This window comes from Streptomyces sp. NPDC025638 (assembly GCF_055558775.1).
This window is the reverse complement of sequence record NZ_JBVHLX010000002.1, coordinates 570564-796910: the sequence shown is the minus strand read 5'-3', so window position 1 is coordinate 796910 and position 226347 is coordinate 570564. Positions and strand designations below refer to the sequence as shown.

At 71.1% G+C, this 226347-nt stretch carries 201 protein-coding genes and 11 pseudogenes (2 of these 212 running past the window's edge); 80 read left to right on the top strand and 132 right to left on the bottom strand.

Going from position 1 to position 226347, the window contains the following annotated elements; genetic code table 11:
- The 7 genes in view from ACZ4EG_RS07785 to ACZ4EG_RS07755 are tightly spaced (at most 23 nt apart) and all read right to left on the bottom strand, a layout consistent with a single transcriptional unit that may run on beyond the window.
- Positions 1 to 4670 carry the 5' portion of a glycosyl hydrolase family 28 protein gene (locus tag ACZ4EG_RS07785; protein WP_467789940.1) on the bottom strand. Its footprint begins 727 nt before the window's first position, so only the first 4670 of its 5397 coding nucleotides appear in the window; it begins with the start codon at positions 4668 to 4670; its stop codon lies off the left edge, out of view.
- Positions 4671 to 4681: 11 nt separating this feature from the next.
- Positions 4682 to 5467, bottom strand: a complete 786-nt coding sequence (locus ACZ4EG_RS07780; RefSeq protein ID WP_467789939.1) for a heparin lyase I family protein — start codon at positions 5465 to 5467, stop codon at positions 4682 to 4684.
- Positions 5468 to 5471: 4 nt separating this feature from the next.
- Positions 5472 to 6656: a glycoside hydrolase family 88/105 protein gene (locus ACZ4EG_RS07775; protein WP_467789938.1), complete on the bottom strand. Its 1185-nt coding sequence runs from the start codon at positions 6654 to 6656 to the stop codon at positions 5472 to 5474.
- Positions 6653 to 7735 (bottom strand): pyrroloquinoline quinone biosynthesis protein PqqE, encoded by a 1083-nt coding sequence (gene pqqE / locus ACZ4EG_RS07770; protein WP_453556051.1) that lies wholly within the window; start codon positions 7733 to 7735, stop codon positions 6653 to 6655. The genes ACZ4EG_RS07775 and pqqE overlap by 4 nt, the downstream gene beginning before the upstream one ends.
- Positions 7732 to 7986 (bottom strand): pyrroloquinoline quinone biosynthesis peptide chaperone PqqD, encoded by a 255-nt coding sequence (gene pqqD / locus ACZ4EG_RS07765; protein ID WP_453556054.1) that lies wholly within the window; start codon positions 7984 to 7986, stop codon positions 7732 to 7734. Before pqqD ends, pqqE begins: the two co-directional genes overlap by 4 nt.
- Positions 7983 to 8720 (bottom strand): pyrroloquinoline-quinone synthase PqqC, encoded by a 738-nt coding sequence (pqqC, locus tag ACZ4EG_RS07760; RefSeq protein WP_467789937.1) that lies wholly within the window; start codon positions 8718 to 8720, stop codon positions 7983 to 7985. The genes pqqD and pqqC overlap by 4 nt, the downstream gene beginning before the upstream one ends.
- Positions 8721 to 8743: 23 nt before the next feature.
- Positions 8744 to 8854: a pyrroloquinoline quinone precursor peptide PqqA gene (locus tag ACZ4EG_RS07755; protein WP_453556401.1), complete on the bottom strand. Its 111-nt coding sequence runs from the start codon at positions 8852 to 8854 to the stop codon at positions 8744 to 8746.
- Between the two features lie 338 nt (positions 8855 to 9192).
- On the opposite strand from ACZ4EG_RS07755, the gene ACZ4EG_RS07750 reads away from it, so the two are divergent.
- A complete protein-coding gene (locus tag ACZ4EG_RS07750) occupies positions 9193 to 10029 on the top strand; it encodes an aldo/keto reductase (RefSeq protein WP_453556059.1) in 837 nt (278 codons plus the stop codon).
- A gap of 126 nt (positions 10030 to 10155) precedes the next feature.
- Here the strand turns inward: ACZ4EG_RS07750 and ACZ4EG_RS07745 are convergent, their stop codons facing one another.
- A complete protein-coding gene (locus tag ACZ4EG_RS07745) occupies positions 10156 to 10767 on the bottom strand; it encodes a hypothetical protein (protein WP_467789936.1) in 612 nt (203 codons plus the stop codon).
- A gap of 204 nt (positions 10768 to 10971) precedes the next feature.
- Between ACZ4EG_RS07745 and ACZ4EG_RS07740 the strand changes: the two genes are divergently transcribed.
- Positions 10972 to 11667: a glycoside hydrolase family 75 protein gene (locus ACZ4EG_RS07740; protein ID WP_453556065.1), complete on the top strand. Its 696-nt coding sequence runs from the start codon at positions 10972 to 10974 to the stop codon at positions 11665 to 11667.
- Positions 11668 to 11726: 59 nt separating this feature from the next.
- Here ACZ4EG_RS07740 and ACZ4EG_RS07735 read toward each other — a convergent pair whose 3' ends face one another.
- Together ACZ4EG_RS07735 and ACZ4EG_RS07730 are read right to left on the bottom strand one after the other, a co-directional pair.
- The gene (locus tag ACZ4EG_RS07735; RefSeq protein ID WP_467789935.1) at positions 11727 to 12428 is read right to left on the bottom strand and encodes an SDR family oxidoreductase; all 702 of its coding nucleotides are present in this window, start codon (positions 12426 to 12428) and stop codon (positions 11727 to 11729) included.
- Between the two features lie 58 nt (positions 12429 to 12486).
- Complete coding sequence (locus ACZ4EG_RS07730) at positions 12487 to 15855, bottom strand: nSTAND1 domain-containing NTPase (protein WP_467789934.1); 3369 nt, start codon at positions 15853 to 15855, stop codon at positions 12487 to 12489.
- Positions 15856 to 16121: 266 nt separating this feature from the next.
- Here ACZ4EG_RS07730 and ACZ4EG_RS07725 point away from each other — a divergent pair, with 266 nt between their 5' ends.
- Positions 16122 to 17492, top strand: coding sequence for a glycosyltransferase family 39 protein (locus ACZ4EG_RS07725; RefSeq protein ID WP_467789933.1), 1371 nt, complete (start codon positions 16122 to 16124; stop codon positions 17490 to 17492).
- 19 nt (positions 17493 to 17511) lie between these two features.
- Here the strand turns inward: ACZ4EG_RS07725 and ACZ4EG_RS07720 are convergent, their stop codons facing one another.
- Entirely contained in the window at positions 17512 to 18417 is a 906-nt protein-coding gene (locus ACZ4EG_RS07720; protein WP_467789932.1) for a class I SAM-dependent methyltransferase, read from the bottom strand.
- Between the two features lie 124 nt (positions 18418 to 18541).
- On the opposite strand from ACZ4EG_RS07720, the gene ACZ4EG_RS07715 reads away from it, so the two are divergent.
- Positions 18542 to 19312, top strand: coding sequence for a phytanoyl-CoA dioxygenase family protein (locus tag ACZ4EG_RS07715; RefSeq protein WP_467789931.1), 771 nt, complete (start codon positions 18542 to 18544; stop codon positions 19310 to 19312).
- 24 nt (positions 19313 to 19336) lie between these two features.
- On the opposite strand, the gene ACZ4EG_RS07710 is transcribed toward ACZ4EG_RS07715, so the two are convergent.
- From ACZ4EG_RS07710 to ACZ4EG_RS07700, 3 genes and pseudogenes are all read right to left on the bottom strand, one after another.
- Entirely contained in the window at positions 19337 to 19549 is a 213-nt protein-coding gene (locus tag ACZ4EG_RS07710; protein ID WP_467789993.1) for a hypothetical protein, read from the bottom strand.
- Positions 19550 to 19555: 6 nt separating this feature from the next.
- Positions 19556 to 19747 (bottom strand): annotated as a pseudogene (locus ACZ4EG_RS07705) (glycoside hydrolase family 6 protein); the annotation flags it as partial.
- Positions 19716 to 20474 (bottom strand): annotated as a pseudogene (locus ACZ4EG_RS07700) (cellulose-binding domain-containing protein); the annotation flags it as partial. The pseudogenes ACZ4EG_RS07700 and ACZ4EG_RS07705, both read right to left, overlap by 32 nt.
- A gap of 363 nt (positions 20475 to 20837) precedes the next feature.
- Here ACZ4EG_RS07700 and ACZ4EG_RS07695 point away from each other — a divergent pair.
- Together ACZ4EG_RS07695 and ACZ4EG_RS07690 are read left to right on the top strand one after the other, a co-directional pair.
- Positions 20838 to 21203 (top strand): annotated as a pseudogene (locus ACZ4EG_RS07695) (glycoside hydrolase family 48 protein); the annotation flags it as partial.
- An 83-nt stretch (positions 21204 to 21286) separates the two neighbouring features.
- Positions 21287 to 23935, top strand: coding sequence for a cellulose binding domain-containing protein (locus ACZ4EG_RS07690; RefSeq protein WP_467789930.1), 2649 nt, complete (start codon positions 21287 to 21289; stop codon positions 23933 to 23935).
- Between the two features lie 78 nt (positions 23936 to 24013).
- On the opposite strand, the pseudogene ACZ4EG_RS07685 reads toward ACZ4EG_RS07690, so the two are convergent.
- Positions 24014 to 25682 (bottom strand): annotated as a pseudogene (locus ACZ4EG_RS07685) (rhamnogalacturonan lyase); the annotation flags it as partial.
- 38 nt (positions 25683 to 25720) lie between these two features.
- On the bottom strand, positions 25721 to 26689 hold the full coding sequence (locus ACZ4EG_RS07680) for a helix-turn-helix transcriptional regulator (RefSeq protein ID WP_467789929.1): 969 nt from the start codon (positions 26687 to 26689) through the stop codon (positions 25721 to 25723).
- 40 nt (positions 26690 to 26729) lie between these two features.
- Here ACZ4EG_RS07680 and ACZ4EG_RS07675 point away from each other — a divergent pair, with 40 nt between their 5' ends.
- Both ACZ4EG_RS07675 and ACZ4EG_RS07670 read left to right on the top strand, forming a co-directional pair.
- Positions 26730 to 27209 carry a hypothetical protein gene (locus ACZ4EG_RS07675; protein WP_467789928.1) on the top strand — a complete coding sequence of 160 codons (480 nt, stop codon included), beginning with the start codon at positions 26730 to 26732 and terminating at the stop codon, positions 27207 to 27209.
- Positions 27206 to 27673, top strand: coding sequence for a hypothetical protein (locus ACZ4EG_RS07670; RefSeq protein ID WP_467789927.1), 468 nt, complete (start codon positions 27206 to 27208; stop codon positions 27671 to 27673). The genes ACZ4EG_RS07675 and ACZ4EG_RS07670 overlap by 4 nt, the downstream gene beginning before the upstream one ends.
- Here the strand turns inward: ACZ4EG_RS07670 and ACZ4EG_RS07665 are convergent.
- From ACZ4EG_RS07665 to ACZ4EG_RS07655, 3 genes and pseudogenes are all read right to left on the bottom strand, one after another.
- Positions 27642 to 28400 (bottom strand): class I SAM-dependent methyltransferase, encoded by a 759-nt coding sequence (locus tag ACZ4EG_RS07665; RefSeq protein ID WP_467789926.1) that lies wholly within the window; start codon positions 28398 to 28400, stop codon positions 27642 to 27644. The genes ACZ4EG_RS07670 and ACZ4EG_RS07665 overlap by 32 nt on opposite strands.
- Positions 28401 to 28405: 5 nt before the next feature.
- On the bottom strand, positions 28406 to 28711 hold the full coding sequence (locus tag ACZ4EG_RS07660) for a 4a-hydroxytetrahydrobiopterin dehydratase (RefSeq protein ID WP_390707037.1): 306 nt from the start codon (positions 28709 to 28711) through the stop codon (positions 28406 to 28408).
- 57 nt (positions 28712 to 28768) lie between these two features.
- Positions 28769 to 29872: pseudogene (locus ACZ4EG_RS07655) on the bottom strand (ADP-ribosylglycohydrolase family protein).
- Between the two features lie 29 nt (positions 29873 to 29901).
- On the opposite strand from ACZ4EG_RS07655, the gene ACZ4EG_RS07650 reads away from it, so the two are divergent.
- From ACZ4EG_RS07650 to narJ, 4 genes are all read left to right on the top strand, one after another.
- Complete coding sequence (locus tag ACZ4EG_RS07650; protein ID WP_467789925.1) at positions 29902 to 30723, top strand: helix-turn-helix domain-containing protein; 822 nt, start codon at positions 29902 to 29904, stop codon at positions 30721 to 30723.
- 96 nt (positions 30724 to 30819) lie between these two features.
- Positions 30820 to 31683, top strand: coding sequence for a helix-turn-helix domain-containing protein (locus ACZ4EG_RS07645; protein ID WP_453556113.1), 864 nt, complete (start codon positions 30820 to 30822; stop codon positions 31681 to 31683).
- Between the two features lie 18 nt (positions 31684 to 31701).
- Positions 31702 to 32508, top strand: a complete 807-nt coding sequence (locus ACZ4EG_RS07640) for an SAM-dependent methyltransferase (RefSeq protein WP_467789924.1) — start codon at positions 31702 to 31704, stop codon at positions 32506 to 32508.
- A gap of 128 nt (positions 32509 to 32636) precedes the next feature.
- A complete protein-coding gene (narJ, locus tag ACZ4EG_RS07635) occupies positions 32637 to 33113 on the top strand; it encodes a nitrate reductase molybdenum cofactor assembly chaperone (protein ID WP_453556119.1) in 477 nt (158 codons plus the stop codon).
- A gap of 10 nt (positions 33114 to 33123) precedes the next feature.
- Here the strand turns inward: narJ and dnaK are convergent, their stop codons facing one another.
- The 6 genes from dnaK to ACZ4EG_RS07605 all read right to left on the bottom strand — a co-directional run bounded on the left by dnaK (position 33124) and on the right by ACZ4EG_RS07605 (position 41156).
- Complete coding sequence (gene dnaK, locus ACZ4EG_RS07630) at positions 33124 to 34986, bottom strand: molecular chaperone DnaK (RefSeq protein WP_467789923.1); 1863 nt, start codon at positions 34984 to 34986, stop codon at positions 33124 to 33126.
- A 129-nt stretch (positions 34987 to 35115) separates the two neighbouring features.
- A complete protein-coding gene (locus ACZ4EG_RS07625; protein WP_363294718.1) occupies positions 35116 to 35541 on the bottom strand; it encodes an OsmC family protein in 426 nt (141 codons plus the stop codon).
- 65 nt (positions 35542 to 35606) lie between these two features.
- Positions 35607 to 37406, bottom strand: a complete 1800-nt coding sequence (locus ACZ4EG_RS07620; protein WP_467789922.1) for a vWA domain-containing protein — start codon at positions 37404 to 37406, stop codon at positions 35607 to 35609.
- Entirely contained in the window at positions 37403 to 38464 is a 1062-nt protein-coding gene (locus tag ACZ4EG_RS07615; RefSeq protein WP_467789921.1) for an ATP-binding protein, read from the bottom strand. The genes ACZ4EG_RS07620 and ACZ4EG_RS07615 overlap by 4 nt, the downstream gene beginning before the upstream one ends.
- A 79-nt stretch (positions 38465 to 38543) precedes the next feature.
- Positions 38544 to 40634 (bottom strand): phage holin family protein, encoded by a 2091-nt coding sequence (locus tag ACZ4EG_RS07610; RefSeq protein ID WP_467789920.1) that lies wholly within the window; start codon positions 40632 to 40634, stop codon positions 38544 to 38546.
- A 120-nt stretch (positions 40635 to 40754) separates the two neighbouring features.
- Positions 40755 to 41156: a hypothetical protein gene (locus ACZ4EG_RS07605; RefSeq protein ID WP_453556131.1), complete on the bottom strand. Its 402-nt coding sequence runs from the start codon at positions 41154 to 41156 to the stop codon at positions 40755 to 40757.
- A gap of 84 nt (positions 41157 to 41240) precedes the next feature.
- On the opposite strand from ACZ4EG_RS07605, the gene ACZ4EG_RS07600 reads away from it, so the two are divergent.
- Complete coding sequence (locus ACZ4EG_RS07600) at positions 41241 to 42014, top strand: MBL fold metallo-hydrolase (RefSeq protein ID WP_467789919.1); 774 nt, start codon at positions 41241 to 41243, stop codon at positions 42012 to 42014.
- Positions 42011 to 42652 (top strand): DedA family protein, encoded by a 642-nt coding sequence (locus tag ACZ4EG_RS07595; RefSeq protein ID WP_467789918.1) that lies wholly within the window; start codon positions 42011 to 42013, stop codon positions 42650 to 42652. Before ACZ4EG_RS07600 ends, ACZ4EG_RS07595 begins: the two co-directional genes overlap by 4 nt.
- Before the next feature lie 49 nt (positions 42653 to 42701).
- On the opposite strand, the gene ACZ4EG_RS07590 is transcribed toward ACZ4EG_RS07595, so the two are convergent.
- The 4 genes from ACZ4EG_RS07590 to ACZ4EG_RS07575 form a co-directional block, all read right to left on the bottom strand.
- Positions 42702 to 43784 carry an MBL fold metallo-hydrolase gene (locus ACZ4EG_RS07590; protein WP_467789917.1) on the bottom strand — a complete coding sequence of 361 codons (1083 nt, stop codon included), beginning with the start codon at positions 43782 to 43784 and terminating at the stop codon, positions 42702 to 42704.
- Positions 43781 to 45028, bottom strand: a complete 1248-nt coding sequence (locus ACZ4EG_RS07585; protein WP_467789916.1) for an aminotransferase class I/II-fold pyridoxal phosphate-dependent enzyme — start codon at positions 45026 to 45028, stop codon at positions 43781 to 43783. The genes ACZ4EG_RS07590 and ACZ4EG_RS07585 overlap by 4 nt, the downstream gene beginning before the upstream one ends.
- Positions 45029 to 45109: 81 nt before the next feature.
- Positions 45110 to 46189, bottom strand: a complete 1080-nt coding sequence (locus ACZ4EG_RS07580) for a hypothetical protein (protein WP_467789915.1) — start codon at positions 46187 to 46189, stop codon at positions 45110 to 45112.
- A gap of 204 nt (positions 46190 to 46393) precedes the next feature.
- Complete coding sequence (locus ACZ4EG_RS07575; RefSeq protein WP_467789914.1) at positions 46394 to 47188, bottom strand: RNA polymerase sigma factor SigF; 795 nt, start codon at positions 47186 to 47188, stop codon at positions 46394 to 46396.
- A gap of 252 nt (positions 47189 to 47440) precedes the next feature.
- On the opposite strand from ACZ4EG_RS07575, the gene ACZ4EG_RS07570 reads away from it, so the two are divergent.
- Entirely contained in the window at positions 47441 to 47821 is a 381-nt protein-coding gene (locus ACZ4EG_RS07570) for a DUF2795 domain-containing protein (RefSeq protein ID WP_467789913.1), read from the top strand.
- Between the two features lie 104 nt (positions 47822 to 47925).
- Here the strand turns inward: ACZ4EG_RS07570 and ACZ4EG_RS07565 are convergent, their stop codons facing one another.
- The 3 genes from ACZ4EG_RS07565 to ACZ4EG_RS07555 are packed head-to-tail and all read right to left on the bottom strand — an operon-like array spanning position 47926 to position 50619.
- Entirely contained in the window at positions 47926 to 48225 is a 300-nt protein-coding gene (locus tag ACZ4EG_RS07565; protein WP_363294705.1) for a DUF6158 family protein, read from the bottom strand.
- A gap of 22 nt (positions 48226 to 48247) precedes the next feature.
- Positions 48248 to 49867, bottom strand: coding sequence for an ABC-F family ATP-binding cassette domain-containing protein (locus tag ACZ4EG_RS07560; protein WP_467789912.1), 1620 nt, complete (start codon positions 49865 to 49867; stop codon positions 48248 to 48250).
- 41 nt (positions 49868 to 49908) lie between these two features.
- Positions 49909 to 50619: a histidine phosphatase family protein gene (locus tag ACZ4EG_RS07555; RefSeq protein ID WP_467789911.1), complete on the bottom strand. Its 711-nt coding sequence runs from the start codon at positions 50617 to 50619 to the stop codon at positions 49909 to 49911.
- A 69-nt stretch (positions 50620 to 50688) separates the two neighbouring features.
- Here ACZ4EG_RS07555 and ACZ4EG_RS07550 point away from each other — a divergent pair, with 69 nt between their 5' ends.
- The 3 genes from ACZ4EG_RS07550 (at position 50689) to ACZ4EG_RS07540 (ending at position 53353) form a co-directional block, all read left to right on the top strand.
- Positions 50689 to 52194, top strand: coding sequence for a phosphatase PAP2 family protein (locus ACZ4EG_RS07550; RefSeq protein ID WP_467789910.1), 1506 nt, complete (start codon positions 50689 to 50691; stop codon positions 52192 to 52194).
- Between the two features lie 124 nt (positions 52195 to 52318).
- Positions 52319 to 53140: a class I SAM-dependent methyltransferase gene (locus ACZ4EG_RS07545; protein ID WP_467789909.1), complete on the top strand. Its 822-nt coding sequence runs from the start codon at positions 52319 to 52321 to the stop codon at positions 53138 to 53140.
- Positions 53141 to 53182: 42 nt separating this feature from the next.
- Positions 53183 to 53353 (top strand): hydrophobic protein, encoded by a 171-nt coding sequence (locus ACZ4EG_RS07540; protein WP_467789908.1) that lies wholly within the window; start codon positions 53183 to 53185, stop codon positions 53351 to 53353.
- Between the two features lie 19 nt (positions 53354 to 53372).
- On the opposite strand, the gene ACZ4EG_RS07535 is transcribed toward ACZ4EG_RS07540, so the two are convergent.
- From ACZ4EG_RS07535 to ACZ4EG_RS07470, 14 genes and pseudogenes are all read right to left on the bottom strand, one after another.
- Entirely contained in the window at positions 53373 to 53636 is a 264-nt protein-coding gene (locus tag ACZ4EG_RS07535) for a gas vesicle protein K (protein WP_453556407.1), read from the bottom strand.
- Positions 53637 to 53653: 17 nt separating this feature from the next.
- On the bottom strand, positions 53654 to 53845 hold the full coding sequence (locus tag ACZ4EG_RS07530) for a gas vesicle protein (protein WP_453556167.1): 192 nt from the start codon (positions 53843 to 53845) through the stop codon (positions 53654 to 53656).
- Positions 53842 to 54615 carry a GvpL/GvpF family gas vesicle protein gene (locus ACZ4EG_RS07525; RefSeq protein ID WP_467789988.1) on the bottom strand — a complete coding sequence of 258 codons (774 nt, stop codon included), beginning with the start codon at positions 54613 to 54615 and terminating at the stop codon, positions 53842 to 53844. Before ACZ4EG_RS07525 ends, ACZ4EG_RS07530 begins: the two co-directional genes overlap by 4 nt.
- A 5-nt stretch (positions 54616 to 54620) precedes the next feature.
- Positions 54621 to 55028 carry a gas vesicle protein gene (locus ACZ4EG_RS07520; protein ID WP_467789907.1) on the bottom strand — a complete coding sequence of 136 codons (408 nt, stop codon included), beginning with the start codon at positions 55026 to 55028 and terminating at the stop codon, positions 54621 to 54623.
- On the bottom strand, positions 55025 to 56128 hold the full coding sequence (locus ACZ4EG_RS07515; RefSeq protein WP_467789906.1) for an SRPBCC family protein: 1104 nt from the start codon (positions 56126 to 56128) through the stop codon (positions 55025 to 55027). The genes ACZ4EG_RS07520 and ACZ4EG_RS07515 overlap by 4 nt, the downstream gene beginning before the upstream one ends.
- Positions 56125 to 56817 (bottom strand): DNA primase, encoded by a 693-nt coding sequence (locus tag ACZ4EG_RS07510; RefSeq protein WP_467789905.1) that lies wholly within the window; start codon positions 56815 to 56817, stop codon positions 56125 to 56127. The genes ACZ4EG_RS07515 and ACZ4EG_RS07510 overlap by 4 nt, the downstream gene beginning before the upstream one ends.
- Positions 56814 to 57077 carry a gas vesicle protein GvpG gene (locus ACZ4EG_RS07505; protein ID WP_453556178.1) on the bottom strand — a complete coding sequence of 88 codons (264 nt, stop codon included), beginning with the start codon at positions 57075 to 57077 and terminating at the stop codon, positions 56814 to 56816. The genes ACZ4EG_RS07510 and ACZ4EG_RS07505 overlap by 4 nt, the downstream gene beginning before the upstream one ends.
- Before the next feature lie 4 nt (positions 57078 to 57081).
- Positions 57082 to 57861, bottom strand: coding sequence for a GvpL/GvpF family gas vesicle protein (locus ACZ4EG_RS07500; protein WP_467789904.1), 780 nt, complete (start codon positions 57859 to 57861; stop codon positions 57082 to 57084).
- Positions 57858 to 58286, bottom strand: coding sequence for a gas vesicle structural protein GvpA (locus tag ACZ4EG_RS07495; RefSeq protein WP_467789903.1), 429 nt, complete (start codon positions 58284 to 58286; stop codon positions 57858 to 57860). The genes ACZ4EG_RS07500 and ACZ4EG_RS07495 overlap by 4 nt, the downstream gene beginning before the upstream one ends.
- A gap of 51 nt (positions 58287 to 58337) precedes the next feature.
- Positions 58338 to 58715, bottom strand: a complete 378-nt coding sequence (locus ACZ4EG_RS07490; RefSeq protein WP_467789902.1) for a gas vesicle protein GvpO — start codon at positions 58713 to 58715, stop codon at positions 58338 to 58340.
- 51 nt (positions 58716 to 58766) lie between these two features.
- Positions 58767 to 59611 (bottom strand): annotated as a pseudogene (ligD, locus tag ACZ4EG_RS07485) (non-homologous end-joining DNA ligase LigD).
- Positions 59612 to 59628: 17 nt separating this feature from the next.
- Complete coding sequence (locus ACZ4EG_RS07480) at positions 59629 to 61494, bottom strand: transketolase (protein WP_467789901.1); 1866 nt, start codon at positions 61492 to 61494, stop codon at positions 59629 to 59631.
- Positions 61491 to 62867, bottom strand: a complete 1377-nt coding sequence (locus tag ACZ4EG_RS07475; RefSeq protein ID WP_467789900.1) for an NAD(P)/FAD-dependent oxidoreductase — start codon at positions 62865 to 62867, stop codon at positions 61491 to 61493. The genes ACZ4EG_RS07480 and ACZ4EG_RS07475 overlap by 4 nt, the downstream gene beginning before the upstream one ends.
- Positions 62868 to 62981: 114 nt before the next feature.
- Positions 62982 to 63362 carry a phage holin family protein gene (locus tag ACZ4EG_RS07470; RefSeq protein ID WP_453556195.1) on the bottom strand — a complete coding sequence of 127 codons (381 nt, stop codon included), beginning with the start codon at positions 63360 to 63362 and terminating at the stop codon, positions 62982 to 62984.
- Positions 63363 to 63491: 129 nt separating this feature from the next.
- On the opposite strand from ACZ4EG_RS07470, the gene ACZ4EG_RS07465 reads away from it, so the two are divergent.
- A complete protein-coding gene (locus ACZ4EG_RS07465; RefSeq protein ID WP_467789899.1) occupies positions 63492 to 63839 on the top strand; it encodes a VOC family protein in 348 nt (115 codons plus the stop codon).
- A gap of 24 nt (positions 63840 to 63863) precedes the next feature.
- Here ACZ4EG_RS07465 and ACZ4EG_RS07460 read toward each other — a convergent pair whose 3' ends face one another.
- A complete protein-coding gene (locus ACZ4EG_RS07460; RefSeq protein ID WP_467789898.1) occupies positions 63864 to 65858 on the bottom strand; it encodes a DUF5107 domain-containing protein in 1995 nt (664 codons plus the stop codon).
- Positions 65859 to 66055: 197 nt separating this feature from the next.
- Between ACZ4EG_RS07460 and ACZ4EG_RS07455 the strand changes: the two genes are divergently transcribed.
- Positions 66056 to 66403: a DUF6204 family protein gene (locus tag ACZ4EG_RS07455; RefSeq protein ID WP_453556204.1), complete on the top strand. Its 348-nt coding sequence runs from the start codon at positions 66056 to 66058 to the stop codon at positions 66401 to 66403.
- Here ACZ4EG_RS07455 and ACZ4EG_RS07450 read toward each other — a convergent pair.
- The 9 genes from ACZ4EG_RS07450 to ACZ4EG_RS07410 all read right to left on the bottom strand — a co-directional run bounded on the left by ACZ4EG_RS07450 (position 66375) and on the right by ACZ4EG_RS07410 (position 78646).
- Positions 66375 to 66926 carry a GNAT family N-acetyltransferase gene (locus tag ACZ4EG_RS07450; RefSeq protein WP_363294695.1) on the bottom strand — a complete coding sequence of 184 codons (552 nt, stop codon included), beginning with the start codon at positions 66924 to 66926 and terminating at the stop codon, positions 66375 to 66377. The two genes, ACZ4EG_RS07455 and ACZ4EG_RS07450, sit on opposite strands and share 29 nt — an antisense overlap.
- Positions 66927 to 66986: 60 nt before the next feature.
- Entirely contained in the window at positions 66987 to 67910 is a 924-nt protein-coding gene (locus tag ACZ4EG_RS07445) for a S66 peptidase family protein (protein WP_467789897.1), read from the bottom strand.
- Positions 67907 to 69859, bottom strand: a complete 1953-nt coding sequence (locus ACZ4EG_RS07440) for a S9 family peptidase (RefSeq protein ID WP_467789987.1) — start codon at positions 69857 to 69859, stop codon at positions 67907 to 67909. The genes ACZ4EG_RS07445 and ACZ4EG_RS07440 overlap by 4 nt, the downstream gene beginning before the upstream one ends.
- 17 nt (positions 69860 to 69876) lie before the next feature.
- Positions 69877 to 71181 (bottom strand): M20/M25/M40 family metallo-hydrolase, encoded by a 1305-nt coding sequence (locus tag ACZ4EG_RS07435; protein WP_453556213.1) that lies wholly within the window; start codon positions 71179 to 71181, stop codon positions 69877 to 69879.
- Positions 71174 to 72007 carry a M55 family metallopeptidase gene (locus tag ACZ4EG_RS07430; RefSeq protein WP_467789896.1) on the bottom strand — a complete coding sequence of 278 codons (834 nt, stop codon included), beginning with the start codon at positions 72005 to 72007 and terminating at the stop codon, positions 71174 to 71176. Before ACZ4EG_RS07430 ends, ACZ4EG_RS07435 begins: the two co-directional genes overlap by 8 nt.
- 83 nt (positions 72008 to 72090) lie before the next feature.
- A complete protein-coding gene (locus ACZ4EG_RS07425; RefSeq protein WP_467789895.1) occupies positions 72091 to 72822 on the bottom strand; it encodes a class I SAM-dependent methyltransferase in 732 nt (243 codons plus the stop codon).
- A 137-nt stretch (positions 72823 to 72959) separates the two neighbouring features.
- Positions 72960 to 75467, bottom strand: a complete 2508-nt coding sequence (locus ACZ4EG_RS07420) for a SpoIIE family protein phosphatase (protein ID WP_467789894.1) — start codon at positions 75465 to 75467, stop codon at positions 72960 to 72962.
- Between the two features lie 136 nt (positions 75468 to 75603).
- Positions 75604 to 78030 (bottom strand): MFS transporter, encoded by a 2427-nt coding sequence (locus ACZ4EG_RS07415; protein ID WP_453556225.1) that lies wholly within the window; start codon positions 78028 to 78030, stop codon positions 75604 to 75606.
- 172 nt (positions 78031 to 78202) lie between these two features.
- Entirely contained in the window at positions 78203 to 78646 is a 444-nt protein-coding gene (locus tag ACZ4EG_RS07410; RefSeq protein ID WP_390707084.1) for an SRPBCC family protein, read from the bottom strand.
- Between the two features lie 168 nt (positions 78647 to 78814).
- On the opposite strand from ACZ4EG_RS07410, the gene ACZ4EG_RS07405 reads away from it, so the two are divergent.
- The 4 genes from ACZ4EG_RS07405 to ACZ4EG_RS07390 all read left to right on the top strand — a co-directional run bounded on the left by ACZ4EG_RS07405 (position 78815) and on the right by ACZ4EG_RS07390 (position 82798).
- A complete protein-coding gene (locus ACZ4EG_RS07405; RefSeq protein ID WP_467789893.1) occupies positions 78815 to 79870 on the top strand; it encodes an Rv2578c family radical SAM protein in 1056 nt (351 codons plus the stop codon).
- Between the two features lie 135 nt (positions 79871 to 80005).
- Entirely contained in the window at positions 80006 to 81559 is a 1554-nt protein-coding gene (locus ACZ4EG_RS07400; protein ID WP_467789892.1) for an alpha/beta hydrolase, read from the top strand.
- A 270-nt stretch (positions 81560 to 81829) separates the two neighbouring features.
- Positions 81830 to 82228: a RidA family protein gene (locus tag ACZ4EG_RS07395; RefSeq protein WP_467789891.1), complete on the top strand. Its 399-nt coding sequence runs from the start codon at positions 81830 to 81832 to the stop codon at positions 82226 to 82228.
- Between the two features lie 39 nt (positions 82229 to 82267).
- Positions 82268 to 82798, top strand: coding sequence for a GNAT family N-acetyltransferase (locus ACZ4EG_RS07390; protein ID WP_467789890.1), 531 nt, complete (start codon positions 82268 to 82270; stop codon positions 82796 to 82798).
- Positions 82799 to 82805: 7 nt separating this feature from the next.
- Here the strand turns inward: ACZ4EG_RS07390 and ACZ4EG_RS07385 are convergent, their stop codons facing one another.
- Entirely contained in the window at positions 82806 to 83381 is a 576-nt protein-coding gene (locus ACZ4EG_RS07385; protein ID WP_390707089.1) for an adenylosuccinate lyase, read from the bottom strand.
- 377 nt (positions 83382 to 83758) lie between these two features.
- Here ACZ4EG_RS07385 and ACZ4EG_RS07380 point away from each other — a divergent pair, with 377 nt between their 5' ends.
- From ACZ4EG_RS07380 to pssA, 9 genes are all read left to right on the top strand, one after another.
- Positions 83759 to 85564: a 3-hydroxyacyl-CoA dehydrogenase family protein gene (locus tag ACZ4EG_RS07380; protein ID WP_467789889.1), complete on the top strand. Its 1806-nt coding sequence runs from the start codon at positions 83759 to 83761 to the stop codon at positions 85562 to 85564.
- 382 nt (positions 85565 to 85946) lie between these two features.
- Complete coding sequence (locus ACZ4EG_RS07375) at positions 85947 to 86780, top strand: TetR family transcriptional regulator (RefSeq protein ID WP_390732622.1); 834 nt, start codon at positions 85947 to 85949, stop codon at positions 86778 to 86780.
- A 413-nt stretch (positions 86781 to 87193) separates the two neighbouring features.
- The gene (ccrA, locus tag ACZ4EG_RS07370) at positions 87194 to 88537 is read left to right on the top strand and encodes a crotonyl-CoA carboxylase/reductase (protein ID WP_453556241.1); all 1344 of its coding nucleotides are present in this window, start codon (positions 87194 to 87196) and stop codon (positions 88535 to 88537) included.
- Positions 88538 to 88553: 16 nt separating this feature from the next.
- Positions 88554 to 90623 (top strand): protein meaA, encoded by a 2070-nt coding sequence (locus ACZ4EG_RS07365; protein WP_453556244.1) that lies wholly within the window; start codon positions 88554 to 88556, stop codon positions 90621 to 90623.
- Positions 90620 to 91585 carry an HpcH/HpaI aldolase/citrate lyase family protein gene (locus ACZ4EG_RS07360; protein WP_099932428.1) on the top strand — a complete coding sequence of 322 codons (966 nt, stop codon included), beginning with the start codon at positions 90620 to 90622 and terminating at the stop codon, positions 91583 to 91585. The genes ACZ4EG_RS07365 and ACZ4EG_RS07360 overlap by 4 nt, the downstream gene beginning before the upstream one ends.
- A 5-nt stretch (positions 91586 to 91590) precedes the next feature.
- On the top strand, positions 91591 to 92118 hold the full coding sequence (locus ACZ4EG_RS07355) for a MaoC family dehydratase (RefSeq protein WP_453556247.1): 528 nt from the start codon (positions 91591 to 91593) through the stop codon (positions 92116 to 92118).
- Between the two features lie 2 nt (positions 92119 to 92120).
- Positions 92121 to 93326 (top strand): acyl-CoA dehydrogenase family protein, encoded by a 1206-nt coding sequence (locus ACZ4EG_RS07350; protein WP_356940999.1) that lies wholly within the window; start codon positions 92121 to 92123, stop codon positions 93324 to 93326.
- A gap of 169 nt (positions 93327 to 93495) precedes the next feature.
- Positions 93496 to 94152, top strand: a complete 657-nt coding sequence (locus tag ACZ4EG_RS07345; protein WP_316755659.1) for a phosphatidylserine decarboxylase — start codon at positions 93496 to 93498, stop codon at positions 94150 to 94152.
- 22 nt (positions 94153 to 94174) lie between these two features.
- Complete coding sequence (pssA, locus tag ACZ4EG_RS07340; RefSeq protein ID WP_263216781.1) at positions 94175 to 94996, top strand: CDP-diacylglycerol--serine O-phosphatidyltransferase; 822 nt, start codon at positions 94175 to 94177, stop codon at positions 94994 to 94996.
- Between the two features lie 337 nt (positions 94997 to 95333).
- Here the strand turns inward: pssA and ACZ4EG_RS07335 are convergent, their stop codons facing one another.
- Complete coding sequence (locus ACZ4EG_RS07335) at positions 95334 to 96473, bottom strand: glycerate kinase (protein ID WP_467789986.1); 1140 nt, start codon at positions 96471 to 96473, stop codon at positions 95334 to 95336.
- A 246-nt stretch (positions 96474 to 96719) separates the two neighbouring features.
- Here ACZ4EG_RS07335 and ACZ4EG_RS07330 point away from each other — a divergent pair, with 246 nt between their 5' ends.
- Together ACZ4EG_RS07330 and ACZ4EG_RS07325 are read left to right on the top strand one after the other, a co-directional pair.
- Positions 96720 to 97814: an ADP-ribosylglycohydrolase family protein gene (locus ACZ4EG_RS07330; RefSeq protein ID WP_467789888.1), complete on the top strand. Its 1095-nt coding sequence runs from the start codon at positions 96720 to 96722 to the stop codon at positions 97812 to 97814.
- Positions 97815 to 97921: 107 nt separating this feature from the next.
- Positions 97922 to 98416 (top strand): NUDIX domain-containing protein, encoded by a 495-nt coding sequence (locus tag ACZ4EG_RS07325; protein ID WP_467789887.1) that lies wholly within the window; start codon positions 97922 to 97924, stop codon positions 98414 to 98416.
- Positions 98417 to 98444: 28 nt separating this feature from the next.
- On the opposite strand, the gene ACZ4EG_RS07320 is transcribed toward ACZ4EG_RS07325, so the two are convergent.
- On the bottom strand, positions 98445 to 100880 hold the full coding sequence (locus ACZ4EG_RS07320) for a SpoIIE family protein phosphatase (protein ID WP_467789886.1): 2436 nt from the start codon (positions 100878 to 100880) through the stop codon (positions 98445 to 98447).
- Positions 100881 to 101029: 149 nt separating this feature from the next.
- On the opposite strand from ACZ4EG_RS07320, the gene ACZ4EG_RS07315 reads away from it, so the two are divergent.
- Positions 101030 to 101758, top strand: coding sequence for an SIR2 family NAD-dependent protein deacylase (locus ACZ4EG_RS07315; protein WP_453556258.1), 729 nt, complete (start codon positions 101030 to 101032; stop codon positions 101756 to 101758).
- Here ACZ4EG_RS07315 and ACZ4EG_RS07310 read toward each other — a convergent pair.
- The 5 genes from ACZ4EG_RS07310 to ACZ4EG_RS07290 form a co-directional block, all read right to left on the bottom strand.
- Complete coding sequence (locus ACZ4EG_RS07310) at positions 101755 to 102237, bottom strand: methylated-DNA--[protein]-cysteine S-methyltransferase (RefSeq protein WP_467789885.1); 483 nt, start codon at positions 102235 to 102237, stop codon at positions 101755 to 101757. The two genes, ACZ4EG_RS07315 and ACZ4EG_RS07310, sit on opposite strands and share 4 nt — an antisense overlap.
- A gap of 10 nt (positions 102238 to 102247) precedes the next feature.
- Positions 102248 to 103717 (bottom strand): AlkA N-terminal domain-containing protein, encoded by a 1470-nt coding sequence (locus tag ACZ4EG_RS07305; RefSeq protein ID WP_467789985.1) that lies wholly within the window; start codon positions 103715 to 103717, stop codon positions 102248 to 102250.
- 107 nt (positions 103718 to 103824) lie between these two features.
- Positions 103825 to 105339 (bottom strand): hypothetical protein, encoded by a 1515-nt coding sequence (locus ACZ4EG_RS07300; protein ID WP_467789884.1) that lies wholly within the window; start codon positions 105337 to 105339, stop codon positions 103825 to 103827.
- Between the two features lie 34 nt (positions 105340 to 105373).
- Positions 105374 to 106936, bottom strand: a complete 1563-nt coding sequence (locus ACZ4EG_RS07295; RefSeq protein WP_467789883.1) for a serine/threonine-protein kinase — start codon at positions 106934 to 106936, stop codon at positions 105374 to 105376.
- The gene (locus ACZ4EG_RS07290; RefSeq protein ID WP_467789882.1) at positions 106933 to 108690 is read right to left on the bottom strand and encodes an FHA domain-containing protein; all 1758 of its coding nucleotides are present in this window, start codon (positions 108688 to 108690) and stop codon (positions 106933 to 106935) included. The genes ACZ4EG_RS07295 and ACZ4EG_RS07290 overlap by 4 nt, the downstream gene beginning before the upstream one ends.
- Before the next feature lie 83 nt (positions 108691 to 108773).
- On the opposite strand from ACZ4EG_RS07290, the gene ACZ4EG_RS07285 reads away from it, so the two are divergent.
- Complete coding sequence (locus ACZ4EG_RS07285; RefSeq protein ID WP_467789881.1) at positions 108774 to 110276, top strand: hypothetical protein; 1503 nt, start codon at positions 108774 to 108776, stop codon at positions 110274 to 110276.
- A gap of 123 nt (positions 110277 to 110399) precedes the next feature.
- Here ACZ4EG_RS07285 and ACZ4EG_RS07280 read toward each other — a convergent pair whose 3' ends face one another.
- From ACZ4EG_RS07280 to ACZ4EG_RS07195, 18 genes are all read right to left on the bottom strand, one after another.
- Positions 110400 to 111269 (bottom strand): methylenetetrahydrofolate reductase, encoded by an 870-nt coding sequence (locus ACZ4EG_RS07280; protein WP_467789880.1) that lies wholly within the window; start codon positions 111267 to 111269, stop codon positions 110400 to 110402.
- 144 nt (positions 111270 to 111413) lie between these two features.
- Positions 111414 to 111923, bottom strand: coding sequence for an O-acetyl-ADP-ribose deacetylase (locus ACZ4EG_RS07275; RefSeq protein ID WP_453556279.1), 510 nt, complete (start codon positions 111921 to 111923; stop codon positions 111414 to 111416).
- A 65-nt stretch (positions 111924 to 111988) separates the two neighbouring features.
- Positions 111989 to 113401 carry a phytoene desaturase family protein gene (locus ACZ4EG_RS07270; RefSeq protein ID WP_390707104.1) on the bottom strand — a complete coding sequence of 471 codons (1413 nt, stop codon included), beginning with the start codon at positions 113399 to 113401 and terminating at the stop codon, positions 111989 to 111991.
- Positions 113402 to 113646: 245 nt separating this feature from the next.
- Positions 113647 to 114519 (bottom strand): inositol monophosphatase family protein, encoded by an 873-nt coding sequence (locus ACZ4EG_RS07265; protein WP_453556281.1) that lies wholly within the window; start codon positions 114517 to 114519, stop codon positions 113647 to 113649.
- Between the two features lie 87 nt (positions 114520 to 114606).
- Positions 114607 to 116424, bottom strand: coding sequence for a gamma-glutamyltransferase family protein (locus ACZ4EG_RS07260; RefSeq protein WP_467789879.1), 1818 nt, complete (start codon positions 116422 to 116424; stop codon positions 114607 to 114609).
- Positions 116425 to 116487: 63 nt separating this feature from the next.
- Complete coding sequence (locus tag ACZ4EG_RS07255) at positions 116488 to 117603, bottom strand: erythromycin esterase family protein (RefSeq protein ID WP_467789878.1); 1116 nt, start codon at positions 117601 to 117603, stop codon at positions 116488 to 116490.
- A gap of 180 nt (positions 117604 to 117783) precedes the next feature.
- The gene (locus tag ACZ4EG_RS07250) at positions 117784 to 118779 is read right to left on the bottom strand and encodes an LLM class flavin-dependent oxidoreductase (RefSeq protein WP_467789877.1); all 996 of its coding nucleotides are present in this window, start codon (positions 118777 to 118779) and stop codon (positions 117784 to 117786) included.
- Between the two features lie 10 nt (positions 118780 to 118789).
- A complete protein-coding gene (locus ACZ4EG_RS07245; protein ID WP_467789876.1) occupies positions 118790 to 120574 on the bottom strand; it encodes an ABC transporter ATP-binding protein in 1785 nt (594 codons plus the stop codon).
- Positions 120571 to 123627, bottom strand: a complete 3057-nt coding sequence (locus ACZ4EG_RS07240; protein WP_467789875.1) for a lantibiotic dehydratase — start codon at positions 123625 to 123627, stop codon at positions 120571 to 120573. Before ACZ4EG_RS07240 ends, ACZ4EG_RS07245 begins: the two co-directional genes overlap by 4 nt.
- Before the next feature lie 5 nt (positions 123628 to 123632).
- Positions 123633 to 124970, bottom strand: a complete 1338-nt coding sequence (locus ACZ4EG_RS07235; RefSeq protein WP_467789874.1) for a lanthionine synthetase C family protein — start codon at positions 124968 to 124970, stop codon at positions 123633 to 123635.
- Positions 124971 to 125105: 135 nt separating this feature from the next.
- On the bottom strand, positions 125106 to 125291 hold the full coding sequence (locus ACZ4EG_RS07230; RefSeq protein WP_363294652.1) for an FDLD family class I lanthipeptide: 186 nt from the start codon (positions 125289 to 125291) through the stop codon (positions 125106 to 125108).
- 69 nt (positions 125292 to 125360) lie between these two features.
- Positions 125361 to 125669 (bottom strand): response regulator transcription factor, encoded by a 309-nt coding sequence (locus tag ACZ4EG_RS07225; protein ID WP_453414828.1) that lies wholly within the window; start codon positions 125667 to 125669, stop codon positions 125361 to 125363.
- A complete protein-coding gene (locus ACZ4EG_RS07220; protein ID WP_467789873.1) occupies positions 125666 to 127477 on the bottom strand; it encodes an ABC transporter ATP-binding protein in 1812 nt (603 codons plus the stop codon). Before ACZ4EG_RS07220 ends, ACZ4EG_RS07225 begins: the two co-directional genes overlap by 4 nt.
- A complete protein-coding gene (locus ACZ4EG_RS07215; protein ID WP_453556305.1) occupies positions 127455 to 127913 on the bottom strand; it encodes a lasso peptide biosynthesis B2 protein in 459 nt (152 codons plus the stop codon). Before ACZ4EG_RS07215 ends, ACZ4EG_RS07220 begins: the two co-directional genes overlap by 23 nt.
- Complete coding sequence (locus ACZ4EG_RS07210) at positions 127910 to 128161, bottom strand: lasso peptide biosynthesis PqqD family chaperone (RefSeq protein ID WP_453556308.1); 252 nt, start codon at positions 128159 to 128161, stop codon at positions 127910 to 127912. The genes ACZ4EG_RS07215 and ACZ4EG_RS07210 overlap by 4 nt, the downstream gene beginning before the upstream one ends.
- A gap of 31 nt (positions 128162 to 128192) precedes the next feature.
- Positions 128193 to 129923 (bottom strand): asparagine synthase-related protein, encoded by a 1731-nt coding sequence (locus ACZ4EG_RS07205; RefSeq protein ID WP_467789872.1) that lies wholly within the window; start codon positions 129921 to 129923, stop codon positions 128193 to 128195.
- Positions 129924 to 130013: 90 nt separating this feature from the next.
- Entirely contained in the window at positions 130014 to 130133 is a 120-nt protein-coding gene (locus ACZ4EG_RS07200) for a keywimysin-related RiPP (RefSeq protein ID WP_363294646.1), read from the bottom strand.
- A 297-nt stretch (positions 130134 to 130430) separates the two neighbouring features.
- Positions 130431 to 130922, bottom strand: coding sequence for a GntR family transcriptional regulator (locus ACZ4EG_RS07195; protein WP_467789871.1), 492 nt, complete (start codon positions 130920 to 130922; stop codon positions 130431 to 130433).
- Between the two features lie 278 nt (positions 130923 to 131200).
- Here ACZ4EG_RS07195 and ACZ4EG_RS07190 point away from each other — a divergent pair, with 278 nt between their 5' ends.
- The 3 genes from ACZ4EG_RS07190 to ACZ4EG_RS07180 all read left to right on the top strand — a co-directional run bounded on the left by ACZ4EG_RS07190 (position 131201) and on the right by ACZ4EG_RS07180 (position 133353).
- Positions 131201 to 131653: a hypothetical protein gene (locus ACZ4EG_RS07190; RefSeq protein WP_363294644.1), complete on the top strand. Its 453-nt coding sequence runs from the start codon at positions 131201 to 131203 to the stop codon at positions 131651 to 131653.
- A gap of 115 nt (positions 131654 to 131768) precedes the next feature.
- On the top strand, positions 131769 to 132224 hold the full coding sequence (locus ACZ4EG_RS07185) for a regulator component (RefSeq protein WP_453556317.1): 456 nt from the start codon (positions 131769 to 131771) through the stop codon (positions 132222 to 132224).
- Entirely contained in the window at positions 132217 to 133353 is a 1137-nt protein-coding gene (locus tag ACZ4EG_RS07180; RefSeq protein WP_467789870.1) for an MAB_1171c family putative transporter, read from the top strand. The genes ACZ4EG_RS07185 and ACZ4EG_RS07180 overlap by 8 nt, the downstream gene beginning before the upstream one ends.
- 205 nt (positions 133354 to 133558) lie before the next feature.
- On the opposite strand, the gene ACZ4EG_RS07175 is transcribed toward ACZ4EG_RS07180, so the two are convergent.
- From ACZ4EG_RS07175 to ACZ4EG_RS07165, 3 genes are all read right to left on the bottom strand, one after another.
- The gene (locus ACZ4EG_RS07175) at positions 133559 to 134365 is read right to left on the bottom strand and encodes an SDR family NAD(P)-dependent oxidoreductase (RefSeq protein ID WP_467789869.1); all 807 of its coding nucleotides are present in this window, start codon (positions 134363 to 134365) and stop codon (positions 133559 to 133561) included.
- A 90-nt stretch (positions 134366 to 134455) separates the two neighbouring features.
- On the bottom strand, positions 134456 to 135130 hold the full coding sequence (locus tag ACZ4EG_RS07170) for a response regulator (RefSeq protein WP_390707121.1): 675 nt from the start codon (positions 135128 to 135130) through the stop codon (positions 134456 to 134458).
- The gene (locus tag ACZ4EG_RS07165) at positions 135127 to 136233 is read right to left on the bottom strand and encodes a sensor histidine kinase (protein ID WP_467789868.1); all 1107 of its coding nucleotides are present in this window, start codon (positions 136231 to 136233) and stop codon (positions 135127 to 135129) included. The genes ACZ4EG_RS07170 and ACZ4EG_RS07165 overlap by 4 nt, the downstream gene beginning before the upstream one ends.
- A gap of 167 nt (positions 136234 to 136400) precedes the next feature.
- Between ACZ4EG_RS07165 and ACZ4EG_RS07160 the strand changes: the two genes are divergently transcribed.
- Together ACZ4EG_RS07160 and ACZ4EG_RS07155 are read left to right on the top strand one after the other, a co-directional pair.
- Positions 136401 to 137393 carry a carboxymuconolactone decarboxylase family protein gene (locus ACZ4EG_RS07160; RefSeq protein ID WP_467789867.1) on the top strand — a complete coding sequence of 331 codons (993 nt, stop codon included), beginning with the start codon at positions 136401 to 136403 and terminating at the stop codon, positions 137391 to 137393.
- A 159-nt stretch (positions 137394 to 137552) separates the two neighbouring features.
- Positions 137553 to 138221, top strand: a complete 669-nt coding sequence (locus ACZ4EG_RS07155) for a hypothetical protein (RefSeq protein ID WP_453556332.1) — start codon at positions 137553 to 137555, stop codon at positions 138219 to 138221.
- Between the two features lie 27 nt (positions 138222 to 138248).
- Here the strand turns inward: ACZ4EG_RS07155 and ACZ4EG_RS07150 are convergent, their stop codons facing one another.
- The 9 genes from ACZ4EG_RS07150 to ACZ4EG_RS07110 form a co-directional block, all read right to left on the bottom strand.
- Positions 138249 to 139781, bottom strand: coding sequence for an NCS1 family nucleobase:cation symporter-1 (locus ACZ4EG_RS07150; protein WP_467789866.1), 1533 nt, complete (start codon positions 139779 to 139781; stop codon positions 138249 to 138251).
- A 143-nt stretch (positions 139782 to 139924) separates the two neighbouring features.
- Complete coding sequence (locus ACZ4EG_RS07145) at positions 139925 to 140944, bottom strand: TIGR03842 family LLM class F420-dependent oxidoreductase (RefSeq protein ID WP_467789865.1); 1020 nt, start codon at positions 140942 to 140944, stop codon at positions 139925 to 139927.
- A gap of 11 nt (positions 140945 to 140955) precedes the next feature.
- Positions 140956 to 142359, bottom strand: coding sequence for a dihydropyrimidinase (hydA, locus tag ACZ4EG_RS07140; protein ID WP_467789864.1), 1404 nt, complete (start codon positions 142357 to 142359; stop codon positions 140956 to 140958).
- Positions 142360 to 142456: 97 nt separating this feature from the next.
- Entirely contained in the window at positions 142457 to 143299 is an 843-nt protein-coding gene (locus ACZ4EG_RS07135; RefSeq protein WP_453556342.1) for a nitrilase-related carbon-nitrogen hydrolase, read from the bottom strand.
- 155 nt (positions 143300 to 143454) lie between these two features.
- Complete coding sequence (locus ACZ4EG_RS07130; RefSeq protein ID WP_453556345.1) at positions 143455 to 145038, bottom strand: PucR family transcriptional regulator; 1584 nt, start codon at positions 145036 to 145038, stop codon at positions 143455 to 143457.
- A gap of 27 nt (positions 145039 to 145065) precedes the next feature.
- Positions 145066 to 146349: an aspartate aminotransferase family protein gene (locus ACZ4EG_RS07125; protein ID WP_453556347.1), complete on the bottom strand. Its 1284-nt coding sequence runs from the start codon at positions 146347 to 146349 to the stop codon at positions 145066 to 145068.
- Entirely contained in the window at positions 146346 to 147188 is an 843-nt protein-coding gene (locus ACZ4EG_RS07120) for a nitrilase-related carbon-nitrogen hydrolase (RefSeq protein ID WP_467789863.1), read from the bottom strand. Before ACZ4EG_RS07120 ends, ACZ4EG_RS07125 begins: the two co-directional genes overlap by 4 nt.
- A gap of 158 nt (positions 147189 to 147346) precedes the next feature.
- On the bottom strand, positions 147347 to 148696 hold the full coding sequence (locus ACZ4EG_RS07115; protein ID WP_467789862.1) for a hypothetical protein: 1350 nt from the start codon (positions 148694 to 148696) through the stop codon (positions 147347 to 147349).
- Between the two features lie 214 nt (positions 148697 to 148910).
- Positions 148911 to 149162 carry a helix-turn-helix domain-containing protein gene (locus tag ACZ4EG_RS07110; protein ID WP_453556355.1) on the bottom strand — a complete coding sequence of 84 codons (252 nt, stop codon included), beginning with the start codon at positions 149160 to 149162 and terminating at the stop codon, positions 148911 to 148913.
- 32 nt (positions 149163 to 149194) lie between these two features.
- On the opposite strand from ACZ4EG_RS07110, the gene map reads away from it, so the two are divergent.
- Together map and ACZ4EG_RS07100 are read left to right on the top strand one after the other, a co-directional pair.
- Positions 149195 to 149986 carry a type I methionyl aminopeptidase gene (gene map, locus ACZ4EG_RS07105; protein ID WP_467789861.1) on the top strand — a complete coding sequence of 264 codons (792 nt, stop codon included), beginning with the start codon at positions 149195 to 149197 and terminating at the stop codon, positions 149984 to 149986.
- 62 nt (positions 149987 to 150048) lie between these two features.
- Positions 150049 to 152718: an ATP-dependent Clp protease ATP-binding subunit gene (locus ACZ4EG_RS07100; protein ID WP_467789860.1), complete on the top strand. Its 2670-nt coding sequence runs from the start codon at positions 150049 to 150051 to the stop codon at positions 152716 to 152718.
- Between the two features lie 299 nt (positions 152719 to 153017).
- Here the strand turns inward: ACZ4EG_RS07100 and ggt are convergent, their stop codons facing one another.
- Positions 153018 to 154817 (bottom strand): gamma-glutamyltransferase, encoded by a 1800-nt coding sequence (gene ggt, locus ACZ4EG_RS07095; protein WP_467789859.1) that lies wholly within the window; start codon positions 154815 to 154817, stop codon positions 153018 to 153020.
- Between the two features lie 144 nt (positions 154818 to 154961).
- Between ggt and ACZ4EG_RS07090 the strand changes: the two genes are divergently transcribed.
- Together ACZ4EG_RS07090 and ACZ4EG_RS07085 are read left to right on the top strand one after the other, a co-directional pair.
- Positions 154962 to 155720, top strand: coding sequence for a hypothetical protein (locus ACZ4EG_RS07090; protein ID WP_453556366.1), 759 nt, complete (start codon positions 154962 to 154964; stop codon positions 155718 to 155720).
- A 117-nt stretch (positions 155721 to 155837) separates the two neighbouring features.
- Complete coding sequence (locus tag ACZ4EG_RS07085) at positions 155838 to 157403, top strand: alpha/beta fold hydrolase (RefSeq protein ID WP_467789858.1); 1566 nt, start codon at positions 155838 to 155840, stop codon at positions 157401 to 157403.
- Positions 157404 to 157632: 229 nt separating this feature from the next.
- Here ACZ4EG_RS07085 and ACZ4EG_RS07080 read toward each other — a convergent pair whose 3' ends face one another.
- The 5 genes from ACZ4EG_RS07080 to pcaDC all read right to left on the bottom strand — a co-directional run bounded on the left by ACZ4EG_RS07080 (position 157633) and on the right by pcaDC (position 161424).
- A complete protein-coding gene (locus ACZ4EG_RS07080; protein WP_467789857.1) occupies positions 157633 to 157833 on the bottom strand; it encodes a hypothetical protein in 201 nt (66 codons plus the stop codon).
- 290 nt (positions 157834 to 158123) lie between these two features.
- A complete protein-coding gene (locus tag ACZ4EG_RS07075) occupies positions 158124 to 158543 on the bottom strand; it encodes a DUF6278 family protein (protein WP_467789856.1) in 420 nt (139 codons plus the stop codon).
- A 60-nt stretch (positions 158544 to 158603) separates the two neighbouring features.
- Complete coding sequence (locus ACZ4EG_RS07070) at positions 158604 to 159383, bottom strand: exodeoxyribonuclease III (RefSeq protein WP_453556377.1); 780 nt, start codon at positions 159381 to 159383, stop codon at positions 158604 to 158606.
- A 53-nt stretch (positions 159384 to 159436) separates the two neighbouring features.
- Positions 159437 to 160072 carry an MBL fold metallo-hydrolase gene (locus tag ACZ4EG_RS07065; protein ID WP_453556380.1) on the bottom strand — a complete coding sequence of 212 codons (636 nt, stop codon included), beginning with the start codon at positions 160070 to 160072 and terminating at the stop codon, positions 159437 to 159439.
- A gap of 44 nt (positions 160073 to 160116) precedes the next feature.
- Entirely contained in the window at positions 160117 to 161424 is a 1308-nt protein-coding gene (gene pcaDC / locus ACZ4EG_RS07060) for a bifunctional 3-oxoadipate enol-lactonase/4-carboxymuconolactone decarboxylase PcaDC (RefSeq protein ID WP_467789855.1), read from the bottom strand.
- Positions 161425 to 162163: 739 nt separating this feature from the next.
- On the opposite strand from pcaDC, the gene ACZ4EG_RS07055 reads away from it, so the two are divergent.
- Complete coding sequence (locus ACZ4EG_RS07055; RefSeq protein WP_453557361.1) at positions 162164 to 163384, top strand: metallophosphoesterase; 1221 nt, start codon at positions 162164 to 162166, stop codon at positions 163382 to 163384.
- Between the two features lie 30 nt (positions 163385 to 163414).
- Entirely contained in the window at positions 163415 to 163828 is a 414-nt protein-coding gene (locus ACZ4EG_RS07050) for a hypothetical protein (RefSeq protein ID WP_467789854.1), read from the top strand.
- Between the two features lie 317 nt (positions 163829 to 164145).
- Here ACZ4EG_RS07050 and ACZ4EG_RS07045 read toward each other — a convergent pair whose 3' ends face one another.
- The gene (locus tag ACZ4EG_RS07045) at positions 164146 to 164634 is read right to left on the bottom strand and encodes a GNAT family N-acetyltransferase (protein WP_467789853.1); all 489 of its coding nucleotides are present in this window, start codon (positions 164632 to 164634) and stop codon (positions 164146 to 164148) included.
- Here ACZ4EG_RS07045 and ACZ4EG_RS07040 point away from each other — a divergent pair.
- Complete coding sequence (locus ACZ4EG_RS07040; RefSeq protein ID WP_467789852.1) at positions 164625 to 164900, top strand: hypothetical protein; 276 nt, start codon at positions 164625 to 164627, stop codon at positions 164898 to 164900. The genes ACZ4EG_RS07045 and ACZ4EG_RS07040 overlap by 10 nt on opposite strands.
- 277 nt (positions 164901 to 165177) lie before the next feature.
- Here the strand turns inward: ACZ4EG_RS07040 and ACZ4EG_RS07035 are convergent, their stop codons facing one another.
- The 4 genes from ACZ4EG_RS07035 to ACZ4EG_RS07020 all read right to left on the bottom strand — a co-directional run bounded on the left by ACZ4EG_RS07035 (position 165178) and on the right by ACZ4EG_RS07020 (position 167715).
- Positions 165178 to 166146, bottom strand: coding sequence for an IS110 family RNA-guided transposase (locus ACZ4EG_RS07035; RefSeq protein ID WP_467789851.1), 969 nt, complete (start codon positions 166144 to 166146; stop codon positions 165178 to 165180).
- A gap of 136 nt (positions 166147 to 166282) precedes the next feature.
- The gene (locus ACZ4EG_RS07030) at positions 166283 to 166717 is read right to left on the bottom strand and encodes a DUF2267 domain-containing protein (RefSeq protein WP_467789850.1); all 435 of its coding nucleotides are present in this window, start codon (positions 166715 to 166717) and stop codon (positions 166283 to 166285) included.
- 66 nt (positions 166718 to 166783) lie between these two features.
- Positions 166784 to 167179, bottom strand: a complete 396-nt coding sequence (locus ACZ4EG_RS07025) for a DUF2267 domain-containing protein (protein ID WP_453557381.1) — start codon at positions 167177 to 167179, stop codon at positions 166784 to 166786.
- 104 nt (positions 167180 to 167283) lie between these two features.
- Positions 167284 to 167715, bottom strand: coding sequence for an Hsp20/alpha crystallin family protein (locus ACZ4EG_RS07020; protein ID WP_453557383.1), 432 nt, complete (start codon positions 167713 to 167715; stop codon positions 167284 to 167286).
- Positions 167716 to 167841: 126 nt separating this feature from the next.
- On the opposite strand from ACZ4EG_RS07020, the gene ACZ4EG_RS07015 reads away from it, so the two are divergent.
- The 3 genes and pseudogenes from ACZ4EG_RS07015 to ACZ4EG_RS07005 form a co-directional block, all read left to right on the top strand.
- On the top strand, positions 167842 to 168501 hold the full coding sequence (locus tag ACZ4EG_RS07015; RefSeq protein WP_467789849.1) for a type III effector protein: 660 nt from the start codon (positions 167842 to 167844) through the stop codon (positions 168499 to 168501).
- A gap of 835 nt (positions 168502 to 169336) precedes the next feature.
- The gene (locus ACZ4EG_RS07010; RefSeq protein WP_453557387.1) at positions 169337 to 169681 is read left to right on the top strand and encodes a MerR family transcriptional regulator; all 345 of its coding nucleotides are present in this window, start codon (positions 169337 to 169339) and stop codon (positions 169679 to 169681) included.
- A gap of 201 nt (positions 169682 to 169882) precedes the next feature.
- Positions 169883 to 170637 (top strand): annotated as a pseudogene (locus tag ACZ4EG_RS07005) (AMP-binding protein); the annotation flags it as partial.
- Between the two features lie 381 nt (positions 170638 to 171018).
- Here the strand turns inward: ACZ4EG_RS07005 and ACZ4EG_RS07000 are convergent.
- Both ACZ4EG_RS07000 and ACZ4EG_RS06995 read right to left on the bottom strand, forming a co-directional pair.
- Positions 171019 to 173457, bottom strand: a complete 2439-nt coding sequence (locus ACZ4EG_RS07000; protein ID WP_467789848.1) for an ATP-binding SpoIIE family protein phosphatase — start codon at positions 173455 to 173457, stop codon at positions 171019 to 171021.
- A 67-nt stretch (positions 173458 to 173524) separates the two neighbouring features.
- Positions 173525 to 175987 (bottom strand): SpoIIE family protein phosphatase, encoded by a 2463-nt coding sequence (locus ACZ4EG_RS06995; protein ID WP_467789847.1) that lies wholly within the window; start codon positions 175985 to 175987, stop codon positions 173525 to 173527.
- A gap of 357 nt (positions 175988 to 176344) precedes the next feature.
- On the opposite strand from ACZ4EG_RS06995, the gene ACZ4EG_RS06990 reads away from it, so the two are divergent.
- On the top strand, positions 176345 to 177034 hold the full coding sequence (locus tag ACZ4EG_RS06990) for a TetR/AcrR family transcriptional regulator (RefSeq protein ID WP_467789846.1): 690 nt from the start codon (positions 176345 to 176347) through the stop codon (positions 177032 to 177034).
- Between the two features lies 1 nt (position 177035).
- Here the strand turns inward: ACZ4EG_RS06990 and ACZ4EG_RS06985 are convergent.
- The 9 genes and pseudogenes from ACZ4EG_RS06985 to ACZ4EG_RS06945 all read right to left on the bottom strand — a co-directional run.
- Positions 177036 to 177269, bottom strand: a pseudogene (locus ACZ4EG_RS06985) (transposase); the annotation flags it as partial.
- Positions 177270 to 177339: 70 nt separating this feature from the next.
- The gene (locus ACZ4EG_RS06980) at positions 177340 to 177537 is read right to left on the bottom strand and encodes a hypothetical protein (RefSeq protein ID WP_467789984.1); all 198 of its coding nucleotides are present in this window, start codon (positions 177535 to 177537) and stop codon (positions 177340 to 177342) included.
- A gap of 5 nt (positions 177538 to 177542) precedes the next feature.
- Positions 177543 to 177899 (bottom strand): FAD-dependent monooxygenase, encoded by a 357-nt coding sequence (locus ACZ4EG_RS06975; RefSeq protein WP_467789845.1) that lies wholly within the window; start codon positions 177897 to 177899, stop codon positions 177543 to 177545.
- Positions 177896 to 179050 (bottom strand): VOC family protein, encoded by a 1155-nt coding sequence (locus tag ACZ4EG_RS06970; RefSeq protein WP_467789844.1) that lies wholly within the window; start codon positions 179048 to 179050, stop codon positions 177896 to 177898. Before ACZ4EG_RS06970 ends, ACZ4EG_RS06975 begins: the two co-directional genes overlap by 4 nt.
- 154 nt (positions 179051 to 179204) lie before the next feature.
- The gene (locus ACZ4EG_RS06965; protein ID WP_467789843.1) at positions 179205 to 180971 is read right to left on the bottom strand and encodes an FAD-dependent monooxygenase; all 1767 of its coding nucleotides are present in this window, start codon (positions 180969 to 180971) and stop codon (positions 179205 to 179207) included.
- Positions 180972 to 181224: 253 nt separating this feature from the next.
- Positions 181225 to 181350 carry a hypothetical protein gene (locus tag ACZ4EG_RS06960; RefSeq protein ID WP_467789842.1) on the bottom strand — a complete coding sequence of 42 codons (126 nt, stop codon included), beginning with the start codon at positions 181348 to 181350 and terminating at the stop codon, positions 181225 to 181227.
- 83 nt (positions 181351 to 181433) lie between these two features.
- Entirely contained in the window at positions 181434 to 181784 is a 351-nt protein-coding gene (locus ACZ4EG_RS06955) for a DoxX family protein (protein ID WP_453557405.1), read from the bottom strand.
- Positions 181781 to 183718 carry an acyl-CoA synthetase gene (locus tag ACZ4EG_RS06950; RefSeq protein WP_467789841.1) on the bottom strand — a complete coding sequence of 646 codons (1938 nt, stop codon included), beginning with the start codon at positions 183716 to 183718 and terminating at the stop codon, positions 181781 to 181783. The genes ACZ4EG_RS06955 and ACZ4EG_RS06950 overlap by 4 nt, the downstream gene beginning before the upstream one ends.
- Positions 183719 to 183814: 96 nt before the next feature.
- The gene (locus tag ACZ4EG_RS06945) at positions 183815 to 184768 is read right to left on the bottom strand and encodes a fumarylacetoacetate hydrolase family protein (protein WP_453557409.1); all 954 of its coding nucleotides are present in this window, start codon (positions 184766 to 184768) and stop codon (positions 183815 to 183817) included.
- 156 nt (positions 184769 to 184924) lie between these two features.
- Here ACZ4EG_RS06945 and ACZ4EG_RS06940 point away from each other — a divergent pair, with 156 nt between their 5' ends.
- Positions 184925 to 185596 (top strand): TetR/AcrR family transcriptional regulator, encoded by a 672-nt coding sequence (locus ACZ4EG_RS06940; RefSeq protein ID WP_453557411.1) that lies wholly within the window; start codon positions 184925 to 184927, stop codon positions 185594 to 185596.
- Positions 185597 to 186468: 872 nt separating this feature from the next.
- On the opposite strand, the gene ACZ4EG_RS06935 is transcribed toward ACZ4EG_RS06940, so the two are convergent.
- Positions 186469 to 187521, bottom strand: coding sequence for an AI-2E family transporter (locus ACZ4EG_RS06935; RefSeq protein ID WP_453557413.1), 1053 nt, complete (start codon positions 187519 to 187521; stop codon positions 186469 to 186471).
- A 53-nt stretch (positions 187522 to 187574) separates the two neighbouring features.
- Positions 187575 to 187706, bottom strand: coding sequence for a hypothetical protein (locus ACZ4EG_RS06930; RefSeq protein WP_453557415.1), 132 nt, complete (start codon positions 187704 to 187706; stop codon positions 187575 to 187577).
- A 454-nt stretch (positions 187707 to 188160) separates the two neighbouring features.
- Between ACZ4EG_RS06930 and ACZ4EG_RS06925 the strand changes: the two genes are divergently transcribed.
- Positions 188161 to 189252, top strand: coding sequence for a diacylglycerol/lipid kinase family protein (locus ACZ4EG_RS06925; RefSeq protein WP_467789840.1), 1092 nt, complete (start codon positions 188161 to 188163; stop codon positions 189250 to 189252).
- A gap of 136 nt (positions 189253 to 189388) precedes the next feature.
- Here ACZ4EG_RS06925 and ACZ4EG_RS06920 read toward each other — a convergent pair whose 3' ends face one another.
- From ACZ4EG_RS06920 to ACZ4EG_RS06900, 5 genes are all read right to left on the bottom strand, one after another.
- Positions 189389 to 190066 carry an HdeD family acid-resistance protein gene (locus ACZ4EG_RS06920; RefSeq protein ID WP_467789839.1) on the bottom strand — a complete coding sequence of 226 codons (678 nt, stop codon included), beginning with the start codon at positions 190064 to 190066 and terminating at the stop codon, positions 189389 to 189391.
- Positions 190067 to 190341: 275 nt separating this feature from the next.
- On the bottom strand, positions 190342 to 191385 hold the full coding sequence (locus ACZ4EG_RS06915; RefSeq protein ID WP_467789838.1) for an NAD(P)-dependent alcohol dehydrogenase: 1044 nt from the start codon (positions 191383 to 191385) through the stop codon (positions 190342 to 190344).
- A 24-nt stretch (positions 191386 to 191409) separates the two neighbouring features.
- The gene (locus ACZ4EG_RS06910; RefSeq protein ID WP_453557423.1) at positions 191410 to 192678 is read right to left on the bottom strand and encodes a cytochrome P450; all 1269 of its coding nucleotides are present in this window, start codon (positions 192676 to 192678) and stop codon (positions 191410 to 191412) included.
- A gap of 62 nt (positions 192679 to 192740) precedes the next feature.
- Positions 192741 to 194144 carry an NAD(P)/FAD-dependent oxidoreductase gene (locus ACZ4EG_RS06905; protein ID WP_467789837.1) on the bottom strand — a complete coding sequence of 468 codons (1404 nt, stop codon included), beginning with the start codon at positions 194142 to 194144 and terminating at the stop codon, positions 192741 to 192743.
- On the bottom strand, positions 194141 to 194359 hold the full coding sequence (locus tag ACZ4EG_RS06900) for a ferredoxin (protein WP_453557427.1): 219 nt from the start codon (positions 194357 to 194359) through the stop codon (positions 194141 to 194143). The genes ACZ4EG_RS06905 and ACZ4EG_RS06900 overlap by 4 nt, the downstream gene beginning before the upstream one ends.
- Before the next feature lie 834 nt (positions 194360 to 195193).
- Here ACZ4EG_RS06900 and ACZ4EG_RS06895 point away from each other — a divergent pair.
- From ACZ4EG_RS06895 to ACZ4EG_RS06880, 4 genes are all read left to right on the top strand, one after another.
- Positions 195194 to 195607: a hypothetical protein gene (locus ACZ4EG_RS06895; protein ID WP_467789836.1), complete on the top strand. Its 414-nt coding sequence runs from the start codon at positions 195194 to 195196 to the stop codon at positions 195605 to 195607.
- 187 nt (positions 195608 to 195794) lie between these two features.
- Complete coding sequence (locus ACZ4EG_RS06890; protein WP_467789835.1) at positions 195795 to 196217, top strand: SsgA family sporulation/cell division regulator; 423 nt, start codon at positions 195795 to 195797, stop codon at positions 196215 to 196217.
- Positions 196218 to 196257: 40 nt separating this feature from the next.
- Entirely contained in the window at positions 196258 to 196587 is a 330-nt protein-coding gene (locus ACZ4EG_RS06885) for an NIPSNAP family protein (protein ID WP_467789834.1), read from the top strand.
- Positions 196588 to 196634: 47 nt separating this feature from the next.
- A complete protein-coding gene (locus ACZ4EG_RS06880) occupies positions 196635 to 197369 on the top strand; it encodes a Clp protease N-terminal domain-containing protein (RefSeq protein WP_467789833.1) in 735 nt (244 codons plus the stop codon).
- 768 nt (positions 197370 to 198137) lie between these two features.
- Here ACZ4EG_RS06880 and ACZ4EG_RS06875 read toward each other — a convergent pair.
- Positions 198138 to 198770 (bottom strand): TetR/AcrR family transcriptional regulator, encoded by a 633-nt coding sequence (locus tag ACZ4EG_RS06875; protein ID WP_467789832.1) that lies wholly within the window; start codon positions 198768 to 198770, stop codon positions 198138 to 198140.
- A gap of 245 nt (positions 198771 to 199015) precedes the next feature.
- On the opposite strand from ACZ4EG_RS06875, the gene ACZ4EG_RS06870 reads away from it, so the two are divergent.
- From ACZ4EG_RS06870 to ACZ4EG_RS06860, 3 genes are all read left to right on the top strand, one after another.
- Complete coding sequence (locus ACZ4EG_RS06870; protein WP_467789831.1) at positions 199016 to 202237, top strand: bifunctional cytochrome P450/NADPH--P450 reductase; 3222 nt, start codon at positions 199016 to 199018, stop codon at positions 202235 to 202237.
- 162 nt (positions 202238 to 202399) lie between these two features.
- Positions 202400 to 203446: a zinc-binding dehydrogenase gene (locus tag ACZ4EG_RS06865; RefSeq protein ID WP_453557441.1), complete on the top strand. Its 1047-nt coding sequence runs from the start codon at positions 202400 to 202402 to the stop codon at positions 203444 to 203446.
- A 108-nt stretch (positions 203447 to 203554) separates the two neighbouring features.
- Positions 203555 to 204205 carry a TetR/AcrR family transcriptional regulator gene (locus tag ACZ4EG_RS06860; RefSeq protein WP_467789830.1) on the top strand — a complete coding sequence of 217 codons (651 nt, stop codon included), beginning with the start codon at positions 203555 to 203557 and terminating at the stop codon, positions 204203 to 204205.
- On the opposite strand, the gene ACZ4EG_RS06855 is transcribed toward ACZ4EG_RS06860, so the two are convergent.
- The gene (locus ACZ4EG_RS06855; RefSeq protein ID WP_467789829.1) at positions 204174 to 204809 is read right to left on the bottom strand and encodes a TetR/AcrR family transcriptional regulator; all 636 of its coding nucleotides are present in this window, start codon (positions 204807 to 204809) and stop codon (positions 204174 to 204176) included. The genes ACZ4EG_RS06860 and ACZ4EG_RS06855 overlap by 32 nt on opposite strands.
- 138 nt (positions 204810 to 204947) lie before the next feature.
- On the opposite strand from ACZ4EG_RS06855, the gene ACZ4EG_RS06850 reads away from it, so the two are divergent.
- The 6 genes from ACZ4EG_RS06850 to ACZ4EG_RS06825 all read left to right on the top strand — a co-directional run bounded on the left by ACZ4EG_RS06850 (position 204948) and on the right by ACZ4EG_RS06825 (position 211843).
- The gene (locus ACZ4EG_RS06850) at positions 204948 to 206093 is read left to right on the top strand and encodes a VOC family protein (RefSeq protein ID WP_467789828.1); all 1146 of its coding nucleotides are present in this window, start codon (positions 204948 to 204950) and stop codon (positions 206091 to 206093) included.
- A complete protein-coding gene (locus ACZ4EG_RS06845) occupies positions 206090 to 207028 on the top strand; it encodes a fumarylacetoacetate hydrolase family protein (RefSeq protein ID WP_467789827.1) in 939 nt (312 codons plus the stop codon). Before ACZ4EG_RS06850 ends, ACZ4EG_RS06845 begins: the two co-directional genes overlap by 4 nt.
- Entirely contained in the window at positions 207025 to 208647 is a 1623-nt protein-coding gene (gene mhpA, locus ACZ4EG_RS06840; protein WP_467789826.1) for a bifunctional 3-(3-hydroxy-phenyl)propionate/3-hydroxycinnamic acid hydroxylase MhpA, read from the top strand. The genes ACZ4EG_RS06845 and mhpA overlap by 4 nt, the downstream gene beginning before the upstream one ends.
- Positions 208644 to 210659: an acetoacetate--CoA ligase gene (locus ACZ4EG_RS06835; protein ID WP_467789825.1), complete on the top strand. Its 2016-nt coding sequence runs from the start codon at positions 208644 to 208646 to the stop codon at positions 210657 to 210659. Before mhpA ends, ACZ4EG_RS06835 begins: the two co-directional genes overlap by 4 nt.
- Positions 210656 to 211009 (top strand): DoxX family protein, encoded by a 354-nt coding sequence (locus ACZ4EG_RS06830; protein WP_453557455.1) that lies wholly within the window; start codon positions 210656 to 210658, stop codon positions 211007 to 211009. The genes ACZ4EG_RS06835 and ACZ4EG_RS06830 overlap by 4 nt, the downstream gene beginning before the upstream one ends.
- 129 nt (positions 211010 to 211138) lie before the next feature.
- Positions 211139 to 211843 (top strand): hypothetical protein, encoded by a 705-nt coding sequence (locus ACZ4EG_RS06825; protein WP_467789824.1) that lies wholly within the window; start codon positions 211139 to 211141, stop codon positions 211841 to 211843.
- Between the two features lie 434 nt (positions 211844 to 212277).
- On the opposite strand, the gene ACZ4EG_RS06820 is transcribed toward ACZ4EG_RS06825, so the two are convergent.
- Positions 212278 to 212778, bottom strand: a complete 501-nt coding sequence (locus tag ACZ4EG_RS06820; protein ID WP_467789823.1) for a helix-turn-helix domain-containing protein — start codon at positions 212776 to 212778, stop codon at positions 212278 to 212280.
- Here ACZ4EG_RS06820 and ACZ4EG_RS06815 point away from each other — a divergent pair.
- The 7 genes from ACZ4EG_RS06815 to ACZ4EG_RS06785 all read left to right on the top strand — a co-directional run bounded on the left by ACZ4EG_RS06815 (position 212769) and on the right by ACZ4EG_RS06785 (position 218798).
- Positions 212769 to 213068 (top strand): ATP-binding protein, encoded by a 300-nt coding sequence (locus ACZ4EG_RS06815; RefSeq protein ID WP_467789822.1) that lies wholly within the window; start codon positions 212769 to 212771, stop codon positions 213066 to 213068. The two genes, ACZ4EG_RS06820 and ACZ4EG_RS06815, sit on opposite strands and share 10 nt — an antisense overlap.
- A gap of 31 nt (positions 213069 to 213099) precedes the next feature.
- Positions 213100 to 213756, top strand: a complete 657-nt coding sequence (locus ACZ4EG_RS06810; RefSeq protein ID WP_467789821.1) for a response regulator transcription factor — start codon at positions 213100 to 213102, stop codon at positions 213754 to 213756.
- Between the two features lie 86 nt (positions 213757 to 213842).
- Positions 213843 to 214814, top strand: coding sequence for a sensor histidine kinase (locus tag ACZ4EG_RS06805; RefSeq protein WP_467789820.1), 972 nt, complete (start codon positions 213843 to 213845; stop codon positions 214812 to 214814).
- A 294-nt stretch (positions 214815 to 215108) separates the two neighbouring features.
- On the top strand, positions 215109 to 215648 hold the full coding sequence (locus ACZ4EG_RS06800; protein WP_453557468.1) for a hypothetical protein: 540 nt from the start codon (positions 215109 to 215111) through the stop codon (positions 215646 to 215648).
- Entirely contained in the window at positions 215645 to 216859 is a 1215-nt protein-coding gene (locus ACZ4EG_RS06795) for a peptidoglycan-binding protein (RefSeq protein WP_467789819.1), read from the top strand. The genes ACZ4EG_RS06800 and ACZ4EG_RS06795 overlap by 4 nt, the downstream gene beginning before the upstream one ends.
- On the top strand, positions 216856 to 217560 hold the full coding sequence (locus tag ACZ4EG_RS06790; protein WP_467789818.1) for an ABC transporter ATP-binding protein: 705 nt from the start codon (positions 216856 to 216858) through the stop codon (positions 217558 to 217560). Before ACZ4EG_RS06795 ends, ACZ4EG_RS06790 begins: the two co-directional genes overlap by 4 nt.
- Positions 217557 to 218798 (top strand): ABC transporter permease, encoded by a 1242-nt coding sequence (locus ACZ4EG_RS06785; protein WP_467789817.1) that lies wholly within the window; start codon positions 217557 to 217559, stop codon positions 218796 to 218798. Before ACZ4EG_RS06790 ends, ACZ4EG_RS06785 begins: the two co-directional genes overlap by 4 nt.
- Here the strand turns inward: ACZ4EG_RS06785 and ACZ4EG_RS06780 are convergent.
- The gene (locus tag ACZ4EG_RS06780; RefSeq protein WP_467789816.1) at positions 218695 to 219411 is read right to left on the bottom strand and encodes an HAD family hydrolase; all 717 of its coding nucleotides are present in this window, start codon (positions 219409 to 219411) and stop codon (positions 218695 to 218697) included. The two genes, ACZ4EG_RS06785 and ACZ4EG_RS06780, sit on opposite strands and share 104 nt — an antisense overlap.
- Positions 219412 to 219770: 359 nt before the next feature.
- On the bottom strand, positions 219771 to 219977 hold the full coding sequence (locus tag ACZ4EG_RS06775; protein ID WP_467789815.1) for a hypothetical protein: 207 nt from the start codon (positions 219975 to 219977) through the stop codon (positions 219771 to 219773).
- Positions 219978 to 220013: 36 nt separating this feature from the next.
- Between ACZ4EG_RS06775 and ACZ4EG_RS06770 the strand changes: the two are divergent.
- A pseudogene (locus ACZ4EG_RS06770) lies at positions 220014 to 220651 on the top strand (DUF1326 domain-containing protein).
- 573 nt (positions 220652 to 221224) lie between these two features.
- Positions 221225 to 221380, top strand: coding sequence for a hypothetical protein (locus ACZ4EG_RS06765; protein ID WP_467789814.1), 156 nt, complete (start codon positions 221225 to 221227; stop codon positions 221378 to 221380).
- Positions 221381 to 221674: 294 nt separating this feature from the next.
- Here ACZ4EG_RS06765 and ACZ4EG_RS06760 read toward each other — a convergent pair whose 3' ends face one another.
- Positions 221675 to 222511 (bottom strand): DUF2182 domain-containing protein, encoded by an 837-nt coding sequence (locus tag ACZ4EG_RS06760; protein WP_467789813.1) that lies wholly within the window; start codon positions 222509 to 222511, stop codon positions 221675 to 221677.
- Between the two features lie 335 nt (positions 222512 to 222846).
- On the opposite strand from ACZ4EG_RS06760, the pseudogene ACZ4EG_RS06755 reads away from it, so the two are divergent.
- Positions 222847 to 222963, top strand: a pseudogene (locus ACZ4EG_RS06755) (IS5/IS1182 family transposase); the annotation flags it as partial.
- 265 nt (positions 222964 to 223228) lie between these two features.
- Positions 223229 to 224128 carry an NADP-dependent oxidoreductase gene (locus ACZ4EG_RS06750; protein ID WP_467789812.1) on the top strand — a complete coding sequence of 300 codons (900 nt, stop codon included), beginning with the start codon at positions 223229 to 223231 and terminating at the stop codon, positions 224126 to 224128.
- A gap of 262 nt (positions 224129 to 224390) precedes the next feature.
- Here ACZ4EG_RS06750 and ACZ4EG_RS06745 read toward each other — a convergent pair.
- From ACZ4EG_RS06745 to ACZ4EG_RS06735, 3 genes and pseudogenes are all read right to left on the bottom strand, one after another.
- Positions 224391 to 224570 (bottom strand): annotated as a pseudogene (locus ACZ4EG_RS06745) (transposase); the annotation flags it as partial.
- A gap of 175 nt (positions 224571 to 224745) precedes the next feature.
- The gene (locus tag ACZ4EG_RS06740; RefSeq protein ID WP_467789983.1) at positions 224746 to 225381 is read right to left on the bottom strand and encodes a TetR/AcrR family transcriptional regulator; all 636 of its coding nucleotides are present in this window, start codon (positions 225379 to 225381) and stop codon (positions 224746 to 224748) included.
- Positions 225368 to 225808, bottom strand: coding sequence for a hypothetical protein (locus ACZ4EG_RS06735; protein ID WP_467789811.1), 441 nt, complete (start codon positions 225806 to 225808; stop codon positions 225368 to 225370). The genes ACZ4EG_RS06740 and ACZ4EG_RS06735 overlap by 14 nt, the downstream gene beginning before the upstream one ends.
- A 240-nt stretch (positions 225809 to 226048) precedes the next feature.
- On the opposite strand from ACZ4EG_RS06735, the gene ACZ4EG_RS06730 reads away from it, so the two are divergent.
- On the top strand, positions 226049 to 226347 hold the start of the coding sequence (locus ACZ4EG_RS06730) for an EfeM/EfeO family lipoprotein (RefSeq protein WP_467789810.1). 901 nt of this gene lie beyond the right edge of the window; the window shows 299 of its 1200 coding nt (coding positions 1–299); the start codon lies at positions 226049 to 226051; the stop codon falls past the right edge of the window.

Genomic DNA, 226347 nt, shown 5'->3' with positions numbered 1-226347 from the left:
GTCAGCGGGCGCGAGCCGTCCCACTTGGGGTTGCAGGTGCCGTCGGAGAGGACGAACGCCAGCGTGAACCACTTGACGCCGGTCGCCGACATGACCGAGGTGGGGCTGGGCGGGTTGCCCCAGCCGAGGTACTCGTAGGGGGCGACGGCGAAGCCCGGCGAAGCGGCCGCCGACCGCGTGGAGGCGACGGGTTCGACGCGGATCAGCCGGGTCTCGCCCGGGCGCAGGGTCGCGCTGTAGGAGTCGGCGATCACGCCCTTGTGGGAGCCGGACCAGAGGTCGGTGACATCGCCGGAGCCGGTGAAGCCGACCTGTGACCAGTTCACACTGACCGTGGCGCGGCCTGAGGTTCCGGTGTTGAACAGCGCCACCACGTAGTCACCGCTGTTTTCGCGTTTGCTCCAGACCTGCTTGACACCACTGTTCACAAGCCGTTTCGCGGCGACGCCGTCCTGGTCGACGCCGATGAGCCGGTCGTTGGTGAGCATCGCCTTGTCGACGGAGTCGAGGTGGGTGAGGTCGGTGCCGAGCAGCAGGGGCGCGCCCGCCATCGCCCACAGGGTGAAGTGCGAGCGCCGCTGGTCGGCGGTGAGCCCCACCTGGTCGCCGTTGCCGATCTCCAGTGAGTCCAGATCGTTCCAGCCGCCCGGGCCTGCGTACGGCTGCCAGTTGGCGGCCGAGGTGAAACGGCCGGAGACGTGCGACCAGTCGGTGAGCGGGTAGCCGCTGCCGTTCGCGCCGGGCCCGCAGTAGCACTCCACATCGCCCTGGGTGCGCCAGCTGTTGGCCAGCTTCCGCCAGGTGGCGGCGTTCGCGATCGGCAGGTTGTTGGAGAGGGCGAAGGTGATGGGCCGCCCGGTGGCGCGCAGGGCCTTGTCCCAGGCCTGGACGTCCGGCACGTCCTGGCTACCCACGCCGTCGATCTTCAGATAGTCGACTCCCCACGAAGCGAACTGCCGTGCCCAGGAGTTGATGAAGTCCTGCGCGCCCGGCCTGGAGTAGTCGATGTAGTACATGTTCTTGCAGTTGTAGTTCTTCTCCGTCTTCGAGGTGTCCGCGATGTCCTTCGCGTGATACGGAGTCCCTTCGATCGGCGTATTCGCGGTGACCGCGTTCTTGGCGATACCCGGGGTGACGTAGAAGCCGAACTTCAGCCCCTTGGAGTGGACGTAGTCGGCGAGCGCCTTGATCCCGGACGGGAACTTGGCGGGGTCCACGGCCCAGCGGCCGTAGGAGTCGACGACGAACCCGTTGGAGTCGCACTTCTGCCAGAAGTCGTCGAGATTGACCTGGACGAACCCATGGTCCTTGAGCCCGCTCGCCACCAGCGCGTCGGCCTGTGCCTTCAGCTTCGCCTCGGTGGGCCAACGGCGCACGAAGCTCCAGCTGCTCCAGCCCATAGCGGGTCGGAGGGACTGGCCGTTGTCCGACTTGGTGGTGAAGGCCGCCGGTGTCGCGTACGCGGTGCCGATCCACGCCTCGTCGATCCGCAGCCGCTTGTAGCGGGTGGTGTCGGTCGAGGCGGCCCAGGTGGAGTCCACCTCCAGGCGTACGTAGCGGGCGTTCGCGGCGGTGAGGTCGATGCCCTGGATACCGCGTCGGCCGGGGAGTTGCCCGGTCTTCACCGCGCTTCCCCAGGTCGAGCCGTCGTCGCTCAGGAAGACCTTGTAGTCCTTGATGCGGGCGGACTGCTCGGTGGCGGAGCGGGCGTAGGCGACCGAGTCCTCCCGCTGGTTGAGGCCGAGGTACTGCACCTTCTTCGCCGTGCCGAGGTCGAAGGTCAGGGTGACGGGCAGGGTCTTGTTGTTGTCCCAGTAGGTGAGGTAGTCGCCGTCACCGGCGGCGGAGCCGGTGTGGCCGCTCGCCGAGGCGCTCGCGGAGACCTTGACGCCCGTGAGGATGCCCTGACGGCCGGCCGTGGTGACCTTGAAGACGGTGTCGTACGGGTCCCAGTTGCCCAGGCCGGTGAGCGTGAGCACGCCGCCGGACTGGGACCACGAAACGGCCGCTCCGGTACGGAGGTTGGTGACGGAGGCGATGCGGTAGCCGTTGTCCCGGATGCGCAGGGTGCTGGTGCTGGGCGGGGTCAGGACGTGGATGTACTGGCGGTTCTGGTCCGTCCTGCTGATCGTGGTCACGCCGTGCGCGCCGTCGTTCCAGAAGCCGGGTTTGAGGCCGCCGTACAGATAGCCGCCGCCCTCGGTACCGTGCAGGGACTCCCAGATGGGGTCGAGATAGCTGTTCGCGAAGGTGTTGAAGGCGGCCTGGTTGGCCGGGAACCTGCCGTTGACCTGGGCGGTCTCGGCCATCAGCGCCTTCACCGAGGAACCGGCGTTGGTGACGAGCCGGCCGAGGGTGAGCCTGCGGTCGACCGTCGGGTCGGAGCCGTCGTACCACCAGGCGCCGGCCGAGGGCAGTTTGAAGTCGGCCTCGGTCAGGCGCGGTTGAGCCGTGTAGACGGCCTGCGGGTAGTCGTAGGCGGGCGTCATCCCCGTCTTCTGCTCATTGCTGATCATGTCCATGATCGGCGTGTCTTCGTTGTTGTTGCTGAGCGTGTAGTTCGGGCGCTTCTGATAGATCTGCGCGTAGAGGTTGTGGCTCTCCCAGTACGCGTTGTCGTTGTCGATCCAGAAGCCGCCGAGGTCGGGATAGCGGTCCATGACCTCGAAGAAGTTGTCGTAGCTGAACTGCCCGAAACCGTCCCGGGTGGTCAGGTCGACGTTCTTGCCCTTGTAGGCGGAGTAGGCGGCCGAGTCGAGCCATTCGTGGCCGCCCTCGTCGTGCCACTGGGGGTCGTCGGTCATGTAGAGGATGACCTTCATGCCCTTGGCCTTGGCGGCGGTGATCAGCTCGCCGAGGAAGTCCCGCCTGGTGGAGCAGGAGCCGGGGATCCTGGACGGCCAGGGGCGGGCGTAGCCCAGCCGGCTGTGGAAGGTGGCCAGGACGAGGTACTGCGTATGCAGCTTGCGGGCCTCGTTCACCCAGTAGTCCGGTGTCCAGCCGCCACTGGTGACGTCGTTCTCCCAGGCACCGCAACCGGTGTGGGCGGGGGCGGTGCGCAGGCCCCAGTGCAGGAAGAGGCCGCCGACGGAGTTGCGCAGGAAGTCCTGGCGGGGGTTGTCGAGGTCAAGGGGCCTGGCCGGTGCACCGCAGCTCTCGGTGGACCCGGTGGACGAGATCCGCAGCGCGCCGCCGGAGGTGTTGTGACTGTCCGTCAGACAGTAGCCGCTGACGCTCTGGAAGCCGGTGTCGTGCGGGGAGTTGCTCCCGCGCTGGGCGGTGAAGCGGGTGAAGCGGATGTTGCTCGCCGCATTGGCGATGACCGCGGGTCGGCCGTCGTTCGCGGCGAACTTCACGGAGCTGTCGGTGAAGGTGACGTCGTCCGCGTTGTGCAGGTACCAGCCGTAGGCCGGACGGGTGCCGATGGCCTTGGGGTTGTAGTCCTTCGGGTCGTTGACCGGCACGCCGGTGGACATGGTGCCGTTGCCGCCGGGCACGGTGATGTCGACGTGCCGGAACGTGATGCCGCTGATCCGGTGGCCGTTCTCGCCCCACAGGGTCGGACTGAAGGAGGGGCTGCCGCCGGTGGCCGTGATGTTGTCGTACGTCACGTTGCTGATCGAGCCGACACCGGGGCTGTTGCCGCACCGCTTGCGTGTGCCGATCTTCTCCATGATGGGCGAGTGGACGCCGGTCATGGTGATGTCGCGGTAGTGGACGTCGGAGATCTTCGCACCGTCCATGGACACCATGCCGAGACCGGACTTGTCGGCGCCCTCGATACGAATCTTCTCGAACTGGTAGTCGGAGAAGTCGCCGCAGGTCTCGGAGCCGAACATCAGGGCGTTGCAGCACCGGGCCGACAGATAGGAATCGCTCACCCTCACATGGCCGTTGGGCAGCTTGGCGCCGAGGGCGTAGTCGCTCTTGAACACCAGGGCGTCGTCATTGGCCTTGATGTGGGCGTGGGTGACCGTGACATCGGTGGTGGAGATGATGTTCCAGCCGTCGCGGTCGCTCGCGGTGTCGATGGTGAGGTGGTCCGAGGTGACGTTCTTGCAGCCATTGACGAGAGCCGCGAAGTGGCCGCCCCGACGCAGGGTGAGACCGTCGCCGAGGCGCAGCCCGTCGCACCTCGTCAGCGAGATGATCTTGTCGGCCTCGCCGGACCTGGGGTTGCCGGTGATCAGGTTGCCGGCCCCGTCGATGACCCCGCCGCCGACGAAGCCGATGTTCGTGAGCCGGTCGCCGTAGATCATCGCGTTGTGGAAGTGGCTGTGCCCGTAGTCCTGGTACTTGTCGTACGGGTTGGACTCGGGCGGGTCGTAGGTGTCCGCGGAGGAGCCCTGGATCGTGGCGCCCGTGTCGACCTGGAGCGTCACGTTGCTCTTCATGTGGATGGTGTTCTTGGACTTGTAGGTGCCGGCCGGGAAGCGGACGGTGCCGCCGCCGGCCGAATTGGCCGCGGTGATGGCCTTGTTGACGGCGGGGGTGTCGTTGGCGGATCCGTCGCCCTTGGCGCCGTAGTCGCGCACGTCGAAGACGGCGGCCGCGCGCGGCGCCGGCTGGGGGACGGCGAGGGCCGCGGGGCGGGCGAGGCCGAGGACGACGGCGAGGACGGACAGCACGATCGCCGCCGCACCTCTTCGGTGGGGGGTGGTGGAAGGCATATGACGGCTCCTCAGACGAGTTGGTAGCCGCGGAGATTGGTGAGGAGCAGGTAGGTGTCCTGCAGGGAGCCGGAGGTGTCGCCGAGGGAGCGGTAGATGCCCCACTTCGGACGGACGCGGTCGGCGAGGAAGGTGTCGACGCCGGTCCTGGCCTTGTCGACGACGGTCGTGGAACCGCTCTTGAGGATCCAGCGGACCGAACCGGCCGAGCCGTTGCCGACCTTGATCTGGAAGTCGACGTCGGTCCATTTGTCGTGCAGCGGCGCGAGATCGGTACGGCCCACGAGGATGTCGTCGATGGCCAGCCTGAGCTCGATGGTCTGCACCCCGTTCACCCGGCGCAGGGACTGCACGACGATCGGCGAGGTGCCGTTGCCGGGCTGCTTCATCTGCATGATGTGGGTGAAGGTGGTGGTCGCCTTCAGCGAGCTCGGGATGTACATCGAGTAGGTGATCCGCCAGGTCTGGCCCTGGGTCCACTTCAGATAGCCGCTGCCGCTCGTGCGCAGGCCGGTGACCTCCTGGCGCTGACGGTCGGTCGAGGTGTCGCGGTCGACCTTGTGCATGGTGAAGCGCCAGTTGTCGCCGGTGGCGTGGATGTGCGGGCGCCCGGCGGGGTGGGAATTCGCGCGGTCGTCCTCGACGGTCTCGAAGGCGCCGAGGCCGTCGCGGCTCGCCGAGGGCGACCACTTCAGCTGCCAGGACGCGGCCGAGGCGGGTGGGGCGGGCAGGCCGACCGCGGCTCCCGCGGCGCCGCCGAGTGCGGCACCGAGCACCGCCCTTCTGGATGTGCTCATGACACTAATCTCCTCGCAGCTGCTCGTTCATGATCAGAAAGGCCCCGAGGCCGTGGAAGTCGTTCGTGGCCCGGGTGCGGGCGATGTAGTACGCGTAGTCGCCGACGTTCGTGCCGATGGAGATGTCGGCGAGGTTCGTGTGACCGTCCGCTCCGATGGAGACCTTCGCCAGCACGCCCTCGTAGCCGCGCCGGGCCACGCCCGCGAAGTGCCGGTCCAGATAGCCCTGTTGGACGCCCCGGGACAACGCGTAGGTGAACATGCTGGAGCAGGACGTCTCGGTCCAGTTGTCGGCGCGTCCGCCCTTGTCGACGACCTGGAACCAGCGCCCGGTCGCCGGGTCCTGGTACTTCTCCAGACCGGCCGCGAGCCGCCGGAGGATGTCGAGGAGCTGGGGCCTTCGCGGATGGCCGGCCGGGATCGCGTCGAGCACATTGACGATCGCCATGGAGTACCAGCCGATCGCCCGGCACCAGTGCTCGGGCGCGAGCCCGGTGTGCGGGTCGGCCCAGCTCGCGGTCCTCGACTCGTCGTAGGCGTGCTTCAGCAGTCCGTTCGCCACCTGGAGATGGCCGCCGTAGACGGCGAGTTGCCTGGCCGCCTCGTCGTTCGTGTATGCGCTGTCGCCGAACTCCCTGCCGTACTCGACGAGGAACGGGTTCACCATGTAGACGCCGTCGGCCCAGAGTTGATGGGCGCGGCTGCTGTTGTCGGCGTGCCAGAAGCCGCCGTCGCCGGTGCGCGGGTAGGTGGCCAGACGGTCGCGGATCTTCTTGGCCGCCTTGCGGTAGCGGTCCTGGCCCGTCGCGTGGTGCAGGATCACCAGGAGCCGGCCGGCCTGCATGCTGTCCAGGTTGTTGAAGGACTGGCCGATGGAGCCGTCGCTCTTCACGAAGCGGTCGACATAGCTCTTGATGTAGGCGAGGTAGCGCGCGTCGTGGGTGCGCCGGTAGGTGAGGTACTGGCCGTAGAGGTAGAGGCCCACCGGATACGACCAGCCGCCGATGGTGGCCGGTGTGTAGCGGGCCATGGTGGAGTCGACCACGGCCGTGGACCAGTCGGTGGCGGCCGCGGGCCGGTGCGGGGCAGGGGCGGCGGCGGCCGGGGGGACGGCGGCGGGCAGTGCGGCCAGGCCACCCGTGGTCAGCGTGAGTGCCGTCAGCACCGCCCGCAGACGTCGGCGTCTCATGTTCCTCCTTCGCGATAGGCGTACGCGAGGTCTCGTCCTGCGTCCGCGAGACGCACGAGGTCGCGTACGAGGTGGTGGTCGGGGGCGTGCCGGCAGGCGGGGTCGGTGCGGGCGGCGTCGCCGGTGAGCGCGTACGCCTGGCAGCGGCAGCCGCCGTGGTCGGTGGTGCGCAGGGCGCAGTCGCGGCAGGGATCCGGCATCCAGGACTCACCGCGGAACGCGTTGAAGGCCTTCGACCGCCGCCAGATCCAGTCGAGCGGGCGGTCCTTCACGTTCGGCGGGTCGAGGCCCGGGAGGGCGGCCGCGGCGGGGCAGGGCAGGGTCGTGCCGTCGGGCGCGACGGTGAGCGAGACCCTGCCCCAGCCGCCCATGCAGGGCTTGGCCGTGGCATCCACCAGGTCGGGCGCGACCCATACCAACTCCGGCCCGTCACGGAGCCGTTGACGCCAGTCGGTCACCGTGTCGTGGGCCCGCCGGGTCTGCTCGGGGGTCGGCAACAGGACGGGCCGGTTGCGCAGCGCCCAGCCGTGGAACTGGGTGTTGGCGAGCTCGATCCGGTCCGCGCCCCAGGCCACACCGAGGGCGATCAGATCGTCGAGGGCGTCGAGGTTGCCCCGGTGCAGGACGACGTTGAGCCCGAAGGGGACTCCCGCCGCCCGGATCAGCCGGGCGGCCCGCTCCTTGGCCGCGAACGAGCGGACGCCCGCGATGCGTTCGGAGGCCACCGGGTCCGCGTGCTGGACGGAGAGCTGGACACTGCGCAGTCCGCCGTCCACGAGTGCGGCCAGCCGCCGCTCACCCAGACCGAGCCCGCTGGTGACGAGCTGCGTGTACAGACCGGCGGTGTCGGCGGCGGCGACGATGTCCGGCAGATCCCGCCGCAACAGCGGTTCACCGCCCGACAGATGGGTCTGTACGACGCCCAGCGCGGCCGCCTGCCGGAACACTCCGGCCCATTGCTCCGCGGTCAGCTCTTCTGACCGACCGACCAGTTCGACGGGGTTGGAGCAGTACCCGCAGCGGAGCGGGCAGCCATGGGTGAGCTCCGCGAGCAGGGCCCACGGGGGATCCGGGGTCATGTCAGCCAGCCCTCCTTCCGCAACGCCGCGATGAAGTAGGGGACTTCGGCGGCGACCGGTGCCCCCGGGTATCCCGCGCGCAGTTCGGCGACGATCTCGCGCACCTCCCGGCTGCCGTCGCACAGCCGCAGCACGCCGCCCGCCCGGCCGTGCAGCACGACCACGCGTTCGGGCAGCAGCAGGAGATCGGTGCCGCGCACCCGGTCGTGGCGCAGCACCACGCCCCGGGACAGGACGGGACGCCAGGTCATGGCCCGCCCCCGGCGCCGCTGTCGCCCTCGTCGACACAGTCCAGCAGCGCCCACAGCACGTCGCACTTGAAGACCAGTGCGGCCACGGCCCGTTCCTGCTGCTCACGGGTGCGGGCCCAGGCATGGACGAGGGCGAGGGCCTCCTCGCCGTCGCGGGCGCCCTGGCCGACGCGGGTGCGGAAGTAGGCGAGGCCGGCCGGGTCGATCCATGGGTAGTGCCGTTCGAAGGCGGCGATGCGGATGCGCATCAGGTCGGGTGCGGACAGCTCCGTCAGGGAGGCGGCGACGGCCTCGAGCGCGGGACGCCGGCGGCAGAAGGAGACGTACCGCTCGACCGCGTGACGCACCCCGGGCAGCACCCGGGTGGTGTCCCACAGTTCGTCCCGGGTGAGGCCGGCCGCCTCGCCGAGCCGCAGCCAGCGTTCGATGCCGCCCTCGCCCTCGGCCGTGCCGTCGTGGTCGCGGATGCGGCGCAGCCAGGCGCGGCGCAGCGCGGGACGGTCGAGTTTGGCGAGGACGAGGGCGTCCTTGACGGGGATGTGCCGTTGGTAGTGGAAGCGGTTGGCGATCCAGCGGCGCAGTTCACCGGGGGTGAGTTCGCCGCGGTGCATCCGCAGGTTGAAGGGGTGACGGTCGTGGTAGCGCTCGGCCGTGACGGCGCACAGCCGCCGGGTGAACTCGGCGGCCGGCCACGGGGGCGCGGCGCCGTCGGCGCGTACGGGTGTCGTGGTCATGGTGCGGTTCGCCGTGCCTCGGGTCAGCGGTCGCCGAGGGCGTAGGCGGTCACTTCGAGCGCGGTTTCCACAACGGTGTAGCCGGGGCTTTGCCAGACGTTTTCATCCGATGTCTCCTGAACGGTCCGTTCCATCTGGCGGGCCTCGGGCAGGGTCTCATTCATGTGTACGTACCTGCTTTCCTGAGGGTGGGGGTTCTCAGATGCGCAGACAGGCGCCAATGGCGTCGGGTGTTCACATGTGTGCACCCAGTTCATCGACGCGTTCGGCGGCGGGATTCAGAGTCCCGGGATGACGGGCCGCGGTCAATGGTCCGGACCGATAACGTCGGATGCATTTCCGGCCATTCTCCGTGTCCGCAACTGACTCGCCGGTCAGTTCCGATGGATTCGGCGGTCAGGAATGCATCCTGGCTCGTGATCGTTGACGATGGTGGTACTTCACCTGTCGACAAGCGAAGGATCAAGAGCTCGTGAGCAGCAAGGTCCCCCCGATCATCCTCAACAACGGCGTCGAGATGCCCCAGCTGGGCTTCGGCGTCTGGCAGGTGCCGGACGACGAGGCAGAGCGAGCCGTCGCCACGGCACTCGAGGCCGGGTACCGCAGCATCGACACAGCGGCCATCTACGGCAACGAAGAGGGCACCGGCAAGGCGATCGCCGCCTCCGGCCTGCCCCGCGAGGACGTCTTCGTCACCACCAAGCTCTGGAACAGCGACCAGGGGTACGACGCCACACTGCGCGCCTTCGACGTGTCCCTCCAGAAGCTGGGTCTGGACTACCTCGACCTGTACCTGATCCACTGGCCGCTGCCGTCCCGGGGCACGTACATCGAGACCTACAAGGCCTTCGAGAAGCTCCTCGCCGACGGCCGGGTCCGTGCCATCGGCCTGTCCAACTTCCTTCCGGAGCACCTGGAACACCTGTTGGCGCAGACTTCGGTCATCCCGGCGGTCAACCAGATCGAACTCCACCCGCATCTGCAGCAGCACGCGGCCCGCGCGTTCCACGCACAGCAGGGCATCCACACCGAGGCGTGGTCCCCGCTCGGCCAGGGCAAGGGGCTGCTGGAGGTGCCGGCGATCGTCGCCATCGCCCAGAAACACAACCGCACCCCGGCCCAGATCGTGCTGCGCTGGCACCTCCAGCTGGGCAACATCGTGATCCCCAAGTCCGTGACGCCGTCCCGGATCAAGGAGAACATCGACGTCTTCGACTTCAGCCTGGACACCGAGGACCTCGCGGCGATCAGCGCGCTGAACGAGGACCGGCGGCTGGGTCCGGACCCGGCCACCTTCGACATGGGCTGAGGCCCGCCCTCGGCCCGCGCCGAGGCCCGCTTCCGTACGCGCGTGTGCCCCGCCGGGCGGCCTCCCGCCCGGCGGGGCACACGCGTGAACAGGGCGAGGCGCCGGTCAACCGCCGGACACAGGGCCTCAGTCGGGGTGCACGTCCGCGTGGACGACCTCGAACTCCTCAAGACCGGTCACGGTGACATGCGCCTTGGCCGCCCCCTCGTGCCGGGCCATGGCCTGGGCCGAGCGGGAAGCGGCCATGGACTCGTGGTCGACGAACAGGACGTGGACCATGCCGCGTCCGCGGTCCCGGTCCACGAGCAGGGAGGCCCTGGCCAGCCCGTGAAGGGTCTCCAGCCGGGGCAGCACACTGGCCCGGAACGTATCGGCGACCAGTTCCGTGTCCGCGGGCTCGAACTCCAGCCTGGTGATGCGCAGGCCGCCGGACGTCCTCGGCATCTGCTGCGCATGGAAGACCGCGGCCTCGTAGTTCTCGACCGCCACGGTCCCCGCGAACGGTCCTAGGAGGGCACCGCGTCGCTCGCGCATCACCTCGTCGCTGTTGTGTCTGGCCTCCTCGGAGGTCCACCAGCTCGCCGAGAAGAGCTTGCCCAGCTCCCGGTCCACGAAGACGCCCGCACCGCGGTAGCCGGGACGCTCTTCGAGCAGGTCCCGACCCTCCGTGTTCAGGGTTCTGATGGCCGTATCGATCTTGGTGGGATCACCGGTCACATAGACGGTCCGTACGAACATGACGCCTCGCCTCCCAGAAACCGTGTGCATATCGGTCGCAAAATTCCGGAATGACCGATATCGCCAGTGTTCTCTGGCGGGCAGATCACCGCAAACGGCACACGGAACACCCGTTCGCGCCACAGGGCTTGACGGGGCCACGTAAAGAGCGCCAAGTTGTACGGACCCGGTAAGGAAAGTTTCCTAACAGAAGGGTCCCCCACAGTGCGCGTTCGAACACTGACCCTCGCCGCGGCCTCCGGGGCCGCACTGCTCGCCGCCGGCGTACTCCCCGCAAGCGCCTCCGGCACCACCACCCCGAGGTCCGCCCAGGAGGGCTCGGTCAGCGCGGCCGATCTGCTCGCCAAGGTGAAGTCCTGTTCGCAGATATCCAACGGCAAGTACAAGACCGACGACGAGACCTCGGCCACCATCCCCGTGTGCGGCAAGAACGGCGCGGTGTTCTGGAAGGCCGACATGGACATCGACTGCGACGGCCAGCGCACCACCAACTGCAACGAGAACCGCGACCCCTGGTACCAGGACGACACGGCCTTCCACCAGTCCAACGGCAAGCCCCTGAAGGCCGAGTCACTGCCGTATGTCGTCGTGCCCAGCTCCAGCAGCATCTGGAACTACGCCGGCGCCGGCATCAAGGGCGGCGGAGTGGTCGCCGTCATCTACAACAACAAGGTCGAGTACGCGGTCGTCGGCGACACCGGCCCCACGAAGATCATCGGCGAGGCCTCGTACGCCACCGCCAAGGCGCTCGGCATCGACCCCGACCCGGCGACCGGCGGCGTGGACTCCGGCGTGACGTACATCCTGTTCAAGAACTCCAAGGTCTCCCCCATCGAGAGCCACAGCGCGGCGGTGACTCTCGGCGACCAGCTGGCGAAACAGTTCCTCCAGAACAACTGAGCCGGGAGGGGAGAGGGCCCGGTACCGCGCCTGGGGCGGTACCGGGCCCTGTGCGTACGTCAGTTGGGCTGCCCGATCGGCCGGACGACCACGGTGTTGACGTCGACACCGTCGGGCTGCCGGACGGCCCAGACGACCGTGTCGGCGATCTGGTCGGCGGTGAGGAGGTGGCCGGGCGGAAGACTGCCCAGGCCGTCCCAGAACGGGGTCTCCACCCGGCCGGGGGCGACCAGGGTCACGCCCACGCCCCACTCGGTGACCTGGCGGCGGGTATTCTCGGCGAGGCCGGTGACCGCCCACTTGGTGGCGCCGTACAGATTGCCGGGCGTGTTGACGAACCCGGCGACACTGCCGACGAGCACGATCCTGCCCCGGGTCTCCTTCAGGGCGTCGACGGAGGCGCGGATCAGGAGGGCCGGGCCGAGCACGTTGGTCAGCACCATGTCGGTCCACCCGGCGGGATCGCCCTCCGCGACCGAGTCGTGGGTGGCGGAACCCGCGTTGGCGACGACCGTGTCGAGCCGCCCGAACTCCTTCAGCGTGGCGGCGACGGCCGCCTGTACGTCGTCGTACTCGGCCGCGTTCCCGACGATCGTCAGCAGCCCGTCCGGGTTGCCGAGCCCCTCCCTGAACGCGCGCAGCCGCGGTTCTCCCCGCCCGGTGACGGCGACCCGGTGCCCGGCGTCCAGCAACCGCCGGGCGACGGCGGCACCGATGCCGCTGCCGCCGCCGGTGATGAGCGCGACCGGAGAGTCGGTCATGGTTACCCCCTGTGGTTCGGTGAACTACGGGAGTTCATCATTTGGAGCGCTCTCGAAGTCAAGCGGCGCACGTATCGCGGTACGGCACCGAGGGCAGGTAGCGGCGCCACTGCGCCTTCGTGGCACCGCCGTTCGCACGCGAACACACCTCGGCGGCCGCGCGATCCGGCGCCAACGCACTTAGCCGGTCCGGCAGATGGGGCGTCGCGAGATGCAACTCGGCGCCGTTCGGGCCGAATCCGACCGCGAGGACCGGGCCGTCCCCGGCGGGGAGGGTCGCAGGCCCGAGGTGGGGCTGCGCCGTCTCCCACACCTGCACGGAGCCGTCCGGCGCGCCCACCGCGAGCATTGAGCCGTCCCGGGAGAAGGCCAGGGCGAGCCGGTCGGTGGTGCTTCCCGTGGCTCGTAGGACGGCGATCCGATGGCGGGCGCGGAGATCCCACAGGGTGAGGCGGCCGCGGTAGTCGGCCGTGGCGAGATGGCGGCCGTCGGCGCTCATGGCGCCCGCGGTGAGCAGGTCCTCCCCGGTGACGGCCGTCCTCTTCCTGCCCGTCGCGAGGTCGACGAGCAATCCCTCACCGGTGAGCGCGGTACGGCCCGCCGGGTCGACCACCACCGCTTCGGCCCCGCGCACGCTCGCGCGGCGCGGCCGGGCCGGCCGTCCGTAGGCGTCGAAGGCTGCCCCGCCCGCTGCCTTCTCGCGCCAGGTCCTGCCGGTCAGACCGTGCAGGGAGAGGGTGTGGACGCCGACGGTCCTGCCGTCCGCCTCATAGCGCAGTACGCCGTCGGCGGTGTCGAGGCGCAGTCCGGAGACCGCCGTGCCCTCGACGGGAAGGGTGAGGAGCGGCTCGCGCGGGCCACCGTCGGCCGGGGCCGGAAGATCCGTCCGCCACAGGGCCAGGGAGCCCTGGGCCCAGGTGAGCGCGTACGGACCGGCGAACACCACCTCGTACGCGCCACCCGCCACGGGCAGCCGAGGCCGTTCCCGCCCGGTACGGAAGTCCCAGGTCACCACGCCGGACGTGGTGGCGGTCGCGACGGCCCCGCCGTCCGGGGTGAAGGTGAGCACATCGCCCCGGCACAGCAGCTGTTCGGTGGCCGACGGCACTCGTGTGCCGACTCGGCGGCCCTTGGCGAGGTCGAGCACCCGCAGCGTCCGCCGGTCTTCTCCGCACCAGGCGGCGTAGCGGTCGTCACCGCTCAGCACGGGGCCCGCACCGCCGCGGTCTCCTCGTCCGTACCGTGCCAGCAGCCTCCGGGCGCGTACGTCCCACACCTCGTAGACCGCGTGTTCGCCCGTGAGCCGGCGTATCCAGAAGGTGTGTCCGCTCGGTCCGAACCCGGCACCGTCGGTGTCCTGCCACGAGCCGGTCGGCAGCCGACGTGTGCTCCCGTCCAGCAGATCGGTGACCCGCAGGCCCTTGCTCGATGCCGGGTCGCGGTATGCCAGCAGGCGGCCGTCGGCGCTGACGTCCGTGTATCCGGCGGACAGTCCCCGGCGGGTGAGGGACCGCAGGAGCCGGTGCGCACGCACGTCCCACTGGATCGCCTTGTCGTGCGCGACCGTCGTCAGGATCCGCCCGTCCGCACTGAGACTCGACGGCGCGTTGAGGGTACGGCCCCCCTCCTCCGGCTCGGTGAACACGTCGTGCTCGCTCTGCGCGGCGGCCGTCCGCAGCGCCTGGCGCGTCTCGGGCAGGTCGGCGGTGCGCCAGGCTGCGAGGGCCAGGCGCATCGAGGTGCGCGGTTCCGAGGCGCGGAGGCTGTCCGCGAGCGCGGCCACCCGGCGGGCCTCCGCCTCGTCGCGCTGCCGCTCGCTCACCCCGCTCTGCCGCCAGGCCACCGCGCCCGCGGTCACGGCGAGACACAGCAGCGCGGCGAGCGCCGCGGTGAGCGCGCGCAGTCGCCGGGTCGCCCGGGTCCTCGCCCGCCGCCCGCGTTCGTACGCCTCGACACTCGCCGTCAGGAAGTCACGCTCCAGGCGGCTCAACTCCCCCTGGCCCGACCCCGGTTCGGCGAACAACTCGCGTGCCTCGGTCAGTCGCACCCCCCGGTACAACGCCCCCGCGTCCCGGTCCAGTTCGGCCCAGTTCCGGGCCGCTTCGGTGAGGCGGCGGTGGGCGCGCAGGCGTTCGCGGTCGGTGTCGATCCAGCCGCGCAGCCGGGGCCAGGCGCCGAGCAGGGCCTCGTGGGCGAGGTCGACCGTGTCACCGTCGACGGTCAACAGGCGGGCACGGACCAGGCGTTCGAGGACGCGAGCGCCGGGGCCGGTGCCGAGTTCGGTGCGGTCGGCCGGGCGCCGGGTGTCCTCGGTGCCGTCCCCGGGGCTGACCAGCCGCAGGAGCAGGGCGCGGACGGTGACGGCCTCGGCGGGGGTGCAGCGGGCGTACACGTCCTCTGCGGTGTGGGCGACCGCGCCCCGGATGCCGCCGATGGACTCGTAGGCGGCCAGGGTGAGGGTCTTGCCGGTGCGCCGCCGCCAGACCTCGCGCAGGGCATGGGCCATCAGCGGGAGCCCGCCGGGTTCGCCGGCGGCGTCGGCGACGATCCGGGCGGTCAGGTCGCGTTCGACGACCAGACCGGCCGCGGCCGCCGGTCTGACCACGGCCTCCCGGAGCCGCTGCGGCGGCATCGGGCCGACCAGCAAAGTCGAGTCGCGCAGCGCCTCCGCGAGGGGGCCGTGCTCGGCGCAGCGTGCGTAGAAGTCGGCGCGTACGGCGATGAGGACGCGCAGCCCGGCGGCCGGGTCGAGCGCGGTGAGCAACCGGCCGATGAACAGCTCGCGTTCGGCCGGATCGGCGCACAGTGCGAAGACCTCCTCAAACTGGTCGACGACCAGGAGCGTGTCGCCGGGAGCGTCGTGCGGGGTGAACAGGGCTTCGTGGGTTCGGGCCGGACGGCTGCCGGGGGTGAGGACGCGGATCGCGGCCGGAGGCCGGTCGTGTGCTTCCCGCAGGGCGGGGATCAGTCCCGCCCGCAACAGTGACGACTTGCCGCTGCCGGACGCGCCGACGACCGCCCCGACGCTGAACCGCCGCACGTGGGCGACGAGTTCGGCGACGAGGTCGTCGCGGCCGTGGAAGTGGTCGCGGTCCCCGGTGCCGAACCGGGCGAGTCCCGGGTACGGGCTGTCGGTGTCCTCCCCGGGGGACCGTTCGTCGGCCGCCTCGGCGACGGCCGCCCGCCAGCGCCGCTCCCACTCCCCCGGGTCGCCGCCGCACGCGGTGACGTACGCGGTGACCACCGGCAGGGTGGGCAGCCGCTCTCCGGCGGCCGCCGCCGACAGCGTCGGCCCGGAGTAGCCGGCCCGGTGCGCCATCGCGCGATAGGTCGGCGTGCCCGCCTCGTCGCGCAGTTTGCGCAGCTCGTACGCGAACCGCTGCACCGCTCCCGCCCCCGGATCCAGCGGCTTCTCACGACGCCCCATGCACGTCTCCCCCGTCCATCGCGGCCGCCTTCCACGCTAACAACCCGCGTACGGCGATTGATTGGCGCTCGGGACGGGGGCTGCCCATCAATCGTGCGGCGCCTGGACTCGTCGGTGCACGTCCACGCGGCCCCGCTCACCGGGGCCCGCCGTCCCGACACGTACCGGAGCCCGCCATCGCCACCGTCACCCGGCCCCCGAGGGCCGCACTCCCGACCGCCGCCCCGAGCGTCCCCCGCCGGTACGTCCACGTACTCGCGCCCGTCGTGCTCTCCCTGGCCCTCGGCCTGTGGGGCGTACGGCGCGACGGGAGCCTGTGGCGGGACGAGGCGGTGACGTACGACATGGCGCGGCGCGGCCTGCCCGGGCTGTGGCGGGCGCTGGAGCGGGCGGACGCGGTGCATGGCCTGTACTACCTGCTGATGCACGCCCTGTTCCGGGTCTTCGGGTGGGCCGATCCGCTGCTGGTGCTGCGGCTGCCGTCGGTACTGGCGACCGCGGTGGCGGCCGGGACGCTGGCGGTGCTGGGCCGCCGGCTCGCCGGGCCGCGCGCGGGAGTGACGGCCGGGCTGGTGTTCGCGGTCCTGCCGCCGGTCCAGCGGTACGCACAGGAGGGCCGTTCGTACGCGCTGGTGTGCGCGCTGGTCGTGTGGGCGTCGTATCTGCTGGTCCGGGCGGTGGAGTCGGGCACCGGGCGGGCCTGGGCAGCCTATGGCACGGTCGTGCTGTCCGCCTGCCTGCTGCACGAGTTCGCGGTGCTGGTGGCGGCCGCGCACGCGGTGGCCGTACCCCGCGCGGCCCGCCGCGACTGGGCGCGCGCCGCGCTCCTCGCCGGGGCGGGCGTGGCTCCTCTGGCCGTGGTGAGCATGGGCCAGTCGGAGCAGGTGGCCTGGATCGGCGGCACCCGGGCGGGCGCGCTGGTGGGCTTCGCCGGGCTGACGCTGCTCGGGACGGCCTGTGCCGCGCTGCTGCCGCGAGGGCGGGATGCGGGTCGGGTCGGCCTCGTGGGGCTGGCCCTGCCCCTTTTCATCGTGCCCGGGCTGCTGCTCCTGCTGGTGTCGCTGGTCAAGCCGCTGTATGTGGACCGTTACGTCCTCTACGGCCAGGCGGGGACGGCGCTGCTGGTCGGCGCGGCGCTGGACCGGCTGCTGCGCGCGGGCGGCCGGATCCGGGCCGGGGCGGCGCTCGCCGCGGGGGCCACCGTCGTCGCGCAGCTTCCGGTCACCCTGAGTCTGCGCACCCCGCAGAGCCGCGTCGACGACGTGACCGCCGTGGCCGCGGCCGTCCGCACGGCGGGCGAGGGCGCCGACGGGATCCTGTACACGCCGTCCCGGCGCCGGGTGTGGTCCCTGGTCGAGAAGGATTCCTTCCGCGGGCTGCGCGATCTCGCCCTGGACCGCGGCCCGGCGGACTCCGGCACGCTGTACGGCACCGAGGCCGCCCCCTCCGTCATCCGGGCCCGCGTCCTCGCCGCCCGGCGGATCGTCGTCCTGCGCGACCCGGCCGGACAGCCGCTGGACGCCACCGCGCAGGAGGAGACGAAGCGGCAGGTGCTCGCCGAACACTTCGACGAGTGCGGCACCCGGACGGTGCGGGGTGCGCGGGTGAGTGTGTACGCGCGCCCGGGACGGTGCTGAACCGCCGCGGCCCCGGCGGCTACACGGGCCGTACGGCCGTGTGCACCGTGTACGCGGACAGCACGAACACGTCCGGCCGCAGGTGCACGCTCGCCGGGTCGGCCGGGTCGAGGAGCCGGTCCAGCGTGGCGCGGTCGTCGGCGTCGAGGGCGTCGGCGGCGGCCTCGCGGACCCGGGAAAGGGTCGTGGCGATGTAGGCGCGGGCCCGGTCGGAGACGGGTGCGGGCAGGTCGAGCAGGAAGCTGCGGGTGCGGGTGTGCTTCAGACCTGCGGCTGCCAGCAGGGCGGGCCAGTCCTCCGTCACGGCGACGGCGCCGGGCAGGTCGGCCCGCATCCGTGCGAACCACTCCTCCTCGACCACGTCGAGCCGCGCCTGCAGCCCCGGCCGCCCGATGCCGATGTCCCGGGGCAGGAACCGGGAGGGCAGGCCGCCTTCCAGCAGGGCCAGGGTGCCGCCGGGGGCCAGCCGGGCCGCGAAGGCCGCGAGCCCGGCCCGCTGGTCGCCGAGGTGGTGCAGGCTGCGGCTCGCCCACAGCAGGTCGGCCGGGTAGTCCAACTCGTCCAGCACACGGGGGAGTTCACCGGCCAGGGTGCCGAAGCGGTCCCCGACGCCCTGGCGGGCGGCACGGTCGCGGGCCCGCTCCAGCAGCGGCTCGGTGCCGTCCACGGCCATGACCCGGGCGCCCGGGAACGCCTCGGCGAACAGGCACGACACGACACCGGGCCCGCTGCCCGCGTCCACGATCAGCCCCGGCTCGGTCACCTCCTTCGCCAGCCAGGCCATGGCCCGTTCGTAGACGGGGGCGAGCAACTCCGCCTGCGCCTCCAGGTGCGGCGCCATGGCCGCCCAGTCGATGTCAGTGTCTTCGTGGCCGTGGCCGTGGTTGTGGCCGTGGTTGTGGTTGTGCTGGTGGTGGTGCGCCATGGTGGTCAGCCTCTCGTCCGGGTGGGGCCAGCTTGCGCCGACGCACCGGGCCGGGGCCAGCTCTGTTGCCGGGGCGGCAAAAAACGGGGTGCGTACGGCAACACCGGTCGCCGAGGATGGCCCGATGGACGACGAGCTGACGGAGCGGTTCATCGAGGACGGGTTCGTGAAGATCGAGGGCGCCGTCCCGAAGCGCGTCACCGAGGACTGCGCGCGGCTGCTCTGGCGGGAGACGGGGTACGACCCGGACGACCCCGGCAGCTGGAAGGACCCGGTGGTGTGGGTGGGCGGCATGGCCCAGGGACCGTTCGCGGTCGCCGCCAACTCCGCCGTACTGCACGAGGCGTTCGACCTGCTGGTCGGTGAGCGGCGCTGGGTCCCGCGCTATTCGCTGGGGAGCTTCCCGTTGCGCTTCCCGCACGCACAGGAGCCGGACGACGCGGGCTGGCACATCGAGGGCAGCTATCTCCCGGAGGGCGCCACGGCGTGGCACACCAACCTGCGGTCGAGGGAGCGTGCGCTGCTGATGCTGTTCCTGTTCGGCGAGGTGACCGAGGAGGACGCCCCGACCCGGATCAGGGTCGGCTCGCACCTCGACGTGCCGCCGGTCCTGGAGCCGTACGGCGAGGCCGGCGCCTCGTTCCTGGAGCTCGGCCCGCAGGTGGCCGCCGCCTCCGCGCACCGCCCGCTCGCGTACGCCACCGGCAGCCCCGGCGACGTCTATCTCTGCCACCCCTTCCTGGTGCACGCCGCCCAGCCGCACCACGGGGCCCGGCCCCGGTTCATGGCTCAGCCGCCGCTGCACCTGGAGTCGCCGCTGGAGCTGGACCGGCCGGACGGCGACCACTCGCCGGTGGAACGCGCGATCCGCCGGGGTCTGTCCCCGAAGAGCTGACCCCGGCGGATCACCGTCACCGCGTTACGGCAGCGGCGGGTAGGCGTTCTGCATCAACTGCTGGAACTGGGCGGAGAACCAGTGCCCGGACAGCGGCGCGTTCGGCAGGGCGCCGGACATGTTGTTGCCGTTGCGGGCGTTGCCCGTGTACGTCGGGTCGCACATCCGGTCGAAGCCCTTGCCCTCGTCGTTGGCGATTGCGGTGCTGGAGCCGTCGGACTCACCCGGCGGCTTCATCCACACATAGGCGTCGATCCCGGTCGCCGGGGCGGCCTGCGGGCGCTCGCCGAGACCGGCTCCGGACTGGTTGCACCAGTTGCCGACGTGGATCCGGCGGTCGTAGCGGCCGCCGTCGATGTACGTGTCCACGCTGGTCTGCGGACCGGGGCCGGCCGGGCGTGCGGTGCCGCCCCAACCGTTGCGGGAGGTGTCGATCAGCAGCGTTGATGTAGTTGGCGCCGGCGTACTCGGGCTTGATGTTGGAAAGGCCCAGCCAGCACTCCTCGTTGAGCGGGATGCGTACGGCGTTGGCCTTCCAGTCGGCGATCGCCTTGATCGCCGCGTCGTCCACGGGACCGTCCCAGATGCCATAGCCCTGGACGCACATGAACTCGCCGCCGGAGCGGTTCACGCCGAGCAGCCGGCGGGTCTTTCCGTCGGCGTCGACGAGCTTGTTGCCGGAAACGTGCAGGGCGGGTGCGTTGCCGTTGCCCGGTGGCGGCTCGGTCGGGGTGGGCGAGGGCTCCGCATCCACGTTGCACGTCGTCCCGTTGAGCTTGAACGCGGTCGGTACGGCGTTGCTGCCCGACCAGGAGCCGAGGTACCCGGCGCTGACACTCGCGCCGGTGCCGAGCGAGCCGTTCCAGCTCTCGTTGGCTGCGGTCACGGTGGTGCCGGACTGGGACCACTTGGCGCTCCAGCCCTGGGTGACCTTCTGGCCGTTCGCGAAGTCGAAGGTGAGGCTCCAACTACTCAGCGCGGCCTTGTTGTTGGTGATCTTCACGGCACCCTGGAAGCCGGTGTCCCACTGGCCGGTGACGGAGTACTCGACCGTGCAGGCGGGTGTGGCCCCGGACGCCGAGACCACCGGCACCAGTGCGGACCCGACGAGGGCGACCGCACCGGCGACGGCTAAAAGTACTGAACGCGGGGGGTGTCGCATGAGCGACTCCTTGCCGCTCGGACGCGTGACGCACGCGTCGACTGAACGGAATCGCTCCCACTGGTGCGGAGGAAGGTAGCGCCAAGTGACGGCGATGGACAGGGGAGTCGCTTGACTTTTCCTGGGCGGCGTCCGTCGAATCTTTTCGACTCTTCAAGCATCTTGACCGCTCTCACCCCCGTCCCCACTATGGGAGCGCTCCCACTGGTTCAAGCCTTGACTTCTCCCCACGTCTCGCCAGCGCAAGGAGGAACCAGCACATGCATCCCGGACTTCCCGGACGCAGACGCAGACGCAGAGCCGTACGGCGGTTATGGACCGCCGTCGTCGCTGCGCTCGCCCTTCCCCTGTCGATGCTCGCCGTACTACGCCGCCAAGTCCGGTGACGCGACGGCGAAGTCGACGGCCAAGGCGCTCCTCGACGGCATGTGGAACAACTACCAGGACAGCCTGGGCATCGCCGTCCCGGAGACCCGCGCCGACTACAACCGCTTCGACGACGGCGTGTACGTCCCGAGCGGCTGGAGCGGCAAGATGCCGAACGGCGACACGATCAACTCCTCCTCGACCTTTGCCTCGCTGCGCTCCTTCTACAAGAACGACCCGGCCTGGTCGAAGATCGAAAGCTATCCGGCGGGCGGCGCCGCACCGAGTTTCACGTACCACCGCTTCTGGGTCCAGGCGGACATCGCCCTGGCCATGGGCTCGTACGCGGAACTCCTCGAATAGTTCGCATTGCCCCTTCGGGGCGCTTCTTCGGCGGTCCCCACCCGCGCTGGGGACCGCCCTCCCCCCAGGAGAGGACTCCTCCCGTGCGAAGAACCCGCATCCTCACGGCCGTGCTGGCGCTGGCCGCCGGTCTGCTCGCGGGCAGTCCGCCCGCCCTGGCCGCAAGCACCCCGAAAGTGCCGCTCGCGGCCGACACCTACACCTGGAAGAACGCCCGTATCGACGGCGGCGGCTTCGTCCCCGGCATCGTGTTCAACCGCTCCGAGAAGAACCTGGTCTATGCCCGCACCGACATCGGCGGCGCCTACCGCTGGCAGGAGTCGACCAAGACCTGGACCCCGCTGCTGGACTCCGTCGGCTGGACCGACTGGGGGCACACCGGTGTGGTCAGCCTGGCCTCCGACTCGGTCGATCCGGACAAGGTGTACGCGGCCGTCGGCACGTACACCAACAGCTGGGATCCCGGGAACGGGGCCGTGCTGCGCTCCTCCGACCGGGGCGCGAGCTGGCAGAAGGCCGGCCTTCCCTTCAAGCTGGGCGGCAACATGCCCGGCCGCGGCATGGGCGAGCGGCTCGCGATCGACCCGAACAGGAACAGCGTGCTGTATCTGGGCGCGCCCAGCGGCAAGGGCCTGTGGCGGTCGACGGACTCCGGGGCGACCTGGTCGCAGGTGACGTCCTTCCCCAACCCCGGCAACTACCAACAGGATCCGAGCGACACCTCCGGGTACGCCAGCGACAACCAGGGCGTCGTCTGGGTCACCTCCGACGAGTCCACGGGCACGTCGGGCAGCGCGACGAAGACGATCTACGTCGGGGTGGCCGACAAGGACAACGCGGTGTACCGCTCGGCGGACGGGGGCACGACCTGGTCCCGGCTGGCCGGTCAGCCGACCGGATATCTGGCCCACAAGGGCGTGCTGGACGCGAAGAACGGCTACCTCTACCTGGCCTACAGCGACAAGGGCGGCCCGTACGACGGCGGCAAGGGCCAGTTGTGGCGGTACGCGACGGCGACGGGCACCTGGACGAACATCAGCCCGGTCGCGGAGGCGGACACCTATTACGGCTTCAGCGGCCTGACGATCGACCGTCAGCACCCCGGCACTGTCATGGCCACCGCCTACAGCTCCTGGTGGCCGGACACCCAGCTCTTCCGCTCCGCGGACAGCGGCGGCACCTGGACGAAGGCGTGGGACTACACGTCGTACCCCAACCGCTCGAACCGCTACACGATCGACGTCTCGTCCTCCCCCTGGCTGACCTTCGGAGTGAACCCGTCACCGCCCGAACAGAGCCCGAAACTCGGCTGGATGACGGAGTCGTTGGAGATCGACCCGTTCAACTCCGCCCGGATGATGTACGGGACGGGCGCGACGCTCTACGGCACCGAGAATCTGACGAACTGGGACAGCGGCGGCCGGTTCACGGTGAAGCCGATGGTGCAGGGGCTGGAGGAGACGTCGGTCAACGACCTGGCCGCTCCCCCGTCGGGCGGCGCGCAGCTCTTCAGCGCGCTCGGTGACATCGGCGGCTTCCGGCACACGGATCTCACCAAGGTCCCGTCGATGATGTACACCTCGCCCACCTTCTCCACGACCACGAGCCTCGACTTCGCCGAGACGAACCCGAACACGGTGGTCCGGGTCGGCAATCCGGACTCGGGCCCGCACATCGCGTTCTCGACGGACAACGGCGCCAACTGGTTCGCGGGGACGGATCCCTCGGGAGTGAGCGGCGGCGGCACGGTCGCGGCCGGTGCGGACGGCAGCCGGTTCGTGTGGAGTCCGGTCGGTGCGGGCGTGCAGTACACCTCGGGCTTCGGCACCTCGTGGTCGGCGTCGAGCGGCATCCCGTCCGGGGCGGTCGTCGAGTCGGACCGGGTCGATCCGGAGACCTTCTACGGCTTCAAGTCGGGCAAGTTCTACGTCAGTTCGGACGGTGGCGCGACCTTCGCGGCGTCCGCGGCGACCGGCGTGCCCAGCGGTGACAGCGTGCGCTTCAAGGCGCTGCCCGGTACCAAGGGCGACGTGTGGCTGGCGGGCGGGGCGAGCGACGGGGCGTACGGCCTGTGGCACTCGACGGACGGCGGCGCGACCTTCACCAAGTCGGCCGATGTCGAGCAGGCCGACACCATCGGCTTCGGAAAGGCGGCGCCGGGAGCCTCGTACCAGACCCTGTACACCAGCGCGAAGATCGGCGGCGTGCGCGGCATCTTCCGCTCCACGGACAAGGGCGCGACCTGGACCCGTATCAACGACGACGCCCACCAGTGGGGTTGGACGGGCGGGGCGATCACCGGTGACCCTAGGGTGTACGGCCGGGTGTATGTGTCGACGAACGGCCGCGGAGTCGTCTACGGCGACTCGTCCGATACCGGCGGCGGTGGCGGTACGGATCCGACACCGACCGGTGCTTGCACGGTGACCTACGGGGTCACCAACCAGTGGACGGGCGGCTTCCAGGCCGACGTCCAGCTGACCAACACGGGGTCGACCGCCTGGAACGGCTGGTCACTCGGCTGGTCCTTCCCCAACGGCCAGAAGATCACCCAGCTGTGGAACGCGGACTGGACCCAGTCGGGGGCGGCGGTGAACGCCAAGAACGTGAGCTGGAACGGCACGGTGGCGGCCGGCTCGTCCGTGGGCTTCGGCTTCACGGGGAGCTGGACGGGCGCCAACACGAAACCCACGACATTCGAAGTGGGCGACCAGACCTGCACGGTCGCCTGAAAAGAAGGAGGGCGCGTGCCGCACCGGGCACGCGCCCTTCTGTGTGCCGTCTACGGCGTGTACACCGTAGGCCGGGGCGGTCGTCGGCCAGATGACCTCCTCGCGCCAGTCGCCGAGGATGTCGCCGGACAGGGTCGGCGTCGCCTTGGTGCTGTTGTTGGAGTGGACGCCGGAGGCGGTCAGCAGGCGGGTGTCGGCCGAGGTGCCGTACTTGTCGATGTGGGTGTCGTCGAGGAGTTCACGGACGGGGTCGCCGTCCCACCAGGCCAGGAAGTTGATGCTGGAGGGCTTGCGGGTCGCGTACGCCGTCCGCGCGGGACGACCAGGACTCGGCGCCCGCGCTGCCGGCCCAGATGTCGCCGGAGACACCCCGGCCGTTGTCGCCGTTGGCGGGTGTGGACCACAGGATCCGTGCCGTCCTGGCGTCGGCCATCCAGGACGAGGGCTTCGAGCCGTCCTCGTCGACCTTGAACTCCTCGAGGCCCGCCCGGGACGGGTCCAGGTCGCCCACGTGCAGGGCGTCGCCGTGGCCGTTCTTCGTCGTCCACAGGCCGTAGCCGTTGTCGTCCACGGCCATCGAGCCGTACACGATCTCGTCCTTGCCGTCCCCGTCCACGTCGGCGACCGAAAGCTGGTGATTGCCCTGGCCGTCGTATCCCTTGCCGCTGTTGGTGGAGGAGTTGGTGTCGAACGTTCAGCGGCGGGTGAAGGAGCCGCCGCGCCAGTCCCAGGCCGCGACGACCGTGCGTGTGTAGTAGCCCCGCGCCATGATCAGGGAGGGGCGGGAGCCGTCCAGATACGCCGTGCCCGCGAGGAAGCGGTCGACGCGGTTGCCGTACGAGTCGCCCCAGGACGAGACCGTGCCGCGCGCCGGGACGTAGTCGACGGTCTGCATCGCCTTGCCCGTCTGCCCGTTGAACATGGTCGGATACTCCGGGCCGGACAGGATGTAGCCGCTGGAGTTCCGGTGGTCCGCCGACGCGCTGCCGATCACCGCGCCGGTGCCGTCGACCGTGCCGTCGGCGGTCTTCGCGGCCACCTCGGCCTTGCCGTCGCCGTCGTAGTCGTACACCTGGAACTGGGTGTAGTGCGCGCCGGAGCGGATGTTGCGGCCCAGGTCGATGCGCCACTGACGGGTGCCGTCGAGCTTGATGCCGTCGAGAACCGTGTTGCCGGTGCAGCCGGACTGGGAGTTGTCCTTGGCGTTGGTGGGCTGCCATTTGAGGACGAAGTCGAGCTGCCCGGCGCCGTCGAGGTCGCCGACGGAGGCGTCGTTCGCCTCGTAGGTGTAGGCGACTCCGTCGGGGGTGGTGCCACCGGCGGGCGGGGTGATGGGGACGTCCTTGTAGCCCGTGCGGAACTGCATCGCGTGGACCGAGTCGGACTGCTCCACTCCGTTCACGATCGCCCGTACCGTGTAGTCGGCCTGGGCGGGGGCGCCGGAGTGGAAGTAGTCGGTGGAGCCGGTGATCAGGGTGGAGTTGACCTTCGTACCCGCGCGGTAGACGTTGAAGGAGACGTCGTCGGGGTCGGTGCCGAGCCAGCGCCAGCTGACCAGGTTGCCGCTGTCGGTGTGGACGCTGACCACGCCCCGGTCGAGCGCCTCGACCTGCCTCGCGGTGGCGGCCGCGGCGGTGCCGGTGGAGACGCCGGTGAGACCGGCACCGACCAGGGCGGCCACCGCGGTCAGCGCGGAGAGGACGGCGCTGCGGCGTCTGCGGTGGGTGGGGGGATGCGGGTGCTTCACGTGACGTACCTCCCGGGGAGGACGGACGGGTTCCCGTCTCAGTCGCCTCCGCCCGCAGGGGAGTTACCGTAGATTTCGGCCAGTTCGGTGACGGTCCGCGCGATGCGCTCGCGCAGCTCGGTGGGTGCGAGGACCTCGATGTCCGTGCCCAGGCGCAGGAATTCGGCGTGGGCGTGGTCGACGGACTCGATGGGGACGGTGGCCAGAGTCCAACCCTTCTCGTCCGTGCGGCCGTTGGAGAGCGCCGCCTGCCCTGCCGGGCCGGGCAGCCGGGCGCCGGGGGCCAGTCGGACCCGCGCCTCTCCCCCGCGCAGCCGGTCGTGGAAGTCCCGCTGGTACGCCGTCCAGTAGGCGGCCAGGTCGAAGTCCTCGAGGCGGGTGAACTCCTCGTCGGAGACGGACAGTTGGAGGATCTGGTCGACCCGGAACGTGCGCGGGCCCGGTCCGGCGACGACATACCAGCGGCCCGCCTTCAGGACCAGTCCGTACGGCTCCAGGCGGCGCCGTACGTCGGTGGGCTCGCGCCAGCGGCGGTACAGGACGTCGAGGACGCGGCCGTTCCATACGGCGTCGGCGACGGCGGGCAGGTGCGGGGTGTCGTCGGCGTCGGCGTACCAGCCGGGGGCGTCGAGGTGGAAGCGTCCGCTGATGCGGTCGGCGTGGGCGCGCAGTTCCGGTGGGAGCGCGGCGCGCACCTTCAGCTGGGCGGCGGCCAGCACCGGGCCGAGTCCGAGGTCGGCGGCGGGGCCGGGGGCGCCCGCGAGGAACAGGGCTTCGGCCTCGTCGGTGGTCAGACCGGTCAGGCGGGTGCGGTAGCCGTCGAGGAGGCGGTAGCCGCCGGCGTGGCCCGCGTCGCCGTACAGCGGAACACCCGCCGCGCTCAGGGCCTCGACGTCCCGGTAGACCGTGCGGACGGAGACCTCCAGCTCCTCGGCGAGCTGGGCGGCGGTCATCCGGCCCCGGGCCTGCAGGAGCAGGAGGATCGAGACGAGTCGGCTGGACTTCACTGACACAGGATGTCAGTGAAGCGGGCCTAGCGTCCCGTGCATGGCCTTCAAGGAGAAACTGCTGACCGTGCCGCCGCCGATCGAGGTGGCCGGCCGGCACGTCAAGCGCTATCACGTCACCGCGGACCCGGCGGGCATCGCGCCCGAGGTGGAGAAGGCGGCGTACACGATCCTGCCGCAGCTGCTGCCGGAGCCGGACGGCACGCCGCCCGCGACGTTCGTCGTGCTGCACCGGGGCGGGGACACCGGCGCCTATCTGAACGCGTACAGCTGGGTGTGGGACAACGTCCTGCACTTCAGGGGCGCCTCGGCGGGCCAGCCGGTGCTCGGCTGCCCCGACGAGGACCCGACGCACTTCATCCGGCCGGAGCTGCCCTGGATCGGCTGTGTGTGGGAGCTCCCGCCGATCCAGCACGAACGGGACGCCTGGGTACGGCATCTGCTGGCGCCCGAAGTCCCGGACCTGGAGGCCTACTTGACCGACAGCCTGCCCGAAGGAACCACGGGAGACCATTCATGAGCAGCCCGCACGACTTCGACTTCCTCCACGGCGAGTGGGAGGTCCGCAACCGCCGCCGCACCGACTTCCTGGACCCCGGCAGCGACTGGGAGGAGTTCGCCGCCACCAGCCACTGCCGGCCGCTGTTCGGCGGGGCCGCGAACATCGACGAGATCGACATGCCGCGCCTCGGGTACCGGGGCGCGACCCTGCGGCTCTTCGACCGGGAGACCGGCGACTGGTCGCTGAACTGGGCCTCCAGCCGCAGCGGGACGCTCTTCCCACCGGTCTTCGGCCGGTTCACGGGCGACCGCGGCGAGTTCTACGGCGATGACACGCACGACGGGAAGGACGTACGGGTGCGTTTCGTGTGGTCGGGGGTCTCCCCCGCCGCGGCCCGCTGGGAGCAGGCGTTCTCGGTGGACGGCGGGGAGACCTGGGTGACCAACTGGATCATGGAGTTCGGCCGGCCCGCGGCTTCCTGAAGGACCGCACGCGGAAACGGGGGTCGGGGCGGGGCCGGTCCTGGTCCGGCAGGGCCGCCAGCGCCTCGGCGAGCCGGTCCGTCAGCGGGTCGTCGGGCGTCAGCAGGGTGAACCAGCCGCGCCGCAGATTGGCGATGGTGCCGCGGGGGCTGCGGCCCTGGCCCAGGCCGGGGAAGGCCGCCCGCCCGTCGGGGAGGAGTCCGTGCTCCGCGGCGTGCGCCGCCACAGTGCCGGACGCGTCGGGGGCGGGGCGGCGTGGCCGCGGGACGAGGACGGCGTCGATGTCGCTGCCCACGTCGTGTGCCTCGGCCTTGTCGACCGTGGTGACGTACACACCGCCCGGCCGGAGCACGCGGGAGCACTCGGCGAGGATGGAGCCGACGTCGGCGGGGTCGTCCATCAGATGCAGCAGCCAGACGCTGGTTATCGCGTCGAACGTCCCGTCGGGGAACGGGAGTCGGCGGCTGTCGGCCAGGACGACCGAGCCGGGCAGCCGGGCGGCGGCCATCCGTGCCATGCCATGCGCGAGGTCGGCGCCCGTGACCGTCATCTCCGGCCGGGCCGCCGCCAGCCGCCGGGTCACGATGCCGGTGCCGCAGGCGAGGTCGAGGAGTCGGCGGGTGCCCTCGGGGATCAGGCCGAGGACGGCGTCGGCGGCCGCCTCGGCCCGTGGTTCGCCGCCGCGTGAGGCGTCGTAGGCGTCGGCTTCCTTGTCGTAGTCCAGCACGTACCTCAGTGTGCCCCGTGACCTGGAGCGATGTCCTCCACCCGGCGGGCGAGTCCGAAGTCCTTGGCGGTGACGGCACCGCCGACGCTGTGCGTGTTCACGGACAGGGTCACCGTGTTGTAGCCGAGGGTGAGGTCGGAGTGGTGGTCGAGCTCGTCCTGGATCCGGGCGATGTGCACGACCAGCGCCGCCGCCGCGAAGTGCGAGCCGAGCCGGTACGAACGGGTGATGCGGTCCCCGTCGAGCGACCAGCCCGGCAGCTCGGCGAGCCGGTCCTCGATCTCCTTCTGGGACAGCGGTTCGACGGGCATGGAACGGCTCCCTTCCTGGGCTCACGTACCCGCTCAGCCTGCCACAGACGACCCCACTCAGCCCCTCGCGAACTCCGCGGCCAGGTCATCCGCCGGCACCGCGACCCGCGCCCGCCCCTCAACCCGCCCGACCAGGCATGAGGCAGACCCACATCACCGTGGCGCGCGCCGAGCAGGCGGCCGCAGCCGAGCCGGTGGAGTCGCTGTCACCCGAGTGGTTGACGGCCAGTAGCAGGGCGTCCGGGACGCGGGGTTCCGCCAGGGCGCAGTGGACGCCGATGGCGAGGGCCTGCTCGGCGACCCAGCCTTCGCCCAGTGACTCGACCTTCTCCGCCGTCGGCGTCCCCTGCGCGGCAAGCTCGACGGCCTCGCGCAGGGCGGCCGAGGTCTCCTCGTGGCCGGGGTGGATCTCCAAGTCCCGCAGCGCGCGCAGCACCGAGCCCTCCAGGGAGTCCCCGGCGACGAGGTGCGCCACGATCGCGGCGAGGGCGCCCGCCGCGTAGTAGCCGGTGGGGTGGCCGTGGGTGATCTGGGCGCCGCGGGCGGCCATGGCGAAGGCCGCGTCGGCGGGGTTGACGAGGCCGAAGGGGGCCGAGCGCATCACCGCGCCGCAGCCCTTGGAGTCCGGGTTGACCTGCCCCGGCCTGCCGTCGAGCGCGAGCCACGGGTCGGGCGCGTACATCTGGGCGATCCCGGACGGGCAGGCGTTGCCCGGGGCGCGGCTGGGGGTGCCCCCTCTGGGGGAGTACAGCCACGCCTCGGTGATCAGGCCGGGCGGCGAAGCGCCGCCCTCGGTGGGTGCGGCCTGGTCCGGGCCGGGCTTCGACCGGGTCTCCAGCCACCGCTCGTACGCCTGGCGCAGCAGCAGGGACCAGCCGCCGCCGATGCCCTGGCGCGTTCCCGTGCGTGGGCCTGGACGAGGGCCTCGACGGTGAACAGGGTCATCTGGGTGTCGTCGCTGATCCGGCCCACCACGCCGTGCGCGCCGGGTACGAGCCCGGTCACCCCGCGTGCGCCGTGGGCCGCGCGGATCCGGTCGAGGGAGGAGAACTCCACGGGATAGCCGAGGGCGTCACCGAGGGCGCCGCCGAGCAGGCAGCCGCGGACCCGGGCCCGGTACACCGCCGTGGCCTCCCAGGACGGTTTCCAGGGCTCGTTCATGCGCACACTCCTCGACTACGGTCGTCCGTATGACCAGTGTCGCGTCCGGCCCCGCCCCCGCCCCCAACGAAAAAGGTGTGGGTCCACTGCTCCGTGCCTGGCGGGAGCGGCGCCGGGTCAGCCAGCTCGAACTGGCACTGCGTGCCGACTCGTCGGCGCGGCACATCAGCTTCATCGAGACGGGCCGTTCGCGGCCGAGCGAGGAGATGGTGCTGCGCCTGGCCGAGCACCTGGACGTGCCGGTACGGGAGCGCAACGCGCTGCTGCTGGCGGCCGGTTACGCCCCGCACTATCCCGAGACCCCGCTGGACGACCCGGCACTGGACGCGCTGCGGGACGGGATGGAGCAGCTGATCCGGGGTTACGAGCCGTATCCGGCGCTGGTCGTCGACGCCACGTACACGGTCGTCGCGGCGAATCGGGGCATCGCCATGCTGCTGGACGGCGTACCGGAGTCCCTCATGACGCCCGCGCCGAACGCGATGCGGCTGACGCTGCATCCGGAGGGTCTGGCGCCGCGCATCCGCAATCTGCGCGAGTGGCGCGGCCATCTGCTCGCGCAGATGGAACGGCAGATCGCCCTTCATCGCTCCGACGCGCTGCGGGAGTTGTACGAGGAGGTGGCGGCCTATCCGGTCCCGGAGGGCACGCCCGAGGACGAACCAGCCGAGTCCGCCGCGTACTTCGCGCTGCCGATGCGGATCGAGCACGAGGGTCGGATCCTGTCGTTCGTGTCCTCGATCTCCACGTTCAACACGCCGATGGACGTGACGGTGGCCGAGTTGGCGATCGAGACCTTCCTGCCCGCCGACCCGGCCACCGCCAAGTACCTGCATGCGTCGGTGGGTTGACGGGCATGTGACGCGTGCGGCTGCGTCGGGCACGTGTGCGATTCGACGTCGCGTGACACACTGCACGCATACTTCGGCGCGTAGGGGAGGCGTGGCGTGAGTGAGCGGCGTGCTGCGCCGACCGTGGGCCAGGTGGTGCTCGGGAAGCGGCTGCAGGAGCTGCGCGAGGCGGCCGGCCTCAAGCGCGAGGAGGCCGCCCGGGTGCTGCGGGTGGCTCCGGCGACCGTACGGCGGATGGAGATGGCCGAGGTCGCGCTGAAGATCCCCTACGTGCAGGTGCTGCTCACGACGTACGGCGTCGCCGACGAGGAGGCGGCCGCGTTCGTCGAGCTGGCCGAGGAGGCCAACCAGCCGGGCTGGTGGCAGCGGTTCCACGATGTGCTGCCGGACTGGTTCAGCCTGTATGTGAGCCTGGAGGGCGCTGCCCGGATCATCCGCTCCTACGAGCCGCACTTCGTGCCCGGCCTGCTGCAGACCGAGGACTACGCGCGTGCGGTGCTGGTGGCCGGGACGATCGGGAGCTGCGGCCCGGAGACGATCGAGCGCCATGTGTCGTTACGCATGGCCCGGCAGAGCCTGCTGGAACGGGAGCACCCACCCCATCTGTGGGTGATCATGGACGAGACGGTGCTGCTGCGCCCGGTGAGCGAGCACGCCGAGGTGATGCGCGACCAGCTGGACAAGCTGCTGGAGTACGTGGAGCGGGACCGGATCACCCTCCAGCTCGCCGAGTTCGCCGCCGGCCCGCATCCGGGGACGTACGCCCCCTTCACGCTGTTCCGGTTCGCGGAGCCCGAGCTGCCGGACATGGTCTTCACGGAGTATCTGACCGGCGCCCTGTATTTGGACTCGCGGTCGGAGGTCGGGGCGCACCTGGAGGTGCTGGACCACATGACCGCGCGGGCCGCGTCCGCGCACCGCACCGAGAAGATCCTGCGTGAGTACCGAAAGAACCTCTGAGGACGGAGCAGACAGCGCATGAGCGAATCCGAGGCCGGGCGCATCACCATCGACACGAGCAGGCCGCATCCCGCACGCGTGTACGACTGGTGGCTGGGCGGCAAGGACAACTACCCGGTGGACGAGGAGCTGGCGCGGAAGATCCTGGCCGCGGACGGCACGGCGGTGCGCGGGGCGCGTGCCAACCGGCGGTTCATGCACCGCGCCGTCCGGACGGCGGCCGAGGCAGGGATCCGTCAGTTCCTGGACATCGGCACCGGCATTCCCACCGAGCCCAATCTGCACCAGGTGGCGCAGGGTGCGGCCCCGGAGTCGAAGGTGGTGTACGCGGACAACGACCCGATCGTGCTGCGGCACGCCGAGGCGCTGCTGAAGGGCTCCGCCGAGGGCAGCACGGACTACGTCCACGCCGATGTCCGCGACCCCGACACCATCCTGCAGCTGGCCGGTGAGTCCCTGGACTTCGGCCGGCCCGTCGCGCTGTCGCTGGTGGCGCTCACCCACTATCTGGGTGACGAGGACGATGTGTACGGACTGATCGAGCGGTACGTCGCACGGCTCGCCCCGGGGAGCCATCTGATCCTCTCCCAGGTCACGCAGGATCTCAGCCCCGAGGGCGTGGCCCGGGCGGCGGAGCTGTTCCGCAGGAGCGGCACGCCGTTCTATCCCCGTACGCTGGCGGAGTTCGCCAAGTTCTTCGACGGCCTGGAACTGCTCGGCCCCGGTGTCATCCCCGTCTACGGCTGGCGGCCGGACCCGGAGGACGTGGCGGCGCAGGCGGAGGGCGTCGTGCCCGTGTACGCGGGGGTCGCGCGCAAGCCCTGACCCGGACGGGTGCCGCAGACAGGTGCGCATCCCTTCTCGCCCCTAGGTTGGGGCCAAGGGGCGAGCAAGGGAGCGCGCGTGCCCGACCACGAGCGGCGGCCGGCCTCCGACGACGCGAAGGAGGCCGGATGCCCTCGGACGCGGTCCTGTACCAGGCGGCTGCGCTCTGCCTGACGTATCCGGACGACGACTTCGTCGCCCGGCTGCCGCTGCTGCGCGAAGCCGCGCCGCAGCTGCGGGAGTTCAGCGACTACGCGGCCGTGACCCCGCCGTGCGAACTGGCCGAGCACTATGTGCGGGTCTTCGGGCTCGGGCACCGGCACGGCCTGTATCTGAGCCGGTGGAACAACGGCTGCATCGGACGGCGGGGCGGGTCCCTGGACCGGTTCGAGGACGTCTACCGGGAGCACGGCCTGGAGTTCAGCTGCGAGGAGCTGCCGGACTTCCTCCCGGCGGTGCTGGAGTGCACCGCCCGGACCGGCAGCACGGAACTGCTCACGGAACACCGCGACGCGCTGGAGGGCCTCCGCTCCCGGCTGACGGAGTTCGGTACGCCGTACGCATCCGTACTGGACGCGGTCTGCGCGACACTGCCGACCCCGTAGCCGGGGTCGGCTACGCGGCACCGCCCTTCGCGTCGCGTTCGTCGTCGACGATCTCCGCGTCGACCACGCCCTCCTCGTCCTGCGGCGGTGCGGCGCTCTCCCCGGGAGGCGGAGTCTGCTGCTGGGCCTGGGCGTACATGGCCTGCCCCATCTTCTGGCTCACGGAGGCGAGTTTCTCGACCCCGGCGCGCAGGGCGGCCGTATCGGCGTTCTGCTCAAGGAGGGTCTTCACTTCCCCGGCCGCCGCCTCGACCTCGGACTTCGTCTCGGCGGGCACCCGGTCCTCGTTGTCCCGGATGAACTTCTCGGTCTGGTAGACGAGTTGTTCGGCCTGGTTGCGGGTCTCGGCCGCCTCCCGGCGCCCGCGGTCCTCCTCGGCGTACTGTTCGGCCTCCCGCATCATGCGGTCGATGTCGTCCTTCGGGAGGGCCGAGCCGCCGGTCACCGTCATCTTCTGCTCGCGCCCGGTGGCCAGGTCCTTCGCCGAGACGTGCATGATCCCGTTGGCGTCGATGTCGAAGGCCACCTCGATCTGCGGGACTCCGCGCGGGGCGGGCGGCAGGCCGGTGAGGTCGAAGACGCCGAGCTTCTTGTTGTAGGCGGCGATCTCCCGCTCGCCCTGGTAGACCTGGATGCCGACCGAGGGCTGGTTGTCGGTGGCCGTGGTGAAGATCTCCGAACGGCGGGTCGGGATCGTGGTGTTGCGCTCGATGAGCTTGGTCATGATGCCGCCCTTGGTCTCGATGCCCAGGGACAGCGGGGTGACGTCCAGCAGGAGCACGTCCTTGACGTCGCCGCGGATGACGCCCGCCTGCAGGGTGGCGCCGACCGCCACGACCTCGTCAGGGTTGACGCCCTTGTGCGGGTCCTTGCCGGTGAGCTCCTTGACCAGGTCGGTGACGGCGGGCATCCGGGTCGAGCCGCCGACCAGGATGACGTGGTCGATCGCGGAGAGCTTCACGCCGGCGTCCTTGACCGCCTGGTGGAAGGGGGTCTTGCAGCGGTCGAGCAGATCGGCGGTGAGCTCCTGGAACTGGGCGCGGGTCAGCTTCTCGTCCAGGTGGAGGGGGCCTTCGGCGGAGGCGGTGATGTACGGGAGGTTGATCGTCGTCTCGGTCGAGCTCGACAGCTCGATCTTGGCCTTCTCGGCGCCCTCGCGCAGCCGCTGCAGCGCCATCTTGTCCTTGCCCAGGTCGACGCCGTACTGCCCCTTGAACCGCTTGACCAGGTGTTCCACGATCCGCTGGTCCCAGTCGTCGCCCCCGAGGTGGGTGTCGCCGTTGGTGGCCTTCACCTCGATGACGCCGTCCCCGATCTCCAGGAGGGAGACGTCGAAGGTGCCGCCGCCGAGGTCGAAGACGAGGACGGTCTGCTCCTCGCCGCGGTCGAGGCCGTAGGCGAGGGCGGCGGCCGTGGGCTCGTTGATGATCCTGAGCACCTTCAGACCGGCGATCTCCCCGGCCTCCTTCGTCGCCTGCCGCTGCGAGTCGTCGAAGTACGCGGGTACGGTGATCACCGCGTCGGTGACGTCCTCGCCGAGGTAGGCCTCCGCGTCCCGCTTCAGCTTCTGCAGCACCCGCGCCGACAGCTCCTGGGCCCGGTAGCGGGTGCCGTCGACGGAGCCGCTGTCCGGGAAGCGCCAGGCCCCGTCGCCCATGTGCCGCTTCACCGAGCGGGCGGTGCGCTCCACGTTCGTCACGGCCTGCCGTTTGGCGACCTCGCCGACCAGTACCTCGCCGTTCTTGGCGAAGGCCACGACCGACGGCGTGGTCCTCGCCCCCTCGGCGTTGGCGACGACCGTGGGCTCGCCGCCCTCCAGGACGGCCACCACCGAGTTCGTCGTGCCGAGATCGATCCCGACCGCGCGTGCCATTGCTGTCCCCTTCCGCCCGCCGTTTCCCCGACTCCAGCACAAAACTTGAGCGGGCCGTTGTCAATGCCGGGTACCCGGAAACGGCGATGCCGCGTCCTGGGGACGCGGCATCCGGGGACGTGGTGCGGGTCAGGCCAGCTTCGCCGACAGGGTGATGGTGGTGCCGGTCAGGGCCTGGCTGACCGGGCAGTTCTTCTTGGCGTCCTCGGCGGCCGCGGCGAAGCCGTCCTCGTCCAGACCGGGGACGGTGCCCTCGACGGTGAGGTGGATGCCGGTGATGCCCTCACCCGGCTGGAAGGTGACGTCCGCCGAGGTGACGAGCTTGGTGGGCGGGGTGCCGGCGCCGGCCAGGCCGTGCGACAGCGCCATGGAGAAGCAGCTGGAGTGGGCGGCGGCGATCAGCTCCTCGGGGCTGGTCTTGCCGTTCGCCTTCTCCGCGCGCGACGGCCACGACACCGGCTGCTGGCCGATGCCGGAGGAGTCGAAGGTGACGACACCGTTGCCCTCGATCAGGTTGCCTTCCCAGACGGTGTGTGCGGTGCGCGTGGTGGCCACGGTAGTTCCTTTCGCGTGGGAGCCCCATTCCGGGTTCTGCGTGTCCCATCCGATCACATCCGGACTCACCGCACCTTGAAGACGGGCCCACGCGGGGTGAACGGCAGCCGGCCGCCCTGCGGGATCAGATAGGCGTGCTCGCGCCGCACGCGCAGCACGTCGCACCAGCCGTCGGTGATGACCAGCACCGGGGCGCCCGGCGGGAAGTCGTCCGCCCGGTGCAGCAGGTCGATCCCGGGCTGCAGGACCGTACCGCCGCGGCCGTGCACCCGTACCCGACCGGCGATCTCGGCGACCGGCAGATAGCCGGCGTCGTGCGGGGCCGCGTCGCAGAAGACCACCCGGGCGGCGGGCACGTCGCGGGCCTCGGCGTACGAGGCGATCGCGCCGAGCGCCTTGCCGAGCAACGTGCGGTCCATCGAGCCGGAGGTGTCGAGGACGACGCCGAAGGTGCAGCGGGCGACCTCCTCCGGCGGGAACCAGCGCCCCGCGCGCGGGATGTCGGGGGTGGACGACTGCCGACGCGAGGGCCGCGCGTACGACCGCACCGCCTCCGGACGCGGGACGAACTCGTCAAACCAGCGAGCGAGTTGTGCGTCCCAGGGCAGCGGCGGATGACTGAGCGCGCGGATCTCCTCGACCAGGCCGCCGGGCAGAAAGCCGCGCTCCTGCGCCTGGTGCAGGTCCAGACCCCGGGAAAGGCCCCGGCGGTAGAACTCGTCGAGGTCGACGTAGTCACGGGGCGGGCCGAGCGGGGCGCCGAGCATGTCGCCGAGACCCTTGCCGCGCAGGGTGGCCAGGCGCCGCATCCGGCGCAGGTCGCCGGCGATCCGGTCGTACACCTCCTCGGCGGACAGGCCGGTCAGCTCCGGGTCGTGGAGCGCCCCTTGGGGCATGGTGCCGACGCCCATCTCGACGAGCCAGGCGTTGATGACGTAGTCGCAGGCGATGTTGAACAGATAGTGGTCGCGGGTGCCGCAGCGGTCGCCGTGACGCAGGGCGGCGTGCAGCATCTCGTGGGCGAGGACGAACCGCCACTCCTCGTCCTCCAGGGTGCGCAGCGGGTTGACGTAGATCTCGCCCGCTTCGGCGTTGACGGCGGCGACGGAGATGTCATGGGCGCGGGCGAGTTCGGCGTCGGCGACCAGCCTGATGCCGGCCGCGATGCCGCCGAGCAGCGGATAGGAGGAGATGAACCAGCTCAGGGCCTTCTCCCAGGGGCGCAGCGGGGTCGCGGCGCCGGTCATGGAGTCGCGGCGGCCGCCCGCCATGTCCATCGCCGTGGCCATGGTGCGGGTCAGGGCGTGCGCGAAGGCGAGCTGCCAGTCCGGGGGCTGCCCGGCCCACTTGTTCCAGGACACCAGCAGCTGGTCGGGCTCGGTGCCGGCGGTGCCGCAGCGTTCGTACGCGGCCGGGACGCCCGTACGGCGCCACTGCGCGGCGAGCTGTTCCTCGTCGCCGTCGGGACTCTGCGGCAACTGCTCCGGTGCCTGGCCGACGGGAAAGGTCTGCAGGAAGCGGTTGACGACGGCGCAGCGGGCGGCGAGGTCGTGGCGGTCGGGCTGGGTGCGTGCGCCGGTGGCGGCCGGGAGGTGTCCGAAGCCGAGGTGGAGCGTGGCGTGGGCGAGGGCCCAGGCCCATGCGGCGGGCTCGGCACGGCGGGTGGGGTGGGCGTGCAGCACATCGTCGGAGTCGGCGCGGACGAGACCCTCACGCGGCGCGAGACCGCAATCCGGATGGCGGCAGACGGTGAACTTCACCGCGCGTAGCGCTGGGTTGGCCCGCAGCAGCGCCACACCCGCCGCGAACTCCTCCGCGGCCGGGTCCTTGTTCTTCTGCTGCTTTGCCGCGCGGGTCCGGCTCATCGGCGCGCCTCCACCAGCCGGGGCATGTCCCGGGCCGCCTCGATCAGGAACCAGGCGGGCAGGACGGGATTGCCGTCGGCGTCGGCGGCTATGACGCTCTGCGCGACCTCGACGGAGATCTCGGCGAGCTGCACGAGCAGGGACTTGGCTCGGTACGCGGTCTGGCGCCCGTTCGCCGACATGTGCTCCTTGCTGACGGGCAGTTCCTTGACGAGGCGGCCGCGGAACGACTCCGCGAGGTAGTACAGCAGGTCCCGGTCCTCGACGCGCTGCGGCCAGCGGGCGTCGCCCTTGAGGATCGCCTCGATGCCGAAGCGGCTGCGGACGATCTTGACGTAGCCGTAGAAGGCGGTCGCGTGGGCGGGGGTCAAGGTGCCGTGGGCGAGGACCTTGAGGGTCTCCTCGTCGAGGTCCCGGCCGAAGGAGTGCAGCGCGTCGGAGAGCATGTGCCAGGAGCGCGGGGTGGAGAACGGCTCCTCGGTCTTCGGCGGTTTGGACCACAGATGGTCGGGCCGGTCGGTGACGTGGTCCACGATCCAGGGGTGGATGCCGTTGCCCGCGGCCCAGGCGAGCCAGTCCCGGGCGGAGGCCTCCAGGTGGACGTGTGCGAGGCGGTTGACGAGGGCGGAGGCGATGGGGCGGGCGAGGGCGTTGTCGGTGGCCCGGTTTCCGGCGCCGACGACGATCGAGCCCTTGGGCAGCTCGTAGGTGCCGATACGGCGGTCCAGGATCAGCGAGTAGAACGCCTTCTGCACATCCGGGGTGGCCGCGTTCAGCTCGTCCAGGAACAGGCAGTACGGCTCGTCGCGGGCGATCGCCTCCGGCGGGCAGAACACCGACCGTCCCTCGCGGATCTGCGGGACGCCCATCAGGTCCTCGGGGGCGAGCTGGGTGCCGAGCAGGCTCACACACTCCAGGCCCAGCGATGCGGCGAACTCCCGGACCAGGGAGGACTTTCCGATGCCGGGGGCGCCCCAGATGAAGACGGGGCGGACGGTGGCGAGGCCGAGCAGCAGTTCGGGGAGACGGGCAGGGGTGACCGTGACGGCAGCCTGCAAGACCAAGGCTCCTTGGGGAGGTTCGAGGGTGGGCGACTCGAACAGTGTGGGCGCGTGTCCCCTCCGGTGCAGCCGATTTTCAGGCGGCCCGCTCCTCCTCGGCCTCCGGGGTGAGCGGCACCTGGGGGCCGTTCTCCTCGCGCAGCCAGCGGCGCAGCACGCGGTGCACCTGCTCGGCGCCGGCCGGCTCCTGCCCGTCGTCGCTGGGCGAGGACAGGGCGAGGGGCGACAGCAGGAACGGTTTCGCCTGGGCGCCGCCGAGTCCGCCGTGGGAGCCGATCTGCTCCTCGAAGGCGAGGACTTCGCCGTCGGCGGGGTCGTACCAGGAGTTGACCATGATGTCGGCGGTGTGCGGGAAGGAGTGCGTGCGGCGGACGGCGTCGGCGGCGCCGGGGCCGAAGCAGGACAGCGGGCCGGGGTGGCCGTCGAGCCGGTCCAGCGGGATCTCCGCGCCGTTCGCGCCGAGCACGAGCCCGCCGTGCCGCTCGCTGCGCACCAGTAGGAAGCCGATGCCGGGGTGGTTGGCGAGGGTGGTGAGCAGGGCGGGGTGACGGGCGTCGATCTCCTCCTTGGTCATGCGGTGGGGCACGTCCGGGAAGGAGACCAGGCCGAGGTTGCCGGAGGCGAGCACGATCGGTTCCGAGTGGCGGCCGGCGGGGCGGTGGCGTTCGCCGCGCTCCTCGACGGGCCTGCGCAGGGCCGCGCGTACGGCGGCTCGTGCCTCGGCGCCACTGTGTGTGCGCTCGGCCCGGCGGGGTACGGGCAGTCCACTGCCGGCGCGGACCAGGTCGCCGAGGGTGAGGCCGTAGCGGGCGTGGAAGGTCTCGCCGGGGCTCTGGCCGTGGTCGGAGAGCACGACGATCCGATAGGGGCGCGGGGCGTGTTCGGCGACCTTCTCGATGAGGGCGAGGCACCGGTCCAGGCGCTGCAGCACCTTGTCGGCGTCGCGGCTGCGCGGCCCGGAGTGGTGGGCGACCTCGTCGTAGGCGACGAGGTCGGCGTAGACGGCGGTGCGGCCGGCGAGCAGGTCGCCCATCACCGCGGCGACGACCACGTCCCGTTCGACGACGGTCGCGAAGGCACGGACGAAGGGGTAGAGCCCGCCGCGCTTGACGCGTGGACGCTGCCCCCGTGCCCGGGCCCGGGTGGACTGGCCGATCTCCCGGCAGACCTCCGCGGCGAAGGAGAGCGCGGTGCGGACGGCGTTGGCAGGGTCGGAGAAGTAGGCGAAGTAGCCGGCCCGGGAGCGGTTCTCACGCCCGCGGCGGCGGGTGGCGATGGACAGGACGAGGGCCTGTTCGCCGGCGCCGCCGCTGAACAGGTTGCCGCGGCTGGCGCCGTCCGCGGAGAGCAGTCCGCCGTCGCGGGTGCGCTCGACGGCACGGCGCTGGAGCTCGGCGGCGCTGGTCGGGCGGTTGCAGACCATCACCTCGTGGCTGTCCTTCTCGTACCAGCGGAACGCGGGGACGTCGAAGTTGGAGCCGTGCAGGATGCCGAGCTGGCTGGCGCCGGTCTGGCTGGACCAGTCGGTGCGCCAGGGGGTGAGCCGGTGAGTGGGCCGCCGGCCGTCGGCGGCGCCGGTCCAGCGGGCGACGGTGGGCATGAGCCCCTTGCGGACGGCGTCGGTGAGGACGTCGTGGCCGACGCCGTCGAGCTGGACGAGGACGGTGCCGGGGGTGGCCGGGCAGGGCGGGTGGGAGCTGCGGCGGCGGTCGGCGAGCCGGTAGAGCCTGCGCCGGTAGGCGTCGTCGTCGCGGACGGCGAGGGCGGCGCCGGTGGCGGAGGCGACGGCGGACATCACGGCGGCCACGATGACGGCGGTCTCGGGGGCGGCCTCGCTGCTGCCGGAGGGGTTGATGCGCAGCGCGACGAGCAGCAGGGAGCCGTTGAGGAAGAAGACCAGCAGGCCGAGGACGAGTGCGGGCACGAGCAGCAGCAGCCGTACCAGGAGCGGCCAGACCACGGCCGACAGGATGCCGAAGGCGCCGGCGCCGAGGGCTGCGGTGACGGCGATGCGGGTGGCGCTGTCGCCGTCGGTTGACTGGAGCTGGAAGTCGGGCAGGATTCCGGCGAGCACGAGCATGGTGAGGGTGGAGACCGCCCACACCGTGACGCTCCGCCCGATCTGACTGGCGATCCGCCGCCAACGCCCGCCACGCACGCCCCGCACACCTCACGTCCCGGCCCGTCACCGGCGCGGGCCTTGCTCCACCTTGTCACAGGGGGCGGGCCGGACATCAGGGACTTCCGCAGCAGGACCCAGGGGGTGTCGTCCGGATCATCCCGGCTTCTAGCGGCCGTCGTACCCCGCGGTCGGCATCGACAGGCGCCGGTGGACACGGGCCTTCATCTGGGCGTCGTACAGCGGTTCCGCGCAGCCGACCGTCTCGACCCGCACCCCGCGCCGGGCGCACTCCGCGGTGAACTCGTCGACGGAGGACAGGGCGCTCTCCAGCACCCGTCGGCTGGGCGCGACGAACAGGTCCACCCCGGGCCGGACCCCATCCCACAGGACGCAGTGGTCGGGGCGCAGACCGCGCACCAGCAGCTCCCGCGCCACGACATAGCCGCGCTCGGCGGCCCAGCGGGCACACATGGCGTGCTGACTGCGGGAATCCACGAGGAAGGGATCCGCCTCCAGCTCCTCCAGCGGCGTCAGACTGGCGATCGCCGTGACCCGAACCGGTCCCATGGTGGCCCCCTCACCTCCGGGTTTCGCCGCCGACCCTACTCCTGCCCGTAGGCTTCGGGGAGTCGCGCGAAGGAGGCGAAGAGGGTGCCGGTGGAGATCACCTGGTGGGGTCACGCCACCTGCACGGTAGTCGACTCGAACATACGTGTGCTCACCGATCCTCTGTTCGTCAGCAGACTCGCGCATCTGCGCCGCCGCCGGGGTGCGCTGCCCGCCCCCGACGCCCGCCGGGCGGACGTGGCACTCGTCTCGCATCTGCACGCCGACCATCTGCACCTGCCCTCGCTGGCCCGGCTCGCCCCGGGCACGCGCCTGCTCGTGCCCCGGGGCGCACCACGGGCGGTACCGGGGCTGCGCCGGCTCGCCCATCTGCGCATCGCCGAGGTGGCCCCCGGGGACGAGACCGTGATCGGTGACCTGGTCGTCAGGGCGGTGTCGGCACGTCACGACGGGCGACGGCTGCCGATCGGCCCGCACCGCTCCCCCGCCCTCGGGTACGTCGTCGAGGGCGAGGCACGGACCTACTTCGCCGGGGACACCGGCCTGTTCGACTCCATGGCCGAGGAGGTCGGGCCGGTGGACGTGGCGCTGCTGCCGGTCGGCGGCTGGGGGCCGTACCTCGGCCCGGGGCATCTGGACGCGGGACGGGCCGCCCAGGCGCTGGCCCGGCTCGCGCCGCGCAGCGCGGTGCCGGTGCACTACGGCACATACTGGCCCATCGGCATGGACGCCGTGCGCCCCCATGAATTCCATGCGCCGGGTGATGAATTCGTGCGCCTGGCCGCCGAGTACGCGCCTCAGGTGACGGTGCACAAGCTCGGGCACGGGGAGGGCGTGCGGCTGGAGGTCGCGCGGTGAACTGGCTCGCCGACGCCGCGCGGGCGGCCGTGCCACCGGAGTCCACCCAGCAGGCGATCGGCTATCCGTCGCTGTTCCTGCTGGTGCTGATCGGGGCGCTGGTGCCGGTGGTGCCGACCGGGGCGCTGGTGAGTTCGGCGGCGGTGGTGGCGTTCCATCAGACCGCGCCGTTCTCGCTGGCGCTGGTGTTCGTGACGGCGTCGCTGGCCGCGTTCCTGGGGGACGCGGCGCTCTATCTGCTGGGGCGGCGCGGGATGGGCTCGAAGAACGGGTCGCGGTGGCTGGCCGCGATCCGCGCGCGGGCGCCCGAGGACCGGCTGACGCAGGCGCAGGGGAAGCTGGCGGAGCACGGTGTGGCGGTGCTCGTGCTGTCCCGGCTGGTGCCGGCGGGCCGTATCCCGGTGATGCTGGCCTGTCTGCTGGCCGACTGGCCGCTGCGCCGCTTCGCCCGCGGCAACCTGCCGGCCTGTCTGGCCTGGGCGGTGACCTACCAGCTGATCGGGATCCTCGGCGGTTCGCTCTTCCCGGAGCCGTGGCAGGGCGTGGTCGCGGCCGTTGCGCTGACGCTGCTCATCAGCGTGACGCCGAGCGCCTGGCGGCGCCTGCGGAAGGCTGCGCCGGTCCAGCGGTCGGGGTGAGCGCGCCCCGCCCGGAGGACGGGGCCACGCTCCGCCGGACAGGTCCTAGCTAGTCCAGTACCCGTGAGCCTCCCACCGGCAGGTCCCACAGGGCCTCGCGGTCCAGTCCCGCCGTCGCCCACGCGGCCTGCACCCGGGTGAGTGGCTCCAGGACCGGCTCGGCGGAGAGTACGAACGTGCCCCAGTGCATGGGCGCCATGCGGCGCGCGCCGAGGTCGCGGGCGGCGCGCACGGCCTCCTCCGGGTCGCAGTGGACGTCGCTCAGCCACCAGCGTGGGTCGTAGGCGCCGATGGGGAGCAGCGCGAGGTCAATGTCCGGGTAGCGGCGGCCGATGCGGGAGAACCAGTGGCCGTATCCCGTGTCACCGGCGAAGTAGACGCGCTGTCCGTCCGGGGCGGTGAGCACCCAGCCGCCCCACAGGCTGTGACAGGTGTCGGTGAGGGTGCGCTTGGACCAGTGGTGGGCGGGCACGAAGTCGAAGCGGACGCCGGACAGTTCGGCCGCCTCCCACCAGTCGAGCTCGGTCACGACGGTGAACCGGCGGCGGCGGAACCAGCTGCCGAGGCCGGCCGGGACGAACACCGGTGTGTCGCGCGGGAGCCGGCGCAGGGTCGGGGCGTCCAGGTGGTCGTAATGGTTGTGACTGATCACCACGGCGTCGACGCGCGGCAGCGCCTCCCAGGCGACCCCGACGGGGGTGACCCGGGCCGGGGTGCCGAGGATCCGGCGCGACCAGACCGGGTCGGTGAGGACGGTGAGCCCGCCTATTCGCAGGACCCAACTGGCGTGGCCCGCCCAGGTGACGGCGGTCGTGCGGGCGTCGGTGCGGGGCAGCGGGCCGGGTTCGAAGGGGAGGTGCGGGATGTCGGCGAGGCCGTCGGGTCCGGGCCGTACGGAACCCTCGCGGGCGAAGCGGGCGATGGCCTTGAAGCCGGGCAGGGGGGCGGTGAGCCGGTCGTGGAAGGTCCGCGGCCAGAACCGGAGTTCGCCCAGGGGACGGGGGTCGGCGAGGGGCGGGAACGGAGGCGCGAAGGAGGTGGGGGCGGGCGGGGCCGCCGGGGCCGGTGGAACGTCGGCTTCAATGGTCGTCGTCGTGGTGGTGGACCCGAGCGGCTGCGTCTGCTGCGTCATCGAGGAGGCTCCCATCGCTGAGCGTCGTCGCGGAGATCGTCGAAGACCGACCTCAAGGAGATCAACGCGCGTTGCACGTGTGGCAGTTCCAACGGTGAGGGTGACATGAGGCATTCCGTGCGTTCCTCGTCCGTACCGCCGAGCAGCGGCCCCGTGGACAGCCGCACGCGTAGCGCCCCCAGGTCGTCGCCGAAGCGGTGGCCGCCGGGCGCGGGCATGCCGAGCCCGGCGGTGAGGAAGTCCTCCAACTCCTGTGCGTCGCCGATGTCGTGCGCGCCGAGCGCGGAACGCAGCTCACCGAGATCGACGTACAGGTGGCGGCCGGCCTGCGGCGGCCGGGACAGGGCGCCCGCGGCAACGACCGCGGCGTGCACGGCGGCGGCCACACGCGCGTGCAGGCGTACGGCGGCGTCGCGGCGTACGGTGACCGGCTCGGGTTCGCCGAGCGCGTACCCGGCGGCGGCCGCGACCGGCCCGGCGACGCGCGCCCCCAGTGCGGTGAGCACGTCCAGCACGCGCGCGTGCAGCGCCTCCCCGGTGTCCCCCTCGGGGAAGCGGGCGACGGCCGCGGGCCAACCAGACGGCAGCAGGGCACCGGCCAGGTCGGTGACGACGGTGACCCGGTCGGGAAGCATCTCGGCGGGGCTGAGCAGCACGGTGTCGTGCGGGTCGTGCAGGGTGTCGCGCCAGGTCTCGTCGCTGACCAGGTGCAGTCCCTCGCCCTCGGCGGCCTCGACGGTCTCGTGCAGCAGCTCGGGCGGTGCGACGGTGGCGGTCGGGTCGTCGGCGACGGAGAGCACGAGCAGCCGTGGGTCGCCGCCCTCGGCGCGGACCCGGCGCACGGTCTCCAGCAGGGCGTACGGGTCCGGTACGCCGCCGCACTCGGCCGGTGTGGCGACGTGGAAGACGGGTCTGCCCAGCAGGCGCGCGTACGGTGCCCACCAGGCCGCGCAGGGCCGGGGCACGAGGACGTCACCGCCGAGCGCGGCGGTCAGGGCGAGCAGCAGCGACGGTGCTCCGGGACCGGCCGCCACGCGGTCCGTCCCGGTGGGCAGTCCGCGCCGCGCCCAGTAGCCGCCGGCCGCCTCCAGGAGTCCGGGGCCACCGCCGACCGGCTCCTCCCCGGGACGGCTCGCCGCCGCGGCGAGCACGGCGGAGAGCTCCGGCAGGACGGGCAGTCCGTCGTCGGGCAGGGGCGGCCCGTAGCGGACGGGGCCGTGGCCTTCGAGGTGCGTCCGCCGCATGTCCGCCTCCGCGCAAGTCCGTGGTGCCGAGTGCCGTCCGTACGGTCCGTGCTCTGTCGTCGGCCGCTTCCTCGGCCGGTGTCAGCCGTCCCCGGGCTGCTCCCGGTGCCACACGAGTCGGTGCACGGCCGCACCGAGCGCGCCCGCGATCAGCAGTCCGCCGACGACCAGCGCCGGTACGGACCCGGTGAAGGCGCCGCCCTCCCCAGCGTCCACACCGTGCTGGACGACGGCCGGGCCGCAGGTGGAGTCGTCCCGGGGCGCGGAGCACGTACGGCCGCCGTCGCTACAGGATGCACCCCCGGGCTCCCCGCACTCCCGCCCGTCCCCGGAGGGCTCCCAGCCGTCCCCGGAGGATTCCCGGCCGTCGCCCGACGTCTCCCGGCCGTCACCCGACGACTCACGGCCGTCACCCGACGACTCACGGCCGTCACCTGACGCATCCCGACCATCGCCCGACGCCTCGCGGCCGTCACCTGACGCCTCCCGGGCGTCCGTGGACGTCTCCCGGCCGTCCCCCGCCGGCTGGGACTGCGCGCACTCCCGCCCCAGGTCGTCCCCGCACGACTGCGACGCACCGCAGGCCTTCGCTTCATCGCACGGCCCGGTGCCATCGGCGTCGGCGCCGATGTCCGAGCCGGAATCGGCACCCGTGACCGTGCCCGGGCCGACGACGGTGCCGGCGGCGTCGCCATCGGCGTCGGCGGCGACATCGGTTTCGGTGTCGGCGCGCGGCATCGAGAACTCGGCGCTCCAGGACTGCCCCTGCGCACCGGCCGCGGCGGGGCACGTGCCGTCGACCGCCGTCCGCGCCGCGTCCTGCGCGGCCGCGTCCGGATCGTTCTGGGTGTCCGCACCGGAGGCAATCCGAGCGGTGCCCCGATAGGCGGTCCCGGCGGTCCCGGCCGTACGGCCGTCCGCGGCGGTGACCCGGCGCAGCCGCACGGTTCCCCCCTCGAAGGCCCGTGAGGAGGCGTCGATCGTCTCCGGGGCGGTCCCCTCGACCGCATCGCAGGTGACGGAGACGGTGACGCTGCCACCGGGCCGGACGCTGCCCGGACTGACCTCCGCGGCGGGGTCGGCCCGGGCGGCCGGTATCGCGATGCCGAGGGCGGCCGCGGCCAGGGCGGTCGCGGACAGGGCACGAGCGGTGCGTCGCATGGGACGGGCTCCTCAACGGACGGCTGCGGGGGCACCTCGGTCGTGCCTCCCGCAGCCATCACAGCCCGCCGGGCCGCACCTCGCGCGCGGCCGGACCCCATTCGCGGGAACGCGACCGGCCTATCGGGTGACGTCCACGGCCCTCGGGCATAGGGCGCACGCACCCCGCGAGCTCCGCCCCTACGCCACGTCCCGCATCACCCGCTACGCCACGTCCCGCATCACCTGGTCGCGCAGCCGCTCGCAGCACCGGCTGATCAGCCGGGACACGTGCATCTGCGAGATGCCCAGCTGCTCGGCGATCCTGCTCTGTGTCATGTCCCCGAAGAACCGCATGTAGAGGACGACCCGCTCGCGCTCGGGCAGGGCGGCCAGCCGGGGCCTGACGGCCTCCCGGTCCACGACCGTGTCGATCGCGGGGTCGGCCGAACCGAGCGCGTCGGCCAGCGAGTACCCCTCCCCGCTGCCGGACAGCTCCGCGTCCAGGGACAGCGCGGTGAAGCTGTCCAGCGCCTCCAGTCCGACCCGGACCTCCTCCTCGCTCAGGTCGGCGTACTCGGCGATCTCCGCGACGGCGGGCCGCGGGCCCGCGCCGGTCTGCGAGAGGTCCCGGCAGGCGAAGCGGACCCGGTTGCGCAGGTCCTGGACCCGGCGCGGCACGTGCAGGGCCCACATGTGGTCGCGGAAGTGGCGCTTGATCTCACCGGTGACGGTGGGCACGGCGTAGCTCTCGAAGGCCTTGCCGCGCCCGGGGTCGAACCGGTCCACGGCCTTGACGAGACCGAGGGCGGCGACCTGGCGCAGATCCTCGAAGCTCTCGCCACGGCTGCGGAACCGTCCCGCGATCCGGTCGGCCATGGGCAGCCAGGCCTCGACGATCTGGTGGCGAAGCCGGTCGCGCCGCGGCCCCGAGGGGATCGCGGCGAGTTCGCGGAACGCCTGGGCGGTGTCGGGTGCGTCGTCGTGCGGGTGCTGCTTCGTGCTCGCTCGATTCGGCATGGTGCGTCGCAACTCCCCTGGACTGCTGGGTCGGACGGTCACCGTGGGAGCACCTGAGCGGCCCCGGACGGACCCACCCGTGGCGACTGGTTCGCCGCTCCCACGGACGTGCCTCCTGTCCGAAGCACTGACTGTGCGCCTGCCCGTCGCCTCCGGGGGCAAACACCCGTGTGCATGGGGTGTCGGCGCCCGGTGTTCGGGTACGCGGAGCACACTCCCTGAACACGCACCCCTGTACCCCTGGAGGGAGCCATGCAGCGAGGCAGCGCCCGGCTGAGCGCTCACCGGGACGACGAGATGAAGCACGAGCTCCAGGACCTGCTCAGGTCGGGGCACCCCACCCGCACCGAGGAGTGGCAGGACCCGGAGCCTCCCGCCGAGGACGACCCCGAGATCTGGCGCGGTCCGGTGGTGCCGGGCAAGAGCGAACGGCCGCCCCTGGCGACGGTACGGCTGGACCTGGCCCGGCATCTGGGGCGCGGCGACTTCCCCGCGGCGCCGGGTGAGCTGGCAGGCGCCCTGCACCGGGGGCAGGCCCCCGACGCGCTGATCCAGGCGGTCCGACGGCTGCCACGCGGCGCGCGCTACGCCAACGTCCAGCAACTGGCCGAGGCACTGGCGGGCCGTACGTGAGCCGGGAAGGAAGGCGATCGACTTGCGCATCGCGTCCCTGAAGGTGTTCTGCGAGGCGTTCCTCGACGTGTTCGCCGAGGCCTGATCCCCGGCGCGCGACCGCCTCAGGCGCCGGGAATCGCCGCTCCGCCGCAGCCGCGCTCGCGGGCTCCCTCCCGGGTGCGGCCGGCGACGACCGGGCGGCGCGGATTGCGGCGCAGATACTCGCCCTCCAGTTGCGCCATGCGCTCGTTGTGGGCGCGCAGTGCGTCGTTCGAGCCGTACAGCAGGGTGTCGTGGCGCGTACGGTGGATCGTCTCCAGCTCCTTCATGAGCTGCTGGTCGTCCAGACGGTCCGGGTCGACTCCGGTCATGATGGTGCCCCGCTCGTCGTGGTCGCTTTTCTGCCTCCACTGTACGAACATTCCGGCCCCCCGGCCTCCGTGGCTACCGGACGCGTTCCACCCGGCGCTCGTCCCACACCGGCTCCGGCGTCTCCCGTACCCGGCCGTCGCTGCCGAAGACCAGATAGCGGTCGAACGAGCGCGCGAACCAGCGGTCGTGGGTGACTGCAAGGACCGTCCCGTCGAAGGCCTCAAGACCCTCCTGGAGAGCCTCGGCGGACTCCAGGTCGAGGTTGTCGGTGGGCTCGTCGAGGAGCAGCGATGTGACGCCCTGGAGTTCCAGCAGCAGGATCTGGAACCGCGCCTGCTGGCCACCGGAGAGGCGGTCGAAGGGCTGCTCGGCCTGCCCCGTCAGCTCGTAGCGGCGCAGCCGGGACATGGCCGCGCCCCGGTCCTGGGAGTGTTCCTTCCAGAGGATGTCCAGGAGGGTGCGGCCCTCCAGTTCGGGATGGGCGTGCGTCTGCGCAAAGTGGCCGGGGACGACCCGGGCGCCGAGCTTCCACTCCCCCGTGTGCGCCACGTCCTCGCCCGCGAGCAGGCGCAGGAAGTGCGACTTGCCGGAGCCGTTGGAGCCGAGGACGGCGACCCGCTCGCCGTAGAAGACCTCCAGGTCGAAGGGTTTCATCAGGCCGGTCAGCTCAAGTCCCTTGCAGGTGACGGCCCGTACGCCGGTGCGGCCGCCCTTCAGACGCATGGTGATGTCCTGCTCGCGCGGCGGCTCGGGCGGCGGCCCGGCCTCCTCGAACTTGCGCAGCCGGGTCTGGGCGGCCTGGTAGCGGGAGGCCAGCTCATGGCTGATGGAGGCGGCCTGACGGAGGTTCAGCACGAGCTTCTTGAGCTGGGCGTGCTTCTCGTCCCAGCGCCTGCGCAACTCCTCGAAGCGGGCGAAGCGTTCGCGCCGGGCCTCGTGATAGGTGGCGAAGCCGCCGCCGTGCACCCAGGCGTCGGCGCCGGCCGGACCGGGTTCGACGGAGACGATCTTCTCGGCGGCGCGGGCGAGGAGTTCACGGTCGTGGGAGACGAAGAGGACCGTCTTGCGGGTCTCCTTCAGGCGCTCCTCCAGCCAGCGCTTGCCGGGCACGTCGAGGTAGTTGTCCGGCTCGTCGAGCAGCAGCACCTCGTCGGTGCCGCGGAACAGGGACTCCAGGACCAGTCGCTTCTGCTCGCCGCCGGACAGGGTGCGCACCTGCCGCCACTGCGCCCGCTCGTAGGGCACGCCGAGCGCGGCCGTGGTGCACATGTCCCACAGCGTCTCGGCCTCGTAGCCACGCACCTCGGCCCAGTCGGCGAGGGCCTGCGCGTACTGCAGCTGGGCGGCCTCGTCGTCGACGGTCATGATCGCGTGCTCGGCCTTGTCGACGGCCCGCGCTGCCTCCCGGATACGGGGCGGTGCGACGGACACGAGCAGGTCGCGTACGGTCGTCTCGTCCCGTACGGATCCGACGAACTGGCGCATCACGCCCAGGCCACCACTCACCGTGACGGTGCCGCCGTGCGGCTTCAGCTCGCCGGAGATCAGCCGGAGCAGGGTGGTCTTGCCCGCGCCGTTGGGGCCGACCAGGGCGACCGCGGCGCCTTCGCCCACCCGGAAGGACACATCCCCGAGCAGGGCCCTCCCGTCGGGGAGGTAGTACTCGAGGTGCGCAGCTTCCAGATGTCCCATGGGGACGCATTCTGCGGGGCACCCCCCACCTGCGCAAACCGTTATCCGGCCGCGTCCCCTCCCCTGGGCCGGTGCGGCCGAAGGGCGCCGAGGCCGGTCCGGCCCAGCGGCTGCGGCCGTCCCGTCGGGCCGCCCTCCCCCGCCGGCAGCACGACCGCTCCCGCCCAGGACAGGGCCTTCCAGCCGTCGGACGGGGAGCCCTCCAGAACCACCACACCGGTGTTCTCCAGCGGGCGGTCCGCGGCGAAGGGGATGTCGACGTTGTCGGCGCGGGCGGCCGTCCACATCCGGATCGCCGCGCCGTGGCTGACCATGGCCACGGTCGAGGCGCCGCTCCCCGCGGCCTCGGCGATCACGGCGTCGTAGCGCCCCAGCACCTCCGCGCCGCTCTCCCCGCCCGGCATCCGCAGCCCGGTGTCGCCGGCCGCCCACGCGAACACGGTCTCCATGTAGAACCGGCCGCGCTCCGAGTCGCCGGGAAGCATCTCCAGGTCCCCGGCGGACACCTCGCGGATGCCGTCCCGGACGAGCACGTCGAGACGGCGGGCGGCCGCCAGCGGGGCCGCCGTCAGCTGCGTACGGACCAGGGTGGACGCGTAGACGGCCTCGATGCCCTCGTCCACGAGCGCCTGCGGCAGAGCGGCGGCCTGCCGCTCCCCGAGCACGGTCAGACCGGGCCCGGGTACGGCGGTGTCCAGCAGGAAGTCGACGTTGGACGGGGTCTGGCCGTGGCGGACGAGGAGCAGGCGCATTCGGGCTTCCTCTCACTCGTTCGCACCGCCCGCGCACGGAAACGGCGACTTCAGGGTACCCGCCCCGGCATGAGCCAAGACGTCGATCTCACTGTCCTGAAGCCCGGCCGGCACGTCCTGCGCGACTGGCTGCTCGGCCTCGACTCCCGTCTCTTCGAGAGCGCCGCCGAGCGCCACTGGCCCGGTGCCGGACCCGTGCTGCCGCGGCTGAGCCGGAGCGCGAACCACGGCGTGCTGTGGTTCGCGACCGCGGCGGCGATGTCGGCGGTCCGCACACCGCGCGCCCGCCGGGCGGCCGTCCGCGGCATCGCCTCCCTGGGCGTGGCCTCGCTGGCCATCAACACCCTCGGCAAGCGCTCGGTGCGCCGCCCCCGGCCCGTCCTGGATCCGGTCCCGTTGGTGCGGCAGCTGAAGCGGCAGCCGATCACCACGTCGTTCCCGTCCGGGCACTCGGCGTCGGCGGCCGCCTTCGCGACCGGAGTGGCCCTGGAGTCCCCGGCCTGGGGCGCGGTGATCGCGCCGGTGGCGTTCTCGGTCGCCATGTCCCGTATCTACACCGGCGTCCACTTCCCCAGCGACGTCCTCGCGGGAGCCGCCCTCGGCGCGGGCGCCGCGTTCGCCGTACGGGGCCTGGTGCCGACGCGCGGCCAGCTCACCCCGCCGGCCCGGCCGCGCGCGGACGCCCCGGCGCTGCCCGACGGCGACGGCCTGGTGGTCGTCGCCAACCGGGCCTCGGGCACCGCCGACCGGGTGCGCGCGCTGCGGGACACGCTGCCGAAGGCGGAGGTCGTCGAGTGCGAACCGGAGGACATGGGCGCCGAGTTGGAGAAGTCGGCCGCGCGGGCCCGGGCCCTCGGGGTGTGCGGCGGCGACGGCACGGTGAACGCGGCCGCGGCGGCCGCCCTGCGCCACGGCCTGCCCCTCGCGGTGCTGCCCGGCGGCACCCTCAACCACTTCGCGTACGACCTGGGCGTGGAGGACGTACGGGACCTGGGGCGGGCGGTCCGCCATGGCGAGGCCGTGCGGGTTGACGTGGGCCGCTTCGTCTCCGGGCACCAGGAGGGCATCTTCCTCAACACGCTCAGTCTGGGCGTCTATCCGGAGCTGGTGCGCGAGCGGGACAAGTGGTCGCACCGCATCGGCGGCTGGCCCGCCGGGGTGCTCGGCGCGCTGCGCGTGCTGCGCGCCGACCGGCATCCGCTGGAGGTCGAACTCGGCGGCCGGAGCAGGCCGTTGTGGCTGCTGTTCGTCGGCAACTGCACCTACCACCGCGTGGGTCTCACGCCCGGGCGGCGCGTGGATCTGGCGGACGGCCTGCTGGACGTGCGTGTGGTGCACGGCGGCCGCCGGCCCGCGCTGCGGCTGCTGGCGGCCGCCGTGGCGGGCCCGCTGACCAGCTCCTCGACCCACCGGGCGGTCAAGCTGCGACGGCTGCGCATCGCCGGTGTCGCACCCGGCACACCCCTTGCGTACGACGGTGAAGTCACCGCGGTGGCGGGTGAGGTGACGGTGGAGAAGCTGCCCGTGGGGCTGACCGTGTACCGCCCGGTGCACCCGGGGCGACTCCTGCTCTGATCATTCCGTCAGTCCACATTGCGAAACGCAGGTCTCATCATTCGGCACGCGCGCTTACCGTGGTGCGTACCGCAGGACGGGGCCCGCCGCCCCGTGTGCCGGTACAACGAGAAGGGGTTCCGCCATGACGAAGCCGCAGGAGGCCGCCGTCTACACCCACGGGCACCACGAGTCGGTGCTGCGTTCGCACACCTGGCGGACCGCCGCCAACTCGGCGGCCTATCTGCTCGGTTCACTCAAGCCCCATATGAAGATCCTGGACATCGGCTGCGGCCCCGGGACCATCACCGCCGACCTGGCGGCGCTGGTCCCCGACGGACACGTCACCGGCGTCGACCACGCGCCGGGGATCCTCGACCAGGCCAGGGCCACGGCCGCCGGACGGGGCCTGGAGAACGTGGACTTCACGGTCGCCGACGTACACGCCCTGGACTACCCGGACGACACGTTCTGCGTGGTCCACGCGCACCAGGTGCTGCAGCACGTCGGCGACCCGGTGCGGGCGCTGCGCGAGATGCGCCGGGTCACGAAACCCGGCGGGTTCATCGCCGTACGAGACTCCGACTACGCGGCGATGACCTGGTACCCGCAGGTACCGGGGCTGGACGACTGGCTGGACCTGTACCGCCGGGTCGCCCGCGCCAACGGCGGTGAGCCGGACGCCGGCCGGCGCCTGAAGTCCTGGGCGCTGGCCGCCGGGCTGACGGACATCACGGCCACCTCCGGCACCTGGACATTCGCCACGCCACAGGAGCGCGCGTGGTGGAGCGGTCTGTGGGCGGACCGCACCGTCGCCTCCACGTACGCGGACCGCGCGACCGAGGGCGGTCATGCGACCGCCGGGCAACTGCGGGCCGTTTCTGAGGCCTGGCGGGAATGGGGAAAGCGGGAGGACGGCTGGTTCGCCGTGCTCCACGGAGAAATTATCTGCCGCAAGGAGGCCTGATCCCGGGCTTTGGGGATACCCGGAATGCAGGAGGTTGACAATATGGTTCCCATCCTGCTGGTACTGCTTTTGGCGCTCATTCTCTTCGGTGCCGGATTCGCAGTGAAAATGCTCTGGTGGATTGCCCTGGCAGTACTCGTGCTGTGGCTGCTGGGATTCCTGGTGCGCGGCACCAGCGCCACCGGAAGCAGGAGCCGCTGGTACCGGTGGTGAGCCCGCAGCGGCGGTGAGTTCACTGCCGCGGAAGCAGCGGCCCGAGCGGCCCGAGGTCCAGGTTGAGGTCCTCGGGTCGCAGTCCGTAGCGGTCGCGCAGCTCGGCCATGCGGTCCTCCAGGAGCATCAGGGTGAGCCCGATGCGCTCTTCCTGTTCCTCGCTCAGCTCGCCGGTGTCGAACCGGCGCAGCGCCTGCCGTTCCATCAGCTGACGCAGCAACTCGACCAGGGTCAGCACGAGTTTGACGAGGTCGCGCTCAACCGTGTCGGGGTCGAGGTCCATCCGCTTCCTGCGTTCCGTCACGACGTCACCTCCGGCCACGGGGCGGGCACCTGGTCGCTCACCGAGCTGATCAGGGCGTTCAGGTCGATCCGGACGAGGTCCACGTCGGCGATGCGCAGCGTGATGTCCCCGGTGATGACCACACCCCCGGCGAGCAGCCGGTCGAGCAGGTCCACCAGAGCGACCTCCCGGCGTTCGACGGCGGTCACCTCTCCTCCTCCGACAGGTCGCCGGTGAACGAGTACGCCGCCCAGGGGCCGGTGAGTTCCACCCGCATTCCGGGCGCCTCGTCCTTCGTACGGTCGACCAGTTCCACGAATTCCTCGGACCGGGCGCGCGGCACCAGATAAGCCCCGTTGAGCACGTTCTCTCCCTGGGCACCGGAAAGCGCCGAGTTCTGCGGGGCGTGCAGCCGGGATTCCTCGGCGTACCGGGAAAGCAGCGTGTGGAGCCGGTTCGCGAATGCCTCGGCCGTCTGCCACCTGTCCTCGTGGGAGCGGGCATGCTGCCGGCGCCGCCGCAGATAGTCCCGGCCGCTGGCGGCCTGCCGCGCGGGGCGGGCGGCAGGCTCCTCCGGTGGCTCTGGCTCCAGAAACGCCTTGACGCCCCACTCCACCCGGCCCTCTACCCGGTCGAGGGTGCGCCGGAAGTCGTCCTCGCGCTCCTCGATCATCACGCGTACGGCGCTGTCGTCCCGGAAGACGGTGGCGAGCCGGAGCGGCAGGGGCGTGGTGACGGTGGTCAGGGCGTCGATCACGCCCTGATGGGCGCGGGCGGTCGCGCTCAGCCAGTCCAGGTCCTCCAGGTGGGCGCGGAGTGGCTGTTCGGCGAAGTCCCCCTCCGGGACCGTGCTGACGACCGCGACCAGGCCGTGGTGTCTCAGCAGCCCCGGCGGGGTGCCCCCGACGCCCGTCAGCTGGGACTGCAGGGCCGCGTCGAACGGACGGCAGACCGCGTAGACGTACCGCAGACCAGTCATCCCGCTCATGGGGCCTCCTTCCGACCATGGCCGGGCTCCAGCTGGGCCAGCCGTTCACGCAGCTCTGCGTTCTCCCTGGTGAGTTCGTCACGGCGGGCGCGAGTGGACAGGCCCGGCTCGAACTCGGCCAGCCGTTCACGCAGTTCGGCGTTCTCCCTGGTGAGTTCGTCGCGGCGGGCGCGAGTGGACAGGGCCGGGTCGCTCTCCCACCAGTCGATGCCCATCTCCTTCGCTTTGTCCACCGAGGCGACGATGAGCCGCAGTTTGATGGTGAGCAGTTCGATGTCGAGCAGGTTGATCCGGATGTCGCCGGCGATGACGATGCCTTTGTCGAGCACGCGCTCCAGGATGTCGGCCAGGTTCGCGCTGCTGCTCTGGCCGTACGGCTCCGGGAGCCTGGCGGACGTCGTCATCGACGGCTCCCGCTCTTGGCGTACTCGTCTTCGGACGCCTCTTCGGGTTCCTCTTCGGTCTCGGCCTCGTCGTCCTCGTCGTACTCGTCCTCGTACTCGGATTCGCCTTCGTCCTCCGCCTCCTCCTCGTTCTCGGATTCGTACTCCTCCGGCTCCTCGTCGCCCTCGGCCTCGTACTCCTCCGCCTCGTCCTCCGGTTGCTGCTCCTCGTCGGACCCTTCCTCCTCCTCGGCGACCGCGTCCTCGTGGCTGCGGACCACCTCGCCGTCGCGGATCTCACCGCGCCAGCCGTCCTCGGCCTCGCCCTTGAGGGTGATGAAGCGGGCGAAGTTCTTGAGGTCGAGCCTGGCCCGGCGGCCCTGCGCCCGCCAGATGTTGCCGGTCTTCTCGAACAGCCCGCTGGGGTAGTACTCCATGACCAGCAGGACCCGGGTGAGGTTCTCCTCGAGCTCGTGGAAGGAGACCACGCCCTTCGTGGTGCCCTTGGCACCCTCCGACGTCCACTGGATGCGGTAGTCGGGTATCTGTTCGGTGGTGCGCGCCTTCCAGCTGCGGTTGGACCAGAAGACCTTGAGCTGCCAGTCGGAGTTCGTGTCGTCGGCGCGGCTCGCGCTCTTCACGCCCTTCGCGAAGTTGCTGAAGTCCTGGTACTGGGTCCACTGGTCGTAGGCGGTACGCAGCGGTACGCCGACATCGATGTACTCGATGATGACCGTCGGTTTGTGACCCGCGCGGCCTTTGCGCTTGCCCTTGCCGCCGACGAGGTTCTTCAGGGCGCCGACCACGCTGTCCTTCGCGTGCGAGGCGCCGAGCTCCAGAGCGGAGCGCAGCGGGCCCTTGCCCTCTGCGAACTTGCGGCCGGCATCGAGGGCGAGCCGGCCGAAGCCGGGGCTGTTGCCCTCCGCGATGTCGTTGAGCTTCCCGGTGGTCTCGCCCAGCTTGCGGCCGACGCCGACCAGCATGCGCTGGGCCTGGGCGCCGAGGTACTCCTGCACCTCGGCCTTCAGCCGGTCGGCCGCCTCGCTCTCCGCCAGCCGGCCGAGTGGGTTGTCCTTGGCCTTGCCGTTCGCGGACGGCGCGGATCCGAGGGTCTCGGTCATGACTCGCCGCCTCCCTTCGGAAGCCGGGCCCGGGCACCCCGTGCGGCGCTCCCGCCCGTGGGCGTCTTCTTCCTGTCTGCCGTCTTCTTCCTGTCCGTCGTCTCCTTCGCTGCCGGCTTCTTCGCGGGGGCCTTCTGGGCGGCCCGCTTCGCCGGTGCCTTCTTCGCCACCCGCTTGGCGGCGGCGGTGTCCCTGCCGGGGGCCTTCCTGGCCGCCGTCTGCGCCGTGTCCTTCCCCGACGTCCGGGATCCGGCACCGTCGCCTTCGGCGGCTTCGTCGGTCTCTTCCCTGCCCTCGGCCTCTTCGGTGGTCTCCTCCTCGTCCTGACCGTCCTCGGATTCCTCCGAGCCCTTCTCCGGGCCGATGTCACCGAGTCCCTCGAGCTGATCGCGCACCTCGGCGGTGCGCCCGTGCAGACGGTCGGCCAGGGCCTCCATCTGCCGCTCGACCATGGCGCCGGAGGCGGCCTGGCCGACGCCCCGCAGTTCCTCGCGCAGCTGCTCCCCGATCTCCTTGAACTGCGGGTTGTCCCGCAGCTGCTGGGACACCAGGTCCGTAACCATCCGCGGGCTCAGGTGCAGCCGCTTCCCGGCCACCAGCGAGCCGAGCGCGAGTGCCATCTTCATTTTCTTCGTCCGTCCGAGGACGTATCCGGCCCCTAGGGCGAGGCCCAACCCCATGCGATTCATGCGAATGTCCCATTGTCGGTCCCCGCGCCGCGGCGCAGGGCGATCTCCAGCCGGTCGAGGAGCTCGTCCTCAAGCCGGTCGAACTCTTCCTCGTCGATCTCGCCCGCCTCCAACCGCTGTTCGAGTGCGGCGAGTTCGGCCCGGACCGTGGCGGGGTCGTAGTACACCCGCTCCGCCTCGTCCACGACCTGCCGGATCACCCACCCGGTACCGCGCACGGGCGCGAACGGCAGCAGCAGCACCTCTGAGATCAGTCCCATGGCACTACCCCGATCCCGTCTCCGCGCCGTCGCCGGCCGCGGTGGTGCCCGCCGGCTGGGACGGGCCCGGCTCGACGAAGCTGTAGGGCGGCAGCGGCCCGTTGACGCGCACGTCGAGGTGCGGGTGGGCTGCGCGGAACCGCTGGACGGCCGCCAGGAGCCTCTCGGCGGAGTCCCGGTCCACCAGGAGCGACACATTCGCCAGCCAGCCGGTGGACTCGGGGCCGGCGCTCACGGCGCCCGCCTCCGTCTCCAAGGCCTGCCGCAGCTCTGCCGCGTCCTGGGCCTCCTGCGCCTGCACCGCGGCCGCAACCAGCTCGCCGAGGTGCAGCCGCTGCTCGTGGCTGCCGCCGCCCGCCTTCCGGTTGGACTCGGCCAGGGCACGCAACTCCGGGTCCTCGGACATCACGCGGTGCAGCACGGCGTCTTCGATGTGTGTGGCCTTGATGTTGTACTCGACCTTCCCGTCCAGGGCCCGCAGGCGTTCCGCGTAGTGGTCGGCGCGCTCGGCGAGCACACCGGTGACGCTGTCGTCGTCGGTGGCGACGCTGCCGAACCGCATGGGGAGCACGCAGGCGGCCGCGCCGGTCTCGGCGAGCACGTTCTGGTGGGCGAGCAGCTCCTTGCGTTTGGGGCGCAGCCCTTCGGGGGCGTCGCTGACGACAGCGGCCAGCTCGCCCTCCCGCAGGATGCGCACCAGCCGCGGTGGATCGCCGACGCCGCCCATGCCCTCTGGGAGGGAAGGGTGCGTGACGGCCGTGATGCCGTAGACGTAGGTGCTCACTCCTGCTCCTCCTTCCTGCGCGCGGTGGTCTTGCGGGGCCTCGGCCGCCGTTCGGTCTCACCGGCGGAGACTTCGTCACGCGCCTGCTTGAAGGCGTCGGAAACGGTCTCGGCGGCACCGGACAGCACGCCCTTGGACTTGCCGCGCGCGCCGGATTCGGTGATCTCGCCGACCAGGTCGGGGAGGCCGGGGGTCTTGCGCGGGCCCGCTTCCAGGTCGAGCCGGTTGCACGCCTCGGCGAAGCGCAGGTAGGTGTCGACGCTGGCCACGACGACCCGTACGTCGATCTTCAGGATCTCGATGCCGACCAGGGAGACCCGCACGAACGCGTCGATGACGAGTCCTCGGTCGAGGATGAGCTCCAGTACGTCGTAGAGGCTGCTTCCGCCTCCACCGCCGGTCTGCTGTGCCGGGACAACTGTCATGCCGGCCGATCCTCCTCGTGCTGGGAAGTGTTTTGGTCGCGGGCGGCCCGACTAGCGGCCGCCCGGCCTGTGTGCTTCGGCTCGCCCCCGCTCGTAGCGGTGGGTCCTGCGATATCCGGTGAGCTGACCGCCGGGGTCGAGATCGACCTGGTAGCTCGCCATCAGGCTCATCGTGTCGGGCACGCGGGCGAGTTCGAGGACCTCCACCTCCAGCGACCAGCCGTCGTCCGTCTGCTCGAAGGACGACACGGACTCGGCGGCCATACCCGTCAGCTCGGCGAGCTGGGCGCGCGCCTGGCGGAGCACCTCGACGCGGCTCGGCCGATTGTCCTTACGGTGCGTGTCGGTGGCTTTGCGCGACTCCTGGGAGTCGTGTACGTTCCGTGACGGCTTGGCATTTTCTGTGTCTCTTGTGTTCGTTGTGACCACCTCCTGCACCGGGTGGCCATCGAAGCGTGGACCAAACCTTGACGAGCGCTATCAATCGCGCAGTGCCCGAAGTCGGCGCCGCGCCGGTCCCAGCGCGCGTCCCCGCCTCAGCACGCCCGCCCAGGGGTCGGTCCGTGCCTGGTCGGCGGCGTCCTCGACGGTCCAGCGGCGTGGGCCGAGGTCCGGGTCGTCGAGCTGTTCCCAGGAGACTGGCACCGCGACCGGCGCGCGGCCGGGCGCGGATGCCGAAGGGGGCGACGGCGGTCTGCGCGTAGGCATTGCGCTGCACGTCGAGGTGGAGCCGGTCTCCGCGGTCCTTCTTGCGGGCCGCGGTGGTGAGCCGGTCGGAGTGCTCGGCGCCGAGCAGCTCGGCGGCCTCTCCGGCAAAAGCGCGCACCTCGTCGAAGTCGTGACGCCCGTCGACCGGCATGACGACGTGCAGTCCGCGCGATCCTGTCGTCATGAGCACCGAAGGGAGCTTCAGCTCGTCGAGCAGTTCGCCGAGCCACCGGGCCGCCTCGCGCACCGCGCCGAAGTCGTCGTCGGCGGGGTCGAGGTCGAAAAGACCATCCGGTCCGGCCGGTGCGGGCGGCCGGTGCGGGAGAGTCGGCGGTGGAGGGTGAGACAGGCCTGGTCGGCGAGGAAGACGAGGGTGGCGGCGGCGTCGCAGACGACGTGTGTGACCGTGCCGCCCTCCTTGACCACCTCGGCGCGGATGATCCACTCCGGGTAGCCGTCGGGAACGTTCTTCTGCAGGAACCTCGGGCCGTCGAGGCCGTCCGGGTACTGCTCCAGCATCAGGGGGCGGCCGCGCAGGTGCGGCAGCTTGAAGCGGGCGACGGCCCGGTGGTACTCGATGGGCGGTGGGCGGGCACCGTACGGCGGCCCGTCCGCACCCTCCGCTCGTCGTCGCTCAGCGTACGACCGCCTCCTCCACCAGCAGGCGTCCGGCCGCCGCGATCGCCTCGGCGTCGATGCCCGCCGCGTGCAGCTGCTGGTCCGGCGCGGCCGAGCCCGGCATCGTACGGACGGCGAGGCGGACCAGGCGCGGCACGGGCCTGCCGTCGGAGAACGCGTCGAGGACGGCGTCCCCGAGGCCGCCCTCCTCGTGGTGGTCCTCGACGGTGAGCAGACAGCCCGTCTCCTCCGCCGCCTGCCGCAGCGTGTGCCGGTCGACCGGCTTGACGGAGTACAGGTCGACGACCCTGATCCGGATGTCCTCGGTCTCCAGCGAGTCGGCCGCGGCCAGCGCCTCGTGGACGGTGACCCCGGCCGCGACCACGGTCAGCCGGTCCTCTTCGGAGGAGCGCAGCACCTTGCTGCCGCCGACCGGGAACTCCTCGTCCGGGTGGTAGACGACCGGGCTCTCGCCGCGCGTGGTGCGCAGATAGCGGACGCCGTCCAGGCCGGCCATGGCGCCCACGAGCTTCGCGGTCTGGTTGCCGTCGCACGGGTAGAGCACGGTCGAGCCGTACACCGCCCGGAACATCGCCAGGTCTTCCAGGCCCATCTGGGAGGGCCCGTCCTGACCGATCGCCACACCCGCGTGCGAGCCGACCAGGTTGATGCCTGCGCCGCTGATCGAGGCCATGCGCACGAAATCGTAGGCGCGCGTGAAGAAGGCGGCGAAGGTCGAGGCGAACGGCATCCAGCCGCGCGCGGCGATGCCGACGGCGCAGGCGACGAGCTGCTGTTCGGCGATGTAGCACTCGAAGAAGCGGTCGGGGTGCTCCTTGGCGAAGTACTCGGTACGGGTGGAGTCGCCGACCTCGCCGTCCAGGGCGACGACGTCGCCGCGGGCGGTGCCGAGCGCGGCGAGCGCCTTGCCGAAGGCGTCCCGGGTGGCGACCTTGTCGCCCCTGTCGTAGCGCGGGAGTTCGAGCGACTCGGTGCCGACGGAGTGCGGCATCCGGGCGCCGGGCGGCTCCTGTACCCGGACATGGAGATCGCGCGGACCGCCCAGCTCGGCGACCGCCTCCTGCGGGTCGGGCAGCGGCTTGCCGTGCAGGCCCTCGCGGTCCTCGACGGAGGCGACGCCCTTGCCCTTGAGGGTGCGAGCGAGGATCACGGTGGGCCGCCCGCTCGTGGACTCGGCCTCGCGGTAGGCGCGGTCGACCGCCTCCAGGTCGTGGCCGTCGATCTCCACGGTGTGCCAGCCGAAACCCTGGAAGCGCCGCGCGTAGGCGTCCAGGTCGTGGCCGTGCCGGGTGGGGCCGCGCTGGCCGAGCCGATTCACGTCCACGATCGCGATCAGGTTGTCCAGGTGCTCGTACGACGCCTGCTCGGCGGCCTCCCAGATGGAGCCCTCGGCCAGCTCACTGTCACCGCACAGCACCCATACGCGGTATTCGGTGCGGTCCAGCCGCTTGCCGGCCAGCGCGATACCGACGCCGACCGGCAGGCCCTGGCCGAGCGAGCCGGTGGCCGTCTCCACCCAGGGCAGCCGCCGTGACGTCGGATGCCCCTCAAGGCGGCTGCCGAGCCTGCGGAAGGTGAGCAGCTCGGCGTCGTCGACGACGCCGGCCGCCTTGTACATGGAGTACAGCAGCGGCGAGGCATGCCCCTTGGACAGCACGAGGCGGTCGTTGCCCGGGTGGGACGGGCGGTCGAAGTCGTAGCGCAGATGGCGGGCGAGCAACACCGCCATCAGGTCGGCGGCGGACATGGACGACGTCGGGTGCCCGGACCTCGCGGCAGCGGCGGCCCGCACACTGTCCACCCGCAACTGCTGGGCGACTTCGGCGACTTCGGCGAGTTCGGCTGGTTCGGCGGTGTTCATGAGTCTCCTTCCGCGGGGATGTCGGCGCGCTTCACTGGGCCGGGGGCGAGGTGGTGCTCCGGACCGCCGGGCACCCGGGCCAGTTCCGGAGAGGCTGTGTCGAGGGGCACGGACCAGGACCGGACGAGCCCCAACTGGGTTCCCTGGGGCGGCAGTACGGCGTCCAGGAGCCAGTCGGCGGCGACGCGGACGCGGTTGGGGACGGCGGGCAGCGCCGCGAGGTGGTAGCCGCGGGTGACCGCGGCGGCCGGCAGACCGGACAGGGGCACGCCGAGCGGGTCGGCGGCGGCCTCGGTGCCGCCCAGATCCACCACGAAGCCCAGGTCGCGATGGCGGTACGGGCGGCTTTCACCGATGCCGAGCGACGCGGCCACATTGTTCGCGGCGACCTTTCCCTGCCGCCAGGCGTGCTGCGCCGTCATCGGCGTGAACGTCCCGGGGTTGGTCAGATCGGGCACGGCGGCCGCGTCCCCGCAGGCGAACACCCCTGCCCCGCCGGGCACTTGCAGGTAGGGGTCGACGATGAGCCGGCCCCGCTCCAGCGGCCGCCCCGTAGCCTCGACGAGCGGATCGGGCCGCACGCCCACGCACCAGACCAGGGACCGCGTCTCGACGAACTCGCCGTCGCTGAGCAGGACTCCGTCATGGGTGGCCTCCTTCACGGAGGTGCCCGTGCGGACCTCGACGCCCCGCCGCCGCAGCACGCGGCCGGCGGAGATCGAGAGCCGCTCGTCCATCCCGGGCAGCACATGCGGCGCGACGTCCAGGAGCAGCCAGCGCGGCCGCACCCCGGCCGGCAGCGTATGCCTGCGCGCCAGATCCATGGTGAGCAGCTGCATCTGCGCGGCCACCTCGGTACCGGTGTAGCCGGCGCCGACCACCACGAAGGTGCACCGGGCCGCGGCGCTCTTGGGGTCGTCGGAGGTGGCGGCGAGCTCCAGCTGCCGGGTCACGTGGTCACGCAGGTACAGCGCCTCGGGCAGGCCGCGGAAGCCGTGCGCGTGCTCGGCGACGCCGGGGACCGGCAACAGCTTGTTGACACTGCCGACGGCGAGCACGAGCCGGTCGTAGGCCAGGGTGCCGACGCCGCCCTCCGGGTCCGTGTAGTGCACGGTGCGCCCGTCGAGGTCGACGTGGCCCGCCTCGCCCAGCACCGGCCGCACATCGCGCAGGGTGCCGCGGAGGGAGACGGTGACCCGGCGTGGCTCCAGGATGCCCGCGGCGACCTGGGGCAGCAGGGGGAGATACAGGAAGTAGTCGGTCGGGTTCAGCAGGGTGACATCGGCCCGCTGCCTGGTCAGCCGGGAGAGGATGCGGGCCGTGCGGTACCCGGCGAAACCGGCGCCGACGATCACGATGCGGGGTCGACTCACGGTACGCCTCCGGCGGTGTGGCTCGTCCGAGACATACCGCGTCCCCCTGACCGGGGCGCCCAAACGTGCGCACATCAGGGCCCCGGGCGGTGCGGGCGAGGCACCCGGCCGGTCTCACGCCCGGTGGTGCGGCGCCTCGGGGTCGGTGCCGGGCCAGCGCGGCGGCTCCGACGGCTTGGGCGGGTGGGGCGTCGCGTGCGGGTGGCTCGGCCTGGCCATGCCGCGCAGCGCGTAGGCGATCACGCCGAGGATCGCCGCGGTGATCAGAGCCGCCGCCCAGCCCGGCAGGCCGGTCGCGAGGGCCAGCCCGAGGGCGAGGGCGAGGGCACCGCCCGCGTACAGGGCTACGGCGCCGGACGCGCCGTACAGCATGGCCGTACGGCGCTGCTTGCGCGTCTGCTCGCGCAGCTCGTCGCGCACGGTCTCGCGTGCCACCTGCGCCAGCTCGTCCACCAGCTCTTTGTCCAGGTGTTCAAGGTGATCCAAGGGCTCCATGCGGCTCCGGGTACCCCTGCCCGGGGGGCCGTAACGCGGCCGCCGGGCGCGCGGTCGTCGCGCCGTCCTCGCGCGGTCGATCCGCCGAAGCGATCTCCTCCCGGGACCACCGGAACTAGGCTCGTGCGCATGGAGATTCTGGGCGCCTCGCTGCGCATCTGCGTCGACGACCTCGAAGCCGCGGTCCCCTTCTACGAACGCCTCGCGGGCAGCAGAGCTCTCCGGTCCGGGCGCGGTGGCGTCCAGGTCGCCGCGGTCGGCTCCTTTCTGCTGATGAGCGGCCCTGAGGCCGAGCTGGAGGTGCTGCGCAAGGTGGCGGCGACGATAGCCGTCAAGGACGTCGAGGACGCCCATCGGACGCTGACCGAGCTGGGCGCCCGTATCGTGGCGGGGCCGGTCGCGACGCCGGCGGGCCGCAATCTGATCGCGATGCATCCCGACGGGGCGATCTTCGAGTACGTGGACCACGGGGGCTGAGCCCCACCGGCGCCCCCGGCCGGGTCAGGGCGTGTCTGGGCGCATACGGAAGTCGTGGCGGCCGGGCAGCGGATCGTCGCCGAGGCGGGCCCACAGCCGGCTGATCGTCTCGTCCCCCTCCCGCAGGTCGGCCACCTCGAAGCCGTCGTCGAAGACGGCCCTGGCCTCCTCGCGCCGGCCCTCCACGAGCAGCAGCTCGGCCTCCAGGAGCCGGAACCGGCCCCGCTCGCGGACGGCCGGGAGCAGCCGCTCCCACACGGCACGCGCCTCGGCCGCTCGCCGGACCCTGAGCAGTGCGTGCAGGGTCTCGCGGCCGAGCGCGGCGGTGGCGGCCGTCCACAGGCCGCCGTCGTCGCGCCGCTCCTGGCACAGGTCGTCGAATGCCTCGGCGTACCGGTCGGCGGCCCGCTCGTGGTGGCCGGACTCCTGGTCGGCCACGGCCAGACAGCGCAGCAGCGGCCACAGCGAGGGCGCGAGCGGCAGGGCGCGCTCCCAGCTGCGCACCGCCTGCGCCCGGTCGCCGGAGTGCCACTGGGCGACACCGAGGTGGTACTCGGTGAGCGGGGTGGCGGGCGCGGTCTCCAGCATGTCCCGCCAGTGCGGGGCGACGAGCGTCTGGCCGGGCGGCCGCACCCGGCGCGGTTCGGGCAGGGACCCGGAGCGCAGCAGCTCCAGCCAGGGCGTCTGGGCATCGCCCAGCGTGGCCTCGTCGAACGGAGTGCCGGGCAGCTTCAGATCGCCGCGCAGCACCTCGAGCGCGCCCCAGCCGGATCCGGTGGCGAGCCGCTCGCCCGGTTCGGTGTCGGCGCACGGCTTCCAGGCCGCGTACGCGGCATCGACGTCCGCCCGTGGCAGGGCCGCCTCCAGCCGTGCCTCCGCCGTGCGCAGCACCGCGGGCCACTCGCCCTGCGGCGGCGCGTCGAACGGCCCGTACGCCTCCAGCCAGGACACCTCGCTCTCCGCCTCCAGCCGCACATGTTCCAGCTGGGTGCGGGCGAGCCCGGCCTGGATCTCGCAGTAGCCGCCGGTGCCGGGTTCGGTGAGCCACTCCTGCCAGCGCCGGCCGCCGGGCTCCGAGCCCCACACGAACAGCTTGCGGCCGCGCAGCGCATCGGTCGAGGTCTGCACCAGCCCGTGCCCGTCCGCGTCGAGCGCGGCGATCCAGCGGCGCCGGCCGTCCGGCACCTCGTAGAAGTAGTCGGCGGCGTAAGGGCTGTTGAGCGGGTACGTGCGGTCGATGCCGTCGTACGAGGGGACCGGGACCCGGCGCAGTCGGCGCTCGTATCCGGTGGGGGTACCGCCCACGCCCTCAAGGCAGTGGGGGAGCCAGGCCTCCTCGGCCGGGGCGAGCACCCGACGCTCCTCGGGCACGGCGATGTTGGACCACCAGTAGGCGGGCACGGGCCGCTCGTGGGGGTTGCGGATCCGGACGCCGACGTACAGGAAGTCGGAGCCGTCGGGCAGCCACAGGTCGACCTGGAAGGGCAGGTCGCGCAGTCTCTCCCACTCCCACAGGCGGAGCATCTCGCCGCCGTCGGGGGCGGGGACGCGGGCGGCGTGCAGGGGTGCGCAGGAGAGGGTGGTGTGGCCGGTGGCGCCGGTGTTCCACTCGATGCCGCCGGAGTACCAGGCGCCGTTGAGGGCGAAGTTCGCGGGCTGGAACACCGGGTTGCGGTAGAGGAGTTCACGGCCGGACGGCAGCTGGACCAGCGACACGACGCGGCCGCCGAGGCCGGGCAGGACCGTGGCGCGCAGCCGGTCGTTCTCGATCACGAGTGCGTCGACGGCACGGGGCTCGCGCACTCTGCCGTACCCGTCCCGGACGCGCACGGGCAGCAGACTGCGCAGCGGCTCGTAACCGAGCTGCCGGGCCATGTCCCGGGGCAGGTCCCCCCGGTCGCGGTCCTCGATGCGGTGGACCTCGTCGAGCGGCCGCAACGGGGGCAGCGGGTTGTCCGTCCCCAACTCCGCGGCGGGCAGCGTCAGTACGTCACGTCGGATCGTCGTCACGATCACCATGGAACCCGCCGCCCGCCGAACCGGCCAGGGGACGTAACGGTCAGGTTTCCGCAAAGGCCGCCACGAGGCCAGGCAGAAGGCCGCCACGAGCCCGGGGGCGGAGGGGGCGTCGGGCGCCGTGAAATTCCGGGTGCGGGTGCGTCCCGTCGACGTACAGTCGGTCGTCCATCGGTATCGGCAAGGGACGGAACGGCGCAATGGGCGAGCAGCACACCTACCGGGTCATCGTGCGGGGCACCTGGGACGGGCTGAGCGACGAGAGCCGGGAGCGGCTGCCGGCCGAGGCGGCCGAGCACGGGCTGACCAGCATGCGGTTCACCGAGGAGGGCACGCTGTCGTACGAGGCGTCGCCGCTGAAGCACTTCTCGATGCGGTACGTGGTGGTGTCGGACGCGGCCGACGGCGAGGAGATGGCGGGGGCGATCGCCGAGGACCGCGCCGAGGCCACGCTGCGCGGCCTCGGCCACGGCTTCACGGGTCTGAAGTCGACGGTCACCGACCTCGACACCATGAAGATCAACCGGAAGCCCGCATCTCGGCGGTGATCGCCCACCGCTCGTGGTCCCGCCAGGCGCCGTCGATGTAGATCATGTCCGGCGAGAAGCCCTCGTGCCGGAAGCCGGCGCCGCGGGCGAGGGCGATGGAGGCGGCATTGCCGGGCTGTGCGTTGATCTCCAGCCGGTGCAGCCGCATCGGTCCGAAGGCATGGCCGATCACCAGGTCCAGTCCCTCGCGCATCAGCCCGCGCCCGGCCGCGTGCGCGAAGGCGCCGTAACCGAGGGCGCCGCACTGGAAGCCGCCCCCGACGATGTTGTTGATGTTGATGAACCCGGCGATGGCCCCGCTGTCCTTCTCGCAGACCAGGAAGCCGGCCTTGGTCGGGTCCTCGATCAGCCGCCCCGCGTAGGCGGCGTACGCCTCCTCCGTGGCCGGCGGGAACAGCCACGGGTGGTGCAGGTCCTTGCTCTCCCGGGCCCGGGCCGCGAACTCCGGACCGTCGTCGTAGGTGAAGTGGCGTATACCGACGCGTGGGCCTTCGGCGAGATAGCGGGATGCGGTGTGCGGCATCTCGCCACCCTACGGCCTGGCCGAGGACCCCGCCGCCGGACGCGACCTTCCGGGTGAGGGTCAGCGCAGGGCGGGCTCGTCCAGCGTCAACGTGCCCGCGTCCGCGTCGAGTTCGGCCGCCGACCCGAACGGGATCGTCGACGCCCCCTCGCAGTGGCCGAATCCGAACTCCTCCAGCACGGGCACCCCGAGGCCGCCGAGCCGGTCGGCGAGCACGGCCCGCACCCGCTCATGGGGCCCGCACCCGCTCCAGGACCCGAGCCCGATCCCCGCGACACCGTCCAGCCAGCCGGTGCGCAGCAGTTGGGTCAGCAGCCGGTCGAGGCGATACGGCTGTTCGCCGACGTCCTCGATCATCAGCAGCCCGCCCCGGGCACCCGGGTGGGCGTGGGGTGTGCCGAGGTCACTGGCGATCATGCTCAGACAGCCGCCGAGCGTGACCCCCCGGGCCCGCCCCGGCACGAGGGCCGTGCCGCGGGAGGTCAGGGTGCGGACCGTCTCCGGGGCGAAGAGCGTGGCCCGCAGATGCTCGCGCGCCCGCTCGTTCTTGATGAAGTCGACACCGGCGGCCGCCGGGCCGTGCAGGGTGACCAGGCCCAGCCGGGTGGCGAAGGCCTGGTGCAGGACGGTGATGTCGCTGAAGCCCACGAACACCTTGGGCCCGGCGGCGCGCATCGCCTCCCAGTCGAGGAGGTCGACCATGCGCTGTGCGCCGTAGCCGCCGCGGGCGCAGAACACGGCGTCCACGGACGGGTCGCACCAGGAGCGCTCCAGGTCCGCGGCGCGGTCGGCGTCGGCGCCCGCCAGGTGGCCGAGGTCCTCGTGCACGTCCAGGACGTGGGGGGCGACCACCGGTTCCAGGTCCCACCCGCGCAGCAGGTCGAGACCGGCCTGCAGGCGCTCCTCGGCGACCGGTCCGCTGGGAGCGACCACGGCCACCCGGGCGCCCGGGGCCAGCCGGGACGGCCGTCGGAGTCGTTTCACTTGGCCAGCTCCAGCTTCGGCACTCCGGGCGGGTTCAGCCCGAACACCTGAGCGTACAGGGAGAACTCCGCCTCCAGCGCGCGCACCATGGTGTCGGCCCGCCGGAACCCGTGCCCCTCCCCCTCGAAGGCGATGTACGCGTGCGGCACCCGCCGCCCCTCGATACGGGCGAGGAAGCGCTCGCACTGCGCGGGCGGGCAGATGACGTCGTCCAGGCCCTGGAGCAGCAGGAAGGGCGCGGTGAGCCGGTCGGCGTGCTCGACGGGCGAGCGCTGCGCATACCGGCTGGGGACCTCGGCGAGCGGCCCGACCAGGCTCTCCAGGTACCGGGACTCGAAGTCATGGGTCTCCCCGGAGCCCCAGGACGCGAGGTCCAGCACGGGATAGCGGATCGTGCCGCAGGCGTAGACGTCGGTTGCGGTCAGGGAGACCGCGGTGGTCCAGCCGCCGGCGCTGCCGCCCCGGATCGCGAGCCGTGCCCGGTCGGCGGTGCCCTCGTCGGCGAGGGCCAGCGCCACCGCCGCGCAGTCCTCCACGTCCACGACGCCCCACTGCTCGCGCAGCCGCTCGCGGTACGCGCGGCCGTACCCGGTCGAGCCGCCGTAGTTCACCTCGGCGACCCCGATGCCGCGCGAGGTGAAGTAGGCGATGTCCAGGTCGAGCACCAGTGGCGCCCTGCCGGTGGGTCCGCCGTGCGCCCAGACGACGTACGGCGGGAGCTCGCCGGGTGTGGCGACGCAGCCGGGATGGTGGGGCGGGTAGATGTGGGCGTGGACCTCGCGTCCCTCGGGTCCGGTGAAGGAGCGGATCTGCGGCTCGGGGTAGAAGGCGGGGTCCACCGGGTCCTGGTGCGGGGCACCGGTCACCCGGGCCCGGCCGGTCCGTATGTCCAGCTCCACGACCTCGTAGGCGCTGCGCGGGCTGGCGCCGACGCCGACGACCCGCTCCCCGTGCGCCGCGAGTGTGGGCGCGAACTCGGTCCACGGCCCGGCGGCGTCGACGACCTCGCCGGTCTCCGGGTCCAGTATCCCGAGGGCGGTGGTGCCGCGGCCGTGCACGACGGCGATCAGCCCGCTGCGCAGCGGGGCGAACCAGCGGTGGCCGAGCTTCCACAGCGGTCCGCCGAACTCCTCCTCGCGCGGGCACAGAGGTTCGCCGTCGCGGTAGAGGTTCCACCAGCCGCCGCGGTCGCTCGCGTAGAGCAGACGGCCGTCCGCCGACCACTCGACCTGGGCGACGGCCTCCTCGGGTCCCCCGGCCACGGTCCGCGCCCCGCGCAGTGTGCCGTCGTCGCCGATCTCGGCCAGGACCAACTCCGTGCCGTCCCACGGCATCCGCGGATGGTCCCACGCGAGCCATGCGGCGCGCCGCCCGTCGGGCGAGATCCGGGGGCCGGTGACGAACCGGTGGCGTTCCTCGGTGAGTTCACGTACGGCGCCCCGGTCCGCGGCCGCCGATCCGTCCAGCGGCACCGCGGCCAGGACACGGCGCACATCGCCGGGGCCCTCCCCCGTGAACTCCTCCAGCACGCACCACACTTCGCCGCGTCGCAGGTCCAACTGCGGCTCCGCCCAGCGCAGTCCACCGCCCACCGAGGAGACGGGGGTCAGCGGGCGCGGCTCGCCGCCGGGCTCGTACGCGTACAGCCGCTGGTCCGCGAAGTGCGTGAACACCACGAACGGCGCCTCGCCCCGCATGGTCCCGGCCCACGGCCGTCCGCCGTACTCAACGACCCGGCTGCGCACGTTCCACGGGGCGGCCAGGACGGACTCCTCCCGGCCGTCCGCCCGCCTGCGCACCAGCGTCCGCCGGCCGTTCTCCGCGGGCCGCGGCTCGGTCCACCACATCTCGTCCCCGACGAAGTCGACCCACTCGGGGGATCCGTCGTGCGCGGCGGCCAGGGCCGCGTCGACGGGTGAGGGCCAGGAACCGTACGCCAGGGTCCGCACGTCGTCTTCCACCGCCTCTAGGCCGTCCGCAGGAAGCGGTCGAGGACCCGGACGCCGAAGTGCAGCGCCTCGACCGGGACGCGTTCGTCGACCCCGTGGAACATCGCCTGGTAGTCGAAGCCCTCGGGGAGCCTCAGCGGTGTGAAGCCGTACCCGGTGATGCCCAGCCGTGAGAACTGCTTGGCGTCCGTGCCGCCCGACATGCAGAACGGCACCACGTGCCCCTCGGGCGCGAACTCCTGCACGGCGGCGCGCATCTTCGCGTACGTCGGCGAGTCCACCGGGGCCTGCAGGGCGACCTCCCGGTGATGGAACTCCCACTCCACGTCGGGTCCGGTCAGCCGGTCGAGCGTCGCACGGAACTCGTCCTCGCCGCCGGGCAGATACCGCCCGTCCACGTACGCGACCGCCTCCCCGGGGATGACGTTGACCTTGTAACCGGCCTCCAGCATCGTCGGGTTGGCACTGTTGCGGACGGTGGCCTCGACGAGCTTCGCGGCCGGGCCGAGCTTGTCCAGGAGCCGGTCCACGTCGCTCAGGTCCGCCTCGATGCCGTACAGGGCCGCGAGTTCGGTGAGGGAGGCCCGCACGGTCGGGGTGAGCCTGAGCGGCCACTCGTACGCGCCGATCCGGGTGATCGCGGCGGCGAGCCGGGTCACCGCGTTCTCCCGGTTGACCTTGGAGCCGTGCCCGGCCCGCCCGCGGGCGGTGAGCTTCAGCCAGCCGGTGCCGCGCTCGCCCGCGGCGATGGGGTAGATCTGCCGTCCGGTCCCGTCGTGGAAGGTGTACGCGCCCGACTCGCTGACGCCCTCGGTACAGCCCTCGAACAGCGCGCCGTGCCGGTCGGCCAGGAACCCGGAGCCGTCCTCGGCGCTGGCCTCCTCGTCGGCGGTGAACGCGACCACGATGTCGCGCCGGGGCCGTACGCCTTCCCTGGCCCAGGCCCGTACGACCGCGAGGATCATCGCGTCCATGTTCTTCATGTCGACCGCGCCCCGGCCCCACACGACCCCGTCGCGGATCTCCCCGGAGAACGGGTGCACGCTCCAGTCCTCGGCCCGCGCGGGCACCACGTCGAGGTGGCCGTGCACGAGCAGCGCGTCGGCGGACGGGTCGGTGCCCTCGATCCGGGCGACGACGTTGGTCCGCCCGGCGGTGCGCTCCAGCATCGAGGGCTCCAGCCCGGCGCCGGCCAGCTGCTCAGCGGCGTACTCGGCGGCCGGCCGCTCGCGGCAGTCCCCGCCGCCGCGGTTGGTCGTGTCGATCCGGATCAGTTCCGAGGTGAACCGGACGACCTCGTCCAGCGCCTGCGCGTCAGCCATACTGCTCCTCCACCGCGGCCGAGACGATCGTGGTGACCGCCTTGAACGTCCGGATCCCCTCGTACATGGTGCCGCTGGTGTACGCCACCTTCCGCTCCCCGACCCGTGCGACCCCCGGTACGACGGTCGCGGCCTGCGCCAGGTGCTCGGCGTCGAATTCCAGGGCGATGGTGAACGGCCCGCCCCGCACGGGCTCGTGACGCACCGCCAGCGAGGCCGCCTCCTTGGCCGCGGCGCGGATGTCGGCGGCGGTCCTGGCCGGGGTGCGGCACACGGCCGCATACCGCGACACATGGTCCTTGACCGCGACCTTGAGCGCCTCCGGGGCGTAGCCGAGCGCGTCCTCGCAGGCCACGTCGTCGCCGGTGACGAGCACGACGGGCACCCCGTACTCGGCGACGACATGCGCGTTCAGCAGTCCCTCACTGGCCCGTACGTCATTGAGCCACACCCCGGTGATGGAGTTCGCCAGGTAGGTGTGCGCGAGGACGCCCTCCGTGCCGGCGCCCGCGTGGTAGCCGACGAACGCGATGCCGTCCACGTCCCCGTGCTGCACGCCCTCCACCATGGACAGCGACTTGTGCCGCCCGGTGAGCATCCGCACCCGCTCGTCCAGCCGCTCCAGGAGCAGGTTGCGCATGGACCAGTGCGCCTCGTTGACGATCACCTCGTCCGCGCCGCCGTCGTAGAACCCACGCACCGCAGCGTCGACGTCCGAGGTGAACATCGACCGGCACCGCTCCCACTGCGGTGTCCCCGGCAGCACGTCCGCCGGCCAGGTGACACCCGTGGCGCCCTCCATGTCCGCACTGATGAGGATCTTCATGCTCCGTCACGTTACGCGCGAAGGGCGGGGCAGACCAGCAGGCGGGACCCGCGCCCACGGCAGACACCACAGGTCGTGCGCCGCTACGCCACGCTGCCGCGGCCGGCCAGGACGAACCAGCGTGCGGGCAGGTCGATCCGGGTGCCGTCCGCCATGTACTCGGTCTGGGGCAGGGTCGTTTCGCCGCTCGCGAGGATGTCGAGTCCCGCTTCCCCCAACAGCTTCGGAATCTCCTCGTCCGACGCGTCGGCGGGCTTGAGCCCGTGCTGGAACACCCGGCGCAGCTTGGGCGGCGGCCCCGCGGGACCCGCCGCCGCGCACTGCAGCACCTGCCGGGAGTCCGACGTGAGTTCGACGACGAACGCCCGCCCCCGGGCACCGATGATCTCGGCGACCGCTTCGGCCACCAGGGGCCGGGCCGACGGCTCGCTCTGATGCATGACGGCGCGCATGTACACGTTGCTGTCGCCGAGACGGGCGTGCAGCGCGCGCACCGCTTCGGTCTCGGTCAGGTCGAGTTGCTCGAACTCGACGGTGTCGCCACCCGCCGCACGGCGGGCGTGCTCGATGGCGGCGTGCGAGAGATCGACGCCGACGGCCTTCGCGAACCGGGTGGCCAGATACCGCGTCTGGGTGCCGTTGCCGCAGCCGAGGTCGACGATGGCGCGCGCGTCGTCCGCATATTGCAGGAGCAGTTCACTGTGCGGCACCGCCGTCAGTGAGGGGTCGGAGTCCCAGATCGCCTCACCCGGCCCGTCGGAAGTCTCCCGCCAGTAACTCTCCCAGGAATTGCGGTAGTCCGCCGAAATATTCATGTCCGCTCCCCACCGGTCGGTTCCGTGATCGGAGTATCGCGGCGAGCGGGCGCACGGCAAGAGGGGAGCGCCAACCTCCACCCAGAACTTCCGGCCCACGCACGCCCAGGGGCGCACTCTGTTTGGACGCGCGCCCCTCAGGTCCTCCGCCGAGGTGGTGTCAGGGCCTGTTCGAACCACACGGTCTTGCGGTGCCCGGCAGCACTGGCGCCCCACTCTCGGGCCAGGCGGCTGACCACGCGCAGGCCGCGGCCCGACTCGTCGTACACGCCCGCGCCGAGCAGGGTGGGCAGCTCCGGTTCGTCGTCCGTGACCTCGAACAGCAATGCGTCGGTGCGGACCAGCCGCAGCCCGATCCGGGCACCGACCGCGTGCCGTACGGCATTGCTGACGACCTCGCTGACCAGCAGCTCCGCCGTGTCCACCGCGTCGTCGAGGCCCCACTCCAGCAGGCGGGCGCGAACCAGCCGCCGGGCACGTGCCACCTCGCGCGGGTCGCAGGACAGGTGCCACTCGGCGACGTCTTCGGCCGGGATGCCGTTGAGCCGGGCCATGAGCAGCGCGACGTCGTCCTTGCGGCCGCCGCGCGTGTTCAGTGCCCGGATGATCGTGTCGCAGGCGTCGTCCATCGAGGCCGCAGGGTGTGCGGCCGACTCGCAGAGCGCGGCGAGACCCTCGCCGATGTCGGCTCCGCGCACCTCCACCAGGCCGTCGGTGCACAGCACCAGCCGGTCCCCGGGCGAGACCGGCACGACGACGGCCTCGAAGGGGACGCCGCCCACTCCTATGGGGGCGCCGGTGGGCAGGTCGAGCAGTTCGCTGCTGCCGTCCTCGGCGCGTACCAGGACGGGCGGGATGTGCCCGGCGTTGGAGAGCTGGAGCTCACCGCGGATCGGGTCGTACACGGCGTACAGACAGGTGGCGAGGTAGTTCTCGCCGAGCCGTCGGGCCAGGTCGTCGAGATTGCGCAGCAGTTGGGCGGGCGGGGTCTCCATGGCGGCCATGGTCTGCACGGCCGTCCGCAACTGGCCCATCATCGCGGCCGAGTTGAGGCCGTGCCCCATGACGTCGCCGACCACGAGAGCGGTGCGCGAGGCGGGCAGTTTGATGGTGTCGAACCAGTCACCGCCGATCCGCCCGAGCCGGGTGCCGGGCAGATAGCGGGTGGCCACGTCGCAGCCGGCCATGCGCGGGGTGACCTGCGGCAGCATGCTGTCCTGGAGGGTGTCGGCGACGTTCTCCTGGTACGTGTACATGCGGGCGTTGTCGAGCACGAGGCCTGCCCGGGCGGCGAGTTCGGCGCCCGTGGTCCGGTCCATGTCGTCGAAGGCCGCACGGTCGAGGCGGCGCATCAGCACCATGAAGCCGAGTACGACGTTGCGCGCCTTGAGCGGGACGATCAAGAGCGAGCGTCCGTTGATCAGCGGCCTGAGGTCGCGCTTCTCGAACTCGCCGGAAATACGGTTGCCCAGTTCCTCGGTGACCCTCTCGATGAGGACCGGTTCGCCGGTGACCATGCACTTGTAGAACGGGGTGTGCTCGGGGAAGGCGAAGGTCTCGCCGACCGGCACGGTGTCGTCCCAGCGTCCGGGCTCGTCGTTGTGCTCGACCCAGACCCGGTGCATCACGGTGGTCGCGTCGGGCGGGCCGTCCGGGAAGCCCTCGCCCGCCAGGACCGCCGAGCGCAGATGGGTGCCGGCGAAGTCGGCGAAGCGGGGCACGGCGGCGCTGGTGACCTCGCGAATGGTCTCGCCCAGGTCGAGGGAGGAGCCGATGCCGGAGCTGACCTCGTTGAGGAACTCCAGCCGCTCGCGCACGGCGGCGTACTCCAGCTCGTGCTCGGCGCCGGCCGGGACGACGACCGCCGTCCCCTCCCGCGGCACGGACTCGGTACGGCTGCGTCCGGCGCGTCGGGGCACGCCCCAGTCGGGTGTCACCGGCACCCGGTCGTACTGGCTGAACTCCATGACCGGGTAGCCGAGTTCGAGCACCTGGGAGACGATGCGGCCGCTCAGGCCGGGGCCCATGTTGGGCAGGATCTCGGGCAGCCGCCGGGCGAGTTCGTCGAACGCGGGGAGCTCGGTGTAACGGGCGAAACCGGGTGAGATCCGTTCGGCGGTCTCCGCGTCGTAGCCGCGCTCGGCACGCAGGCGCGCCGCGTCCGCGGCGAGCACCAGGAGCCGTGCGGGCCCCGGGCCGACCAGCGGGTAGGCCCACCACAGCACGTCGAGCCGCCGGTCGTCGTGCCCGGAACCCGGGTCGTCCTGTGCGGGCCGTTCGCCGTCCCGCTGGGAGAGCCGGGCCCGGCCCGCCGTCGCGTAGGCGGTACGGCCGCCGAGCGAGGCCTCCAGATCGGGTCCCAACCCGTCGTAGGCCTCGTAGGGTCCGGAGGAGTCCAGCAGCGGTTCGGCCTGAAGGCCGTCGGGCAGTGCGCCGGAGACCGGCAGGAGATCGCCGGCGGGACGCCCCACGGCGTCCTCCCTGGTCACGCCGAACAGCCGCCTCGCGCCGCTGCTCCAGTGGGAGACCAGCCCGTCGCGGTCGACGACGACCACGGCCAGCGGGATGCGCCCGGCCGCGGTGCCCGCCGCGCCGTCCCCAGCTCCGCGGCTGGGAGGTGTGTCCCTCTCGGTGCCACGGTCCATGGCCAAGGCCCTCTCTCCCCACGGCTCCGCATAGATCTGTGCCGCCCGCCACTACCGTACGGGGACGGCTCGTCGCGATGTGTGGCAATCCTGGAATTGGTTTCACTTGATCGCCCGGGGCGCGCCCGATGGTGCGTCAGTCCTCGTGTCCCAGCTGGAGATCTCGCTCCGTCCGTCCTCCGCCGGCCACCTGGAGCACGGTGGCAACCGGCGGGTAACCGGCCGCGATGACGGTGTATTCGCCGGAGGAGAGGTCGACGAACCGGAACGTTCCGTCGGCACCGGTGGTGAGCGTGTCCACGACGTTCCCGGCCGCGTCCAGCAGGGTCACGCGCGCGTCCTCGACGGGCCGTCCGTCGCCGGCCCGCACGGTGCCGCGCAGCAGGGCACCGCCCGCGAGCTCCACGTCCTGCCGGGTCTCCCGGGAGGCCTGCACGCTGACGGGGAGCGCGGCGGGCCGGAAGGCGGGCGCGCTGGCGGCGAGGGTGTACTCCCCGGCCACCAGCTCGCCGATGACGTACCCGCCCTCGCGCCCGGTGCGGGTGCTCGCCACGACCTCGCCGTGGACGTTGGTGAGCGTGACGGCGGCGTCCCGCACGGGAGCGCCGTCCGCGGTCAGCACGGTGCCCGCGAGGCGTCCGGCGCCGCCGAGGACGACGTCGAGTTCGACGGGCCGCTCGCCGACGGTCACGGACACCGCCTGCGGCTGGTGGCCGCCCGCCGCGGCGATCAGGACGTACGCCCCCGAGCCGGGCGTGGACAACGCATACCGGCCGTCCTCCCCGCTCGCGCCGCGCCCGATCTGCTGTCCCGCCACGTCGATGAGGGTGAGCGCGGCCCGGGGCACCACGGTTCCGTCGGAGTGCTGCACCGTGCCGCAGACGGGGACTCCGGCGGCGTAGGGCGAGCGAAGCGAGATGGGGGTCCCCCCGGCCGAAGGCTGGGGGCGAGCCTGCGGGATCGGGGCGTTCACCGGTGCGGCCTGCTGGTGGGTGGCGGGGGCGTTGTGGGACACCAGCGGTTTCTCCTTGAGGAAGAAGGCGATGAGCAGGCCGAGGCCGAGCACCGGGACGAGGTAGAGGAAGATCCGGGGCATCGCGTCGGCGTAGGCGCGGACGTAGGCGTCGCGCAGCTCCGGGGGCAGCGCGTGCACGAGCTGCGGGGTGAGGGACTCCGGGTCGGGGAGCCGGGCGCCCGTGTGTGCGGGCAGACGCCGGTGCAGGGCGTCGGCGAGCCGGTCGGCGAAGAGGGTGCCGAAGACGGCGGCGCCGACGCTGCCGCCGATCTGCCGGAAGTAGTTGTTGGCGCTGGTGGCGGTGCCGAGGTCAGCGGGGCGCACGGAGTTCTGCACGGCGAGGACCAGCACGGGCATCACCATGCCGATGCCGGCGCCGAGGACGGCCATCCAGATGCTGTAGTGCAGCCGGGGCGTGTCGACGCCGAGCCGGGACAGCAGCCACATGCCGGCGACCGAGAGCAGGCCGCCGAGGACCGGGAAGAGCTTGTAGCGGCCGGTGTGGCTGATGAGCTGTCCGGCGAGGATCGAGGCGCCGACGACACCGGCCATCATGGGCAGCATCAGCAGGCCCGACTCGGTGGCCGAGGCGCCGTCGACCATCTGCAGGAAGGTGGGCAGATAGCTGGCGGCCCCGAACAGTGCGACGCCGGTCACCAGGCCTGCCAGACCGGTGACGTTGAAGACGGAGTCCTTGAACAGCCTGAGGGGGATGAGGGGTTCGGCGGCGCGCAGCTCGGCCACCAGGAAGAGGACGGCGGCGGCCAGCGCGCCCGCGCCGAGGCCGAGGATCTGCCGCGAGTCCCAGGCGTACTCGGTGCCGCCCCAACTGGTCAGCAGGACCAGGCAGGTGGACACCGCGGCGAGCAGCAGCGCGCCGACGACGTCGAGGCGCGCCCGGACCTCTGGCTTGGGAAGCTTGAGCACCACGGTGACGACGGCCAGGGTGAGCAGGCCGAAGGGCACGTTGACGTAGAAGCACCAGCGCCAGGAGAGATGGTCGGTGAAGTAGCCGCCGAGCAGCGGGCCGGCGACGGAGGCGAGGCCGAAGGCCGCGCCGATGAGGCCCATGTAGCGGCCGCGCTGCCGGGGCGGCACGATGTCCGCGATGATCGCCTGCACGCCGATCAGCAGGCCGCCCGCGCCGATGCCCTGGACCGCGCGGAAGGCGATCAGCTGGTCCATGCTGCGGGCGCGGCCGGCGAGCGCCGAGCCGATCACGAAGACGGCGATCGCGAACTGGAAGACGCCCTTGCGGCCGAGGAGGTCGCCCAGCTTGCCGTAGACGGGCAGGCCCACGGTCGCGGTGAGCAGATACGCGGTGATCGCCCAGGACATCCGGTCCAGGCCGTGCAGTTCACCGACGATCCTGGGCAGCGCGGTGGCGACGATCATCTGGTCGAGCGCCGCCAGGAGCAGGGCGAGCATCAGCCCGCAGAACACCAACCGGACGCGGCGCGGGCGAAGTCGGGCCGCGGGCCCGGGGAGCGGGACGGGGTCGTCCGAAGGTGCCACGGCCGGTTCGTCCTGCACCAGCGTCCCGCCCACGTACCGCTCCCCTCGTCGCGCTGCCGCACGAATTCCGCGTAAATCCACGCGTAAATCGACAACTGCGAGCAAGCGCGACGAGTTACGGCCACTCAGGGCGGCGAATCGGAGATCCACTCGAACCGGTGAGGGATCAACCCGCCTTCCCTGCTTGTCGTTTGGCCCCTTTGGGCTACTTCTCGACCTCGGTGGCGAGCTTGGCGAGGACCGCGTCGTAGATCCGGCCGAGGCCCTTGGGCGCGAACGTCCGCTCGAAGAAGCCGCCGATGCCGCCGGCGCCCTTCCAGGTGCTGGTCACGACGACCCTGCACCTGTCCTCACCGGCGGGGGTGACGCGCCAGGTGGTGACCATGGAGGAGTTGCGGTCCTTCTCGACCAGCTCGCCGTCGGTCGGCTCGCTGACCTCCAGGAGGCAGTCGCGGACGCGCTTGCTGGTGGCCTGGAGCTTCCAGTGGACGACGGTGCCCTCGCCGTCGCCGCCCTCGCGCACCTCGTACTCGCTGAAGTGCTCGGGCAGCAGCCGCTCGCGCGTGCCGCTGTAATCGGCGAGGGCGTCGAACACCTTCTCCGCGTTCGCCGCGACGACCCGCTCCGTAGTGGCCTCGACCTGCGCCATTGACTTCCTCCAGGACCTGAGTTCTCGGGGTTGGGCAAAGCCAACCACCCCGGTCCCCGGCCGCCCAAATCGGGGTGCCTCCGGCTGTCCGAAGCGATCGGAAAACACCCTTGCACGATCATGCGAACAGGTGTTCTATTCTGTGCGCAGTACTACCGAGGAGGTGTCATGCGCTGGGAGAACCTCACAGTGGAGTCCGAACACGGCCGGGCCGCCGACGCCGCGCTGTTCGGCGCGGACGCGGTGACCACCCGCACCTTCGACACGCCCGAGTTCCGCGGGATCACCTTCCACGAGATCCGGGCCCGCTCGATCCTCAACCGGGTGCCGGGCGCCTCGCGCATGCCGTTCGAATGGACGGTCAATCCGTACCGGGGCTGCACGCACGCGTGCGTGTACTGCTTCGCGCGCAAGACGCACAGCTATCTGGACCTCGACACCGGGATCGGCTTCGACACCCAGATCGTGGTCAAGGTGAACGCGCCGGAACTGCTGCGCCGCCAGCTCGGCTCGCGCCGCTGGCAGGGCGAGCACATCGCGATGGGCACGAACGTCGACTGCTACCAGCGCGCGGAGGGCCGCTACCGCCTGATGCCGGGCATCGTCTCCGCCCTGCGCGACCACGCGAACCCCTTCTCCATCCTGACGAAGGGCACCCTGATCCTGCGCGACCTCGACCTGCTGAAGCAGGCGGCCGAGGTCACGGACGTCGGCATCTCGGTCTCGGTCGGCTTCACCGACCCCGCCCTGTGGCGCACGGTCGAGCCGGGCACACCCGCGCCCGAGCGGCGTCTGGAGGTCGTGCGGACGCTCGGCGAGCACGGCCTCGGCTGCGGGGTACTGATGGCGCCGGTGGTCCCGTTCCTGAGCGACGACCCGGCCCAACTGCGCGCCACGGTACGGGCGATCGCGGCCGCCGGGGCCACCTCCGTGACCCCGCTGGTGCTGCATCTGCGGCCGGGGGCCCGTGAGTGGTTCATGTCCTGGCTGTCGGCGCACCATCCGCATCTGGTGCGCCGCTACGAGCGGCTGTACGCGGAGGGCGCCTACGCGCCGAAGTGGTACCAGCGCCGGATCACCCGTCAGGTCCATGAACTGGCACAGGAGTACGGCATCGGCCCCACGCGCGCGGGGATGCCACGGCGGATCCGGCCGCCCGAGCCCGCACAACCCACACCCCCCGGGGCCGGAATGTCCGAACCGACCCAACTCACTCTGATCTGAGAGCGTTCGAGGGCAACATCCAACCCAATTGGGTCAATTATTGCCATAACATGTTCTTCCGGGCTCCCACTCCGGGACGATGCGGCGAGGACCGTGGCCCTCGCGGTCCGCACACCCTGCGTCCCGGGAGGACCCATGGGAACACGCGCAGCCGTGCTGTGCGCTGCCGCGGTCGTGCTGGCCGGTTCGTTCACCGCCGTCCCCGCGCAGGCGGCCCCGGCCGCGAAACTCACCTGGAAGAAATGCGGCACCGCCGACTATCCGACGCTCCAGTGCGCCTCCGTGAAGGTGCCGCTCGACCACACGCACCCGTCCGGACGACAGATCACGCTCGCCGTCTCGCGTATCCCGCACACCGCCAAGACGTACCAGGGCCCGCTGCTGGTCAACCCCGGCGGTCCGGGGGCCAGCGGGCTGATGCTCGCCGGGTTCGTGGCGTCCGCGCTGCCGAAGACGGTGGCCGCGCAGTACGACGTCATCGGCTTCGACCCGCGCGGCGTCGGAGCGAGCACCCCCGCCCTGAACTGCGAGCCGGGGTACTTCAAGCCGGTGCGCCCGGACTCCGCTCCCCGCACGGCCGCCCTCGAACGGGCGGGCCTCACGCGCGCAACGGGGTTCGCCGCCGCCTGCGCCAAGAAGTACGCGAGCGTCCTGCCCTTCATCGACACCGTCAGCTCCGCGCGGGACCTGGACTCGATCCGGCAGGCGCTCGGCGCGAAGAAGATCAACTACCTCGGCTACTCGTACGGCACCTACCTCGGCGCCGTCTACGCCAAGCTGTTCCCGGAGCGGGTGCGCCGCCTGGTCCTGGACTCGATCGTGAACCCCAAGGGCGTCTGGTACGACGACAACCTCGCCCAGGACCACGCCTTCAACGACCGTCACCGCGCTCTCATGGCCTGGATCGCCAAGTACGACTCGACGTACCGGCTCGGCACCGATCCGGCGAAGGTCGAGGCCAAGTGGTACGCGATGCGGGCGGCGCTCGCCAAGAAGCCGGCCGGCGGCAAGGTCGGGGCCTCCGAGCTGGAGGACACGTTCATGCCCGGCGGCTACTACAACGGCTACTGGCCCTACCTGGCCGACGCGTTCGCGGCGTACGTGAACCACAAGAACCCGGACCTGCTGGTCGCGTTGTACGGCAAGCTCGCCGCCGTCGACTCCGTGGGCGAGAACAACTACAGCGTCTACGCCGCGGTCCAGTGCCGTGACGCCTCCTGGCCGCGCACCTGGGACCGGTGGCGCGGGGACGGCTGGGCGGCGTACGAGAAGGCGCCCTTCATGACCTGGAACAACGCCTGGTACAACGCACCGTGCGCGTTCTGGCCGACGGCCTCGCTGAAGCCGGTGAACATCGCCAACGCCCAGCTCCCGCCGACGCTGCTCTTCCAGGCGACGAACGACGCGGCCACCCCGTACGAGGGCGGTGTCACGACCCACCGTCTGCTGGTCGGTTCCAGCCTGGTGGTCGAGGACGGCGGCGGGAACCACGGCGTCACCCTGAGCGGGAACAACTGCCTGGACAAGCACCTGGCCACGTATCTGACCAACGGCAAGGTCCCGCGCGGCACCGGCGAGGCCGACGCGGTGTGCCGCAGGACACCGGACCCGATGCCGCTGACCACCAAGACGGCCTCCACCTCCTCCGGCGGCTCGGCCTTGCACGGTCTGCTCGGCGTCCGGCACTGATTCCAGGGGTCGTTGCAACACAGGTGATCAACTGGCCACGGCCAGGAGCCTGACGAGGCGCTCGGCTGGGGTTTCCCGGTCGAGCGCCGACGCCCGCCAGATCATCGGGGCGTGTGCGGACAGGTCGGCCGTCGGTGTTCCGTTGGACCCGCACTGCGGGCTTCCCGGATCTCGAAGCCTCTCGCACCCCTTGAGCCGGGGCGCTGCGACGACCATGAGAACGGAAGGCCCGCCGGGGGCGTTGTCAGACCCCTGGTCCACCATGGACCCATGAGTGAGCCGACCAGGATTCCCGCCCCCGAAGGCGTCGCGCCCGCGGCCCAGTACAGCCATGTCGTGCTGGGCACCGGCCGTTTCGTCGCCGTCTCCGGCCAGCTCCCTCTGGACGAGGAGGGCAGGCTCGTCGGCGAGGGCGATCCGGCGGCCCAGGCACACCAGGTGTTCGAGAACCTGAGGCGCTGTCTGGCCGCCGCCGACGCGACCTTCGAGAACGTCGTCAAACTCACCTACTTCGTCACGGACATGGCATACATGCCGGCGATCCGAGCCGCTCGCGCCGCACACATACCCGACGACCGACTCCCGGCGGCGTCGGCCGTCCAGGTGGCCGCGCTGGTGGGGCCACAGTTCCTCATGGAGATCGAGGCGTTCGCGATCGTGGACGAATAATCACGGGCCACTGCGCCGACCGCTCCTTAGAGTGCGGCCATGGACGGCACGCCTCCTCTCATCCGCGTCATGACCCTCGCCGACTGCGACCGCGTCTCCGAGATACGCATCCGTGGCTGGCAGGGCGCCTACCAGGGGCTCATGCCGCAGTCCTACCTCGACGGGCTCAGCGTGGCGGAGGACGCCGAGCGGCGGCGCGCCCGCTTCTCCCGGCACGCAGGGGACGGGGTGGTGAACCTGGTCGCCGAGCGGGGCGGCGAGGTCGTCGGCTGGGCGGCGTACGGGCCGTACCGGGACGGCGAACGGCGCACCGGGGACAGTGAGTTGTACGCGATCTACGTCGACTCCGCGCACCTGGGCAGCGGTGTCGGACGGGCGCTGCTGGAGAGCGCGGTGCGGCGGTGCGCGCCCGTGCACGCCCGTATGTATCTGTGGGTCCTCAAGGAGAACAAGCGCGCCCGGCGCTTCTACGAGCGAGCGGGATTCCGCGCCGACGGCACCGAGGAGCCCTTCGAGGTGGACGGCGTCGCCGTGGCCGAGGTGCGGTACGGGATGGAGCTGCCCCGCTGACCGCAGGTCACCTCGGCTTCGGGATTCGGGCCAGTGCGTGTACGGCTGCCTCGGCGAGGGTCGGGTGGGCCAGTGCCTCGCTGAGGACGCGTCTTGCGCGGGCGTCGCCCAGCGTGCCGAGGCCCTCCACGCAGGCGAGGGCCACCCGGCGATAGGGGTCGTGCGGACGCAGTCGGCGCTCCAGGGTGGTGATCAGCGCGGGCACGGCCTCGGGGGCGCGCAGCTCCACCAGGAGCCGTACGGGATGCAGGGCGTAGGCGACGCGCAGTTCGTTGGTGGCCAGGGCGGCGGCCGCGCGGGCCGTGCGGGGGTCGTCGAGCCGGGCGAGGGCGTAGGCGGCGGAGGCGCAACGCGGCGGATCGCGGTGGTTGAGCAGCAGCACGAGGGACTCGAAGGCGCGCCGGTCGCCCACCACCCCCAGCCGGAACGCGGCCAGCTCCCGCGCCCACAGGGGCTGTCCGGGCGCGGTGAGCACATCGGCCAGTTCGTCGTGGTCCCCGGTCGCCAGCAGACGCTCGTACGCCGCCGTGCCGCGCGACTCCTGCCGTAGACGCTCCGTGAGCGATCGCAACTCTTCGTCCACGAAGCCCACATTAGGCGGGTCGTGCGGCGGTGGGGACCTACATCACAAACTCGGGGGCTGGCGCGCTCGTTACCCACCGGTTAAGCTCATACGAGCGAGTCACCCACTCGCACATCTGCTTACGACGGTTTGGTGACGCAGCCGTCGTGAGTGCAGGTCGGTTCGGTACCTCACGTACCACCAGTACGACTCGGCTTCGGGACAGAGCCGGTCGGTTCTCAGCCGCTCCCCGGGCGTGTGCGCGCCCGTGGCGGACGGCACCGGGCGTGTGCGCTTGCAGCCCGGCTACACCCGCACTCCTTTCCGCACCCGGTGCGCCCCTTCGGCGCACCTGGGCGCGTTCATCAGTCGTCACCCTCATCTCCAGGAGTCCCGCGATGGCCACTCCCCTGTCCGACACCCCTCTGTCCCCGCTCAACACCATTGCCGTCGTCGGCCTCGGCACCATGGGCACCGGCATCACCGAAGTCCTCGCGAAGGCCGGCCGCCAGGTCATCGGCATCGACATCAGCGAGGCCGCCGCCGCGCAGTCGCTCGCCGCCCTGGAGTCCTCCACCGCCCGCGCCGTGGAGCGCGAGCGGCTCAGCGAGCAGGAGCGCACGGAGCTGCTCGCCCGCGTCCGCACCTCCACCGACCTGCGTGCCGCCGCCGACGCCGACCTCGTCATCGAGGTGGCCCCGGAGTCGTACGAGACCAAGCACCAGATCTTCCGTGAACTGGACGGCATCGTCCGCCCGGAGACCATCCTCGCGACCGGCACCAATGCCCTCTCGGTGACCCGGCTCGCCGCCGACTCCGCGCGCCCCGAGCGCGTGCTCGGCCTGCACTTCTTCAACCCGGCCCCGGCGATGCGCCTGGTCGAGGTCGTCTCCTGCGTGCTGACCGCGCCGCAGGCCGTCGCCGCGGTCACGGACCTCGCCATCGAGCTCGGCAAGGAGCCGGTCGCCGTCGGTGACCGCCCCGGGTTCGTCGCGGACGGGCTGCTGTTCGGCTACCTCAACCAGGCCGCCGCGATGTACGAGGCGAAGTACGCCTCCCGCGAGGACATCGACGCCGCGATGCGGCTCGGCTGCGGTCTGCCGATGGGCCCGCTGGCCCTGCTCGACCTCATCGGCATCGACACCGCCCGGACCGTCCTGGACGCCATGTACGCCGAGTCCCGCGACCGGCTGCACGCCCCCGCCCCGATCCTCAAGCAGCTCAGCGAGGCGGGCCTGACCGGCCGCAAGTCCGGCCGCGGCTTCTACACCTACGAGGCGCCGGGCAGCGCCACGGTCGTGCGGGACGCGCTGACCCCGCTGGAGGGCGGCACCCTCACGCAGGGCCGTTCCGTCCACTCGGTCGGTGTCGCGGGTTCCGGCACCATGGCCTCCGGCATCGCCGAGGTCTTCGCCAAGGCCGGCTACCAGGTGGTCCTCGCCGCGCGCAGCGACGAGAAGGCGCAGGCCGCGAAGGCCCGCATCGGCAAGTCGCTGGCGCGCAGCGTCGACAAGGGGCGCATGACCGCCGAGGCCGCCGCGAAGACCCTGGACCTGATCACGCCGGCGGGCTCCTACGAGGCCTTCGCAGAGGTCGACCTGGCCGTCGAGGCCGTCGCCGAGGACCTGGAGATCAAGCAGCAGCTGTTCGCGACGCTGGACAAGGTCTGCAAGCCGGGCGCGGTCCTGGCGACCACCACGTCCTCGCTGCCCGTCGTGGCCTGCGCCCGCGCCACCTCACGTCCGCAGGACGTGATCGGCATGCACTTCTTCAACCCGGCGCCGGCCATGAAGCTCGTCGAGGTCGTCCGTACGGTGCTGACGACCGACGACGTCCACGCCACGGTCCGCGAGGTCTGCGGCAGGATCAAGAAGCACGCTGTCGACTGTGGTGACCGGGCCGGATTCATCGTCAACGCGCTGCTTTTCCCGTACCTCAACAACGCGATCAAGATGGTGCAGGAGCACTATGCGTCTCTTGACGACATCGACGCGGCGATGAAGCTGGGCGGCGGCTACCCGATGGGCCCGTTCGAGCTCCTGGACGTGGTCGGGCTCGATGTCTCCCTGGCGATCGAGAAGGTCCTGCACCGCGAGTTCCGCGATCCGGGCCTCGCTCCGGCGCCGCTCCTGGAGCACCTGGTGGCCGCGGGCTGCCTCGGCCGCAAGACCGGCCGCGGCTTCCGCGAATATGCCCGCCGCTAGGGGACGTCCCGTGGATCCGGCCGACTCCGAGGAGCAGTCTCTCTCAGCGGACCCGAGCGGGGTCATGGGGGTCCCCCCCGCTCGAGCGCAGTCGAGAGCTCGGGGGAGCGTGCAGCTGCAAGGCGGAGGAGGGAGTCGACGCGATGGGGGTCCCCCCTGCTCGAGCGCAGTCGAGAACTTGGGGGAGTCGGCGAGTGACGACAACGCCGCAGATGTGCGTGCCAGACCCCGCGACCCCGGCGGGATCCACGGGACGCCCCCTAGTCACCCGGGCGACTGGTTCGACGACGACAGGGAGTGGGGCGGGCTGCTCGGCCCCACTGGCGGCCCCCCGCCCCTCGCGGGCGGGGGAAACCCGGGGCATGCGCATCGAGCTGCGCACATGCAGTACGTTCGGGTCATGTCCCAGCCCGCCAAGTCCTCACGTACACCAGCTACGCCCGACGCGCCGGAAAGTGCCGCAGGCAGTCGCGCGGCCGCCCAGCGGCTCAAGATGCGCCGAGAACTGGCGGCCGCGGCGATGGAGCTGTTCGCGACCAAGGGGTACGAGGCGACCACCGTCGACGAGATCGCGGCCGCGGCCGGGGTCGCGCGCCGCACGTTCTTCCGCCACTTCCGCTCCAAGGAAGAGGCGATCTTCCCGGACCACGACGACACATTGATCCGCGCCGAGGCGGTGCTCAATGCCGCCCCCGCGCACGAGCATCCGCTCGACACGGTGTGCCGCGGGATCAAGGAAGTCATGAAGATGTACGCGGGCCGGCCGGAGATCTCGGTCGCCCGCTACAAGCTCACGCGCGAGGTGCCCACCCTGCGCGAGGCCGAGATCGCGTCGGTGGCCCGCTACGAGCGCCTCTTCACCCGCTACCTCCTCGGCCACTTCGACGAGCACGCGCACGACGACGACGCCAACGACGACCCGCTGCTCGCCGAGGTCGCCGCGTCCGCCGTCGTGACCGCCCACAACCACGTCCTGCGGCGCTGGCTGCGGGCGGGCGGACAGGGGGACGTCGAGGCGCAGCTCGACCACGCCTTCGCGATCGTGCGGAAGACGTTCGGCACCGGGATCGAAGCCGGGCGCACCTCGGTGCCCAGGCCTGCGGCCGTCCCGGCGGCGGTCGCCGCCCAGGGCGAGGTCCTGGTCACCGTCGCCCGTACCGACGCGCCCCTCGACGAGGTCATGCGGACCATCGAGGAGGCACTCAGGGACCGCTGAGGCCTCCTCGCCCCTGTGATGACGGCCACCCCTCGGGGTGGCCGTTTTGGCATGTCAGGGGAGCTTTTCGAGCGGATTTCAAGAGCCGTTCGATCGATCATCGCTCATTTGTTACGTAAAGATTTCATCTGAGGTCAAGTTCTGGCACTCAGTGCCTTGCCGGATGACACGCGGTGTCATACGTTGAAGGAGTCCGGGCGGCCGGCGCGCAGAGACCATTCGTGCGCCGGCTGTCCCAGCAAGCCAATGGCCTGCGCGCCCGGACGCCTGCGTCACAGGCAACCTCCCGCGCCACAAAGCGCTGCCGAAGCACCACCCCGCCGAACCGACGGCACTTCTCCACCCAACCCTCAGCAGCACCGACGAACCCTCAGCGCCCCTCCCTCAGGGCGCTCACCGCCGGAGGCAACACCGTGACCGTGAAGGACATCCTGGACGCGATCCAGTCGCCGGAATCCACACCGGCCGATTTCGCCGCTCTGCAACTCCCCGAGTCGTACCGTGCGATCACCGTGCACAAGGACGAGACGGAGATGTTCGCGGGTCTGGAGACCCGCGACAAGGACCCGCGCAAGTCGCTCCACCTCGACGAGGTCGCCGTGCCCGAGCTCGGCCCGGGCGAGGCCCTGGTGGCCGTCATGGCCTCCTCGGTCAACTACAACTCGGTGTGGACCTCGATCTTCGAGCCGCTGCCGACCTTCGGCTTCCTGGAGCGCTACGGCAAGCTCAGCGAGCTCACCAAGCGCCACGACCTGCCGTACCACATCATCGGCTCCGACCTCGCGGGCGTCGTCCTGCGCACCGGCCCGGGCGTCAACGCCTGGAAGCCCGGTGACGAGGTCGTCGCCCACTGTCTGTCCGTCGAGCTGGAGTCCAGCGACGGCCACAACGACACGATGCTCGACCCCGAGCAGCGCATCTGGGGCTTCGAGACCAACTTCGGCGGCCTCGCCGAGATCGCCCTGGTCAAGTCCAACCAGCTGATGCCGAAGCCCGGCCACCTCAGCTGGGAGGAGGCCGCGGCCCCGGGCCTGGTCAACTCGACCGCCTACCGCCAGCTGGTCTCCCGCAACGGCGCCGGCATGAAGCAGGGCGACAACGTCCTGATCTGGGGCGCGAGCGGCGGCCTCGGCTCGTACGCCACCCAGTTCGCGCTGGCCGGCGGCGCCAACCCGATCTGTGTCGTCTCCAGCGACCAGAAGGCGGACATCTGCCGCTCGATGGGCGCCGAGGCGATCATCGACCGCAACGCCGAGGGCTACAGGTTCTGGAAGGACGAGAACACCCAGGACCCGAAGGAGTGGAAGCGCCTCGGCAAGCGCATCCGCGAGCTGACCGGCGGCGAGGACGTCGACATCGTCTTCGAGCACCCGGGCCGCGAGACCTTCGGCGCCTCGGTCTACGTCACCCGCAAGGGCGGCACGATCGTCACCTGCGCCTCCACGTCGGGCTACAACCACGAGTACGACAACCGCTACCTGTGGATGTCCCTGAAGCGGATCATCGGCTCGCACTTCGCCAACTACCGCGAGGCCTGGGAGGCCAACCGGCTCGTCGCGAAGGGCAAGATCCACCCGACGCTGTCGAAGGTGTACTCCCTGGAGGACACCGGCCAGGCCGCGTACGACGTGCACCGCAACCTCCACCAGGGCAAGGTCGGCGTGCTGTGCCTGGCCCCCGAGGAGGGCCAGGGCGTGCGCGACGAGGAGATGCGCGCCAAGCACATCGACGCCATCAACCGCTTCCGCAACATCTGAGCACCCGAGGTCACAGATGACTGAGCGTCAGCCCGCCGAGGCGAAGCGGAAGTCCGCGCACGCGCCAAGGGAAAAGGACCGGCCGTGGCTCATGCGCACGTATGCCGGCCACTCCACCGCCGAGGCGTCCAACGAGCTGTACCGGCGCAACCTCGCCAAGGGCCAGACCGGCCTGTCGGTGGCGTTCGACCTGCCGACGCAGACCGGCTACGACCCCGACCACATCCTCGCCCGCGGCGAGGTCGGCCGGGTCGGGGTCCCGGTCTCGCACCTCGGTGACATGCGCCGGCTGTTCCAGGACATCCCCCTGGAGCAGATGAACACCTCGATGACCATCAACGCCACCGCCATGTGGCTGCTGGCGCTCTACCAGGTCGTCGCGGAGGAGCAGGGCGCGGACATCACCAAGCTCCAGGGGACGACCCAGAACGACATCGTCAAGGAGTACCTGTCCCGGGGCACGCATGTGTTCCCGCCGGGGCCGTCGCTCCGGCTGACGACGGACATGATCGCGTACACGGTCTCCCACATCCCGAAGTGGAACCCGATCAACATCTGCAGTTACCACCTGCAGGAGGCCGGGGCCACGCCGGTGCAGGAGATCGCGTACGCGATGTCCACCGCGATCGCCGTCCTCGACGCCGTGCGCGACTCCGGCCAGGTGCCGCAGGAGCGCATGGGCGACGTGGTCGCGCGCATCTCCTTCTTCGTGAACGCGGGCGTCCGCTTCGTCGAGGAGATGTGCAAGATGCGCGCCTTCGGCCGCATCTGGGACAAGGTCACGCACGAGCGGTACGGCATCGAGAACCCCAAGCAGCGCCGGTTCCGCTACGGCGTCCAGGTCAACTCGCTCGGGCTGACCGAGGCGCAGCCGGAGAACAACGTCCAGCGGATCGTGCTCGAAATGCTGGCCGTGACCCTCTCCAAGGACGCACGCGCGCGTGCCGTCCAGCTCCCGGCCTGGAACGAGGCCCTGGGCCTGCCCCGCCCCTGGGACCAGCAGTGGTCGCTGCGCATCCAGCAGGTGCTGGCGCACGAGAGCGATCTGCTGGAGTACGAGGACATCTTCGAGGGCTCGCACGTCATCGAGGCGAAGGTGGCCCAGCTGGTCGAGGACTCCCTCGCGGAGATCGACCGGATCCAGGAGATGGGCGGCGCGATGGCCGCCGTCGAGTCCGGCTACCTCAAGTCGCAGCTGGTCGCCTCGCACGCCGAGCGCCGGGCCCGTATCGAATCCGGGCAGGAGAAGATCATCGGCGTCAACATCTTCGAGACGACCGAGCCGAACCCGCTGACCGCCGACCTGGACACCGCGATCCAGACGGTCGACCCGGCGGTCGAGGCCCGGGTCGTCGAGGCCATCGGACACTGGCGCGACACGCGCTACCAGGCGCCCTTCAACCACCCGCGCCCGTGCAAGGCGCTGGAGCGGCTGAAGGACGCCGCCAAGGGCACCGACAACCTCATGGAGGCCACCCTGGAGTGCGCCCGCGCCGGAGTCACGACCGGCGAATGGGCGGGCGCGCTGCGGGAGGTCTTCGGCGAGTTCCGCGCCCCCACGGGCGTCTCGTCCGCGCCGGTGGCCGTCCCCGTCGAGCAGGGCTCGGCACTGGCCGAGGTCCGCGCCAAGGTGGACGCCACCGCCCGCGACCTGGGCGCCGGCAAGCTGCGCTTCCTGGTCGGCAAGCCCGGCCTGGACGGTCACTCCAACGGCGCCGAGCAGATCGCCGTGCGGGCCCGTGACGCCGGTTTCGAAGTGGTCTACCAGGGCATCCGGCTGACGCCCGAGCAGATCGTGGACGCGGCCCTCGCCGAGGACGTGCACGCGGTCGGCCTGTCCATCCTCTCCGGCTCGCACGCCCAGCTCGTTCCGGACGTGCTGGAACGCCTCCGTGTGGCCGGTGCCACAGATATACCGGTGATCGCCGGTGGCATCATCCCGAATGGCGACGCCGAAGAGCTGCGGGCCGCCGGAGTCGCCGCGGTCTTCACCCCGAAGGACTTCGACATCACCGGCATCATCGGCCGCATCGTCGACGAGATCCGGAAAGCGAACAAGCTCGACCCCCTGGAGGTCCCCGCATGACCACGCCCGTCAACCGTCTGCGTCCGCGGCGCTCGTGCCTCGCGGTCCCGGGAAGCAACCCCCGCTTCCTGGAGAAGGCGCAGGGCCTCCCGGCCGACCAGGTCTTCCTGGACCTGGAGGACGCGTGCGCGCCGCTCGCCAAGCCCGAGGCGCGGCACACGATCGTCAAGTTCCTCAACGAGGGCGACTGGACCGGCAAGACCCGGGTCGTGCGCGTCAACGACTGGACGACCGAGTGGACGTACCGCGACGTCGTGACCGTGGTCGAGGGCGCGGGCCAGAACCTCGACTGCATCATGCTGCCGAAGGTGCAGACGGCCCAGCAGGTGGTCGCCCTGGACCTGCTGCTGACGCAGATCGAGAAGACCATGGGCTTCGAGGTCGGCAAGATCGGCATCGAGGCGCAGATCGAGAACGCGCAGGGTCTGAACAACGTCAACGAGATCGCGACGGCCTCCCAGCGCGTCGAGACGATCATCTTCGGCCCGGCCGACTTCATGGCGTCCATCAACATGAAGTCGCTGGTCGTGGGCGAGCAGCCGCCCGGCTACCCGGCGGACGCCTACCACTACATCCTGATGAAGATCCTGATGGCCGCCCGCGCCAACAACCTGCAGGCGATCGACGGCCCCTACCTGCAGATCCGCAACATCGACGGCTACCGCGAGGTCGCCCAGCGCGCCGCCGCCCTCGGCTTCGACGGCAAGTGGGTGCTGCACCCCGGCCAGGTCGAGGCGTCCAACGAGATCTTCTCGCCCTCCCAGGAGGACTACGACCACGCCGAGCTGATCCTGGACGCGTACGACTACTACACGTCCGAGGCGGGCGGCAAGAAGGGCTCCGCGATGCTCGGCGACGAGATGATCGACGAGGCCAGCCGCAAGATGGCCCTGGTCATCTCCGGCAAGGGCCGCGCCGCCGGCATGCAGCGCACGTCGAAGTTCGAGATCCCGGAGGCCTGAGCGCGATGCAGTTCGGACGCACCTACGAGGAGTTCGAGGTCGGGGCGACGTACAAGCACTGGCCGGGCAAGACGGTCACGGAGTACGACGACCACCTGTTCTGTCTCCTCACCATGAACCACCACCCGCTCCACATGGACACCAACTATGCGGAGAAGACGACGGACTTCGGCAAGAACGTCGTCGTCGGGAACTACATCTACTCCCTCCTGCTCGGCATGTCCGTCCCGGACATCTCCGGCAAGGCGATCGCCAACCTGGAGATCGAGTCGCTCAAGCACGTGGCGCCGACCTTCCACGGCGACACGATCTACGGCCAGACGACCGTGCTCGACAAGTGGCCGTCGAAGTCGAAGGACGACCGCGGCATCGTCTACGTCGAGACCAAGGGCTACAAGCAGGACGGCACCCTGGTGTGCGTCTTCCGCCGCAAGGTCATGGTGCCCACCGAGACGTACATCAAGGAGCGCGGCGGCGAGCAGCCGGGCCGCCCCGAGCCGACCGCACCTGCGGAAAAGAACACGGAGAAGTAGAGATGGCCCGACTCGCCCAGACCGCCGGTCTGACCGACGTCCAGCAGGAGATCCTCTCCACCGTCCGCGACTTCGTGGACAAGGAGATCATCCCGGTCGCGACCGAGCTGGAACACCGCGACGAGTACCCGCAGCAGATCGTGGACGGCCTGAAGGAACTCGGCCTCTTCGGTCTGATGATCCCCGAGGAGTACGGGGGCCTGGGCGAGTCGCTCCTCACCTACGCCCTGTGCGTCGAGGAGATCGCCCGTGGCTGGATGTCGGTCTCCGGCATCATCAACACGCACTTCATCGTCGCGTACATGCTCAAGCAGCACGGCACGCAGGAGCAGAAGGACCACTTCCTGCCGCGCATGGCGGCCGGCGACATCCGGGGCGCGTTCTCGATGTCGGAGCCGGGCCTCGGCTCGGATGTGTCGGCGATCACGTCCAAGGCGGTCAAGGACGGCGACGAGTACGTCCTCAACGGCCAGAAGATGTGGCTGACCAACGGCGGCACCTCGTCCCTGGTGGCCGTTCTGGTCCGAAGTGACGAAGGACACCCCGAGGGCACGGCGCCCCACAAGTCCATGACGACCTTCCTGGTGGAGAAGGAGCCCGGCTTCGGCGAGGTCCGCCCCGGTCTGACCATCCCCGGCAAGATCGACAAGATGGGCTACAAGGGTGTCGACACCACCGAGCTCATCATGGACGGTCTGCGCATTCCGGCCGATCGGGTGCTCGGCGGCGTCACCGGCCGAGGTTTTTACCAAATGATGGACGGAGTCGAGGTCGGCCGGGTCAACGTGGCCGCCCGTGGCTGCGGTGTCGCCCAGCGCGCCTTCGAGCTCGGCGTCCGGTACGCCCAGCAACGTCACACTTTCGGCAAGCCGATCGCTCAGCACCAGGCCATCCAGTTCAAGCTCGCGGAGATGGCCACCAAGGTCGAGGCCGCGCATGCCATGATGGTCAACGCGGCACGCAAAAAGGACTCCGGGGAACGAAACGACCTTGAGGCAGGGATGGCGAAGTACCTCGCCTCCGAGTACTGCAAGGAGGTCGTGGAGGATGCCTTCCGGATCCACGGCGGCTACGGCTTCTCCAAGGAGTACGAGATCGAGCGCCTCTACCGCGAGGCCCCGATGCTGCTGATCGGTGAAGGTACCGCCGAGATCCAGAAAATGATCATCGGGCGCAGGCTGCTCGAAGAGTATCGGTTCCAAGGCTGATTGTCCGGGTACGGGGTGTTTTCTTCGAGAAGAAGATCACACCCCGTTAACGGTCTTCAGCTGCCGACTCGGCTTCCTGGCTTGCCCAGTTGCGGCCCGGGACCGGTACGATCCCGGAAAGCCGCCGTCCCCTGTTCTTGCGCGGCATCATCCGCTACGAAGGTCATCCATGCCCCACAGCCAAACCTCTGCACATCGAGACAGCCTGGCCGGCGTACGCCTCGCGCGCGGAGCATCGCCGTGGCTCCTCCCGACCGTCGCCACCGCAGCCGTCAGCCTTCTGCGCGCCCGCCGCTCCGGCGCCGCCAAGGCCGTCGCCGTACCCGCCACCGCGCTCGCGGCGGGCATGCTCTGGTTCTTCCGCGACCCCGAGCGCGAGATCGCCCCGGGCCGCGTCATCTCGCCCGCCGACGGTGTGGTGCAGAGCATCATGCCCTGGAAGGACGGGCGCACCCGCGTCGCGATCTTCATGAGCCCGCTCAACGTCCACGTGAACCGTGCGCCGCTCTCCGGCACGATCACGTCGGTCGAACACGTCCCCGGTGGCTTCGTTCCCGCCTTCAACAAGGAGAGCGAGAACAATGAGCGCGTAGTCTGGCATTTCGACACCGAACTCGGCGACATCGAGATGATCCAGATCGCCGGCGCGGTGGCCCGCCGTATCGTCCCGTACGTGCCCCAGGGCACGAAGGTCGAGCAGGGCGACCGTATCGGTCTGATCCGCTTCGGCTCGCGTGTCGACCTCTACCTGCCCGAGGGCGTGGAGGTCGCGGTCGAGGTCGGCCAGAAGACGGTGGCTGGGGTGACTCGCATTGACCGTGATTGATCCGGAGACACAGGCGGGCTGGGTGCCCGAGGCCGACGAGGTGGACGACGAGGAGGAGATGCCTCTCTCGCTCCGCCTCTCAATAGCGGACACCCTCACCCTCGGCAACGCCACGTGCGGCTTCATGGCGGTGTACTTCACCACCACCGGCATTCTGATCCCGCACCTGACGGGCAATGACGAGTCGGCCGGTATGGCGCGCCACTCGGCCGCCACCGCAGTCATCCTCATGCTCTGCGCGGCTGTCTTCGATCTGTTCGACGGCCTGGTGGCGCGCAAGCTGCGCAGCTCGCCGATGGGCGCGGAGCTGGACAACCTCTCCGACCTGATCAGCTTCGGCCTGGCGCCCGCGTACTTCGTCCTCGTCTACGGCATGGTGGCGGACGACGCGCACCAGAGAGTGGCGGCGCTCGGGGCAATCGTGGTGCTCTTGGCCGTCGTGCTCCGGCTGGCCCGCTTCTCGTGCGTGACGCCGAGAAACGGCATGTTCCAGGGCATGCCGTCCCCGTTCGGCGCGCTGACGGTGGTCTCCATCGTCCTGCTGGAGCTTCCCTTCGTGGCGACGCTCCTGGCCATCCTGGGCACGGCGTGGCTGATGGTGAGCCGGGTGGAGTATCCGAAGCCGCGGGGCCGCCTGGCCGTGGCCATGCTGGCCTGGATCGTCCTGTCGATGGGCCTCCTGGCCGCCTGGGCCTTCGACGCCCCCAGCGGCCAGCTCCTCCTCCAGACGGGCTGCGCGCTGCAGCTGGTCATGGGGGCGGTGATCCCCCTGTTCGCCACGGCTCGCCGGGTCAACAACTTCCGCGACAACCGGCGGGAGGCGCGGGCGGCGCAGTTGCCGTAGCGCCGGCCGCTGAGGGCCCCGGACCCGTTTGGGTTCGGGGCCCTTCGCTTTCCGGTCACCCGGCGCTGGTGCCGACGTCCACCGGGGGCTGCGCCCCCCGACCCCGCTGCCGACCTGAACGGCCTCGTCCTCGAACGCCGGACGGGCTGGGTTGTGCCGACGGGGCGAGGTGGTCAGGGGTGCAGGGGACGCACTCCCCGCAGGGGGCCGGGGCGGAGCCCCGCGACGGCCGCCCCTTGAGCCACCGAGTTGGGCGGTTGGGTGGGAAACAGGGGGTGCAGGGGACGCAGTCCCCGCCGGGGGCCGGGGCGGAGCCCCGTGGCGGCGACTGCTCGAGTCACCGAGTCGGGTGGGTGGGTGGGCGCAAGAAGTCCTCGGCGATGAGGGACGCGACCCGCTCAAGAATCGGCCCCGCATCCGCGATGCACTTCGCGACATCCGGCTCGACCGACGTCAACGGATAGGCCCGCACGATCCCCGCCCCTTCCAGCTCCGCCGGCGCAAGCGCGAGCCTCCCGCACACGGCGACAACCTCCTTGCCCGCACGCCGCGCGGCCGCCGCAACCCCCGCCGGAGCCTTCCCGTGCAGCGTCTGCTCATCCAGGGAACCCTCCCCGGTGATCACCAGCGACGCCCGCTCCAGCGCGGGCGCGAAGCCCAGCACGTCCAGCATGACCTCGATACCGGGCCGGAACCGCGCCCCCAGCAACAGCGCCCCGTACCCGATGCCACCCGCCGCCCCGGCCCCCGCCGACGCCGCATACTCCGCCGCCCGCGGCCCGACCGCGGCCTCGACCACCTTCGCGAAGTGCCCGAGCGCCTCGTCCAGCGCTTCCACATCGTCCGGCGAAGCCCCCTTCTGCGGGCCGTACACCGCCGGCGCACCCTTCGGCCCCGTCAGCGGATTGTCGACATCGCTCGCGAGCACGAGGTCGACCGAGGCCAGCCGAGGATCCAGACCGGACAGGTCCGCCCGCGCGAGATCGGCGAGCCCGCCCCCGCCCGGCGGCACCGGCTCCCCGTCCTCGTCCAGGAAGCGCGCGCCGAGCGCGGACAGCATCCCCGCCCCACCGTCCGTCGTGGCACTGCCCCCGACGCCGAACACGATCGTCCGCGCCCCCGCGTCCAGCGCGGCCACCAGCAGCTCTCCCGAGCCGTACGTCGATGCCGTGAGCGGCGCGAAGACCCCGGCAGGCAGCCGCTGCAGCCCGCTCGCCTCCGCCATCTCCACGACCGCGGTGCCGCCGCGCAGCGCGAACGCGGCGGTGACCTCCTGCCCCAGCGGCCCCGCGACCCGGATCTCCCGCCGTTCGAAGCCGACGGCGACCGCCGCGGCCACCGTCCCGTCGCCGCCGTCGGCCACCGGCATTGACTCCACCTCGAGGCCCGGCACGACCCGGCGCAGTCCGGCCGTCACCCGCTCGGCGACCTCGACGGCCGTCAGTGAGCCCTTGAACTTGTCCGCGGCGATGAGCACCCTTCGGGTCTCGTTCACAGCAGCGTCCGCCACCTTGCATTCCCCTTGCTCTCCGGGCCCTCGCACAGCGGGGCCAGTCGCGCCGCTGCGACCATAACCGCAGGACACCCCCGCCGTCATGCCCCGCCCGAACCCTGGGAAGCCCCTGGGGAGCGCCTGGGATGCCGCTGGGAACTCCCTGTGCCACTCGCCCTGAACAGCCCCCAATACGGCACGCCCGCCCCCGAAATCGGGTAAACCGGAGCCATGACCCCTGTGGGCACTGAGCCAGAGCTCGCCGACCGCATCCTCGGGGGCTGGCTCGGCCGGATCGCGGGCAACATGCTCGGTAAACCGGTCGAGCAGGGCGACCTGTGGACGCGCGACCGCATCGACCGCTACCTACGGCAGGCCGCCGCCCTGCCCCTGACCGACTACCTCCCCGAGCCCGCCGACGACACCGACGGCCTCCAACTGCGCCCGGAGTGGCGCCAGTGCGTCCGCGGCCATATCCACGGCAGCTGCCGCGACGACGACGTCGACTACGCGATCCTGGGTCTGCACCTCCTGGAGACCCACGGCTTCGACTTCAGCACCGAGCAGGTCGGAGACCTGTGGCTGCTGCGGCTGCCGTATCTGCAGACCTTCACGGCGGAGCGCGCGGCCTACCGCAATCTCGCCAACGGTCTGAAGCCGCCGCTGACGGCGACGTACGAGAACCCGTACCAGGAGTGGATCGGCGCCCTGATCCGCGCCGACATCTACGGCTGGACCTGCCCGGACGCCCCGCAGCGCGCGGCCTCCCTGGCCCGCCGGGACGCCGTGCTGTCCCACACCGGCAACGGTGTGTACGGCGCGATGTGGGCCGCGGCACTGATCTCGGCGGCGTTCACGGCGCCGACCGTGCGGCACGCGATCGACACCGCGCTCACCGTCGTACCGGCGACCTGCCGCCTGGCGCGTACCGTACGCCGGGTCATGTCCCTCCACGAGACCCGCCTGACCTGGGAGGACACGCTCACGACCGTCTCCGAGGAGACCGCGGGCCTCGGCTGGATCCACACCATCCCGAACGCCGCCGTCCTCACCGCCGGGCTCCTGTACGGCGACGGCGACTTCACCCGCACCATCACGCTCACCGTCCGCGGCGGCCTGGACACCGACTCCAACGGCGCGACGGCGGGTTCGGTGGCCGGGGTGCTGACCGGCGCGGCGGCCATCCCGGCCCAGTGGAAGGACCCGCTGGAGGACACAGTGCGCAGCGCGGTTTTCGGCTTCGACGGCGTCCGGATCAGCGACCTGGCGGAGCGGACGCTGCGCCTGGCCGGGGCGGCGGTCCAGCCGACCCATACGGCGGTCTAGCCGACGTCCGGCCGAGGGGTACGGCGACGAACCGGTCGACGAACTCCTCGTCCCCGGCCCCGAGTTCGCCACGCTGTGGAACGACCGGGCTGGTTACCCTTCCTTGGGTGACCACCACTCAGGACTTTGCCACGTATATCGCGGGCCTCCCCCGCATCCTGGCCGGGGCGGCCGCCCTGTTCCGCGACGCCGAGGACCGGGTGCTGCTCGTCGAGCCCAACTACCGCGAGGGCTGGGCGCTTCCGGGCGGCACCATCGAGTCCGACGACGGGGAGACACCGCGCCAGGGCGCCCGCCGTGAGACGGCCGAGGAGATCGGCCTCGACCGCGAGCTCGGGCGACTGCTCGCGGTGGACTGGGTGCACGGCACGGGACGGCCGCCGCTGGTGGCGTACCTGTACGACGGCGGGGTCCTCGCCGAGTCCGAGTTCGCGGCGATCAGGCTCCAGGAGGAGGAGCTGCTGTCCTGGCGTCTGGTCCCCCGTGAGGAGCTCTCCGCCCATCTGCCCGGCGCCCTGGGCCGCCGCGTCCTGGCCGCACTGGACGTCCTGGCCCAGGGCTCGGGAACGGCGGAGCTGGAGAACGGCCACCGGGTGATCTGACGACGGCTCCGCGGCCACCGCTCGCGGTTCATGCGGGCGGCAGGGACTGCTCCGTCCAGACGGTCTTGCCGTCGTAGGTGTAGCGGGTGCCCCATCGCTCCGTGAGCTGCGCGACCAGGAAGAGCCCGCGCCCGCCCTCGTCCGTGCTGTGGGCCCGTCTGAGGTGCGGGGCGGTGTGGCTGGTGTCGGACACCTCGCAGATCAGCCACTGCGTACGGATCAGGCGCAGCGTGATGGGGCCCTCCGCGTACCGGTAGGTGTTGGTGACGAGCTCGCTGGCGACCAGCTCGGTGGTGAAGGCCAGCTCCTCCAGCCCCCATTCGGTCAGTTTCGCCGTGGCCAGCTCCCTGGCGCGGGCGGCGGCGGTCGCTTCCAGGGGCAGCTGCCACGAGGCGACGTTCTCCGGCGGCAGCACCCGGGTACGGGCGATGAGCAGCGCGATGTCGTCGGCGGGGACGTGGCCGACGGGCAGCAGCGCCTCGATCACGGCGTGGCAGGTGTCGTCCAGCGGATCGGTGGTGTGGGCGAGGCATGCGCGCAGGTTCTCCAGCGCGGCGTCGATATCGCCGCTGCGCGCCTCCAGGAGGCCGTTGGTGTAGAGCGCGAGCAGGCTGCCCTCGGGGAGGTCGAGGTCGTACGTTTCGAACGGCAGTCCGCCCAGGCCGAGCGGTGGCCCCGCGGGCGGGTCGAGCACGGTCACCTCGCCGTCCGGTGTGGACACCAGGGGTGCCGGGTGGCCGGCGCGGGCCAAGGAGCAGTGCCGGGAGACCGGGTCGTAGACCGCGTAGAGGCAGGTGGCGCCGAGGACCTGCTCGTCCGCCGACCCCATGCCGTCGGCGTTCGCCTCCACCTCGGTGGCCAGCAGGCTGACCAGATCGTCCAGCCTGGCCATCACCTCGCCGGGTTCGAGGTCGAGGCTGGCCAGGGTGCGCACGGCGGCCCGCAGGCGGCCCATCGAGGCCGCGGCGTGGATGCCGTGGCCGACCACGTCCCCCACGACGAGGGCGACCCGGGCCCCTGACAGCGGGATCACATCGAACCAGTCACCGCCGATACCCGGTTCACCGCTCGCCGGGAGGTATCGGCAGGCCACCTCGACGGCCGGCAGGTCGGACACCGCGCTCGGCAGCAGACTGCGCTGGAGGGTCAGCGCGGCGCTCTGCTGCTGAGTGAAGCGGCGCGCGTTGTCGATGCAGACGGCCGCACGCGAGGAGATCTCCTGGGCCACCGCGGCATCGTCGTCCTCGAAGGGCTCCGAGTGGCGCGCCCGCCACAGGCTCACCACGCCCAGTACCAGTCCGCGTGCCACCAGGGGCACCGCGATCAGCGAATGAACGCCGAGGCCCGCGGCGACCTCGACCCGTCGCCGGTCCATGGCGTACCACTCGGCGCGGAGGGACAGCTGCCGGTCGAGAATCGTGCGCCGCTCGGCCAGGCACCGCGCCTGCGCCGACTCCGGAAGGAGCGGGACCACCTCGCCCTCGTGGAACGGTATGCGGCGCTCCGGTGGCGACAGGGCCACTCGGAGCAGCGGGCCTTTCACACCGGGGGGTGGTTCGTCACCCAGTGTCACCGGCTTCAGGAGGTCCACCGAGCAGTAGTCGGCCAGGCCGTCGACGGCCACCTCGGCCAGTTCCCGGGCGGTCCGGATCACGTCCAGTGAGTTGCCGACCCGGGCGCTCGCCTCGTTCAGCAGGGCGAGCCTTCGCTGGGCCCGGTGGCGGTCGGTGACGTCCTCGATCGTCTCGGCCACGCCGAGAACCCGGCCCGAGGGGTCTTCCATCCGGAACGCGGAGACGGACACGATCCGCTCCCGGCCGGGATCGTGGCGTGCCCGGGCGGACTGTTCCGTGAAGATCAACGGCTCGCCGGTCTCCAGGACGTGCCGTACCCGCTCATCGACCGAACCCGCGTCCTCGTCGACCATGAATTCCCGGGGGTGATGGCCCACCGGCGCCTCGGCCGGGACGCCGCTCGCCTTTTCGACCGCACGGTTGACCCGGAGCACTCTCCTGTCCGGGCCGTAGGTGACCAGACCGATCGGGGACCGGCGGTACAGACCGTCCAGCAGCGCACGGTCCCGCTGCCAGGCGATGACCTCGGCGGCAGGGGCTCCGACCAGGACCCACTCCCGGCTGTTCCCGTCCCGGGTGATGGCACGGGCCCGAAAGCCCATCCGGAGCCGTCGTCCGTCGCGGTGCCGGACGGACAGGACCCCGAACCAGCCCCCCGTCCTCACGGCGTCCACGACGACGGACCGCGCGGCAGGCAGATCAACGGCGTCGATCAGGACGTCCCGCCATGCCCGTCCGATCACTTCCTTGGCCGAATAGCCCAGCAGTTCCTCTGCACGTGCACTCCAGCCGACCACGGTGCCGTGGTCGTCGAACACGGCCGAGGCGCCATGCCCGAGAGCGAACGGATCCTCCGGACTCTCACTGAAAAGCATCGACGGCGTCCCCATCAGCCACCACCTTGCCTCCGTGACTCCGATGTTCCTCTCCCAGGTGTCCGTCCGCGACTCCCCGTCCCTCCCGGCCCCGCGGATCACCGCCCCATCGGCGCCCCGAATATCCGTTCGCCCCACAGAGGCAGCCGTCCTACTCTCGGCCCATGACCAAGCCCCTCGTCGCGATCCTGAGCGGCGCCGGTATCTCCACGGACTCCGGCATCCCCGACTACCGCGGTCCGAACGGCCTGTGGCGGCGGGACCCCGAGGCCGAGAAGCTCGTGACGTACGAGTACTACATGGGCGACCCCGACATCCGGCGACGCTCCTGGCAGATGCGACGCAAGAACCGCACCCTGAAGGCCGAGCCCAACGCCGCGCACCTCGCCGTCGCCGAGCTGGAGAAGTCCGGGATCCCGGTACGGGTGATCACGCAGAACGTGGACGGCCTGCACCAGCTCGCCGGGATGCCCGCCCGCAAGGTGCTGGAGCTGCACGGCACCGTCCGCAGTGTCGTATGCACGAAGTGTCACGCCCGCGGCCCGATGGACGACGCGCTGGCCCGGGTCGAGGCCGGCGAGGAGGACCCGCCCTGCCTGGAGTGCGGCGGAATCCTCAAGTCGGCAACTGTCATGTTCGGCGAACGCCTCGACCCGGTCGTCCTCGGGGAAGCCATGGCGATCACCAAGGCCTGCACCGTCTTCATCGCCGTCGGCTCCAGCCTCCAGGTACAGCCCGCCGCCGGGCTCGCAGGCGTCGCCGCCGACAACGGCGCCCGGCTCGTCATCGTCAACGCCGAGCCGACTCCGTACGACGACCGGGCCGACGAGGTGATCCGCGAGCCGATCGGCAGCGCGCTGCCCAAGCTGTTGGAAGGGATGCGGAACGGTTAGAAGAGGCCGGCGCCCCGTTCGAAGTCCAGCAGGCGCTGCTTGCGGGGCAGGCCGCCGCCGTAGCCCGTGAGGCTGCCGTTCGCGCCGATGACGCGGTGGCAGGGGACGATGATGCCGATCGGGTTCTTCCCGTTGGCGAGGCCGACCGCGCGGGAGGCCTGGGGATTGCCGAGGGCTTCGGCGAGTTCGCCGTACGAGCGGGTCTCGCCGTAGGGGATCAGCCGCAGTTGTTCCCAGACCCTGCGCTGGAAGGGGGTGCCGTTCAGGCGGAGTTCGAGGGTGAACTCCTTCAACTCGCCCTTGAAGTAGGCAGTGAGCTGTTCCTGTGTCTCGGTGAACACGTCGTCGTCGCGGGTGCCGAAGGTCTCCTCGGGCGGGCGGTGGCGTTGGTCCTCCATGTAGAGACCGCAGAGGGTGCCGTCCTCGGCGATGAGGGTGAGGGGGCCGTACGGGCTGTCGGTGACGGTGTGGTTCTTCACGGCAAGGTCCTTACACGGGAAGGAAGTTGATCGGGTGGCTGTCGGTCGCCCACAGGTACTGGACGGCGTACGCCCGCCAGGGGCGCCAGGCCGCCGCGCGTGCGGTGAGGGCGGCCGGGGTGCCGGGCAGGCCCAACTCCTGTGCGGCACGCCGGATTCCGAGGTCGGTGGGGAGGAAGGCGTCGGGGTCGCCGAGGGCGCGCATCGCGATGACGTCGACCGTCCAGGGGCCGAATCCGGGCAGCGACAGCAGCTTGGCGCGGGCCTCCGTCCAGTCGCTCTCCACGCCCAAGTGGAGCTTTCCGTCAGCCAGTTGCGCGACCAGTGTGGTGAAGGTGGTGCGGCGGGTGCGGGGCATCGCCAGCCGGCCGGGATCGAGGGCGGCGAGCGCCTCGGGGGCCGGGAAGAGGTGGGTCAGGCCGCCCTCCGGGTCGTCGACCGGTTTGCCGTACGCGGTGACCAGGCGGGCCGCGTGGGTACGGGCTGCCGCGGTGGAGACCTGCTGGCCGAGTACGGCGCGGACGGCGAACTCGGCCTCGTCGACGGTGCGCGGCACGCGCCGGCCCGGGGCCTTGTCGACCAGCGGCGCGAGGAACGGGTCCGTGCGCAGCTGGTCGTCGACCGCGACCGGGTCGGCGTCCAGGTCGAGCAGACGTCGGCAGCGGCTGATGGCGACGGTCAGATCACGCAGATCGCTGAGGGTGAGGCGGCAGGCGATGTGGTCGGGCCTGGGGGTCAGGGCCACGATTCCATGGCCGTACGGCAGGCGCAGCGTCCGCCGGTAGGCGCCGTCCCGCCACTCCTCGACGCCCGGTACGGCGGTGGCCGCGAGATGGCCGAAGAGGTTGTCGGGGTTGAGCGGGGCGCGGAAGGGCAGGCGCAGGGACAGCGCGCCCGGGGCGCCTCCGGTCTGCCTCTTCGGTGCGCGGGCGCGCAGTTCGCTCGGGGAGAGCGCGAAGACCTCGCGCACGGTGTCGTTGAAGGTACGGATCGAGGAGAAGCCGGCCGCGAAGGCGATCTCCGCCATCGGCAGCGGGGTCGTCTCGACGAGGATCCGGGCGGTCTGGGCGCGCTGGGCGCGGGCGAGCGCGAGGGGGCCGGCGCCCAGTTCGGCGAGCAGTTGGCGTTCGACCTGCCGGGTGCTGTAGCCGAGGCGGGTGGCGAGTCCGGGCACGCCCTCGCGGTCCACCACACCGTCGGCGATCAGCCGCATGGCGCGGGCCACCAGGTCGGCGCGCTGGTTCCACTCCGGGGAACCGGGGCTGGTGTCGGGCCGGCAGCGCTTGCAGGCCCGGAAACCGGCCTGCTGACAGGCGGCCGCGCTCGGGTAGAACGTCATGTTGTCCGGCTTGGGCGGTACCACCGGGCAGCTGGGCCGACAGTAGATACGTGTCGTCACTACGGCCGTGAAGAACCATCCGTCGAACCGCGCGTCCTTGGACTGCACGGCCCGCACACATCGATCCCGATCGAGGTGCATCCCTTTCCGCATGTGTCCAGCATCGGCCACGGGCCGGGCGGCCGCTGGCGAGAATCCGACACCTACCTTGCCGGACCAGGACAGCTGGTCGGGCCCGGCCGGAGCCGTCAGGAGCAGGCGTAGCTGAAGGTCGCCTGCGCCTCGACCGGCTTTCGCTGGTGCGCGATCCGCAGGCGGGCGGTGCCCCGGAAGCTGCCGGGGCCGCGGACCGTCCAGCGCAGGTGCACGGTGACCCTGGGGTCTCCGCGGTGGGCCATGTGCACCAGCTCGCCGGAGTCGTGGCCGTCGCTGCGCAGCCAGTGGTACGTCACCGGGCCGCCGCGGCCGTCGGTGGTCACGACGCCCACCAGATCGGCGGTCTGCCCGCAGTGCAACCGCCCGGCGGGCGCCTGGACTTCGACCGCCGTGACCGTCGGGGCGGGGCTCGGGCGCAGAAGCAGCCAGAGCAGGACCGCAGCGATCGTCAGGACGGCGGTCGTGGCGACCCAGCCCCGGCGTCTTCGGCGTTGGCGGCGGTCGGGGTCAGGGGGCACGAGCGGCGTGCCCCACTGCGCGCGGAGGGCGTCCTGGGCCTCGACGGGGATGCCGGGGCCGAAGCGCAGGAGGATCTCGCCGTCGTCCTCCGAGGGCGGAGGCGGTACGGCCGCCGGGGATTCGGCCGGGACGCGGTTGCGTCTGCCGAGGACGGTGGCCTGGTCGTCCGGGGCGGCGGTGGGGTGGGTGTGGTCCGGGACGGAGCGGGAGCGGGAGCGGGTGAGGATGGTCAGCTGATCGTCCGGCGTGGCACGGTCGTCCGCTTCGGGTGTTACGGGCTTGGAGGCGGTGGGGGCGGGGTCGGAGTCGGCGCCCCCGCTGTCCGACCCGGTGCCCGCCGCCGACGGCGCCTCGGTGATCTCCGGTGCCGCCGCCACCGCCGCGCGCAGTGCCGTACGGCGCAGGAAGTCGGCCGGAAGCGCCGCTCGCCCGGCGACCAGTGCCGCCCGGGCCGCCGCAAGGCCCTCGGCAGCGGCCGTGGTGGAGCAGTGTACGAACAGGGCCGCGGCGGGCGTACCGCCGGGAGCCCAGGCCTCGCCAAGAGTGCGGCACAGCCCGGCCCAGGCCGCGATGTCGGCCTCGCGGCGCGCGCGGTCCGGGGCGTCACCCAGCACCGCGCCCAGTGCGGCCCCGGCGAGCAGGGCGACACCGTCGGGGGCGAGGACGACGGTGTCCGTGTCCAGGGCCCCGTGGGCGAGGCCGGCGGCGTGGAGTGCGAGCAGGGTCTGCGCGGTCTCGTTCAGGACGCTGGCCGCGCTCCCCGCGTCGAGGTCCGGTCCGCCGCCGGCCAGCAGGTCCGCGAGCGTGGGAGCCGGTGGCCGGGCGGTGATCAGCCAGACCTCCCCGGCCTCCGCGACGAGGTCGACCGTGCCGAGCACCCCGGGCAGCCGGAGCCGGGCCACGGCGAGCACCGCGGACGCCAGCCGCTCGCGTGTGCCCTCCGGGGCGAGCAGGGCGCGGTCGATGCGCAGCGCGCCGAGCGGGGGCTCGCCGGACTTGGCCGGGAGCAGCGCGTGCCAGGTGCCGTGGCGGGCGTCGCGCGACCAGCCCGACGGGGTGCGCCCGGCGACGGTGGTGGCTGTCGTCATGTCGGTCCGTTCTCGTTCTCGCTCGGTACGGCGCTCAGCACGGCGGTGCGTCCAGGGAAGCCGTCTGCGGTCCGTTCGCGGCCGCCGGAGTGCTGGTGAGCGTGACCATCCAGGTTCCCCGGCACGGGTGGTTGGAGAAGTCGGCCACGAAGGTCACGGGGTAGTGCGTGCTGCCGGACAGCTTCTGGGTCTGGTTGCCGTAGGGATCGGCGGGCGTGTCCACGTAGTAGTCGGCCGTGACGGTCACGGGCCCGGTGCCGGTCGTGTCGACGGTGACGTCGGCGACCAGCGTGCCGGGGGTCTGCCCCCGCTGCCAGGAGCCGATGGTGATCGTGATCGTGCCGGGGGTGGGTGTGGCCGGGCTCGCGGTGGTCGGCTTGGGGGACTCCGTCGGCGGGGCAGTGCTCGCGGCGGGGGTGAGTGAGGCCGTCGGGCCGTCCGAAGGGGTTGCGGTCGGGGTGGTGTCGGCCGTGGGGGAGGCACCGGTCGGGGACGTGGAGGGTGAAGTATCCGGCAGCGAACGGGAGTTGACATCCGACGGCACCGAACTGGCCACCGTCGTCGACGTGTCGTGCGGGCGGGCCGCCACGGATGTCAGCCCGCCCGCGACGACCGCCAGCGCGGCCGCTCCGGCGGCGGCCTTCCAGCCGCTGCGTCTCAATCGGCCGAGCAGCGTCAGCGCCCGGGCCGGAGCGTCGAGGGCCGCCGTCGCGGTGAACGGGAACAACAGGGCGAGCAGCGCGGTGAGTTCGGCGAGCCTGCGGCGTCCGCGCTCCTCCCAGTCGGCGCCGTACCCCTCGACGGCGGACCGCTCCAGGTCGGCGAGGAAGTCCTCGATGCCCGGCCGCTCCGCCGGGTCCTTGGCCATCCCCCGGCGCAGCAGCCCGCGTACGGGCGCGGGTACGTCGTCCAGGGGGACGGGAGCCCTGAGGTGCTGCAGGCGCAGGGCGGTCACGTCGTCGCCGGTGAACGGGCGGCGCCCGGTCAGGCACTCGTGGAACACCGCCGCCGCGGCGTACACGTCGCCCGCCGGTCCGGCAGGTTCGCCCTGCCACTGTTCGGGTGCCATGTAGGCGGGCGTGCCGGCGGCCTCGGTCTCGCGTCCGGTGCGTACGGCGATGCCGAAGTCGGCGAGCGCGCTGGTGCCGTCGGCGCGGACCAGCACGTTCTCCGGCTTGTAGTCGCGGTGGACCACCCCGGCCGTGTGGGCCGCGCCGAGCCCCAGCAGCGAGCCCTTGAGCAGCACCAGGGCGGCCTCGGGGCCGGTCGCCCCGTGCCGGCGCAGCAGTTGGCGGAGGCTGACGCCGTCCACCGCCTCCATCACGATGGCGGCACCGCCGCGCGCCTCGACGTACTCGTACAGCCGCACGACGCACGGGTGCCGCAACTCGCCCAGCAGCCGGGCCTCCGCACGGAAGCGGGCGAGGAACTCGCGGTCGCCGCGCAGGCGTTCACCGAGGTACTTGATCGCTACGGGTACCCCGGTCGCGGTGTGCCGGGCCAGTACGACCCGTCCACCGGCGCCCTCGCCGAGCGTACGCACGCCTTCGTAGCCGGGAACGGCCCACTGGCCGGGTCTGCCGGTGTCCTCGGTCATGCCGTTCCCTCCACGGCCGCGCCCACTGCCGCAGCCGGTGCTGCGTCCCGCGCAGCACGTCGGCGCCGCACCCGGCGGGCCAGCCACCGCACCGGCGCGGACCACACCGGGAAGGCCACCAGGGCCACCACGACGGCCTCGATGACCGTGGTCCAGGGCTGGGACAGCCATCCGTCCAGCAGGTCGCCGATCCGGGAGCGCCAGGCCAGCAGGGCGAGGACCAGGAAGCCGTACGTCCCGACGACGACCGCGAGGCCGTACGCGGCCATGCCCGCCTGCCGCGGGCCTGGCCTGCTGCCCGCGCGCAGGTCCTGCCAGAGGCCCTTGCGGAAGTACGCGCTCGCCTCCTCGCGCAGGCGCGGCACGCGCAGTGCGTCGGTCAGGGCCTGGTAACCGTCCAGCGGCATCAGGGGGTTGAAGTTGTAGAGCGTGTTCAGATAGAGCCCGAAGGCCAGTTGGAAGAGGACGGCCGAGGCCGGTCCGGCGGGCAGGAAGGCCGCGCCCGCCGCGCACCAGCCGGCCAGTGCCGCCGTCGACAGCGGTCCGGACAGCGCAACGACGACCCGCGACCGGCGGGTGCCGAACCACATGTCGCTGGTGTCCACGAACGCGAACGGCATGCCCATCATGAGCAGGAACCCGCCGCGCCGGACCTTGCGACCGTACGACTTCACGGCAAGGGCGTGCGTCAACTCGTGCACGACGAGGGCGGAGATGTATCCGGCGGCGAGCAGCACCGGGCCCCAGACGCCCGCTCCGCCGAAGTCCAGCAGGTGCTGCCTGCCCTGGGCGACGAAGAACGCGGCGAGGCCGCCGACCACCGACAGCCAGACCAGCGTCACGCCGGTCCGGGTGAAGAACCGCCAGCCGAAGGCGTGGTAGACGCGGGTGACGGACTTGTCGAGGCCGGGGACCGAGATCTCCAGCTTCAGCAGCGCCCGGTACACGGCGTGTGCGACGCGCCGCCAGCCCTTCCGCTCCGCCTCCTCGGGGCGGCCGGGCAGGCCGCGCAGCAGTCCCGCGTTCGCGAACGCCGCGAGCGCCGCCTCGATGCGCGGCAGGGCCAGCTCGCCGAAGCGCTCGGCGTAGGCGAACAGCAGGTCCCGTACGGTGTTCTCGCCGTCGACGGCGTGCCAGAGGAAGACCTCGCGCTCGTCCAGCTCCAGGTACACGCCGGTGCGGGTGTTGTTCAGCACCCAGCGGGGTTCGCCGCGATCGGTGGGCACCTGCTTGAGCGCCCAGCCGGAGCGGCGGCGGGGGCGTGCGGTGAGCGGGCCGTTCGCCTCCGGCGCCGCCTCCTGTACGGCGGTGGGGAGTTGGGTGAGCTGGGTGCCGACGACCTGGGTGCGCTGGCCGATGTGGGCCTCGCGGGGCTGCTCGAACAGCAGGCGTACGTCGCCGACGGACAGCTCGGTGCCGTCGGCGAGGTGGGCCGCGCCGCCGTGCAGATCGACGCCGGCCACGGCCGTGCCGTTGAACGAGTCCAGGTCCTCGACCCGGAAGCCCGACTCGGTACGGACGATCCGGGCGTGGCTGCGGGACACGCTGGCGTCGGACAGGACGACGTCGTTGTCCGCGCCCCGGCCCAGCGTGGTGACCGGGCCGGTGAGCGGGACGAGCAGGGTGGGGTCGTCGAGGCCGCGCAGATGCGGCGCGGCGTACGACGTCGGTGCCGCACCGCGGCGGAGGGTGCCGCAGTGCAGGCAGTACGGGAAGTCGCGTCGCACATGGACGCGGCAGGCGTGGCAGAGCATGCGTCGGCTCAGCCCGCGCCGGATCCGCTGATGAACGTTCCGTCGGAGAAGCCGCCGTCCGTGTCGGGCGCGGAGGGCGACAGGTGTGTGGCGACGTCGCCGATGCGGGAGGCACCGGGGAGGTTCACACCGCCGCGCACGGTCTCGGAGCCACCGCCTATGGTTTCCCGGCCACGGCCGCCGTTCTCGCCACCGCCGCCTTCGCCACCGCCGGAGGGACGGTCGCCGTTCTCTCCGCTGCCGCCGCCCTCGCCGCCGCCACCACCTGCGCCGCCGCCCTCGCCACCGCTGTCACCGCCACCATGGCCGCCGCCACCGGAGGGACGGTCGCCGTTCTCACCACTGCCACCGCCGCCTTCGCCTCCGCCGGAACCGCCGGAACCGCCGCCGCCGTCCTCGCCGCCACCGCCGCCTTCACCGCCACCGTGGCCGCCGCCACCGGAGGGACGGTCGCCGTTCTCTCCACTGCCGCCGCCCTCGCCGCCACCGCCACCACCTGCGCCGCCGCCCTCGCCACCGCTGTCACCGCCACCATGGCCGCCACCGCCGGAGGGACGGTCGCCGTTCTCACCGCTGCCACCGCCCTCACCGCCACCGCCGCCACCACCTGCGCCGCCGCCCTCGCCACCACCGCCGCCGCCGTGGCCGTCGCCCTCGTCACGGTCGAAGATGCCGCCGTGGCCGAAGTGACCGGCGTCGCCGCCGCCCTCACCGCCGAAGCCGCCGCCGTGACCGCCGAGGTCCCCGAATCCGCCCGATCCGCCGAGGTCGCCTCCAGAGCCGAACCCTCCGTCACCGAACCCGCCGGGGCCGACTCCACCGTCACCGAAGCCGCCTTCGCCCAACCCTCCGGGACCTGCGCCACCGTCACCGAACCCGCCGTCACCGAACCCGCCGAGACCGCCGTCGGCACCACCTTCACCGAACCCGCCGAAGCCACCCGGCCCCCCGGCATCACCTCCGCCGAAGCCGCCCTCGGCACCGCCGGCATGTCCACCGAGCCCGCCGAACCCACCGAGATCCGACCCGTCCTCGTTCCCGAACCCGCCGAAGTCACCGGCCTGCCCGAACTCACCGAATCCACCGCCCCCTTCGGTCGGCGATCCGTGGACCAGTCCCCCGCCGAGCAGGCTCTGCGCGCCGGTGGCCGACGCGTCGAAGCCACCTGCGGCGGCCTCCTGGCCATGGTCGACCGGAACGTCCGGAACATCCGAAACGTCATGGTGGGCCAGCGCATGTGCCGCGCTGCCGAAGAACAGGGACGACTTGGACAGCCGCTGGTCGAGTGCGGCCGGTCCCCCGTCGGTGCCGGACTCGACACGGAGCGAGCGGAGCTCCGTGACCTGGGCGGGTGTCAGGCCGAGTCTTCGGGCCACCTCATCGGTGTCGCCGTCGAGTTCGGCTCTGAAGGCCGGGTCGACGGCCAGGCGGGTCATGGCGTCGCGAAAGGCGTTGTCGGTCATGTCCTCGGTCTCCGTGGATCTGGATGCGTTGATGCCGATCCCGGCGGAGCTGAGGATCCCCCCTGGCCGGCGGCAACCGCCATTTCCGGCCATCCCCACCGATGCCTGCAGGGACGGTTATAAGGGGCATGACATGAACCGCGCAAGCCCAAGAGCAGGGCACACCGGGTACATATGCCTCTGGAAGGAACCGCCGCGCTCGTGGGTCACCGATCGGATACAGACGGCACCCGAGCGGGCCTCGCGTCAGGCTTCCTGCCGGAACCGGGCGATCCACTCCGACGTCGCCCGCAGCCCGCCGAACGTGTAGAAGTGCACCTTCAGATCGCCGTGGCGCCGGACGTCGTACTCCCGGGCCAGCGTGCGCAGGAAACGGTCGGGTCCCGTCGTACCCACGAGGTTGGTCAGCGAGAAGCCGTACTTCCGCGCGATGGAGGCGCTGGTGCCGACGCCGAAGCGGGTGGCGTAGCCCATGAGACGGCGCACTCCGGCGGGTCCGGGGACGCCGATGCGGATCGGCAGGTCGACACCGCGCTCGCGCACCCGCTCCACCCAGGTGAGCACCCGGTCCACGTCGAAACCAAACTGGGTGATGACGTCGCCCGCGAGCCGCTGGGACCCGAGGACCGTGCTCTTGTCCGTCAGCGCCGACCACAGCGCGTGGTCGGCGATGGCGGGGTGGCCCTCCGGGTAGCCACTGATGCCTACGTGCCGGACGCCGTGGCGCTGGAGGAGTCCGGTGCGGATGACGGTGAGGGCGTCCTCGTACGGTCCCTCGGGGCGGGCGGGGTCGCCGCCGACGACGAACACGTTGTCGGCGGCGCCGTCGGCCCGGAGCCCGGCGAGGAAATGTTCCAGGTCCGCCCGCGAGCCGAGGCGCCGGGCGGATATGTGCGGGACGGGGACGAAGCCGAGGCGTTTGACCGCGCGGGCGGCGTCGAGGCGCATCGCGAGGTTCTCGTTGCCGAGGAAGGTGACGTTGATGCGGGTGCCGCGGGGGATGGTGGCGCCGGCCTCCTCCAGTGCGGGGATGTCCTTGCCGGTCATCTCCAGGGAGAAGTCCTGCAGCAGCGCGGTGATCGGCGCCACCGGCGGGGCCGTGGGACCCGGGTTCATCGTGCTCCTTCGTCTCGGGCCGTCCCGGGCGTCGTGCCGGTACGGTCGAGCACGAATCCGGGGTCCTGTGGCCCCGCCGATGATGTCACGCGCGTCGCCGACGGCACGGGGGAGGGTGCTTCCGCTGCCCGCCGTCCGCCGTGGTCAGCCGAGTCGGGCCGCGAACACCTCGTACGCACGGTCGTCGAAGAGGACGAACCGCGCCTCCTCGACGACTGTCGATGTGCCCCGCACTGCTTCCACCGCGATGCGAGCCGCATCGTCCATCGGCCACCGGTACACGCCGGTGGAGATCGCCGGGAACGCGACCGTCCGGGCACCCAGCTCGTCGGCTACGCGGAGCGACTCCCGGTAGCAGGAGGCCAGCAGCTCCGAGCGGTCCTCGGAGGACGACCAGACCGGGCCGACCGTGTGGATCACCCACCGCGCGTCCAGCTCCCCCGCGGTCGTGGCGACGGCCTGGCCCGTGGGCAGGCCCTTGCCGTAACGGGAGGCCCGCAGGGCCCGGCACTCCGCAAGGATCGCCGGTCCCCCGCGCCGGTGGATCGCGCCGTCCACGCCTCCGCCGCCGAGGAGCGAGGAGTTGGCCGCGTTGACGATCGCGTCGGCGGTCTGGCGGGTGATGTCGCCCCGGGCGAGCGTGATGGTGGTCATGGCTGCCTCTATACCAGCCGGGGCTCCGTGGGGCGCTCGCGCAGCACCGGGCCACGGCGGCCGGGTCACGGCTCCTGGCGCAGCCGCCGCCAGACGGCCTTCGCCGCGTTGTGGCCGGACATGCCGTGCACTCCGGGGCCCGGCGGGGTGGCCGAGGAGCAGATGAAGACCGCGGGGTGCGGGGTGTTGTAGGGGAACAGGGACAGCTTGGGGCGCAGCAGGATCTGGAGGCCCGAGACCGCGCCTGAGCCGATGTCGCCGCCGACGTAGTTGGCGTTGCGGGCGGCCAGTTCGGGCGGACCGGCGGTGGCCCGCGCGAGGACGCGGTCGCGGAAGCCGGGGGCGAAGCGCTCCAGTTGGCGCTCCATGGCGTCCGTGAGGTCGCCGGTCCAGGCGCTGGGCACATGGCCGTACGCCCAGAAGACGTGCTTGCCCTCCGGGGCGCGGGTGGGATCGACGACACCGGGCTGCACGGTGATCATGAACGGCCGCTCGGGTGCGCGGCCCTGGCGGGACACGGCGCGCAGGGCGGTGCCGATCTCCGCGCTGTCGGCGCCGATCTGCACCGTCGTGGCCACCCGTGCCTCCGGGGCGGTCCAGGGCACCGGGCCGTCCAGGGCGTAGTCGACCTTGAAGACGCCGGGGCCGTAGCGGTAGCCCTCGTAGTGGTTGCCGAAGCCGGCGATGCGGGCCAGGGCGGTGGGCGAGGTGTCGAAGACGTAGGCGCGGGCGGGCGGCAGGTCGTCCAGCCGTTTGACCTCGTAGTCGGTGTGCACGCTGCCGCCGAGGTCCTTGAGGTAGGCGGCGAGGGCGTCGGAGATCGACTGGGAGCCGCCGCGGGCCACGGGCCAGCCGCGGGCGTGCGCGGCCAGTGCGAAGACCAGTCCGATGGCGCCGGTGGCGAAGCCGCTGAGCGGAGCCATGACATGCGCGACCAGACCGGCGAACAGGGTCCTGGCCCGCTCGTCGTGGAAGCGGCGCATCAGCCAGGTGGAGGGCGGCAGGCCGGTCAGGCCGAAGCGGGCGAGGGTGACCGGGTCGCGCGGGAGCGCGGTGAGCGGCAGCGACATGAAGTCCTGCACCAGGGTGTCCCACTTGGTGAGGAACGGCGCGACCAGTCTGCGGTACGCCCCCGCGTCGCGCGGTCCGAAGGAGGCGGCCGTCCGTGCCACGGAGCGGGCGAGCACCGCGGCCGTGCCGTCCGGGAACGGGTGTGCCATGGGCAGCTCGGCGTGCAGCCACTCCAGGCCGTACCGGTCGAGGGGCATCGCGCGGAACGCGGGCGAGTTGATGCCGAGGGGGTGGGCGGCGGAGCAGGGGTCGTGGCGGAAGCCGGGGAGGGTGAGTTCTTCGGTGCGGGAGCCTCCGCCGACGGTGTCGCGGGCCTCGAACAGGGCGACGGAGAATCCGCGGCGGGCGAGCTCGACGGCAGCCGTCAGTCCGTTCGGCCCCGCTCCCACCACGACCGCATCGAACATCGACGGCACCTTCGGACTCCTTCGTCAGCCGACGGCCACTCGGGATCAGGATATGCCGGGGGACCGACGGCCCAGGGGGCGCGGGTGGGCTCGGCGGGGCGCCCCGGGGGCGCATCCGGGCGGGCCCCGGAAGCGGAATCGGGGTGCGTGCGGGGTGGACCGCGCAGCGTGCGGGACGGCCGTGGGCGGGTGCGTGAAGCGGAATCCGGCGGTACGGGTGCCCTCGCGCCGCGGGGAGCCGCGGCTCAGCCGGCGCCCCGCAGCAGTTCCACCACCCGGTGGGCCGTGGCCGCGTCCCGGGCCGCCGTGAACGGGAGGACGTTGCCGCCGGTGATGCGGAACGGCTCTCCGGTGCGGGTGAGGTGGGTGCCGCCGGCCTCCTCGACGAGGAGCAGGCCCGCCGCATGGTCCCAGGCGGCCTCCCAGCTGAAGCCGGTGGCGTCCAGCTCGCCCTTGGCGACGGCGAGATACTCCAGCCCGGCGGAACCGCAGGCGCGTGGCGCGACGCCCTCGGTCCACAGGCCGAGCAGGGCGCGCTTCTGCTCGTCCGTCGTGTAGTCCGGGTGGGAGGTGGCTATCTCCAGGTCCCGCCCCGGTGTGGGCTCGCCCGCGATGAGCCGTTGTCCGTCGAGGAAGGCGCCGTGGCCCCGGACGGCCGTGGCCAGCTGGTCGTGGGCCGGCGCGTAGGTCCAGGAGGCGAGCAGGACGCCCCGGTGGGCGAGCGCGACCAGCGTGCAGAAGCCGGGGTCACCGTGCACGAACTGCCGGGTGCCGTCGACCGGGTCGACGATCCAGACCGGCGCGTCGCCCCGTATCGCCTCGTACGTCGCCGGGTTGGCGTGCACGGCCTCCTCGCCGACCACGACGGAGCCGGGCAGGAGGGCGCCGAGCGCCGCGGTGAGGTACTCCTCGGCGAGCCGGTCGGCGTCCGTCACCAGGTCGTGCGGTCCGCTCTTCTGGTCGATCTCGTGCTCGGCGAGCCGGCGGAAGCGGGGCAGGATCTCGGTCGCGGCGGCCTTGCGCACCGCCTCTTCCACATCGGCGGAGTGGCGGGCGAGGAACTCTCCCACAAGGGCTTCGTCCAGGGGGGACCCCCAGGTTTCGGTGTCTCCGATCATGCCCTCCATGAGAGCACGCGCCTCTGACAATCCCCACCCGCCCAGTGAACGTGAGATGGAATCCGGACGAACAGCGGGGGCCGATGATCAGCGGCCCACCGCGTATCCCTGCATGCCCCGCGGATTGGCGGCCGCCGAGAGGATGCCGGTCTCCGGGTCACGCGCCACCGCGCACAGCCGGCCCTCGGACCAGCCGTCGGCGACCGTGACGTCGTGGCCGCGCCGTCTGAGTTCGTCGACGACCTCCGGGGCCGTGCGGGACTCTACGGTCACGCTCCCCGGCTGCCGTCCGCGCGGGTAGAAGGAGCCGGGGAAGCTGTCGTTGTGCCAGTTCGGGGCGTCGATCGCGCCCTGGAGGTCGAGCCCGCCGCGGACGGGGGCGCGCAGGGCGACGGCCAGGAAGAAGTGCAGCTGCCACTGGTCCTGCTGGTCGCCGCCGGGCGTGCCGAACGCCAGAACCGGGATCCCGTCGCGCAGCGCGATCGACGGGGTGAGGGTGGTGCGGGGACGGCGGCCGGGGGTGAGGGAGTTGGGCAGGCCCTCCTCCAGCCAGGTCATCTGGAGCCGGGTGCCGAGCGGGAAGCCGAGTTCGGGCACGACCGGGTTGGACTGCAGCCAGCCGCCGCTGGGGGTGGCGGCGATCATGTTCCCCCAGCGGTCGACGACGTCGAGGTGGCAGGTGTCGCCGCGGGTGCCGCCGTCGGCGGCCGCCACCTCGGGCTCGGCCGGCACGCTCGCGAGGGTCGGCTCCCCGACGCCCATCGGGTCGAAGCCGGGCCTGCCGGCGGCCGCCACGCGCGCGTGCTCGCTCAGCCGGGGCTTGCGCCCGCCCGGGCTGCCGGGGCGCAGCTCGTACGAGGCCTTGTCGCCGACGAGCGCCCGCCGCCCGGCGTTGTAGGCGTCCGACAGCAGCTCACCGAGCGGTACCTCGGCCGCGTCCCCGTACCAGGCCTCCCGGTCGGCCATGGCGAGCTTGCAGCCCTCGATGAGCAGGTGCACATAGGCGGCCGAGCCGTACGGGGGCAGCTCGGGAGGGAGCAGCGCGAGCTGCTGGAGGAGGGCCGGGCCCTGGCTCCAGGGGCCGGCCTTGCAGAGGGTCCAGCCGTTCCAGTCGTACGTCGCGGGGCTCTCGTAGGCCGCGGACCAGTCGGCGAGGTCGGTGGCGGTGAGCGTGCCGGTGTGCCGCTCGCCGCTGGTGTCCAGGGTGGGCCGCGCGGCCTGCCGTACCAGTGCCTCGGCGATGAAGCCGGAGCGCCACACCTCCCGCGCGGCGTCGATCCGCGCCTCCCGGTCGCCCGCTGCCTCGGTCTCGGCGAGCAGCCGCTTCCAGGTGGCGGCGAGGGCGGGGTTGCGGAACAGCTCGCCGGGCCGGGGTGCCGTTCCGCCGGGCAGGTACACCTGGGCCGACGAGGTCCACTCCGTCTCGAAGAGCCCCCGCACGCTCTCGACGGTCGCGCCGACGTTCTCCACGGGCGCGTGCCCGTGCTCGGCGTACCCGATGGCGTACTTCAGGACGTCGGCGAGGGACTTGGTGCCGTGGTCGCGCAGCAGGAGCAGCCAGGCGTCGAACGCGCCCGGCACGGCCGCGGCCAGCGGGCCCGTGCCGGGGACGAGGTCCAGGCCGAGTCCCCGGTAGTGCGCGACCGTCGCCCCCGCCGGTGCCACGCCCTGCCCGCACAGCACCCGCACCTCACCGCCGGCCGGGGCGAGCAGGATCGGCACCTCGCCGGCGGGCCCGTTGAGATGCGGCTCGACGACGTGCAGCACGAACGCGCCCGCGACCGCGGCGTCATAGGCGTTGCCGCCGTCCTCCAGCACCGCCATCGCCGACTGCGAGGCCAGCCAGTGGGTGGAGGACACCATGCCGAAGGTGCCCTGGAGGGTGGGCCGGGTGGTGAACCGCATCTCTCACCTCACTGGTCGCCGAACGCGCGCCACCGGTCGCGACCGCGCGTCGGTCCCATCGTCTCAGCGCAGCGGAGTCGAAGGTGTCGAGCGGGCCACGTACGCCAGCCCGTCGTACTCCCGGGCGAGCACCGTCGGAGCCAGGTGGAAGCGGTACGTCACGCGCGGCACCGAGGCGCCGAAGGACCGTACGAACCGGCGGTCCTCCAGCCACTCGGCGACGGCGGGCCGGGCCCGGCCGCCGCGCAGGTCGACGAGGTGATCCTCCGGTGTGACCGAGGCGAGCCGGCCCTCGACCGACCGCGGGCCCGCCGATGCGATGGTGTGCTTCCTGGGCGTGCGCGTCGCGGAGTTCCCGGGGCGGGCGCGGAAGGCGCCCTCCCCGAAGAGCAGCCCGAGGGCGTAGTAGCGCTCTCCGTAGTGGCTTCGGAGGTGCTGTCCCATCGCGGGTACGTCTCCCGCGTAACAGTCGGTCATGACATGGCCGTTGTGGGCCCATACGGCCACCTTGCCGGGCGACCGCTCCTCCAGGGCGATCACTTCCTGTGCCATGTACCGGTCCCGGACCGCCAGTGCGCCCGGTTCCTCGCCGTCGCCGCGCAGCGGCCGCGAGGCCACGTCGGCCGCCGCCACGATCCTGCGTGCGTGGGCCAGCGCGTCGTCGACCGTTTCGGCTCCGGCGCGTGCCGCGAGTCCGGCCCTGCCCTCTTCGAGGAAGCGTACGAGTTCACGCGCCTCGGCGAGGATCTGCTGCCTCTGGACGGTGAGGGATCCCGGCTTGGCGTCGGCCAGCGTGCCGAGGAGGCCGCCGCCGAGGTCCGCCCGTTCCGGCGCCAGTGTGCGCAGCGCGGCGTCGAGGGCGGTCAGGGCGGTACCGCAGCGCTGGGGGTCGATGCCGGCGAAACGCACGGCGCGCTCGCGCGGAACGGTCCGGTTGTGCTCCCGCATCCACTCGACGACGTCGAGCATCTCCCGGGTCCGCCAGGTCCAGAAGCCGAGGCCCGCGAGTGCGTCGGCGGCGTCACCGGTGCCGTGCAGCACGTAGTCGTCGACGGCCCGCGCGGCCGAGGCGCTGGCCTCCATCGCCAGGGCGGTGCACGCCATTTCCTCGACGAGGAACCGCAGTAATCGATGCTTGAGCCGGAAGAATTCGGCGGTCCCGTGCGTCGCCTCACCCATTCCCAGAACTCGTACGTCGTTCAAGGTTTTTCGCAACGGCTCCAGGTCGCCGTGATCCGGTTCCGATGCCTCGGCGTGCAAGTCCCGCAACGGCAGAGCATTCTCCTTCAGCCACCGTTGCACTTCCTCGGTCATCGTTCATTCCTTTCGCGTCACCTCTCGGCAAGGTGAGCCTAGCCCTCACACGATCAAGTCCGGCTGCGCGAGGCGGATTTCGGCCGAGATTTCGGCGAGGTCCTCGACGGCGGCATTCCAGCCGTGCGCAAGACCGACACCCGCCGAGTTGAGGACCACCTCGTCCACGCCGGCCCGGGCGTATTCGCCCAATGCGGCCGCCACTTCCCGCGGAGTTCCGTAGACGAATGTTCCCGAGTCGACCAGGGCGCGCGCGTTGAGATAGGGCTGTGACGGGTGCACCCGCAGCCCCGCGCGTTTCAGCATGTCGGTGTAGTGCGGTGCGCCGAGGTGCGCACGGGCGGCCGTGAAGGCGAGTTGGCGCGGATCGCGCCCACTGCGGGCGACGGCGACGTGCACGACGGTGACCAGCCGCGGCACGGGGCGGCCCGCCGCTCGGGCGCCGCGGTGCAGGGCGGGCACGAGGTCACGCGCGAGGTACGCGGGCGGTGTCATCCAGCTGATCGCCGCGTCGGCCAGCTCACCCGCCACCCGGGCGAGCGCCGGGCGCAGAACTCCCAGGCCGATCTCCACACCGGGATGACCGAGATCGGGCAGTCCGGATTGCGCGTCGCCGCCCCCGGATGCTTCTTCCCTCCACTCACCCTCCTCCCGCCGCTCACCGAGGAATCCGCGCAGTTGGCGGAGATAGTCGGCGCACGCGGCTCTCGGGCTCTCGTAGGGCTCACCGCGCAGACTCGCCACGAAGTCGGGTGATCCGGGCCCGATTCCGAGCGTCATCCGTCTGCCGGTCAGACGGGCGAGGGAGCGCGCGTGGGCCGCCGCCTCCATCGGATGGCGCAACGGCATCAGGGTCACGGACGTACCGACCGGGAACCGGAATCCCATGCCCGCGAGGTAGGCGAACAACTGATGGGATTCGATGGTGAGGGACTGGCCCTGCCACAGCCGTGCCAGGTCCCCTCCCGCGACGAGTTCCGCGAACGGAACCGCGTCCGTGGGGTCCTTGGGCATGACCGGGAAGATGACCGACGTTTCCATGAACTGGCCTTCACTGAGAGGCGGGTTCGCCGAGATATCCCGCTGCCTGCAGATTGAACAGATGGGCGTAGACGCCGTCGGCGCCGAGCAGGTCGTCGTGGGTGCCCTCCTCGATGACCCTGCCCCGGTCCAGGACCACGATCCGGTCGGCGATGCGTACCGTGGAGAAGCGGTGGGCGATGATCAGGGAGGTGGCCTCGCCCGCGATGTCGCGCAGCCGGCCGAAGATCTCGGTCTCGGCCTCGGCGTCGATCGCCGACGTGGGTTCGTCGAGCACGACCACGGGAGCCTTCCTCATGAAGGCCCGGCTCAGGGCCACCTTCTGCCACTGACCGCCCGACAGCTGCCGGCCCTCCTCGAAGTGCCTGCCGAGCATGGTGTCGTAGCGGTCGGGGAAGTCCGCCACGATGGTGTCGGCTCCGCCGGCCGTCGCGGCGGCCCGCATGCGCTCGTCGTCGTCCATCGCCTCGACCCGGCCGAAGCCGATGTTGTCGCGGACGGACATCTCGTAGCGGATGAAGTCCTGGAAGATGACGCCGATATGGCGCTGGAGGTCGTCGATGTCGTATTCCTCGATCGGTACGTCGTCGATCAGGATCCGGCCGCCCGTCGGCTCGTAGAGCCGGGTCAGCAGTTTGACGACGCTCGTCTTGCCCGCGCCGTTCTGGCCGACGAGCGCCACGCACTCCCCCGCCGGCAGCAGGAAGTCGACACCGTCCAGGACGAGCCGGTCGGTGCCGGGGTAGACGAAGCTGACATTGCGGAACTCGATGCCCTTGCGCAGCTTCGCCGGGAACGGCCGGGTTCCGCCGGAGATCCGGCGCTCCGGAAGGTCCAGGAACGCGAAGAGGTTGCCGAGGAAGAGCGTGTCCTTGTAGAGCGAGGCGATGCCCAGGAGCATGCCGTGTGCCGACGCCTGGATGGCTCCCATGGACTGCAGATAGCCGGCCAGCCGGCCCACCTGTCCGTCGTCCGCGGCCGAGGCGATGGCCCACAGCAGCGCGCCGGAGGAAGCGAGGACGCTCAGCGCGCCCAGCGCGCCGACGATGGCCGACTGGCTGCGCGCCAGCCGCCGGTCGACCCGGAAGAACTCCCGGGCCAGCCTCTGGTACCGCTCGACGAAGTGCGGTCCGAGCTGGAACAGGCGTACTTCCTTGAAGGAGTGATCCGTCGTGGTGAGGTACTGGTAGTAGTACATCCGCCGGCGATCGGCCGCGCGTCCGTACTCGACGGCGTACGCCTTGTGCGTGTAGATCATGTGGGCGACCACCGACGGGACCGGTGACACCAGGATGAACACGGCCACCCAGGGCGACCAGGCGAACAGCACGATGCTCACCGAGACCACGGTGACCAGCTCGCGGCTGACCGTGAGCAGCTCCGAGAACAGCTGGTAGATACGGCCTCCGCTGCTCTCCTGGAAGGCGCGCTGGAGGTTGTCGTACGACTCGGCGTTCTCGTACTGCTCCAGGTCGAGCCGGGTGCCCTTGACCATCACCTGCTCGCCGATCCTGGTGGTGAGTTCCAGGCGGAGCAGCGAGTCCAGGTACTGTCCCCACACGTCCAGCGCGTGTCCGGCGACGGCGATCAGTAGCAGGGCTACGCCGGCCCGCAGGGCCTGTCCCTGTGCGCCGTCGCTGCCGCCCGCGGCGTGCGCGACGGACTGCACCGCGCTCGCCGTCAGGGCGACCTGCACGCCCGGGATCGCGGCCGACAGGACCGAGACGACGGCGAACGCGGTGACCTTCCGGGCGCTCAGCTTCCAGAACAGCCGCAGCACACGGAGCCAGATCACTTGGCCTCCTCGGCGGCCAGCCGGCCGCGCAGGGCGCGCAGGGTGTGCCGCAGCAGCCCGTAGCAGCGCTCCTCCCGGGTCCGGTCGACCGGCAGCAGACGGTTGACCTGCATATGGGCGAGGCTGCCGAGGACATGGGGGAACGGCACCGCGAGACGCTCGCGTCCGACGGCCTCGCCGACCGCCGCGGCCGTGGCGCGGACGGCCGGTTCCTGGGGCGCGAGGGCCGCCGCGATCCACAGGCGGTGGTCCCGGCCGCTGTCATGGGTGAACCGGTCCCAGGGCAGCAGCAGTTCGCAGAGGTAGTCGCGTCGCTTGCGGAAGTCGTCGCGGGTGGTGCCGTCGTCGACGTGGCCGGGGAGGAGGTCCAGGCGGTCGGCGAGCGGGACGCCCCACTGGTGGAAGAGGGTGTCCACCGCGGCCATGGCCAGGTGCTCGTCGGTCAGCTCCGGCAACTCGACGCGTTCCGCGATCAGTTGGGCGGTGGCGTCGCTGTTCGCCTCGAAGAACCGCTCGACCGCGTCGAAGGTGTCGGGGCCGCCGTAGCGCAGGGTCTCGGGACAGTAGCTGTCCATGGCGAGGTCCTGGGCGAGTCCGCTGTCCACCACGCTCTTGCCCCAGGCGCCGAGCCGCCCGAGCGTCTCCGGCCGGTCGCTGCGCACCCGGATGCGCAACTGCGGGCGCGGATCGGCGTACCGGATGTAGAACCACCGGTCCATGGCGTCCTGGGCGCGCAGTTCCGCGACGAGTTCACGCAGCGGACCGGCGATGATCTCGTCGTGGCGTTCGAAGGCGGCGTACAGCTTGATGTACGACCACTCGCTGCCCGGCACGTAGCGCCGTGCCGGGATCTCCACCTGGAGTCCGGCCCCGCCGCGCCGGACGGTCTCGGGGCCGGCGGCCACGACGGGGACGACGATCTCCTCCGTGTACCGCCGCCCGGTGTCGTCGCTCAGCCAGTGGTGCGTGAAGTCCGGCAGCATCTCGTGGAGCAGTACGGCCGCACCGCCCTTGCGGCGGACCTCCTCGCGCAGTTCGGTGACGCAGCGGGGGTGGTCGAGGTCGAGCAGCAGCCGGTTGTCGTGCTCCACGAGGTACACATGGCGCGGTACGTGCCACCGGTCGCGCCATGCCGTGAGGTCCGCGAGGCCGCGGCCGTCCAGCCGCCACTCGGCGGGCCGGAGCACCACCTTGCCGCGGGTCACCCGGGGCAGGAACGCCGCGTGGGACACGGGGCCCCAGTGGAATCCGCCGGGCATGACACACCCGTCCTGCGAGGCCTCCAGCAGGAAGCGGGCGACGTTCGGGGCGGCCAGCGGGCTGAGCATGTGGTGCTGTGTCACGACGACCTCGCGGTCGAGCCGCCGCGACCACAGGTGGAACCGCCGGTCGTCGGCGCCGACCAGGATGTCGCCCAGGGGCAGCACGCGGTCGGCGGGCACCGACGGGCCGGTGTTGACGGGTATCTCGTATCCGCGCAGGCCCGGGTGTGCGGCGACGTTGCCCGCCCGGCCGTAGGTGGGGAGGTAGGCCAGTTCCGCGTGGACCACGTGCGGCTGGAGCTCCTCCTCCCGCCGGGCGAGGTCGCGCAGCCGGTCCACGAGGCGGTCGCCGAGCAGGTCGAAGAAGCGGCCGAAGGTGCGCCCGCCGTGGGCGAGGCCGTCGGCGCGGACGACGGCCCGCCACTCGCCCCGGTCGACGGCCTGCCGGTCGGCGGCCTCCAACTGCAGGTAGAGGTCCATCGTGGGCAGCAGCGGTCCCGGGGACGCCTCGGGGGCGAGGCGGTCGAGCCAGGAGTCGGTGAGTTCTGCTTCGAGGGACCGGTCGCGCCAGGCCCGCTGCACGAACTCGACGACGGCACGGTCGTAGTTGGAGGTGTCCTCGGGCTCGATGCCGCCGGTCGGCCCGGCCGTGCGGGGCGGCTCGGTGTAGGACTCCGGCGCGTCCAGGCCCTGGTCCGGGCTGAGGAGTTCCAGGACAGGGACGCGCACGCCCTGGCCGTACCGTTCGAGGAAGTCCTCCCGGTACCGCGTCAGGTGGGAGTTGCCGGGGCCGGTGGCCGCGCTCAGGCGCATCAGGACGTCCACCGTGTCGGCCGCGGCGTCGGCGACGGACCGGTTGAGCTCGTCCGACCGCAGGTCGATGGTGGAGTCGAGCTGGTAGGTCTGCCCCGTGTAGCCCGGTACGAGCTTTTCCTGGGCGGCGCGCAACTGCGCGAACGAGGCCGGGTCGTCCGCGTGCCGGACCAGCTCGACGACCTCGCGCAGCCGCTCGACCGTGTCGGCCGCCTGCGGGACTCCGGCGAGCCGGTCGAGCAGGTACTCCTCGGGCCTGGCCGACGTCTGGGGCGGACGCAGGTCACTGGTGAGGAAGTTGAGGTCCCACAGCCGCTGCACCAGGCTCTCCTTGGCCGCGGCGGACGCCTCGGGGAAGGCGGCCGACAGCGCGTCGATGATCTCCTGGTACGTCACGGGGGTCGTGGCGGTGTCCAGGACGGTGTGGACGGCGGGGGTCGCCCGCACGCGGACCGACGTGCGGTCGCTCCTGCCGTAGACGTCGGCGTGCGGCAGGACCATGCGGTCGCCGGAGACATGGGCCGTGGCGTTGCGGACGATCCCCAGCCCCCGCCAGATCTCCTGGTCGCTCTCGAACCGCTCGATGCAGGCGAGGATCCACGCCATGTCCGCGCGCACCCGGGCACCCCCGATGACGGGGCTCTCCAGCCGCGCGGTGGTGCGCCCGGAGAAGGTCCCGGCGGCCACGCCCGAGAACGCCCCGAAGGGGGTGGGCCGGGTGGACATCCTGGTGAGATAGCGCCACAGCCGCGAGTGCAGGCGCGCCACGCTCTTGGGGGACATCCGCTCCAGGTGGGCGAGCCCGTCCGCCAGGCCCTCGCTGGCGACGAAGACCGCCCGCCGGACCTCCGGGTCCTGGGCCAGCCGTAACAGGGCGTCGGAGGTCTGCTCCGGGTCGCTCATGAAGTCGAGGTAGGTCTGCACGGGCAGCGCGGGAGAGCGCAGCAGGTAGAAGTCGGCGGGTACGTACCGGGACATGCGCATCACCTTGCGAAGAAGGCCCGGAACCAGGCCGGACGGTCGTCGTTCAGGGCCGCGAGGATCGCGAGGGCCACGCCGGCGGCTCCGGTCAGCAGGCCCGGGTCGTCCACCAGGTGTCCGGGCAGCTCGTGATCGGCGAACACCGCCGGACGTGCCTCGTCGGCGTGGTCGAGCAGCCGGTCGAGCAGGACCGGTGTCCGGTCCCGCGCCAGGCGGCTCCAGGGTGCGAACGCGCGGCACATCATCAGCAGTCCGGCCTGTCCGTGACACAGGGTGGGCGACAGCGGCCCGGCCTGCTCCGCCCTGCGCAGGACGGCCTCGAACGCGGTGACCGCGGTGGTCAGCAGGTCGCTGTCACCGGTGGCGCGGGCGATGTCGAGCAGGGCCGAGGCGACACCCGCGGTGCCGTAGCACCAGGCGATCTGGTCGTGGCCGTGGCTCCGGGGCTGCTCTTCGCCGTGTTCGTCGACCGCCACGCCGTCGTGCCACAGCGGGCCGAACTGGTCGGCGGCCCGGTGCCTGAGGATCCAGGAGGTGAGGGTGGTCACGGCCGATTCGAGTCCCGGGTGCCGGTGGCCCGAGGCGAAGGCCGCCGCGAGCGCCGCCGCGACTCCGGGAACGCCGTGCGAGAAGCCCAGGTTGAGATACCCGTGGGGATATCTGGCGTGGTAGTCCCCGACGGGTGGGTAGACGTCGGGGACGAGCAGCCAGCGGCGCGGGGTGCGCTCCGTCTGTGCCGGTTCGCTCAGCCACACCAGATGGCCGAGGAGCCGGCGCACGGCCTCGCGGACTGCGGGGCTCGGGTCCTCGACCGTGGCGAGGTACGCGAGTACGCCGGCCGCGCCGCCGATCCAGTCGTAGTCGGCGTCGCTCAGGACGCGTTCGACGGCCGGGTAGTCGGTGTCGAGGACCTGGGCGGCGAGCTGCTCGTGCATGCGGTGCAGGCTCGGCAGGAAGCGTGGTTCGTCGGCGGCGCAGTCGGCCAGGGCCAGGGCAAGTCCACTGGTTCCGCCGAAGATCCCGGTATTCTCCAGAGGTACGACCCGGGTGCTGAGCACGGCTTCCCGGATGTGTGCGAAGGCGGTCTCCCGGTCGCCGAGCCCGGCGCGGGCGGCGTACAGGTGCAGCAGCGCGGTTCCGGCCTGACCGTGACTGAGGCTCGGCGGGTACCAGCCCACGGGGTGCACCGCCTGTTCCGCGGCGGTCAGGGCCAGTTCGGCCACCTGGTCGGTGGTCGAGGTCCGTTCGGCGACGAGACGGACCGCGCGGTGTGCGCGTTCGGTGCGTGAGTCGTCGTCGCCCCGAACCGGCCCGCCGGCCGTCTCCCGGTTCTCCAGCATGTCCATCCCTCGTGTCGCGGCCGTTCGGCGTCGCAGTGGAAACGGGTGTTGCCGTGCTGAGCCCACGGCAACACCCGTTGTCGAACGTGGGCCCGTTCAGAGCGTCGGGCCCGGCCCGTTCAGGGCTTCGTCACGTCAGGGCTTCTTCACGCAACCCGAGGTGCAGATGCTGGTGCAGACGCAGGTGCAGGTGCCTCGGCAGGTCACGCGCGTGCAGACCGAGCGCGTGAGAAGCGACGAGATGGACGCCGGTGCGCGGTCCACGCCGGCCGCGGACGGCGAGGTGACCCGGACATCCAGATCGAATTCGTTGCCGGCCATGTCATTTCCTTTCCGGTGATGAATTCCGCCCGAGGGCGGAATGACGCAGAAACGGCCTCTGCGTGATTCCTATTCTCCTCGCCGGCCGCACCGGCACATATTGTCGTCGGCGACAGTATTCCGAAAGACGTAGGACGCCAGACAGAGACTCAGACGCGAATGCAGTTCCAGCTTTTCGGTAATGGCCGACAGATGGGCGCGCACGGTCCGTTCGGTCAAATGGAGCCGGTTCGCCATGTCCTCGTTGGACAGCCCTTCCGCCATCATGACGAAGACCTCCGACTCCCGCGGAGTCAGCCGGTCCAGTCTCTGCAGGGCGGCGGTCCACTGGGGTTCGTGTCGACGGGCTTCGTGGAGGTCGCGGGCGGGTGAGGTCACAGCGCCGGCTCCTGCGCGGAGTTCTGCGCCGGCTCCTGCGCGGAGTTCTGCGCCGACTTCTGCGCGGACTTCTCCGACTGGATCAGATGGCTTTCGACCAACTGCCCGTACATACGGTCACGAACGAGGAGTTCTTCATGGGTGCCCACGGAGCTGACCCGGCCGCCGTCCATGACGGCGATCCGCGGCGCGGCACGGACCGTCGACAGCCGGTGGGCGATGACCAGCAGGGCACAGCGTTCGGACACCTTCAGCAGGGCTTCGGCGAGTTCGGCCTCGCTGATGGTGTCGAGGTGCGAGGTCGGCTCGTCGAGCACCAGCAGATCGGGCTCGGCGAGCAGGGCGCGGGCGATGGCCACGCGCTGGCGCTCGCCGCCCGACAGCCGCAGCCCGCGCTCCCCCACCTCGGTGTCGAGCCCGTCCGGCAGGCGCCGTACGAGCGGGCCGAGGTCGACGGTGTCGAGCACGTCGCGGACGGCGTCCTCGGACGCGTCCGGCGCGGCGTAGGTGAGGTTGTGGCGCAGTGATCCGTAGAGCAGCGGCGTGTGCTGTTCCACCAGCGCCACGTGCCGCCGGTAGGCCCGGTGTTCGAGTCGTCGGAGGTCGGTGCCCCGGAAGAGTACCGCTCCCTCGTCCGGGTCGTGGAAGCGCTCGATGAGGGAGGTCACGGTGGTCTTGCCCGCGCCGGATCTGCCCACCATGGCGAGGTAGCCGCGCTCCGGGATCTGCAGGGACACCCCGCTCAGGACCTGGCGGTCCCCGTACGCGAAGGAGACGTCCCGCAGTTGGAGCAGCGGGCCGGAGCCCGGGGCGGGGACCTCGCAGGGGTCCGGGGTGGTCTCCACGGGCAGCTTCAGGGTTTCCTGAATGCGTTTCAGGGATCCGAGGCCGCGCTGGATGAGGCTGATCGCGCTGAAGAGGCCGGCCAACGGCATGACCAGATAGGTCGCGTAGAGCAGGAAGGCGACCAGCTCGCTGATCGTCATGTCGCCGTTCGAGACCCGTACGGCGCCGATGAGCAGGACGAGCAGGAACGAGCCGTTGACCGCGACCTCCATCATCGGCGACACGAGGGAGCCGAGGCGCGCGGAGCGCACCCCGCTCGCGCAGGCGGCCTCCGCGTCCGCCCCGATGCGTTCGGCCTCGCGGAGTTCGGCTCCGCAGGCGCGTACGGTGCGGATGTTGCCCAGCGCCTGTTCGAGATCGGCCGTCATGGTGCCGACGTCCGTGAGGGACTGCTCGGTGGCCCCGCGGATGCCGGTCATGACACCGGCGACGACGATCGCCGCGGCGACGATCGTGGCGATGACGACGGCGAACATGACGGGGTCGATCCACAGCATCAGTCCCGCCGTTCCGACGGCGGTGAGCGCCACGGTGACGAGTTGGACGAAGCTGCCCGCCACCATGTCGCGCAGCACGGTGGTGTCCGTACCCACGCGAGAGAGCAGATCGCCGACCCGGTGGCGGTCGAAGGCGTCGATTCGGACGAGCAGCAGCCGGTTCGTCAGGTTCTTGCGCAGCCGCAGTACGACGCCCTCGCCGACCACGTCGAGCAGGAACTGGCCCACGCCCTCGATGCAGGCCTGGGCGGCGAACAGCCCCGCGAGCAGCAGGGCCGGGCCGAGCAGCGACTGCCCGGTCCCCACCCGGTCGATCAGCCGCATCGTCATCAGCGGCTGCAGCAGCCCGAGCGCGGTGCCGACGACCGTCAGCGTGAGCGCCCAGACGACGGTCGTCCGCCGCTGCAGGAGCAGCGCGAACAGGTCACGGATGCCGACGCGTTCATCCTCGGCCGTGCCGGCCATCGGTTGCCTCCCTCGTGTGGTGCGGTGCCACGCTGATCAACACCCGGAAATAGCCCTCGGGGGCGCCCTCGCCCACCATGCGTCCGTCGGCCTCCACCCAGGCGTGCGCGGCGAACGGCGGGGCGGTACGGACCCCGACGCACCAGGTCGGCCAGCTGCCCCGGGCGCGGCACAGCAGCGCGGTCGCGATCGACCGCTGCAGGCATCCCTCGCGTCCGGCGCACACCAGGCTGACGGTGGTCACCGCGTCCCGCGCGGCCGCCGCCTGCTCGAAGCCGGCCGGCCGGGCGCCACGGGCGAGCGCGGTCAGCAGCCGGCGGATGCGGTCCGGCGGGAGACGGGTGAGCGGCTTGGCGACCGCCACGGCCAGGCGCGCGGCGATCCGCGCCCGCCGGGGGACCTCGGACCGGGCGCGCAGTACGGTCTGGAAGCTCATCGGTCGACCAGCCTCGCCTCGACCAGCGCCGCGACGAGCGCCTCGGCGTCAGCACGCGCCCTTTCCGCGCCGACCTCAAACTCGGCGGTGAGCCGGGTGATCACCGCGTCGAGGTCGCCGCCCGACATCAGTTCGTCCAGCACCAGGCTGCCGGTGGGGTTGAGCTCCCAGTACTTTCCGCTGCGCCCGTCCAGCAGGATCTTTCCGTAGTCGGTCTCCACCAGTGACACGTCGGCTCTCAGCCGCATGAGTTCCCCCTTCGGATGGCGCTCATGGCGCTCAGGTGGTGCGCAGCCAGATCTCGCAGGCGAGCGTCGAGTCGAGGCCCGCGTACCGGAGTTCGGGCGAGGAAGGCTGCAGTGTGGTTCTGACGAGACGGTCCGCGTCGACCAGCCCCAGCCGGGCGAGACGGGAGTCGTGCCACAGCTCGGCGATCCGGGCGCGGTTCTCCCGCAGTCCGTTGGCCGCGTCGGTGGACGCCTCTCCCTTGGTCTCGCGTTCGAGTACGGCGGCCGGTACGACGCCGCGCAGCGCGGCCTTGAGCAGTGGCTTGTACCGCCAGGGCGACGACCGCTCCTCCGCCCGCACCGACCAGCACGCCTCGATGACACGGTCGTCGAAGAACGGGCTGGCCATGGGCAGTCCGCCGTGCTCGGCCACCTGGTGCAGGATGCGCGTCACCCGCGTTCCGTGGCGCAGGACGTTCAGCTCGTTGTGCCGGGCACGGGTCCTGCCCAGGGGAACGGCCGACTGCGCCGCCCGCCGCATCCTGTCGCGCACCGCGGCGACGGCGTCCGGTGTCGCCCAGCCGGGCATCCGGGGCGGGACGTCCCAGGCGAGGACGTCGGCGCTGTGCGGCGCCGCCCGTGCGGCGGTGAGCCGGTCGGCGCTGTCGGCCAGCCACTGCCCGTAGGGCCTGCGGTCGGCGATCACCGACAGGGCGTCCCGCAACGACCATCTGTTGTGCGCCCGGTAGCCGCGGAGGTGGCGCAGGGCACCGAGCGGGTCGGTGGTCAGCCGTTCGAGTACGTGCGCCGGGTGGCCCCACAGGACGTGGTCGCCGCCCATCCCGGTGAGATGCAGCGCGGAGCCGCGGGCCAGCATCTCGTCGTGGCCGGCGAGTTGCCGGGGCTGGTCGAGGATGGTCGGCGCCGGTTCGTCGACCGGCCCGGTGACCTCCAGCAGGCCGCTGTAGAACAGCGGGATGCGGTCGACGGGAAGCACGACGTGCTCCGCGTGGTCGAGGTCGGCCGCGGCCAGCTTCGCCCAGTGGAGGTCGTCGTCCCCCGGGTCGCGGCTGGACATGGTGAGGGCGACCGGGGCGGCCCCCGCGGCGGCGGCGAGGGCGCAGACGGCGGTGGAGTCGAGTCCTCCGGAGAGGTCGGAACTGATGGTGGCCGCAGCCCGCGTACGCACCCGGACCGCCGCGTCGAGTTCCGTCCGCAGCAGTGCCGCGCCCTCCTCCAGACCCAGCCGGGGCTCGGGGGGACTCCACCAGCGTGTGCGGGAGGCGCCGTCCGGGCCCGCGTCCAGCTGGAAGCCCGGGGGGACGGCGTGCACGCCCCGCCACAGCGGCATGTCCCCGAGCGGATGGGGGACGGAGTCCAGCAGGCGGACGGCGAGGAGTTCCTCGTCGAGGGGCGCGTCGAGCAGCCGGGCGACGACGTCCGCGCGGTTGCTCGCCACCGTGGTGCCCTCGGTGTCGCCGTGGAAGACGCGCCTCATCCCCGACGCGGTGCCCCGGACCCGCAACCGCCCGCCCGCCGCGACGACGAGATGGAACTCGCCGCGCAGCGAGCGTGCGACGCGGGCGGCGGACTCGATGTCGCGCTGTTCGGCGAGGCGTTGCGCGACCTCGTGCTCGTCGGCGGAACCGCACCCGATGAGCGCGATCCGCAGACCGTGCCGGGTGGTGGTGACGAACGCGGGGCCCCAGGAGCCGATCAGGAAGGGGCGACCGGAGGCATGGAGCACCCGCTTTTCCGCCGTGCTCTTCAGTCGTGTTTCCACATGCGAGGCCACGGCGAGGCCGGCTTCGCAATCAGGCAGTACCACAAACCAGCTTTCGCCGTGGCTCGACATCGTTCTCCCAGAGATTTCCTAGGCTGCAAGCGGCAGACGGACCCTGGGCTCATGCGGACCGCGCCGCAGGAATCCGGTGTCCAATCGGAAATCACCGGCAATGAACATCGCCGGCGCCTCATAGATCTTCCGACCCATGCTTGTCACCTCCTTTCCGTAAGGAGTGGAAGCGGTGACTCGATCGGTCGTCCGCTCACCGGTGAATCTAGGCGGAGGCGATTACGACGATCAATGAAGGAACACTCCCGATACGCTGCGTGGCCGCCGGGAAAATCTGCCTGCCCCGGGCTTCGGGACCCGTGGCGACCTGGCCTTTCGACCACGCGCGGCCGAGTCGGAGCGATCCGGTGGCCGGGCGCGAACACCTGGCTTCCATGGCTCCATCCTGACCCTGCGTATTAGCCTTATCGCCACCGCAGTCGACGCGATCGCGCATCACGCGGCGCCGCGGCCGCGCGGCCCGTACGAGCCGTAGGCCGCGGTTCCCCGTCGAATCGGCGCGGCGGGTCCACCCATCGGGGTACGGGTGGCAGGCACCGCGGGAATCCGCTGTACGGCGGCCACGACGGCCGCTCGGGAGATTCCCGAGGCATCGGCACGGTTGACGACATGCCGGAGTTGCTCCGCTATCTCGGCGAGGTCCGCTTTTCCGGCGGAGTGCATCACGACCGTGCCGCGGCCCCGGCCGAAGTCGATCAGTCCTTCCGCGCGTAACATACGCAGCGCCCGCAGGACCGTGTTCTTGTTGGCGCCGTATCTTTTTCCGAGTTCGCCCGCCGAGGGCAGATACTCCCCCTCGGCGTAGACGCCTGCCAGTATCTCCTGCTTCAGTTTCCGCCTTATCCGGGCGTAGAGTGCCGGTCCGGCACCGCTGTCTCCACAGGCCGGGTCGGTGTCGGATTCGCCCGGCTGCCGTGCGGATGTCATTCCTGCGATTCCCCCTTGTGCTTTTCCTTCACCGCAGCGCCACGTCCGCCGGAGGTCAGCCGGCGTGACGTTCGGACTACCGTGCGATTGCGCAAGCAATCGGGACCGTACTGAGCGGATGAAAGCGTGTCAACTGATCCGCTGGCGCCCGCCGATGCTGTCCTTTGGCCTGAATACATTGCCCCGGACGTGTTCAAGGTGGCGGTCGGCGGCTTAGGTTGAAACCACACCCTGTCCGCTGGGGGCAGGAAGCGTTCTCTCGCCCGGGAGTTGGAGACTTGACGAGCAGCGGCAGCGCCGACAGCGGCACGACAGGCCCGTCGTCCCTGGCCCGACGGCTGGAGGACATCGTCAACGCGTACTACCGCGGCAACCGGCCTCCGTACAGCAAGATCGCGGAGGAGATCCGCGAGAGCACGGGGCGTACGTTCTCGGCCACCTACCTCTGGGAACTGGCGACGGGCCGGAAGCGGAACGTGACGCGCGACCATCTTCGGGTCCTGGCAGAGCATTTCGGGGTCACCCCGGACTACTTCACCGACGAGGAGGTCTCCGAGCGGGTGAGACGCCAGATGGAGTTCGCCGTTGCTCTGGGGAACAGCAAGGTGCGCACGCTGGCCTTCCGTGCCGACGGACTGTCGGAAGCGGGGCTGGACGCCCTGCTCGCCGTGGTGAACGCGATGTCCCCGGAGTCCGACCCGGGGGGACGTCCCCACCGTTCCGGCCGATAGGAACACCGCGGAAGCCGAGCGGCAACGACCAGTGAGAGTGACACAGCACGTGCGGCGAACGGGCGAGTATGCCGAGTTACAGCGGCGATGTACGGGGATTCTGCGCGATCTCGCAGTGCCCCGGTCGCTTTCCTTCGACGCGGTCTGCGAGCGGGTGGAAGCACTCAGAGGCCGCCCACTCGTTCTGAAAGAGCTGCCGGAGCAGGCGGCGATCGCCGGTGCCTGCGGTCTCTGGCTGGGTACGGACGACGCCGACTACGTCTTCTACGAGGCCCGGACCGCGCCCCTGCACCGGGAGCACATCATCCTCCACGAGATCGGCCATGTGCTGTGCGACCACCACCGTGGCGCCACGGCCGAGGGCGACGAGCCGATCGCCGGGCTCCTCGGCGGTCTGCAGCCGCATCTCGTCAAACGGCTGATGGCCCGGACCAGTTACACGACCGCCGAGGAGCAGGAGGCCGAGATGATCGCCAGCCTGATACAGAGCGCCGGGACGGCCGGCCGGGCGGGCGGCCGGCTGGGCCGACTCGGCGCGTTCCTGGGAGTGACGGTCGATGTCGGTGAGTGAGCTGGCTGCCCTGGTCGGACTGTGGAGCGTCCTCACCCTGTGGTTCGCCCTGCTCTGGCGGGCCCGGCCCGCGCTGCTCCAGCCACACCAACGGGGGCTGTGGCTCACGGTCCTGGCCGCGACCCTCGCCATCACCCTCTTCCAGCCCAGGGTCGTCGGATGGCTCACCGATGCCGGCGTCGAACTCCACACGGTTTCCCTGGCCCGCAATCTGATCGGCGTCCTCAGCGCCGGGCTGGTCCTGCTCTTCATGGTCGACCCCACCCGGACGCGCCGCCTGCGGCTGTCCGTGACGGTGGGGCTCCCGGCGGCCCTGGCCGCGTTGCTCGTCCTGGACGTGTTGCAGCTCGAACCACGTGCGGGAACGGCGTCCGTGCAGGGGCCTGCCGATCCGGCGTCCGCCTACTGGCTGATCCTCATCGGCGCCCACCTCGTCGGTGACGCCGTCGCACTCGTGGTCTGCTTGCTGTACAGCATGCGCACGGGAGACCGCGATCTCGTGTGGTCGCTGCGGCTGTTCGCGGTGGGAAGCGTCCTCGCCGTCGTCTTCTGGTTCGGTTATCTCTGGCACCTCTACGGCCGCACACCGCGCATGCTCCCCTACCTGTCGGTGATCATCGGGGTCCACGGCTTCTTCCGGGCGGCATCACTGCTGGTCCCCACCGCGACCGCCCTCGTCCGGTCGGCGAACGCCCTGTGGACCACCTGGCGGTTGTGGCCGCTGTGGCGCGACCTGATGACGGCGGTGCCCCACGTCGCCCTCGCCAGACCGCAGCGCACCAGACTGCGGGAGGTGCTGCGGCCGCGCTCCCCACTGGCGCTCCAGGCACACCGGCAGACCATCGAAACCTATGACGCGCTCCTGGATCTGCAGCGATGGATCCGGCCGGACGCCTACGAGACGGCGCACCGGCACGCCCGGCAGGCAGGGGTACGGGAGGACCGCCTCACGTCGGCCGCACTCGCCGGCGCACTGGACCAGGCCCGGCGCGCCAAACTCGCCGGCATACCGCCCGCCGACCCCTGCCCGCTGCCCGGTGTGGTCCATGGCAGCCCGGCGACACTGCTGGGGATCGCCCGGATGTGGCCCAGAACGCCGGAAGTGCTCGCGGGGTCGGACCGACCCTAGCGGGTGTCGTTTGGATCATCCCGGCGTCGCGGGCCCTTGCACGTACTCCCCCAAGCTCTTCGAGCAGGGGGGACCCCCAGCCGCGTTGTCGTCACTCTCCCCCAAGCTCTCGGCTTCGCTCGAGCAGGGGGCACCCCCATGACCCCGCCCGGGGTCGGCCGGACCGCACCCCTCGTCACAGCCGGCCTGATCCGAACGACACCCCCTAGCCGCGTCGGGTGATCCGGAAATCGAAGCCGAGGGTTCCCGGGTCGAGGGCCGTCGCGCCGCCGTCGACGGTGAGCACCGAGCCGTTGACGTACGACGCCGCCGGGGACAGCAACCAGTCGATCACCTCGGCGACTTCACGCGGTTCGCCCGGCCGGCCCATGGGCAGGAGCGCGGTCGCCTCGTCGTAGGCGGCACCCACACCACCCTCAAGGCCCGCTTCCTCCGCGAAACGCGTCATGCGCCGGTCGGCCATCTCGGTGCGTACCCAGCCGGGGCACACGATGTTGGCCCGCACGCCCTGCCGCCCGTAGTCGACGGCGACGGAGCGGCAGAGCTGGAGCAGCGCCGCCTTGGAAGTGGCGTACGGGGCGTTGCTCGTACCGTTGCGCAGCGCGGACACCGAAGCGACGGCGACCACGGCCCCGCCCGCCTCCAGCAGGTGCGGGAGCGCCGCGCGAAGAAGCATCAGCGGGCCGGTGAGGTTGGTGCGCATCACCTCCTCCCAGTCCTCCAACGACAGGTCGCCCACGGCTCCGCCGCGCCCGATGCCCGCGTTGAGCACCAGTCCGTCGAGTCGTCCATGGGCGGCCAGGGCTGCCTGGACGAGACCGTCGGCCGCCTCGGGGTCCCCCACGTCGGACGGATGGGCCAGTACCCCGGTCTCGGCTTCGAGGCGTCGCAGGGGCTCGCTGCGCCGACCGGAGACGACCACGTGGTGGCCGCCCTCGCTCAGCAGCCGGGCCGTCGCCTCCCCGATGCCCGAGCCTCCGCCGGTCACGATGACAACTCGCTTGTCCGTCACTGCTGTTCAGCGCCCTCCTCCGGGATCACAAAGCACGTCCGAGCCTAGATCCCGGTGATCCGTCCCTGACGACTTTGAGACAGCGCGGGGTCAGGTCCGGCCGCGTGCCGTCACCAGGCCCGACTCGTAGGCGAACACCACCAGTTGGGCTCGGTCCCGGGCGCCCAGCTTTGTCATCGCGCGGCTGATGTGGGTCTTCGCGGTGAAGGGGCTGATGACCATGTGGGCGGCGATCTCCTCGTTGCTGAGGCCGCGGGCGGCCAGCGCGGTGACCTCGCGTTCCCGGCGGGTGAGGTGCTCCAGGCCGGGAGCACTGGCGCGGTCCGGCGGACGGGAGACGAACTCGCCGATCAAGGTGCGGGTGATCGACGGGGAGAGCAGGGCCTCGCCACGGGCGACCACCTCGATGGCCTGGAGCAGGTCCGCCGGTTCGGTGTCCTTGAGGAGGAAGCCCCCGGCGCCCGCGCGCAGGGCCTCGAAGACGTACTCGTCGAGGCCGTAGTTGGTGAGGATGATCACCCGGACGGCGGACAGGGCCGGGTCGGCGGCGATGTGCCGGGTCGCCTCGATGCCCGTCATCACCGGCATCTGGACGTCGATCAGGGCGACGTCGGGCACCTGTGCCCGGATCAGCTCCAGGCCCTGGTGTCCGTCGGCCGCCTCGCCCACCACCTCGATGCCCTCCTCGGCGTCCAGGAGGGCCCGGAATCCGGCGCGCATCAGTGCCTGGTCGTCCACCAGGGCCACTCTGATCAGCGGGTTCATCCCGGCTCCCCCAGCGGCAGCCGCGCGCACACCGAGAAGCCGCCCTCCGCGCGCGGGGCGGCGTGCAGGGTGCCACCGAGGGCCGTGACGCGTTCCCGCATGCCCGTGAGACCGGTGCCCGGTGGCGGTGGGCCGGCCGGGTCGCAGTTCTTGCCGTCGTCGTCCACGCGCACCGTCAACTCCCGCTCCCCGTGGTCGAGTCCGACCCGGATCCGGGCCGGTCCGGCGTGCCGTGCCGCGTTGGTGAGGGCCTCCTGGACGATCCGGTACACGGCCCGGTCGACGGCCGTCGGCAGCGGGCGTTCGTCGCCGGTCACCGTCAGGTCGACGGCGAGGCCGGCCGCCCGGGCGCGCTCCACGAGCAGCGCGGGTGTGCCGGTCGGCTCGTCGGTGCGCAGCACCTCCAGCGTGGCGCGCAGCTCGCGCATGGCCTCACCGCTGGCCTCCTGGATGGCGAGCAGCGCGGGCGGCACCTCCTCGCCGCGCTTGCGTGCCAGGTGCACCGCGACGCCCGCCTGGAGTTTCACGATGGAGATGCTGTGGGTGAGCGAGTCGTGCAACTCCCTTGCGATGCGCAGTCGTTCCTCTCCGGCCCGGCGCAGCGCCGCTTCCTCCCTGGTGCGCTCGGCCTCCTGGGCGCGCTGTTCCGTCTGGCGCAGATAGGCCTGCCAGTTGCGGTCGGCCAGGCCCGTCACCACCGCGCACAGGAACCACCCGGTGAGCAGCGCGGCCCGCTCGACGACGGCCCGGGTCCCGGGCTCCGTCGCCACGTACCCGGCGAGGAACACCGCGCCGGCCGCGCCCGCGAGGCCCCGGTGCCCGGCCCGCGCGGCCGTGTGCACGGCGCCCAGGACCGGCAGGGCCGCGAGCGGCCCCGGGTGGGCGTGCAGGACGTACGCCGTGCCGGTCGCCGTCGTCACGGCCAGCACCGCGCGCGGTGCGGCGCGATAGCAGGCCAGAGCCGCGCAACCGACCGCGAGCAGCGCGTAGTCGACGGCCGTCGTGCCCGTGTCGAAGGCGGCCGTGGTCACGACGAGAACCCCGACCACGACCGCGAGGGCCGCGTCGGCGAGACGCCTGCGTGTGACCATTGGCCCGCCCATGTCCGCACCCTAGACGTCCCCGCCGACAGCCGCGTCGGCCCTGTGGACGGAACCCGGACTACTCCCCCGGCAGTAGTCCACGACGCCACCGGGCCCTTCGGGCGCAGCGCAGGCTGTCTTCGGGCGTACGACGACCGGAGCCGCCCCCGCGTTGCACTCTGCTGCCCATGTCCACAGCCTTCCGTTTCACCCAGCCGCCACCGCCCAGGTCCGCCACCGGCCGCGTCGCCGAGGTGTACGCGCAACTCGCCCTGGACTTCGGCATCGACAAACCGGTCACCTTCGTCGCCCTGTCCTCCGCACCCGAACTCCTCGCCCCGGCCTGGGCGCTGTTGCGCGAGTCGCTCATCGCCGGTCCCGGCAGCCGTACCGGCAAGGAGCTGGCCGCCCTCGGGGTGTCGCTCGCCAACCGGTGCCCCTTCTGCGTGGACGCGCACACCGTGCTGCTGCACGCCACCGGAGACCACGCGCTCGCCGAGCAACTGGCGCGCGGGCGGACACCGGAGAACGAGGAGCACGCGCGCGTGCTGGACTGGGGGCAGCGCACCCGTGTCCCGGGCGCCGACCTGGAGCCGTTCCCGTTCCCGCGCGAGCACGCCCCCGCCTATCTGGGCACGGCGCTGGCGTTCCACTTCATCAATCGCATCGTGTCGGCCCTGCTGACCGAGAATCTGCTCCCGGCCGGCGCCCAACGGCTGCGCCCGGTACGGAGCCTGGCGGGCCGCACGATGGCCAGGACCGTGCGCCGCACCGCCCGTCCCGGTGCCGCGCTCCCGCTGCTCGACGACCCCGGCCCCGGCCCCGACTGGGCGGCGGGGACGGCCGTGGGCCCCGCCTACTCCGCCCTGCGCACGGCCGCCGCCGCGGGCGCGGGCCTCCTCGACGCCGAGGACCGGGCCCTCGTACGCGACACCGTGCGCGTCTGGGACGGCTCGCACCCACCGCTCGCCTGGCCCGCCCTGCCCGACCGTGCCGAGCGTCCGGCCGCACGCCTGGCGCTGCTTGCGGCCCTGGCGCCGTACCGGGTCACGGGCGAGGACGTGGCGGCCTGGCGCCGTCCGGAGCACACCGACCACTGTCTGGTGCATCTCGTCGCATATGGCGCGTTCGCCGCCGTCGACCGCATCGAAAGCGCCCTCGCTCTCGAACGCCGCCCATGAACTCGCCGACGCCGGGTCACCCGGCCCGTCAACACTCCAGCGTCACCACGCAGGCACGGAGCGAGTTTTCACTACCGCCTCACAGAGAGTCGTGTGACACTGGCGTCCCGTCCGCAGTGTGGACTCCCTCCGCCCCCCTCCCCCACGAGAAGTGCGCCCGTGCGTGATCTTCCTCTGCCGCTCGCTCTGACCGCACGTCTGTCGCCGGTCGCCGTGCTCGCCACGGCAGGCTGGGCGCTGGCGTCCGGTCCGTTCGCCGCGACACCGGCGGCCGAGCACCGGTCGGACCAGAAGACGGCCACCCAGTCGCCCACCGCCCCGTCGTCGAAGGCGGTGTCGAAGAGCTTCGCCGGGGCGCCCGCGCCCTGCACCAGCGTGGCGGTCAAGACCATCAACTCCCTGGTGCCGGGGGCCAAGACGGCCGGCAAGGAGATCCCGTCGACGGACACGAAGCTGCGCCGCACCTGCTCCTGGAACGCGCTCAAGGGGTACGACTACCGCTGGCTCGATGTCTCCTACGAGATAGCCGACTCCGACGAAATAGCACAGAAGCAGTACAAGAATCGCATCGGGGAGAAAAGCGGCGGAGGGGATGTTCCGGGCCTGGGCGACTCGGCCTACTCCGTGGTGAACGTGACCACGGAGGACAAACAGCAGACGCGCGAGGGCGTGGTGATCGCCCGTGTCTCCAACGCGCTCGTCGTCGTCACGTACAACGGCAGTGACTTCGAGACGAAGAAGGCACCCGACTCGGACGTGATCAACAAGGGCGCCATCAAGGCCGCCAAGGACGCGGTCGCGGCACTGGAGGGCGGCCAGAAGAACTGACCGCCCTCCGCGCCGGAGCGTTCGCCGTCAGCCGGCGGCCTCCTCCTTCCGGCCGCCGGTCAGCAGCATCAGCGTCAGATACAGCACGAGTGACGTGCCAAGACCGACCGCCCAGCCGTAGTCGGCCAGGGAGGAGAGCGCCGGAATGGGTCTGCCGTCGATCAGCGGCTTGAAACTGGCGCCGCCGACGGCCAGCACACCGCCGGCCAGGAAGGCCGCGACCGCGCGCCAGTTCCAGCCGCCCGCGTACCAGTAGCGCCCACCGGAGCGGTACAGGTCGGTGAGGTCGAGGCGGGTGCGGCGCAGGATCCAGTAGTCGGCGATGAGGATGCCCGCTACCGTGCCGAGCAGACCGCCGACCAGCCCGAGCCAGGTGAAGATGTAGCCCTGCGGGTCGGAGTACAGCTTCCAGGGGAAGATCAGCACACCGAGGACACAGGTGGCGAGGGCTCCGGTGCGGAAACTGATCCTCCGGGGCGCGATGTTGGAGAAGTCGAACGCGGGCGAGACCAGGTTGGCCGCGATGTTCACGGACAGCGTCGCCACCAGGACGGTGACCAGGGCGTACAGCAGACCCACCACGTTGTCGGTCTTGGCGGCCAGCTGGACCGGGTCCCACACCGGCTTGCCGTACACGGCCTGCGAACCGGACGTGACCAGCACGGAGAGGAAGGCGAACAGGGTCATCGTCGTCGGCAGACCGAGGGCCTGACCCCACGTCTGCGCCTTCTGGCTCTTGCCGTAACGGGTGAAGTCCGGGATGTTCAGGGACAGCGTGGACCAGAAGCCGATCATGCCCATCAGGGAGGGCCAGAACAGCTTCCAGAAGTCCCCGCCCCAGCCGAGCTGGGAGGGCTGGTCGAAGAGGGGTCCGACGCCGCCCGCCTTGTCGCTCATCCAGACCAGCATCACGAACGCGCCGACCAGCACGAAGGGCGCGGCCCAGTTCTCGAAGCGGCGGATCGTCTCCATGCCCCGGTAGATGATCGCGACCTGGATCACCCAGAAGATCGCGAACGACAGCCACATGGTCCAGGCGTAGCCGCCGATCGTCGAGGCGCCCGTCCAGCTGTCGCCGATCAGCTTCCCGGCCAGGAAGTAGATGGCCTCGCCGCCGATCCAGGTCTGGATGCCGAACCAGCCGCACGCCACCAACGCCCGTACGACGGCGGGGAGGTTGGCGCCGCGGACGCCGAAGCTGGCGCGGGCGAAGACCGGGAAGGGGATGCCGTACTTCGGGCCCGCGTGCCCGGTCAGCAGCATCGGGACCAGCACGATCACATTGGCCAGCGCGATGGTGAACACGGCCTGCTTCCAGTCCATGCCCACCGCGATGAGCCCGGAGGCCAGGGTCCAGGAGGCCGTGTTGTGGGCCATGCCGACCCACAGCGCGGAGAAGTTGTACGTGGTCCAGGTGCGCCGCGAGACGGGGACCGGGAGCAGGTCCTCGTTGGCGTACGGGCCGCTGGGCTGCGGCGCACCGGGGGCTATCTCCACCCGGCCGTCGGCGAGGGTGACTTGAGCGGTCAACGGTATCGCTGTGGGAGCGGTATCGGTCATGGGCAGGCCAATCGGAGGAGGTGGGACGGGAGAGGCCGTGCGGGTCCGAGGGGGGTGCGCGCCCGATGACACAGGAACAGGGAGCGCCCTTGGCCCCCTTCCCCGGAGAGCGGGAAGGGGGAGATCGCGGGGAAGGGGGACGGTCAGCCGTTGAGGGCCGGGATCACCTGCGCGCCGTAGGCGTCGATGGTGGTTTCCTGTGCGTCGTGCATGTCGTACACCGCGAACTGGTCGACGCCCAGCTCGCGCAGTGCCTCAAGCTTCTCGATGTGCTTCCCGGCCGGCCCGATGAGGCAGAACCGGTCGACGATCTCGTCGGGCACGAACTCCGTGTCGGGGTTGTCGCTGCGCCCGTGGTGCGCGTAGTCGTACCCCTCGCGTGACTTGATGTAGTCGGTGAGTTCGTCGGGCACCTGGGCGGAGTGCTCGCCGTACTTGGAGACCAGGTCGGCCACGTGGTTGCCGACCATTCCGCCGAACCAGCGGCACTGGTCGCGGGCGTGGGCGAGCGCCTCGGGCGAGTCGTCCTCGGTGACGTACGCGGGGGCGGCGACGCAGATCCTCACCTCGGACGGGTCGCGTCCGGCGGCCACCGCCGCGTCCTTCACGGCCTTGACCATGTACTCGGTCAGATAGAGGTCCGCCAGCTGGAGGATGAAGCCGTCGGCCTCCTCACCGGTCATCTTCAGCGCCTTGGGGCCGTACGCGGCCATCCACACGGGGACTTCGGCGCCCGGCTTGATCCACGGGAACCTCACCACCGCGCCGCCGAGGTCGGCCTCGTCGCCGCGGCCCAGCGCGCGGATGACCTTCATGGCCTCGCTGATCCGGGCCAGGGTGTTGGGCTTGCGGCCCGCGACCCGCATCGCCGAGTCGCCGCGGCCGATGCCGCACACCGTGCGGTTGCCGAACATGTCGTTGAGCGTGGCGAAGGTGGAGGCGGTGACCTCCCAGGTGCGGGTGCCCGGGTTGGTGACCATCGGGCCGACCGTCAGCTTCGAGGTGTTCGAGAGGATCTGGCTGTAGATCACGAACGGCTCCTGCCACAGCACGGCGGAGTCGAAGGTCCAGCCGTAGGTGAAGCCGTTGCGCTCGGCCCGCTGCATCAGGCTGATGACACGGGAGGCCGGCGGGTCGGTCTGCAGGACGAGTCCGAAGTCCATGGGCGCCACTCCTAGTTGAGGTACTGACAGGTGGAGCGGGGCGTGTAGACGCCGTGACCGGCGTGTCCGGTGTACTCCCGCTCGGTGATGACGAGTTCGCCGCGCGAGAGCACGGTCTCCACGCGGCCGGTGAGGCGCCTGCCCTCGTAGGCCGAGTAGTCGACGTTCATGTGGTGCGTCTCGGCGGACACGATCTGCTCGGCGTGCGGGTCGTAGATGACGATGTCGGCGTCGGCGCCCGGGGCGATGGTGCCCTTCTTGGGGTACATGCCGAACATACGGGCCGGGGTGGCGCAGGCGATCTCGATCCAGCGGCGGCGGGAGATGTGCCCGTCGACGACGGCCTGGTGGAGCAGGTCCATGCGGTTCTCGACGCCCGGAAGGCCGTTGGGGATCTTGGAGAAGTCGCCGCGGCCGAGCTCCTTCTGGCCCACGAAGCAGAAGGGGCAGTGGTCGGTGGAGACCACCTGCAGGTCGTTGGTCCTGAGGCCCTTCCAGAGCTGGGCCTGGTGCTCCTTGGGCCGCAGCGGGGTGCTGCACACGTACTTGGCGCCCTCGAAGTCGGGCTCGGCCAGGTTGTCCGTCGACAGGAACAGATACTGCGGACAGGTCTCACCGAAGACGTTCAGCCCCTCGTCACGCGCCCGGGCCAGTTCGGCGACCGCCTCCGTCGCCGAGACGTGGACGACGTACAGGGGCGCGCCGGCGACCTGGGCGAGCCGGATCGCACGGTGGGTGGCCTCCGCCTCCAGGAGGGCCTTGCGCACCTCGCCGTGGTAGCGCGGGTCGGTCTCGCCGCGCGCCAGGGCCTGTTCGACCAGGACGTCGATCGCGATGCCGTTCTCCGCGTGCATCATGATCAGGCCGCCGTTGTCGGCGGAGCGCTGCATGGCGCGCAGGATCTGGCCGTCGTCGCTGTAGAAGACGCCGGGGTAGGCCATGAACTGCTTGAAGGAGGTGACGCCCTCCTCGACCAGCAGGTCCATCTCCTTGAGCGTCTCCTGGTTCACGTCGGAGACGATCATGTGGAAGCCGTAGTCGATCGCGCAGTTGCCCTCGGCCTTGGCGTGCCAGGTGTCGAGGCCCTCGCGCAGGGTGTGGCCGACGCTCTGCACGGCGAAGTCGACGATCGTGGTCGTACCGCCCCAGGCGGCCGCCCGGGTGCCGGTCTCGAAGGTGTCGGAGGCGAAGGTGCCGCCGAACGGCAGCTCCATGTGGGTGTGGGCGTCGACCCCGCCCGGGATCACGTACTTCCCGGTCGCGTCGATGACCCGGTCGGCGGTGAAGGCCTCGGCGGCCGGGGTGCCGGAGGCGGCGAGGGCGGCGATACGGCCGTCCTCGATCAGGACGTCGGCGTGGATCTCGTCGGACGCGGTGATGACGAGACCGTCGCGGATGACGGTACGGCTGCTCATTCTCCCTCTCCTACCGTGTTCAACACTGGTGTGGTGCAGGTCGGTCGGTGCCGCCGGTCCGGCCCCCGTGCACCGGACCGGCGGACGTGCCGGCCGGTTACGGAGCGGTCAGCGGGCCGTACGCGTCCGGACGGCGGTCCCGGTAGAACTGCCAGCGGTCGCGGACCTCGCGGAGTTTGGCCAGGTCCAGGTCGCGGACGACGAGTTCGGTCTCCTTGTCGCTCGCCACCTCGCCGACGAACTGGGCCTCCGGGTCGACGAAGTAGGTCGTGCCGTAGAAGTCGTTGTCGCCCAGGTCCTCCACACCGACCCGGTTGATCGCACCGACGAAGTACTCGTTGGCGACGGCCGCCGCCGGCTGCTCCAGCTGCCACAGATAGCGGGAGAGTCCGCGCGAGGTGGCCGACGGGTTGAACACGATCTCGGCGCCCGCGAGGCCCAGGGCGCGCCAGCCCTCCGGGAAGTGGCGGTCGTAGCAGATGTAGACGCCGATCCGGCCGACGGCGGTGTCGAAGACGGGCCAGCCGCTGTTGCCGGGACGGAAGTAGAACTTCTCCCAGAAGCCGGGGACCTGCGGGATGTGGTGCTTGCGGTACTTGCCGAGGTACGAGCCGTCCGCGTCGATCACGGCCGCGGTGTTGTAGAGGACGCCCGGCTGCTCCTCCTCGTACATGGGCAGGACGAGGACGATGCCCAGTTCCCTGGCCAGTGCCTGGAAGCGCTTGACGATCGGCCCGTCGGGGATCCCCTCGGCGTACTCGTAGAAGGCCTTGTCCTGCACCTGGCAGAAGTACGGTCCGTAGAACAGCTCCTGGAAGCACAGGACCTGAGCACCCTGCGCGGCCGCGTCGCGGGCCGCCTGCTCGTGTACCTGGATCATCGATTCCTTGTCGCCGGTCCAGGCGGTCTGGAAGAGGGCGGCACGGATCACTCTGCTCATCGGGACCTCCGGTCGCTCGGTGTGCGAGGAGCCTAGAAAGTCCGAAAGCAGGCTTTGAGTTGCAGCGTGTCACGTCTGCGGGCGTTCGGCGTGTCACGGTGTCACGACTTCGTCGCCCCATGTTTCACCGCCGTTTTCCCAGGTCATCGTTTGTTTCAGCCCTGTTGCGCATCATGCGCGAGCAGCGCGATGTGCACCGACGCCGCCTGCTCGAAGTCGTCGAGGTCGACGCCCAGCCGCGTCTGTATCGCCTCCAGCCGCCGGTAGAGCGCGGGCCGGGAGACATGGTGGAGCTGGGCGGTGCGGGACTTGTTGCGGCCCGTGGCGAGGTACGTCCGCAGCACGTCGAGCAGATCCTGGCCGGGATCGCACAGCAGCCCGTCCAGCTCCCGCTCCGCGAAGGACTGCACATGCGGGTCGTCGCGCAGCAGCCGGACCAGACCGCGCAGATGGACGTCCTTGAGGCGTACGACGACCGGAAGGTCCAGGACGTCCGAGGAGTCGGCGACGGCGTCGGCGACATGCTGGGCCTCGCGCAGCCCGGCGGGGACGTCGTCCCAGACGGTGCGCGGGCCGGCCGCGGCGACGACCGTACGGGCCTGATCGGCCTCGGTGCGCAGCCGCGCCGCGAAGTGCGCCGCGAGGGCCTGGGCGTCCTGGTCCCGGGCGAGGCTGAGCAGCACGGCGGTGGCACCGTCGGCGAGTTCGGCGACGAGCCCCGGAAGCCCCAGCATCCGCAGCACACGGTCGAGTTGGGCGGGTTCACAGTCCCGTACGACCAGGGGCACGAAGGCCCGCCGGTTGACCGGCAGTCCGGCGGCCCGGGCCCGGGGCAGCAGTTGCCGGGCCGGTACGACACCGGAGACCAGGTCGGTCAGCAGGCTCTGCGCCGACTGCTCCTCCCAGGTGTGGGCGGAGCCGTCGCCGAGCATGCGGTGCAGGACGAGCGCCTCGGCGGCCCGGTCGGCGAGCAGCCGCCCGGTCGCCGTGTCGCCCCGGTACCCGCACAGCACGATCCACCCCCAGCGTTCCCCGCGTCCGCCCAGCTCGGCCCGGATCCAGCCGTCACCCTCGCTGCCGCCCGCCTGCCGGGCGATGCGCTCCCAGTCGCGCAGCACGTCGTCCACCGCGGACCGCTCGCCCGCGGTGGCCAGGACGCGATGGGCGAGGTTGGTGGCGACGACGGGACAGCCGCTGTGCTGGGCCACCTCGTCGAGCAGGTGCTGCAGCGGGGCGCCCGCGGTGATGAGCCCGGTCAGGGCCGTCCGTACGGACTCCGAGAGGCTGACGGCCGCGAACTTCCGGCGAACCAGCCGGGACTGGACCTCCTCCGTCAGCTCGGCGAAGGGGAAGGGCCGGTGCAGGACGATCATGGGCAGCCCGCACCGCTCGGCGGCCCGGCGCATCACGTCAGGCGGGGCCGGAAACGCCCGGCCGAGGCCCAGCACCACGGCCGCGGCCTCCGCGCGGTGCAGCGACTGGATGTACTCGGCCTGCTTGGCCTCGTCACCGGCGAGCAGCACCCCGGTGGTGAGCACCATCTCGCCACCGGTGAGCATCACACCGACGTCGGCGGCCTCGGCCACGTGCACCCAGCGCACGAGCCGGTCCAGCTGACCGGCGCCGGCCACCACCTCGGGCTCTCCGGCCAGTACCCGTTCCAGGCCGAGGACCTGACGGACCGACAGGGCGGGTTCGGGTGCCTCTGCGATTCCCCAGGGCTCCAAGGTGGTGGTCATGCCGGTCTTCCCTTGTCCAGGTCGGGGCTAGAAGGTGCTCCTCAGAGCGCGTTCGAGGATCGTGGCGCCCTCCTCGGCCTCCGCGACGGTCAGCGACAGCGGCGGTGCGATGCGCAGCGCGCTGGTGTTGTGCCCGCCGCCCTTGCCGATGAGCAGCCCGCCCTCACGGGCCGCCTCCAGGACCGCGGAGGCGGCCCGCGGGTCGGCCTCGTCGGTACCCGGCCGCACCAGCTCGACGCCGATCATCAGCCCTCGTCCGCGCACCTCCCGTACGCCGGGGAGCTGCGCGGCGACGCCCCGCAGCCGCTCGATGAGCAGTCCGCCGACGCGCCGGGCGTTGCCCTGGAGGTCGTGTTCCAGGAGGTAGTTGAGGTTGGCGAGCCCCGCGGCCATGGTGATCTGGGTGCCACCGAAGGTGGAAATGCTGTTGGAGTCGAGGCAGTTCATGATCTCGGCGCGGGCGACGACCCCGCCGATGGAAGCGCCGTTGCCGATGCCCTTGGCGAAGGTGAGCATGTCCGGCGGCCCGCTCCGGCCGTGTGCCTGCCAGCCCCAGAAGTGCTCACCGGTGCGCCCCCAGCCGGTCTGCACCTCGTCGGCGATCCACAGGATGCCCTGCTCCTGGAGCACCTGCCGGAAGGCCGCGTAGAGCCCGTCGGGCGGCGAGGTGAAGCCGCCGACGCCCTGGATGGGCTCGGCGATCAGCGCCGCCGGCGGACGGGTGTGGCCGAGGAGGTCCCTGAGGTCCGCCACACAGGCCGCGATGAACTCGGGGTCGCTCAGCTCGGCGAACGGGCCGCGCGTGCGCACGCCTCCGTGGACGTACAGCGTCTGGAGCGGGGACAGCGAGGTCGGGGACCAGCCGCGGTTGCCGGTGATGCCGACCGCGCTGAAGGAGCGGCCGTGGTAGCTGTTGCGCATCGCCAGGATCGTGTTGCTCCGCCGGTGGGTGGTGGCGAGCAGCAGTGCGGTGTCGTTGGCTTCGGTGCCGGAGGTGGTGAAGAAGACGCGGGGGTTCGGGATTCCGCTCAACTGGGCGATGCGCTCGGCGAGTTCGACCATCGGCCGGTTGAGGTAGAGGGTCGAGGAGTGCAGGATCCGCCCGGCCTGCTCGCTCACCGCCTTGGTCACTTCGGGCAGTGCGTGCGCGGTCATCGTGGTGAGGATGCCGCCGAAGAAGTCGAGGTACCGGTTGCCGTCGGCGTCCCAGACGTACCGGCCCTCGCCGTGGGTGAGTTCGAGCGGGTCCTCGTAGTAGAGGGCGAGCCAGTCGGGGAGGACGTTGCGATGGCGGTCGTAGAGGTCGCTCATGGCCGCACCAGCCCTTCGTACGCGTCGGGGCGCCGGTCGCGGTAGAACGCCCACTGCTGCCGGACTTCCTCGATCAGGTCGAAGTCGAGGTCGCGGACGAGGAGTTCCTCCGCCTTGTCGCTGGCGGTCTCGCCCACGAACTGCCCGCGCGGGTCGACGAAGTAGCTCGTGCCGTAGAAGTCGTTGTCCCCGTACTCCTCCTGCCCGACCCGGTTGATCGCGGCGACGAAGTACTCGTTGGCGACGGCGGCCGCGGGCTGCTCCAGCTGCCACAGGTAGGCGGACAGACCGCGGGAGGTGGCGGACGGGTTGTAGACCAACTGCGCGCCGTTGAGGCCGAGTTGCCGCCAGCCCTCCGGGAAGTGCCGGTCGTAGCAGATATAGACGCCGACCTTGCCCACGGCGGTGTCGAAGACGGGCCAGCCGACGTTGCCCGGCTTGAAGTAGTACTTCTCCCAGAATCCCTTGACCTGCGGGATGTGGTGCTTGCGGTACTTGCCGAGGACGGTTCCGTCGGCGTCGATCACGGCGGCGGTGTTGTAGTAGAAGCCGGACTGCTCGACCTCGAAGACGGGGACCACGATCACCATGCCGGTCTCGCGGGCGAGCTCCCGCATACGGCGCACGGTCGGGCCGTCGGGCACCCGCTCGGCCCAGCGGTAGTGCTCCGGCTCCTGGACCTGGCAGAAGTAGGGGGCGTTGAAGACTTCCTGGAATCCGATGATCTTCGCACCCCGGCGGGCCGCCTCGCGGGCGTGCTCCTCGTGTTTCGCCACCATGGACTCGGTGTCGCCGGTCCAGGTGGCCTGGACCAGGGCGGCACGTACGACGTTGGCCATGAGCTGCTCCTTCGGCGGGTCGTCAGAGCCTCTACGCCCGTAGACGCAGGCCGTAGAGGGACGAACGTAAGCCTCGGGGAGAGCCTTGCCAAGACCATTGCCGTTAACCCGCGGAGTCGATCACGTTTCACACTCCAGCGGGTGAGTCGCGGGCCCGATCAGGCGGACCGACCGGCCACACGGAGGGCGTGGACCAGGTCCCAGTGGCGCTCGTCGGAGACGCCCCGGGCGGCCTCCAGCAGGAGCGGTACGAGCCGCTGCGGGTCGGGGGTGACGCTGCGGACAGCCTCCTCCGGGGTGCGCATACGGACGTACGCGTCGAGCAGGGCACGCACCTCGCGGGTCCGCCCCTCGGCGGCCAGCGCCAGCACGGCCTCGCCTATCTCCGTGGCGGGCCGTACGACACCCTGGCGCAGGATCTGCTGTCCGTCTTCGCCTCGACCGGCCGCGACCAGCGCGTCGGCGGCGGCGACCAGTCGGCCGGCGGGCAGCGAGGCGGCCTCCCAGAGCAGGGTCGCCCAGTCGGCGCCGAGCCCGGTGCGCTGCAGTTCCGCGGCGAGCAGGGGGAGGCGGGGGGCGGGCCAGTGGGCGATCTCGGCCAGCAGGGCGTGCGCCTCGCCGGTACGGCCCTCTCCGCGCAGCCGCTCGATCGTCGCCACGGCCCCGGCGACGGCCCGCGTTGCCTCCGCGTCCAGCGGCTCCGCCTTCGGCCGCCTCCGGTCCACCGGCTCGGCGGCCCCGGCGAACCGGGCGCCTCGCGGGGTCCGGCCCTCGGCGGCGTCCGGTGCGGGCGGCGACGGCACGGGGGTCTGCGGTACGACGGCGGGTGCGGCCTCGCCCTCGGGCATCCCGGCGAAACGGGCACTGCCCCGGCGGCGTTTGCGCTGCTTGGCGGGGGTGGGAGCGGGTGTGGGGGTGGGGATGGGCGTCGGCACGGTCTCCGGGGGCGGGGTGGGTGCGGGGGCCGAGTCGCCGTACGGGGCTGGGCCCCCGTCGGCTCCCCGCCGGTCCGATTCGGCCATGCGGGAGCGGAGTTCGGCGCACCGGGCCGTCGCCCGTTCATGGTCGTCGCGGGCCCAGGCCAGGTCGACCCGGACGGCGTCGGCCTCCTCCGGGGTGGTCACGGACGCGAGCAACCGGCCCAGTTCCGCCTGCCGTTCGGCCGCGTACCGCTGCTCGCGGAGCATGACGTCGAGCCGGTCCCCGAGGGCGTCACGGCCGCCCGGCCGGGCGTCGTACGCGGTGAGCGCGGCCCTGTGCAACGCCCGGGCCCGCTCCGCCTCCACCCCGGCCGCCCCGCTGCCGTATGCCGCCGCGAGGTCCCGCAGCAGCGCGTCCACCACGTCCCACGGGGGCACCTCGCGCCCTTCGAGACAGGCCTGCATGCCGTCCGGATCACGCTGCCAGAACACCCCGCACCAGCCGCCACGCTGATCCAGGCGCGCCAGCAGGCCGTCCAGGTAGTTCACGAACTCCCCTACCCGCCGGGGGAGTTGATCCACATCCATCGCCCAACTCCCGCCAGACCGGAGCCACTCCGACTCCGTAGAAAACACGAGCCGTGTTACGGGACGGCTACAGGGAGTTTTCCGCGCGAGTGCACCGATCTCTCTCCCTGGCGACACTTCGGTGATGACGACAGGCACCGCGACGGCCGCACAGGGTGACTGTCAGGCGCCTTTCCCTGGTGATACATGACGCCGTGGGCGGGTCCGGGTCCGTTCACACCTCCAGTGGGACGCACCGCTCCGCCAGCTCGTCCATGGACAGGCCGAGCGCGCGGGCGAGGGCCGCGATGGTGAAGAACGCCGGGGTCGGAGCCCGGCCCGTCTCGATCTTGCGGAGTGTCTCCGCCGAGATGCCCGCCTCGGCCGCGACGTCCGTCATGCTCCGGTCGCCGCGGGCCTCGCGCAGCAGCCGGCCGAACCGCTCGCCGCGTTCGCGTTCTTCGGGGGTGAGAGGGGTGCGCACCATGCCGTCATTCTAATACCGGTATAGTAATTGGCATGGTGGAGCTGAAGACGGACACGTCGATCAACGCGATGCATGCGGCGGGCCAGGTCGTCGGGCGGGCTCTGACAGCCGTGCGGGCGGCCGCGGCCGTCGGCGTCTCACTGAAGGAGCTGGACGACGTGGCGCACGAGGCGCTGCGCGAGGCAGGTGCCTCCTCGCCGTTCCTCGGCTACCGTCCCTCCTTCGCCCCCACCCCCTTCCCCGCCGTGATCTGCGCCTCCGTCAACGACGCGATCGTCCACGGCATCCCGGGCCGCTACCGGCTGCGCGACGGCGACCTCGTCTCCATCGACTGCGGCGCGGAACTGGACGGCTGGGCCGGCGACTCGGCGATCAGCTTCGTCGTGGGCAGGCCGCGCCCGGCGGACGTACGACTGATCGACACCGCCGAGCAGGCGCTGGCCGCGGGCATCGCGGCGGCCGTCGTCGGCAACCGCATCGGCGACATCGCCCATGCCGTCGGCTCGGTGTGCCGGGCGGCGGGATACGGCGTGCCACAGGGCTTCGGGGGCCACGGCGTGGGCCGCCGTATGCACGAGGACCCCGAGGTGCCGAACGAGGGCCGGCCCGGCCGGGGCCTTCCGCTGCGGCACGGCATGGTCCTGGCGATCGAGCCCATGCTGATCTCGAGCGGCCGGGACGCCTACTTCGCGTCATCGGACGGCTGGACGCTGCGCACGAACGACGGCTCGCGCGCGGCACACGTGGAACACACGGTCGCGATCACCCGGACAGGCCCCCGGATTCTCACCGAGCGGCGGGCCGGCGGAAGGGCCCGCCCGTAAGGTGCCCTCCGTCCCCATCCGTGCCAAGGTGTTATGAACGAGCACCAAAGGAACGGAACGTCATGACCGACGGCTACCCTCCCGACCCCTTCGGTGAGTTCCTGTCCCGGTTCTTCGGCGGAGGCGGCCCCCAGCAGGGCCCCCGCCACATCGACATAGGCCGGCTGCTGAGCCAGCCGGCCAGGGAACTCGTGCGCGGCGCGGCCCTGTATGCCGCCGAGCACGGCAGCCGGGACCTGGACACCCAGCACCTGCTGCGCGCGGCCCTCTCCACCGAGCCCACCCGCAGTCTGCTCAGCCGCGCGGGCGCGGACCCGGACGGCCTCGCGACGGAGATCGACCAGCGGTCCGGCCCGGTGCAGCACCCGCCGGGCGAGGTCCCGCCGCCCACCTCGCTCTCGCTCACCCCGGCCGTCAAACGCGCCCTGCTCGACGCGCACGACCTGGCACGGGCGAGCGGTGCCGGGTACATCGGCCCGGAGCATGTGCTCAGCGCGCTCGCCGCGAACCCGGACTCGGCCGCCGGGCACATCCTGGGCGCCGCCCGCTTCGCGGCCACCGGCATGCCGGCCGACGCGCCCGAGACCGACCGGACACGCACCGGAACCGACCGGCAGCGGCCCGCGTCGACGCCGACCCTCGACAAGTACGGCCGCGACCTGACCGAGCTGGCCGCGCAGGACCGCATCGACCCGGTCATCGGGCGGGGCGAGGAGATCGAGCAGACCATCGAGGTGCTCTCCCGGCGCGGCAAGAACAACCCGGTGCTGATCGGCGAAGCGGGTGTGGGCAAGACCGCGATCGTGGAGGGGCTGGCCCAGCGGATCGCCGACGGGGACGTGCCCGACATACTCATCGGCCGCCGTGTGGTCTCCCTGGACCTGACCGGTGTGGTCGCCGGGACCCGGTTCCGCGGGGACTTCGAGGAGCGGCTGAACAACATCGTGGGCGAGATCCGCGCCCACTCCGGCCGGCTGATCGTCTTCATCGACGAGCTGCACACCGTGGTCGGTGCCGGGACGGGCGGCGAGAGCGGGGCGATGGACGCGGGCAACATCCTCAAGCCCGCCCTGGCCCGCGGCGAGCTGCACATCGTGGGCGCGACCACGCTGGAGGAGTTCCGCCGGATCGAGAAGGACGCGGCACTGGCCCGCCGCTTCCAGCCGATCCTGGTGCCCGAGCCGACGGCCGAGGACACGATCGAGATCCTGCGCGGGCTGCGCGACCGCTACGAGGCCCATCACCAGGTCCGCTACACCGACGAGGCCCTGGTGGCCGCCGTGGAGCTGTCCGACCGGTATCTCACCGACCGCCGTCTGCCGGACAAGGCCATCGACCTGATCGACCAGGCGGGGGCGCGGGTGCGCCTGGGTGCCCGGACCAAGGGCACGGATGTGCGCGCGATGGAGCGCGAGGTCGAGCAGCTCGTCCGGGACAAGGACCAGGCGGTCGCCGACGAGCAGTACGAGCAGGCCACCCAGCTGCGCGACCGCATCGCCGGGCTGAAGGAGCGGATCTCCGAGACCAGCGGCGACGAGGAGGCCGACGAGGGGCAGAACCTGGAGGTGACGGCCGAGGCCGTCGCCGAAGTGGTGTCCCGGCTGACCCACATCCCGGTCAGCCGTCTCACCCAGGAGGAGAAGGAGCGGCTGCTCGGCCTTGAGCAGCATCTGCACCAGCGGGTGATCGGGCAGGAAGAGGCGGTCGCCGCGGTGTCCGAGGCGGTCTTGCGCTCCCGGGCCGGGCTGGCCAGCCCGGACCGGCCGATCGGCAGCTTCCTGTTCCTCGGTCCGACCGGCGTCGGCAAGACCGAGCTGGCCCGCGCGCTGGCCGAGGTGCTGTTCGGCAGCGAGGACCGCATGGTGCGCCTCGACATGAGCGAGTACCAGGAGCGGCACACGGTCTCCCGGCTGGTGGGCGCCCCGCCCGGGTACGTCGGGCACGAGGAGGCCGGCCAGCTCACCGAGGTGGTGCGCAGGCACCCGTACTCGCTGCTGCTGCTCGACGAGGTGGAGAAGGCGCACCCCGACGTCTTCAACATCCTGCTGCAGGTCCTGGACGACGGCCGGCTCACCGACTCCCAGGGCCGCACGGTGGACTTCACCAACACGGTCATCGTGATGACCAGCAATCTCGGCTCCGAGGCGATCACCGGGCGGGGTGCCGGCATCGGGTTCGGGAGCACCGGGGAGCAGGCCGACGAGGAGGCGCGGCGCGAACGGATCCTGCGGCCGCTGCGCGAGCACTTCCGACCGGAGTTCCTCAACCGCATCGACGAGATCGTCGTCTTCCACCAGCTCACCGCCGAGCAACTGCGGCAGATCACCGACCTGCTCCTGGAGCGCACCCGCCGGCTGCTGCACGCCCAGGGCATCACGGTCGCGTTCACCGACGCGTCCGTCGGCTGGCTCGCGGAGCGCGGCCATCAGCCGGAGTACGGCGCCCGGCCGCTGCGCCGCACCATCCAGCGCGAGGTCGACAACCAGCTGTCCCGCCTCCTGCTCGACGGCACGATCACCGAGGGCAGCCGGGTGACGGTGGACGTGGCGGACAGCCGACTGACGTTCCACGCCCGGCCGACCGAGCAGCCACCGCCGACACCGGCTGAGGAGCCGGGCGGGGCAGCCCCGGATACGCAGACCACCGGAGAATCACCCGACGCGCGGACCGGCCCCGCGGCGGCAGACACGGAGGCCGACTCACCTACGCCGGGGGACCAGGACGGCCGGTGACCGCGCAGGGCACAGGCGCCCCGGGGGGAGGCAGCGAACTCGCGAGCCGCCCGGGGCCACCGCACACCCGAGCCGGCCCCGGCCGCCGGGTGGTAAAGCCGGTCGGGGAGACGCCAGGCACGCACGCCGTGCCGCACACGCCGGACCCCCGGCCGAGCCGCGGGCGCCGGGTACCCCCCAAGCGGCTTGCGCCCGGCGCGAGCCAGGCCATATGCGCCCGACGCATGAGCCGGGGTGTCCGCGGCGGACGCGCAGGCGGAACGTACCCCGGAGCCGCCCGTGCTTCCGGGGCCCGGCCCCTACCCGGCCGGGCGCACCACCATCGCCGAGCCGCCGCCCCGGCGTACCTTCTCCGCCGCGGCCAGCCACCTGCCGTCCGGGAGGCGCTGGACGCCGGTGGCCGCGCCGATTTCGGGGTTCGGTTTGAAGCTGTGGCCGATGGCCTCCAACCGGGTCCTCAGGTCACTGTCGTAGAGGGCGGGTTCGAGTTCGGTCTGGGCGGCGTTGCGCTGGCTGGCGCGCGGCGCGGCGATCGCGTCGACCAGTGGCAGCCGGCGGTCGAGGAACTCCGTGAGGGTCTGCAGCACGGTGGTGATGATGGTCGCGCCGCCGGGTGAGCCGAGGGCCACGACGGGCCGGTCGTGCCGGTCGAGCACGATCGTCGGGGAGATCGAGGAGCGCGGCCGCTTGCCGGGACCGGGCAGGTTCGGGTCGTGCACGGCCGGGTTGGCGGGGGCGAAGGAGAAGTCCGTCAGCTCGTTGTTGAGCAGGAAGCCACGGCCGGGGACGGTGATCGCGCTGCCGCCGGTCTGCTCGATGGTGAGGGTGTAGGCGACGACGTTGCCCCATTTGTCGGCGACCGTGAGGTGCGTGGTGTTCTCGCCCTCGTAGGTCGTCGGGGCCGCCGTGCCCGCGGTGGAGCAGGCCGCCGGGTCGCGCGGGTCGCCGGGCGCGAGCGGGCTGGTGAGGACGGCGTCGTCCTTGATCAGGCAGGCGCGCGAGTCGGCGTACTTCTGTGAGAGCAGTTCCTTCGTCGGTACGTCCTCGAAGGCCGGGTCGCCGACCCAGCGCCCGCGGTCCGCGAAGGCGATCCGGCTCGCCTCGATGAAGTGGTGCAGGTACTGCGTCTCGGAGGCCTTCGAAAGCTCGGTCTTCTCAAGGATGTTGAGGGCTTCGCCGACCGTGGTGCCGCCCGAGGAGGAGGGCGCGATCGAGTAGACCTTCACTCCCCGGTACGACGTCCTCGTGGGCGCCTGCGGCTTGGCGCGGTAGGCGGCCAGGTCCGCTGCGGAGAGCTTGCCGGGGCGGGCGTTCCAGCCGGAACCCGGGTCCACCGGGGGGTTGTTCACGGTGTGGACGATGTCCTCGCCGAGCGCGCCGTCGTAGATCGCGCCGACTCCCTTTCTCGCCAGCTCCTCATAGGTGCGGGCGAGATCGGGGTTCTTGAAGGTCGAGCCGACGACCGGGAGCCGGCCGCCGGGCAGGAACAGCTGCGCGGTGGCCGGAAAGTAGCGGAAGCGGGTCTCGTTGGACGCGGTCTGACTGCGGAAGGTGTCGTCCACCGTGAAGCCGTCGCGGGCGATGCGCTCGGCGGGCTTGAGGACCGTACCGAGCTGTCTGCTGCCCCACTCGTCCAGGGCCGTCTGCCAGGTGGCGGGCGTGCCCGGGGTGCCGACGCTCAGGCCGCTGCTGACGGCGTCGGCGAAGGCGAGGGGCTTGCCGTTCTCCAGGAAGAGGTCGGAGCCGGCGGTCAGCGGCGCGGTCTCCCGGCCGTCGATGGTGTGGACCGTACGGGACTTGGCGTCGTAGTAGACGAAGTAGCCGCCTCCGCCGATGCCGGAGGAGTAGGGCTCGGTGACGCCGAGCGCGGCGGCCGTGGCGACGGCCGCGTCCACGGCGTTGCCGCCCTTCTTCAGGACCTCGATGCCCGCGGCGGAGGCGTCCGCGTCGACGCTGGCCACCGCGCCGCCGTAGCCGACGGCCACCGGAACTTTCGCCGCCGTCCCGGCCGCCGGGGCCGGTGGCGCCGCCGCCCCCACCGACACCACGGCGGCCGAAACCGCCAGAACCGTCAGTTTCCGCGCGGCAGAGCGACGCATCCGTACCTCCAGTCCGGAACAGTCCGCGCAGCGTAGCCACACGGGCCCTGCCTCGACAGGCTCATTCAAGGCAATTGTCACGCGAACATCACACATCGAACACGGGTACGTTCCGGCCACCCGGGCCCGCTACCATGCGCGCCCATGAATGACGACGTCCGCAACATCGTCCTGGGCCTGATAGCCGCCGGTGTCAGCGCCGGTCTCGGCTGGCTGGCCCGCACCTACCTGTGGAAGCGCAAGCTTCGGCGGAAGCAGGCCTTCTTCGGTCTGCCCGACAACTCCGAGTCGCTGCTGGTGGTAAACCGCGAGGCGGGCGGGCCCGAGCTGACGGTGATGCGGCACGACGTGTTCGCGCTCCTGGAGCTCGCCGCCCTCATCAAGGACTGCAACGCCAACGCGCAGGTCGTCGCCCACGACGCGGCACAGCAGGGCTTCGGCGAGCGCACCGAGTTCTGTGTGGGCGGACCCGCCTCCAACCGCCGTATGACCGCACACCTCGCCTCCCTGCTGCCCGGCGTGCGCGTCAACGTGGACGCGGAGCCCGGCCCGGACCGCGGCGCCTTCCAGATCGGCAGCGAGCGCTACCGGCTGGAGCCCGGCAAGAGCGAGTACGTGCTGCTCGCCCGGCTCACCGCGGGCCAGGGGCGCGACGCGCGCCCGGTGTTCCTCTTCTGCGGCCAGCGCGCGATCACCAACCAGGCCGCGACCCGCTATCTCGCCCGCAACCACGAGCGGCTGGCCCGCAAGCACGGTGACAACACCTTCGTGCTCCTGCTGAAGGTGGTCAATTCGCAGGCATACGGCCCCGACGTGGTCGAGCTGGTCGCGGACGTGACGCGGACCGCGCAGGCGCCGCTGCCGAAGCTGGAGGCTCCACGCGCCTCACACCGGGCCTCCTAGGGAACAGCACACTCCAAATAACTTTACCCGCACGTAACTTACCGACGGGTTACTTACGGTAAGGCATCACGGTTACCGTCGGGTCACTTTGCACTGACACGAGTGAGGAGTGACCCCATGGGACACGGTCGCACCACCTTGCGCACCTCCGCCGTCGGAGCCGTCTCCGCGGCGCTGATCGCCGGCAGCGTCGTGGGCCTGGCTCCGGCCGCGCAGGCCGTCGCCGCCATCCGCTTCGTCGACATCACCGGCGACGGCGGCACGACACTCAAGGCGAACGTCGTCGCCCCGGCGGACGCCGACGCCTCGCACAGCTACCCGCTCATCGTGCTGCCCACGAGCTGGGGCCTGCCCCAGGCCGAGTATCTGGCCCAGGCCCAGAAGCTCGCGAACTCCGGGTACATCGTGCTCACTTACAACGTGCGCGGCTTCTGGCAGTCCGGCGGACAGATAGAAGTGGCCGGTCCGCCCGACATAGCGGACGCCTCCAAAGTGATCGACTGGGCCCTCGCCAACACCCCCGCCGACCCCCGGCACATCGGCGTGGCGGGCGTCTCCTACGGCGCCGGGATCAGCCTGCTCGCCGCCGCCCACGACAAGCGGATCAAGGCGGTCGCCGCGCTCAGCGGCTGGGCGGACCTGATCAGCTCTATCTACTCCGGCCGCACCCAGCACGTCCAGGCGGCCGCCCTGCTGGACGGCGCGGGCGTCGTCACGGGCCGCGAGAGCCCCGAAGTACGGCAGATCTTCGACGACTTCTACGCCTCCAACCTCGCCAAGGAACAGGAGATGATCGACTGGGGGAAGAAACGTTCGGTCGCAACCTATGTCGACCAGCTCAACAAGAACGCCCCGGCCGTGATGATGGCCAACGCCTGGGGCGACACGATCTTCCCCGCGAACCAGTACGCCGACTTCTACGAGAAGCTCACCGTCCCGAAGCGGCTGGAGTTCCGCCCCGGCGACCACGCGACCGCCGAACTGACCGGCCTGTTCGGGCTGCCCAACGACGTGTGGACCGACACCGAGCGCTGGTTCGACCACTACCTCAAGGGCACGGACAACGGCATCGACCACGAGCAGCCCGTACAGCTCAAGTCCCGTACCTCCGACGGCTACGAGGCCTACCCGGACTGGAAGTCGGTAGGCGCCACCCGCACCAAGCTCGCCCTCGCCGGCGCCACCACGATCCACACGAACGTGGACTCGGGCGCCGACGGCGGGATCGTCTTCCTCTCCAGCATCCTCGACCAGGTCGCCCGGATCCCGCCGATCGCCTCGATCCCGCTGCTCCCCCGCCGTTGGGCCGCGGTCTGGCAGTCGGAGAAGTACGGCACCGCCCAGCAGGTGCGCGGCACCGCGAAGTTGCACACCACCCTCACCCCGACCGGGGAGAGCGGCACGCTCGTCGCCTACCTCTACGACGTGGGCCCGCTCGGCTTCGGCAAGCTGGTCACCAACGCGCCGTACACCTGGTACGACCGCACGCCCGGCCGACCGTTCGACGTCGACCTGGACCTGTTCTCGACGGCCTACGACGTCCCGGCCGGACACCGGCTCGCCCTGGTCGTCGACACGGTCGACCCGCTCTACATCGAGCACAACCCGTCCGGCGCGCAGCTGACCTTCTCCTCACCGGCGGACGACCCGTCATACGTGTCCGTTCCGCTGCGCGAGCAGTGATCTCCGGCTGCCGCCGGCCGGGCCTGGCCCTGTGAACTGCCGCCCCCCTTATGGTCTCGGGGCCGTGAGGGGGGTTCCCACCCGGCAGCAGCGCCCCTGGTTCGGCCGCGGCGACCGCCACGGCCCGGGTCTCGGGACTGCGTTGCTCACGGTGGGACACCCGGCCGGTGAACCACGAAAGCAGCGCGCTCATCCCGATGCGGGATGAACGGCCCATCGTAGTCGACGTTCATGAGCCGGCCCGGCCGAGCGTCGCCTCAAGGGAATTCGGGGGGTCCGGCGGCCGGATGCCCTGTGCCACCCGCTGGTTGGGGAGTCCGTCGGGCGCCGGGCCCTCGGCGGGCGGGCCGCCGTGTCCGCCGCAGGCGGCCGCGACGAGCGCGATGGCGAGCGCCGCCGGGGCGATGGACACACGTGTGGTACGGATCATGGTCGCGCCCCCCGCTCAGTACGCGGTCTCGATGACGCGGCCGCACTTGTCGACGTCACACAGTTCGATCAAAGGATCGACGGCCATCCGCAGCCCTACTCACTCTCTGCTGTGTCATGGTTGCCGCAAACTATCCAGACGGCAGGGGACTCGACACACGACACGCACTTATCGGGCATAAGCCGTATTTACGCCGTCTTTAGGTCGCGCTGCAATCCGCAGGTCTCGCCTCGGGTCTCGCCTCGGGTCTCGCCTCGGGTCTCGCCTCGGGTCTCGCTTCAGGTCTTGCGTCAGGTCTCGGCGACCTCGGCATAGAGCTGCGACAGCTCGGGCACACCGCTCGCGGCCCACTCCCGACCCGTCTCGACGACGTCGAACTCACGGCCCGACGCCAGCCGTACGACGGCCTGCCCGCCGGGTCTGAGGTCCCAGCGCGCGCCCTGCACGGTGCGCACGATGACCGTGCCCAGGTAGAGCCCCGCGTCGTTGCCCAGCCAGGGCAGGCTCTCCTCGTCGTCGCGCCAGCGCGGCAGCAACTGGTCGAGCGCCTCCAGCGAGGCCGCGGAGTCGTCGAGCAGGACGCCCTCCTGGGACGCCTGCGCGCGCAACAGCTCACACTCGGAGAGGAGCTCCGCGACGCCCTCGGGGTCGAGGGCGAGCACCGCCTCATCGCGTTTCTTGTGCCGACTGCCCAGGAACGGGATGTTCATACGCCCAGCGTGACATTCGCACCACCGTGCGCACCACAGCCCGGGCGCGGGTGTCGCGCCCTACACGTCCAGATCGACGACCACCGGCGCGTGGTCCGAGGCGCCCTTGCCCTTGCGCTCCTCGCGGTCGACGTAGGCGTCCTTGACCGCCTTGGCGAACGGCTCGTTGCCGTATACCAGGTCGATGCGCATGCCGCGGTTCTTCGGGAAGCAGAGCTGGCGGTAGTCCCAGTACGTGAAGGGGTGGTCGTACTTCAGCGGGCGCGGGACGACGTCGGACAGGCCCGCCTCGCGCAGGGAGGCCAGGGCGGCGCGCTCGGCGGGGGTGACATGGGTGAGGCCCTCGAAGGCGGCCACGTCGTAGACATCGTCGTCCGTCGGTGCCACGTTGTAGTCGCCCAGGACCGCGAAGGGGCGGGAGCCGGTCGCGTCGCCCGCGACGGCGGCCTTCAGGGCCTCGAACCACTGGAGCTTGTAGGCGTAGTGCGGGTGGTCCACCTCGCGCCCGTTCGGCACGTACACCGACCAGACGCGGACCGGACCGCAGGTCGCGGAGATCGCGCGGGGCTCCTCCAGACCCTCGTAGCCGGGGCCGCCGGGCAGGCCCTTGACGACGTCCGCCAGGCCGACGCGGGAGAGCACCGCCACGCCGTTCCACCGGCCCTTGGCGTTCACCGCCGCCTCGTAGCCCAGCTCGCGCAGCTGGTCGAACGGGAACTGCTCCTCGGCGAGCTTGGCCTCCTGCAGGCACAGCACGTCCGTGCCGCTGCTCTCCAGCCAGGCGAGCAGCCTCGGCAGGCGAGCGGTGATCGAGTTCACGTTCCAGGTCGCGATGCGCATGCCTCACAACCTACCGGGCGGGACCGACAACGCCGCCCCGCCCGATTCCGGCCTCAGACGTCGGCGGAGTCCCCCGGCGCCAGCCGCAGGTGCTCCGAGCCGCCCAGGGCGCCGATCTGGCGGTCGTAGATCGGGCGGGCGAGGTCGGTGAGGAGGGCGTCGTGGATGTCGTAGGCGCGCTGCGGCTTGACCTCGCGGACGTAGTCGATGACCTCGGCGATCTTGTTCCAGGGGGCCATCACCGGGAGCATCAGCGTCTCGACCGGCTGGTCGGGGACGGTCAGCGCGTCGCCCGGGTGGAAGACCCGGCCGCCGTCGATCAGATAGCCGACGTTGGTGATGCGCGGGATGTCCGGGTGGATGACCGCGTGCAGTTCGCCGTGGACCTGGACGTCGAAGCCCGCCGCGGTGAAGGTGTCGCCGTGGCCGACGGTGTGCACGCGGCCCGGGAAGGCGGCCGTGAGCTGCTCGGCGACCGACTTCAGGGTCCAGATCTCGGCGGCCGGGTCGGCCTCCAGGGCCGCCCGCAGCCGCCCCTCGTCGAAGTGGTCTGGGTGCTCGTGCGTGACCAGGATCGCGTCCGCGCCGACCGCGGCGTCCTGCTCGCTGAACCCTCCGGGGTCGAGGACGAGCGTCCGCCCGTCCTTCTCCAGCCGGACACAGGCATGCGACTTCTTCGTGAGCTTCATGGCTCCCATCCTCTCCCCCGCCGCACTCGGTCGCTCTCCGTCGCTCACTCCGCGGGCGTGGTCTCCTCGCGGATGACCTGCTGGGCCACCCGGAACGCGCTGTTCGCCGCGGGCATCCCGCAGTACACGGCCGCCTGGAGCAGCACTTCCTTGATCTCGTCCGGGGTCAGCCCGTTGCGCAGCGCGGCCCGGGTGTGGAAGGCGAGTTCCTCCAGGTGGCCGCCCGCGACCAGCGCGGTGAGGGTGACACAGCTGCGCGAGCGCCGGTCGAGGCCCGGCCGGCTCCAGATCTCGCCCCACGCGTACCGGGTGAGGAACTCCTGGAACTCCCCGGAGAAGTCGTCGGCCTCGGTGAGCGCCCGGTCGACGTGCGCGTCGCCGAGCACCTCCCGGCGGATCTTGAGCCCCGCGTCGTACTGGTCCGGCCACCCGGCGGGCTGCGGCGGTACGACGGCGGGGGCGATCTCGGCGATGGGCGCGGCCTGCGGAGCGACGAGCGGCGCCGCGGCCAGGACCGGCTTCGCCGGGGCCGCCACGATGGCCATCTGGCCGGTGGACGAGTCGAAGCCGGGCTGCCAGGCGGTGGAGAAGTGCCGGACCAGCAGCTCGGTGACGGCGACGGGCTGCTCGACCGGCACGAGGTGGGAGGCGCCGGGGACGACCGCGAGCCGGGCGTCCGGAATGCCGGCGACCAGGGTGCGGGCCTCGGCCGGGCCGGTGACCTGGTCCTCCGAGCCGACCAGCACGAGGGTCGGCACGCCGACACGGGCCAGCTCGCCCCGTACGTCGAACCCGGCCAGCGCCTCACAGGCGGCGATGTAGCAGCCAGGGTCGGTGGTGCGCACCATCTGCACGGCCCACTCGGTGATCGCCGGCTGCGCGGACGCGAATCCGTCGGTGAACCAGCGGTCCGGCGCGGTCCGGGCGATCGGGTCGAGCCCGTTCGTGCGCACGATCACCCCGCGCTGCCGGAACTCGTCCGCGGACCCGAATCGCGGGGAGGTGGCGACCAGCGCGAGCGAGGCGACCCGCTCGGGGCGGCGCAGGGCCAGCTCGATGCCGAGCGCTCCGCCGAACGCACAGCCCGCGTAGCCGAACCGCTGCACACCGAGCCCGTCGAGCGTGACGAGCAGCCTGGCGGCCAGCTCGGTCACCGAGCCGGCCGGGTACGCGAGGGCGCCGCCGTGCCCCGGCAGATCGAACCGGAAGACCCGCCACTGCTTCGTCAGTTCCGGGATCTGCCGGTCCCACATGTGCCAGGTGGTACCCAGTGAGGGACCGAGGATCAGGACCGGTGCGTCTTCTGGCCCGTCAAAGCGGTATTGCAGGGTGTTCATCGGTGTCTCACTCACCCGCCTGAGCCTCTCATCTGTTACGACAGCCCCTATGAGCGGGGTCCTGGCTGTAGCTGTTTGACCAGGTGGAAGACCTCGCGGGCAGCCTCACGGCTCGCCACTTCCTGGCCTACTTCAGCAGATCGCGGCATCCCGCAGAGCGTCGACGACAAGTCTGCCGGGCAGGCGGCGTACTGGACATGGTCGAACTGGACATGCCCGTCCCCCCTTCCGGTCCGATGGCTCGTCACGTTGCCGGTACCGGGCCGCATCGGGCGGTCAGAATCGTGAGGACGCCACAACTGATCGGCAGGCCCCTATCGGGACACGCCCCGCCGGCCCGGCACCGACAACGCACCATCCCCAGCCAACGGCCGACACTGTGAGACCAGGACACTTCGGTCAGGCGTGTCATGAGTCAGACCCCGGACCCGGGACAGCACCCACCCATCCTCCCGCCCGTCACAGCATCCCCACCCAGAAATACTGAGCATTACAGGCACCGGCATGTGGATCTCACCGGCCCACGATGATGGGCTGTACTCTCCACTGCTTCCGGAGCTTCTACGCCTCACCGTTCGAAGCCGCCGCGGCCCCGGTCAGGAGCAGAGTCACCAACCGCGTGAGCCGGGGGCGAACTCGGAGGCCACCTCGCCACATGGGGCTGCCCACCATGAGCACCCCGTCCGTCCGACCGGCCCGGGACGGCCGGATACAGTGCGCGCGACGGCAGCCTGGTTGTTCAAGGAGGGGATGCGTGACCGACACCAGCGAAACCCGATCCGCCGACAGTGCAGCGCACGCGACTCAGCAGAGCCGACTGCACCGCCTGATGCGCTACCTCCCCCTGATCGCCCCCGTCCTGCTGTGGACCGTGCCCTGCTGGCTGCTGCTGCACACCGGCCAGCACTGGCCGCTCCCTGTCACGCTGGCCGGCACCGCCCTGTTCGCCCTCGGCCTGATCGGTATGCCGCTCGCGATGGTGCGCGGCCACGGCCGACGCCAGCAGGACTGGGCGGCGATCGTCGGAGACACCCTGCTGGGCACCATCTGGACCCTGTTCACCTGGTCCGTCGTGCTCGGCATCCTGCTGCGGCTCGCCCTGACCGTGACCGGCGTCGGCGACGGCCAGGACCGGGCCCGGATCGTCACCTGGGCGGTCCTCGGCGCAGCCACCGTGCTGCTCACCTGGGGGTACGCCGAGGCCCGCCGGGTACCACGGGTACGCCGCCTGGACGTGCAACTTCCGCGCCTGGGGGCCGGGTTGGACGGCACGCGCGTCGTCCTCATCACCGACACCCACTACGGCCCGCTCGACCGCGCCCGCTGGTCGGCGCGGGTCTGCGAGACGGTCAACACGCTGAAGGCCGACCTGGTCTGCCACACCGGAGACATCGCGGACGGCACGGCCGAACGCCGCCGCGCCCAGGCCGCCCCACTCGGCACCGTGCAGGCCACCCGGGCCCGGGTCTACGTCACCGGCAACCACGAGTACTACAGCGAGGCCCAGGGCTGGGTCGACCTGATGGACGAGCTGGGCTGGGAGCCGCTGCGCAACCGTCATCTGCTGCTCGAACGCGGTGGCGACACCCTCGTGGTCGCCGGCGTGGATGACGTCACGGCCGAGTCCTCCGGCCTCGCCGGCCACGGCGCCCACCTCGCCGGAGCCCTGCACGGCGCCGACCCCGACTACCCCGTCCTGCTCCTGGCCCACCAGCCCAAGTTCGTCGACCGGGCGGCGGCCGGCGGCGTCGACCTCCAGCTCTCCGGCCACACCCACGGCGGCCAGATCTGGCCCTTCCACCACCTGGTCCGCATCGACCAGCCCGCCCTCGCCGGCCTCAGCCGCCACGGCACCCGCACCCTCCTCTACACCAGCCGCGGCACCGGCTTCTGGGGCCCGCCCTTCCGCGTCTTCGCCCCGAGCGAGATCACCCTGCTCGTACTCCGCGCCCCGCAGCGGCTCCCCACGCCGTAGCGCTGGGCGGGCCGGCGGTTCCGCCTGGAGATGCTGCAGTGCGCCGGCACCCCGAAGAAGGGCTACGCATCCTGCAACGCCCTGCGCGTCACCAGCGGCACCACCACCTTCCAGGAAGAGCAGGCGGCGAAGAAGGGCATCGCACCCCAGACCGTCCGGCCGAACGCCGCCGCGGACTCCCCCACCGGCTACGGCCCCAGCGACCTGCAGTCGGCCTACGGCCTGACCTCCACCGCCTCCACCAGGCGCTCCGGCAGGACCATCGCCATCGTCGACGCCTACGACGACCCGAACGCCGAGTCGGACCTGGCCAACACCCACGACAGTCAGGCTCTGATGCCCCTGTCCGGAGCCTCCCGCCGATCCGCTCCACCGCGGGCCGCACCGACGCCGGTCGGCCAAGCTCCACGGGGCAAGGGCTGTGACTACTTCCACTTGCGCTGATGGCTGCACTGGCAAGGCATCACCCCCTACAGCGCTGACGGTGGACCGTGGCCACTTCGTCTCGCAGATCAGGGTTGTGTGAACTACGTATTTACGCGGCCGACCTCGATCGTGTGTGGAGCGAGCCGAGGTGTACGCGATTTCGATCGCCCTGGGAGTGCCGGAGGCGAGGGAGTCGCCGGGAGAGGCCGCCGGCGCAGGCGATCCCCCCGCCAGGGCAGAGACGACGGCACACACGGAGCGCGCGGCGTCCAGCGACTCCTGCATGCCGGCCACCATGCAGGCGAAGCCGGTGCCCTGCGAACCGGCACACCGCATCATTCCGAAGGAATACGAAACTCGAATTTGGGACGGTCCCACGGCACGGCGGGCGGGTTCGCGAACGCGGTCCCGGTCCGCACCGCACCAACGCGGTGGTAGAAGTCCTCGGCGGGAAGATGCGACACGACCTTGACACGGTCGAGCCCGGCGGCACGGGCCTCGGACTGCATGTGCGCCACGAGCAGCCGCCCAATACCACGTCCTTGCGCTTCGTCGGCGACGAACAGCAGGTCGAGCTCCGGTGGAGCGAGGACGAGCGAGTAGAACCCGAGGACCCGGCCTCCATGCTCGTCGGCGCCGACGGCTACGAAGGCGCGGTGGGCCTCGATGTAATCAGGACCGACCCGGTAGCCCACCACTGCGGCTGCGTACTTACCCTCGTAGGCGCCTGAGCCACGCACGAGCCGCGTGAGCCGTTTGGCATCCCGCGCGACTGCCCTCCGTATCGTGATCGGCTGGCTGACCGGGGAAGTGCGTGAACTCATCGGGAGAGTATTTCGCACCGGGGAGTGCCTTCCTGCGGCGGGTCGGTCGGCTGCTCGGGCAGGCGTTCCTGCACCGCTCCCGGGAAGCACTCGCCCAGGCCCCGATCGACCACGTCACTGCCGCCGAAGGGGCCGCCCGCCAGCAGCAACTGGACGCCCGAACCGCTGCGGGAAAGCTGGAGAACGGGGTGGTCGACGGCTGCTCTCCCTGGGCCTGCCGTGGCGAAGCCGAGCCGGTACAGGATGATTTCGGTTTGGCCTCGTGAGGCGGATCATCCTCGACCTGTTCGCCGCTGGGAGCGCATCCCCAAGGACACCGTCACGGCGGTGCAGCGCGGCCGGGAGATCGGCCATTGAGAGAGGCGATCATGAAGTTCGCGGCGCCGAGACGGTGGGCTCCAGTGACCGCAGGGATGGTCGAGCGACCAGCAGTGGACGATCAAGTCATCCGCGACGCCCTCGGCAACCGCGCCCTCGCCCAGCGCTTCCTCAGCGAGATCAACCACGCGCCCGCGCACCAGTTGCTCGCCGTGTTCGGCGGTATCAGGCTGATACCGCCAGCCGAGATTCCCTATCCGGGATCCGCTTCGCCTGCCGGTCGCCGCCATGGTTGAGGCGACGCGAGCTCTGCCGGCCCGAGGAGTACTCGATGGGACTGACCCCGCACAAGGCGGCGAAGGACGCCTCAGTGCTCAGCCGCTCGGGATTGTCTCCCATGGTGATCAGCAAGGTGACGGCGCTGTCCGGGCCGATGCCCACCGGTGTCAGCAGCTGCGGGGCGTGGCGTTCGACGAGCCGAGTCAGGCGCTGATTCAGCTCATCGATCTGCCCGGTGAGCTGCTCGATGCGCTCGGCGAGCAGGCTCAGGGTCATATGGGTGGCCTGGGCCACCGCGTCCTCGTCGCCCCCGCCGTCTTCGCCGTCGCGCAGGCCGAGGCGCGCGCAGGTGCGGAACAGTTCGCGGTTGCCCGGGCTGGACAACCGTTCCCGCAGAGCGCGGTCGGCTATGACCAGGACGGCCTTGAGCTGGTTGATCGCCTGGGTGCGCGCTTTGACCGCGGAGTCCTTGGCGAGTTTGTACATCCGGGCGCTCTGCACCGGCCCGTCGCTGGATTTGGCCCGCGCCCTGGCGCGACCGCTGAGCACGGCCCGCGCGGCAGCCTGCGCATCGAGCGGATCCGACTTCCCCAGCAGCCGCCGGGCTGTGCGGTCGGGCCGGTTCACTTCGTACACCTGGACGTGCTGAGCGAGCAGGTAACGGGACAGGCCCGCACCGAAGGTGCCGGTTCCCTCCACACCGGCCCGGCGCACCGTCCCCAGTCTGCGGGCCCGGACGAGCAGCCGACGGTAGCCGGCCGCCGCGGCCGGAAAGGGCTCGGTGCCCAAGACCTTCCCCAGCGGGGAGACCACGGCAGCAACATGAACCTCGCCGTGCGTGTCCATACCCAGGACGGCCTCGCCCGGAACGGGAGGATCCGTGCCCGAGGAGGTGCTGCGCTGTCTGGTCGTCATGGTGGCTCCCCTCCCGCGTGGTGACGTGCTGGGTGGCTGGCACCGACCTGGACGGGCGGTCCGTGAGGTCTGCACAACAACCTGGACACGTATCACCGTCACCAGGGCGCTTTCACGCTGGGAGGGCACGGGCCGCCTATGCGGCTGGGGTGAGTTCGGCGCGGCCGAACAGCAGCGCGTAGCCGGAGGGGAGCTGGTGCAGGATGCGGGTGATGAGGTCGGGGCCGGCGTAGGCCGCGACGGCGGAGAAGACGGATCCGGTGTCCCAGCGGGTGGTACCGAGGGAGGCGCCGGTGTGGGCGGCGAGGTCCTTGACGAAGGCCCAGCCGCCCAGCGGCTTGGTGTCGGGGATCTGGGCGGTGAGGATGCGCGCGGCTTCGACGGGGAGGCGGGCGGCCAGTTCGACGCGTTCGTCGCCGGTCAGTTGGCGTCCCAGTCCCGCGAGGACGAGGCGGACGGCTTCCTCGGCCTTCTCGCGGGTGGGGTAGGCGCCTTCGTAGCGGACCTTTTCCAGCATGTGCTCGTACGCCCTCCCGCAGGGCTGCTGGAGCGGTGCGCTCTGGTGGGACATCACTGCGGTGGTTGCCTTTCTGTCACCAGGTCGTGGTGGCCGGTGTGCGGTCACCGGGGTGGGTGGTCAGGTGGGCTGGGGGCGGCCGAAGAGGAGGTCGTAGCCTGCGGGGAGCTGGAGCAGGATCTCCTTGAGGAGGTCGTCGCCAGTGGCGTCGGCGACGGTGGAGAGGACGGCGCTGACGTCCCAGGCCGCGGTCTGGTCGGTGGCCCCTTCGATCCAGGCCGCGGCCGCGCGCACGAACCGCTCCGGGGGCAGCGGCTCGGCGCTCTGCAGCGGGTTGAGCAGGATCAGGGCGAAGTCTTCCGGCAGACGCGCCGCGAGCTGGGCGCGTACCTCGCCGACCAGGTGTGCGCCCAGTAGGGCGAGCACCACGCGGGCCGCGCGTTCGGCCTCCTGCAGGGTGTCGTATTTGCCGCGTTCCTTCACATGGTCGAGGAACGCTTCGCGGCGCACGGTCATGCCGGCCGTCACCCCTTCCTCAGGTCCACGGGGCGCGGAGGACGGGCGAGGGGAGAGATCAGATACCCGTCCTCCGCCGCTGTTCAGCCCTCATCGGGTCCGGCTCAGCCGGAGATCTCCTTGTGGCCGGTTCCGACGCCGATGGCGATCTTGCGGGGCTTGGCGCGCTCGGCGATCGGGATGCGCAGGGTGAGCACGCCTGCGTCGTAGTCGGCCTGGATGTGCTCGGTGTCCAGCGTGTCGGCCAGCACGATCTGGCGGGAGAAGACGCCCAGCGGCCGTTCCGACAGCTCCATCTGCACGTCGTCGGCCTTCGTCACGGGCCGGCGCTCCGCCTTGACGGTGAGCATGTTGCGTTCGACGTCGATGTCGATCGCGTCCGCGCTGACGCCGGGGATGTCGAAGGCCACCACGTACTGGTCGCCCTCGCGGTAGGCGTCCATCGGCATCGGGGACGGCCTGGACCAGGTGCCGGGGCCCATCAGCTGCTGGGCCAGACGGTCCAGCTCACGGAAGGGGTCAGTGCGCATCAACATCGGAAAACACCTCCAGAAGGTTCGGGCAGTTACTGCCAATGCGCCTCACTGACACCGTTGTAACATGTCATCTAATGGATGACAAACATGGTGTCGTCCAAACGATGACGATAGAGGGAGGTGCCCATGACCCCGGCCGACCAGCCGGCATCGTCCAGCGCCGACACACACAGCCCGGCGTCGTTCCTCGCTGCTGCGGCAGCCCTGCACGCCATAGACGACGCCCTGCATGCAGCCCGGCACCAGGACCCCGGCACCGGTGGGACTCACGACGTCCGCCCGGAGCAGGCCCTGGCCTCGCTTCTCCTGCTGCGGCAGGTACGCGAGCAGCTGGCCGGATGGGAGACCGGCCTGATCGAGACCGCCCGGGACGCGGGTGCCAGCTGGGCGGACCTCGCCCACCCCCTCGGCGTCGCCAGCCGCCAGGCCGCCGAACGTCGCTATCTGCGGGGTCGGCCCGGCCCGGCCGGAACCACCGGCGAACAACGCGTCCAGGCCACCCGCGGACGTCGCGCCGCCGAACGCACTACCACCACCTGGGCCCGCCGCAACGCCGCCGACCTGCGCCGCATCGCCGGCCAGATCACCGCCCTCACCGACCTACCCACCACGGCCAGCCTTCCGCTCAGCCAGCTGCACGCGGCCCTTGCCCACGACGACCCCGCCGAGCTCATCCGTCCCCTCAACGCCACCCGCCCCCACCTGACCACCACCCACCCCGACCTCGCCGCCCGGCTCGACACCCTCACGAACTCCGCCACGGCCACAAGCGCCGCCCCCGACTGACCGACACACAGCTCCAACGCACGAAGACGGACCTCACGCCGCAACTGGCTCCGGCAAGCCGGCCGAGGCCCGCCACTCTTCGAAATCAATCGAAGTCATCCGCGGGTGATCCGTCGGTCGCCATCACCGCAGGTTCACCTCACGGGCCCGGAGGCGCGTTCCGGACCCAGACCTCCAATGAAGGCCCGGGCGGCATCACGGGCACGAGCGACGTCGGAGGTGCTGGGCCCTCGACAACGACAGGAGACCCGCGTGCGTGCACGTCACCTCCATGTCGATCATGCGCCACCACCCCGCCTGGATCGGTTGGGCCGTCCGGCCCAACGTCTGTCCGCCGAGCTGGGAGGCAACCCGGGGCATCACTCTTTCGCGTATGTTCACGGTTGAACTCCACCCACCATCCATAAAGAAAACCTGTCATGGCGGAAGTAGACATTGGCGCGTCACGGGGTTACTGTCTTGTCGTACCCAGGAAGTCGAAGTGGGCACGGCAGACACGAACTGCCGTGCAAGCAGGTCCAGTAGGACGCGGCCCGCAGCGGCCGTGAGCAGCACCCGCGGTATCCCAGCAGTACAGCCGAGTAACCAAAGGTAAGGAGCAGAACGCCATCAGGATCGCCCGGGCGAGAAGGAGTCCGCCCGGGTACCGCAGGCCCCGGATTGGAAGGTGGTCCCCGGTCACGCATTCGCGATCCCCACAGCTCCGCCCTCCCAGGCGGTACCTGAGGACAAAGAAGGCCGGCGCAGTTCGCCGGTAGATGGTGTTGCAAGCTCGGGGCCCGAGCGCCAGTACGGCGCCCGGGCCCCCCGACGCGTCCCCCGGAAGAAGAGGTCTATGCCCCCTGCCAGTCACCGTCCCGCCGACAACCTCGACGACGACGACTACCCCGCCTACACCATGGGCCGGGCCGCCGAGATGCTCGGTACCACCCCCGCCTTCCTCCGCGCCCTCGGCGAACACCGCCTGATCACCCCCTTGCGCTCCGAAGGCGGCCACCGCCGCTACTCCCGCTACCAGCTGCGCATCGCCGCCCGCGCCCGCGAACTCGTCGACCGGGGCACCCCCATCGAGGCCGCCTGCCGCATCGTCATCCTCGAAGACCAGCTCGAAGAAGCCCAGCGCATCAACGAGCAACTGCGCACACAAAGCCGCGAGTCGCAGCGGAAGACCTCGGCCTGATCAGGGCACCGGACGCGGACGCGAGCCGAACACCGACCGCCGCCGGACAGGGCTGCCCTCAGCGGTCGGTTGGCTGGCTGCATGTGGTCATAACTGCCGGTCACGGTGCTGACGGTGGCAGCTGCGGTGCTGGTAGGGATGCTTGCCTGAACCCGGTTGCCCGGTGGGCAGAGCCTGCGGGCGGCGGTCAGGGAAACCAGCTGGTTCCCCGGCGCCAGCCTCAACTACGCCCACCACGCGCTGCGCAACGTGCACCCGGACGCTCCCGCGATCACCGCCCTGGACGAGAACGGCTCCGGCTACGAGATCACATGCCGACAACTGCACGCCCGGGTCGCCTCCGTCGCGGCCACCCTGCGCGACCTGGAGGTGGGGATGGGCGACCGGGTGGTCGGTTACCTGCCGAACACCCCTCACGCCGTCATAGCCTTCCTCGCCACCACCAGCCTGGGCGCAGTGTGGTCGGTATGCGGCCAGGACTACGCGCCCCAGGCCGCCGCCGACCGCTTCGCCCAGTTCGAACCCACGGTGCTCATCGCGGCGGACGGCTACCTCTTCAACGGCACCCGACACGACCGCCGAGCCGCCTCCGGCGAACTGGCCGGCGCCCCGACCACGCTGAAGGCCACGGTGCTCGTGGACCATCTGGGTCCCAACCGGCCCGAGACCCGGCACACGGGCCTGACGGTTCCCTGGCACGATGCCGCCCCCGTACCGAGTACCTCACCATCACCGCGGTGACGTTCGACCACCCTCTGTGGATCGTCTTCTCCTCTGGCACCACCGGCTTGCCGAAGAGCATCGTCCACGGGCACGGCGGCGTCCTGCTCGAACACTTCAAGATCCTCGGCCTGCACAGCGACCTGGGCGTCGGGGACCGCCTGCTGTGGTGAGCCACCACCCACTGGATGATGTGGAACCTGGTCGTCTCCACCCTGCTGACCGGCGCCACCACCTGGCCTTGAGCCGGTTGACCGCCTGCGTGCGGGCCTTTGCCGCCGAGACCTTGGCGAGCTTGTACATCCGGGCCATCTGCACTGGGCCATTACCCGGCTCGGCCTGCGCGCGCGTCCGCCCGCTCAGCACTGACCGGGCCGCGTTCTGAACATCAAGCGGATCCGACTTACCACGCCTGCGACGGTCAGTGCGATCGGGCCGATTCACATCGGCACATTCGACGTGATGGGTGATCGGAAACATGTCGACTTGAGCAGAGCACACAACAGCCCAGGGCAGACCCGGGTTTTCGGCCCGCTGTACCGGGAGTAGTTCCGGCGGCGTCTGCCGGAGCAGCTGAGCGAGTTGCACGGCCCGAGCGCGGTGGCCACAGGGCGTGATCAGTGGACGCGCGCGATGGGCTGTTCGGACCAGATGGTCTTGTGGTTCCGGCCATGGCGGCAACCCCAGCGCTCGGCGAGTTGTGCAATGAGGAACAGACCGCGTCCGCCCTCGTCGGTGACGCGAGCGCGGCGCAGACGGGGTTGGGCGCTGTTGGAGTCGGTGACCTCACAGACCAGAACGTGGTGGCGGATCAGTCGCAGCTCGGCCGGCGGACGACCGTAGCGGATCGCATTGGTGACCAGTTCACTGACGATGAGTTCGGTGGGGAAGAGGAGGTCGTCCAGCCCCCATGCGGTGAGTTGGCGGGCCGCCCATGCCCGGGCAACCGAGACAGCAGCCGGATCAGCCGGTATCTGCCAGTGAGCGGTGTCCTTGGCCGGGACGGCGCGGGTACGTGCCAGCAGCAGAGTCGCGTCGTCACGCGGTGCCTCGTCCACCAGATGGTCGAGGAGGGCCCTGCCGGTCTCGTCCAGAGCGCGGTCCGGGCGGCAGGAGGTGGCGAGCGCATCGGTCAGCCGCCGGAGCCCGTCACCGACATCGTGTGCGCCTCGGTGGACCAGGCCGTCGGTGTAGAGCGCGAGGACGCTGCCCGGCTCGAGGTCGATCGTGGTTGTCTCGTACGGCATGCCACAGACGGCGAGGGGTGGCCCCGGAAGAATGTCGACGGCTTCGGCACTCCCGTCGGGCCGCACGAGCACGGGCGGCGGGTGCCCGGCACTGGCCATGGCGCAGCGTCGGGTGACAGGGTCGTAGACCGCGTACAGGCAGGTGGCGCCCATGACGTCGTGGTCGCCAGGTGGTGCTTCCGCCGCGAGGCGCTGGACCAGGTCGGCGATCCGGGTGAGCAACTCGTCCGGCTCCAGTTCGAGGTCGGCGAGGGTCTGGATGGCGGCGCGCAGACGGCCCATGGTGGCGCTCGCGGGTATACCGTGGCCGATCACGTCTCCGGCTACGAGGGCCAGCCGGAGAGCGGGCAGGGGTATGGCGTCGTACCAGTCGCCGCTGGTGCCCGCCCCGCGGCCTGTGGGCAGGTAGACGCCGGCGGTCTCGGCTGCCGGAGTGTCGGTCGTGGCCGGGGGAAGGAGTCTTTGCTGAAGGGCCATGGCCGCTCTGTGCTCGCGCGTGTAGCGACGGGCGTTGTCGATGGCGAGCGCTCCCCGTGAGGCGATCTGCCCCATGAGATCCACCTCGTCCTCGGTGAACGGTTCGGACAGGCCGGTGCGCCAGACCACGATCGCGCCGAGGGTGAGGCCGCGGGCGTGCAGCGGTGCCACCATCACCGCCTGGGTGCCGTGCGGGAGGAGCTGCCCGAGCAACTGCCGGCCGCCGATAAGCGCGACGAAGTCGTCCCGGTCGTAGACGACCGTCTCGCCATGCTGGAAGCGGAGCAGGAGGGGGTGGTCGGACAGGGGTGGGACGAGGTTGCCGCGCTGGATGCCGGGCGGCCAGACCGCGGTGGCCGGCGCCAGGGCCGCGTTGCGCAGATGCAGATCTCCTCCGCCCAGCCGCTCGGCGGGTTCGTCACCGTCGAAGACGGCTTCCGCAAGGTCGACTGCTGCGAGATCACCGAAGGTGGGCACAAGGACGTCCGCGAGGTCCTGCGCGGTCCGCACGACGTCCAGGGAGCCCCCCACCCGCTCGGCAACCGCATGGGCGAGATCCAGCTGTCGGCGGGCACGCAGTTGGTCGATGTCGTCTACGTACAGGGCTGCGACCCCCGCGGGGCGTCCTCGCGAGTCCTCCACACGGAAGGCGGACAGCGACAGCGCGTGCCGCCGCGCCGGATGGTGCCGCCAGCTCACTCGCTGGCTCCTGTGCATCACCGGGACTCCCGTCTCGAGCACCTGCCGCAGTACCGCCTCGATGCTCTCGGCGTCCTCGGCGCACAGCACGTCACCCAGCCGGGCGCCCGGCTGTACGGGGCGGCCGTTGAGTGTGTCCGGCATGGCGTTCGTCTGGACAGTGGTGAGAGCCGTGTCGTGCAGAGCAATGGTGATCCGGTTCTGTGCGGACAGTGCACGCAGGAGCGCTGCGCCGTGCTGGTGGTCGGCGACGTGAAGGGTGGGGGCCGCGAGCACCAGGAAGCCCGCCGAGCCGCTCACCCGTGTGGTCCGGAACGTGACGTCGATCGTGCTGCCGCACCGGTGTCGCAGTCGTACCCGGCCGGTCGCCGGCGATGACGTGGCTCTGCGCAGGCCGTGCGGGGGGTCGGCCACCAGTTCCCGCACGGGGCGGCCGTGGACCTCGTCGGCGCAGAACCCGGTCAGGTCCTGTGCTGTGCTGGTCCACCCCACCACCGTGCCTCGATCGTCGAGCACGGCTGCGGCCAGACCGTCGAAGGCGGGCGACCCGCCGCCGGGGCCGGCGCCGGAGACGCTCGTCGCTCCTTGGGAGGCGCCTGCCGGGTCGGCGTTTTCAACATCCGATGTGTCCATGTCTCTGGCTTCCATTACGAGAGTCCGCGGCTACGGGAGAAGGGGATCCTGTGGGGGCTGTCGGCGCTCAGAGGGCGCCGGCTGTGGATGGCAGGTCCTGTTCGGCCCAGACGACCTTGCCGTCTGCTGCTGAGCGGGAACCCCACCTGCGCGACAGTCGCGCGACCAGGTACAGGCCGCGGCCGTGCTCGTCGAGGGTGCGGGGATGACGGGGGCGCGGTTGGCCGGTGTTGGTGTCGGAGACCTCACACGTCAGCACCCGGTGCTGGATGAGCCGCAGGCGGCTCGGGCCGCCACCGTGGCGGATCGCATTGGTGACCAGTTCGCTGACGATCGACTCCACGGGTGTCACCAGCGGCTCCAGACCCCATTGCCTGAGCTGGCGGACGGCCAGGTGCCGGACTGTCGGGACGGTGGCGAGTTCGTTCGGCAGGTCCCACGAGGCGACGTGGGCGGGTTTCAGTGCGCGGGTCCGCGCCAGGAGCAAGGTGACGTCGTCGGCTGATGCCCAAGCCGGCAAGGTCTTCATCGCCCGCGAGCACAGGTCCTCCAGGGAGGCACAGGGCTGCGCCAGGGCGGCGCCCAGGCGCTGCAGGCCGACGTCGATGTCCTCGTCGCGGGACTCGATCAGGCCGTCGGAGTAGAAGGCGAGGACACTCCCTTCGGGCAGGTCCAGTTCCACGGACTCGAAAAGCACCAGGCCGAGACCCAGACCCAACGGGGCCCCGGCAGGCAGGTCGGGGATGGTGACCCTGCCCTGCGCGTCGACGATCAGGGGCGGTGGATGCCCGGCCCGCGCCAGCGTGCACCGTCGGGTGACCGGGTCGTAAACGGCGTACAGGCAGGTGGCACCCACCATCGTTTGGACCTGGCCGGAGACGTCGCCGTCTTCGTCGTTCAACCGCCGGACCGTGTCGTCGAGGTGTGCCAGCAGTTCGTCCGGCGGCAGGTCGAGGTCCGCGAGCGTGCGTACGGCCGTGCGGAGCCGGCCCATGGTCGCCGCGGCGTTGATGCCGTGTCCGACCACATCGCCAACGACGAGGGCCACCCGCGCGCCGGACAGCTCGATCACGTCGAACCAGTCACCTCCCACGCCGTGATCCATGTCGGCCGGCACGTAGCGCGAGGCCACCTCGACGGCGGCACCGCCCTGCACATGGTGAGGAAGCAGGTCGCGCTGCAGGGTGAGGGCGGCGGTGCGCTCGCGCGCGTACTGGAGGGCATTGTCCAGGCAGAGCGCGGCCCGGGTGACGAGCTCCTCGGCGAGGAGCAGGTCGTCCTCCTGGAACGGCGTCGGCTCCTTGGAGCGGCCGAACACCGCGAGTCCCAGCACGCAGCGCCGCGCACGGATGGGTACGACCATCAACGAGTGGATCCCGCTGTCACGGACCTTCTGCGCACGCGTCGGATCGTGGTCGACCCATGGGCCGGCATGGGTGTCCAGCACCGGTTCCAGGTGAGACCTGCCCGTGCGCAGTACGGCGGCGAATGACGAGGTCGGGGGGACGTGGATCACCTCTTCGCGCACCGCCGGCAACTCCAGGACACCCTGGTCGATGGAGGCCACTCCGGCACGGCGCAACGCAGGGCGGCGGCCGCTCGTCGTGCCGATCCGTTCGGCGGGCTCGAGTCCGAACGGAACCGACTCCACCAGGTCGACGACGACGTGGTCGGCCAGCAGGGGCACGGCAAGGTCGGCCAGTTCCTGCCCTGTCTGCATGACGTCGAGGGTGCTGCCGATGCGCGTACTCGCCTCGCTGAGGATGGCCAGGCGCTCGCGCGCCCGCCGGTTCCCGGTGGCGTCCACGGTCATGGAGCACACTCCCATCGCCGCGCCGTCCGCGTCCTGGAGGCAGAAGAACGAGGCCGAGAACGCATGCTCACGGCGCCCGTCCGACGGGGGCCACGCCCGGTACTCGTGGACCATGGTGGTACCGCTCTGCAGCACCTGCCGCATCACCACCTCGAGCGCTTCTGCCTCCACGGCGGGCAGCGAGTCCTTCAGACGGCGTCCGAACCGCCGGTCACGGGGAATGCCGTCGTGGCGCTGCATGGCGTCGTTCACCCAGGTACAGCGCAACTGCGGGTCGTACACGACGATGCCGATCGGTGCATGGGCAAGCAGCGACTCCCGCACCGGTCCGTTGGCAGGCCCCGAGGACAGGGCGCCTATGTCGGTCACGGACACCAGCCACCGGGTGCCGGCGTTCTGCCCCCACAACAGAGAGACCCGTAGTGACATTTTGAGCGTGTGGCCGTCGCGGTGGCGGACCGCGGCCGTGCCGGACCAGCCACTTCGGGCACGGCACTGCTCGGCGAACAGCGAAGTCCTTCGGGCCTCCTCAGGGGGCGGCAGCACGTGCGCGGCGGATCGGCCCACCACTTCCGCGGCCGAGTATCCGACAAGTTGCTCAGCGGCCTGCGTCCACGCCGCCACCGTCCCGTCCGCATCGATCATCGCTATCGCCGCGTCCGGTATCTCGCTGGGGCTCACCGGCTTGGCGAGTGGCGTGTGGTCGGTATTCGTCATCGTGGTTGATCCCGTTCAGTGCGGAGGTGAGGGAGTGCCGGCACGCGGGCGCGGCCGCCCGGTCTGCAGCCGTGGTGGACGGTGATGGGCAGGAGGCGGAGACCTCGGGGGTACCGGGAGCCGGAGTTTGCGGTGCAGCGCGCGACCTCGCCGCCGCCCGGTATCCGCCAGCCTTGCGCCGTTTTGCCCATTTCTGATGAAATAATCAGATACGACCGCTTAATCGTCAAGGCCACCGAAACTGATCGTTCAATCAAACGTGGCCGTGCAGTGCGCCGAGGAGAGGCGAGGCGGCCTCTATCGCCGCCGGAATCACTGACCGCTGGGTGGCGAAGTCGGGGTTCGACGGCGTTCAGGGTGGACAATTCGCACCATCAGCGCGATGATGAATTCATCAGAACTGGTGACCTTGTGCGGTGTGTGGCGATGTCAGCCCCACCCAGGGATCGATTCGAACGCCGCGTCGGGCCGAGACCCGGCAGGCTCGTCCGCGCCGCGGGGAAGCTTCTGGCCGATTCGGGCGATACGAGCGCCAGCATCCGGACCATCGCGGAGCTCGCCGACGTGGGCTTCGGCTTCTTCTACAACCACTTCACGTGCAGGCCGGACCTGTTCGACGCGGCCGTGGCCGATGCCCTGGAGGAGTTCGCGCGAGCCGTCGACCGACATCTGTGCGGCGTCGACGACCCCGCCGAGCGCTTCGCCGACGGCGTGCGGCTCAGCGCACGCGTGGCCGGCTCACACCCGGAGATCATGCGGATTCTCTGCCACAGCGAGCTCGGCCGCATATGCGCCGACCGCGGACTGGCTCCGCGCGCGAGGCGCGACGTGGAGCAGGGCATGGCTTCCGGCCGCTTCACTGTGGTCGACCCGATGATCGCCCTGACCGCGCTGAACGGCAGCCTGCTGGCGCTCCTGCAGCTGTGGTCCATCAGCCCGAGGCCGACAGGGACCATGCAGCCGGAAAAGTGGCCGAGATGCTCCTGCACATGCTCGGCCTCTCCGCGGACGAGGCCCGTGACCTCGCCCGACGGCCCCTTCCGCTGAGCGTGAAGACGATGCGGTGCAGAGCGGCGTTCGCCTGCCGGTCGCCCCCATGGTTGAGCCGACGCGAGCTCCGCCGGCCCGAGGAGTACTCGATGGGACTGACTCCGCACAAAGCGGCGAAGGACGCCTCGGTGTTCAGTCGCTCGGGCTTGTCTCCCATGGTGATCAGGAGCGTGACGGCACTGTCCCGGCCGATCCCCACCGGCACGAGCAGCTGCGGGGCGTGGCACTGCACAACCGTCCCATCGATCCCGGCACAACGGCATGACCCGACCACCGCCGGAAGGCTTCGAACGAACCGGTGCTCAACCTGGCCTGGGCGGGCTGTCAACGAGTTGACTCCTCGTCCACTCGTGACAGGCATTGACGGACAGCCTTGTGGCCCGCCTTACCAGCTGTCCGTCGTCGACCATGGCACGACCGGACCGAGCAACGACAGGGCTGACCCCGCACAGCACGGCGAAAAATGCCTCACTGCCCATGCGTTCCGGGTTGTCCCTCACCGTGATCAGCAAAGTGACGGCCGTGTCCGGACCCACGCCCACCACGGTGAGCAGCTGCGGTGCGTGGCGTACCACGAGCCGGGCCAGTCGGCCTTGCAAGTCCTGGATCTGCTCCGTGAACTGCGCTGGGAATCCTCCCCCGCCTCCTTCGGAAAGATCTGGTGGACGCCGTCCCAGGCGGGCAGCGGCACGCGGCAGCGGACGTCGACGACCAGCCACTGCTGGGAAGTGGCGAGGTCCTGCATCCGGGAGCCGATGGAGGCACGGACCAGGTGGCGGGCGAGGAGGGTCGCGGCGGTCAGCCCGGTGGGCCCGGCACCGATGACCACAACGGGTACATGCTCAGGGGTGGTGGCGGTCACTTGCTCAGGGCTTTCATCAGGCCCAGCAGCCGGGCGCGGTCGATTTCGTTGTCCTCGCGCAGTGCGGAGATCGCCCGCAGGAGCGCCCCCGGCGAGGGGGTGGTGCCGAGGAAGTCGCGGGTGGCGGGCGGGCCCCACTGGGCCAGGCCGGAAGCGGACATGGCGGCCCAGCCGGGTTCCAGTGTGTTGTCGAAGACGTCGCCGTCGGCGTAGTGCTCCAGCATGAAGCGGTCGGGGTCTCGCCAGTAGTCGAAGATCTGGCTGCCCTGGATGTGCCGGCCGATGCCCCAGGAGTGGTGGTAGCCGCGTTCGCGCAGGTACTCGCCTCCGGCGGCCAGCGCGTCGAGGTCGGCGACCTGGTAGGCGGAGTGAACGTAGCCCGTGTCGGGACCGAGGTGCATGGCCAGGGTGTGGTGGTCGGCGGGTTCGCCGCCGCGGTCGCAGCGGATGAAGGCCATGGTGGGGCCACGGTCGCGCTGCCCGTCCAGGTAGAGGAAGTCGCTGACGATCAGGCCGAGGTGCTGCAGGTACCAGTCCAGGGCGCGCCGGAAGACCCGGGTGGACAGCACCACGTGGCCCAGGCGCTGCGCCTGGGCGGGTTTACGAGGAGGGCGCTGGGTGGCGTTGATGCGGGCAGCCGCGGCCGTGGTGCCCGTGTTGAGGACCAGGGGCTGTTGCAGCGGTCGCGCGGGCTGCTCGGTGACGCCGTGTACGACGCGGACCGGGATGCCTGAGGGATCGAGCAGGTCCACGGCGCGGCCCCCGGCGTAGTCGGTGAGGGTCCGGACCTTGTGGCCGGTGGCGCGGGCGAGCCGGTCGAGGTCGGCGGCGTCGGCGGCCCGGAAGGCGGGGCCGATGAATCGCGATGCGGGACCGCGGCGGATCACCAAGCAGTGCGGTCCGGCCAGAGCGCCGCGCAGGTAGAGGGTGTCATCGGTACGGGCAGCGGTGGTGAACCCGAAGTCGTGGGCGAAGGTCTCGGCGCGGTCCAGGTCGGGCTTGGTGAACTCCAGCCAGGCCAGGTCCACCACCTTGATGACGGGCTGGACGGCGCGGCCGGGGTGCTCCCCGCGCAGCGCACCCTGCTCGCTGTGCAGCCCTTGATGGGCGTCGCCAGTGGGGACGACGGGGATGGGTGTCGGGTCGTTCACGGGGGGATTCCTTCCTGTGGCCTCCACGACCTGGTGCGATGGTGGGGCGGGTGCCGCGATGCCCCGGAGGCGAGGTGGAGATGAGGGTGGGGGCCCCGGCCCGCCGACTGCGGCGGTGATCGGCAGGCCGGGTGGCACGGCAGGTGAGCGGTTCCTACCGTGCGAGGAGGGAGTCCAGCGCGGTGGTGAGTTCGGCGACCGGGTCGGTGGCCGCGCCGTGGGCGCGCCAGCCGATGAAGCGGTCCGGGCGCACGAGGACGGCGCCTTCCGGTGTGTGGCCGCGGGCGGCGGTCCAGGTGGAGCGCGGGTCGCGATAGTCGCCGTCGACGTGGCCGATCCGGATGGCGTCCAGCGGCAGCCCGCTCTCGGCGGCGATCTTTTCGGCGGCCTCGCGCCAAGCCTGGCCGTCCTCTCCGGTGATCAGCAGCAGCCGGCCGGGGCGGACCAGGCGTGCCAGGGCCACGCCATGGCCGTCGAGGTCCTCCAGCCAGGCGTGGGGCAGCGGGTGTCCGGGGCGGGCGGCGGGCTGGTAGATGCGGACCGGGTCGGGGTTCTCGGGTGCGGGAGTGCCGTCGGGGACGACGGCCGCGGACTCGTACGTGTAGCCGAACTCGACGCCCAGTTCGTTGAACTCCATGGACTGGGCGGCCACGGCGGCCAGGAAGGTGCGGCGGAAGTCGGCGTCGGCGGGGTCCGCGCTCCACAGGCGGCGGGCCTGCCGCCAGTTCTCCTCCTCGCCGGCCTCGGGCCCGCCGCCCAAGAGGGCGTTGATGGCGATGTGGTTCATGGCGTTCTCCAGCGAGCGCTGGACGTTGGTGGCGTCCACGGGGCGCCGCTCGGCCTCGTAGGTGTCCAGCAGGGCGTCGTCGGCATGGCCGTTCAGCACGGCGGCGAGCTTCCAGGTGAGGTTCTGGACGTCGTGCATGGCGGAGGTCAGGCCGAGGCCGCCGGTTGGCGGATGCCGGTGGGCAGCGTCGCCGGCGATCAGGACGCGGCCGGCGCGGTAGCGGTCGGCGACCACGCCCTCCAGGGTCCAGCGGGAGATCATGTGGACCGACACGTCCTCCTCGCTCAGGCCCAGCCCCGTGCGCAGGTCGGCCAGTACGGACTCGTCGTCCAGCGCGCGGCCGTCATCGGGACCGTAGTTGAGGTGGAAGACCCACTCCTCGGACTCGGGACCCCAATGCTTGGGGCCCATGGGCACGAGAACACCGGGGATGCCGAGGTCGGGCAGCCACAGCCAGCGGATCAGCACCTCCGGGTCGAGCGCCCAGCGGGACAGGTCGGCGGAGAGGTGGAACGAGACCACGCGGGCGAGGTCGCGCACGCCCTCCTGGACGATGCCCAGAGCGGGTCCGACGGTACGGCCGCCGTCGCAGCCCAGCAGGTAGCGGGCCCGCACCCGGTAGGTCTGGCCGCTCTCGCGGTCGGTGACGGCGGCGGTGACGCCCTCGTCGTCCTGGGCGAGTTCGGTCAGCTCGTGGTGAAAGCGGACCCGGCCGGGCGCGAGTTCCTCGGCGCGGGTGCGCAGGACCGGCTCCAGGCGGATCTGGGGCAGGTTGGCCTGTCGCTCGGGGCTGGCCGCGAGCCACTCCGGAGAGTTCCCGCCGGCTCCCCAAGCCTCCATCCTGGCGACCCTGCGGCCATAGTCTTCGTGGTCGCCTGCCAGGCCGACGTACCAGGCGGTGTGGGACATCTGCTCGGCCGGGGTGGAGGCGGCGTAGATGGTGTCGGCCGCGCCGGCGTCGCGCATGATCTCCATGGCGCGCTGGTTGAGGACGTGGGCCTTGGGCAGGACGGAGGTGCTGGGCCAGGCGGTGACCAGCAGGGACTCGATGCCCATGCGGCTGAGCAGCATCGAGGCGGTGAGCCCCGCACCGCCTCCGCCGACGATGAGGACGGGGACGTCGATGTCGTTCATGGGTACTCCATGGGGTGTCACGGCTCGGGGCCATGGGGTGGGGACGGCTCAGGAGAGGCAGGGGAAGAGCGCCAAGTGCGTTTCCCCGGTCGATTGAGCGAGGCGGGGTGCCGGTCCCGTTCGCGGGTTGAGCAAGCGGCGGCGAGTACGGATGCGAAAGGCTGGTCGGTTCCGAGAGGCGCCCGGGCGCTGCGGGCGGACGTCGGCAGCGCCCGGACTGCGCGGAGGGGTTGCCGGAAACAGCGGTGTCGATTCAGAGGCCGCGCAGGGACTCGGCGGCCAAGGCGGTGAAGATGCGGTGGGCGCCGTACCAGCCGTACGAAAGGAAGGCGGCCTGCGGCGGCGGCCCTGAGTAGGGACGCTGTGCTACGCCGGCCATCGCGTGGAGGCGCAGGGCGGCAGATGCTGGCGGACGTCGATGCGGCTCATCGTGATGCTCCTCGGTCCCAGGCGGCGGCGATGCTAGCCGCCGGCCAGCACGACGAGATGGGCTCCAGCCAAGGCACCAACGATGACGGCAGGCAGGCAGCGGGCCGCCGGATCGCCACTGCGCAGATGGACGACGACGGCTCCGGCCATCAGCAGGATCAGGCCGACCGAGGCGGCGACACCGAGCGCAGTGATCCGCAGGCCGAGCAGCAGACCGGCCGCTGCCGCCACCTCCAGAGCACCCAGCAGGCGGTACTGGGTAGTGGTCATGCCCACGTGGGCCGCGGCCTGGCGCATCGCGGGTACTGCCGCGAGCTTGGCCGACCCGAGCAGGAGGAAGATCCCGGCGAGAAGGACGGCGAGGACGATGGCGGCGGTGCTCATGGGGTTTCTCTCTCAGGTGGCTTGCTGGGGGCGTACTGCCAGTGCAGGTCGTACCGGTCCAGGGCCGTGGTGACCCTGCTCCGTACCGCCTCGTCGGCAAGGGCGGGCACCGTGACGCGCACGCCTCCGTCGTGCGGCCGGCACAGAATGCGTTCCGGGTCGCAGTCCGCGCCCTGGGCGGCCAGTTCGGCGTGGACCGCGCGGCGGGTGGCGTCCAGGCGCAGGCCAAGCTTGTAGGGCTTGCCGACAGCGGTGAGCGGGATGGCGTCGATCACGAGCACCTCGCGCGGGGCGGCGGCGCGTTCGGGGACCCTTTCGGTGGCCCAGCTGAGCAGTTCGGCGAGGTCGGCCTCGGCACCGGGGGCGAGGGTGACGTAGGCGACGGGCACCTCACCGGCGTGCGGGTCGGGGCGGCCCACCGCCGCGGCGGCGGTGACCTCGGGGTGGGCGAGGAGGGCATCCTCGATCGCAGCGGGGTCGATGTTGTGGCCGCCACGGATGATCAGGTCCTTGGCACGGCCGGCGAGATGGATGAAGCCGTCGGCGTCGATGCGGGCCAGGTCGCCCGTGTCCAGCCAGCCGCCGCGGATCTTCCCGGCGGTCTCCAGTCGAGGCCCGTCGGCGGTGTGCTCGGCGACGTACCCGGCGAAGACCACCGGCCCACTGACGGCGAGCACCCCGGTGGCGCCCGGCGGCAGGTCGTGCCACTCGCCGGTGTCCGGGTCGATCCGCACCGTCTTGACCTGCTGGTAGGGCAGGCGTCGGCCGACACTGCCGGCCCGGGTGTGACCGGGCAGGCCGAGGGCGGAGGCGCAGGTCGCCTCGGTCAGCCCATAGCCCTCGCACAGCGGGATGCCGGTGTGCTCCTCGAAGGACTCCCGTACGGCGGGCGGCAGCGGGGAGGCGCCGACGGCGGCGAACCGCATGCTGGAGATGTCCGCGCCGACCGGGACATGGGCGAGGACGGAGTACACGGTGGGCACCGCCGACATGGCGGCGATGCGGTAGTGCTCCACCAGCTTCCAGAACACGCCGTACAGCTCGGGATCGCGGTAGCCCAGCGGCCCCGCCCACACCACTCCCCGGCCGCGCAGCAGCGGGCCGAGCAGGGTGACGATCAGGGCGTTGACGTGGAACAACGGCAGCGCTGCGAACATCACCGCGTCCTCGTCGAGAGGAATGCTCGCGGCCACCATCCAGGCGTCGACGACCTCGTTGGCGTGCGTGTGCGCGGCGAGCTTGGGAGTGCCGGTGGTGCCGCCGGTGTGGAAGTAGGCGGCCAGGTCGCCGGCGGACGGAGGCTGGATGTCCACCAGCCGGTCGGCGGGATGGGACGCGGCAAGCTCCGTGAGGTAGCCGACGCGTACGCCTTCGATGGGCTCCAGAGCGGGGGCGGGGTTGTCGGCCAGGGTGGGGGCCAGCGCCAGCAGTGCCTCCAGCCGCAAGGCCGCGGCGACCTGCCGGGCCGTGGCCCACACTCGCGCATCCAGCTGTGGACCGGCGGCGATGAGCACCCGCGCGCCGCTGCGCCGCAGCAACTGCTCGACGTGCCCGGACGCCAGGCCCGGGTTCACCGGGGCGGCGATGCCCGCTGCCTGCGCGGCCAGCAGGGCGGCGGGCAGCTCCGCGGTGTTCGGCGCGAGCAGGCCCACGGCGGCCCGGCGGGTGACGCCGAGGGAGCCCAGCAGATTTGCGGTGCGATGCACCTGGTCACGCAGTTGCGCGAAGGTGGCCGTGGCCGGGCGCAGGAAGCGGGCGGCATCGGGTAGCACCGTCAGGGCAGGACGGTCGGGCCACAGGCGGGCGGCGCGAATCAGGGTCTCGTAGGTGGTGGCGGGCAGGCCGCGCTCATGCAGCGGGACGGCCTCGATCGCGGACGGGTCCGCGACGCTGTCGGGGGCGGGCCACAACAGGTCGGTGGGTGTGCGTGTCACCGGTGCGCCTTTGCAGGGTGAGGGATGGGGTCAAGTGGCCGGCTCCGGTACGGGGATGCCGGGCCGGCCCGTCCCGGGCGGGGGTCCCGGGAGTCGTCAGCGGGCGCGCACCACGGTGCGCTGCTCGCCGAGATCGAGTACGCCGTCATCGGTTGCGATACGGGCCGTGACGATGTCGCCGTCCTGGAGGTAGTCGGGGTTCGCCTGCTGGCGGGCGAAGAACTTCTGCCAGCGCTTGTGCGGGGGCAGCAGGGCGGCGAGCGTGGTCAGGAGCCTGCCGGGGGATTTCAGGGCGGTGCCGCCGGGGGTTCCGGTAAGCAGGACGTCACCGGGCTGCAGCGTCTGGAAGCGGGCGAGCAGACTGAGGGCGCGGGCGGGCCGGACGATCATGTCCGTAGTGGTGCGGTCCTGCCGGGTGGCCCCGTTGACCTTCAGCGTGAGCCGTAGGTCCGGCAGACGGGCCAGATCGTCGGCGTCCACCAGGAGCAGCCGGGGGCCCAGCGGAGTGAAGGTGGGGTACGACTTGGCCTCGTAGAACTGTGTCTTGGGCAGCTGCAGGTCGCGGGCGCTGACGTCGTCCGCGACGACCAGCGCGGCGACATACTCCGCCAGGGCGGCGTCGGCGACCTCGGTGCCGACCGGCAAATCGGCGCCCATCACCAGCCCGAGCTCCACCTCGTAGTCCAGGAAACACACGTGCTGTGGACGCACGATGTCCTGGTAGGGCCCGCTGACGGATCCGGACGCCTTACGGAAGAACGCCGGCGGAACGGTGTCCGGGTTGAATCCGGAGTCCACCGCGTGGGAACGGTAGTTGACCATCTGCGCCACGACCCGGCAGGGCGAGGTGACGGGCGACAGCAGCTCGGCTTCTCCAACGGAAAGCCCGGCGTCGGGGTCACTCGCGGCGCGGGCAGCCGCCTGCTGCACGGCCAAGCGGTCGGCGAGCAGGCCGGCGGTGGTGTCCGCGTCGGTGTCGACACGGTGCAGCCGTCCTGTGCCGCTCTCCACCCACCAGCCGTCTGTGGTGCGGACGACCTGGATACTCATCGGCTCTCCTGAGTCCTGGACAGGCACCGACCGGACCACTCCCGTGAGCAGCTCCAGTCAGCAGTGATGAGAGAATCAGTTCAGATGTCAGCCCGCGTCAATAGCCGTCAGTGGTGACGATAAAATCAAAGCTGATTCACTGGGTAGGGTGGAGGGATGAGTATCGACCGACAGGGCAAGGCAAACAGTCGGACGCCCAGCCACACGCCCAACCGCCTGGACCGACGCAAGGCGCGTACCCGTGCCGCGCTGATCGCCGCCGCGCAGCGGTTCCTCGCCGAGCAGGGGCGGACCGAAGTGAGCATCCAAGAGATCACCGAGGCGGCGGACGTCGGCTTCGGCTCCTTCTACAACCACTTCACCAGCAAGGAGGAGCTATTCGACGCCGCCGTCGCCCTCACCCTGGAGGAACACGGCGCACTCCTGGAATCCGTCGTGGGAGACCTGAAGGACCCCGCGGAGACCTTCGCCGCCAGCGTCCGCCTGACCGGCCGACTGCAGCGCACCCACACACAGATCGCCAGGATCCTCGTCCGTACGGGCATGCCCTATCTGACCTCCGACAGCGGCTTGGCACCTCAGGCGATGCGGGATCTGCGGGCCGCCGCCGACAACGGACGGCTGGACATCGACGACCCGCGCACTTCTGTGGCCATGGTCGGCGGCGCCCTGCTCGGAGTGCTCCACCTACTGGAGACCCGCCCGGACCTCGATGCCGCGCATGTTTCCGACCAACTGGCCTTCCGCCTGCTGCGCATGTTCGGCATGCCGCGCGCCGAAGCACAGGAGATCGCCACTCGGCCCCTACCGTCGCTGCCCCGGACCTGACAATGGTGAGCAAGGTCAGCGGGGCCGGCGGATGTGGCCAGCGCCCGTAACGCGGTGTACCGCACGCCGCACCCACCTGCGCATTTGCCGGACGGTATGCCGCGGTGTCCGTCGTCTGGACGACCGTTCCATGAAACGGTACGCGTGACATGAGGGAGCGCATACCGCCGGCCTCCATCTCGCACAGAGACACGCCGCCCATGTCCACCACTGTGACGCTCAGGGGGCGCGGCGGATCCCCGAGGATCTCGGCGTAGAGGACGGTTTTGCCTGCCCGGGAGGCGCTGCCCCGGGCGACGACTTTTCCGTCCACCAGCACCTCGATCGAGCCGGAGGCACCTGTCGGCTGGACACTGACAGAGTGGCCTTCCTGGTCCAGGCGGAGGCGGCTGTCCGCAGCCATGCCTCCAGGGCTTCGAACGCCGTCGCTCGGTCCGAGCCCTCGCGGAGCGTGCGGACGTGGGCCTCGGCTCCTTCAACAACCACTTCACGTCCTGCAGGGCCGCGACCGCTGCTGACGGCCACCCCCACCGACCCGGACCAGTGATCACACAGGCAGCCACCGCCTCCATGACAATCACGGACTGCCGCACCAGCAGCGCGCGCAGGGAACGCAGGGTGGCCAGTGTGATCTGGCCCTGGCCTGCCGGGGCTCTGACGGCTGCCGCTGCTGACGGTGAATGTCCGAGATCGCCCAGGCCAGTGCGTGTAGCGCGCCGCGTAGCGCCAGATCGCCACGACGGCAGCACCAACTGTGCGAAGTCGTCGCCGGCTACGTCCGGCCGATCCGGCTCGGTCGATCAAGGCGAACGGCATGAGGATCAGCCCCATGCGTTCGCTGCGCTGCTGGCGGCCGAAATTCCATGTGCCGGTCATTCGGGGTCGTCGGACCCGTCGGCGTTCTCGGGGCTGTTGTCTGCCCGCAACGGCAGCCCCAGCGGCCGCCCGTGGCGGTGAGCCCAGATGTCACCGAGGACGACTTGGATGATGCCGGTGACGGGAATCGCCAGCAGGGCACCGAGGATCCCGGCGACTTCGGCGGCGATCAGGATGGCCAGCAGCACGGTGAGGGCGTTGAGTTTCACCGTCCGAGACAGGACGACCGGTTGCAGAAGGTGGTTCTCGGCCTGCTGGTAGACGATGAAGAAGACGATGGCTCCGATGCCGGCCGGCAGGGAGTGGACGAACGCTACTGAGGAGGCGACGACAGCTCCTATGGTGGCGCCTACCAGGGGAATGAGGTCGGTCAGGGCGACGAAGAGGGCCAGCAGACCGGCGAACGGCACTCCGGAAACCAGCAGCATGACGTAGGTCAGGAACCCGCAGATGACGCTGATCAGCAGGTTTCCGGTCAGGTAACCGTTGACGGTACGGGCGCACGCGGCTCCGACGCGGCGTATGCGGGCCGCGGGCGCCTCGTCCACGAGGGCCAGGGACCGATCTATGGCCTTGGGGCCCTCCAAGACCATCAGATAGGCCAGGACAAAAATCGTGAGAGCGCCTGTCGCGGTACTCGCGGCGCCGCGGATGAACTTCAAGGCGGGCGTGCCCAGTCCGGTGACGAACGCGCGGATCTGCGTTTGATGCCGCTCGACGTACTGCAGAGCGTGCATCCGCTCCAGCAGGTTGCCGACTGGCCCGTGGCCGGCTCGGACGTCCCTGATCATCGCGGGCAGACGATCGGCGAACCGGCTTCCCTCCTGCGCCAAGGGGATGACGAACAGGGCGATCACCGCGCCGACGGCCGCGGCAGCGGCCAAGAAGACCAGCAAGGTGGCCACCGCCCGTCGGCACCGCGGCAGCCGTCGCTGCAGCACCTCGACGGCCGGATGAAGGGAGACGGCCAAGAGCAACGCGATGACCGCCCAGATCAAGACCCGGCGAGCCTGAACCACCAGCTCGAGCGCGACGTAGGTGGCGAGCACCAGCCCGATGGTGGCAAGGATGGTTCGCACCGGAACCGGACGCGACGCCATAATCACTGCGTGCCCAGCCCCAGCCATGGGAAACGAGGATGCGGCGCGGCACCCATCGCCGAGCCGCCGGTCACGTCCTGGGCATTGGCCGCCTCGATCGGCTGGCGCTGGAGAAGGCCACGGCCGACTCTCATCTGTACTCCGCGGCTGAAGAGGGCATCAGGGTAAGAAGATCACCCAGACCACTGGCTGGCACCTGAACGTCCCGACCGAGCAGGGCGGCGGAGCACTTCAAGGGCTTTCCGTTCATCACCATCGACACTGGCCTGGTGGCTGATGCCGTGCAGTGGGAGCGGTGGCGGGTCTTCTGCGTGAGCGCGCTTCCGTGGCTCATCCACATCCCGATCCGTGCGCCCTCCGGCCCCGACGCACGCAGGGTGGGGAGACGGCGTCGGCCCGGCGGTGGTGGAGGCGTTGCGGGGACCGGTCCACGGCGCGGTGGACGTCGACGGCGGTGGCGGGTCTGCCACGTACGTCCCAGGTGCGGATGCTCAGGCTGAGCTGCAGGCTGGTGCCGTAAGCCGTAACTGTTGAAGGAAGTGTCATCGTGGCGGTGGCCGCAGGTGCAATCGCAGGACCGTCGGCCCGGTGGGGGACGGCGCCGTCAGCTGCTGGCATGATCGCGACAGTCCTGCTGTCGCCGGTGATGTGCGCCGGGCCGATGCAAGCGGCCTGTCGGTACGTGCCATGACCGAGAGCGCGTCGCGACCGGCGACCGGAGCGCGGCAGCCCTACCTGATCGTGAATCCGCGTTCGGGGGGAGGGAAAGCGGGCCGGTTCCGGATCGCGGAACGAGCCCGTGCGTTCGGAGCTCAGGTTTTCCTGGTCGATCATTCCCTGCCCCAGGACCTGGCGACTGTCGCCCGACGCGCGGTGGATGACGGTGCGGATCTGCTCGGGGTGGCCGGCGGAGACGGCACGCAGGCGCTTGTCGCCAAGGTGGCCGCGGAGAGCGGCCTGCCTTTCGTGGTCATTCCGGCGGGTACCCGCAATCACTTCGCGATGGACCTCGGCCTGGACCGTGAGGACCCTTCGGCGGCGCTGGAGGCCCTCACGGACGGCGTCGAGCTGCGCGTGGATCTCGGGTACGCGGGTGAGCGGGCGTTCGTCAACAACGTGTCGTTCGGAGCCTATGCCGCCCTGGTGCAGGATCCGGCCTATCGAGAGGACAAGATCGGCACGATAGTGAGGATCCTCCCGGAGTTCCTGGCCCGCCACGAGGGTCCGGAGCTGGTGGTACGCGCAGGGCCGCTCACGGTGGACCGGCCGGATGCCGTGCTGGTGAGCAACAATCCCTACCGGATTGACGACCCGGCCGGGATCGACCGGCGTGCGCAGCTCGACTCCGGGCTTCTGGGAGTACTGGCCGCCAGGGCGGAGACGCCCGCCGACACGGCCGTCAGGCTGCGAAGCGGGCAGATACACGGTCTGACCCGTCTCGCGACACCCGAGGACGTCGTCATCCACGCCGACGCCCCGGTCGTCCCCGTCGGGCTGGACGGCGAAGCCGTCACCCTGCCGACTCCCGTGCGGTGCCGGATCAGCCCCCGGACGCTGCGGGTATGGGTTCCCCGTCATCGGCCGGGCGCCGTGCCCACCGGACGGCGGCCGCTCGGATGGGCCGTCGTCCGGCGGGCGGCCTCACTTGTGGGGCCGTCTCATGGCCGTCACACCGACTGACCCAAGCACGCCGCGCGGTGGGCGGCAGGTGTGGGAGACAGAGCCCGAATGACACTGCGATGAGCGTGAAAGGTCCGCTCGTCGGCCGATGATCCGCGGAGGTTGGACGATGTCGCCGCTCCCCGCTTCCGGCCGATCAGTGCTGGGGGTGCGGACGTGCGTGGAACAGGGGGCGCCGCCGGGTCGTCGTGCCGGAAGCGAGATGGCCGATCTCGACGCGCGTCCTGATGGCGCGGACCACTTCGGTCAGGCCCAGAACTATGGCCATGACGCCCACCACGAGGGTGAGTGTCGCGATCGAGGCGAACGGCACGATGATCATCACGATGCCGGCCAGAGCGCCGATGATCCCGAAGGCGACGTGCCAGCCGCGCCCCGGCATGGCCGGGGCGGAGGCCGCCGCGGCCGTCTCCGTGGTGCCGCGCAGCAGCCAGCTGAAGCCGATCCACAGGGCGAGCAGCAGGATCGACTCCAGGGTGCCCCGGAAGCAGATCAGCCCCAGCAGGACGGAGGCCGCGCCGGTGATGAAGTGCAGGACGCGAAGGTGCCGGGGAACGTGGGTGCCGAAGGCGGCGGCGAGTTGCAAGACGCCGGTGACCAGTAGGTAGACGCCGAAGAGAATGCCGACGACACGTAGGGTCGCGCCCGGCCAGACCAGGGCGATGACGCCCAGGGCGATGGTGGCGAGGCCCATCGTGAGCAGGATTTGCCAGCCCATGTTCGCCAGGGCGGCCATACCGTCGGCCAGGGAGCTCTCTTCTGGTTCGGTGCCGCGCTGGGGGACGGGGCCCGGGGCTTCGGTAGGAGATGTCATGACGCCTGCCTCCTCTTTGGAGCAGCGTTGTCACGTCGGTGTATGTCCATCGTCACCCGGCCAGCCTCAAGTTGCTCGGTGGAGACGACGGGCGGGGTTCGTGACGGATGTGATGTTCCACGAGCAAGCTGCTTTCACCGGCTCACCGGCTCACCGGCACGTGCCGCCGACTGTCACGCTCCGGTTCACGAGAGCCCGGGGGGTGGGATTCCCCCGGGGCCCGGTGCGTCAAAGGCCAGTCGCACGGCGTGTGCCAGTCGCGTTGACGCCGGTACTCATGCGTGGGGGGTGATGACGGCGCGTCCTTGGATCCTGCCGTCGTGCAGGAGCTGGTACGCCTCGTTGGCGCGCTGCAGGGGGAAGTGCTCGACCAGTACCTTGATCTTCTCCTGCTGGGCGAGCGTGATCACTTCCATCAGGTCGGTGAGGGAGCCCCAGTAGGGCGCGGCGACCGAGCACTCGTGCGGCGGGCTGGAGAAATCGACGGGCAGGGCTCCGCCGCCGAGACCGACAATGGTCAGGTGGCCGAGCATCCTGGCCACCTGAGCGGCCATCCGCAGCGTCGGGTCCACGCCGACCATGTCCAGCACAAGCTGAGCGCCCTGCTGCGCCGTCATGTCCTTGATGCGGGCGATCGCCTCGTCACCCGAGAGCAGAGCCTCGTCGGCGCCCATACGCTTGGCGGTCTCCAGCTTGCCGGCGTCGGTGTCCACGGCGACGACGGTGGTCGCCGCGCTCAGCGCGCGCAGGATCTGGATGGTCATCTGGCCCAGGCCGCCGGCCCCGATCACGACCGCGGTGGAGCCCGGCCCCAGCAGGTGCAGCGACCGCTTCACAGCGTGATAGCTGGTCAGCCCCGCGTCGCTGAGCGGGGCGGCCTGGCGGGGATCGAGGACGCCCAGCGGAATCAGGTAGCGCGCCGCCGGGATCAGCAGGTACTCGGCCATGCCGCCGTCGTGACCACCGCCCAGGCCCGGGCCCTGACCGGCGCGCTGCCGGCAGTAGTTCTCCTGGCCCTGACGGCAGTTGGCGCAGATGCCACAGCCCCAGGAGCCGTAGACGATCACAGGGTCCCCGGGCGCGAACCCGGTGACGCCCGGTCCCAGCCGCTCCACCCATCCCGCGTTCTCATGGCCGAGTGTGAGGGGCAGATCCGTGAAGCCGGGTGGCGGTGCGGGTGCCTGCATGATGTGCAGATCGGAGTGGCAGGCACCGGCACCTGCGACCTTCACCAGAACCTGCCCCGGCCCCGGCTCGGGCACCGGCACCTCGCGCAGCTCAGGAGGCTGCCGCCAACCGACGAGTTGAAAAGCTCGCATAGCGATCCTTCACGCACACATGGGTCAGTCGCGGATGCCGTCGATGTCGACCAGGACGTGCCGCGGTCCGCGGAAGATCTGGTTGTGCCGGTACGGCGGCGGGTCCTCGACGAGCCGGGGGTTCTGCACCCGGCGGACGAACTCACCCACCGCGATCTGGACCTCGAGCCGCGCGAGCGGAGCGCCGAAGCAGAAGTGGATGCCCTGACTGAAACCGAGATGCTGGTTGTCGGGGCGTTCGAGGTCGAGTTCGTCGGGGTCGGTGAACCGTTCCGGGTCGCGGTTCGCCGAGCCGTACGCCAGGAAGATCGGCGCCCCCTTCGGGATGGTGGTGCCGGCGATGTCGATGTCCTCCACGGCGGAGCGGGTGTGCCAGAACTGCACCGACGACTCGTAGCGCAGCAGTTCCTCCACCCCGGGCACGATCAGGTCGGGCCGGCGGCGCAGCGTCTCCAGCGTGTCGGGGTGGCGTAGCAGGGTGAGCACACTGTGGGCGATGAGGTTGACCGTGGTCTCGTGTCCCGCGAAGATCAGGAGCAGGGCGTTGCTCGCGAGCACGCCCTTGGACATCCGTCCCTCCGGGCCGTCCTCGTTCACCAGCGCTGAGAGCATGCCAGGGCCGGGCTGCCGGGCGTATCTGTCGAGCAGCTCGGCTGCGAACTGCCCGAATTCCTGCACGGCCTGCCGCCCCCCGGCCTGCCGGCTCCGGATCTCTTCGGAGGCGGCTTCCGGACCGAAGTCCAAGGCGTCCAGGGCCGTTTCGATCCAGTGGTGGAAGCGTGGCTCGTCCTCCGGCGGCACGCCCAGAACCTTGCAGATCACCGTCACCGGCAGGGGGTAGGCGAAGTCGTCGACGGCGTCGACACGGGTCTTGCCCCTCATGTCGTCCAGGAGGCCGCCGACGATGCGGCGGATCTCGGGCTCCAGGTCGGATACCAGGCAAGGCGCGTGGGACGGGCCGACGAAGTGCGGCATCATCATCCGGCGATCCCGATCGTGCTCGGGCGGATCGCAGGTGATGATGTTCGGCTCCAGGGAGATGACCGCCTCCGAGATCGGCTCGGCCTCCGCCGAACCCTCGGCCTGGGCCGCTGCCGGGACGGGAAGCTTCCTGACATCCGAACTGACGCGGGGGTCGTGCAGCAGCGCGACGATCTCCCGGTAGGTGCTGACGACATAGGTCCCGTCCGGCTGCCGCGCCACCGGTTGCTTGCGCAGTTCCTCGTAGAAGGGGTACGGGTTGGCGCGGTTGGCGTAGCGGAGGGCCTGCTGCCAGGGGGTTTCCTCGACCACGAGGCTCCCCTCCTTCTTCCTGTCGATGCTGTCCGCCTACGGGGCTTGCCCCGACGAGCGCGTCAGTGACGGCGCGGCCGGAACTCGGCCGTCCGCTCGCTCGGGGCATGGCCGGTCAGGACGACGTCGGGGACCGCCGTCGGGACCCGTGGGTCCGGAAATTCGGCCGGCATCGGCTTCATGTCGGTCGGCTGGTCCCAGCCCGGCGGCGGGGGCGGGAACGGACCGGATTGCTCGATCAGCTTCCCGTAGTACTCCAGCCACTTGCCGTGATCGAAGGTGACGGCCGCGACGATGCGGCCCCGGTGACCGTAGGCGGCGGCGAAGTGGCGCTCCTCGACCGATCCTTGGGTGAAGACGATCTCGTCACCGAAGGGCGGCACGCCGACGGACTTGATGTTCACGCCGAACTGACCGGACCAGAAGCCGGGCAGCAGCAGATGCGGGCGATAGTGGGGCTCCAGGTTCACCATGTTGTGCGCCGCGACCTCGGCGCCGAAAACGGCGTTGTCCCAGTGCTCCATCGCCAGGAACTGGTACTCGTACAGCACATGCGGCGCACGCGCCACGTCACCTGCCACGTAGACGCTGTCGGTGACCACACCGTTGATGTCGAAGGCCCGACCACCGGCATCGCACCCGACGCCCCAGAAACCGGCCGCCAGCCCCGAGCCCTCCAGCCATTCCACGTTGCGGATCGACCCCAGCGAGGCCACCACCACGTCGGCGTCGACGGTGGTTCCGTCAGACAGATGCGCACGCCGCACATGCCCGGCGGAGTCGCCCTCCAGTGACGACACACCAAGCCCGCAGCGCAGGTCCACGTCATGATCGCGCTGCATCTGCGCGGCGATCTCCCCGATCACCCCGCCGAGCGCGCCGACCAGCGGCGCCGAACCCCGCTCGACGACGGTCACCGGGATGTCGAGCTCCCGGCACACAGAGGCCACTTCCGAGCCGATGAACCCAGCGCCGATCACCAAGACCCGCGACGGCGGCTCAGCCAACTCCTTCTGCAGCTGCTGTGCATCATCACGCGAACGAATCGTGTGCACCCCGTGCAGAGCGGCCTCGGCCGGGTTCGGCCACTGTCGCGCGCGGGTGCCCGTGGCGATCAGCAAACGGTCGTACGGCACCTGCTCCCCGTCGGCCAGGCGCACCTGCTTGGTGACCCGGTCCAGCCCGATGGCGGCCACCCCGAGCCGCCAGTCGGCATCCACTTCTCGCATGCGGGGCAACTTCGTGTGGTCGGCCGGCACCCAGCCCTTGAGTACCTGCTTGGACAGCGGGGGACGGTCGTAAGGCTCGTACGGCTCGTCCCCGATGATGGTCAGAGAACCGGTGAAGCCCTCCTCGCGCAGGGTCTCCGCGGCCCGCAGCCCGGCCAGAGAAGCACCCACGATGACGATTCGGCCGCCGGCCCGGAACTCGCGCACCAGCTCTGCGACCGTTACCGGCAAGGTCATGACGTCGCGCTCCCCTCCGCGCCGTCCACGCGGTCGATCACGATCGCCTGCACCGGGCACGCCGCAGCCGCTCGCTCGACCTGCAGGCGCCGCTCGTCATCGGGGTTCGGCTCATAGGTGAGCGCCTCCTGACCGTTCAACCTGAAGACCTCGTGCGCCAGATACACGCATTGTGCGTATCCCTGGCACCGATTCAGGTCCACGACGATCCGCATGGGCAGACTCCTTCCGCTCTGCCTCCGCCCCACGGCGACCATCGACACGGTCATGCAGCCTCGGTCATGAAGCCATGGGTCGGTTTCTCCAGCCTCTCGTTAGGCGACCGGGCCGGATGTCCCACCCGTCGCCCCGGCCAGGCCACCGAATGAGCAGGTTCGGCCCTGTTCGCTGCGCCGCTTCCTTCACGGTGACGCTTGTCGGCTGTGAGCGTGAGCGCAACTAGAAGGGGGCGCCACATCGACGGCGTCGGCATCAGGGTGTGCCCCGGTCATCCCGCCCTAAAAAAATTCTCGTCCCGCCTTCCGGCGATCGCAAACCCGCCACTGCGGTGAACAAGCTGCCTCAGGGCCGATTTGCGACGAGGGCGTCGAGCCGATCGCTCACCTTCGCGTCAGCGGCCCGTCGGGGGCTGGGCCCATGAGGTCCGTTCCTGGTGGTGTATGCGGTTGTGCGGCCTGGAGTCCGCCGACCCCTCGACGTGCATCCGTGACCTCGAATCCTCGCTCCCGGGGCTGAGGCGATCTCCGAGCCGGTGAAGCCGCCGATCATCAGAACCCGCTCCGGCCGCGCGTCCCGCCGTTCGACCAACCCGACGCGCGTACGCGGGGTGAACACGCATCGTCGCGGCCAAGCAAGGGAGGCCAGTGCGCCGAGAGGGCTGGCGGCGGCAGTTACCTTCGCCACTTCGACATTTCCATACGCCGTATGGTAACAATGGAAGGGCAATTCCATACGGCGTATGGAACTGCTTGCTCGGACCGCGTCAGGCGCCACACATCGCCTGACAGAACCGCCGTTGGCACAGATCACGCCACCGGGAAGGAAAGATCATGAAGAAGCTCACGAAGCGCATCGCTCTCACCGTCTCCTCCGTTGCGGTCGCCGGTGTCACCGTCCTCGGCGCCGGGGGCACCGCTTCGGCCGCGCCCCTTGCGGCCACGCACGCCCAGCGCCCGACCGAAAAGGGCGTGGCCGCTGATTACAGCTGGGACCACGGTGTCGGTTACCTGCTCGAGCAGGGCTACTCCTGCGACGAGATCCGCGGCTGGCACCAGGACCATCACGGCGCCAATGCGACCCGGCACGACTGCGACGGTCTCTTCTACCGCGATGGCCACTTCTACCGGTGGGAGGGCGAGGGACGCGGCTGGAAGTCGGAGAGGTCGTACCCCAACGACGGAAACCGCCTCGAGCACGACGGCCGGAGCAGGGACCACCACGCCCTGAGCCGTGACGACCGGTGAGACGGGTACTGGTCGAGGCCGTGGGACCGGACTTCGACCACCGGCTGAGTGAGTGCCGCGCCACTCATCGTGCGGTGCGCCGGTGCCGTCCGGTGCCCGCGGCCTGCTGTACCGCCTCCGCCCGCGCTGCCTCTTCGCCACAGGCCGGCGTGAGGCGCCGCCGAGCCACGCCCAGGAGCGGAAGTCGATGAAGAAGTCCTTGAAGGTCGTAGAGCGGCGGGTGGCCGCGCAGCTGGTCGTCTCGCACGCCTACTCACTGCCCCTGTGCGTACGTCTGCGGTATGAGCCCGCTGATCCCTATGTCGTCCGTGCCGTCTTCTTCGCCGACTGCGACGAGCCGGTCGAATGGGTCCTGGGGCGGGATCTTCTGGCTGACGGCCTGAAGGCTTCCGCAGGCTGCGCGGACGTCCGGATCTGGTCGGCCGTGGGGCGTGGTGACCAGTCGATGTACATCGCCCTCGGGTCTTCCGCGGGCACCGCCCTGGTCGAGGTCCCCGTGCGGGACATCACGTCCTTCCTTCAGGACACGGAGGCTCTGGTGCCACGGGGTACCGAGTCCGGACACATCGACTGGGATGCCGAACTGGCACACCTACTCCCCCACGGCTGACCGCCGACCATCCATGCTCTTGAGTAAAGGAACCAGTGTCATGTCCCAGTACCAGCTCCGTGTCTACACCCTGCGCAGCCCCGACGCGCTCTCCGCCTACGAGAAGATCTGGGCCCAGCACATTCCCGGTATGGCCAAGCACCGGATCACCACACACGGCGTGTGGACGGTGCCCGCGGCGCCCGGAAGCGAGGCTCCCCGGCTGTACGCCCTCGTTTCCTACCGGGACGCCGACGACGTGCAGGAGCGGCTGGAGGCGTACCTGTCGAGTCCTGAGTTCCGCGCGGACATGGAGGGCTTCGACATCAGCCAGATCATCGGCCTCGACGAGACCCTGCTGACGCCCACCGTGGACTCACCCTTGCGATGACGGTTGACCTTCCCGCAGGTGACGCGGCCAGAAGGGCAAGCGCCCTCATGGCTCTTCCGGACCTGGGCGATCTCATCGCGGAAGTCCACCGCAGGTGCGACACCACGCACCGTCCCGCAGGACAGGAACAGCCCGACCCGATTGCCCTGTTGACCGTCGCTGCGGACCTTGCCGGCCAACTGCAGGCGTTGGCCGATGCCTTGGCCGAGGAACACGTCGAGCACTGCCGGACGCACGGCTTTTCGTGGGCCGGCATCGGTGCCGCCCTGGGTGTGACTCGACAGGCGGTCCAGCAGCGCTTCAACGGCCCGCCCAAGCGCTGCAGCCCCGAGTCGATGACCGACGATCTCCGCCGGGCGCTGGCGCACGTCGAACAGGCGGCGGTGCAGCACCGCAACAACTGCATCGGCACCGAGCACCTGCTCTGGGGCCTGAGCGCCGAGGACAACAGCGCCACCCGGCTCCTGCAGGCCGTCGGTGTCTCGCCGGAAGCGGTCCAGCGGTTGGTCGGCACCCGGCTGAGCACGGGTGCCTCGCAAGCGGCCGAGCGCATCGCCTGGACGCCCTACTCCCGCAAGGCCATCGCCTTCGCCCAGAGGCGATCCGAGCACAACGGCTCCGACCGCATCGACTGCGACGACCTGCTGATCGGCCTTGCCCAGGTCGGCCGCGGAGTGGCCGCCGACATCCTGGCCGAGGCCGGCTTCGCCCCATCCTCGCCCGACGCCGGCCCACGGACACCCGCTCATCACTGCACGACTGCCAACAGCACACTGCACTGATGCTCAGGGGCCGCCGACCTCACGGCGGCCCCTACTCATATTCCCTGTCCCCCTCAAAGTCAGATCAACTGCGGAGAAGAGCAGTTTTGCCGAACCCAGGAAGCCTCATGGGCGGCGAGCGCGGCTCCGTACCCGGGCGACGACGCCCGGCCTCAGGGGGCCCAGCCGCCAGGAGGCAGCCGGACGCCACTCGTGCGCCGAGGAGCAGCAGTTGGTCGCCCGGGGGGGTCCGCCCCTGCTCCGGAGAATGCATGGGTACCAGCGACACCATGCCCGCCATGCTTCGACCCGCGGCGCGCAGGCAGCTCGGCTGCCAAGGCGCACCCGGGTGTGCTCGGCGTTGTCCGGAGTGCGAGCGAGTCGCGCAGCTGTGTCCACGCCCTTGCGCGCGCACTGCCCGGGTGAGCGCACGGCGCCCAGGGGCCCGGGGTGCCGGCGCAGTGCCGAGGGGGAGAAAGGAGCGGCCCGCGGTGACGAATGAGGGTGTGGTTGCCGGGAGGGCAGACCCGGGGGCGCGCACAGAAGCTCAGGGCAGTGACGAGCGCCGCCCGGAGCTCCGGACCGCGGACCTGTCGGTGGCGGTGCCGACGCCTGCGAGTCCTTCCCCCCTGCTCGCCACCGCGCAGGCCGGGTCGACAACACACCGTGCACCGGTAGCGGCTGCCCCGGGACGGTCTTCCCGGACGTGACGGGTGGCTCCAAGTGCGTCGCAGGCTGAACTCGCCCGATCACGGGCGCCCCAGGCCGCAACGCCCTGGAACCACCAGCTCAGCGGCTGGCGCCCCGGCCGTTACGACCGGTGGCGAGCCGGCCTTCCAGGCCCGTGATGAGTGTGTCGATCACCAGCCGGAACATGTGGTCCTGGTCGGGGCCTGCCTGGTCTGCGTCCGTGACCTCGTCCGCGCCGGCAGCGGCCCCGGGGGGCTTGAGGCTCGCCCACTGTTGGAGCGAGCCGTTGAGTTCGGCGCCGAGGACACCGACGACGACGGCGACCATGAGAGCGGCGATCTCCGGGACCTCCGGCTGCGACACCCCGGCAGCGGCCACGATCGCGGTGAGCGCGGTCCAGAACGGGTCGTCGGGCTGGATGAAGTCCGGCTGGTGGCTGAACGAGTAGGCCATCAGCTCCGGGTGACGGTGCGCCAGGGTCCGGAAGTCCATGGCGAGCAGACGGATGCGCTCCTGCCACGGAGCGTCCTGAAGCGTCACGGTGCGGAACTGGGCACCGACCATTCCCGCCACGCCGCGCAGCACGGCTTCCTTGTTCGGCACATGGTGATACAGCGACATCGGGTTCGCATCGAGCACCGTGGCGAGTTTGCGCATGGTGAGCGCCTCGACCCCGTCCTCGTCGATGAGCCGCAGGGCGGCGGCATAGATCCCGGCCTCGGTCAGAGGCACGTCTCTCTTCCTCGTTCCCCGCGGGGGACGCCTCACCTTCTCTTCCATACCACGTACGGTATCAGTTCCATACGCCGTATGGAAATGACCTGAATCACAGCGCCCGCCAGGTCGGCCGGGCTTGCTTCAAGTTTCCATACGCCGTACGGTACTAATTCCATACGGCGTATGTTTCCGTACGGCGCCACGGCATCGACCTGCGCAGCGCGCCCTTGCCCATCCCCCTCCACGCAGAGGAGCAAGCCATGACCACGCACTCCGCGAACGACCTTCGCCCCGTCCGGTCCCCGCGCGGGATCCCGATCCTCGGCCACACGACGCAGGTCCCCGGCACCAACCCGTTCGCCTACTTCGCTGAGCTGTCCAAGCAGTTCCCCGAGGGCATCTTCAGCTTGGACATCGCCGGCATCGAGCAGGTCTTTGTCTACGACCCGGACCTGGTGGCCGAGGTCTCCGACGAGACCCGGTTCTTCAAACAGATCGAGAAGACGCCGCTGAGCCATGTCCGGGACTTCGCGGGTGCGGGTCTGTTCACGGCCCACCAGCACGAGGAGGAATGGGCCATGGCGCACCGTGTCCTCCTGCCGGCCTTCAGCCAGCGGGCCATGAGGTCCTACTTCGGGCAGATGCTGGAGATCGCCGAGAACCTGGTGGGCAAGTGGGAGCGCCGGGAGGGTCAGCCGGTCAACATCACCGACGACTACACCCGGCTCACCCTGGACACCATCGCCCTGTCCGGGTTCGGCCAGCAGTTCAAGTCCTTCGACAAGGAGGAGCTGCACCCCTTCCTCAACGCGCTGCTGGGCGCGCTGATCGAGTCACTGCGGCGCTCGCAGGAGCTGCCGATGATGACCAAGCTCCGCAAGGCGGACGACAAGAAGTACCGCGAGAACATCCAGCAGATGCGGGACCTGGTCGAGAGCGTGATCAAGGAGCGCCGCGACGGGAAGGGCACCGGTGAGGAGGACCTGCTCGGCCTGATGCTGGAAGCCATCGACCCGGAGACCGGCAAGCCGCTGGCCGACGACAACGTCCGCGACCAGGTGCTGACGTTCCTGATCGCCGGCCACGAGACCACCAGCGGCCTGCTGTCGTTCGCCACCTACTCGCTGATGCGCAACCCGCACGTGCTGGCCCAGGCCTACGCCGAGGTGGACCGCCTGCTGCCGGGCGACACCGTCCCGGACTACGACACGATCATGCAGCTGGACGTGATCCCGCGCATCCTGGACGAGACCCTCCGCCTGTGGGCTCCCATCCCGCTGTTCGGCAAGACGGCGCGGGAGGACACCGTCATCGGCGGCCGCTACGAGCTGAAGAAGGGCACGAAGGTCCTCATCCTGGAGGGCCCGCTGCACACCCACCCCGGGGCGTGGGAGCGGCCGGACGAGTTCGACATCGACCGGTGGCTGCCGGAGAACCGCGCCAAGCAGCACCCGCACGCCTACAAGCCGTTCGGCAACGGCGTACGTGCCTGCATCGGCCGGCAGTTCGCGCTCACCGAGGCCCGCCTGGCCCTCGCACTGGTGCTGCAGAAGTTCAAGTTCTCCGACACCAGCGACTACAAGATGGACGCGCGGGAGGCGCTGACGCGCAAGCCCGGCGACTTCAACCTCGTCGTGCGAGCCCGCAAGGAGCACGAGCGGACCGTCTTCGGCGCCACGGACCTGCAGACCGACGACACGCAGGCGCCGGCCTCGGTCAGCGGCCTCGGGGTGAACCTGACCGTCGCCTACGGCTCCAGCCTCGGCTCCTGCGAGGACCTGGCGCGCACCATCGCCGACCGCGGCGAGCGCTCCGGCTTCGGCACCACGCTGGTGAGCCTGGACGAGCTGGGCGACAACCTGCCGACCGAGGGCCTCCTCGCCGTCGTCGCCGCCAGCTACAACGGCAAGGCACCCGACAACGCCCAGCGCTTCGACGACCTGCTCGCCGCCGGACTGCCGGAGGGTGCGCTGTCGAACGTACGGTTCGCGCTGCTGGGCGCCGGCAACACCCAGTGGGTGGCCACCTACCAGGCGTTCCCCAAGCGGATCGAGGAAGGTCTGCTGGCCGCCGGTGCCACCCCGGTCGTCGAGCGCGGCATCGCGGACGCCGCCGGTGACTTCGACGGCATGGCCACTCGTTGGATGGACAACCTGTGGGCCACCCTGGCCGAGGAGTACGCCGCCGACACCTCCGAGGCGAGCGGCCCGCGCTACCAGGTCCAGCTGCTCACCGAGTCCGACGTGCGCCCCGCCATCGTCTCCGAGCAGGCGTACCCGCTCACGGTGGTGGCCAACGAGGAGCTCGTGGCCGACGCGACCGGCCTGTGGGACTTCAGCATCGAGCCGCCGCGCCCGTCCGCGAAGTCCATCACCTTCGAGCTGCCCGACGACGTCACCTACGACACCGGCAACCACCTGGCCGTCTTCGCCAAGAACGAACTCGCCCTGGTGGAGCGCGCGCTGAGGCGGCTCGGTGTCGACTACGACCAGGTGCTCCGGCTCGACCAGCCCGGCGGCGGCCGCACCCACCTGCCGGTCGGTGTCCCCGTCACCGCCGGCATCCTGCTCACCGAGTTCCTGGAGCTGCAGGACGTGGCCACCCGCTCCCAGATCCAGATCCTGACCGAGTACACCGAGTGCCCGTGGACCCGGCCGCAGCTCCAGGCGTACACCGCCGACACCGAAGAGGCCGAGGAGCGCTACCAGAAGGAGATCCTCGGCAAGCGGGTCTCGGTGCTGGGCCTGCTGGAGCGCTTCGAGGCGGTCGAGCTGCCGCTGGCGGTCTTCCTGGAGATGATGGGGCCGATCCGTCCCCGCTTCTACTCCATCTCCTCCGCCCCGTCGGCCAACCCGCGCCATGTGCGCCTGACCGTCGGCCTGCTGGAGGGCCCGGCCCTGTCCGGCGACGGCCAGTACCGCGGCACCTGCTCCTCCTACATCGCGGGCCTCGAGCCCGGTGACGTCGTCTACGGCTACGTCCGCGTGCCCTCCCCGACGTTCGCCCCGCCCGCCGACCCCGCCACCCCGCTGATCCTCATCGGCCCCGGCACCGGCATCGCGCCGCTGCGCGGCTTCCTGGAGGAGCGGGCCTGGCAGCACGCCAACAGCACCGAAGTCGGCCCGTCGCAGGTCTTCGTCGGCTGCCGCCACCCGGAGCACGACTACTTCTACCGCCAGGAGATGCAGGGCTGGGAGCAGGCCGGGATCGCGCAGATCCACACCGCCTTCTCCGCGGTGACCGGCCACCCCGCCCGGTTCGTGCAGAACGCCATCGCCAATGCCGCCGACACGGTGTGGCAGGCCATCGAGGACGGCGCGTACATCTACGTCTGCGGTGACGGCCGCCGTATGGCACCCGCCGTCCGCGAGGCACTGGCCGCCATCTACCGCCAGAGGACCGGCTGCGACGACGAGACCGCTCAGCAGTGGCTTGCCCAGCTCGAGGCCGACGAGCGCTACCAGCAGGACGTCTTCGCCTGACCGTCGCACGCCGTGAGGGCGTGCGACCCCCAGCCGCCGGGAGGCGTGCGGCATCCCCCGTTGCCGGCCGTACGCCTCCCGGCCACCACAAGCCATTCAGACACCCCGTGGCACCCATGTCCCGAACCGTCGGGCGGTGCCGCTCACAGAAAGCAGATCTTCATGGACACCATGCTCGCCGGACGCTTCCACCTGGACAGCAAGAAGTTCGCCGTGGAGGAGGTCCCCATCCCCGTACCGGGCCCGGGCGAGGTCCTCATCGAGGTGAAGGCCGCGGGCGTCTGCCTCTCGGACGTCCATCTGATCGACGGCTCCCTCGTCCCGCTGTTCGCGACCTCCGACACGGTCACCGTCGGCCACGAGGTCTCCGGTGTGGTGCACACGCTCGGCCCCGACCTCAAGCGCGGCCTGCCCGTCGGCACCCGCGTCACCCTGGAAGCCGGTAAGACCTGTGGCCGGTGCGCCGGATGCGTGCGCCGCCGCCCCTGCACCCAGATGCTCACCGCCGGCATCGACTACGACGGCGGCTGGGCCGAGTACGTGATCGCCCGCGAGGACACCCTCATTCCCATCCCGGACAGCCTGCCCTTCGACCAGGCCGCGATCATCCCCGACGCGGTCTCCACCCCCTACGCCGCCGTCGTCACCACCGCGGGCGTCCGTCCCGCCCAGTCCGTCGGCGTCTGGGGCGTGGGCGGAGTCGGCGCGCACAACGTACGTCTCGCCCGCCTGGTCGGTGCCGCGCCGATCATCGCGGTCGACCCGCTGCCCACCGCCCGCGAGCGCGCCCTGGCCTTCGGCGCGGACTACGCCTTGGACCCAGCCGCCCCGGACTTCGCCGACCAGGTACGCGCGGCCACCGGGGGGCGCGGCCTGGACTTCGCCTTCGACTGCGCCGGCGTCCCCGCCGTCCGCGAGCAGGCCGCCTCCGTGCTCGGCCTGGGAGGCTCCCTGATCCTGGTGGGCATCACGCCGAGGCCGCTGACCATCACCGAGGGTCTGACCTTCAACTACCTGTGCAAGCAGGTCCGCGGTCACTACGGCGGCAGCCCGGAGTCCGTCTCCGAGCTGGTGCGGCTGACCGCGGCAGGCCGCCTCGACCTGGCCCCCTCCATCACGGACCACATCTCGCTGGTGGACGCGGCCGACGCGGTCAGCCGTCTGGAGAACAAGATCGGCGACCCGATCCGCCTCATTCTCGTCCCCTGACGCCTGTCAGCAGGACATCAAGCCACCCTGGGCAGGGGTGAGTGGGCGCCGGTGCGTGAGGGAGCACCGGCGCCCGCGGCTTTCCGGCAACTGTGGAGAGACAGAACCATGCAGACGACCGACCCCCTGAGCCGTAATCCGCCACGCAGGGACGCTCACTCCAACCGCAGACGCATCCTCGCGGCCGCCCGGCGGAAACTGCGGGAGGACCCCGACGCGAGTCTCGACAGCATCGCTCAGGCGGCCGGCGTCGCCCGGCGCACCTTCTACGGGCACTTCCCCAGCCGGCATGCGCTGATCGCCGACCTGACGCGGGAAGCAGGCCATGAACTCCGGCAGGCGTTCGCCGCAGCCCGTACCCCGGATGCCGGCCCGATCGAGGCGATGACGCGGATGGTGCTGGCGGCATGGGCGGTGGGCGACCAGTACCGCATGCTCATCGCCTTGGGGCGGCGCCATCTGGGCGAGGACGCGTTCCGCGACACCCTGGCGCCGGCCCGCGAAGAGGCCGTCGCGAACCTACGGCGCGGTCAGGGCGAAGGCGTCTTCGCGGACCACCTTCCAGCACCAGTCCTCGCTCAGGCGCTTGAGGCACTGATGCTGGCTCTCGCCGAGGAGAACGCGGCGTGCACGTGGGCGGACCCCACGGGTGAGGCCGCGGCGACCGCGTTCCTCGTCGCCGCCGGCGTAGCACCACAGGCGGCTGCGCTTCAGGTGCAGAACGTTGTCAGGCGAGACCGGGGAGCGGGCGCCGGGTGACCTCATGGGCGTCGTCCGCATCGAGGCCGAGCATGCGCAGGACCATCTCGGCCAGGTCGGAGGCGACCTCGTCACCGTCGAGGTCCGGGCGGTCCAGCCTCAGAGCCACGAGGGACAGCAGGGTGCCGCCCAGGGCGGACAGGGCGGTGGTCGCGTTGTCGCAGGTGAAGCGGCCCGAGGCGATGCCGATCTCCAAATCGCGCAGGGCACGTGGGGAGAGGCCGCGGTCGGAGTGGATGTGGGCCAGGCCGCGGTCACGCAGGATCCGCATGAGCTCCGGGTGGGAGTCGGCAATCCGGGCGGTGAGCCGGAAACCGGCCGCGACCAGCTCGGCCGGGTCGTCGATGCCTTCCACGCGCGCGTCGATGACCTGCCCGAACTCCTCCAGGGCGTCCGTCACCGCGGCATCGAACAGCTCCGTCTTGGACTCGAAGTGATTGTAGAAGGACCCGAAACCGACATCGGCGCGCTCGGCGATGGCCTGGATGCTGGCGCTGGTGTCCCCGGTCTCCGCGAGGATCTGCCGGGCCGCGCGGACGAGCGCCTGGCGGGTCTCGGCGCGGCGTCGCTCGAAGCGGTTCTTGGGCGGGGCTGACGTCGCCATACAGCACAGTGTAACCGCCGCCACGATGACTCTGCCATTAATGATGAGATCCTCAATTATTTGAGCCGTCTCTATTGACGACTAGAAACGGCAGAGTTGATGATTTCCTCATTACAGCAGTGTTGCCTGGAGGACACCATGTCCCACATCCCCGTTAACAAGGGCGGTCCTCTGACGCCCCACCAAGACCTCCACAGTGAGCAGGGCGCCCTGCGCGGAGAGCACCCCGGACGAGCCCGGAATCCCGTGATCAAGGTGGCGGACCTGGCCTGGCTGGAGTTCGAGAAGCCCGACCTGGACCGGGCCGAGGTGTTCGCACGTGACTTCGGCTTCGCGATCGCCGCACGCACCCAGCACGAACTCTGGCTGCGCGGCACGTTCGCGGGCTCTCCCTGCATGGTCATCCGGCGTGGGCGCGCCTCCCGCTTCCTCGGGCCGGCGTTCCGCGCGGCCGAGCGGGCCGACGTGGACCGGCTGGCCGCCGCCGTAGGACACACCGTCCGGGACATCGACGTACCGGGCGGCGGTCGGTCGGTCGCCCTGTTCGATCCCTCGGGTCTCCCGGTGCGGGTGGTGCACTGCGCCGAACCGCTGCCCGCGCTGCCCGAGCAGGAGCCGCTGATCCTCAATTTCGGTACCGAACCCCGCCGTAGGAACGCCACCCAGCGCCCGCCCCGCGAGCCGTCCCGCATCCAGCGCCTGGGCCATGTGGTGCTGGAGACACGGACGTTCGCTCGCACGCTGGACTGGTACCTGGACACCCTCGGGTTGATCGTGTCCGACTTCCTGTTCCTGGACGGGCAGCGCGGGCGCGGGCCGACCATGGCGTTCATCCGCTGCGACCAGGGCAGCCTGCCCGTGGACCACCACACTCTCGCCCTGCACCTGGGTCCCGGTACCGGCTACGTCCACTCCGCCTACCAGGTCACCGACCTCGACGCGATCGCCGCCGGCGGGGAGTACCTGGCCGAGCGCGGCTACCAGCGCAGCTGGGGTATCGGCCGGCATATCCAGGGCAGCCAGCTCTTCGACTACTGGCGCGACCCCGACCGCTTCATGCTGGAGCACTTCGCCGACGGCGACCTGTTCTCCTGCGACCTCGAACCCGGATGGGCACCGATGTCGGCGAGCGGCCTGGCCCAGTGGGGCCCGCCCGTCACCCGCGACTTCCTCGGCACCAACCCCTCCCCCGCCAAGCTCCGCGAGGTCATGACGGCCCTGCGCGGCGACAACGAACTCGACCCCGCACGCCTGCTGGGCCTGATGAAAGCGATGAGCTCATGAGCACCAACGTCCTGCGCACCCCCGACGGCTGGTGGGCCGTCCGGGACGAGCGCGCCGTCCGCATCGACACCAAGGCGGTCACCACCGCCGAACTGCTCGCCGACCGAGCCGCCGTGCGGGAGGCCGCTGCCTCCGGCGAGAGCGGCACACCTGTCGCCGACCTGGTGGCACTGCCCCCGGTCACCACCCCCTGCCGGGTGGTGGCCCAGATGGTCAACTACCGCAGCCACGCCAAGGATTCGGGCTTCACCGGTGACATCCCTCCCACCTTCTTCCGCAAGGCGTCCGGCTCGGTCAGCGGCCCGCACGAGACGATCGTCCGCCCCACGCACGTGAACTTCCTCGACTACGAGGTGGAACTCGGCCTCGTCATGGGCGCGACGCTGCCCGTGGGCACTGTTGTGGAAGAGCGGGACCTGCCTTCGTATGTCGCCGGGCTCGTCCTCACCAACGACGTCAGTGCCCGCGACGTCCAGCTGACCAAGACCCAGTTCTACGAGAGCAAGTCCTACCCGACGTTCACACCGACGGGGCCGTACCTGGCCCTGCTGGAGCCCGAGGACTTCGCCCGGCTGATCGACCTGCGGCTGCGGCTGTCCGTCAACGGCGTACCGCGCCAGGACCGCACCCTCGCCGACATGATCGTACGACCGGCGCAGGCGCTCACCCTGCTCGCCCGCTTCCAGACCCTCGACCCGGGCGACCTGCTGCTCACCGGCACACCCGGCGGCACCGCCCTGAAGGCCCCGCCCAAGCCGGTCGAAAAGATCGCCGCCCTGCTGCCGCCCGCGCTGAAGTGGAAGGCGTTCTTCAACGGCCAGGCCAAGAACCCTCTGTACCTGCGGAACGGCGACCTCGTCACCGCCACGATCGCCACGCCCGACGGGCACATCGACCTGGGCGAGCAGCGGACCGCTGTGGCGGACGCGACGTGAGCGCCGCATCCCGGATACCCGTGGTGATCATCGGTGCGGGGCCCGTGGGAGTCACGGCCGCGCTCCTGCTGGCACGGCACGGCGTGCCCAGCCTCGTCCTGGAACGCCACCGGGACGTCTACCCCCTGCCACGCGCCGTCGTCGTGGACGACGAAGTGCGCCGGATTCTGCAGAGTGTCGGCATCCACGAGGAGTTCGCCGCCCTCGCCCGACCTGCACGAGGGCTGCGGCTGCTGGACGCCCGGCACCGCGTGATCGCCGAATTCGCGCGGTCGCCGCACGGTCACCACGGCTTCCCCCAGACGAGCATGTTCGACCAGCCGGACCTGGAGCGTCTGCTGCGCGACGCTCTGGCACGCCGCCCGGAGTGTGAGCTGTGGGGCGGGGTGGAGGTCGTGTCCATCACCCAGGACCCAGGCGGTACGGCTCCGGTCCGGGTGACCTTCCGACGGGAGGGCGGCACCGATGAGGAGCACGTGTGGGCCGACGTCGTCCTCGGCTGTGACGGCGCGGGCAGTCTCACCCGTGACGCCATCGGCGCCGTATGGGAGGACCTGCATTTCGAGGAGAGCTGGCGGGTCATCGACGTGCGCACCAGCCGCCCGGTGCGCACCTGGGAGGGCGTCGACCAGATCTGCTGCCCCACCCAGCCCGCCACCTTCATGCGCCTCGGCGAGGACCGCTACCGCTGGGAGTTCCGACTGGCCGACGACGAGCTCCTGGACGGCCCGGACGGCCGGGAACGCCTGCGCGAGCTGGTCGCCCCCTGGGTGGACGTGCCGTCCGGCGCCGCGGGGGCCGACGACTTCGAGGTGATCCGGCAGGCGCAGTACACCTTCAGGGCCCGCCTCGCCGACCGGTGGCGTCAGGGACGCGTCTTCCTGCTGGGCGACGCGGCCCACCTCACCCCGCCCTTCATCGGCCAGGGTCTGTGCGCGGGCCTGCGCGACGCCCGCAACCTCACCTGGAAGCTCGCCCGCGTTCTCCGGCAGGGCGCGGACGACGGGCTGTTGGACACCTACGAGCGCGAGCGCAAGCCGCACGCCCGCTACGTGATCCGGCTCGCGGTGGCCATCGGCTGGGCCATGACAGGTGGACAGGACCGCGGAGCGACACTCCGCCGGGCCGTCGTCAGCGCGGCATGCCGCCTCCCCGGCGTGACCGCGGCGGTGAGCCGGGACCTCAGCCCCGCGCTGACCGCCGGCCCACTGGTACGGCGCCGCCCCGGGCTCATCGACCGTAGGCTGCCCGGCACCTTCTGCCCGCAGCCCTGGGTGATCGTCGACGGCAGGCGAATGCGCCTGGACGACGTCCTCGGAGACTCCTTCGCCCTCCTGACCGCTGTGCCGCCCACCCCGCACATGACAGCCGTTGCCACGGCGCTTGACGCAGCCACGATCCACGTCGACGACCTGGACGACGACGGCACGCTGGCCGCCTGGCTGGCACGCGGCCGGGCGGATGCCGTCCTGCTGCGCCCCGACCGCGTCGTCATGGACACCGTTCCCGCCGGCACCGGCGCATTCCCCGACACCACCGCCTGGGCCTCCCTACTGCACACGGCCCGCCGTACCACCGACGCCCGGTCCGTCCCGCTGCCGAGGAGCACCACACCATGACCTGCCCGGAACCGTTCCTGCCTCCCGACCCGAAGGCGGCCGCCGGCAGCCGCATCGCTGACTTCGCCCGCTGGGTCACCCGGCACAAGGACGCCGAAGGGATCGAGGACCCCACCGACTACCAGGCCCTGCACCGCTGGTCCGTCACCGACCTGGAAGGTTTCTGGGCCGCGGTGTGGGAGTACTTCGACATCGACGCGACCACCCCGTACGAGCGGGTGCTGGCCGAGGAGACCATGCCCGGCGCCCGCTGGTTCCCCGGCGCCACCCTCAACTACGCCCACCACGCGCTGCGCAACCTGCACCCGGACGCACCCGCGATCACCGCACTGGACGAGACCGGGGCCGGTTACGAGATCACGGGCCGACAGCTCCGCGCCCGGGTCGCCTCCGTCGCCGCCACCCTGCGCGACCTCGGCGTGGGCCCGGGCGACCGGGTGGTCGGCTACCTGCCCAACACCCCCCACGCCGTCATCGCCTTCCTCGCCACCGCCGCCCTGGGCGCGGTGTGGTCGGTCTGCGGCCAGGACTACTCCCCCAAGGCCGCCGCCGACCGCTTCACCCAGCTCGAACCCACGGTGCTCATCACCGCCGACGGCTACCGCTTCAACGACACCCGCCACGACCGCCGCGCAGCCTCCCTCGAACTGGCCGACGCCCTTCCCACGCTCAAGGCCACAGTGCTCGTGGACCACCTGGGCCTCAGCTGGCCCGAGACCCGGCACACCAGCCTCACGGTTCCCTGGGACGACGCCGCTACCCGCACCGAATACCTCACCATCACCCCGGTACCGTTCGGCCACCCCCTGTGGATCGTCTTCTCCTCCGGCACCACCGGCCTGCCCAAAGGCATCGTCCACGGGCACGGTGGCGTCCTCCTGGAGCACCTCAAGATCCTCGGCCTGCACTGCGACCTGGGCGTCGGGGACCGCTTGCTGTGGTACACCACCACCCACTGGATGATGTGGAACCTGGTCATCTCCACCCTGCTGACCGGCGGCACCACCTGCACCTACGACGGCAGCCCCGCGCCGGTGGCGCGCCCGGACATCCTGTGGGAGCTGGCAGCCCGCCACAAGGTCACCGTCTTCGGAACCAGCCCCCAGTACCTGTTGGCCATGGCCAAACTGGGCGTCGAACCCTCCACCCATGACCTGTCGGCCATCCGGGCCATCGGCTGCACCGGCTCCGCCCTGCCCGCCTCGGCCTACCCCTGGGTCCGCGACCACGTGGGGGCAGGCATCCAGCTGGCCTCCACCAGCGGTGGTACGGATGTCGTCTCGGCCTTCGCCGGCAGCGCCCCCACCACCCCCGTGTGGGCGGGTGAACTGTCCGCCCCCAACCTCGGCGTGGCGCTCGCGGCGTACGACGGCGCGGGACAACCGGTCGTCGACCAGGTCGGTGAACTGGTCGTCACCCGCCCCATGCCCTCCATGCCGCTGTACTTCTGGAACGACCCCGACGGCAGCCGCTACCGCGACGCCTACTTCACCGCCTACCCGGGCGTGTGGCGGCACGGCGACTGGATCACCCTCACCTCCCACGGCTCAGTGATCGTCCACGGCCGCTCCGACGCCACCCTCAACCGCAACGGCGTACGCCTGGGCAGCGCCGACATCCACGACATCGTCGAACGCCTACCCGAGATCACGGAGGCCCTCGTCATCGGGACGGAGGAACCCGACGGCGGCTACTGGATGCCGCTGTTCGTCGTCCTCGCCGACGGGGTCGATCTGGACGAGGCCCTGCGCCAGAGGATCCGCGACGCGATCCGCACCGACGCCTCACCCCGCCACGTGCCCGACGAGATCCTCGCCGTGCCGGCCATCCCGCACACCAGGACCGGCAAGAAACTCGAGGTCCCGGTCAAGCGCCTCCTCCAGGGCGCCCCCGCCGAGCAGGTCCTCAATCCCTCGGCGATCGACAACCCGGGCCTCGTCGCCTACTTCGCCGACCTGGGAACGGAACGCCGCCAGGCCCGTCACCCGCACACCGTCAAGGACGCTTCATGAGCCTTTCCGCTGCCCTGGCCTGTCTGATCGTGCTGATCTTCGCCCTGCTGGGCGTGGCCAAGATCATGGCGCTCGGTCCGATGCCCGAGCTGGCCGCCCACGCCGGCTTCACCACCTCGGCCTACCGGCTGATCGGTGCCCTGGAGCTGGCGGGCGCCATCGGCGTGGCCCTCGGCCCGGTCCTGCCGTTGTTCGGAGAGCTGGCCGGCATCGGCCTCCTGATGCTCCTCGCCGGTGCCGTGACCACGCATGTGCGCAAGGGAGACGGGCTGCCAAAGCTCGTCCCTGCGGTGATGTGCGCCGCACTGGTCGCCTGGTATCTCGTGCTCCTTGCGGGTGCCGGCTCCTGACGTTGGCCGAGCGCCGTAGCGGCCACCTGCGACGGGCAGGACCGTCGTGCTCGTCGGCTGCTGCGCGCAGGCGGCGGAGCACCCTGAGTCCTGTTAGCGAGCCCACGCCGGGGCTGGCACACTGAATCTGTGGTTCCGCTGATGACCGCGGCCGATCAGGCCGTGTCCTCATCACTCACAGGCGCCGGTGTGGTGTCGGTCTGCGCACTGCTCTTCACCGTCGCGTCGTTCTGGTGGCTCAACGCCAGACAAGGGCGCCTGAAGACGTGGGAGCCTCACGCCTTCGCAGCGATTGTCCACTCGTCCACGGCTCGCCTGCGGCTCCCGCTCGTCCTTCACAACACCGGCCCCAAGCCGATAGTCGTACAGGACCTCATCCTGACCTTCCCTGACGAGCCCGCTTCTCACCTGCCGCTGCTATGGGTGTCCTCACCGTCTCGCCTCCAGCCCGGGCCGGACGACGATGTGAAGCTGCCGGCCGGCTTCGTTGTGCCCGGCAGAGAAGCGCAACAACTCTTCATCGAGTTCGAGGCACCGTTTTCCGGGTTCATGCCGGAAGCCCGTGACTTCAAGGTCCAACTGCAAGCGAGGGTCGGCCACCGCAAGGGGTGGCGCCGCCTGCTGACGTTCACCCTGCGGGCCGCCAACATCACCGATCCGGATCGCTACACCGTCTACAACAACGCACCGGTCGAGCTGACGAAGGAAGATCAGAAAAGGGCGGACGCCGCACTCCGTGAACTGTTGGGAGAGCAAGGGGACGACTCCGCTCCGGACAGCAGGAGACAGCGGAACTCTTCATACGACGATGGCGACGCCGGCACGAGCCGCTGACGCAGCACCTGCCGGCCGAGCACGCTCTTGCTGCGAGCGGGAAGAACGCGTTGGTTGTCGCGCTGCCAGGTCCGTAACCAGCCAGGGCGGGCCGTCCCCCTCGTCCGCATCCGCCCGGAGCACGGCGCCCACCACGCCATCGGCGCGCCGCCGAGATCGGGACCGCGGGCCGGCCAGGACCTTGATCCTGGGCGAGACTGGCAGCCGAGCGAACGTCATGACGCTCCGCCGAAATCAGCGTCGCACGAGCGTCAAGACGTTTCCCCAACCGTCCCCACGAGGTCGCTGCGAGGCATTCCCCGACCCGCGCCCCGCTCTGCGAAACCGCAGCAGGTGCGACACGCAGCACGCGCCACAGGTCGGGCGTTCCCGGACGCGCCTGAGCCGCTTGCCACGTACCGGGTCCGGGCAGCCGTCCGGGAACGGGCCGGCGATCAGCCGGCAGACGTCTCGGGTCCGAGTTCCACGACGCGGATGAAGACCGCGGGCTCGGCGCCCTCGGCGGAGTATCTGTATTCCCGGTCGCTTGCGAGGCGTGCGCTTGCCCCGGGGCCCAGTCGTACGATTCGGTCCCCCACGGTGAGCACGAGCGTGCCCGACCTGACCAGGAAGAGCTCTTCGGAGCCGAAGGGGTCGGGGTTGGCGTCGTAGTGGTCTCCGGGCTGGAGGGTCCATTCCCACAGTTCGGGACCGCCGACCCGGGCGCTTCCGACGTGGAGGAGCCCGCGGCTGCCGGTGTTGCTCTCCCAGACCTGCACCGGTCGCTTGGGAACGTGCACGGGGTCGCCCTGGGCACTGCCCAGCAGGCTGGTGAAATCGGGGCCGAGAGCTCGGGCGATCTTGTCGACGGAGACCAGGCTGGGGTTGGCGCCGCCTTGCTCGATCATGGTGAGCATGCGGCGGCTGAGGCCGGCCCGCTCGGCGAGTGCCTGCACGGTCAGTCCTGCCGCTCGCCGACGCGCGCGCACTTGCCGACCGACTGCGCATCGCGTTCACCGACCTCGCCCAGGGGAAGCGGTGCAGCCCGCACAGACGCTGGGGGGACCGGCCGGAAACCGTGGCAGCCGGGCTCGCAGAGCGCGGACGCGGGCTGCTCATCGTCGAGGCGCTGACCGGCGGGGCCTTGGGCTACCGCGTCCCCGGGGACGGCACCAAGATCGCATGGATCGCGATTCCGAAGTACACCCGAACCGGTGTCCCGTCGGTGGGACCACGGCTCACCTGAGGCTCACCCATGCGAACGGATACTGACGGCCATGAACGTACTGCTTGTCGAGGACGAGGTGGAACTCGCCCGGATGCTCGCCGACGGACTGCGTGGCGAAGGCATGGACGTGCGCGTCGCCCATGACGGCGCCCGCGCCCTGGAACTGACCGCCGTCACCGACTTCGACGTCGTGGTCCTGGACCGGGACCTGCCCGGCATCAGCGGCGACGCCGTATGCCGCACCCTGGTCGCATCCGCTCACCCCGCCCGCATCCTCATGCTCACCGCGGCCGGCACCATCTCCGACCGTGTGGAGGGGCTGGGCCTGGGCGCCGACGACTACCTGGCCAAGCCGTTCGCCTACGTCGAGCTGGTGGCCCGTGTGCACGCGCTGGCCCGGCGCCGCGGCGCACCGGGGTCGCCCACGGTGCTGGAACGCAGAGGTGTCCGGCTCGACACCGCCCGGCGACTCGCCGAACGCGACGGCCGTCCCCTCGGGCTCACCCGCAAGGAGCTCAGCGTGCTGGAGGTGCTGCTCGCGGCGGACGGTGGCATCGTCACCACCCGGGAACTGCTGGAGCAGGTGTGGGATCCGTACCTGACGCCCGAGACCACGGCCGTCAAGGTCGCGGTCTACCAGCTGCGCAAGAAGCTGGGCGATCCCCCGCTGATCGAGACCGTGCCCCGTTTCGGATACCGCCTGTGAAGGCCGCCCGCTGCAAGGGGCCGTGGCCCGCTGCCCTTCGGCACCTGTCTCTGCGTAACCGGCTCACCCTCCTCTACAGCGGGGCCATGCTCCTCGCCGGCGGCGTGCTGCTCGCGCTGAACTGGCTCTCGGTCCGCCAGGTCATCGGTTCCCGGGGCCAGAACCTGGTGCCGTTGCTCGACAGCGCCCAGCCCGCCGCCGCGTCGGTACCCGCGACGCCGAGCACGCCCGCGCACGCCTTCGACTCCTTCGAGAGCGCCGTCCTCGACGACCTGCTGCTGCGCTCGGGCATCGCGCTGGTCCTGCTGACCGCCTGCGCGGCCTTCCTGGGCCGCAGACTCGCCGGCCGCTCCATCGGCCGGCTGGAGAAGGCGTACGCCGCACAGCGTGTGTTCACCGCACAGGCGTCCCACGAGTTGCGCACCCCCCTCACCCTGCAACGGACCGCCCTGGAAGTGCCTCTCGCCCAGGGCCGGGTACCGGCCGACCTGCGACCAGCCCTTCACCAGGCGCTCGCGGCGACCACGCGCAGCGAGGAACTGATCAGCTCCCTTCTGGCCCTCGCCAAAGGAGAGAGCGGCACCCTGCACCCGACCGGTACCGACCTGGGCCGCCTCGTCGCTTCCGCGTTGACCGACGTCGGCCAGGACATCGAGACGCTCTGCCTCCAAGTCCGTTCGGACCTCGCTCCCGCCCCCGTGGAGGGCGACGCCCCGCTGCTCGCCCAACTCGTGAGCAACATCGTCATCAACGCCGTCCGTCACAACGTGCCCCACGGGCAGGTGCACATCGCGACCCGGCACGACCGCGCCGACGGTCGCAGCCGGCTCATCGTCTCCAACACCGGTGCCGTGCTCGACGACGCCACGACGGCGGACCTGTTCACCCCGTTCCGCCGGGGCACACCCCGCTCGGGTGCTCCCCGCGGCAGCGGGCTGGGCCTTTGCGTGGTCAAGGCTGTGACGGACGCCCACCGCGGGACGGTGGAAGCACAGCGCCGTGCGGGCGGGGGCCTGGAAGTGCGCGTGACTCTCCCGGACCGTTCGGCCTCCGCCTGACACGTCCGCCGGACCGGGGAAGGCATACAGCCCTGCCTGTCCGCCGTGACCCAGCCCGTCGCCCGCCCGCGGGGGACGCGGGGTAGCCGGGCGGGCGACGGGTGACGGCCGGGTGGCCGCGCGGTGGCCGCCACCCTGAACACCAGCCTGGGGATTCGCCGGTGAGCCAGGGGTGAGTCGTCGTCTTACCGGGCCGACACCGCACCTGCCGTACCTCTTGTCGTGTCCGTGGGCGGACCCTCCGCCCCCTTCCCGTTGGAGGTTTCGATGCGTGTGCGAACGCGGGTGTCATCCGTGGTTCTGGTCATGTCCGGGGTGCTGCTGGTCGCCGGCTGCGGCAGCGGTTCCGAGGGAGGCGGCGGCACGGACGACGTCGCGTCCGTCGACAAGAAGGGCACTTCCGCGCCCCCCGTCGACAAGGAAACCACCTACCGCAAGTACGCGAGCTGCCTGCGCGACCAAGGCATCTCCGGGGTGAAGGTCGACGACAACGGGGTGGGCCTCAACGCCTCCGGCGCGGACAAGAGCGGCGACGGCTCCGGCGAGCAGAGCGACGCCCAGGCCATCGACAAGGCCATGGCGGTCTGCAACAAGAAGGTCCCCGGCATGCAGCAACTGCAGGCCCAGCATGACGAGAAGGCCGTGCAGGACGCCCGCAAGTTCGCCGCCTGCGCCCGCAAGAACGGAATTCCCGACATGGCCGACCCGGGCGTCGTCAACGGCGCTCCGCAGATAAAGATGCCCGACGTTCCCCCGGAGACCTGGACCAAGGTCCTGGAGAAGTGCAAGGACCTCATGTCGGGCGGCGTGGGCCTCCAGGGGGGTGGCCAGTGAACACGGCTCACGAGGCCGGATTCCTGGACCGGAGCGGCGACAGCACCGGGGCCGAGGACTCCTCTTCCCCAACCGGCCGCGGTCGTGACGGCCGGCGCCGCACCGGCCGCTCCCGCCGGGTCGCCGGCGCCGTCATCGCCGTCGCGGCGGTGACCGCCCTGGCGGTCACCGCCCAGCAGCACGGCTGGCTGGACGGCCGGGACGGCGACACGGGGGGCGGCACCGCCAAGCCCCAGGCGACCGCCGTGGTCGAGCGCACGTCCCTGTCGACCGGCATGGACGTCAAGGGCACGGTCGGCTACGGGCACGAGACCGACGCCGTGGGCCGCACCGGCGGTACCCTCACCGCCATCCGGCAGGTCGGGGACGTCGTACGGCCCGGACAGTGGCTGTGGGAGCGCGACGGAGTCCGCGTTCCGTACTTTCGGGGCGACCGCCCGCTGTGGCGGGTGCTGAAGAAGAACAAGACCGGAAAGGACATGCGGGGCGAGGACGTTCGCGCCCTGAAGAGGAACCTCATCGACCTCGGCTACGCGGCTGGGCTGGGCCTGACCGCCGACGACACCTTCACGACCGCCACCGAGACCGCCGTGAAGCGGTGGCAGAAGCAGCTGGGCGCCCCTCAGACCGGCGAGGTCGGCCCCGGCTCGGTCGTCGTCCTCGACATGCCCCGCCTGCGCGTGTCCCAGACCGTGGGCGTCGTGGGCTCATCGCTGACCGGTACAGCCCTGCTCAAGGTCACCGGCACCCAACTGGTGGCGACCGCCAAGGTCTCCTACGACCAGCTGTCACGCCTCTCACCCGGCACCGCCCTCAAGGTCGGTCTCCCGAACGGGAACACGGTGAGCGGCAAGGTCACCGCCGTCAACATCAGCGCCCAGCAACAACAGGACGGCGGCGGACAGGACCAGAGCGGGAACACCAAACAGCAGGCCGAGGTGACCGTCTCCCTTCCGGACCAGAAGACCGTGAAGGCGGCCGGCCCCGGACCGGCCACACTCACCGTGAGCGACCACAAGGCCAACCAGGTGCTCGCCGTCCCGGTCACCGCGCTCCTCGCCCTCGCGGAAGGCGGTTACGGCGTCGAAGTCATCCAGCCCGATGGGCAGCACAAGCTCATCCCCGTGACGATCGGCCTCGTCGCAGACGCCCGAGCCGAGATCACCAAGGGCGACATCAAGGAAGGCACCAAGGTGGTGATCCCCGAGTGAGCACCAGCACCGCCGTTCCCGTCCTCGACCTGGTCGACGTCGTCCGCGAGTTCCCCAGCGACCCGCCGACACGTGTCCTGCACGGCATCAACCTCACCATCGAGGAGGGCGAACTCGTCGCCGTGGTCGGCCCGTCCGGGTCCGGCAAGTCCACCCTCCTCGCCCTGCTCGGCACCCTGGACCGGCCCAGCTCCGGCAGCCTCGCCGTCACCGGCCACCCGGTGGACCGGCTCAGCGAGGCCCAACTGGCGGTCCTACGCGCCCGCGACATCGGCTTCGTCTTCCAGCAGTTCTTCCTCATGCCCGGACTCAGCGCGGTCGAGAACGTGGCCACCGGCCTGCTGTACTCGGGGGTGGGCTCCGCGGAGCGGCGGCGCCGCGCCACGGACGTCCTCAGAACCGTCGGCCTCGGTCACCGGCTCCAGCACAGGCCGAACCAGCTCTCCGGCGGCGAGCAGCAGCGCGTGGCCATCGCGCGCGCCGTGGTCGGCGCACCGCGACTGCTGCTCGCCGACGAACCCACCGGTGCCCTCGACACCCACTCCGGTCAGGAGATCGTCGAGCTGCTACGCACACTCAACTCCCGGGGGACGACCGTCGTGGTCATCACCCACGACGCCGAACTCGCCGGGTCCTTCCCCCGCCGGATCGGCATCCGCGACGGACGCATCGCCTTCGACAAGCGAGGGCCGTGGCTGTGATTTCTTCCCTTACTCCCCCGCGCGGCGGCGCGCAGACCCACGACGTCGAACCGCTGCCACGGCCCGCCCGGCTACGGCCCGGCGACGTCCTGCGGCAAGGGACGCTCGGACCGCGCATCCGCCGCCTGCGCGCCATGCTCTCCGCCCTCGGCATCGCCCTGGGCATCGCGGCGCTGGTCGCCGTCACGGGTGTGTCGGCCTCCAGCAAGGCCCACCTGCTGGCGCAGCTCGACAGGCTCGGCAGCAACCTGCTCACCGTCTCACCCGGCAAGGGCCTCGACGGCACGCAGACCACGCTGCCGCCGCAGGCGGAGAAGATGCTCTCCCGCATCGGCCCCGTCCAGCAGGCCACCGCCATCACCATCACCGATGCCAAGGTGTACCGGACCCCCTACATGCCCAAGGACCGCGACGGCGGCCTGCAGGTGGTGGGCGCCCGACGCAACCTGCTGTCGGCGCTGCGCGGCGAACTGCAAGCCGGCCGCTGGCTGGACGCCTCCTCGGAGAAGCTGCCGACCGTGGTCCTCGGGCACGACGCCGCGGAAGCGCTCGGCCTGTACACGCCGGGCAGGCGGGTGTGGATCGCAGACCACTGGTACGCCGTCATCGGCATCCTGCGCGCCAACGAACTCGCTCCCGAGATCGACCGTTCGGTGCTGATGAGCTGGACCGACGCCGTCAAGGAGCTCAAGTCCGACGGCACGGCGAGCACCGTCTACCTGCGCACCGACCCCGACAAGGTGTCCGCCGTGCAGAACGTCGCGGGTGCCACCGCGAACCCGGCCGCACCGCAGAGCGTCGCCGTCTCCCGCCCCTCCGACCTGCTCAAGGCCCGTTACGAGACCGTCTCCGGCCTCAACAGTCTCGTCATCGCCCTGGCCTCGGTCGCCCTGCTGGTGGGCGGTGTCGGCATCGCCAACACCATGGTCGTCGGCGTCATGGAGCGTCGCGGCGAGATCGGTCTACGGCGCTCGCTCGGCGCACGCACGGGACAGATCGCCACGCAGTTCCTCATCGAGGCCGCCGTTCTCGGCGCGGTCGGCGGCGTCATCGGCGCACTGCTCGGCGCCGTGGGCGTCTTGGGTTACGCCGCTTGGGAGGGCTGGCCCGTGGTGGTCCCGCCGGCCGTCCTGGTCACGGGGCCCGCCGTGGCCATGGCAGTCGGTGTCCTGGCCGGCCTCTACCCGGCCCTGCGGGCCTCCCGGCTCGCTCCGACAGAGGCGCTGCGCTCTCTCTAGCCTTCTCGCCGGAACGCGGTGGGGCACTGGGCGACACCATTGGCGACGGCCCCCTCCAGACCGGGGTGGACCGGCCGAGACGCAGGAGGTCGGCGACGCATGCGCCGCCGAAGTCGCGAGCACGCACTCCGGGTCGGCCTCGCTTTCGAGGCCGACCCGGAGAATGACGTACGACCAAGCGGAGCGCGCGCCGCCTCTTCCTGTCGGCCACCACCCCGGGACCTGGCGCTCGGGACGGGAGTTCCCTGCTGCGGCGTGTCCCGCGAGGGCACACGCGTCGCAGCCACGCGCCGTCCAGCCCGGCGCGCCGCGCTCCGTCGATGTCCCGGGGATGTACGGCGACCATCAGTGCCTGGTCGGGCCGTACGCCGACGCTCTCGACGGCGTAGTGGTAGGCGGCCGGGGCCGGTTTCCAGCAGCGTGGGCCGCTCACATCCGAGAGGGACTCGAAATGGTCCAGCACTCCGGCCTTGTTTAGCAGCCGTTCGGTCAGGGCGACGCTGCCGTTGGTCATCGCCGTCAGTCGGTACCCCGACTCGCTCAACTTCCTTATGCCGTCCGGAACATCGGGGTGTACGGCCAGGTGGGAGAAGCCGTCCAGAATGTGTCGCACCGCGGCCTCACTGTCTTCCAACCAGCCCTCCAGCCCGGACAGGTGGGCTCGCGGGGCCCTCGTGTGCCGTCACCACCGGAACGCGGCAGGCGGGGCCCTGTCGGCCAGCGTCCTCGCCGCGGTCAGGCCCGGCGCCGCGGAGCGGGCTTCAGGTCGCCGACGTGTCCAAGAACCTTCTGCTTGTACTGGCGGCGATCAGCAGCGGAGGCCGACGATGCCCCAGCCGCGGCTCTCTGCCTCTGTGACCACCTCTGGCCGGGCTCCGCAGCGGACTGCGTGAACGGCTCGCACAGAACATCCAGTTGGGGTGCCGCCTGCCGCCACCACCCGGCGATCACCGGAACGTGATCGGGCGGACATCACAGAGACGGGTCCGCCTCCCAGGTGCACGGCCGCTCCGAGAGCCCCGAACCGATCCCGGTGGTGTCCTCCAGAGCCTGCCAGAACAATGCGTCGTTGAACCGGTCCAGCAGTTCACGCACCTTCGGCTCGACGAAGTCGCGCATGTGGTCCCAGCAGTGACCGGCCCAGAAGTGCGGCTTGTACGAGCCGAGCGTGTCCCGCAAGGCATACCTGCGTGGCCGGGTTTCCCCGACCGGGACGTGAGGGGCAAGCTGGAATGGAGGCCGCCTTGGTTCGATGTGTGCAAGTGCGCCATACCGTGCCCCTGCACGTTTGCACAGCCCCAACCTACGGCGACTGCGAAGGCGTGCTGGTCTGGCACATACGGGAAGGAAGCTTCGGCGACGTGCGGCTCGATGATCTCAACGTCCTGATGCTCGGCTCCTTCGTCGGCAACGTCTGGGCCGGCGCGCACACCGACGCGTACGCCGCGGTCTTCCTCGACGAGCGCGCCGACGAGCAGCAGCGGGGTGCACTCGGGGCCATCTTCGGCGGTGAGGCCGGCGGATGGCCGGCGCAATTCGGAGAGATGCTCCACCCTGAGATGCGCGGCATGGACATCGCCCCCATCCACGTGGAGATCGACGAGGACCTCGCGACCTGGCGAGCCGAGATTCCGGGCCGGGTCACGGCCACCGCTGAGGCACTCACCGGCCCGACGTCCCCGGATGGCGCACGCGTCCAGGTTCATAATGCCCCGGGCGCCGAGGTCGGGCCGGGCCAGGTCGCCACCTGGGGACGGGCCACCGTCGATCGCGCCGAGGCATTCGGCTTCTCGTGGGAACGCTCGGGGAAGTCGAGCAAACACTTCCCGTTCGACTGGAGCGGTCCTGACTAAAGGGCTGGGCGGCCCGGCGGAAGCCTTACCCGGCCGGGGAGTGACACCAGGCACGTGCCACGGCCGTTTGATTCCCGGCCGAATCCGTGAAGACGGGACCCGTTGCCTGCTCCTGGCGTATTCCGGCGTACGAGGCGAGTTCCCCGTTCAAAATCATCAGAAATGGGGCGAGGCATCCCCGGTCACCGCGGCCGGTCGCGTTCATCGGCGGGCAGTCGCGGTCCACGGCGGCGTCCGCATCGCTCAGTGCGCGCCGCAGGTAGGCGACGTTGGGTGCCCCCCTCGGCGCGGCGGTCCGGCCCGCGTAGAGGCGGCAGAACAGGGATGCGGGCGCGCCCGGCACGGCGAAGCGTTCCACCCCGCGCCTCATCCGGGGCGAGGGTGAGAAGAGGGCTCGGCTTGGCGGCGAGCGGATGGTCCTCCAGGGAAGAACGTGCGCCAGAAGTCGTCCGGCACCCAGGCCGCCATCGCTCCCGCGATCAGCAGTCCCGCCACAAGGTCCCGCACAATCGCAGCCCACTCCATGACGAAGATGCGCGACACAGACGCGAAGCCGTCACAGGAGAAGACGCGGTGAGCGAGGCCGCCCTTGGCCTGCACCGACATGTCCATCGGACTGCTGGTCGCTCCAATGCCTTCGGGCTGAGCTACGACGCGTCGTACGGCGAGACCGCCGACTACGTCTTCAGCAGCGAGGAGACCGCAGAGGCCGGCCAGGGACGGGTCTGAGCGAGTACACACATGAGCGGCGGCGAGGCACCACGACTCGTGGCGACGGTGTTCTCGGCGGCCTCGTTGTCGAGGTGCGTGCCGATCGCCCTCCTGGTGGGCACCCTGCTCTCACCGGTCAACCAGGGCGCGGTGATCACGTCGGGCGACGCCACGGCCGCGACCTGGTTGCGGGTGCTGGCAATTACCTGGTGCCGTTCTGCGTGTCCAGCGCGGGATTCTTCAGCTGCCGGCGAGCCGAATGGCGAGCAACACGGACAACGCGGATGGCACGGCCTTCGGGGGCCGGGTGAGTCACATGCCGCCCATCGTCGGCATGGACCCCTGCAGCCCCGGCAGCAGCCAGTCCTGGAACGGCGCGAGCACGGCCAGCACGAGAAACGCGACGCCCACGACCCGGGCGAGCAGCGGGCCGCGGGACCACAGCTTCTCCACGAAGATCACAACGGCCAGTCCGGCCATCGCCGCCACGTTCATCACGCCGAGCGGGACCAGGACGACCATCAGTCCCGCGCAGCAGCCGACGCAATAGGCGCCGTGGTGAACACCCACCCGAAGGTCGCGGGCCGGCTGCCGGAACCCGGCGTAGCGCACCAGGTGGCTCATGGGGTCGCGGCAGTGCCGCAGACAGACGTACTTGAGGGGGCCGAGCTGGTACAGGCCGGCGAGCAGGAAGGCCACCGCGCCTATCCAGCGTCCGGCGGTCGGATGGTCGTCCACCAGGCCGCCGGTGAGGGCCAGGGCCGCGTAGGCGAGGAGTCCGAAGGCGGTCCACACCGGCAGATACCCGCCCACGAACTCCACGGTGCGCGCGGTCCGTGTCCAGCCGGAGGACTGCCGGCCGATCCCCCGCACCCAGGTGATGGCCACCGGCGCCATGGACGGCAGCATCATGGCCGCCATCATCGTCACCCACAGCAGCAGGAACAGCGGCAGCGCCATCCCCATCGTGCCGGGCTCGACCCCCATGTCCCGGGCCTGCCCGATCGTCAGCACCCAGGCAGGCACCGCGATCAGGACGACCAGGAACCAGGCCGCCGCGAGGTCCCGCGCCGGCAGCAGGCCGCCACCCGCTCCGGTCGGCGCGGGCGACCGGGCGGCCGCGACGGCGAAAGTCCGGCTGTGACGCATCGGCATGTACTCCTGCGGATGCCTCCAGGACAGCACGCATCCCAGTGCGGCGCGACCCGCAACGCCCCTGAACGAGCACGCCGAAGTGCCCTCCAGTTCCCAATCGCTGCACAAACTGCAGGTCTCCCGGAAGCCGTCCGGTCTGGACCGTTTTCGGCGCCGCAGGATTGTGCTTCGGCAATCCGACGTGCAGCCAGACCCCACACCCGGCGGCGCGGCAGCGAGACGACCAGGGGAGCTCTCGACAGGGTGTGTCCGGTGGGGCGGAGTGGTGTGGAACCAGAAGCCCTTGCAACGGCTGACACAATGAGGTGGATGGGCGCTGATCGCCGTGTCTGAGGCGGGAGTTGAGCGTTCGGTTCGATGTGTGGACGTCGCCGTGGATCGTGTCGGACGAGCTGTGGGACCGCCTGGAGCCGCTGCTGGCGCAGCGTGAGCGGCGCTTTCGCTACTCGAACACGATGACGTACACCCCGACCCGACCCAAGGTTCAGGTGCAGCTCTATTCCACGATTGGCCCAGTCAGACACTCTTCAAATGGACCACATGTCCGGGCCACTAGCTGCATAGGCTCGACACCGATGCGGCTGAGATCACGAGCGACCTCTGTAAGGGATCCCGAGGTCGAAACTGCCGCCTGCTTTGGGTCTCCGGCCCGTACCTCCCGGTCGGCCGGACTGAGTGAGAGGACAAAGATCTGCGGTGAAGGCGTGCGGAGTGTCCGGAGCCGAGAAGGAAGTCGCCCTGCTGGAGTTGCCCGAACCGTCATCTCCCGGGCCCGGTCAGATCCTGGTGGCGGTTGAGGCGGCCGGGGTCGGCCCGTGGGACGAACTGCTGAACGGCGCCGGCTGGGACGTGGGGCTGCGCCCCCCGGCGGCGCTGGGAGTGGAGGGCGCGGGCAAGGTGCTGGCCGTCGGCGCAGGTGTCACCGGGTTTACCGTGGGCGACCGGGTACTCGCACACGAAGCCCCGCTGCCCGGGGGAAGCGGCTTCTGGGCCGAACGCATTCTGATCAACGCGGATCACGCGGCAGCCTGCCCACCCGGGCTGGACGCCGTGCACGCGGCGACGCTGCCGGTCAACGGACTCACCGCGTTGCAGGCCCTGGAGAAGCTGGACCTCAGCCGAGGACAGCGGCTCCTGATCACCAACGGAGGCGGGGCCACCGGAGCCCTGGCCATCCAGCTCGCCGCGGCCAAGGGCATCGAGGTGACCGCGACCGCGTCTGCTGCCGCCGCAGAGCGCCTGCTCGGGCTGGGAGCGATGGAGGTCGTCGACTACCACGACCCGAACTGGTCGGTCGAGGTACGCGGCGGGTTCGACGCCGCCCTCATCATCGCCACCAGCACGGCGGACGCCGCTCTGCCTTTGGTACGGGACGGCGGCCGACTGTGCTCCCTGACCTCGGACGCTCCTCCGGAGGAACGAGGCATCACGAGTTGGGACCTCTACGTCGAGCCCAACGCCGCGCAGCTTGTCCAGCTGGCTGAGCAGGCCGCCGCGGGAACCTTGAAGCTCGCACCGGAACCCCTGCCGCTGAGCGAGGGACCGGCTGCGTTCGCCCGGGTGGTTACCGGACGGGCCGGCGGTAAGAAGCTCGTGCTCACCCCAGCATGACCCGACCGGGCACCGCCCGATCCCGATGCCGGGCCACGGGGCCCGCCAGGCGCGATCGAGAAGTCGTCAGGCCGAGGGTGGGCGACCGAGGAGGTGCTGGCGAGGTTTGCTCACGCCGGGGCCGCGCCGCGGGCGCCACGGCAGGACGTAACCCACACCGCTAAGGGCTCGCAGAGGATTGACTTGAGGGCTCAGGGACTTGACGTCCCAGGTCAGCGAGATGCTCGCACGCATGTTGTTCTTCTGCGCGCCCTAACAACGGCTAACACAATGAGCCGAGTTGTCGATGAGTGATCAGGCAGCAGGCGAGCTTGAGGAACCCTTCGTGGATGTCAGCCCGTCGTTCCCATCGGATCCGCAGACGTCGAAAGCCGTGCAGCCACGCGAGACTCCGCTCGATCCCCCAGCGGTAGGTGCCCAGTCCGGTCCCACAGCTCATCCGACACGATCCACGGCGATGTCCCCACATCGAACCGAACGCTCAAGTCCCGCCTCAGAAACGGCGATCAGCGCCCATCCGCCTCATTGTGTCAGCCGTTGTTAGTGGCGACAGTCGGGCGCCGCGGACTCGATCGGGTCGTCGAGGAACTCGGCGGTTGGCGGTGACGACGATGACGTCATGGGCGTCTCGTGTGCGATTCGAGGAGGGCGAGCATTGCATCCAGTGCCACCTCCAACGGCCTGACCTGGCGCTGCAGTTGGGTGAGGAGGAGGCCGCCCTGGAGTGCGGCGAGGGTGGCGAGGGCGAGGTCTTCGGGATCGCCGTCGAGTTCCCCGCGGTCGTGCATGGCCTGCAGGCCGGAGCGGATGGCGGTCTCCCAGCGCAGGAAGCCGGTGGCCGCGGCGAGCCGGGCTTCCGGGTTCGTCTCAGCGACCTCGCCGCCGAGGGAGCTGATCGGGCAGCCGCCTCGGCACTGCAGGCGCAGCTGGTACTCGACGAGGGCGTCCCGCCAGCGGCGTAGGCCCTCGATCGTGTCCAGCTCGGCGAAGAGGGACTGCTGCATGTCCAGCACGGCCTCCGTCTGGTACTCGATCACGGCCAGCAGCAGTGCCTGCTCGTCGGCGAAGTAGTGGTAGATCTGCGAGCCGCTGGCCCCGGCCGCGGCCCGCACGTCCTCCAGGGTGGCTTCCGTCACGCCCCGCTCGTACATGAGCTGCGCGGCCGCGGCGACGATCCGGTGCCGGGTCTCCTGGCCCTTGCGGGTCAGCTTCCGCCCCGGCCGACCGGTCTGCGTCTGGTCAGGCCGCTGCAGCGAGACGCGAAGCCAGGTCCCGGCCGGCGGCCTTGCCAGCGGGCGGGAAGGTGAGCTTCAAGCCCTGTTCCTGGCCCTGGACAGTGAGTTCGGTCTGCACTCCGAGGCCGAGCAGCGCCTTGCGCACCGGGGCCGCGGACGTCAGCTCGCGCGGCAGGGCCATGAGCAGTTTGCCGGGTCGGCCCGTGGCGGTCTTGGCGTCGAAGAACAGCAGTTGCCGGTCTGTGAGCGCCCAGTACATCGGACGCGGCTGGACGGTGGCGATGACCGTCCCCGCGGTGAGGACGCCGACCAGCGCGGTGGTCAGCACCCGACGCTTGACGGAGACGGAGCCGACCTTGGCGAGGGAGGTGAGTTCGACCCGTTCGCCCTCGGCGAGCAGGGGGGCGACCGACTGCATCAGTTGCTGTCTGCGCCTGTTGTTCATGATCGTCCTTGCGGTGTTCAAGAGGCACGCATGTGCGCCGTGCCGGTGCGCGTGGGAGGCGAACGAGAGCGTACGGGCCAATGCTTCGGTGTCCGAACAAAAACCTGGTCATGAATCCGTAATGCCGCCGGTGAACCGGGAGGGAACTCTTGGTCATGGGTTTCTCTGGACGGTCGTTCGAGCGGATGCGGCTGCCTAACATGAGGCGATCACGACGGTACGACCCGGGGGAGGCCCGGAATGCCCCTGCCCGGCCTCGGCCGACGGTCGCGCTCCCTGTGGGCGGTGGCCGGTCTCATTGCCGTACTTGCCGTGCTGGGAACAGTGGCCCTGACGCACGGATCGCCCCCAGCACGAACCAGCGGCGACGGACTGCCGCACACCACCATCCAGGTTTCGCCCGGTGCCTGCGGCCGGGGTTGGGACAAGCCCGTGACCGGTGTGCAGGTCTTCGAGCTGCACAACACCTCCGACGGGGCCGCGGAGGTGTACCTGGAGGACCCGAAGAGCCAGGTGGTGTACGGCGAGGTGGAGGGCAT

Coding starts and splice junctions, on each gene's coding strand:
- ACZ4EG_RS07780 (WP_467789939.1), bottom strand. CDS start 5,467: ATGAGCACATCCAGAAGGGCGGTGCTCGGTGCCGCACTCGGCGGCGCC.
- ACZ4EG_RS07775 (WP_467789938.1), bottom strand. CDS start 6,656: ATGAGACGCCGACGTCTGCGGGCGGTGCTGACGGCACTCACGCTGACC.
- pqqE (WP_453556051.1), bottom strand. CDS start 7,735: ATGACCCCGGATCCCCCGTGGGCCCTGCTCGCGGAGCTCACCCATGGC.
- pqqD (WP_453556054.1), bottom strand. CDS start 7,986: ATGACCTGGCGTCCCGTCCTGTCCCGGGGCGTGGTGCTGCGCCACGAC.
- pqqC (WP_467789937.1), bottom strand. CDS start 8,720: ATGACCACGACACCCGTACGCGCCGACGGCGCCGCGCCCCCGTGGCCG.
- ACZ4EG_RS07755 (WP_453556401.1), bottom strand. CDS start 8,854: ATGGAACGGACCGTTCAGGAGACATCGGATGAAAACGTCTGGCAAAGC.
- ACZ4EG_RS07745 (WP_467789936.1), bottom strand. CDS start 10,767: ATGTTCGTACGGACCGTCTATGTGACCGGTGATCCCACCAAGATCGAT.
- ACZ4EG_RS07735 (WP_467789935.1), bottom strand. CDS start 12,428: ATGACCGACTCTCCGGTCGCGCTCATCACCGGCGGCGGCAGCGGCATC.
- ACZ4EG_RS07730 (WP_467789934.1), bottom strand. CDS start 15,855: ATGGGGCGTCGTGAGAAGCCGCTGGATCCGGGGGCGGGAGCGGTGCAG.
- ACZ4EG_RS07720 (WP_467789932.1), bottom strand. CDS start 18,417: ATGGCGCACCACCACCAGCACAACCACAACCACGGCCACAACCACGGC.
- ACZ4EG_RS07715 (WP_467789931.1), top strand. CDS start 18,542: ATGGACGACGAGCTGACGGAGCGGTTCATCGAGGACGGGTTCGTGAAG.
- ACZ4EG_RS07710 (WP_467789993.1), bottom strand. CDS start 19,549: ATGAAGCCGCCGGGTGAGTCCGACGGCTCCAGCACCGCAATCGCCAAC.
- ACZ4EG_RS07675 (WP_467789928.1), top strand. CDS start 26,730: ATGGCCTTCAAGGAGAAACTGCTGACCGTGCCGCCGCCGATCGAGGTG.
- ACZ4EG_RS07670 (WP_467789927.1), top strand. CDS start 27,206: ATGAGCAGCCCGCACGACTTCGACTTCCTCCACGGCGAGTGGGAGGTC.
- ACZ4EG_RS07660 (WP_390707037.1), bottom strand. CDS start 28,711: ATGCCCGTCGAACCGCTGTCCCAGAAGGAGATCGAGGACCGGCTCGCC.
- ACZ4EG_RS07650 (WP_467789925.1), top strand. CDS start 29,902: ATGACCAGTGTCGCGTCCGGCCCCGCCCCCGCCCCCAACGAAAAAGGT.
- ACZ4EG_RS07640 (WP_467789924.1), top strand. CDS start 31,702: ATGAGCGAATCCGAGGCCGGGCGCATCACCATCGACACGAGCAGGCCG.
- narJ (WP_453556119.1), top strand. CDS start 32,637: ATGCCCTCGGACGCGGTCCTGTACCAGGCGGCTGCGCTCTGCCTGACG.
- dnaK (WP_467789923.1), bottom strand. CDS start 34,986: ATGGCACGCGCGGTCGGGATCGATCTCGGCACGACGAACTCGGTGGTG.
- ACZ4EG_RS07620 (WP_467789922.1), bottom strand. CDS start 37,406: ATGAGCCGGACCCGCGCGGCAAAGCAGCAGAAGAACAAGGACCCGGCC.
- ACZ4EG_RS07605 (WP_453556131.1), bottom strand. CDS start 41,156: ATGGGACCGGTTCGGGTCACGGCGATCGCCAGTCTGACGCCGCTGGAG.
- ACZ4EG_RS07590 (WP_467789917.1), bottom strand. CDS start 43,784: ATGACGCAGCAGACGCAGCCGCTCGGGTCCACCACCACGACGACGACC.
- ACZ4EG_RS07585 (WP_467789916.1), bottom strand. CDS start 45,028: ATGCGGCGGACGCACCTCGAAGGCCACGGCCCCGTCCGCTACGGGCCG.
- ACZ4EG_RS07580 (WP_467789915.1), bottom strand. CDS start 46,189: ATGCGACGCACCGCTCGTGCCCTGTCCGCGACCGCCCTGGCCGCGGCC.
- ACZ4EG_RS07575 (WP_467789914.1), bottom strand. CDS start 47,188: ATGCCGAATCGAGCGAGCACGAAGCAGCACCCGCACGACGACGCACCC.
- ACZ4EG_RS07570 (WP_467789913.1), top strand. CDS start 47,441: ATGCAGCGAGGCAGCGCCCGGCTGAGCGCTCACCGGGACGACGAGATG.
- ACZ4EG_RS07565 (WP_363294705.1), bottom strand. CDS start 48,225: ATGTTCGTACAGTGGAGGCAGAAAAGCGACCACGACGAGCGGGGCACC.
- ACZ4EG_RS07560 (WP_467789912.1), bottom strand. CDS start 49,867: ATGGGACATCTGGAAGCTGCGCACCTCGAGTACTACCTCCCCGACGGG.
- ACZ4EG_RS07555 (WP_467789911.1), bottom strand. CDS start 50,619: ATGCGCCTGCTCCTCGTCCGCCACGGCCAGACCCCGTCCAACGTCGAC.
- ACZ4EG_RS07550 (WP_467789910.1), top strand. CDS start 50,689: ATGAGCCAAGACGTCGATCTCACTGTCCTGAAGCCCGGCCGGCACGTC.
- ACZ4EG_RS07545 (WP_467789909.1), top strand. CDS start 52,319: ATGACGAAGCCGCAGGAGGCCGCCGTCTACACCCACGGGCACCACGAG.
- ACZ4EG_RS07540 (WP_467789908.1), top strand. CDS start 53,183: ATGGTTCCCATCCTGCTGGTACTGCTTTTGGCGCTCATTCTCTTCGGT.
- ACZ4EG_RS07535 (WP_453556407.1), bottom strand. CDS start 53,636: ATGGACCTCGACCCCGACACGGTTGAGCGCGACCTCGTCAAACTCGTG.
- ACZ4EG_RS07525 (WP_467789988.1), bottom strand. CDS start 54,615: ATGACTGGTCTGCGGTACGTCTACGCGGTCTGCCGTCCGTTCGACGCG.
- ACZ4EG_RS07520 (WP_467789907.1), bottom strand. CDS start 55,028: ATGACGACGTCCGCCAGGCTCCCGGAGCCGTACGGCCAGAGCAGCAGC.
- ACZ4EG_RS07515 (WP_467789906.1), bottom strand. CDS start 56,128: ATGACCGAGACCCTCGGATCCGCGCCGTCCGCGAACGGCAAGGCCAAG.
- ACZ4EG_RS07510 (WP_467789905.1), bottom strand. CDS start 56,817: ATGAATCGCATGGGGTTGGGCCTCGCCCTAGGGGCCGGATACGTCCTC.
- ACZ4EG_RS07505 (WP_453556178.1), bottom strand. CDS start 57,077: ATGGGACTGATCTCAGAGGTGCTGCTGCTGCCGTTCGCGCCCGTGCGC.
- ACZ4EG_RS07495 (WP_467789903.1), bottom strand. CDS start 58,286: ATGACAGTTGTCCCGGCACAGCAGACCGGCGGTGGAGGCGGAAGCAGC.
- ACZ4EG_RS07480 (WP_467789901.1), bottom strand. CDS start 61,494: ATGAACACCGCCGAACCAGCCGAACTCGCCGAAGTCGCCGAAGTCGCC.
- ACZ4EG_RS07470 (WP_453556195.1), bottom strand. CDS start 63,362: ATGGAGCCCTTGGATCACCTTGAACACCTGGACAAAGAGCTGGTGGAC.
- ACZ4EG_RS07465 (WP_467789899.1), top strand. CDS start 63,492: ATGGAGATTCTGGGCGCCTCGCTGCGCATCTGCGTCGACGACCTCGAA.
- ACZ4EG_RS07460 (WP_467789898.1), bottom strand. CDS start 65,858: ATGGTGATCGTGACGACGATCCGACGTGACGTACTGACGCTGCCCGCC.
- ACZ4EG_RS07455 (WP_453556204.1), top strand. CDS start 66,056: ATGGGCGAGCAGCACACCTACCGGGTCATCGTGCGGGGCACCTGGGAC.
- ACZ4EG_RS07450 (WP_363294695.1), bottom strand. CDS start 66,926: ATGCCGCACACCGCATCCCGCTATCTCGCCGAAGGCCCACGCGTCGGT.
- ACZ4EG_RS07435 (WP_453556213.1), bottom strand. CDS start 71,181: ATGGCTGACGCGCAGGCGCTGGACGAGGTCGTCCGGTTCACCTCGGAA.
- ACZ4EG_RS07430 (WP_467789896.1), bottom strand. CDS start 72,007: ATGAAGATCCTCATCAGTGCGGACATGGAGGGCGCCACGGGTGTCACC.
- ACZ4EG_RS07425 (WP_467789895.1), bottom strand. CDS start 72,822: ATGAATATTTCGGCGGACTACCGCAATTCCTGGGAGAGTTACTGGCGG.
- ACZ4EG_RS07420 (WP_467789894.1), bottom strand. CDS start 75,467: ATGGACCGTGGCACCGAGAGGGACACACCTCCCAGCCGCGGAGCTGGG.
- ACZ4EG_RS07410 (WP_390707084.1), bottom strand. CDS start 78,646: ATGGCGCAGGTCGAGGCCACTACGGAGCGGGTCGTCGCGGCGAACGCG.
- ACZ4EG_RS07405 (WP_467789893.1), top strand. CDS start 78,815: ATGCGCTGGGAGAACCTCACAGTGGAGTCCGAACACGGCCGGGCCGCC.
- ACZ4EG_RS07400 (WP_467789892.1), top strand. CDS start 80,006: ATGGGAACACGCGCAGCCGTGCTGTGCGCTGCCGCGGTCGTGCTGGCC.
- ACZ4EG_RS07395 (WP_467789891.1), top strand. CDS start 81,830: ATGAGTGAGCCGACCAGGATTCCCGCCCCCGAAGGCGTCGCGCCCGCG.
- ACZ4EG_RS07390 (WP_467789890.1), top strand. CDS start 82,268: ATGGACGGCACGCCTCCTCTCATCCGCGTCATGACCCTCGCCGACTGC.
- ACZ4EG_RS07380 (WP_467789889.1), top strand. CDS start 83,759: ATGGCCACTCCCCTGTCCGACACCCCTCTGTCCCCGCTCAACACCATT.
- ACZ4EG_RS07375 (WP_390732622.1), top strand. CDS start 85,947: ATGCAGTACGTTCGGGTCATGTCCCAGCCCGCCAAGTCCTCACGTACA.
- ACZ4EG_RS07365 (WP_453556244.1), top strand. CDS start 88,554: ATGACTGAGCGTCAGCCCGCCGAGGCGAAGCGGAAGTCCGCGCACGCG.
- ACZ4EG_RS07360 (WP_099932428.1), top strand. CDS start 90,620: ATGACCACGCCCGTCAACCGTCTGCGTCCGCGGCGCTCGTGCCTCGCG.
- ACZ4EG_RS07355 (WP_453556247.1), top strand. CDS start 91,591: ATGCAGTTCGGACGCACCTACGAGGAGTTCGAGGTCGGGGCGACGTAC.
- ACZ4EG_RS07350 (WP_356940999.1), top strand. CDS start 92,121: ATGGCCCGACTCGCCCAGACCGCCGGTCTGACCGACGTCCAGCAGGAG.
- ACZ4EG_RS07345 (WP_316755659.1), top strand. CDS start 93,496: ATGCCCCACAGCCAAACCTCTGCACATCGAGACAGCCTGGCCGGCGTA.
- ACZ4EG_RS07330 (WP_467789888.1), top strand. CDS start 96,720: ATGACCCCTGTGGGCACTGAGCCAGAGCTCGCCGACCGCATCCTCGGG.
- ACZ4EG_RS07320 (WP_467789886.1), bottom strand. CDS start 100,880: ATGGGGACGCCGTCGATGCTTTTCAGTGAGAGTCCGGAGGATCCGTTC.
- ACZ4EG_RS07315 (WP_453556258.1), top strand. CDS start 101,030: ATGACCAAGCCCCTCGTCGCGATCCTGAGCGGCGCCGGTATCTCCACG.
- ACZ4EG_RS07305 (WP_467789985.1), bottom strand. CDS start 103,717: ATGCACCTCGATCGGGATCGATGTGTGCGGGCCGTGCAGTCCAAGGAC.
- ACZ4EG_RS07300 (WP_467789884.1), bottom strand. CDS start 105,339: ATGACGACAGCCACCACCGTCGCCGGGCGCACCCCGTCGGGCTGGTCG.
- ACZ4EG_RS07295 (WP_467789883.1), bottom strand. CDS start 106,936: ATGACCGAGGACACCGGCAGACCCGGCCAGTGGGCCGTTCCCGGCTAC.
- ACZ4EG_RS07290 (WP_467789882.1), bottom strand. CDS start 108,690: ATGCTCTGCCACGCCTGCCGCGTCCATGTGCGACGCGACTTCCCGTAC.
- ACZ4EG_RS07280 (WP_467789880.1), bottom strand. CDS start 111,269: ATGAACCCGGGTCCCACGGCCCCGCCGGTGGCGCCGATCACCGCGCTG.
- ACZ4EG_RS07275 (WP_453556279.1), bottom strand. CDS start 111,923: ATGACCACCATCACGCTCGCCCGGGGCGACATCACCCGCCAGACCGCC.
- ACZ4EG_RS07270 (WP_390707104.1), bottom strand. CDS start 113,401: ATGTTCGATGCGGTCGTGGTGGGAGCGGGGCCGAACGGACTGACGGCT.
- ACZ4EG_RS07265 (WP_453556281.1), bottom strand. CDS start 114,519: ATGATCGGAGACACCGAAACCTGGGGGTCCCCCCTGGACGAAGCCCTT.
- ACZ4EG_RS07260 (WP_467789879.1), bottom strand. CDS start 116,424: ATGCGGTTCACCACCCGGCCCACCCTCCAGGGCACCTTCGGCATGGTG.
- ACZ4EG_RS07255 (WP_467789878.1), bottom strand. CDS start 117,603: ATGGGTGAGGCGACGCACGGGACCGCCGAATTCTTCCGGCTCAAGCAT.
- ACZ4EG_RS07250 (WP_467789877.1), bottom strand. CDS start 118,779: ATGGAAACGTCGGTCATCTTCCCGGTCATGCCCAAGGACCCCACGGAC.
- ACZ4EG_RS07240 (WP_467789875.1), bottom strand. CDS start 123,627: ATGTCCCGGTACGTACCCGCCGACTTCTACCTGCTGCGCTCTCCCGCG.
- ACZ4EG_RS07235 (WP_467789874.1), bottom strand. CDS start 124,970: ATGCTGGAGAACCGGGAGACGGCCGGCGGGCCGGTTCGGGGCGACGAC.
- ACZ4EG_RS07230 (WP_363294652.1), bottom strand. CDS start 125,291: ATGGCCGGCAACGAATTCGATCTGGATGTCCGGGTCACCTCGCCGTCC.
- ACZ4EG_RS07220 (WP_467789873.1), bottom strand. CDS start 127,477: ATGGCCGGCACGGCCGAGGATGAACGCGTCGGCATCCGTGACCTGTTC.
- ACZ4EG_RS07215 (WP_453556305.1), bottom strand. CDS start 127,913: ATGAGCTTCCAGACCGTACTGCGCGCCCGGTCCGAGGTCCCCCGGCGG.
- ACZ4EG_RS07210 (WP_453556308.1), bottom strand. CDS start 128,161: ATGCGGCTGAGAGCCGACGTGTCACTGGTGGAGACCGACTACGGAAAG.
- ACZ4EG_RS07200 (WP_363294646.1), bottom strand. CDS start 130,133: ATGGGTCGGAAGATCTATGAGGCGCCGGCGATGTTCATTGCCGGTGAT.
- ACZ4EG_RS07195 (WP_467789871.1), bottom strand. CDS start 130,922: ATGACATCCGCACGGCAGCCGGGCGAATCCGACACCGACCCGGCCTGT.
- ACZ4EG_RS07170 (WP_390707121.1), bottom strand. CDS start 135,130: ATGAACCCGCTGATCAGAGTGGCCCTGGTGGACGACCAGGCACTGATG.
- ACZ4EG_RS07165 (WP_467789868.1), bottom strand. CDS start 136,233: ATGGGCGGGCCAATGGTCACACGCAGGCGTCTCGCCGACGCGGCCCTC.
- ACZ4EG_RS07160 (WP_467789867.1), top strand. CDS start 136,401: ATGTCCACAGCCTTCCGTTTCACCCAGCCGCCACCGCCCAGGTCCGCC.
- ACZ4EG_RS07150 (WP_467789866.1), bottom strand. CDS start 139,781: ATGACCGATACCGCTCCCACAGCGATACCGTTGACCGCTCAAGTCACC.
- ACZ4EG_RS07145 (WP_467789865.1), bottom strand. CDS start 140,944: ATGGACTTCGGACTCGTCCTGCAGACCGACCCGCCGGCCTCCCGTGTC.
- hydA (WP_467789864.1), bottom strand. CDS start 142,359: ATGAGCAGCCGTACCGTCATCCGCGACGGTCTCGTCATCACCGCGTCC.
- ACZ4EG_RS07135 (WP_453556342.1), bottom strand. CDS start 143,299: ATGAGCAGAGTGATCCGTGCCGCCCTCTTCCAGACCGCCTGGACCGGC.
- ACZ4EG_RS07130 (WP_453556345.1), bottom strand. CDS start 145,038: ATGACCACCACCTTGGAGCCCTGGGGAATCGCAGAGGCACCCGAACCC.
- ACZ4EG_RS07125 (WP_453556347.1), bottom strand. CDS start 146,349: ATGAGCGACCTCTACGACCGCCATCGCAACGTCCTCCCCGACTGGCTC.
- ACZ4EG_RS07120 (WP_467789863.1), bottom strand. CDS start 147,188: ATGGCCAACGTCGTACGTGCCGCCCTGGTCCAGGCCACCTGGACCGGC.
- ACZ4EG_RS07115 (WP_467789862.1), bottom strand. CDS start 148,696: ATGGATGTGGATCAACTCCCCCGGCGGGTAGGGGAGTTCGTGAACTAC.
- ACZ4EG_RS07110 (WP_453556355.1), bottom strand. CDS start 149,162: ATGGTGCGCACCCCTCTCACCCCCGAAGAACGCGAACGCGGCGAGCGG.
- map (WP_467789861.1), top strand. CDS start 149,195: ATGGTGGAGCTGAAGACGGACACGTCGATCAACGCGATGCATGCGGCG.
- ACZ4EG_RS07100 (WP_467789860.1), top strand. CDS start 150,049: ATGACCGACGGCTACCCTCCCGACCCCTTCGGTGAGTTCCTGTCCCGG.
- ggt (WP_467789859.1), bottom strand. CDS start 154,817: ATGCGTCGCTCTGCCGCGCGGAAACTGACGGTTCTGGCGGTTTCGGCC.
- ACZ4EG_RS07090 (WP_453556366.1), top strand. CDS start 154,962: ATGAATGACGACGTCCGCAACATCGTCCTGGGCCTGATAGCCGCCGGT.
- ACZ4EG_RS07085 (WP_467789858.1), top strand. CDS start 155,838: ATGGGACACGGTCGCACCACCTTGCGCACCTCCGCCGTCGGAGCCGTC.
- ACZ4EG_RS07080 (WP_467789857.1), bottom strand. CDS start 157,833: ATGATCCGTACCACACGTGTGTCCATCGCCCCGGCGGCGCTCGCCATC.
- ACZ4EG_RS07075 (WP_467789856.1), bottom strand. CDS start 158,543: ATGAACATCCCGTTCCTGGGCAGTCGGCACAAGAAACGCGATGAGGCG.
- ACZ4EG_RS07070 (WP_453556377.1), bottom strand. CDS start 159,383: ATGCGCATCGCGACCTGGAACGTGAACTCGATCACCGCTCGCCTGCCG.
- ACZ4EG_RS07065 (WP_453556380.1), bottom strand. CDS start 160,072: ATGAAGCTCACGAAGAAGTCGCATGCCTGTGTCCGGCTGGAGAAGGAC.
- ACZ4EG_RS07050 (WP_467789854.1), top strand. CDS start 163,415: ATGCTGCAGTGCGCCGGCACCCCGAAGAAGGGCTACGCATCCTGCAAC.
- ACZ4EG_RS07045 (WP_467789853.1), bottom strand. CDS start 164,634: ATGAGTTCACGCACTTCCCCGGTCAGCCAGCCGATCACGATACGGAGG.
- ACZ4EG_RS07035 (WP_467789851.1), bottom strand. CDS start 166,146: ATGACGACCAGACAGCGCAGCACCTCCTCGGGCACGGATCCTCCCGTT.
- ACZ4EG_RS07030 (WP_467789850.1), bottom strand. CDS start 166,717: ATGTCCCACCAGAGCGCACCGCTCCAGCAGCCCTGCGGGAGGGCGTAC.
- ACZ4EG_RS07025 (WP_453557381.1), bottom strand. CDS start 167,179: ATGACCGTGCGCCGCGAAGCGTTCCTCGACCATGTGAAGGAACGCGGC.
- ACZ4EG_RS07020 (WP_453557383.1), bottom strand. CDS start 167,715: ATGTTGATGCGCACTGACCCCTTCCGTGAGCTGGACCGTCTGGCCCAG.
- ACZ4EG_RS07015 (WP_467789849.1), top strand. CDS start 167,842: ATGACCCCGGCCGACCAGCCGGCATCGTCCAGCGCCGACACACACAGC.
- ACZ4EG_RS07010 (WP_453557387.1), top strand. CDS start 169,337: ATGCCCCCTGCCAGTCACCGTCCCGCCGACAACCTCGACGACGACGAC.
- ACZ4EG_RS07000 (WP_467789848.1), bottom strand. CDS start 173,457: ATGGACACATCGGATGTTGAAAACGCCGACCCGGCAGGCGCCTCCCAA.
- ACZ4EG_RS06995 (WP_467789847.1), bottom strand. CDS start 175,987: ATGACGAATACCGACCACACGCCACTCGCCAAGCCGGTGAGCCCCAGC.
- ACZ4EG_RS06965 (WP_467789843.1), bottom strand. CDS start 180,971: ATGAACGACATCGACGTCCCCGTCCTCATCGTCGGCGGAGGCGGTGCG.
- ACZ4EG_RS06960 (WP_467789842.1), bottom strand. CDS start 181,350: ATGGCCGGCGTAGCACAGCGTCCCTACTCAGGGCCGCCGCCGCAGGCC.
- ACZ4EG_RS06955 (WP_453557405.1), bottom strand. CDS start 181,784: ATGAGCACCGCCGCCATCGTCCTCGCCGTCCTTCTCGCCGGGATCTTC.
- ACZ4EG_RS06945 (WP_453557409.1), bottom strand. CDS start 184,768: ATGAGTATCCAGGTCGTCCGCACCACAGACGGCTGGTGGGTGGAGAGC.
- ACZ4EG_RS06940 (WP_453557411.1), top strand. CDS start 184,925: ATGAGTATCGACCGACAGGGCAAGGCAAACAGTCGGACGCCCAGCCAC.
- ACZ4EG_RS06930 (WP_453557415.1), bottom strand. CDS start 187,706: ATGAGAGTCGGCCGTGGCCTTCTCCAGCGCCAGCCGATCGAGGCGGCC.
- ACZ4EG_RS06920 (WP_467789839.1), bottom strand. CDS start 190,066: ATGACATCTCCTACCGAAGCCCCGGGCCCCGTCCCCCAGCGCGGCACC.
- ACZ4EG_RS06915 (WP_467789838.1), bottom strand. CDS start 191,385: ATGCGAGCTTTTCAACTCGTCGGTTGGCGGCAGCCTCCTGAGCTGCGC.
- ACZ4EG_RS06905 (WP_467789837.1), bottom strand. CDS start 194,144: ATGACCTTGCCGGTAACGGTCGCAGAGCTGGTGCGCGAGTTCCGGGCC.
- ACZ4EG_RS06900 (WP_453557427.1), bottom strand. CDS start 194,359: ATGCGGATCGTCGTGGACCTGAATCGGTGCCAGGGATACGCACAATGC.
- ACZ4EG_RS06895 (WP_467789836.1), top strand. CDS start 195,194: ATGAAGAAGCTCACGAAGCGCATCGCTCTCACCGTCTCCTCCGTTGCG.
- ACZ4EG_RS06890 (WP_467789835.1), top strand. CDS start 195,795: ATGAAGAAGTCCTTGAAGGTCGTAGAGCGGCGGGTGGCCGCGCAGCTG.
- ACZ4EG_RS06885 (WP_467789834.1), top strand. CDS start 196,258: ATGTCCCAGTACCAGCTCCGTGTCTACACCCTGCGCAGCCCCGACGCG.
- ACZ4EG_RS06880 (WP_467789833.1), top strand. CDS start 196,635: ATGGCTCTTCCGGACCTGGGCGATCTCATCGCGGAAGTCCACCGCAGG.
- ACZ4EG_RS06870 (WP_467789831.1), top strand. CDS start 199,016: ATGACCACGCACTCCGCGAACGACCTTCGCCCCGTCCGGTCCCCGCGC.
- ACZ4EG_RS06865 (WP_453557441.1), top strand. CDS start 202,400: ATGGACACCATGCTCGCCGGACGCTTCCACCTGGACAGCAAGAAGTTC.
- ACZ4EG_RS06860 (WP_467789830.1), top strand. CDS start 203,555: ATGCAGACGACCGACCCCCTGAGCCGTAATCCGCCACGCAGGGACGCT.
- ACZ4EG_RS06855 (WP_467789829.1), bottom strand. CDS start 204,809: ATGGCGACGTCAGCCCCGCCCAAGAACCGCTTCGAGCGACGCCGCGCC.
- ACZ4EG_RS06850 (WP_467789828.1), top strand. CDS start 204,948: ATGTCCCACATCCCCGTTAACAAGGGCGGTCCTCTGACGCCCCACCAA.
- ACZ4EG_RS06845 (WP_467789827.1), top strand. CDS start 206,090: ATGAGCACCAACGTCCTGCGCACCCCCGACGGCTGGTGGGCCGTCCGG.
- ACZ4EG_RS06835 (WP_467789825.1), top strand. CDS start 208,644: ATGACCTGCCCGGAACCGTTCCTGCCTCCCGACCCGAAGGCGGCCGCC.
- ACZ4EG_RS06830 (WP_453557455.1), top strand. CDS start 210,656: ATGAGCCTTTCCGCTGCCCTGGCCTGTCTGATCGTGCTGATCTTCGCC.
- ACZ4EG_RS06810 (WP_467789821.1), top strand. CDS start 213,100: ATGAACGTACTGCTTGTCGAGGACGAGGTGGAACTCGCCCGGATGCTC.
- ACZ4EG_RS06805 (WP_467789820.1), top strand. CDS start 213,843: ATGCTCCTCGCCGGCGGCGTGCTGCTCGCGCTGAACTGGCTCTCGGTC.
- ACZ4EG_RS06760 (WP_467789813.1), bottom strand. CDS start 222,511: ATGCGTCACAGCCGGACTTTCGCCGTCGCGGCCGCCCGGTCGCCCGCG.
- ACZ4EG_RS06735 (WP_467789811.1), bottom strand. CDS start 225,808: ATGAACAACAGGCGCAGACAGCAACTGATGCAGTCGGTCGCCCCCCTG.